The organism is Rhizobacter sp. Root1221 (genome assembly GCF_001425785.1).
GTDB lineage: Bacteria > Pseudomonadota > Gammaproteobacteria > Burkholderiales > Burkholderiaceae_C > Rhizobacter.
This window is the reverse complement of sequence record NZ_LMDI01000012.1, coordinates 1-224,000: the sequence shown is the minus strand read 5'-3', so window position 1 is coordinate 224,000 and position 224,000 is coordinate 1. Positions and strand designations below refer to the sequence as shown.

The following is a 224,000-nucleotide window of genomic DNA, read 5'->3' as shown; positions in this document are numbered from 1 at the left end:
ACGCGGACGCCTCGCGCGGCTTCTCATGCATTGCCGAGAAGCGTGCGCTGGAGACCCTGGAACACGGCGAACCCCGAACCGACTTCATGCGCCACGGTGACACCATCCGCATCGAGATGATGGGCTCGGACGGCCAGTCGGTGTTCGGTGCCATCGACCAGGCGGTGGCGGCGCCCTGACGTCGCGCTCGAATCGGGCGACACTCGACATGACATGACCGAACTGCCCCACACCCTGAAGATCGCCACCGTCTGGCTGCTGGTCGGCCTGGGCGTGTTCCTCGCCATCCAGGCCTTCGAAGGCCAGCAGCGCCGGGCGCGCTTCCAGACCACGGGCGACCTGGTCGAGATCCAGCGCGGTGCCGACGGCCATTACCACTGGCCCGGCACCCTCAATGGCCACCGCGTCGACTTCCTGATCGACACGGGGGCCACCGGTACCGCGCTGTCCGCGGCGCTTGCGCGCCAGCTCGGCCTGGCGCCGCTCGGCGAAGTGCAGTCCAGCACCGCCGGCGGTGTGGTCACCGGCGAGGTGATGCGGGTGAACCTGGCCTTGAAGGGCGGCGTGAGGGTGGACGACCTGCGGGTGGTCGCGCTGCCTGGCCTCAACGACAACCCGCTGCTGGGCATGGACGTGCTCGGCCGCCTGCGATGGCAGCAGCACAACGGCGTGCTCACCATCGACCTCCGCGAGAGCAAACCATGACCGTGCTGCGCCGCGTCCTTCCCTGGGTGCTGGCCGCCTGCTGCCTGGGCCGCGCTGCCGGGGCCACCCCGCCGCAGCCGGCCGACTGCCCGCCAGCGGCCCGCCCGCCCAGCGCGGAGGAACAGGCCGCCGGGTGGCGCGATGCGCGCGATCGCGGCATGTTGTGGCGCCTCGAGAAGGACGGCCGCACGTCGTGGTTGTACGGCACCATCCACATCGGCAAGACGGCCTGGGCGTACCCCGGTCCCATCGTGCGTGCGGCACTCGAGGACAGCGACACGCTCGCGCTCGAACTCGACCCGCTCGACCCCGCCGTGCTGGGCGAGCTGCAGGCCGGGATGGCGCGCGACCCGCGGCTGACCCTGACACCGGCCCTCGACCGCCGGCTGCGCGCCCAGCTGCGCCGCGCGTGTTTGCCCGAAACCCATGCCGACCAGGTGGCCCCCGAGATGCTGGCCGCGAACCTCACGATGGCGGCCACTGCCCGCGACGGGTTCCACGCGGCCTTTGGCATCGACGTGTCGCTCGCCCAGGTGGCCCGCACGATGAACAAGCCCGTCGCCTCCCTCGAGACGGTGTCGTTGCAGCTGGCAAGCCTGGTCAGCGCCAACGAAACCGACCTGCGCGGCAACATGACGCGCATGCTGGCGGACCTGGAGCAGGACCGCGTCCGGCCCCTCGCATTGCGCCTGGCCAGGGTTTGGGAAACCGGCCGCGACGAAGAACTCGGCCGGTTCACCACCTGGTGCAACTGCGTCCGCACGCCCCGTGACCGGGCCCAGATGAAGGCGCTGCTCGAAGACCGCAACCCCGGTCTCGCCGCGGCCGTGGATCGCCTGCACGCGGGCGGCCAGTCGGTGTTCGCGGCCGTGGGCAGCCTGCACCTCGTGGGCGCGTCGGGCCTGCCGGCACTGCTCACCGAACGGGGCTACACGGTGACCCGCGAACCGCTGACGCCCCGCTGAATGCCACCCGGGGGCATGGGGGGCCACTCTGGATTGGCGAGACGCGGTGGACCCATGCACAATGGACTGGAACCACCCGCCACCCCGGAGACAGCATGGCAGACACCTCTTCCTTCACCAACCTCGTCCCCGGCTTCGACTTCCTGCAGAACCTGGTCAAGAACGCGGGGTCGGCCATGCCCGCGATGGGGCAGTGGATCGCGCCCACGCTGAACCCCGAAGAGCTGGAAAAGCGCATCAACGAGTTGCGCACCGTGCAGTTCTGGCTCGAACAGAACGCCCGCATGCTGGCCGCCACGGTGCAGGCCCTCGAGGTCCAGCGCATGACCCTGTCGACGTTGAAGACCATGAACGTCCAGATGGGTGATTTGCGCGATTCGCTGCACGCCCGCGCGCCCACCGCGGAACCCGCGCCGCAAGCCGCACCGGCCGAACCCTCCGCCGACCAGCATGAACCGGCGCCGGCCCTCGTGGACCCGGTGCAGTGGTGGGGCGCCTTGACAAAGCAATTCACCCAACTCGCCGCCACCGCGATGCAGGAGCCCCCGGCCACCCCGGTCGGCGAACCGGCCAAGAAGGCCCCCCCGCGCAAGGCGGCGGCCAAGACCGCTGCTGCCGGGGCACCCGCGCGCAAGCGCGCCGCCCCGAAACCCTGAACGATGAAGCTCTTTGCCCACGCCCATGCCACCCACCCCGACTGGCGCATGGCCCTTGCGCTGGCCGCGGCGCAGATCGACGCCCAGCGCGCCGACCCGGCGGGGCGTCACGTGGCCGATCCCACGCTCGGCTGGGTGTATTTCAGCGACCACTACGCGCCGCAGGCGGCCGCACTCCTCGATGAACTGACCTCGCGCTGGCCGGGGGTGTCCTGGGTCGGCACGGTGGGGGTCGGGGTGGCGGCCAACGGCGCCGAGTACATCGACGAACCCGCGCTCGTGCTGATGCTCGCGGGCCTGCCGCGCGACCAGTTCCGGGTGTTTTCCGGCGCCCGGCCGCTGGCCGGGTTCCCGGCCGCGGCGGCGCTGGTCCATGCCGACCCGGCCACGCCCGACTTGCCCGAGCTGATCGCCGAGATGAGCACACGCACCACGTCGGGTTACCTGTTCGGCGGCCTGGCCTCGTCGCGCACCCACACGGTCCAGGTGGCCGACGGGGTGTTCGAAGGGGGGTTGTCGGGCGTGGCGTTCGCTGCCGGGGTGTCCATGGTCTCCCGGGTCACGCAGGGCTGCCAGCCCGTGGGGCCGGTGCGGATCATCACGCGGGCAGAACGCAACCTCGTGCTGGCCCTCGATGGCGAACCCGCGCTCGACGTGCTGTTGCGCGACCTCGGCGTCCCGGCCACCGAACCGCGCGAGGCCCTGCCACGACTGCGCCAGACCCTGGTCGGCCTGAGCGACAGCCGCGACCACCTCCTGTCCCACCCGGGGCAGTTCGGCACCGACACCCGCGTGCGCCACCTGATCGGCATCGAGCCGAAACACCGGGGGGTGGCCGTCAGCGAAGAGGTCAGCGAGGGCATGCAGCTGGCGTTCTGCCACCGCCACGTCGAAGGCGCCCGGCGCGACCTGGTGCGCATCTGCAGCGAGATCCGCGAGGAACTGGAGCCTGACACCCTGCCGCTGGCCGAAGCACTGGCGCTGAATCCGGGACTGGCCGACAGCGCACCCCACCCGGCGCGCGGCATCGCGGGCGCCGTGTACGTGAGCTGCACCGGCCGCGGGGGGCCGCACTTCGGCGCCCCGTCGGCCGAGCTGGCGCTCATCCGCCACGCGCTGGGTGACGTGCCGCTGGTCGGTTTTTTTGCCGCGGGCGAGATCGCCCACCACCATCTGTATGGCTACACGGGGGTGCTGACCGTGTTCGCGAACGGGTCACCGGCATGAACCACCCCACCCGCGCCCCCGACCGCGCCGCGCGCCAGGCCCAGGTGGTGGCGGCCCTGCAACCGCTGCTGCCGGCTCACGCGCTGTTGTGGCAGCACGAGGACACCGTGCCGTACGAATGCGACGGGCTCACCGCCTACCGCCAGGTGCCGTTGCTGGTGGCCCTGCCGGAAACGGCCGACCAGGTGGCGGCCGTGCTGAAGGCCTGCCACGCGCTCGAGGTGCCGGTAGTGGCACGCGGCGCCGGCACCGGGTTGAGCGGGGGCGCGCTGCCCCATGCGCTCGGGGTCACGCTGAGCCTCGCCAAGTTCAACCGCATCGTCCACGTCGACCCGCTCGCACGCACGGCCGTCGTTCAGTGCGGGGTGCGCAACCTCGCCATCAGCGAAGCCGCGGCCCCGCACGGTCTCTACTACGCCCCCGACCCCAGCAGCCAGATCGCCTGCACCATCGGCGGCAACGTGGCGGAAAACTCGGGCGGGGTGCACTGCCTGAAGTACGGCCTCACGCTGCACAACGTGCTGGCCGTGCGCGGGTTCACCGCGGCCGGCGAACCGGTGGTGTTCGGCGGCCCGGCACTCGATGCCCCGGGCCTCGACCTGCTGGCCCTGGTGGTGGGCAGCGAGGGCATGCTGGCCGTCATCACCGAGGTGACGGTCAAGCTCGTGCCGAAGCCGGTGGTGGCCCGTTGCATCATGGCCAGCTTCGACGACCTGCGGAAAGCCGGCGACGCGGTGGCCAACGTCATCGCCGCCGGCATCATCCCGGCAGGCCTCGAGATGATGGACAAGCCCATGACCGCCGCCGTGGAGGACTTTGTTCACGCCGGGTACGACCTGTCGGCCGAGGCCATCCTGCTGTGCGAAAGCGATGGCACGCCCGAGGAGGTGGACGAGGAGATCGGGCGCATGCTCGACGTGCTGGTGACATCGGGCGCCACGCGCGCCGAGGTCAGCAAGGACGAGGCCCAGCGCCTGCGCTTCTGGAGCGGGCGCAAGAACGCCTTCCCGGCGAGCGGGCGCATCAGCCCCGACTACATGTGCATGGACTCCACCATCCCGCGCCGCCGGCTCGCCGACATGCTGCAGGCCATCGCCGCGATGGAAACGAAGTACGGCCTGCGGTGCGCCAACGTGTTCCATGCCGGCGACGGCAACCTGCACCCGCTGATCCTGTACGACGCGAACGACGCCGACCAGCTGCACCGCTGCGAGCTGTTCGGGGCCGACATCCTCGAGACCAGTGTCGCGATGGGCGGCACGGTCACCGGGGAACACGGCGTGGGCGTGGAGAAGCTGTCATCGATGTGCGTGCAGTTTTCCCCGGCCGAGCGCGAGCGCATGCTGGCGCTCAAGCACGCCTTCGACCCGGCCGGGTTGCTGAACCCGGGCAAGGTCATCCCCACGTTGTCCCGCTGTGCGGAGTACGGGAAGATGCACGTGCGGCGCGGCCTGCTCGCCTTTGCGGAGATTCCCCGCTTCTGATGACCCCGAACCTCACCGCCCTGATCGACCAGGTGCGCGCCGCGCACGATGCCCGCGAACCGCTGGAGATCCGCGGCGGCGGCACGAAGGCCTTCTATGGCGAGGCGCCAGTGGGCCGGGTGCTCGACACGCGGGGGCACACCGGCATCGTCAGTTACCAGCCCACCGAACTCGTGGTCACCGTGTCGTGCGGCACGCCGCTCGCCGAGCTGGAGGCCACGCTGGCCGAGAAGAACCAGTGCCTCGCGTTCGAACCGCCCCATTTCGCCCGCGGGGGCACCGTGGGGGGCATGGTGGCGGCCGGGTTGTCGGGGCCGTCCCGGGCGTCGGTGGGCGCCGTGCGCGACCACCTGCTCGGGGCCACGCTGCTCGACGGCCGCGGTGAACTGATGCAGTTCGGCGGTGAGGTGATGAAGAATGTGGCGGGCTACGACGTGTCGCGGGTGCTGGCCGGGTCGCTCGGCGCCCTCGGGGTGCTGGTCGACGTGTCGCTGAAGGTGTTGCCGCTGGCCCCCGCCACCGCCACGGTGCGCTTCGGGTTCGACGAAGCCTCGGCGCTGGCCCACCTCAATGAGTGGGGCGGCCAGCCGCTGCCGCTGAACGCCAGCGCCTGGTGGGACGGCACGCTGCTCGTGCGGCTGCGGGGTGCCCTGGCCGCGGTGCAGGCCGCGATTGCCACGTTCCGCGACGCCGGCGGCGACGTGGTGGAGCCCGCGCTCGCCAGTCCGTTCTGGCAAGGCCTGCGCCACCAGACGGACGAATTTTTCGAGAAAGCGATGGTGGCCGTGTCACGCGGTGTACCGCTGTGGCGCCTGTCGGTCCCGCAGACCGCCCCCGGCCTCGGGCTGCCGGGCGAACAGCTGATCGAGTGGCACGGCGCGCAGCGCTGGTGGTGCACCCCCGCGCCCGCGGCCCAGGTGCGGCGCGCCGCGGCGCTGGTGGGCGGGCACGCCACCCTGTTCCGGGGCCAGGACAAGTCGGCCGGCGTGTTCGCGCCGCTCGCGCCGCCGGTCGCAGCCATCCACCGGTCCCTGAAGCAGTCCTTCGATCCGGCCGGCATCTTCTGCCCCGGCCGCCTGTACCCCGGCCTGTGAGGTCCCATGCAGATCCACCTTGCCCCTGAATTCCAGGGCACCCGCGAAGGCACCGAAGCCGAGGGCATCGTGCGCAACTGCGTGCACTGCGGCTTCTGCACCGCCACGTGCCCCACCTACCAATTGCTCGGGGACGAGCTGGACGGCCCGCGCGGCCGCATCTACCTGATCAAGCAGGCGCTCGAAGGGGCCCCGGTGACGGCCACCACGCAGCTGCACCTGGACCGCTGCCTCACCTGCCGCAACTGCGAGACCACCTGCCCGTCCGGTGTTCAATATGGGCGCCTGGTGGAGATCGGCCGGGAGATCGTCGACGCCCGGGTGCCACGCCCGGCGCCTTCACGCGCGCTGCGCTGGTTGCTGAAGGAGGGGCTGACGTCCCGCCTCTTTGCCCCGGCCATGCGCTTGGGACAGGCCGTTCGCCCGCTGCTGCCCCAGGCACTGAAGGCGAAGGTGCCGCCGCCCGCCCCCGCGTCCGCCCGTGACTGGCCCACCCGCACGCACGCCCGCAAGGTGCTGCTGCTCACCGGCTGCGTGCAGCCGGCGATGGCGCCCAACATCAACAGCGCCACCGCCCGTGTGCTCGACGCCGCCGGCATCCAGACCGTGGTGGCCGCCGGGGCCGGTTGCTGCGGGGCCATCCGCACCCACCTCAGCGACGCCGCCGGTGGCCTCGACGACATGCGCCGCAACATCGACGCCTGGTGGCCGCTGGTCGACGAGGTCGAGGCCATCGTGATGAACGCCTCCGGATGCGGCGTGACGGTCAAGGGGTATGGGCACGCGCTCGCGCACGACCCGGCCTATGCCCACAAGGCCCGCCGCATCGCCGAGAAAACCCGCGACCTGAGCGAGCTGCTGCCGGCGCTGGTGCCGGTCCTCAAACCCCGCCTCAAGAAACCCCGTTGGCGCGACCTGGTTTTCCATCCGCCGTGCACGCTGCAACACGGCCAGCAGTTACGCGGGGGCGTCGAAATCCATTTGCGCAATATGGGATTTAACGTGAGCGTCGCATCCGTGGAGTCTCATCTCTGCTGCGGCTCGGCGGGCACCTACTCGGTGCTCCAGCCCGAATTGGCACTGAAACTGCGCGACCGTAAGCTCCGCCACCTCGAAGCCACGCGGCCCCAGGCCATCGTGTCCGCGAACATCGGCTGCATCACCCACCTGCAGAGTGGCACCGATATCCCCACGATGCATTGGGTTGAGGTGGTGGACGAGGCCCTTTCTCGGGGTTTCCCCTCTTTGCGCGTGACTGACTGATGACGTCAAGCCACTGTGGCTTGCTGCCAACGGTGTGCACCATTATCGGTGACAGCGCCCACTTCCTGCGCTCCAATGCGTTCTGTCGTGATGTGAGGCACCTCTTGCAACACGCCCTCCGGCGCCATCGATCATGGACAGCCGATTGACCTCAAATAAGTTGGAATGCACACCATGAAAAAATCTCTGCTCGCACTTGCCGCGATCGCCGCTGTCAGCGGCTCCGCATTCGCTCAATCGTCGGTCACCATCTATGGTCGTGTGGACCAAGGCGTTGCCCAGTACTCCGAAGGCGTGAAGAACGTCGAAGTCCGTCAAGGCTCGGCCAGCCGCCTCGGCTTCCGTGGCGTTGAAGACCTGGGTGGCGGCCTGAAGGCCTTCTTCCAGTTCGAACACCGCTTCACGCCGGATGACGGCGTTGCCAACCCCGTGTTCTGGGACGGCAAGTCGTTCGTCGGCCTGCGCACCACGTTCGGTGATTTCTACCTGGGCCGTGAAGACAGCGCTGCATACGCCCTGTCGCAAGCTCCTGCCGATCCGTTCGGCACGGACACCGTGGCTCAAAACACCACGATCCTGAACGGCCGTGGCATCGCCACCACCCGTTACGCCAACTCGGTGAACTACCGTGGCACGTTCAGCGGCCTGACCGTCGGCGCGCAAATCTCCGAGCGCGCCACGGCCGCTGAGCAAACCGCCACGTCGGGCATCAAGGCCCAACAAGTCGGTGAAGACCGTCCGTACTCGCTGGCTGCTTCGTACACCGGCGGCCCGATCACGGTCGGCGTGGGCTTCGAGAACCCGGCCAACGAAAACGCCAAGTGGACCACCATCAACGCCGCCTGGGACTTCAAGGTCGTGAAGGTTATCGGCCTGTACGGCTTCGGCAACGCCAACAACGATGACGAGCGTCGTGGTTACATCCTCGGCCTGACCGCTCCGATCGGCAACGGCGAACTGAAGACCAGCTACGCCATGCTCGAGAACGAAGCTGCAGTTGGCGGCGCCAAGACCAAGCTCGACAAGCAATTCGGCATCGGCTACCACTACGCCCTGTCGAAGCGCACCACGATCTACACGGACGTCGTGAACGAGAAGAACGACGCTGTGCGTGCCAACTCCGCTCTGAAGAAGACGGGTTGGGACATCGGCGTGAAGCACAACTTCTAAAAGCCGACGTCTGGGCCACTTCGGTGGCCTGACATAAGGAGCGCACGCTCGGGTTTCCCGGCCGTGCGCTTTTTCTATTGAGGCCTATCTGCTCTTCCCATTGATGTCTGCTAGACCGAGTTACGAGGCTGCTTTACAGCGCAGACAGAGCGACGAACCGTGGCGCCTAGGGCCTCGTTAGCAACTCTCGTGTCTTGACAATTTCAAGCAGTCGATCTTCTCGCGCCACGAGCAAGTCGCCGTTCGCCAGTTGATGAACGCACTTGCTTGTAGGTACGAGCTTGATACCTTTCGAGGACACGATCTCGGCAAATTGCTGTAGCACTCGCACGATGTGCTTGCCACCATCGCCGTCAAAAGCGACGAATCGATTCGTCTCTCGCATGATTCTTCTCCCCATGCATTCTCCTCTGCTGTAGACCCGATTCCGGCGTTGGCGTACGTGGATTGCGATCGCTGCGCAGTCGCCGAGGACCCGACCGCTTGATCCTCCATCGGCCAATTTACTATCCCTCCGAAGGCTCCTCAGAGTATCGCTTCAGCGAGTTCTTAAGGTCCCTTTCAGATGAGCGCCTTATTCATGCGTCGCGGCCTACTGTCCGAGATTTCGCTCATGGAAGAAAAATGCCGCCGACCCCATTGAAGAGGCCGACGGCAGATTGCCATCTACTGCACGCGGCTCGGAGCCGCGGTCTAACCTAGCTTATCGATCAGCGAGCACGCCCTTCCTTCCAAGCGCCAAGCAGCTTCTCGTAGTCGATGGTTTCACCCTTCGGCTTCTCGTTGGCAAGCTTCTTCCACGGCGCACCCTTGTCGCTCAGGTACTTGTTGGGATCGCCCTTGGCGTTGAGCTTCGGCGCACACTGGGCCATGCCGGCGCGTTGCAGGCGGGCCATCACCTGGTCCATCTCCTCGGCCAGGTTGTCCATCGCGGCCTGCGGGGTCTTTTCACCGGTGACGGCGACGGCCACGTTCTTCCACCACAGCTGCGCGAGCTTCGGATAGTCGGGCACGTTGTTGCCGGTAGGGGTCCACGCGACCCGGGCCGGGCTGCGGTAGAACTCGATCAGGCCGCCGTACTTGTTGGCATTCTTGGTGAAGTACTCGTGGCGGATGTCGCTGTCACGGATGAACGTGAGGCCCACCGCGGACTTCTTCGCCGACACGGTCTTGCTGGTCACGAACTGGGCGTAGAGCCACGCAGCGGCCGTTCGGTTGGCGTCATGGGCCTTGAAGAAGGTCCACGAGCCCACGTCCTGGTAGCCGTTCTGCATGCCCTGTTTCCAGTACGGGCCGTTGGGGCCCGGGGCCATGCGCCACTTCGGCGTGCCGTCGGCGTTCACCACCGGCAGGCCGGGCTTGACCATGTCGGCCGTGAAGGCGGTGTACCAGAAGATCTGCTGTGCAATCTGCCCCTGGGCCGGCACGGGGCCGGATTCACCGAAGGTCATGCCGGAGGCTTCCTTCGGGGCGTACTTCTTCATCCAGTCGACGTACTTCGTCAGCGCGTACACGGCGGCCGGGGAGTTGGTGGCACCACCGCGTGACACGGAGGCCCCCACCGGCGTGCACTTGTCGTCGGCCACGCGGATGCCCCACTCGTCCACCGGCATGCCGTTCGGGATGCCCACGTCGGCGGTGCCGGCCATCGAGAGCCATGCATCGGTGAAACGCCAGCCCAGCGACGGATCCTTCTTGCCGTAGTCCATGTGGCCGTAGATGGGCTTGCCGTCGATGGTCTTCACATCGTTCGTGAAGAACTCGGCGATGTCCTCGTACGCGCTCCAGTTGAGCGGCACGCCCAGGTCGTAGCCGTACTTGGCCTTGAACTTGTCTTTCAGGTCCTTGCGGGCGAAGAGGTCGGCGCGGAACCAGTAGAGGTTGGCAAACTGCTGGTCGGGCAGCTGGTACATCTTGCCGTCCGGCGCGGTGGTGAAGCTGCGGCCGATGAAGTCGGGGATGTCGATGTCCGGGTTCGTGAACTCCTTGCCGGCGCCAGCCATGTAGTCCGTGAGGGACATCACCTTGCCGTAGCGGTAGTGGGTGCCGATCAGGTCGGAGTCGGAGATCCAGCCGTCATAGATGCTCTTGCCGGATTGCATCGAGGTCTGCAGCTTCTCGACCACGTCACCTTCCTGGATCAGGTCGTGCTTGACCTTGATGCCGGTGATCTCCTCGAAGGCCTTGGCCAGCGTCTTCGATTCGTACTCGTGCGTGGTGATGGTCTCGGACACCACCGAGATTTCCTTCACGCCCTTGGCCTGCAGCTTCTTGGCCGCGTCGATGAACCACTTCATCTCGGCCGCCTGCTTGTCCTTCGACAGGGTGGACGGCTGGAACTCGCTGTCGATCCACTTCTTGGCCTCGGCTTCACCGGCCCAGGCGCCCTGGCCCAGGGCCAGCGCGGCCGCCAGGATGGCAGCGGCGTGTGCCACCGCTTTCAAGCGTTGTGTCATGTCATCTCTCCTCAGGACTTCCCAATGGATCGCAGGGGCACACGGCTGGGAAGGGTTCACCGGGTGCCTATTCAGGAACGAACGACTAACCCTTGCGCATCACCAGCGCCAGCAGCGCCATCGACGCGATGAAACTGATCCACACCGACGGCTCTTCCGCGAGGCTGAACCACACCGTCATCTTTTCGCTGAAGCCCACGAACACGAGGTTCACGTAGGCCGCCATCAAGAGGCCCACGAACAGGCGATCGCCGCGGGTGGTGGCCATGGGCAACCACCCCTTGCGCAGCGTGGTGGGGGAACGCAGTTCCCACACCGTCATGCCCGCCAGCATCAGCACGATGCAACAGAAGAACACCGCCACCGGCAGCGTCCAGGCCATCCACTCGAACATCTCGTACTCCCGTTCAGACGCGGCCCATCGCGAAACCCTTCGCGATGTAGTGCCGCACAAACCAGATGACGATCGCACCCGGCACGATGGTCAACACGCCGGCCGCCGCGAGCACGCCCCAGTCCATGCCGGAGGCCGACACGGTGCGGGTCATCGTGGCCACGATGGGCTTGGCGTTCACGCTCGTGAGGGTGCGCGCCATCAGCAGCTCGACCCAGCTGAACATGAAGCAGAAGAACGCCGCCACACCCACCCCGGCCTTGATGAGCGGCAGGTAGATCGTCAGGAAGAACCGCGGGAACGAGTAGCCGTCGATGTACGCGGTTTCGTCGATCTCGCGTGGCACGCCGCTCATGAAGCCTTCGAGGATCCACACCGCCAGCGGCACGTTGAACAGCAGGTGGGCCAGCGCCACCGCGATGTGCGTGTCCATCATCCCGAGCGTGGTGTACAGCTGGAAGAACGGCAGCAGGAACACCGCGGGCGGCGTCATGCGGTTTGTCAGCAGCCAGAAGAACACGTGTTTGTCGCCAAGGAAGCTGTAGCGCGAGAACGCGTAGGCCGCGGGCAGCGCCACCAGCAGCGAGATCACCGTGTTGATGCCCACGTAGATCAGCGAGTTGATGTAGCCCGAGTACCACGACTCGTCGGTGAAGATCGTCTTGTAGTGCTGCAGCGTGAAGTTGACCGGCCACAGGCTGAACGTGGAGAGGATCTCCTCGTTCGTCTTGAACGACATGTTCACCATCCAGTACACCGGCAGGATCGCGAACAGCAGGTACAGCGCGAGGAAGAACACGCGCTTCTTGAACCGCTTATCCATGGGACACCTCCGCATCGCCCTGCGTGCCCACGCGCTGCATCCAGTTGTAGAGGATGAAACACAGCAGCAGGATGATCAGGAAATAGATCAGCGAAAACGCCGCGGCCGGACCCAGGTCGAACTGGCCCACGGCCTTTTGCGTCAGGTACTGCGACAGGAACGTGGTGGCGTTGCCCGGCCCGCCGCCCGTCAGCACAAACGGTTCGGTGTAGATCATGAAACTGTCCATGAACCGGAGCAGCACCGCGATCATCAGCACCCCGCGCAGCTTGGGCAGCTGGATGAAGCGGAACACCGCGAACTTGCTGGCGCCGTCGATGCGGGCGGCCTGGTAGTAGGCGTCGGGGATGGCGCGCAGCCCGGCAAAACACAGCAGTGCCACGAGGGGTGTCCAGTGCCACACGTCCATGACCAGCACGGTGATCCACGCGTCGGTGGCGCTGCCCGTGTAGCTGTAGTCGACCCCCAGCCGCGCGAGCGTGGCGCCCATCAGGCCAATGTCGGTGCGGCCGTAGATCTGCCAGATGGTGCCCACCACGTTCCACGGGATCAAGAGCGAGATGGCCACCACCACGAGCACCGCCGACGACCGCCAGCCGGTGGCCGGCATCGACAGCGCGAGGGCGATGCCAAGCGGGATCTCGACCGCCAGCACCGCGAACGAGAACCCGATCTGGCGCAGCAGCGCGCCGTGCAGTTCCTCGTCGCGCATCACGAGCTTGAACCACTCGGTGCCCACGAACACACGGCGCTCGGGCGAGATGATGTCCTGCACCGAATAGTTCACCACCGTCATCAGCGGCAGCACCGCCGAAAACGCCACACACAGCACCACTGGCAGGATCAGCAGCCAGGCCTTCTGGTTGACCGGCTTCATGCGATCAGCTCCTCGTTGCGGTTGTAGAAACACGTGTGGGTGCCCAGCACCGTCAACCACGCGGTGTCGCCCACGCGGGGCGGCACGGTGTCAGGGCTCAGGCGCGAACGCAACACCGCGTCGCCGGCCTTGGCCGTGACGAGCCAGTAGGTGCCCACGTCCTGCACCATCGACACGACGGCGGGCAGCGCGCCCGGGGCGTCGGCCGCGGCGAGCGACACGTATTCCGGCCGCACCCCCAGCTTGAACTCGCCTGCGGACGCCAGCGCCGCGGGCAACGTCCCGCCGCTCAACGGCCGCCCGGCCACCTCCAGGCCACCGGCCCAGCGGGCAGGCAGGAAGTTCATGCCCGGCGAGCCGATGAAATGGCCCACGAAGGTGTGCGCGGGCCGCTCGAACAGTGCATCGGCGGAACCCACCTGCACGGCGCGGCCGCGGGTCATGACCACCACCTCCTCGGCGAACGTCAACGCCTCGACCTGGTCGTGGGTGACGTAGACGAGTGTCAGCTTCAGTTCATGGTGGATCTGCTTCAGCTTGCGGCGCAGCTGCCACTTCAGGTGCGGGTCGATCACGGTGAGCGGTTCGTCGAACAGCACCGCCGAGACGTCCTCGCGCACGAGGCCCCGGCCCAGCGAGATCTTCTGCTTCGCATCGGCCGCCAGGCCGGCGGCGCGGGTGTCGAGCTGCGCGCTCATCTCGAGCATCTCGGCGATCTGCCCCACCCGCTGCTTGATGCGGTCGGGTGCCACGCCACGGTTGCGCAGCGGGAACGCGAGGTTCTCGGCCACGGTCATCGTGTCGTAGATGACGGGGAACTGGAACACCTGCGCGATGTTGCGCAGCTGCGGCGTGTGGCGGGTCATGTCGACACCGTCGAACGACACCGTGCCATGCGACGGTGTCACGAGGCCCGAGATGATGTTGAGGAGGGTGGTCTTGCCGCAGCCGGACGGGCCGAGCAGCGCGTACGCACCGCCGTCACGGAACGTCATCTTCAGCGGCAGCAGCGCGTAGTCCTCGTCGCGCTGCGGGTTCGGGCGGTAGGCGTGGGCCAGGTCGAGGTCGATGCGGGCCATGGTCAGGCGCTCCTCTTCGCGGGGGCACGCACCAGCGCACCGGACGGGGCGAACACGTAGACCTGTTCGGGGTTCACGTACAGCGTGACCCCCTCGCCGAGTTCGAAGAAGTGCACGCCCGTCAGCTGCGCCACGAGTTCCCCCTCGGCGGTGTCGACGTGCACGAAGGTGTCCGAGCCGGAGATCTCGGCCAGCTCGACCTTGCCGCGCAGCACCAGGTCGCCGGGCCGCTCGTGCACCCGCAAGGCGCTGGCGCGCAGCCCCACCGTCACCTCGGATGCAGATGGCGCCAGCCCGGCCAGCGGCAGCACCGCGCCCGACGGCAGGGTGAGGCCCTGGCCATCGGACCGCGCGGCGATCAGGTTCATCGGCGGGTCGCTGAAGGCCCGTGCCACACGGATCGACTGCGGCCGGTGGAACACTTCTGCGGTGGGGCCGTACTGCAGCAGCTCGCCGGCATCGAGCACGGCGGTGTACCCGCCCAGCAGCAGTGCCTCGGTGGGTTCGGTGGTGGCGTAGACGACGGTGGAGTCGCCGGCGGCAAAGAGCTGGGTGAGTTCGTCGCGCAGGCCCTCGCGCAGCTTGTAGTCGAGGTTCACGAGGGGTTCGTCCAGCAGCATCAGCGGCGCGTCCTTGGCGAGTGCACGGGCCAGTGCCACGCGTTGCTGCTGCCCGCCGGACAACTCGGCCGGCAACCGCTGCAGGAAGGGTTCGATGTGCAGGCGTTTCGCGAGCGCGAGCACGCGCTCGGCAATGCCCTGCTCGCCGCGCAGCTTCAGCGGCGAGGCGATGTTGTCGAACACCGTCATCGACGGGTAGTTGATGAACTGCTGGTACACCATCGCGACGTTGCGCTGGCGCACCGGCACGCCGGTGACGTCCACGCCGTCCACCTTCACGAGGCCCTCGCTGGGTTTGTCGAGGCCGGCCATCAGCCGCATCAGCGTGGTCTTGCCAGCCTGCGTGGCGCCAAGCAGCACCGTCACGGCACCGGGCACGAGGCTCAGGTTCAGCGGGTACAGGAAGGGCACGGGGCCCACCTGTTTGCTGAGGTTCTCCAGGGTCAGTTGCATGGGGACTTCAGTGAGGAACTAAGGGGAAACGGAGGCCGCCGCGGCCGCCGGCCAACGGGCCTCGCACCAGCGGGTGACACGGGCGCGGTCGTCGGCAGAGAGGTGCAGGCCGAGCTTCGAGCGGCGCCACAGCACGTCCTCGGCGGTGCGGGCCCATTCGTGGTCGTGCAGGTAGACGAGTTCGGCCTCGAACACCCCGGGCGCGACTTCCTCGCCGAGGCCCTCGGGCCGCACCACGAGGTCGATGCGGGCGCCATAGGCACGGGCGTAGCGGTGTCGCAATGCGGGGGGCAGTGCAGGGTGGCGAACGGCAACGGTCTGGACGAACCGGGTGAAATCGGTGTCGGGACGCACCGGCGGGCCGATCCAGGCGGACAGGTCGCCGCCCGGCAGCAGCGCACCGCGGGTCCACGGGCCGGCGTGAACCCCCATGTGGCGGCACAGCGTGTCGGCCGCCTCTTCGGCGAGCTTGCGGAACGTGGTGATCTTGCCGCCCCACACCGTCAGCAGTGGCGCCGGGCCGGGCTCCAGATCGAGCTGGTAGTCGCGGGTGACGGCCGATGCGTCGCTGTGTTCGTCGCCCAGCAGCGGGCGCACGCCGGCGTAGGACCACACCACGTCGGCGGGCACCACCGGCTTGGCGAAGTAGCGGCTGGCCTGCTCGCAGAGGTAGGCGATCTCGCTGTCGTCGATGCGGGCCTGGCCCACGGCGCCGTGGTGTTCGACGTCGGTGGTGCCGATCAGCGTGAAGTCGCGCTCGTACGGGATCGCGAAGATGATGCGGCGGTCGGGGTTCTGGAAGATGTACGCGTGGTCGTGGTCGAACAGTTTCGGCACCACGATGTGGCTGCCCTTCACGAGCCGCAGCGTCTTCGACCCGGAGATGTGCGCATGGGCCTGCAGGAACTGCGCGGCCCAGGGCCCGGCGGCATTGACCAGCGCGCGCGCCTGCACGAACTGCTTGCGGCCGGCGGCGTCCTGCAACTCGACGTCCCACCGGCCGTCGCCGCGCTTGGCGTCGACACAGCGCCAGCCGGTGAGCACCTGGGCACCGCGTTCGGCGGCATCGACGGCGTTGAGCACCACGAGCCGGGCGTCATCCACCCAGCCGTCGGAGTAGACGAAGCCGCGGGAGAACTGCGGCTTGAGTGGCACACCGGCCGGGTGGCGGCGCAGGTCGACGCTGGACGAACCCGGCAGCACCTCGCGGCGGGCCAGGTGGTCGTACAGGAACAGGCCGGCGCGGATCATCCACGCCGGGCGCATGCCGGGGTCGTGGGGCATCACGAACCGCAGCGGCCACATGATGTGCGGGGCGCTGCGCAGCAGCACCTCGCGCTCGCCGAGCGCCTTGCGCACCAGCGAGAACTCGTAGTACTCGAGGTACCGCAGGCCGCCGTGGATGAGCTTGGTGGACGACGACGAGGTGTGCGCGGCGAGGTCGTCCTTCTCGCACAGCACCACCTTCAGGCCGCGGCCGGCCAGGTCGCGGGCGATCCCGGCACCATTGATGCCGCCGCCCACGACGAGCACGTCACAGCCGGTCAACGATGGGTTCAAGCGGGCTCCTCGGGCAGGAAAGGGTGGCAAGTAGTGACGGCACGAACAGGGTTGTGCAGCGCGTCACGCTCGAACGTGGCCGAATGTTCGGTTTGAGTTCGTTTGTTTTCTTCTTTTTTCTTTTTAACGGACAAACGAACACCTTGCAAGGGTGGGAAACCACCGGAGGGGTTCGAAAAAGTTTCGGTACGCTCGCCACTCCGGAATGAACCCGAGCCACGCTTTCGCATGACCCCGAACCCTCGCCAGGCCCAGTTGATGGAGGAGTTGCGCACCCGCGGCACCATGACCGTGGAGGCATTGGCCGACCAGTTCGGCGTCACGCTGCAGACGGTGCGGCGCGACGTGAAGCTGCTGTCGGAGGCCGGGTTGCTGTCGCGCTTCCACGGGGGTGTGCGGCTGCCGAGCTCCACCACCGAAAACATCGCGTACCGCCAGCGCCAGCAGCTGAACGAAACGGCGAAGCAGCGCATCGCCCGTGCCGTGGCGAGGGCGGTGCCCAACGGGTGTTCGCTGATCCTCAACATCGGCACCACCACCGAGGCCATCGCCCGCGAGATGCTGCACCACAAGGGGTTGCGGGTCATCACGAACAACCTGAATGTCGCCGCGATCCTGTCCGACAACCCGGACTGCGAGGTCATCGTCGCCGGTGGGGTGGTGCGCGCCCGCGACCGGGGCATCGTGGGTGAAGTCACTGTCGACTTCATCAGCCAGTTCAAGGTCGACATCGGCCTGATCGGCATCTCGGGCATCGAGGCCGACGGCACGCTGCGCGACTTTGACTACCGCGAGGTGAAGGTGGCCCGCGCCATCCTCGACCACTCGCGCGAGGTGTGGCTCGCCGCCGACCACAGCAAGTTCAACCGGCCGGCGATGGTGGAACTCGCCCGCTTCGACGAGGTGGACATGCTGTTCACCGACGCCGCGCCGCCCGAACCCTTCCCGAAACTGCTGGCCAACGCCGGCGTCCAGTGCGAAGTCGCCCGATGAACTACCTGCTTGCCCTCGACCAGGGAACCTCCAGCTCACGCAGCATCGTCTTCGACGGCCAGGGCCGCATCGTGGCGATGGCGCAACGGGAGTTCCGCCAGATCTACCCCCAACCCGGCTGGGTCGAACACGACCCGCGCGAGTTGTGGGACACCCAGCTCGCCACCGCGAAGGAGGCGCTCGCGAAGGCGAAGCTGACGGCGAAGGACATCTCGTCCATCGGCATCACGAACCAGCGCGAGACCACCGTGGTGTGGAACAGGCGCACTGGCGAGCCCATCTACAACGCGATCGTCTGGCAGGACCGCCGGGCCGAACCCACGTGTGCCGCGATGCGCGACCAGGGCCTCGAGCCCCTGTTCCGCGAACGCACCGGGCTGATCATCGACGCCTACTTCTCCGGCACGAAGCTGAAGTGGATCCTCGACCACGTGCCCGGCGCCCGCGACGCCGCCCGGCGCGGTGACCTGGCCTTCGGCACGGTGGACACCTGGCTCATGTGGCACCTGACCGGTGGCCGGCTGCATGCCACCGACGTGAGCAATGCGTCGCGCACGCTGCTGCTGAACGTGCACACCAACACCTGGGACGATGAACTGCTCCGGCTGCTCGACGTGCCCCGCGAGATGCTGCCGCAGGTGTTGCCGTCGAGCCACGTGTTCGGCCACACCGAGGCCGGCCTGCTGGGTGCATCGTTGCCCATCGGGGGCGTCGCGGGTGACCAGCAGAGCGCGCTGTTCGGCCAGGCCTGCTTCCGCGCGGGCCTCGCCAAGAACACCTACGGCACCGGCTGCTTCATGCTGATGCACACGGGCCAGGATTTCCAGCAGTCGGCCAACGGGCTGATCACCACCAGCGCAGCCCAGTCCACCACCACGCCCGAGTTCGCCCTCGAAGGCAGCGTGTTCATCGGCGGGGCCGTGGTGCAGTGGTTGCGCGATGGCCTGCAGGCCATCAAGGGCAGCGGCGAGGTGCAGCAGCTGGCCGAATCGGTGCCCGACAGCGGCGGCGTGATGTTCGTGCCGGCCTTCACCGGCATGGGGGCCCCCTACTGGAAGGCCGACGCCCGCGGCGCCATCGTGGGCCTCACACGGGGCAGCACGGTGGCCCACATCGCCCGGGCAGCACTGGAAAGCATCGCGTTCCAGAGCGCGGCGCTGCTGACGGCCATGAGCCGCGACGCGGTGGCCGCCGGCGGTGCCCCGGTCAGCGAGTTGCGGGTGGACGGTGGCGCCTGCGTGAACGACCTGTTGATGCAGTTCCAGGCCGACCTGCTGGGCATCCCGGTGGTGCGCCCGAAGGTCATCGAAACCACCGCTCTCGGCGCGGCCTACCTGGCCGGCCTGAGCAGCGGGGTCTACAACAACCTCGACGAACTGGCCGCGCAATGGCAGGTGGAGCGCCGTTTCCACCCGGTGATGCCGCGGGTCCGGGCCGAGGAATTGATGCAACGCTGGGAACACGCGGTGCGCCAGGCCACCCTCGAGTGACCAACACTGCTGACAACACGTTGTCAGCAGCCCCTTGGCAGCATGAACCTCCTGACAACACGAGGAGGTGCCATGCAACAACAGCAACAACAACTCGGCCACGCCGTCCATGCGCTGCACTGGTTCGAGATCCCGGTGCTCGACCTGGACCGCGCCCAGGGCTTCTATGAAACCGTGCTCGGCCTGCCGCTGCGCCGCGCGGGCGAAGGTGTGCACTCGATGGCGCTGTTCCCGAGCGAAGGGGACGGCGTGGGCGGATGCCTGTCGGTCAGCTGCGGGGGCCTCGCGCCCACGCCCACCGGCACCGTGGTGTACCTGTCCACCCCGTCGATCGACGACGTGCTGTCGCGGGTGCCCACCGCCGGGGGCCGCGTGGCCGTGGCCAAGACGGCGCTGCCGGACGATTGGGGTTACTGCGCCCACATCACCGACACCGAAGGCAACCGTGTCGGCCTGCATTCGCTCGGCTGAGTGTTCGCCCCCACCGCCCCATGGCCAACTTGGCCCCCGCTCCTCGCCGCCGCACAATGGCGTGCGACCCTGTCTTCACCCGCTCGCCCCCCGTTGCCTGCCATGCGCCGTGCCGACCGCCTGTTCCAGATCGTCCAGCTGATCCGCGGCCGGCGGCTCAGCACGGCCCAGTTCCTGGCAGAACGGCTCGAGGTGTCGGAGCGCACGGTCTACCGCGACGTGGCGGACCTGATGGCACAGGGGGTGCCCATCGAGGGCGAGGCCGGGGTGGGCTACCGCATGCGACCGGGTTTCGACCTGCCCCCGCTCATGTTCACGCATGAAGAAGCCCAGGCGCTGGTGGCGTCGGTGCGCATCGCGCAGCCGCGGCTCGACGCAGCGCTGTCGGCCCAGGCCGATGCTGCGCTGTCGAAGATCCTCGCGGTGCTGCCCGCACCCGCCCGGGCCGCGGCCGAAAGCCTGGCCGTGTACGCGCCCCCCATCAACTTCGACACCAAGACACGCGCCCGGCTGGAGGCGTTGCGCCTGGCCACCGATGCACGCCGCTTCGTCAGCATCCACTACATCGACCTGAAGGACCAGCCGAGCGAGCGCACACTCCGACCGCTCGGCTGTTTCTACTGGGGGGCGGTGTGGACGCTGGCCGCGTGGTGCGAGACACGCAACGCGTTCCGCAACTTCCGCGTCGACCGCATCCAGCAGCTCGACGTGCAGGACCGCACCTTCCGTGACGAACCGGGCAAGACGATGGCCGACCTGTTCCGGGCCGTGGAAACGGAGATGGCCGAACGCGACTGCAGCACCGACGCGTAGAATCCGCGCCTTCCCTTCGCTGCCGGAGCCCGCCGTGGACCTCAAACTGCCGATCACGATCTTCGACGAACTGCTTGAATCCATCGTGAAATCCACCGGCACCCTCGACCTCGCCAGCGGCGAGATCCGCAACGTGGTGTACGAGGACTACGACGTGGCCAAGCTGGGCCTGCCCGCCGAGAACGAGGAGTACGAGTTCACGTCGGGCCTGCTGACCAACGGCGCGCGCGACGTGGAGTTCCGCGTGGAAGTGGACGTGCTGAACGGCCGCTATTCGGTCACACCCAGCGAGCTGCTGGAACTCAAGGGCCGGGCAGCAAAGCTGTTTTCGACGAAGTGACCGGCGGCCGCCCCGTCATTGCGGGGCGTTGAACCCGGCTTCGAACTCGGCCAGGTCGAGGGCACCATCGTGGTCGGTGTCGAGCTGGTCGAATTTCTCGGCGAACACCGGGAAACGGGCCACCTCGGCCTTCGACAGCCGGCCATCGTGGTTGGCATCGGCCCGGGTGAACACGGATTCGGCGGTGAGGCGTTCGCGCGGCTGGGCGGCCTGGCTGCTGGCCGCCATCGCGAAACTGGCCAGCGTGACACCGATCACCTGGCGCGCAGCGTCGCGGATGGACGGCGGGGCTTCTTGGCGTTTGCGACGGGTCATCGGTACTTCCTTTTCTGGACGAAAAGGCCATTCAACCCGCCCGGGCCGCATCGAACCAGACTTTTTGCCGGTTCTTGCCCGGTTTGCAAACTGTTGCGAGACCCCGGGCTTGAACCGGGGCCCCGCCGGTCAGCCGCGCCGGGCCTGAACCGCCTCGCTCAGCACCTGCAGCACCCCGAGCGAATCGTCCCAGCCGATGCAGGCATCGGTGATGCTCTGGCCGTAGGCCAGCTGGGCCGGGTCGTCCTTGCCGGCGCTGAACTTCTGCGCGCCGCCATTCAGGTGGCTCTCGACCATCACGCCGAAGATGCGGCGCGAACCACTGCCCACCTGCGTGGCGATGTCGCGGGCCACGTCGATCTGGCGCATGTGCTGCTTGCTGCTGTTGGCGTGCGAGCAGTCCACCATCAGCGACGGCTGCAGCTTCGCGGCCTCGAGGTCCTTGCAGGCGGCTTCCACGTGCACCGCGTCGTAGTTCGGCGTCTTGCCGCCGCGCAGGATCACGTGGCAGTCAGGGTTGCCGGCGGTCTCGACGATGGCGACCTGGCCGTTCTTGTGGACGGACAGGAAGTGGTGCGACCGGGCCGCCGCCTGGATGGCATCGGTGGCGATGCGGATGTTGCCGTCGGTGCCGTTCTTGAACCCGATGGGGGCCGACAGGCCGGACGACAGTTCGCGGTGCACCTGGCTTTCGGTGGTGCGCGCACCGATGGCGCCCCAGGAGATCAGGTCGCCGATGTACTGCGGCGAGATCACGTCGAGGAACTCGCTGCCGGCAGGCATGCCGAGCTTGTTGATCTCGGTGAGCAGCTGGCGGGCGATGCGCAGGCCTTCGTCGATCTTGTAGCTCTCGTCGAGGTAGGGGTCGTTGATGAGGCCCTTCCAGCCGACGGTGGTGCGCGGTTTCTCGAAGTAGACGCGCATCACGATCTCGAGCGTGCCTTCGTACTTCTTGCGCTCGACCAGCAGGCGGCGGGCGTACTCGATGGCGGCCACCGGGTCGTGGATGGAGCAGGGGCCCATGATCACCAGCAGCCGGTCGTCACGGCCCTGGATGATGTTCTTGATGTTCTGGCGCGTGCCGGCGATCAGCGTCTCGGCCGGCGTGCCGCGGATCGGGAAGAAGCGGACCAGGTGCTCCGGCGGCGGCAACGGGGTGACGTTCAGGATGCGTTCGTCGTCGGTCTGGCCGGTGCGGTCGGCTGGGGCCGTCCATCCTTCGGCGGCGCTGGTGGCATTGGCATTCATCGGAAAGGGCTCCTTGAGGGGAAGTACGTCGAATGGCGTCGGGATGTTCGGGCGAAAAAAAACCGCCGTGGATCCGGCGGTTTTTTGAGTCTGGTGCGTTTCTTCGGGCTACGCGCTTCTCTCTCCGCCGGGTGTGGGCAAGATCCAAAAGTAAAAGCCGAAGAAGGACGCAACGAGACGCATGGGAGCTAATGTAGCACGGGGCCTGGGCGCGCCGTCAAGCGGTGCCGCCCACGGTGAGGCGGTCGATGCGCAGCGTGGGCTGGCCCACGCCCACCGGGACGCTCTGGCCTTCCTTGCCACACACGCCCACGCCGGTGTCGAGTTTCATGTCGTTGCCGATCATGCTGACACGGGTCAGCGCGTCGGGGCCGTTGCCGATGATGGTGGCGCCCTTGACCGGGTACTGGATCTTGCCGTTTTCGACCCAGAAGGCTTCCGACGCGGAAAACACGAACTTGCCGCTGGTGATGTCGACCTGGCCGCCGCCGAAGTTGGTGGCGTAGAGGCCGCGCTTCAGGCCGGCGATGATCTCTTCCTTCGTCTTGTCGCCGCCGAGCATGTAGGTGTTGGTCATGCGGGGCATGGGCACGGCCGCGTAGCTTTCGCGCCGGCCGTTGCCGGTGGGGGCCACGCCCATCAGGCGGGCGTTCATGGCGTCCTGGATGTACCCCTTCAGGATGCCGTCCTCGATCAGCACGTTGCGCTGGCTGGCGTTGCCTTCGTCGTCCACGTTGAGCGAACCGCGGCGGTCGGGCAGGGTGCCGTCGTCGAGCACGGTGACCCCCTTGGCCGCCACACGCTGGCCGATGCGGCCACTGAACGCGCTGGAGCCCTTGCGGTTGAAGTCGCCCTCGAGGCCGTGGCCGATGGCCTCGTGCAGCAGCACACCGGGCCAGCCCGGGCCGAGCACCACGCTCATCTCGCCGGCCTTGGCCGGGCGCGCTTCGAGGTTGGTGAGCGCTGCGTTGACCGCGTCGTTGACGTATTGCTCGATGATGTCTTGCTGGAAGTAGCCGAGGCCGAAGCGGCCACCGCCACCGCCCGAGCCGATCTCGCGGCGCACTTCGCCCGCGATGGTCTGTTCGGCGATCACGGTGACGGACAGGCGAACGAGCGGGCGCACGTCGGCCGCCAGCGTGCCGTCGGCGCGGGCGATCAGCACCACGTCGTATTCGGCGGCCACGCCGGCCATCACCTGCTTCACGCGCGGGTCTTTCGCGCGGGCGAGTTTCTCGACCCGCTCCAGCAAGGCCACCTTCTGCGAGCTGTCGAGCGTGGCGATGGGGTCGGTGGGGGCGTACAGCACCCGGCTGCCGGCCACCTTGGGCGCCGACGGCACCTTGACCGACAGGCTCTGGCCCGCGGCAGCGATGGTGCGCACGGTGCGGGCGGCATCGAGCAGCGCGGCTTCGGAGATGTCGTCGGAGTACGCGAACGCGGTCTTTTCACCGGCCACCGCCCGCACACCGACCCCCTGGTCGATGCCGAAGCTGCCGGACTTCACGATGCCTTCCTCGAGGCTCCAGCCTTCGCTGCGGGTGTACTGGAAGTACAGGTCCGCGTCGTCGATGCGGTGGGCCGCGATGGTGTTCAGGGCCTTGGCCACGGTCGCGTCGGAAAGACCGAACGGTTCGAGCAGCAGGGACCTGGCGACCGCCAGACGTTCGAGGGTGGGTTCGCGGGAGATCATGGCGGCGATTGTAGGAGCCCCCTCCGCCCTTGTGGGCCCCAGGGTGACCTCCGGATCACAGTTCTTTACCGAAGGGCTGTCGGCCGACACGCGACCGGCTGCCGTTGAGGAAGCGTGCCGCACAGCTTGTTTGTCCACCACTCACCCGGAAGGAATCCCAGATGAACCGCCTCAAGCAATTCGCCGTCAGCACCACCGTGGCCCTGGCCGCCTTCGCCGGGCTGGCCGGCAACGCGCTGGCCCAGGACCACCGCTACGAAACCCGCTACGAAACCCGCTACGAGGCCCGCGGCGACCACCGCGGTGACCGCATCGATGAACGCCAGCAGCGCCAGGCGCAGGCCATCCACCATGCCGCCGCCACGGGCCGGCTCACGCCACACGAGACGCGCCGCCTGATGCGCCAGCAGGAACAGATCCGCCACGCCGAGGCCCAGGCCCGTGCGGACGGCCGCGTGAGCTACCGCGAACGCGAGCGCCTCGACGCGATGCAGGACCACGCCCGCCGCAGCATCGAACGCCAGACGCACGACCGCCAGACCTGGTGACGGCGTCTCAGTCGTCCGACGTGGCCTGCTTCAGCACCAGCGCACGCGCATACAGCGCGTTGCGCGGTGCGCCGGTCAACTCGGCCGCCAGGCCCACGGCCTGTTTCAGCGGCAACTCCGCCATCAGGGTGCGCAGCACCGTGTCGTGGCCGGTGTCGGCCCCTTCGGTCGGCTCCGGCGCCACGGCGTGCACCACCACGACGAATTCGCCACGCGACCGGTTCGGATCGGCGGCCAGCCAGGCCGGCGCTTGTGCCGCCACCATCGTCGAGACCCCCTCGAACTGCTTCGTCAGCTCGCGGCAGATCGTGATGGTGCGGTGCGGCATCACGTCGGCGAGCCCCTGCAGCAGCGCATCGATGCGGTGCGGGGCCTCGAACAGCACCTGGGCGTCATCGCGCGCGGCCAGGGCCTTCAGCGCGGTGAGGCGTTCGTTGCCTTTCGGGGGCAGGAACCCGGTGAAGGCGAACCCGCGCGCCACCGTGTCACCGGCCACGCAGAGGGCGGCCAGCGCGCTGCTCGCGCCGGGCACCGGTACCGTGCGGTACCCGGCCGCCTGGCAGGCCGCCACCAGCGCGGCCCCGGGGTCGCTGACGGCCGGGGTGCCGGCGTCGCTGACGTAGGCCACGCGCTCACCGGCGGCCAGGCGCGCCAGCACCCCGGCGGACGCCTCGCGTTCGTTGTGCTCGTGCAGCGCGATCAGCGGCTTGTCGAGCCCCAGGTGGCGCAGCAGCGGGCTCGTGTGGCGGGTGTCCTCGCACGCCACCGCATCCACCTTCCACAACACGTGGATCGCCCTCAGGCTCAGGTCAGCGAGATTCCCGATGGGTGTGGCCACGACGTACAGCGCCGACACCGGATACTGCTGGGTTCCGGCCGCGGCCTCGGCGGCTTGTTGCAACAGGGTCGGGCGGGTGGGGGAATCCATGGCAGGCACCACAAAACGGTCGGGCGATGAAGGCGAACAACGGGCCCTGGACCACCTGGTCCGCCAGGGGCTCCGGCTCGTGGCGCGGAACTACCGGGTGGCAGCGGGGCCGCGGGCGTTCGGCGGCGAAGTGGACCTCATTGTGCGCGACCGCGACGGCACGCTGGTGTTCGTCGAAGTGCGCCGCCGCCGGCACGTTCATCACGGGGGTGCGGCGGCCAGTGTCACCGGAGCCAAGCAACGGCGCGTACGATATGCGGCCCGCCACTACTTGCAGACCCTCGCTTCGCCCCCACCTTGTCGCTTTGATGTGGTCGTGATCGACGGCGATGATCTCGTCTGGCTCCGGGCCGCGTTCACCGACGACTGACCCGCCATGCACCAACACGGAACCCAACCCCCTGGTCCGTGTCTTAAAATCACCACCATGCTTGAACAACGCATCCAGCAACAATTCTTCGACAGCGCCGACCTCAAGTACGCCGCTGCCGAAATCCTGTCGCGTCCCATCGCGGACGCCGTCAGCGCCATCGTGGGCTGCATCACGGGTGGAGGCAAGGTGCTGGCCTGCGGCAATGGCGGTTCCGCCAGCGACGCCCAGCACTTCGCCGCCGAATTCGTGGGCCGCTACGAACGTGAACGCCCGGGCCTCGCGGCCATCGCGCTCACGGTCGACAGCTCCATCCTGACGGCGGTCGGCAACGACTACGACTTCAACCAGATCTTCTCGAAGCAGGTGCAGGCCCTCGGCCAGCCGGGTGATGTGCTGCTCGCCATCACCACCAGCGGCAACTCTGCCAACGTGCTGGCCGCCGTGGAAGCGGCGCACGCGAAGGAGATGACCGTCATCGCCCTCACGGGGCGGGGCGGCGGCAAGATGAACCAGCACCTGAGCGAAACCGACGTGCACATCTCTGTGCCGCACGAACGCACGGCCCGCATCCAGGAAGTCCACATCCTCGCGATCCACTGCCTCTGCGACGCGGTGGACCTGCAATTGCTCGGAGAACAGGAAAATACATGACGGGCCCCAAGTTCCGCCTCGCGCTCATCGCCGCCGCGCTCGCCGCTTCCACCACCCTGACCGGCTGTGTCGCCCTGTTCCTCGGTGGCGCCGTGGTGGGTGGCACGCTGATGGCCACCGACCGCCGCAGCTCCGGCACGCAGATCGATGACCAGTCCATCGAACTGAAGGCCGGCCAGCGGGTGCGCCAGGCCGTCGGCGACCGCGGCCACATCAACGTCACCAGCTACAACCGCGTCGCGCTGATCACCGGTGAAGTGGGCAACGACGCCGACAAGGCCGCGGTGGAGCAGGCCGTCGCGCAGGTCGACAACGTGCGGTCCACCGTCAACGAACTGGCCATCGGCTTCTCCAGCTCGCTCACCAACCGGTCGAACGACGCGCTGATCTCCACGAAAGTGAAGGCCACGCTGGTCGACGCCGGCGACATCTCGGCCAACGCCTTCAAGGTGGTGACCGAGCGCAGCATCGTGTACCTGATGGGGCGTGTCACCGAAGCCGAAGGCCAACGCGCCGTCGACCTGATCCGCACGATCCGCGGGGTCGACAAGGTGGTGCGTGTGTTCGAGGTGGTGACCGAAGCCGAACTGGCCACGTTGCAGCCGATGGGCGCACCCACGAACAACGCCAAGCCGGTCAGCAACAAGCCCTGAGGCGTCCATGTCACCCCGACGAAAGTCGGGGCCCACCGGGGAGTGGGTCCCGGCTTTCGCCGGGATGACGGGCTTATTTGAGACGGCGGAGCAAACTAGAGGTGTCCTGCCGCCCGCCACCCAGCGCCTGCACGTCGGCATAGAACTGGTCCACCAGCGCCGTGACGGGCAGCCGGGCGCCGTTGCGTTGTGCTTCGGCGAGCACGAGGCCCAGGTCCTTGCGCATCCAGTCCACCGCAAAGCCGAAGTCGAACTTGCCGTCGACCATCGTGGGGCCGCGGTTGTCCATCTGCCAGCTCTGCGCGGCACCCTTGCCGATCACGTCGAGCACGGCCTTCATGTCGAGGCCGGCCTTTTCGCCAAACGCGATGGCTTCGGACAAGCCTTGCACCAGCCCGGCGATGCAGATCTGGTTCACCATCTTCGCCAGTTGGCCCGCGCCGCTGTCACCGAGGCGCGTGACGGCCTTGGCAAACGCCAGCACCACGGGGCGCACCGTGTCGAACGCGGAGGCATCGCCCCCGCACATCACGGTGAGCGCGCCATTGATGGCGCCCAGGTTGCCCCCCGAGACCGGGGCGTCGATGAACTGGAAGCCTCGCTCGCGCGCGGTGGCGGCCAGCTGGCGCGCCACTTCGGCAGACGCCGTGGTGTGGTCCACGAAGATGGCCCCGGCCGCCATGCCGGCAAACGCCCCGTGCGCGCCGGTGGTGATCTGGCGCAGGTCGTCGTCGTTGCCCACGCACGCCAGCACGATCTCGGCGCCCGCCACGGCCGCCTGCGGCGTGGCCGCGTGGGTGCCGCCGTACTCGGCCACCCATTGCGCCGCCTTCGCGGCGGTGCGGTTGTAGACGGTGACCTGGTGGCCCGCACGGGCCAGGTGTCCGGCCATGGGATACCCCATGACACCGAGGCCGAGGAACGCGACGCGGCGCGAGGCGATGGGGTCGTAGGTGCGGGTGGACATCAGACGATGGTGAGGTGTTCGGTGCCGGCGGAGAGGTCCATCGTGCGGGCACGGTTGCTGTGGAGCTTGATCTGCAGGCGCAGGTCGTTGACGGAGTCGGCGTTGCGCAACGCGTCCTCGTAGGTGACGAGCTGGTTCTCGTAGAGGTCGAAGAGGGCCTGGTCGAACGTCTGCATGCCCAGCTCGCGCGACTTCTTCATGATCTCCTTGATCTCGCTCACCTCGCCCTTGAAGATCAGGTCGGAGATCAGCGGCGTGTTCAGCAGCACCTCGACAGCGGCGATGCGGCCCTTGCCTTCCTGGCGCGGCAGCAGCCGCTGCGACACGAGCGACTTCAGGTTCAGCGACAAGTCCATCAGCAGCTGGGCGCGGCGCTCTTCGGGGAAGAAGTTGATGATCCGGTCGAGCGCCTGGTTGGCGCTGTTCGCGTGCAGCGTGGCCATGCAGAGGTGGCCCGTCTCGGCGAACGCCACCGCGTGTTCCATGGTTTCCCGGTCGCGGATCTCACCCATCAGGATCACGTCCGGCGCCTGCCGCAGCGTGTTTTTCAGGGCCTGCTCCCAACCTTCGGTGTCGAGGCCCACCTCACGCTGCGTGACGATGCAGTTCTTGTGCGGGTGCACGAATTCCACCGGGTCCTCGATGGTGATGATGTGGCCCTGCGTGTTTTCGTTGCGGTAGTCCACCATCGCGGCCAGCGACGTGCTCTTGCCGGAACCGGTGGCCCCCACGAAGATCACGAGACCGCGTTTGGTCATTGTGACGTCCTTGAGCACCTGGGGCAGGTTCAGCCCGTCGATGGTGGGCAGCGTCTGCGGGATGGTCCGCATCACGAGGCCGATGTTGCCCTGCTGCACGAACGCGTTCACCCGGAAGCGGCCGATGCCCTGCGGCGAGATCGCGAAGTTGCATTCCTTCGTGCGCTCGAACTCGGCGGCCTGCTTGTCGTTCATCACCGACCGCGCGAGCGCGATGGTGTGCTGCCCGGTGAGCGGCTGCGGCGACACCTTGGTCACCTTGCCGTCCACCTTGATGGCGGGCGGGAAGTCGGCGGTCAGGAAGAGGTCGGAACCGTTGCGCGACACCATCAGGCGCAGCAGGTCGTTGACGAATTTCGATGCCTGGTCTCTTTCCATGGTCGTACCCTTGAGAATTCCGTTGGTCAATTGCTGGACAGCAAGGCACTGAGGCGCGCACTGACCTGGCGCAGCCGGAGTGACAGCCGCCGCGACAGCGAGGCCAGCAAGGCCAGGCCGAGGCGCGGTTCGTTCATGATCATCTCATCCAGACGCTGGGCGTCCACCACCGCGAGGGTACAGGGCGTCAATGTCGTGCACGCGGAAAACCGCGTGCCGGCATCGAGGAGCGACATCTCCCCCAGCATGTCGCCCGCACGCGCCTCGGCCAGCCGCGCGCGGCCTCCCCACGGCTGCACACGGTCCACCGCGAGCGTGCCCTCGAGCACGATCAGCATGTAGTCGCCCTGTTCGTCCTGCCCGATGACCTCGCGGTCGGCCGGCACGGTAACGAAGTGCAGGTAGCGGCTCAGCTTCAGGATGTCGTTGGCGGCCAGCGCGGCGACGTAGCGGTCGGCGCCCCAGATGCGGACGAAGAGCGGCTCGGCCACCGCCCGGTCGAGCGGTTGGGCCCCCACGTCGGCCGCCCGGGCAGCCCAGGTGGCAATCACCTGGCTGTCTTCGGCGCGGTCGTGGAACTGGGTGGAAAAGAACCCCGAATCGGACGCCGCACCGTCGTGGGCCGGCGCGGGCGCCGGCGCTGCGGTGCCTCCTGTGAGCCGGCCGAACAGTTTCTTCAACGCCATCGCGGAACCCCATCACCCCTTCGAACGCGGCCCCTGCAGGCAATGCCCGGCCGCTTCAGCCGGGGAAGTTTTCGGGCGTCTTCGCCTTGCCGCGGGCCTCGGCCGGCGAGATCACGTTGCGGCGCACCAGCTCGGCCAGGTTCTGGTCGAGCGTCTGCATGCCAATGCTGTTGCCGGTCTGGATGGACGAATACATCTGCGCGATCTTGTTCTCGCGGATCAGGTTCCGGATGGCCGGCGAGCCGAGCATGATCTCGTGCGCCGCGACCCGGCCCGTGCCGTCCTTGAGCTTGCACAGCGTCTGCGAGATCACGGCCACGAGGGATTCGGACAACATGGCACGCACCATGTCCTTTTCGGCGGCGGGGAACACGTCGACGATCCGGTCGACGGTCTTGGCGGCACTGGACGTGTGCAGCGTGCCGAAGACCAGGTGGCCCGTTTCAGCGGCGGTGAGGGCGAGGCGGATGGTTTCCAGGTCGCGCATTTCGCCCACGAGGATGGCGTCCGGGTCTTCCCGCAGGGCCGAGCGCAGCGCGTTGGCGAAGCTGAGCGTGTGCGGCCCCACCTCGCGCTGGTTGACCAGGCATTTCTTGGATTCGTGCACGAATTCGATCGGGTCTTCCACGGTCAGCACGTGGCCGTACTCGTTTTCGTTCAGGTGGTTCACCATGGCCGCGAGGGTGGTGGACTTGCCCGACCCGGTAGGGCCGGTGACCAGCACCAGGCCGCGCGGCTTGAGCGACAGTTCGGCGAAGATCTTGGGCGTGTTGAGCTGCTCGAGCGTGAGGATCTTCGACGGAATGGTCCGGAACACGGCGCCAGCGCCGCGGTTCTGGTTGAACGCATTGACCCGGAAACGGGCCAGCCCCTGGATCTCGAACGAGAAGTCGACCTCGAGCGTTTCCTCGTAGGCCTTGCGCTGCGAGTCGTTCATGATGTCGTACACCATCTCGTGCACTTGCTTGTGCTCGAGCGGGTCGACGTTGATGCGCCGCACATCGCCGTGCACGCGGATCATCGGCGGCAGCCCGGCGGAGAGGTGCAGGTCGGACGCCTTGTTCTTGACCGAGAACGCAAGCAGTTGGGTGATGTCCATGTGTCTTCGGGAACCGCGATGGGTTGCAGGGGGCTGCAGGGGGCTGCAAGAAATGGGGCCGCCCGTCCCGATGAGATAGGCTCGCGGGATTATGGCGACGATTGCAGCGAACATACAACAAGTGCACGATCGGATGGCCCGGGCCTGTGCGCTCGCGCAACGGCCCGTGCAAAGCGTCACGTTGCTAACCGTAAGCAAAACTTACAGCGCGGATGCGGTGCGCGAGGCGGTGGCAGCCGGCGAGCGGCGGTTTGGCGAGAACTACGTGCAGGAAGGGGTGGACAAGATCAGCGAGCTGATCGACCTGCGCGACCGCCTCGAATGGCACCTGATCGGCCCCTTGCAGAGCAACAAGACCCGGGTGGTGGCCAGCCAGTTCGACTGGGTGCACACGGTGGACCGGCTCAAGATCGCCGAACGGCTGTCGGCCCAGCGGCCGCCCGGCCTGGCGCCGCTGCAGGTGTGCCTGCAGGTGAACACCAGCGGCGAGGCCAACAAGAGCGGCCTCGGCCCGGCCGAGCTGGCCCCGGTGGCCCGCGCGGTGGCCGCGTTGCCGGGCCTGAGGCTGCGCGGCCTGATGGCCATCCCTGAACCCACCGCCGACCCCATCGAACAGCGCCGGGCCCACCGGGCCCTGCGCGACCTGTTCGACCGGCTGCGCGCCGACGGGCTCGACCTCGACACGCTGTCGATGGGCATGACGGCCGACCTGGAGGCCGCCATCCTGGAGGGCGCCACGATCGTGCGGGTGGGTACCGCGATCTTCGGCGCCCGCATTCAGCCCGGACGCTGATACCGGCGTTCCTGCGTGACACCGCCGTAGCCGTACGCCGCGGCGCGCACGTCGGACACTTGCACGTAGGAGTGGTCGGCCACGCCGCCGAGCAGGCCGCCCATCGTCTCGTGCACCGCCGCCAGGTACGCGGCCTTTTCCGCCTTCGTGTTCGTCTCGTCGGTGATGGTGACGAGCCAGTGGTAGCTGCGGGCACCCGACACCGACAGCGCCTCCTTCGCGATGAACCACCGGCGGGCCGGCACGAAGTCGATGACCACGGCGGTCAGCGCCGGGTCCTTGCCGAGCAGGCGGGCGGTGAGGTCGGTGGCCTGGGCGGCCACGCGCTGGGCCAGATCGTCGTCGGCGTCACCGGACAGCTGGATGTGCAGGTAGGGCATCGAGAACTCCTTGTGGGTGGGGACGGGTTCACTGTAGGCTCGTGCCATTGATCGCACAATCGGATTGATCCGATGACATTCATCAAGGACTCTCATGAATGACCTCGACCCCCTCTGGTTGCGCAGCTTCGTGGCCATCGCCGGCGCCGGGTCAGTCACGGCCGCGGCCCGGCAGGTGCACCGCACCCAGTCCGCCGTCAGCACGCACCTGCAGCAGCTCGAAGCATCGCTCGGCGCGCGACTGGCCACGCGCAGCACGCGTGCGCTGGCCCTGACGGCAGAGGGCGAGCGGTTCCTGCCCCACGCGAAGCGCCTCCTGGCCCTGCAGGAGGAAGCTCACGCGGCGGTGCGGGCCACCGAACCGCCACGCCCCTGGCGCATCGGCATCAGCGAGTACTTCGAGCCGGACCGCCTCGGCGAACTGCTGGAGCTGCTGCGCGCGCACACCGCGCCTGCACGCATCGAGCTGCTGTGGTCCAGCTCACAGGCCCTGCAGGCGCTGTGGGCCGCCGGCGAAATGGACCTCGCGGTGGTGACCAGCAATGTGCCCCTCCCCGGCGCGCGCCTGCTGCGGCGCGAGCCGTTGGTGTGGGTCGCGGGCCGCGGGCTGGTGGTGCCCCACCGCGACCCCGCCCCGCTCGTGCTGCTGGGCCCCGGCTGCCCGGTGCGCCAGCTGGCCCTCGAATCCCTGGAACGCAGGGGCCGCGCCCACCACATCCAGCTCAGCTGCGCCGGCAGCCACGGCGCCGTGGCCGCGCTGCGCGCGGGGTGGGGTGTGGGCTGCCTGAACGAGGCCGCCATCCCGGCCGACCTCGCCCGCCTGTCACACACCGACGCCCGCCACTGGCCATCCCCCGGTAAACTGGCGTTTTACCTACACCACCACCCAGGCCTTCAAGCCACCGCCACCGCCCTGTCCCGATGGTCCAGGGTATGACAGGCAAGCGAAGCGAAGCCGCAGATCAAGCTACCGCCGAGCCCGGGTCTCCCGGGCGACCGCGGGCGCCCCTCGGGGGCAGGAGCGAAGCGACTGGGGGGCCAAAACTATGTTTGTAGCGTTCGTGGGCGGCGGCAACATGGCCAGCGCCATCATTGGCGGTCTCCTCAAGAGCGGCAAGGCGCCGTCTGACATCTTCGTGCTCGAACCCAACGCCGACCAGCGTTCGGTGTTGCAGCGCGACCTCGGTGTCATCACGCTCGAAGCGCCCGGGTCGGTGCTGCAACGCGCCGACGTGGTGGTCTGGGCCGTGAAACCGCAGGTCTTCAAGGAGGCCGCCGCGGCGGCCGGCGCCCACATCGGCAAGGCGTTGCAGTTCAGCGTGATGGCCGGCATCCGGAGCGACGCGCTGGTGGCCGCCCTCGGCACCGAGCGGGTTGTCCGCGCCATGCCCAACACCCCCGCGCTGATCGGCCAAGGCATTGCCGGCCTCTACGCCCGCCCCGCGGTCACCGCGGCCGAACGCCGCGACACCGAACGCCTGCTCGCCCCCACGGGACGCACGCTCTGGGTGGACCGCGAAGACGACCTCGACGCCGTCACGGCCCTCTCGGGCTCGGGCCCGGCCTACGTCTTCTACGTCGTCGAGGCCATGGTGCAGGCCGCCGAGGAGATGGGGCTCACGGCCGAGCAGGGCAAGCAGCTCGCGCTCGCCACGTTTTCCGGGGCGTCTGCCCTGGCGCTCGCATCGAACGATCCGCCGTCGGTGCTGCGCGAGCGCGTGACGTCGAAGGGGGGCACCACCTACGCGGCACTCACGTCGCTCGAATCGAGTCACGTGAAATCAGCCTTCGTGAAGGCCATCAAGGCGGCTCAGCGGCGCGCCACGGAACTCGGCAACGAGTTCGGCTGAACCGCCGGAGCACGCCACCCGCAACCTCAGCGCACGGCAAGATCGGCCAGGACGCCCAGAAACACCGAAAAGCCCACCCAATGGTTGCGGCTGAAGGCCCGGAAGCACCCGTCACGGCCGCGATGGCGGATCAACGTCCAGTGCCAGGCCACCTGCGCGGCCGCGCCGGCGATGCCCAGCAAGGCGATGGGTCCGAGCCCGGCCGACCAGCCCACGGCGGTCCAGATGGCCAGGGCCACGACGTAGAACAGCATCACGCCGGCCACGTCGAACCGGCCGAGCGTGATGGCCGAGGTCTTGATGCCGATCTTCAGGTCGTCGTCGCGGTCGACCATCGCGTATTCGGTGTCGTAGGCCAGCACCCAGAACAGGTTGCCGAGCAGCAGCCACCAGGCGTGGGCCGGCACCCGGTCGAGCACCGCGGCGTAGGCCATCGGGATGCCGAAGCTGAAGGCCACGCCCAGCACCGCCTGCGGCATCGACAGGAACCGTTTCGTGAAGGGGTAGAAGATGCTGACGGCCAGCGCACCGAAACTCAGCGCGATGGTGGTGGTGTTGGTGGTCAGCACCAGCGCGAAGGCCACCAGCGCCAGCGCGGCACCCACGCCCAGCGCCTCGCGCGCGCCGATGCGTCCGCTGGTCACCGGCCGCTGCGCGGTGCGCTTGACGTGTTTGTCGAAGTCGCGGTCGGCCACGTCGTTGACGGCACAGCCCGCGCTGCGCATCAGGTAGGTGCCCAGCACGAACACCGCCAGCAGGTGCCACCCCGGGAACCCGCCGGCCGCCAGCCACAGCGCGGCGAGCGTGGGCCACAGCAGCAGGTACGTGCCCGCCGGGCGGTCCCAGCGGATCAGGTTCAGGTACAGCGACAGGCGGGACGGGGCGGGCTCGTTCACACCTGCTCAGCCTTCCAATCGGCGCTGGAAGACCAGACCCGCGTGTTCGCGCAGCGCGTGGAACTTGATCTTGGGCCAGTTCTGTTCGATCGCACGCAGCTCGGGTGCGTATTCGACGAGCACGGTGGGTGCGTCCACCGCGTCGTAGGCCACGCGGTGCGAGTTCGCCTCGATGAACCGCTTGAGCTCTTTCTCGCCGCCGTCGGCCTCCTCGCACGTGACCCAGCGGGCCACCTGGAAACGGCTGGGCATGATGCGCGCCTTCACGCCGTACTCGTGTTCGAGGCGGTGTGCCACCACCTCGAACTGCAGCTGGCCCACGGCACCGAGCAGCAGCATCGCGCTGGCCACCGGGCGGAACACCTGGATGGCCCCCTCCTCGCCGAGCTGGGTGAGGCCGGCGCGCAGCTGCTTGCTGCGCAGCGGGTCAGCCACTTCGACGGTGCGGAACATCTCGGGCGCGAAAAACGGCAGGCCGGTGAACTGCAGCGACTCGCCCTCGGTGAGGGTGTCGCCGAGCTGCAGCACACCGTGGTTCGGGATGCCGATGATGTCGCCGGCAAACGCCTCGTCGAGCAGTTCACGGCGCTGGCTCAGGAAACTCACCACGGTGTTCGGGCGCAGCTCCTTGCCGGACCGCACGACCTTCAACCGCATGCCCCGTTCGAAGTGGCCGCTGGCCACGCGCACGAACGCGATGCGGTCGCGGTGGGCGGGATCCATGTTCGCCTGGATCTTGAACACGACGCCGGTGAACTTCTTTTCATCGGGTTCCACCTCGCGCTGCAGCGAGGCGCGCGAACCCGGCGCCGGCGCCAGGTCGACCAGCGCGTCGAGCACCTCGCGCACGCCGAAGTTGTTGACGGCCGAGCCGAAGAACATGGGCGTCTGGTGGCCGCCGATGAAGGCCTCGCGGTCGAACGCCGGGGCGGCGTCGGTCAGCAGTTCGATCTCGCCCTGGGCCTGCTGGTACGCCATGCCGAAGCGGTCTGCGTAGAGGGGGTTGTGCAGGCCCTCGAGGATCTCGTCGTCGTTGTGGTTGCGGTCTTCGCCCGGGGAGAACACCCGCATGCGCTCTTCGCGCAGGTCCATCACACCGTGGAACGACTTGCCCATGCCCACCGGCCACGTGAACGGCACCACTTCCATGCCCAGCTCGCGCTCGATCTCGTCCATCAGCGCCAGCGGTTCCTGCACCTCGCGGTCCATCTTGTTGACGAACGTGAGGATGGGGGTGTTGCGCGCGCGGCAGACCTGCAGCAGCCGCCGGGTCTGCGGCTCCACGCCGTTGGCCGCGTCGATCACCATCAGCGCGGCATCGACCGCCGTCAGCACGCGGTAGGTGTCTTCGGAGAAGTCCTGGTGGCCCGGGGTGTCGAGGAGGTTGATGACGCAGTCGCGGTATTCCATCTGCATCACGCTCGACGCCACCGAGATGCCACGCTGCTTCTCGATCTCCATCCAGTCGGACGTGGCGTGGCGCGACGCCTTGCGGGCCTTCACGCTGCCGGCGATCTGGATCGCACCCGAGAACAGCAGCAGCTTCTCCGTGAGCGTGGTCTTGCCCGCGTCGGGGTGGGAGATGATGGCGAACGTGCGGCGGCGGCGCACCTGGGGCGTGAGGTCGGTCGACATGGAACGGGGCGCGTCAAAACCTTCGATTATCGCGGCCAGCGGCCCCTCGCGGCCGGCCTATAGTGCGGGCCGTGGTCATTCGCACAACTTCCTTCACCGATGCCTGAACCGTTTGCCGTGCTGGTGGGTGGCCTGCGGGCCGTTGGCGGGGCCCATCCGCTGCTGGTCGGCGGGTGTGGCGCCGTGGCCCTGTTGTGGGCGCTGTACCGGTGGGCCGACGAAGCGTCCGCTCGCATCGCACGGCACGCCGGCGGGGTGGCGGTGCTGTTGCTGGGCTTCGGGCTGCTGCTGCGCGTGGGCCTGGCCGTGAACGCGCCGCCACCGATGCTGGCACCATGGCAATGGCTGGTCGGGTTGTTCGTGTTGCCCCTTTTCGTGCGCAGCGCCCGCTTCGGCGGGGCCGCGGCGATGCTGTTTTTCCTGTGCCTGGCCGTGGCGCTGGCCACCGCGGTGGGCTGGGTGGCCGACACCCGCGCCGTGCTGGGCCTGGCCTTGGTGGTGGGCCTCGTGGCCCTGGCCGCGGCCGTGGTGCTGGCCCGCGTGGTGCCCCGGCCCGAGCCGGAACCGGTGCCCGCGGCCGAGTTGCAGGCCCGGCTGGACACCCCCGAGGCCAACGAAGCCGCCGACAAGTACACCCGCGAATGAACCCCGTGACCGACGAGCAGTTGTTTTCCCCGCGGCGGTTTCCCGTGCTGGGGCCGGCGGGCCGCGCGATGCTGCGCCACCTGGTCGACCACCCGAACGCCCCGCTGTACCGCGACTTCAGCGGCCACCGGCTGACCCGCCTTGGCGTCTGGCAGGCCCACTGGCGCCAGTGGCAGGTGATGAATGCCGAGATCCCTTGGGCCCTGGATGCCACCGACCCGCCTCCGTGGGCCGAGGCCTGGGTGCGCCAGCTGGCCCACACGGTGCCGGCGGCGCGCGGTCTCGCGGGCCAGCCCTGGGGCGATCTCCCCCTGGTGTCCCGCGCGGACCTGTCCCACGCCTTGCACCTGCACACGCCGTCCGGCGTGCCGGTGGACCAGCTGCTGTGCTTTTCCACCAGCGGCACCACCGGTCACCCGCTGAAGGTGCCATCGCTGCCCCGGGTGGCGGTGGACTACCAGGCCTACCACCGGCGGGCACTGCGGCACGCCGGGGTGGAACTGAAGGCGGGCCCGGGGCAGGTGGGCATCGTGCTCGCAGGCTTCCAGCAGCGCTGTTTCACCTACGTGTCGGTCAACCCGCTGCAAGGCGAATGCGGGCTGGCCAAGCTGAACCTGAACCCGGACGACTGGCGCTCGCCGGCCGACCGCGCGGCGTACCTCGACGCGATGGCGCCGGAGCTGGTGTCCGGCGACCCGATCTCGCTGGCCGAGCTGGCCCGCCTGGGGCTGAAACACCGGCCCCGCGCCCTGCTGTCCACGTCGATGGCACTGCACGATGGCCTGCGCCGTGAACTCGAGTGGCAGTTCCGCTGCCCGGTGCTCGACCTGTACTCGATGAACGAGGTGGGGCCCATCGGGGTGTTCGACCCGAAGGTGGACGGGTTCGTGCTGCTGCAGCCGCGGCTGCACGTCGAGATCGTGGACGACGCGGGCCACCCATTGCCCTACGGCCAGCCTGGCGAGATCGTCGTCAGCGGCGGATTCAACCCGTGCCTGCCGCTGCTGCGCTACCGCACCGGCGACCGCGCGCGTCTCGACATGAGCCCGCGCGGCCCGGTGCTGCGCGGGCTCGTGGGCCGCGCCCCGGTGCGTTACCGCGCGCCCAGCGGCCGCTGGGTCAACAACGTGGAGCTGAGCCAGGCGCTCGCACCGTTCGCCCTCGTGCGGTTCGCGTTCCACCAGCAGGCCGATGGCCCGTTCGTGCTGCGTGCCGAAGCCACCGAACCGCTGGCGAGCCTGGCGCCCCGGTTGCGCGAGGCCATCGAGGCCCGGTTCGGTGAACCGCTGCCACTCACCATCGAACCGCTCGTGGCCGACGACAAGCTGCGGCAGTACACGAGCGACCTGGCCGACCCATGCTGATCCCGCCACCGCTGGAACTGGCCGCCAACCTGGTCACCGCCGTGTCGATCGGCCTGGCCGCCCGCAACCACGTGGCCACCTGGCCCACGGGCATCGCCGGGTGCGTGCTGTTCGGGCTGGTGTTCCACGGAGCCCAGTTGTACGCGGACGCGCTGCTGCAGGTGTTTTTCGTGGTCACCAGCGCCTTCGGGTGGTGGTATTGGCGGCGGCAGGTGGCACCGGTGTCGCGCGCGGCACCGCGCGGCCTGGCCTGGATGGGCCTGGGCGCAGCGGCAGTCACCGTGGGTTACGGGGCCCTGCTGCACCACTTCACCGACGCGTACGCGCCGTTTGCCGATTCGGCCGTGCTCTCCTTCAGCGTGGTGGCCCAGCTGCTGCTGATGCAGCGGCGCCTTGAGACGTGGGCGTTCTGGCTGCTGGTCAACACGGTGTCGGTGCCGCTGTTCGCCTCGCGCGGGCTCACGCTCACCGCGGGGCTGTACGCGTTGTACTGGCTCAACGCCTGGTGGGGCGGCTGGCACTGGTGGCGGCAATGGCGAGCCTGAAACGCTTCCGCCTGGGCCTGGTGGTGGGCAAGTTCGCCCCGCTGCACCTCGGGCACCTCGCGCTGATCGACCACGCCGCCGCGCAGTGCGACCGCCTGCTGCTGCTGAGCTACTCGAACCCCGAGTTCCCCGGCCTCGGCCCCGAACGCCGGCGGCGCTGGCTGGCCGCGGTGTGCCCCGGCCACGAGGCCCTCGTGCTTGACGGCGCGGACGCGCCGCCCAATTCGGCCGACGACCGCACTCACCAGCGCCACCTGGCCTCGCTGCTGATGCACCTGCAGCGCCGCCCCGACGCGATGTTCGCGAGCGAACCCTACGTGGGACCGTGTGCGGCGGTGCTGTCAGCCGCGCTGGGTCACCCGGTGGCACCGGTGCTGTTCGACCCGGCGCGGGCGCTGGTGCCGGTCAGCGCCACGGCGATCCGCGCCCGCCCGGCGTCGATGCTCGATTGGTTGCCGGCCGCCGTGCGCGCCGACCTCGTGCCCCGCGTCGCGCTGCTGGGGGGCGAGTCCACTGGCAAGACGACGCTGGCCGCGGCCCTGGCCCACCACTGGGGTACGGTGTGGGTTGCCGAATACGGCCGCGAACGGTGGGAGGTGCAGGGTGGCGAGTTGACCGAGCCGGACCTGCTCGCGATCGCCATCGAACAGGGCCGCCGGGAAGACATGGCCGCACGCACGGCCGCGCCCGTGCTGGTGTGCGACACCTCGCCGCTCACCACGTTCGGCTACGCCCACTGGATGCACGGCCGCGCCGACCCTGCGCTCGCGGACCTGGCCGATCGGCCCTACACCTTGAACGTGCTGTGCGGCGACGACATCGCCTTCCACCAGGATGGCTCCCGCCTGGACGCCGCCTTCCGCACCCGCCAGCAGGCCTGGTACCGCGAACAGCTCGCAGCCCGGGGCATGCCCTGGATCGAGGTGCGCGGCCCGCTCGCCGCACGTGTGCGGGCCACCGTGGCCGCGATGCCGTTCACGGCCTGACCAGCAGGCCGTCGGCCAGCCACTGCTGCAGCGCCGCCACGGCGGCCTCCGGTCCGCCCGACCGCTCGCACAGCGCGGCGAACGGTTCACCGGCCCGGGCCGCGTGGAGCAGCGTGGTTTCCATCGGGTCCAGCGACCGCCACCGGGTGGCCAGCCCCGCGCGCCACACGAGCACCGTGTGCACGAACGGTTCGGGTTCCGGCGCGTCCCATCCCGCCTGCAGCGCGCGCCAGGCGGGTGCGATGGCCCACTGCAGCGCCACGGTCTGCACGCTGGGGTGCGGGTGCAGCACGAGCCCCGGCCAGTCGTCGGCCGCCAGCCCCGCGAGGTCCTCTCCTTGCAATGGCGTGGCATCGGCCGCATCGAATGCGGTGCGCAGCGCCCATTCGAAGCGGGCCATGTCGGCCATGGCAGGGTGGCGCACGAGGTCGTCGCGTTCGGCCATGAAGGCCGCCAGCCGGTCGCCGAACCAGCGGATCGACGGGTGACGCGACGGGTGGGCCTGCTGGTATGCGAGGGCGAGGGCCTCGAAGCCGTCGTCACCCATCAGCTGCGGCAACACGCCGAAGTTGTCCCGCAGGGCCGCGGACAGGCGCGCCGGCACCGCGTGCTGGTACACCGGCAGGTGGCCAGACACCCCCGGGGCAGCGCCCCCCCGCAGGATGGCCCGCTGCAAACCGCGCAGCTGCGTGCCGTAGGCGCTCATCAGGCGGCCTCCGCCGGCTGCAGGACCGCGGCTGCGATGCGGCGCGCGATGTCGAGCTCGGCAATCAGTTCACCGAGCGGGGGAATGTGGTCGTCGCGTTCGATCATGGCTGGCACGTCGCCGAAACGGTGCACGGCGTGGGCATACAAGGCCCACACGGCATCGCATACCGGGCGGTCATGGGTGTCGATGACCACGTCGCCCTGGTCGTCGTGGCCGGCGAGGTGGATCTGGCGCACGCGGTCGCGGGGCACCGCGTCGAGCCAGCGCACCGGGTCGAAGCCGTGGTTGCGGCTGCTCACGTAGACGTTGTTGACGTCGAGGAGCAGGTCGCAGCCGGTGCGTTGCAGCAGTGCCGGGACGAACTCCCATTCGGGCATCTCGTCGCCGTCGAACCGCACATAGCTCGACACGTTCTCCAGCACGAGCTTGCGGCCGAGCGTGTCCTGCACCTGGTGCACCCGCGGCACGAGGTGGTCGAGGGCCTCCTCGGTCATCGGCACGGGCAACAGGTCGTGCAGGTTGCGGCCACTGACACCGGTCCAGCACAGGTGGTCGGACACCCACGCCGGTTCGACACGCGCCGCCAGGGCCTTCAGGCCGGCCAGGTAGGTGCGGTCGAGCGGGTCGGTGCCGCCGATCGACAGCGACACGCCGTGCATCACGACGGGGAAGTCCCGGCGGATGCGGTCGAGGTGGAACAGCGGCTTGCCACCGGGCACCATGTGGTTTTCCGAGATGACCTCGAGCCAGTCGACACGCGGCCGGGTGTCCAGGAAATCACGGTAGTGCGCCGGCCGCAACCCGAGGCCGAAACCACGCAGTGCCGGTGCCATGACCTGTCAGCCCTTGACGACGGTACCACCGGCCTTCATGCATTCCTCGGCCGACTTCTTCGACACCCACCCCTGGCCCTTGCAGCTGTTGTGGCCCTTGCAGTCGCTCTTGGCCGTCTTGCATTCCGACGTGCCCTTGCAGCTGTTGACGCCGGAACACTTGACCATGCCCTCCTCGGCAGCATGGACGGGGGCCGTCACACCCATCGCGAACAGGGCGGCGGCTGCGGTGGCCATCGCGAGGCCGGACTTGAACTGGATCATGGTGAGCTCCTGGATGAAAAAAGGGGTGAGGGCCCCGGCACACGGCATGTGCACCGCAGGACCCACCCCCCTCTGTCGCCCCGGAGCCCAGGGCCTTACGACTTTCTTCCGGTCAGCGCGGCCGCGTGCGCAGCACCCCCACGATGGCGTCGAAACGCTCGCGCTGCGCCAGCGTCAGCGCCGCGTGCGCGAGCAGGCGCGCCAGGCCGTCGTCCAGCCCCACCGTGTGGTCGGGCGACCCCTGGCGCGATTCGAGCGCGGCCTTCATGGCACGCAGCTTCCAGTCGCGCCGCGCGGCCTGGTAGGCCTCGGGCGACGGCATGTCGAGCGCCATTTCCACCTGCAGCAGCCAGTCGTCCACCACCGCGCTGTCTGCGGTGGCGGGGCTGCCCGACCAGCGGGCGGTGAGCGCGCGGTCCCATGTGGCCGGCACCGCGGGCAGGGCCGCCCAGGCGGCATCGAGGTCGGCATGGGCCCCGTCGCGCTCGCGGCGCTCGCACAACCCGTGGCGGGCGATCACGGCGTCCACCGTGGCCTGCCACGTGCGCTGGGCGCTGGACGCCAGGTGCGACAGGGCGGCATCGTGTGCAGCACGGTACGCGGATTCGAGGCGGCCCACTTCCTGTCGCGGCACGTCCCCGGCGTGGTACCACTGTCGGTCCACCTCACCCATCACCTTCTTCAATTCGCCGGCGGGGGTGTCGGCACCCAGCGCGGCCAGGCGTTCGATCAGCCCTTCGCGCACGGCCTGGTTGGCCCGATATTCGTCGTCACGCGCACTGAAGGCAGCTTCACGTTGCGCAAAGACCGCGTCGGTCTCGGCCTTGAAGCGGGTCCACAGCGCGTTTTCGGCGGCGCGGGCGAGTGGCACGGTCTTGGCATGTTCCTGCCATTCGGCCTGCAGGTCGCGCACCCGCGGGATCAGGTCGCGGCCGCGGCCCGAGGCCCCTTCGGCCGCCAGCGCGTTCGCGCGTTCGATCAGGGCCTCGCGGCCGCGTTCGGCCTCGCGCCGGGCGGCCTCGAGCGGCGCTTCGATGTGTGCCACCGCGGCACGCCAGCGGGCCACGAGCGCCTCGCGTGCCTTGTGAGGCACGGTGTGTTCGATGGGGCCGTGCTTGCGCCAGGCCTGCTGGAAGGTGTCGAGCGCTCGCACCTGCTCGCGCCACCCGGTGTCGTGGGCCGGCGGCGTGGCCTCCAGCACCGCGAGCAGCGCCTCGCGCGCCTCGAGGTTGGCCACCCGTTCGGCGTCCACCCGCGCCTGCGCGGCGGCCACCGGCTCGTAAGCGGTTTTCAGCGCCGCGTCGAACCGCAGCCAGAGCGGCTGGCCGGTGGCCCCACCCAGGCGGTCGAGTTCCTTCCAGCGCTTGCGCAGGCCGTCGATGGTGTCGGCCTGCTGGCGGGCGTTGACCTTCGCGTCGGGCGCGGCGGACGCCGTGGCCAGGGCCTCGGCCTCGGTGACGAGGTCGTCGCGGGCGCGGGCGCCGCCCCATTGCTGCCAGCCCTTCAGGCGGCCGTGTTCGGCCCACAGGCCCTGCAGGCGCGGGCGCTGGCCCGGCGTGGCGATGTCGTCGAGCGCGGCCAGGTGCTGGTGGGCCTCGGCCAGGTGGCCTTCGGCCAGCGCGGCCTCGGCCTGCTGCAACAGCGCCTCGGCACGGGCAACCGATTCCGGGTCCACGGGCGCCGGGCGCGGGCGCGCGGGCTTTTTCTCGGGCGGCGGCGGGGCGGCCACGTCGGGGGTGGCCTGGGCACGCCACCAGGCGTCCCAGCGCTGGTCGAGTGCGCGGGCCGCACGCGGGTCGGCAACCGGGGGCAGGTTCGTCCAGCTGGCGGTCACGGCGGCGGCGTCCTCGATCGGCTCGTCGAGCGACACCACCACCACGGCGCGGCCGGCCACCTGCTGCGCGGTCAGGCGCGCGGCCGTGAGGCCATCCACCAGCGCCACGTCGACATGCCCGAGCGGCAGGGCCGCCAGCAGGGCCCCGGCGGCGTCGTTCGCGGCCGTCAGCACGGGCACGGCTTCCACGCCCTGTGCCACGGCAAGCCACGTGGTCTGCAGGCCGGCCAGTGCCTCGCGCGCCGAGGCCGTCCAGCGGACGATGGCCGCTTCGCGTTCTGCACGTTCGTGCATCAACGCGGTGAGCTGGGCCGTGAGTGCGGCGAACCGCGCGGTTTGGGCGGGGTCGAGCAGGGCGGCATCGAGCGCATGCCAGTCGCGGTCAAGCGCCACCAGGCGGTTCGCCGGGATGACAGCCTCGCCCCGCAGGCCCTCGGCCGCGTCGATCAGCCGGTCGGCGGTTTCGCGGGCGGTGCGGGTGGCCACGGCGGCCGCGAGGCGCTGTTTCGCGGCGCGGTGCACACGGCGGTCGTGGGTGCGGAATTCGCGCTCGGCCTCTTTCAGCGCCACCTCGCCGGCGAGCGCCTCGACGGCCGCGAGCTTGGTGTCCACGCCCGGCGCCTCGCGGGCCAGCGCCAGCAGCGCCGTGTCGTCCCCGAGGGCCTGCGAGAGGCGTGCCGACCATTCGGCGGCTCGCGCGGCCAGCACCTCGGGCGACGGCGCCGCCGGGGCGGGGGGTGTCGCGGGGCGCACCGGCGCCGGGGGTGCCACGGTTTTTTTCTTGAAAAGCCAGTTCAACATGGTCACGAGGTCCTGCGTCGGGAGCGAACCGCACATTTCACCACGGCCAGACCCGCTTGCCCCAACACACCGCACGGCCAACAATGGGTCTCCCCGAAAGACACCCATGGCCCACCTCCTGCGCCGCCTGTTCGCCCCCATCCCCGCGGGCGCACTGGCCCTCGGGCTGGTGATAGGCCTGACCCTGCCGCTGGCGCGCCCGTGGCTGCAACGGTCCACGCCGGAAGCGCAGCTGCCGTCGAGCTACGTGGGGGTGCTGGCGGACGCCGAAGGGCGTCCCGGGCTGGTGGTGTCGGCGCGGCGGCTCGGCCGGCAGTTGGACGTGCAACAGGCGATGCCGCTGGGCCTGCCCGATGGCCGCACCCTCTACCTGTGGGCCATCGACCCGTCGGGCGCCGCCCGCCGCGTGGGGCCGCTCCCGGCGGAGCCCACCGGCCGGCTCGTGCTGGACGACGATGCCCACACGCTCCTGGCGTCGGCCGTCGAACTGGCGGTGTCGGTGGAACGCACGGACACCCCGCCGGACGGGCCGGCCGGGGCCTTCGTGTACCGCGGCCCGTGCGAGCGGATGTGGCGGGTCACCCCGCCCACCGCGTGGATCGGCTGACGTTCAGCCGAGCACGGCCGCGATGGCCACGGCGGTGGCCTCGACGTTGCCGGAATTCAGGCCGGCCACGCACATGCGGCCCGAACGCACGAGGTACACGGCGTGTTCCTCGCGCAGGCGGTCCACCTGTTCGGCGGACAGGCCGGTGTAGCTGAACATGCCGCGTTGGGTGATGAAGTAGCGGAAATCGCGGCCCGGCAGCTTGGCCGACAGCACCTCGTACAGCTTCTGGCGCATCTGCGCGATGCGCACCCGCATCGCATCGAGTTCGGCGGCCCACTGCGCGTGCAGCGCCGGGGTCTGCAGGACGCGGGCGACGATCTGGCCCCCGTGGGTGGGTGGGCTCGAGTAGTTCTTGCGGATGGTGGCCTTGAGCTGGCCGAGCACCAGGCTGGCTTCAGCCGCATTGGGGCACACCACGCTCAGCCCGCCGCAGCGTTCGCCGTACAGCGAGAAGCTCTTCGAGAACGAGCTGGCGCAGAAGAAGCTGACCCCGGCACTCGCGAGCGCGCGCAGCGCAAAGGCGTCCTGTTCGATGCCGTCGCCGAAACCCTGGTACGCGATGTCGACGTAGGGGATCAGCTTGCGTGCCGCGATGACGGGGATCAGGCGGTCCCACTGCGCCGGCGTCAGGTCGACCCCGGTGGGGTTGTGGCAGCACGCGTGCAGCAGCACGATGCTCTTTTCGGGCAGCTGCTGGAAGGCGGCCAGCATGTCGTCGAAACGCACGCCGTTGGTGGCCGCGTCGTAGTACGGGTACGTGTTCACGGCGAACCCGGCGCCCTCGAACATGGCACGGTGATTGTCCCACGTGGGGTCGCTCACCCACACGTTCGACGCGGGGAAGTAGCGCTTGAGGAAATCGCCCCCCACCTTCAGGCCACCGGATCCGCCGAGGGTCTGGATGGTGGCGATGCGGCCGCTGGTGACGGCTTCGTGGCCGGCGCCGAACAGCAGGTGCTGCACCGCCTGGCGGTAGTTCGTGGCCCCCTCCATGGGTTGGTAGGGGCGGGGGCCGAGCGTCTGCAGCATCGACGTCTCGGCCTCGAGCACCGACTTCATGACGGGCAGGCGGCCCGCGTCATCGAAGTAGATGCCGATGCTCAGGTTGATCTTGTGGGCGCGCGGATCGCGGCCGAACGCCTCGTTGAGGGTGAGGATGGGGTCGCCTGCGTAGGCATCGACGTGCTCGAACATGGAATCGGCTCCTGCAATCAAGACCGCGATTATCGCGGGGCCCGCCATTCCAGGTGGCGGCCGTGTGGATGGGACCAGGCGACACACTCGGTGCGCACGCCGTCCGCGTGGCGCGACACCAGGGTCCAGGCCGACGACCCCGGCGTCAGCGGTGGCCGCCCGGGTGCCGATACGCCGACACCGGGCGCCTCGGCGGACAGCCAGGCCACGCCGCGACGCGCCACGAGGCCGGTCAACGTGTCGACGTGGTGGCGCAGCGCGTCGGCGCTGAAGTACGCCAGCACCCAGCTGTTGAAGACCACCGGCAGCACCCCGTCCGGCAGGCTGTCGACCCAGGGCTCGAGGGCGGCGGTGCAATCGGCCTCGCGGCGCACGGGCCACCGGTGGGTGCGGGCCAGTGCCACGGCATCGTCGAAACGCCGGGCCCGCGCGCGGTCGTGCGGCCACAGGCACGCGCGCAGCCAGCGCACGGCGCGCTCGTCGTGGATGTCGACGGGGGAGGGATCGATGCCGAGGCGGTGGGCGAGCGTGAACGTGCCGCCCAGCGGCAATGGCAGCAGCCCCACCGGATCGCAGGCGATCACCGGCACCCCTGGTGCCGCGGGGGCGGCCGCCATGGCACCCCCATAGTCGTACCGGTAGGTGTCCACGCCGAGGTTCAGCCCGGCGCTCGTGCCCACGTCCAGCAGCGCGAGTGGCCGGCCCGGGAACCGCCGCGCCAGTTCAAGGAGCATCAGGTACAGCACCGCGCAGCGGCCGATCTCGTTGGTCTGCGTGCTGCGCGTGCGCATCATGTCGTCCAGCGCCGCGCCCTCGTTTGCCACGAAATCGGCCACGGTGGCCGCCAGCGCGGGGTCGGGCGCGCGGCCGCCACCCAGGCTCGGGTAGTAGGCGGCCAGCGGGTGCGACCCGCCGAGTTCGAGCAGGCGGTCCTGGACCGCGGCCAGCCACAGGTTGGGGCGGCGCTGCTCGGGTGGCGCCGCGGAGAGGCCGGCGGCCAGGGCCGGCTGGTCCGCCACGAGGAGGCACAGCGCCACGTACAGCGGGTCGTCCGGGCATTCCCGCGTGGCGAATTGGCGGAAGGCGGCGGCCAGGCGCTCGCTCATCGGGCGAGCGCGGCTTCGATGTCGGCCGCGATCTGCTCGGGCTTGTCGATGGGTGCGTAACGCTTGATCACCTGGCCGTCGCGGCCCACGAGGAACTTGGTGAAGTTCCACTTGATGAACTTCGTGCCAAGCAGGCCCGGCGCTTCGCCGGTGAGCCAGCGGAACAGCGGGTGGGCGTCGTCACCTTTCACGTCGACCTTGGCCATCATGGGGAACGAGACGCCGTAGTTCGCCGAGCAGAACGACGCGATCTCTTCGTTGCTGCCAGGGTCCTGCTGGCCGAACTGGTTGCTCGGGAACCCGACCACCACGAGGCCCTTGTCGCGGTACGTCTGCCACAGCGTTTCCAGCGCGCCGAATTGCGGCGTGAACCCGCACGCGCTGGCCGTGTTGACCACCAGCAGCACCTTGCCGCGGTGTTCCGCGAGGGACACCGGCTGCCCGCCGATGGTGCGGGCCTCGAAATCGTAGACCGAAGCGGCGGGAGTGCCCATGCGGAATCCTTCGGGAAAGTGGCGTCGGGAAGGGCATCGTAGCGTGCACCGCCTTGACGCCGCAGCGCGACCCGCCGAACATGGCCTCTTCGCCCGGCCGGAGGCACACCATGAGCGAGCGCATCGCCCTGCGCTACACCGTTGCGTTGTTGGGTTTCAGCGATTTCGAACGCAGCGGCATGTCGTCGTTCTTCCGCCTCGCCGAGGCCCGCACGCCTGCCTACGCCGAGGCCACGCAGCCCGACGAGGCCGATTTCCTCATCGCCAACGCGGACCACGCCCCCACCGTCGCCTCGGTGCGCCAGGGCGAACGCCTGCTCGACACGGTGTTCATCGGCGCCCACCCGCCACCAGGCGCGGTGACCTGCCTGCACCGCCCCATCGAACCCACCCACATCGTGCGTGAGCTCGACCTGCTGCTCGAGCAGCGCCTCGCGAGCCTCGACGAACCCGCCGCCCCCGATTGGATGGGCTCAGCGCCCGGGCTCCTCGGCACCGCCGATGACGGTCCGCACCCGAAGGACGTGCTCGTCGTCGACGACAGCCGGGTAGCGTTGCGGTTCCTGCAGGTGCGGCTGCAGCAGCGCGGCTACCGGGTGCACACGGCGGTCACCCCCGACGAAGCGCTTGACCGCCTGGCCGCACAGGCGTTTTCGATGGTGTTCCTCGACGTGGCGCTCGGCCCCCAGGCGTCGATGGACGGGCTGACGCTGTGCCAGCGCATCAAGCAAGGCCGCAGCCAGCCCGACGGTACCTCGCCCCTGGTGGTGCTCGTCACCGGCCTGTCGACATCCAGCGACCGCGTGCGCGGCGCGCTGGCCGGTTGCGACGCGTACCTCACCAAACCCGTGATGGAAGACGACTTGGTGCAAACCTTGCGGATGCTCGACCCCCCGCTCGCGGCCTGAGAGACTCCCCCTACTTTGCCTCGCCTCAACCAATTGCGAATGAATCGCATTTGCAATAGGATGTTCGGAACGCAACGCCAACGGGAGCAGCCCATGGACCCCCTCATCGAAGAACACCACATGCCCCAGGTGGAGGCCGTGCTCGCGGGCACGCTGGCGTTGATGACCGGCTACAGCCAGTTCCTGCAGGCCGAGGCCAACCCCGCGCACCGCATCGGCATGGGTGAAAAGATCACCCGCAACCTGGCGATGCTGGCCGAACACCCGCAGCTCTCACCCGACTGCCGCTGTGTGCTGTGGCAGTTGCACGAACGGTGGGCGGTGATGTCGAACTGCACGCTCGAAGCCGCCGACGTGGTGCTCGCACCGTCCGACGACAGTTTTTGCGCGCCGGCCTCGCAGACGCTTCAATAGCGTCAGTGCTCCGCCGGCGCCGGCCCGAATGCCGCCAGCACCGCCGCGGCCACGATGCACGCCCCGCCGCCCAGCAGCTGGGGCGTGAGGGTGCCGCCACCCAACGCCACCGCGGACGCCGAAGCGAACAGCACCTCGGTCAGCATCACCACCGACGTCACGTTCGACGGCAGCCGCGACGCCCCGTATTGAAGCGCCATGTTGCTGACCAGGAACAGCGCACCCAGCGCCAGGGCCAGCACGACCCAGCCCACGGCCGGGGCAGGTGGCCACGGCGCCTCGCCGCGCAGGGCCAGCGTGGTGGCCACCACGCTCGACACCAGCACACCGCCCAGGAACATCGCCAGGCCACGCGCCGCCTCGGGCCGGCCCGATTCCCGGCGCAGCATCACGTTGTTCAGCGCGAAGGCCATGCCGCCGATCACGCCGAGCCAGTCGGGCATGGTGCGGGGCCACGGGAATCCCTGGCCATCCACCGGCCACAGCACGATGGCCGCGCCGCCCAGCGCCAGCAGCACGCGCAGACCCGCGGCCCGTGTCAGCGGCTCGTGCAGCAGCCAGCGGGCGAACAGCACCGCCCAGAGTGGCATCAGGTAGAACAGCAGCACCACACGCACGACGTCGCCAGCCACCACCCCCCAGTTGAAGGCGGCGTTGGTGATGCCCGCGGCCAGCAGCAGCACCCAGAGCGCGGGGGTACGCCAAACGTGCACGAAGGCCCCGCGCCGCAACACCAGGATGGTCAGCACCGACAGCGAGTGCACGGCCACCGTCGTCCACAGCGGGTGCAGACCGGCGGCCTCGAGCCACCGGAACGGGTACCACGAGGTGCCCCAGACGAACGCGTTGCAGACGAGGGCGAGGGCAGGGAGGACGGTGCGGCTGTTCAGCACCGTCAGTGCTTGTCGCTGCGGGCCAGCGCCAGCAGGTGGTCCACCTCGTCGCGGTAGACCACGCAGTTGCGGCGGTGCCAGCGTCCGATCAGCCACATGATGCCCGCCACCACCAGGCCGAAGACCGTGATGGCCACGAACGCGGACAGGCCGTACTTGGTCATGCCGGCGTAGAACGCGCCGAGCGCCAGGATGCAGGCCTGCTCGTTGAAGTTCTGCACGGCGATGGAGCGGCCCGCGCCCATCAGGTTGTGCCCGCGGTGCTGCAGCAGCGCGTTCATCGGCACCACGAGGAAACCGCCGAGCCCGCCCAGCAGGATCAGGAACGGTGCGGCCACCAAGGGACCGTTGATGAAGTTCAGCGCGATCACGAGCAGGCCCATGCCGATGCCGAGCGGGATGACCGACGTGGCCTGGTCGAGGCGCATCTTCATGGACGCGAACACGGCGCCGAGGGCGGTGCCCACCACCACCACACCCACCAGCAGCGATGCCTTCGTGGTGCCGTAGCCGAGCGCCGCGGCCGCCCACGAGAACACGATGATGCGCAGGTTGCCCGCCACCCCCCAGAACAGCGTGGTGGTGGACAGCGAGATCTGGCCGAGCTTGTCGCCCCACAGGCGCGCATTGCAGGCCGCGAAATCGCGCACGAGGCCGGCGGGGCCGTGGGCGAGCGGTTGCAGCGGGGCGTCGGTGCGGGGGATGTACAGGTTCAGGATGGCCGCGAGGATGTAGATCGAGATCAGCGCCGCGATGGCCACCTCGGGGGCGGTGTCGATGCCCGTCTGGACCACGGGCAGGTCGAACTGGAGCAGGTAGCCGGACAGCGAGGGGCCCACCAGCTGGCCGCCGAGCAGCAGCCCGAGGATGATGGAGCCGATGGTGAGGCCCTCGATCCAGCCATTGGCCTTGACCAGTTGGGAGTTGGGCAGCAGTTCGGTGAGGATGCCGTACTTGGCCGGCGAGTAGGCCGCCGCGCCGAGGCCCACGACGGTGTAGGCGAGCAACGGGTGCACGCCGAACAGCATCATGCCGCAGCCCACGAGCTTGACGAGGTTCGAATAGAACATCACCTTGCCCTTCGGGATGGCGTCCGCGAACGCGCCCACGAAGGGGGCGAGGATCACATAGAACAACGCGAACATCGGGCCCAGCGCGGGCGTCATCCACGCCGGCGCCCCGGTGGTCTTCAGCAGCTCGATTGCGGCGACCAGCAACGCCTGATCTGCCAGCGAGCTGCAGAACTGCGCCGACATGATGGTGTAGAAACCTTTTTTCATTCGCTCGTGCTGATGCGCCTCGAAGGCTGCCGGGTGGGCCCGGTCAGAGTAGTCATGCGGCAGTTCGTTCCGCTGGTCCTGGTTCCCTGCGGCGGCGTTATAGCACGCGCGTCCGCCGCGCCCCCTGCGCACCGGGGCGGGGGCACTGGCAGAATTCAACCATGCCACGTCCCATTGAAGCGCTGATCCACACCGAGGCCCTCGCTCACAACCTGGTCCGGGCACGGCAAATGGCCCCGGACGCCAAGGTCTGGGCGGTCGTCAAGGCCGACGCCTACGGCCACCGCATCGAACACGCGTTCGAAGGCCTGCGCGGTGCCGACGGCTTCGCGCTTCTCGACCTGGCCGAGGCCGAACACCTGCGCCGCCTCGGCTGGCGCGGCCCCATCCTGCTGCTCGAAGGCTGTTTCGACGCCCGCGACCTGGAGGTGTGCTCCCGGCTCAACCTCTGGCATGCCGTGCATGACGAGAACCAGATCGACTGGCTCGCCGCCCACAAGACCACCTGGCCACACCACGTGTTCCTGAAGATGAACAGCGGGCTGAACCGCCTGGGCTTCCAGCCGGCCGCCTACCGTTCCGCCTGGTTGCGCCTGTCGGGCCTGACCCAGGTGGACGAGATCTCGCTGATGACCCACTTCGCCGAGGCCGACGGCCCGCGCGGGGTGGACGCCCAGCTGGCGGCCTTCGATTCCGTCGCGCACGACCTGCCCGGCGAGCGGTCGCTCTGCAACAGCGCGGCCACGCTGCGCGAGTCACCCACCCGCCCCCAGGTGCGCGGCGACTGGGTGCGCCCCGGCATCATGTTGTACGGCGCCTCGCCCGACCATCCGGAACACGGCATCGCCCACTGGGGCCTGCAACCGGCCATGACACTGCGGTCGAAGCTGATCGCCACGCAGACACTCGCCGCCGGCGACGCCGTCGGGTACGGCGGTGCGTTCAAGGCCGGCGAAGCCATGCGCATCGGCGTCGTCGCCTGCGGGTATGCCGACGGGTACCCCCGCTCGGCCCCCACCGGCACGCCCGTGCTCGTGGGCGGTGTGCGCACGCGGATGGTGGGGCGGGTGTCGATGGACATGGTCACGGTGGACCTCACCGGGCTGCCCGACGCGGGCCCGGGCACCGAGGTCACCCTGTGGGGAACCGGGCCCGGCGGCGCCGTGTTGCCCATCGACGAGGTGGCACATCACGCCGGCACCGTGGGCTATGAGCTGATGTGTGCGGTGGCCCCCCGGGTGCCGGTGCGCCAGGTGCCATGATCGAGATCGACCCCGCCGAGGTGGAGTTCTCGGCCATCCGGGCGCAGGGGGCGGGCGGGCAGAACGTCAACAAGGTGTCGAGCGCGGTGCACCTGCGGTTCGACATCCGCGCGTCGTCGCTGCCCGAGCCGGTGAAGGAACGCTTGCTCGCGCTGTCGGACCAGCGCATCACGGCCGACGGCGTGGTGGTCATCAAGGCCCAGACGTCCCGCAGCCAGGACATGAACCGGCAAGACGCCCTCGAGCGGCTCACCGCGCTCGTCAACAGCGTGGCCGTGCCGCCCCGCACCCGCCGGCCCACCCGTCCCACGCTGGGGTCGAAACGCCGGCGCCTGGAAGGCAAGAGCCAGCGGGCCCAGGTGAAAGCCGGGCGCGGCAAGGTGACGGAGTGAGCCTGGGGGTCTGAGCGGCAGAGGGAAGGGCCCAACGGCGACAATCGCCCGATGGCCAAGGACAAATCGATCTACACCTGCACCGAATGTGGTGCCACCAGCCCCAAGTGGCTCGGCAAGTGCCCGGGCTGCAATGCCTGGAACACCCTGACCGAATCGGTCGCCGACACCCCCGGCAGGCACCGCTATCAGTCACTCGCGGCCGCGCAGCCCGTCACCACGCTGTCCGAGATCGAGGCCACCGACGTCGACCGGCAGCCCACCGGCATCGACGAACTGGACCGGGTGCTCGGTGGCGGCATCGTGGCCGGTGGCGTGGTGCTGATCGGCGGCGACCCGGGCATCGGCAAGTCCACGCTGTTGCTTCAGGCGCTCGACGCCCTGTCGAAATCGGTGCGCACCCTGTACGTGACCGGCGAGGAATCGGGCGCCCAGGTGGCGCTGCGGTCCCGCCGCCTGGGGCTCGACGGCTCGCAGGTGCGGGTGATCGCCGAGATCCAGCTCGAGAAGATCTCGGCCACCATCGCCGCCGAGCAGCCCACGGTCTGCGTGATCGACTCCATCCAGACGGTGTACAGCGACCAGCTCACGTCCGCGCCCGGCTCCGTCGCCCAGGTGCGCGAGTGTGCGGCGCAGCTCACGCGCATCGCCAAGAGCACCGGTACGTCCATCGTGCTGGTGGGCCACGTCACGAAGGAAGGGGCGCTGGCCGGCCCCCGCGTGCTGGAGCACATCGTCGACACGGTGCTGTACTTCGAGGGCGACACCCATTCGAGCTTCCGTCTCGTGCGGGCCATCAAGAACCGCTTCGGCGCGGTCAACGAGATCGGCGTGTTCGCGATGACCGAGAAGGGGCTCAAGGGCGTGGCCAACCCGAGCGCCATCTTCCTGTCCACCCACGGCGATCCGGTGCCAGGCTCCTGCGTGCTCGTCACGCTGGAGGGCACCCGGCCGCTGCTCGTCGAGGTGCAGGCGCTGGTGGACAGCGGCGGCCCGAGCCCTCGGCGCCTGAGCGTGGGCCTCGACCGCGACCGCCTGGCCATGATGCTCGCGGTGATGCACCGCCACGCCGGCATCGCCTGCATGGACCAGGATGTGTTCGTCAACGCCGTGGGTGGCGTGCGCATCGGCGAACCGGCGGGTGACCTGGCGGTGATGCTGGCCATCCAGAGCAGCCTGCGTGGCAAGGCGCTGCCCCGCGGCTTCTTCGCATTCGGGGAAGTGGGCCTCGCGGGTGAGGTGCGCCCGGCCCCCCGCGGCCAGGAGCGGCTGAAGGAAGCCGCCAAGCTCGGGTTCAGCGTGGCCGTGGTGCCCAAGGCCAACGTGCCCAAGAAACCGGTCGAGGGGCTCACCATCCACCCGGTGGAACGCATCGAGCAGGCGGTCGACCTGATGCGCAGCCTCTGAATCTTTTCCGGCGCACGGAACCGCGGCAACGCACAAAGGACCAAGCAACCTTAGATGCGAGTTGTTATCATTCACAACCAGCCTTGCGCCGTTCCAGACTGCCGCCATGCCTTCTCCCCGTCTTTCCGACCTGCCCCGCGGTGCCGTGGGCACCGTGCTCGCCGTGAGCGCAGGTGACCATGGCGCCGAGCCATCCACGTTGAACCGCCTCGGCGAACTGGGCTTCCTGCCGGGTGAACAGGTGCGGGTGCTGCGCCGGGGCCCGGGGGGCCGCGAACCCATCGCCGTGCAGATCGGGGAAACGCTGTTTGCGCTGCGCCTCGTGGAAGCGCAATGCGTGGAGGTCTCGGTGCCATGACCGCCGACGTCCTCGCCACGCCGCTGCGCATCGCGCTGGTCGGCAACCCCAACTGCGGCAAGACCGCCCTCTTCAACCTGCTGACGGGCGCCCGCCAGAAGGTCGCCAACTACGCGGGTGTCACGGTCGAACGCAAGGTGGGCACCACGAAGCTGTCCAACGGCCGCACGGTGTCCGTCATCGACCTGCCGGGCGCCTACAGCCTCACCCCAGCCACGCCTGACGAGCAGGTCACCCGCGACATGGTGATGGGCCACCGGGCCGGCGAAGCCGCTCCCGACGCCATCGTCGCGGTGGTCGATGCCACCAACCTGCCGATGAACCTGCGCCTGGTGCTCGAACTCAAGCGCCTGGGCCGGCCCATGATCGTGTCCATCAACATGATGGACGTGGCGCGCAAGCGTGGCCTTGCCATCGACGTGGCCCGCCTGTCCGCCGAGCTGGGCGTGCCGGTGGTCGAGACGGTGGCGGTGCAGAGCCACGGCCACGCGGCCCTGCTCGCACAGCTTGAACAACAGGCCTCGTGGCCGGCTCCGCCGCAGCCATCCGCACAACCGCTGTCCTACGCCGACCTGCAACCCGAGGTGCGCCGCCTGCTGGCGCTGGTGGCCCCCGGCGCGAAGTCGTTCAAGCGTTTCAACCACGGCATCGACGCCGTCGTGATGCACCCGGTGTTGGGGCTCGCGCTGCTCGCCGTGTTGCTGTTCCTGATGTTCCAGGCGGTGTTCAGCTGGGCCTCGGTGCCCATGGAGGCCATCGAGGCCACGGTGGGCGGCCTCGGCAAGTGGGTCACGGGAAACATGGCCGACGGGCCGCTGCGCAGCCTGCTGGTGGACGGGGTGATCGCCGGGGCCGGCGGCGTGCTGGTGTTCCTGCCGCAGATCCTGATCCTCTTCCTGTTCATCCTGCTCCTGGAAGACTCGGGCTACCTGCCGCGCGCGGCGTTCCTGCTCGACACGCTGATGGGCAAGGTGGGCCTGTCCGGCCGTGCATTCATCCCGCTGCTGTCGAGCTTCGCGTGTGCCATCCCCGGCATCATGGCCGCCCGCACCATCCCGAACTGGCGCGACCGCCTCGCCACCATCATGATCGCCCCGCTGATGACCTGTTCGGCGCGGCTGCCGGTCTACGCGCTGCTGATCTCGGTGTTCGTGCCGTCCCGCTCGGTGGGCTGGTTCAACCTGCAGGGCCTCACGCTCTTCGGCCTCTACGTGGCCGGCGTGCTGTCGGCCATGGCCGTGGCCTGGGTGCTCAAGCGCTTCCGCAGCGGCTCCAACTACCAGCCGCTGATGCTCGAGCTGCCGCCGTACCGCTGGCCCAGCCTGCGCAACCTGGTGATCGGGTTGTGGGAGCGCGCCACCATCTTCCTGCGCCGCGTGGGCGGCATCATCTTCGCGCTGACGGTGCTGCTGTGGTTCCTGTCGAGCTACCCGGCCGCCCCGGAAGGTGCCACGGGCGCACCCATCCAGTACAGCTATGCCGGCCAGCTGGGCAAGGCACTCGAGAAGGTATTCGCGCCCATCGGCTTCAACTGGCAGATCTCGATCGCGCTGGTGCCCGGCATGGCCGCCCGCGAAGTGGCCGTGGGAGCGCTCGGCACGGTGTACGCACTGTCGGGCAGCGAGGACGAGGTGACGCAGTCGCTGCATCAGGTCGTCGGCCAGACCTGGTCGCTCGCCACCGCGTACGCGCTGATCGCCTGGTTCGTGTTTGCCCCCCAGTGCCTCGCCACGCTCGCCGTGGTGCGCCGCGAAACCAATTCATGGCGGTACCCGCTGCTGATGGCGGGCTATCTGTTTGCACTGGCCTATGCCGCCGCCTACGTGACGTTCCACGTCACCACGTGGCTCACGGTCTAGCCACGGCCTGTTCACACCACGGAAGGAACGGACATGCAGGACCTCGTTGTCGGACTGATCGTCGCCGGATGTGCGCTGTATGCAGCCTGGGTCCTGATGCCGGCGTCGTGGCGCCGCGCCGCGGCCGGCCGGGCCTCGGGCCTGCCGCTGCCCGCTCCGCTGCGCACCCGGTTCGAGCGGCTGGCCCGCTCCGCCCCGGGCTGCGGCTGTGATGGCTGCGACAGCCCCGCGGTGGCGAGGAAACCGGGCGAGGCGCAACCGGTGCGTTTCGTGCGCAAGCCCCACGCCTGACGACCCGCAGCCGGCGAACGCACTGCGGGCACCCCGTACGCCCGAGGCCCGTTGGCGGGCCTAACATCCGCGCATGAATCGCACCTTGGGTTTGATCTTGGCTGTGCTGGCCCTGGCGGCCGGCTGGCGCCTGTATGGCTGGCCGGGCATCGCGATGGCCGTGTCGTTGCTCGTGTTCTGGCTGCTGCTGCAGTTCAGCCAGTCGTTGCGCGTGATGCAGAACGCCGGCCGCTCGCCGGTGGGCCTCGTGCCCAGCGCGGTGATGCTCAATGCCCGCCTCAAGCCGGGCATGACACTGCTCGACATCGTGCAGGTCTCGAAGGCGCTCGGACGCCAGGTGTCGGCCGAGCCGGAAGTGTGGGCCTGGGCCGACGAGGGGGGCGCCGTGGTGACCGCCACGATGAAACGCGCGAAGCTCGAATCGTGGCATCTGACGCGGCCGGAAACGCCCGCCGGAGCCGAAGATTCCGGCACGGGTCCCGCAAGTCCGTAAAATCGCAGGTTTTGCACCCGCATCTCACAGGAGCCTAGCCATGTCGATGGCCGATCGCGACGGAAAAATCTGGATGGACGGGCAACTGGTCGACTGGCGTGACGCCAAGATCCATGTGCTCACCCACACGCTGCACTACGGTTGCGGCGCCTTCGAAGGCGTGCGCGCTTACAACACGGTGAACGGCACGGCGATCTTCCGCCTGCGCGAGCACACCGAACGCCTCTTCAACAGCGCCAAGATCCTGCGCATGAAGATCCCGTTCACGCAGGAGCAGGTCATGCAGGCCCAGCTCGACGTCGTGCGCGAGAACAAGCTCGAGAGCTGCTACCTGCGTCCGCTGACCTGGATCGGCGACGAGAAGCTCGGCGTCTCCCCGAAGGGCAACAAGATCCACCTCATGGTGGCAGCCTGGGCGTGGGGTGCATACCTCGGCGAGGAAGGCCTGAAACGCGGCATCCGCGTCAAGACGAGCAGCTTCACGCGCCACCACGTGAACATCACGATGACGCAGGCCAAGGCGGTCAGCAACTACTCGAACTCGATCCTCGCGAACATGGAAGCCACCGAGGACGGCTACGACGAAGCACTGCTGCTCGACTCCGCCGGTTTCGTCAGCGAAGGCGCGGGCGAGAACATCTTCATCATCAAGGGCGGGGTGGTGTACACGCCCGACCTGTCGGCCGGCGCCCTCAATGGCATCACCCGCAACACGATCCTCGCCATCTGCGGCGACCTGGGCCTGAAGCTCGTGGAGAAGCGCATCACCCGTGACGAGGTCTACATCTCGGACGAGGCGTTTTTCACCGGCACCGCTGCCGAAGTCACGCCCATCCGCGAGCTCGACCGCATCGAGATCGGCCAGGGCTCGCGCGGCCCCATCACCGAGAAGATCCAGAGCGCCTTCTTCGACATCGTGAACGGCCGCAACCCGAAGTACGCCGAGTGGCTGAGCAAGGTCTGACCCCATGAGCAGCAGCAATACCAAGGCGCCGTCCACCGTCGAACTGCTCGCATCCGACCTGCAGGGCCCGGGCGTCGTCGCCTGCCCGAACCCGAAGATGTCGTTGTGGAGCAACCATCCCAAGGTCTACATCGACGTGGTCACCGCGCACGAAGGCAAGTGCCCATACTGCGGCACGCTCTACCGCCTGAAGGCGGGCGAAGTGGTCCACGGCCATCACTGAGGCCCGCATGACACGCGCCCTCGTCATCGCGCCGCAGTGGATTGGCGACGCGGTGATGTCCGAGCCGCTGTGTGCGCGGCTCGCGGCGCGGGGGGAACGCCTCACGGTCGCCGCGCTGCCCTGGGTGGCGCCGGTGTACCGGGCCATGCCGCAGGTGCAGGCGGTGATCGACCTGCCGTTCGCCCACGGCCGGCTCGACTGGTCCGCACGCCGGCAGCTGGCCGCCACGTTGCGCGGCCGGTTCGACACGGCGTACGTGTTGCCCAACTCCATCAAGTCGGCGCTGATCCCGTTTTTCGCGGGCATCCCGCAACGCGTGGGGTACCAGGGGGAAGGGCGTCCGTTCCTGCTGAACCGGCGCCTGCCGAACACCGGCGGCCGCCCGCCGATGGTGGCGTTCTACAGCGCGCTCGCCGGGTTCCCGCCGCCGAAGGGCGAACACCCGAAACTCCATTTCGATGCCGGCCGCCTCGCGTCGGTCACCGGGGCCTTGGGCCTCGTGCCCGGCGGCTACTTCGCATTTGCACCGGGCGCCGAGTACGGCCCGGCCAAGTGCTGGCCCGCGAGCCACTACGCCGAACTGGCCCGGTCGCTGCACGCACGCTTCGGCCAGCCCGTGATCCTGCTCGGGTCGGGCAAGGAAACCACGCTGTGCGAGGAGATTGCCCAGGCCGCGCCGGGTGCCTGCCGTGTGCTGGCGGGCAAGACCCAGCTGATCGACGCCATGGTGCTGATCGCCGCCGCACGCGGTGTGGTCAGCAACGACTCGGGCCTGATGCACGTGGCCGCGGCCTTCGGGGTGCCCCAGGTGGCGGCGTTCGGGTCCACGAGCCCCGAACACACGCCCCCGCTGAACCCGCGGGCGCGGGTGTTGTGGCTCAAGGACGAGCTGCAGCTCGACTGCGCCCCGTGCTTCGAGCGCACCTGCCGCTTCGGCCACACCCGTTGCCTGGTGGAGATGACCCCGGCGCGTGTCGAGGCTGCGCTCGACGACGCGCTGGCTTCATAGTTTCCCGACGAAGAGCACCGGGCCGGTGGGGGCGCCCGTGGGTGAGCCACCTGCGGGCTCCAGGCTCACGGCCAGCGCTGCGGTGTTGTCGAGCACCTTGCCCTGTTGCACCACCGTGGTCCCGTGGGCCGAGATCACGCCCAGCGAGCGCGGTGCCCCCGCGGGTGGCAGCGACCACAGTTCGAGCGAACGCCCGGCGTGCAGCGCGCCCGGCGTGACCGGCTTGGTGACCATGGCCTGGCCATCGGCACTGATGCCGGCCACGAACGACGCGGGGATCACCCCCTCGTCGCCCGGTGCACCGCCCGTGGCCGCGAGGACCACCACCACCGGCGGCCGGGCCGCGTCGGGCAGCGCCAGCAGCAGGCCGAGCGACAGCATGGCCACCGTGGCCACGGCGGTGAGGCCGCGCCACACCCACAGCCGCGCCCACCAGCCGCCGGCCGCGGGTGCGGGTTCGGCGGTGCGGGCCTGGATGCGCTTCCACACCTGGGGCGACGGTTGCACGGGTGGCACGGTCACCGTCAGCGGCATCAGGCGGTGTTCCCAGGCCCGGACCGCCGTGCGCAGCGCCGGGTGGCCGCCGAGCAGCGATTCGAAACGCCGGCGCGCGCGGCCCCGCAACGTGCCGGCGACATAGGCCGCGGCGAGGCGGTCGGCCCGTTCGGTGCGGGAGTAGTCCATCTCAGGACTCCCCGGCGCGGGTGTCGCGAACGACCGCGCTGTCGAGGCAGCTCTTGAGCGCCTGCAGCGCACGCCGCACCCACGATTTCACGGTGCCGAGCGGCTGGCGCATCTGTGCCGCCACCTCGGCATGGGTGAGTCCGTCGTAGAAGGCCAGCGCCACGCTCTGGCGCTGCGGGCCGCTCAACTGGTCCAGGCAGTGCGTCAGCGCACGGGCGTCGGAGGCTTCGCCCAGCAGGGCGACCGGCCCGGGAGCCGGATCGGCCACATCGTCGTACACGTCGCGGTCCTCGTCGTCGTTCAGCGGGGCAGGCCGGGTTTGCGGCTCGGTCTGCTTGCGTCGAAGGCTGTCGATGGCGCGGTTGCGTGCGATGCTGGTCAACCACGTCAGGGGTTGGCTTTGTGCGGCGTCGAACGTGCCGGCGGCACGCCAGATGCTCACGTAGACCTCTTGCAGGAGATCCTCGGCCTGCGCCCTGTCCCGGTTGATACGCAGGATGACGCCGAGCAGATGCGGGCTGGACCGATCATAAAGGCGTGCAAAAGCCTCGCGATCGCCAAGTGCAGCACGCGCCAGCAGCGCCGAGAGCAGGCGGCTCCGTTCGCTCCAGTCTTCAGGTGCGGCTGAGGCCATGGCCCTCCGGGGTGAGCAACATCACGTCGGGGCATTCTATCGGGGGGATCCCGCCCGGCGCCCGCTCCGTACAATCGCACATCCCCCCGAAAAGACACCATGTCCCGCGCACAACAATTCATCCTCACACTGTCGTGCCGAGATGCCAAGGGCATCGTCTACGCGGTGTCCGGCCTGCTGTACCAGGCCGGTTGCAACATCCTCGATTCCCAGCAGTTCGGCGACCTGCCCACCGGCGACGACGGCGCCGCGGCCACCGGCCTCTTTTTCATGCGCGTGCATTTCGAGGCGCCGGCCCACCTGGCCGATGCGGCGATGCTCGCCAACCTGTTCACCAGCGTACGCGAGCAGTTCGGCTTCACGGCCGAGTTCCACAGCGTGGCCCGCCGCCCCCGCCTGCTGCTGATGGTGAGCCAGCACGGCCACTGCCTGAACGACCTGCTGTACCGCTGGCACTCGGGCCAACTCGACGTGGACATCCCGGCCATCGTGTCGAACCACGCCACGTTCGCGGAACTGGCGCAGCGCTACAACATCCCGTTCCACCACCTTCCGCTTGCCGCCGGCGCCAGCGCCGAGGCCAAACGCGCGCAGGAAGCGCAGGTGGAGGCCCTGGTCGACGAACACGGCATCGACCTCGTGGTGCTTGCCCGCTACATGCAGATCCTGAGCCCCGCGTTCTGCACGTTCCTGCGCGGCCGCGCCATCAACATCCACCACAGCTTCCTGCCCAGCTTCAAGGGCGCCAAGCCGTATTTCCAGGCCCACGACCGCGGCGTCAAGCTGATCGGCGCCACGGCGCACTACGTCACGGCCGACCTCGACGAAGGCCCCATCATCGAGCAGGACGTGGCCCGGGTCGACCACTCGCTGAGCGCCCAGGACATCACCGCGGTGGGCCGCGACGTCGAGTGCATGGTGCTGTCCCGCGCGGTCCGCTGGCACGTCGAACACCGCGTGCTCCTCAACGGCCAGAAGACCGTGGTTTTCCTCTGACCCGCCCGACGGAACATGACGATGGCCCGCCCCAAACCGCCCGAAGCCGCCCTGCTGGCAACGCCCGACGACATCGAGCACCAGTTCTACGACGCACTGCAGCGCGGTGACATCGAACGCCTGATGTCCGTCTGGTCCGACGAGGACGACATCACCTGCGTGCACCCCGGCGGGCCGCGCGTGAACGGGGCGGCCGCCATCCGGTCGGCATTCGAGGCCATGTTCGCGAACGGTGCCATCGACGCCCACCCGGAAAAGGTGCGCCGCATCCGGAACGAATCGAGCGCCGTGCACAGCGTGCTCGAACGCATCCAGGTGCTGACCGACGAAGGCCCGCAGGTGGCCTGGGTGCTGGCCACCAACGTCTACCTGAAGACCGACCTGGGCTGGCGCCTGGTCGCCCACCACGCGAGCCCGGGCACCGCATCGGAATTGCCGGAGATCGGCGATCCGCCTTCGGTGCTGCACTGATGGACACCTACCGTTCGCCGGCGTGGCTGGCCGGCGACAGCGAGCTGGGCGGGCACCTCCAGACGATCTGGCCCGCGCTCTTTTCCACGCGCTACCAGGGGCCCCCGCCGGTCTTCACCCGCGAGCGCTGGACCACGCCCGACGGTGATTTCATCGACGTCGACTGGCAAGAGCTGCCGGCGTCCATGGCCCCGGTGCAGCGCCCGCTGCTCGTGCTGTTCCACGGCCTCGAGGGGTCGTCGCGCAGCCACTACGCCCAGGCCTTCGCGAACTGGGCACGCGAGAACGGCTGGCGCTACGCGGTGCCGCACTTCCGTGGCTGCTCGGGGGAGATGAACCTCGCCCCGCGGGCGTACCACTCCGGCGACTACGAGGAGATCGGCTGGATCCTCGACCGCATGCGGTCCAAGCACGTGGGCCCGATCGCCGCGGTGGGGGTCTCGCTCGGCGGCAATGCCCTGCTGCGGTGGGCGGAGGAGGCCGGGGCCACGGCTGGTGGTGCCGTGAACGCGGTCGCGGCCGTGTCGGCCCCGCTCGACCTGGCCGCCGGTGGCGCGGCCATCGGCCGTGGCGTGAACCGCCACCTGTACACGCGCATGTTCCTGAACTCGATGGTGCCGAAGGCGCTCAAGAAGGCCGCGCAGTACCCGAAACTCCTCGACGCCCGTGCACTGCGCCAGGTGCGCGACCTGTACCAGTTCGACAACCTCTTCACCGCGCCACTGCACGGTTTCCGCAACACCGAGGACTACTGGGCGCGAGGCTCGGCCAAGCCGCACCTGCACCACATTCGCATTCCCACGCTCGTGATCAACGCGCTGAACGACCCGTTCGTGCCCAGCTACTCGCTGCCGCACCCGGGTGAAGTGGGCGCCTGCGTGACCCTCTGGCAACCGCACCACGGCGGCCACGTGGGTTTCCCCCGCGGCCGCTGGCCGGGCCATGTGCTGACCCTGCCCGAGCAGGTGATGGGGTGGATGAGCGGCCATGTCGCGGCGGACTCCCCGCCGGTCCACAATGACCCCTCCACCCCAGGAGTACCGTGATGGACGACATCGTCAAGGCCGCGCTGAAGAAGTGGCCCAACGTGCCCGACTGCTACGGCTGGCTCGCACTCGACGCCCGTGGCGACTGGTACATGCGCGACGACCGAACGCAACACGCCGGGCCATTCCCGAAGGCCAAGGGCAGCCGCATCCAGCACGACAAGCTGCGCGAGTTCATCGAGCGCAACTACGACACCGATGACCACGGCTGCTGGTTCTTCCAGAACGGGCCGCAGCGGGTGTACGTGGAACTCGAAGCCGCGCCGTTCGTGTGGCGGCTGCGCGCGGTCGACGGCGGGCCGCCGGTGCTGCGCAGCCACACCGGACGCGACGCCGTGCACCAGTCGGTCTGGCTCGATGAACACGACCGGCTGTTCGTGGCCACCGACATCGGCTTCGGCATCGTGCACACGCTCGACATGGAGACTGCCGCGGATGCGGTGGAGCAGGGGCACTGGGCTCCCGAGGCCACCACGCTGGCAGCCCTGGCCCAACGGTTCGGCCACCAGCTCAGCCCGCAATCACTGCAGGCCGCCGACGCTCACCTGGCGCGGTAGAACACGTCGTTCCGCAGCGCCCTCGTGCCGGTCTGCGGCTCGGCTTTCACGAGCGTCATGGACGTAAAAAAACCGACCCTCGCGGGCCGGTTCGTCGAAGGCACGAGGCCTTCCGGGGATCACTGCGCGGCGGAGGCGGCCGACGCTGCATCGGCCGGGGCCGGCGCCTTGGGTTCGGCGAACTTCGCGCCCCCCTGGTTGGCCATGTGCACCACGGCGCGGGCGATCTCGAAGTCGCTGAAATCGCCGCCGGCCTGGGCCGTCATGGCACCCTTGCCCTTGAGGGCGCTGTGCAGCAGCGTGTCGAAGCCCTGGGACACGCGCGGGCCCCAGGCTGCGGAGTCGCCGATCTTCGGGGCGCCAGCGGCGCCGGTGGCGTGGCAGGCCGCGCACTGGCCCGCGAACACCTGCTCGCCCGTCTTCATGGTGGTGAGGTCGGACATGTCCTTGACCTCGGGGGCGCCTGCCACCGGGGCAATGCGCTTGGCGATCGCGGCAGCGCTCATGCCATCGCTGCCCGCGGCCGGCTTGTTGTCTGCAGCGACGAAGTTGGCGAGCAGGATGATGCCGATGATCGGCACGAGGAACGCAAACGCCACGGCCCAGATGAGCTGCTTCGGCGTCTTGATGGGCCCTTCGTGCGGGGCGTCGTGATCAGGGGTCTGGTGGGCGTCGGCCATGGAGTCCTCGACTGCAAGGGGAACGTGCGCGGGGGAGCGCACAACCTCGGGATTATAAGGGGACGACAGTCAGGCTTGGGGACTGTCGCTTCTGACTGATAGAATGGAAGACTTGGCGTCCGTAGCTCAATGGATAGAGTACTGCCCTCCGAAGGCAGGGGTTGCTGGTTCGATCCCAGCCGGACGCGCCATCCGATGCAGCGGAATGCCCACATCCGCTGTGACCTGCTCCACGCCTTGACCAACAAGCGTGCCAGAGCTGGTACTGCGCTTGGTCAATGTTTGCCCCACAAAATCTGCGTGCGGCAAAGCGCAATCGCTAAAGATTGGCCGAGATGATCCAAGGGGCGTGAAGCAGCCACAAGACCGATGGCCAAGCTTCAAGCCGCATCCGTCCGGCGTGCCAGGTGCCATACAGCACTTCAACTGCCTGCTCTACAACAGCCGGTACTTGGACTGCCTGTTCTTGATTTCCGGGCGCTCGATCGCGCCGGCTCCGTACCGGGTTACCCAGGGCATGGATGCCGCAGCAGCTGCATATCAAGTGGGCTATGGCAGTCCGTCCCAGTTCAATCGAGATTACGCCCGCCAGTTTGGAACCCCGCCGCGATGTCGAGGCTGTACTGCGGCCGGCTGCTTCCTGAGCGGAACGCTGGGCGGTCTTTCTGTTGCGGGTCTCCGTTGCAATCGGCCTCCATCAACATTCGCCCGCGGGCAGTGCCTCATTCAATAACCTGGTCCGCGCATTTGTTTAGGCAGCATCGGGTTCTCCACTCTTTTGCGAGGTGGCGCCGTTCCCCGGGATACCGGTCTGTAAGAAAGTCCGCTTCATGAATATGATCAACGCGAAAGCGCCGGAAGTCCTGCCGCAGTTCACACCAAGCGGCAATCAACCGGCGAGATTCGACATATCCGATCATGATGGGCCAGATGATTCTCTGGCCTGTCGATCCGTTGCGATCCACGTACACGATGCGCATCTTGCGCTGCTCACGCAGAGCGCGACGGACTTCACCCAAGTCAAGGCCTGACGAGGCGTCTTGACCCCCGACATAGATCGAGTCGTCGTCAAGAACACGCCTCATCTCGGCAGGGACTACCCCGCTGATCTTGGCAAGAGCGTTCTGAGCAGCGCGCGCAAATGCTTGATCCGGCTGACGGCTCACCCATTGCGCACCGGCTACCAGGGCTTGCATCTCTTCCTCGGTGAACGACATTGGTGGAAGCGAGGAGTCCGGACGCAAGATGTAGCCGACCCCCGCCTCGCCTTCAATTTGTGCGCCCATCCCTTGCAAGGTGGCGATGTCCCGGCGGATCGTGCGCAGCGACACGTTGGTCTCGCGGGCAAGCATCTCCCCGGACACCGTGCCACGGCACCGGCGCATCACCTGCAGAAGTTCATTGAGTCGGTAGCTCCGTGACACGATCACTCCATTGCGATGAGCCCTTTTCCGCCCATCTTCTTGCCGGCCTCGACGTCGCCGATGAGTCGGATGGCTTCGTTCAAGTGAACCTTCATGCCGATAGGTAGCCGCAGCCGGCCGTCGTCGGCAGCATGCGCCACTCGTTCAAGAGTGTCAGCATTCGCCTTGCAAATGATGACCTTGAAGCAGCGGGAGATGAGGGCACGGAGGAACTTCATGGGCGTGGGGTCGAGGTCAAGAAGCGTGCCGCCTTCTCGCAATAGCGAATAACCCACCGCTGTAGGCAGCGTCGCTGCAGTGTCGTAGACGACATGAAAGCGCTCGCCAAGCTTCGCGAAGTCGGTTTTTCGGTAGTCGTAAACGTGCTCTACACCCAGTGCACGGACTCGCTCCATGTCGCCGACGCTGCAACTGCCTGACACGGAGGCTCCCAGCATCCGGGCCACCTGAACGGTCGCTTCGCCCACAGCGCCGGCACATCCATTGACGAACACCTGTTGGCCAGGTTGCAGCCCGGCCTTGTCGACGAGACCCATCCAGGCCATGACGCCCGGGGTCGCCAGACAGGCTGCATCTTCGTACGAGACGTTGTCGGGCTTTCTGACGAGGAACGACTCGTTGGTAATCACCGCATTGCCGAAAGCGCCGCCTTGCTTCAGTCGGGCCATGCCGAAGACGGGGTCCCCGGGCTTGAAACGCGTCACGCCACGGCCAACGGAGATGACCGTTCCTGAGAAATCCATGCCCATCGCGCGGGGGAAACTGTGCCCGGTAACGATCTTCATCAGGCCATTGCGCAACTTCCAGTCGATGGGATTGATCGCGGCGAACTTCACTTGGACCGCGACCTGTCCGTTGCCGGGCTCTCCCAGCTTGAAGTCCTCAAGCTGCATGGTCTCTGGTCCGCCGTACTTGTGATACTGAATGCGTTTCATGTGAGGCCACTCATTGCGACATTGCTACCGACGTGGCCGTTGGGCCGGTGGGGGGTGGCATGCATGCACTTGAATGCAGCAGGCTGGGTACTGGACATCGGAATCCCTTGTTGAACTGAGGAGTTCAATGTAGGCGCGCATGGTGCCAATTTCCGGCACCATTGAGCGACGCGCACGCATGCCTCTTTCGCGTAGTGGGCGTGCGGCGAGGTATCGAAGGCCCCGTCCCTTTCCAGCGGCGGAGCGGCCACCAGGTCGTGATGCCGGCGCACAGCAGTGGCGCGCCGCCGGCAAGGTCAAGGCCATCTGCACGTTCTGCACGCCCCTTCGATGGCTACTCCGGAGCGCATCGCGCGTCGGACGCGATGCACGCTGCCCCTTGACCGGGTTGCCGATGACAACGAAGAGGACAGGCCTGAGTCCAGCGGCGTGTCCGGTCATGGGCTATGGCTGTGATCACAGGTGGCTGAAGAAGGGGACGAGCTTGGCAATCGCCTGATCCACGTACTCAGGCCGGTCGTAGAGCGCAACGTGGGTGGCGCCTTCGATGACGACCAGCTCTTTCGGGCCTTTGGACAGCGCGTAAGCCTGCTCGCTGTAGACCTTGGTGTCGGCGATGCTCCCGGCGATCAGCAGCAGCGGCTGGGTCAGCAGGTCAGGAATGAGGTGGAAGACCGTGAAGGACAACATCTTGTCCAGGCTGGTCATCAGGAATCGGCCCTTGGAGTTGGGATGCTGGCCGCGCGGCGTCCGGTAGTAGTCGTAGGCTTCCCGCAGGAAGGTCGGCGTGTTGTCGTCGATGTCCTCCAGCTTCTCAGGAACGAACGGTGCGTAGAGGGGTTCAGCGCCCCTGGCTTCGGCCGTACGCTGCTGCGCCGCCGCTTGCAGCGTTCCGATCAAGGCAACCGCGGGGATGGGGTTGCCGAGGATGGTCCGGGCCGCCTCGCCCATCGGCGTGGCGCTGACGACGCCCACTGCTTTGAAGCGGCGCTCCGACTGGGCCACGGCGAGCGCGTAGCCGCCACCGGCGCAGATGCCGAAGACACCCATCCGCTCCACGTCGACGTAGGGAAGTGTCGAGAGAAAGTCGGCCGCGGCACGCGCATCTTCAACACGGGCCGACGGGTCTTCCAGCAGGCGGGGTTCGCCACCGCTCGCGCCCTGGTAGGAGGCGTCGAACACAACGACGACGAATCCACGGGCCGCCAGCTTCCCGGCATACAGGCCGATCGTCTGTTCCTTCACTCCGCCTGCCGGATGAATGCCGACGAGAGCCGGGTATTTTTTGTCTTCCCGGAAGTCATCCGGTAGGTGCAGGTGCCCAGAAAGCTGGATCGATCGGTTCGGGAACGAGACGGGCTTGACCATGGCGGTTCTCCTTTGCTGACGAAGGCGTGATCCGCATGGCAGGTGCGGGCGCGGTGAAACCACGCGATGCTAGAGTTGCCTCGAGTGCGCCGGTGGCGAAGAAATTTCCAACCAATGTCGCCTGCAGGTCGGCAATGAATCGCATGCAAGATTGGCTGGACGGCGTGGCGGTGTTCGTGGAAACGGTGGACGCCGGCGGCTTCGCACGCGCCGCAAAACGGTCGGCTTGACCCTGACCGTCGTCGCCAAGTCCGTTGCGCGTCTTGGGAGCCGTCTGTGCGAACACTTCGTTTGGCAGGCCATATGAGCCCGGGCGCCGTTACCGCACCGCGAACCGATGCGGGGCTCGCTGCCTGTCCCGCGTGATCCAGATCAGCATGAAGCCAGGCCCTGTGGCCAACAGCAACAGTCCCCAGGACAACGGCACGCCGGCGGCGACCAGCGCCACGGCCAGCAGCGCTACGGCCAGGACGGGCAGCACATAGAGAGGGCTGCGAGCCGCTCGTCGTGTCGTCTGACCACCCAACCACCAAAGGGCCAAGAAGAGGGCCGCGACCGTCGCTGAGCAGAGACTGATGGCATAGAGCGACGAGACGTGGCCGTGAGATGCGCTGTCGCCTGCTGCTGAGCCGTGGGCTTTCAGCGCATCGGCGGCCACTTCGAGAACGCCGCCCAGCACAACGAGCGCGGCGAACACGAAGGCATGCCCGTAGCCCCATAGATAGCCGCGCTCACGCCGCTGATGCAGCACCTGCGCGAACGGCACCAGGAAATAGGCCCACCACAACCCGAGGATGAGACCGACCGTGGCGATGGCAACAACGGCCAGTTCCAGATGCAAACCCTGCACGGCCAACACGCCCGACATGGCGTTCGCAGCGGCCACCATGCACTCGCCGAGCAGGATGATGGTGAAGAGTCCATACCGTTCCGTGACATGGTGGGCATGCCAGGGCGTGTCACCAGCGCGCGCTGCCCACACCGGCACCGACATCTCCAGCAGCGCCAGCGCACAGAAGGCGGGGAAGAGCCATTCCTGCGGCACCAGGACGACCCGCCCGACCCACAGCACTTGCACGAGCGTGATCCCGACGGCGTAGCGCCGGCAGGTGGATCGCCCCTCGGGATGCGCCAGGGAGGCTCGCCACCACTGCGCCACGAGGGCGGCCCGCATCAGGAAAAAACCCAACGCGCCCGCGAGTTCGGCGCCATGCGCCTGCGGAATGCCCGCCGCAATAAGGAGCACGCCAATCATCTGCACCAGCGTCGCCATGCGAAAGGGCACGTCATCCGTGTCATAGGCGCTGGCGAACCAGGTGTAGCTCATCCAGGGCCACCAGATCGCAAAGAAAGACTCGGCGAACTCGGCGCCGGCATGGGCGATGCCGTGCTCCAGCAAGCTGTGGTGCAGGCGCGTGGCGGCGGCGGCCACGGCCACGACGGCGGTGAGGTCGAACAGCGCTTCGAGGGGCGTCGAGGCCCGGTGCTGCTCATGAATGTCGCGGCCACCCATGTGGCGCCAGATGGCAAGTGACGGGGGCATCTCCACGGGCGCGTCGCCGGCTCCGGGCCGCGGCGATGGTTGATCGGGGCTCATCGCGGCCTCAACGAAAGGAACAAGGGCGTCGTCTCCAGCAACCGGCGCGACGCGATCATGGGCCGGGTGATGTCGACGCATTTCCTGAAATGAGCCGAGTCGAGGTGCCGGCGGCAGGCAGCTGCGTCCGCATAGATCTCGAAGAACCGCAGTTGGTGCGGCTGGTCCTTCAGTGCGGGCGCAGAGATGCTCAGCACGCCCGGCTCTAGCCGGATGGAGTCGTCGATCTCCTCCGACACCGCAGCCCGGTAGGCGGCCAGTTGCGCAGGGTCGATATCGAGCAGCGCGATGCGCACCAGCGGTGCGCCTGCCAGGCTGTCCTTCGCCCTAAGCCGCACAGGCAGGGTCTCGTGGACCTGGCGTCTCGTCACCATGCTGCTCAGCATGAACACACCGACACTGGCCAGGAAATCTCTTTTCTCATCGACACACGCTCCTGCCGCCAATTCTGTGGCGCGGCATCCTCTTGCGATACGCCGAAGCTGCTGAAAGCTTGCCTGATCCGCCCGACCGCAGCGCGCCCCTTACCAAGATCCCGCAGCATGCGCTGTTGCGGCCAGCCAGGGCCTGAGCCTCAATCGCCGACGGCGTCCGGCAACTCGGCGACCAACGCATCAATCGCCAGGCGCATGCGCAAGTGCATGTGCTGAGCGGCCGGCCACAGCGCGTGGCACGGCACCGAGGCGGGCGGATGCCGATCCAGCAAGGGCAATAGCTGGCCGGCGGCCAAGCGGTCGCGGACCAGCCATTCCGGCAACCAGGCCAGTCCCATGCCTGCCGCCGCCGCATCGGCCACCACGGCCAGGTCGTCGAAGCGCATCCGCGAACTCAGCGTCACCTCGGTCAGCTTGCCCTCGTCGTCGGGTAGCAGCCAGGGCTGAACATGGTCGGCGCGCCGGTACAGCAGCGCGTCATGTTCCGACAGGGCCGCGATGTCGGCCGGGTGCCCGCGTTGGGCAAGATAGGCAGGCGCTGCGCAAAGCACCTTCCTCTGGCTGGACAGGCGGCGCGCCCGCAACTGCTCGCCGGCAGCACCGATGGCGCCGTTGCGAACTACGAGATCGATGCGTTCGCCGATGACGTCCACCGGACGATCACTGAACAGCAGGTCCAGTTCCAGCTTGGGGTGCGCGCCTGCGAGCTTCACCAGTACGGGCGCCACACAGAGGCGGCCGAACAGCACCGGCATGGACACCCGCAAGCGGCCGCTGACCTCGTGCCGGCCCGATTCCAGCGACGCTTCTGCCAGGCGCAGTTCCTCCAGCGCCCGCAGGCAGCGCTCGTAGTAGAGCTGACCGTCGTCGGTCAGGCTCTGCACGCGTGTCGTTCGATGGAAGAGGCGCACCGCAAGGCGGGCCTCGACTCGCGCAATGGCCTTGGCCACTGCGGAGCGTGACAGGCCCAGGCGCTCGGCGGCGCGCGCAAAGCCACCGGCCTGCACCGTCTCGACAAACACCGTCACACCGTCAAGCCGATCCTGCATTTCCGCCCGATTGGCGCCCTCAAGGCGCCATTGATGAATGTTTATTTCTCCAATGGAGAATTTGGTTCAACTTTAGCATGGCGGCTGTTGTTCTTTGCTCATCTCAACGAGGAAACCGTGCTGATATCCATCGTCTATGACAGCGGCTACGGCCACACCGCCAAACAGGCAAAAGCTGTCGCTCAAGGCGTGCTCAAGGTGGCGGGCGCGCGGGTCGAACTGATTCCGCTGGCTGACGGGAAAACCCCATGGGAGACGCTCGAAACCAGTGACGCCATCGTTTTCGGCGCTCCCACTTACAACGGCGCGCCGAGCGCGCGCTTCAAGCAATTCTGCGAGGACTCGACCCGTCCCGCCTGGGTCGGCATGAAGTGGCGCGACAAGGTCGCTGCCGGTTTCACCAACTCCGGTGCGCAGAACGGCGACAAGCTGCACTCGCTGATCTCGATGGCGTTGTTCGGGGCCCAGCACGGGATGCTTTGGGTCGGCCTTGACCTGAAGCCTGGCAACGACAACAGCCACGGCAGCGTGCACGACCTCAACCGGCTGGGCAGTTGGCTGGGCGCGATGGCCCAGTCCAACGGCGACCAAGGCCCCGAGCAAGCGCCCATCCAGAGCGATCTCGATACCGCTGCCTACCTCGGCCAGCGCGTAGCGCGGACCGCCAGCCGCCTCAATCGCAACTGATCCCATCTTTCTGTTCACCCTGCACTTCAAGGAGCACTTACATGAAATTCCTCTGCCTCGACGTCCCGCAACCCGGCGCCACGATGGAGAAGTACCAGCCGCACATGGTGGACGAAGCGCGCCATTGCTGGCAGCTTTACAAGAGCGGTGTCGTGCGCGACATCTACTTCCGCCAGGATCGTCCCGGCGTGGCCGTCATCGCCGAAGCCGATTCGGTCGAAGCCGCCCAAAAGGCGCTGGGCGAGTTCCCGCTGGCCAAGGCCGGCCTCATCGGCTGGGAAGTCATCCCGCTCGGCGCGTTCGCGAACTGGGAACTGCTTTTCGCACCAGGCAACGCCTGAGTGTTCAGAGCGGCGGTTGCCAAAGCTTGCCTCTTTCCTCGGCACGCGGCTTGGCTTCCCCCACCCCTGCCTAACCACCAGAACCCACGACCATGACAAAGCAAGCCGCCCAAATCAAGCCCGTCCTTCTCGTCGTCACCAGTTGTGCCGTCAAGGGCGACACCGGCATCCCCACCGGCTTCAACCTGGCTGAACTGACTCACCCCATGGCCAAGCTGCAGGACGCAGGCATCCGCACGGAGATCGCCTCCATCCAGGGCGGCGAGCCGCCGCTCGACGGCCTGGAGGACATGAAGGATCCGGTCATCGTCCGCTATTGGGCCGATGCTGAATTCCGCCGCGCCCTGACCAATACGCTGTGCATCGATGACGTCGACCCCACCCGCTACTCGGCCGTCATGTTCGCGGGCGGCCACGGCACGATGTGGGACTTCCCCGACAGCGCCAGTGCGCAGAAGGTCATTCGCGAGATCGATGCCGCCGGTGGCATCGTCTCGGCCGTCTGCCACGGCCCGGCGGCGCTGGTTAATGCGCGTCGCACCGACGGCAGCCTGCTGGTCGCCGGCAAACGGCTCGCGGCCTTCACCAACGGCGAGGAAGAGGAAGTCCAAGCGGCCCACGTCGTGCCCTTCTTGCTGGCCACCCGGCTCAGCGAGCGTGGCGCCCTACACCAGGACTCCGCCAACTGGTCCGACAACGTCGTCGTCGATGGCCGCCTGATCACGGGCCAGAACCCGCAGTCCGCGTCCAGCCTTGGCCTCGCGCTTCGCAACGCACTGTTGGCCTGAGCAACGGCACGACGCCCCGAACCGCGGCTCGCCGGATGGACTTCAGGGAGCTTCGATGCCCAGACCAGCGACCTATTCGTCAAAGTTCTCGAACACCTCGAGGCATAGGCGTCGGCAGCTTCTCAAGGTTGGCGCAGCGCTGGTCAGTGCCTCTGCACCTTGGGGTCTCGAGGCCGCCGCGGCAACCCCGTCGTCGGGCAACGAATCGGCAACCCGGGCGAGATCGTCCGAAGTGCGCAGGAGCAAAGGCCCCATGAAACTGATCTGTGTCGAAGAACATGTGCTCGACCCGGGCATCGGTGCGGCCACTCAAGGCCTGGTGCGCAACGAGGCTCCCTACCTGGCCGACTGGGGCAGGCGGGTGGTCGATGGTGTGCGCGTCGCCGACGCGAGCCGCCCCCACGTCGTGGCGCCCAGCGAGTCGGCACGCAAGGCGCTCGACATGGGGGCGGCACGACTGGCCGACATGGATGGCGCAGGCATCGGCATGCAGGTGCTTTCCTACGGCGGCTTCCCGCAGTTGCTGCCGGCTGCCAAGTCCATCGAGTTGAACAAGGCCGCGAACGACAGGCTGGCGCAGGCGGCCATCGCGCATCCGCAGCGCTTCTCGGGCTTCGCGACGTTGCCCTGGCAGGCGCCCGAGGCAGCGGCCCGCGAGCTGGAACGGGCGGTGAAAGAACTGGGCCTCAAGGGCGCGCTCATCAACGGCCGACCTGGCGAGACCTTTCTCGATGACGCGCGCTACGCGCCCATCCTTGCCACGCTCAGCGACCTGAAGGTCCCGCTCTATGTCCACCCCGGCCTGCCCCTGCAGGCCGTGCGGGCACCGTACTACGGCGGCTTCGAGCGGGAACTCAGTGCGCGTCTGTCGATGTTCGCCTGGGGCTGGCACAACGAGGCCGGCATCCAGGTCGTGCGCATGCTGCTGGCTGGTGTGTTTGACCGCCATCCCGGGCTGCAGGTCATCAGCGGTCACTGGGGCGAGATGGTGCCTTTCTATCTGCAGAGGCTCGAGGACGCCATCCCGCAGGAGGCCTCGGGCCTGAAGCGCCCCGTCGTGCAGACCTACCGCGAGCACGTGTATGTCTCGCCCAGCGGCATGCTGACCCTGCCGCACTTCCAATTCATCCACGCCGTGATGGGGGCGGAGCGCATCCTGTATTCCATCGACTATCCGTATCAGAGCCTGGACGGTGCGCGCGCCTTCATCGACAGCCTCCCCGTCAGCGACGCAGACCGCGCGCTCATCGCTCACGGCAATGCCGAGCGCCTGCTCGGGCTGTAAACGCGTCACCGGCGCAACAACCTCCTGCAAACAACCCATGAACGTGCTCGGCTACGCAGCCCATTCCGCCACGGCGCCGCTGGCGCCCTTCGTCTTCGAGCGCCGCGAGCCCCGGCCTGACGACGTCGACATCGACATCCTCTACTGCGGCGTCTGCCACACCGATCTCCACCTGGTGCGCAACCACCGCGGCTTCACCAGCTACCCCCTCGTGCCTGGGCACGAGATCATCGGCCGGGTCCGCAGCGTGGGCGCCAGCGTGACCCGATTCAAGCCAGGCGACACCGTGGGCGTGGGTTGCATGGTGGATTCCTGCCGCCACTGCAGACCCTGCACCACCGGCCATGAGCAGCACTGCGACCACGGCCCCACCTTCACCTACGGCAGCACGGACCGCCACGACGGCACCCGCACCTTCGGCGGTTACTCGAAGCGCATCACGGTCTCCGACCGATTCGTGCTCCAGGTGCCCGATGGCCTGGACCTGGCCGGCGCCGCTCCGCTACTGTGCGCCGGCATCACGACCTGGTCGCCGCTGCGACGCTGGAACGTCGGCCCCGGCAGCCGCGTCGGCGTCGTTGGCCTGGGTGGCCTGGGCCACATGGCCCTGAAGCTCGCCAGCGCCATGGGCGCCGATGTGACGCTGTTCACCCGCTCGCCCGGCAAGTCCGAGGACGCGCGCCGCTTGGGCGCCGACCACATCGTGCTGTCGACCGACCCGGCCGAGATGGCCGCGCTGTCTGGCCGGTTCGATCTCATCATCGACACGGTGCCCTATGCCCACTCGGTTGCACCCTATCTGCCGACGCTTCGCTTCGACGGCGCCCATGTGCTCGTCGGCTACATGGGGCCGCTGGATGAGACCCTTGACACCTCGCCCCTCGTCTACGGCCGCCGGGCGCTGGCCGGCTCGTTCATCGGCGGCATTGCCGAGACGCAGGAGATGCTGGATTTCTGCGCCACCCATGGCGTCACCTCGGACGTGGAGGTGATCCCCATCCAGCAGATCGATGTGGCCTACGACCGCATGCTCAGAAGCGACGTGAAGTACCGCTTCGTCATCGACATGGCGACGCTGCGCGCCTGACATTCCTGGAGGCCTCATGCCCACACTCGATATCAACGGCAAAGCCACGCGCGTCGACGCGGCTGCCGACACCCCGCTGCTTTGGGCGCTGCGCGACACGCTGCAGCTGACCGGCACCAAGTTCGGTTGCGGCATGGCTCTGTGTGGCGCCTGCACCGTGCATGTCGACGGCGAGCCGACGCGCTCCTGCGTGACGCCGATCTCGGCGGTGCGCGGCAAGAAGGTCGTCACCATCGAGGCCGTCGGCGCCGACCGCGTCGGCCAGGCCGTGCAGGCCGCCTGGTTGCGGCTGGACGTCGTGCAGTGCGGCTACTGCCAGTCCGGCCAGATCATGAGCGCGGTGGCGTTGCTCAGGCGCAAGCGCCTCCCAACCGATGCCGACATCGACGAGGCGATGGGCGGCAACATCTGCCGCTGTGCGACCTATGTCCGCATCCGCGCGGCCATCCACGAAGCAGCACGGTCGCTGGCCTGAGGAGAGTCGCCATGACCCAAACGATCACGATCATCAACGAAAGCCGTCGCCACTTCTTGCAGGGCACCGGGGCGCTGACGCTGGCGGTCTACCTGCCGCGCAGCGCTGCGGCGCCGGCTGCGCCTGGCACGCCTGTGGTGTTCGAACCCAATGCATTCGTCCGCGTGGCCGCCGATGACAGCGTTACCGTCATCTCCAAGCACTTGGAGATGGGCCAGGGCACCTACACGGGCCTTGCCACCATCGTGGCCGAAGAACTCGACGCGGCCTGGTCGCAAGTGCGGGTGGAGGCCGCGCCTGCAGACGCTCGGCGCTACAACAACCTGCGCATGGGACCGATGCAAGGCACCGGTGGCAGCACGGCCATGGCCAACTCCTGGGAGCAGCTGCGCCGTGCCGGCGCCTCGGCGCGCGCCATGCTCGTGTCAGCCGCCGCGCAGCAGTGGCAGGTGTCGCCCGCGGAGATCTCTGTCAGCCAGGGCGTCGTCTCGCATGCGCCCACACAGCGGCAGGCCCGCTTCGGCCAGCTCGCAGCAGCGGCCGCGGCACAGCCCGTGCCGGCCGACGTGAAGCTGAAGGCGCCGCAGGACTTCCGGTTGATCGGCAAGCATGCCCCGCGCAAGGACTCGCTGGCCAAGACCAACGGCAGCGCGCGCTTCACGCAGGACGTCCACCTGCCCGGCATGCTGACGGCGGTGGTGGCCCATTCGCCCCGCTTCGGCGGCAAGGTCAAGTCCTTCGACCCGCGCAAGGCGCTGGCGGTCAAGGGCGTGGTCGAGGTGGTGCAGATCCCCACAGGCGTGGCGGTCGTGGCCAAGGACACCTGGACCGCCAAAAAGGGACGCGATGCGCTTCAGGTCATCTGGGACGACAGTGCGGCCTTCAAGCTCGGCTCGGAGCAGATCTTCCAGCGTTACCACGAACTGGCCCAGAAGCCCGGCGCAGTTGCCCGCCAGGACGGCGCGCCCGACCACGCTTTTGCAGCTCCTGCACGCGTGCTGAAGGCAGCCTATGACTTCCCCTATCTGGCGCACGCCACCATGGAGCCGATGAACTGTGTCGTGCGCCTGGGCGCCGACGGCTGCGAGATATGGAACGGCGAGCAGTCGCAGACGGCTGACCAGATGAGTGTGGCCACACTGCTGGGCCTCAAGCCCGAGCAGGTCAGCATCAACATGCTCTTCGCTGGCGGCAGCTTCGGCCGCCGTGCGAGCACCGCGTCCGACTATGTGCTGGAGGCCGTCCACATCGCCAAGGCCCTGCGCAGGCCGGCGCCGGTCAAGTTGGTGTGGCTGCGCGAAGACGACATGCGTGGCGGCTACTACCGCCCGGCCTTCCACCACGCGCTGGAGGCGGCGATCGACGCGCAGGGCCAGTTGACGGGCTGGCGGCACCGGCTGGTCGGTCAATCCATCCTCGCGGGCACGCCGTTCGCCATGAGGGTCAGGAACGGTGTGGACCCGGTGTCCGTCGAAGGCGCGGCCACGCTTCCCTACGCGATCGCCAACCTGCACGTCGACCTGCACACTCCCACCGACGTCCCGGTACCGGTGTTGTGGTGGCGCTCAGTTGGCTCCACGCACACGGCCTATTCCACCGAGACCTTCATTGACGAAGTCGCCACTGCAACCTCGCAGGACCCGGTCGCCTTCCGGCTGCCGCTGCTGGCCAAGCACCCCCGACATGCCGGCGTGCTCAAGCTCGCTGCAGAGAAGGCTGGCTGGGACAAGCCGCTAGCCGCCGGCGGACCCGGCGACAGGCGTGGCCGCGGCGTGGCCGTGCATGAGGCCTTCGGCTCCTTCGTCGCCCATGTGGCCGAGGTCACGGTCAAACCCGACGGCAGCCTGAAGGTCGACCGCATCGTCAGCGCGGTTGATTGCGGCATCGCGATCAACCCTGACAACGTACGCGCCCAGGTCGAGGGCTCCGTCGGCTTCGCGCTGTCCGCGGCGCTGCACGGCGAGATCACCCTGAAGGACGGCGCCGTGGAGCAGTCCAACTTTCACGACTACGCGCCGATCCGCATCAACGAGATGCCGCGTGTCGAAGTGCATCTGTTGGCCTCCGCCGAGGCGCCCAGCGGCATGGGCGAACCCGCCGTGCCGCCGGTGGCGCCGGCCGTGGCCAATGCCATTGCCGCAGCTACCGGCAAGCGACTGCGACGCCTGCCGTTCGACACGGAGCTGCTGAAATCCTGAGCTGCCGCCCGCCGGTTTGGCCAGTGGGCAGTGACCAGCGCGAAATGTTCCCGGGCAGCATGAGTTTCATTGCGTGCCTCATTGCAGGAGCGCACGACCAGCCCTTCGCCAGATCGCTATGATCGATTCCACCTGCCAGCCTTCACTGGCCCGAGCGCGACTTCGCCCTTGCAGGCTGCCAGGCGGTCAAGGTCCGCCGAGGTAGAACCGAATCCAGATACCTGAAAAATGATTCACGCCGCTGCCGACATCCTCGCCTTGCTCAAGCGCGTCTATGCAACTGGCAACAGCTACTTCGACGAGCAGCGCAACTACTGCCATCGCATTCCTGACACCTTCACGGCGGCCGAGCGCCAGGCACTGGCCGATGCCGGCTTGTTGCCGAACACGTTCGTCTCGATGCCGCATGACGAGGCCATCGCCCGGCTGCAATCGGCTGCTGCTGCAGTCGACCTGCAGCGCGCGGCCGGGGCATTCGTGGCGTCGCTCGGCTCGGCCGGGCTGCAATGGCTGACCGTGCTGCCGGCCACGGCGCTCGGCCTGGCCATGCCGGCGCACACCGCGCTACCGATGTCGAGCCATGCCACGGGCATCACATGCCGCATCTGCTTTCACAGCGACGGCAGCGAGGATCGCACGATGCGATCGTATTTCCGGCAGCTGCAGGGCGCGGGTTGGGGTTCCAGCGAAGGGCCGCTGGCCGGCGTGCTCGCACTTGAAGATTCGCTGGGCAGCGATTCGGCGGCCTGGCCCCAGCCCACCGATCGCGACATCTGGGTGTTTCACCAAGTACTGGACCTGCTGCGCGGGTTGCCACCCGATGCGCGTTACAGCAAGGCCCGCAGCGCGCTCAAGGACGCGAAACTGCTGGCCAGCAACAATCAGTACCGCTGTGAAACGCTGCTCGAAGCGCTGGCACTCATCGGCGTGATGGCGACAGCAGAACGCCCTGGCATGTTCACGCAGTTCACGAGTGCCGTGGATCGCGACCAGAGGCCCAACACGCGGGTGGAAGTGCCCGGACCGCTGGCTTGGTGGCGCAGCAGCGACGGATTGAACGAAGCCTTGGTCACGCGGCTTTTCGGTCACCTGCGGCGCCCGGCAAGCGAACCGGTGGCGCTGAAAGCCGTGAAGGCAGCTCGCCCCAAGACGGCTGCACCACCCGCCCGGCCCAAGGCTGTGGGCGGGCCGGTGGCTGCGGGTGATGTGTATGCGGTGCGCTACCGGGAAGATCTGTGGGGCGCGGCGTACTGCCACGAGGTGTGCACCGACGCACGAGGTATCACGCGCGGTCGGATGGAATACCTCGACATCGTTTCGCCAACGCCGCCCACGGCAGAGCAGGTGCAGCGCCTGAACTTTCGTGATCGAACAGACGGCAAGCGCTGGGAAGGGTGGTTCGCCGGGCTGGACAAGACGCCCGGCGTGAAGCGCATCGCCGCACAGGTGGCGGCGCCGGCCCATGACCAACCCGTGCCCGAACGCATTCCGTTCGGACAAGCCAAGGAACTCACACACCTGGCAAGTTGGAACTTCCCGGAGTTGCAGGAAAAGGGGTTCGGCTGAACGGTTTTGGCCCCGTCACCCCCCGTTCACCAGGAATAACCCGTCCACCGGCTTGCGCATCCATGTCGCAATGTCCACGCCCAACGCGTGAATCACCGCCCCCATGGCGCTGCATTCGGTTGTCTCCGCCGTGATATCGGAAGACGGCGTGTGCATCTGGCGCGTGCCTGTGAATTGCGCTGCTGGCAGGCCCGGTCGTTCGAGCACCACATGGATGACCACGATCGTGGGGCCGCCCGCGCTGACGGTCACGATGTCCATGATGTCGATCTTCAGCAAAGGGGCGGCATCCCTACCGGTACCCAACACGGGGAGCACGAATTCATACTGCGCTGCCAGCTGATCTTGTACCGCCTGACGCAACGGGTCCGGCACGCCGCACGCGTCATCGGATTCAGACATCTGACGGCCCTGGTAACGTCCGTACCCCACTGGTGGCAGTATCAGCGTGTTGTAGGCAGCAGGTGCGGGTGGCATTCGCTCGGGCGGCTTGGGATCGTGCGACCCGCAAGCAGCCAGGAGTGAACTCACCGCCATCGCGATGCAGGCATTGCGCATGGATTGTCTTGCTGTCATTGATGGATGGGAGCGTCGTGAAGAATTCGACGAGTGTCCACCGTTACGCTGACATGAGGCTTGGCAAAGCCAATGCTGCCAATGGACAGCGTTCTCATCTCCTGTAGAAGTCCCGATGCAGCGCGTCTTCGATCTCGATCGGCCGGGTCTGCTCGCCCTCGATCCGATTGGTGCAGGCGATCGATGGCGGGCACCGCCCGCCACCAGGCCGGTCACTGGTTGCCAATGATGGCGAACAGGTCTCCGCGCACCGCGGGGTCGGCCATGTACTTGCCGTACAGCGGTGACATCTTGCGCACGTAGGGCGAGAAGTCCTTGACCGTGGTGAACTGGACGCCGTCCTTCGCGACGGCGGCCCGAGCCGAGACCACGCGCTTCTCCCACAGGTCACGCATGAGCCGGGCCGACTTCGCGCCCGCCTCCTTGAAGAGGGCCTTCTCGCGGTCGTCCAGGCTGTTCCAGAGTTTCGTGGACACCACCAGCAGCTCGGGCGAGATCACGTGGTTGTCGAGCAGCATGAACTTGGCCTGCTTGTAGTGGCCGGTCGCCTCGAACGACGGCACGTTGCCTTCGGCGCAGTCGATCTTGCCCTGCTGGAAGCCGTCGAGCACGTCCTTGTACGGAAGCACCACCGGCGTGGCGCCCAGCAGCTTCACCATCTCGGTGTACACCTCGGACTGCGGCACCCGCACGCGCAGCCCCACCATGTCTTCCGGCTTGGCCGGCGCCTTGCCGGCGCAATAGAACGAGCGCGCGCCGCCGTTGTACCAGCCCAGCACCACGAAGCCCGAGGCCTTGAGCTGCTCGGCCAGGCGGTCGCCGATCTTCCCGTCGAGGTACCGGAACATGTGCGCGGCATCGAGGAACAGGAAGGGCAGGTTGAACGCCTTCAGGCCGGGCGCGAACTCCGACAGCTGCCCGGAGTTGAACTCGGCGACCTCGATCTCTCCGGACTTCAGCATGGCGATGGCCTTGACCTGGTCGCCGAGCACCGCGTTCGAGAACACCTGGATCTTGTACTTGCCGCGGGTGGCGGTGTCGACGTCCTGGGCGAAACTTTTCAGCGCCTCGGTGACGGGGTAGCCCTCGGGATGGGTGTTCCAGGCGCGCAACGCCGACTGGGGCCACGCGGCCGCCGCCCCCAACCCGCACGCCAACGCCACCAGCAGGCGGCGCAGCTTCGTCTGTTTGTTCATGGGTACCGCCTTGATCAGATATCCTACAACGAGCGGCAATGGTTCGTGTCCACCGGATGCGGGTCAAGAGCCCGCCCCCGACATCCCGGCACGGAACGTGCAGAAATGCCACATGGAAGGCATACGTGGTTCCGCTGACACGGGAATACGACGATTGACCGGTCCGGGCCGTTGGAAAATGCTTCGCACAAGTTGTCAGACGACTGACAACGAATCCGAAGGATTTCCGTGCGCAGTACTCTCCATTCCATGTCCCGCGGCTCCCTGCTGGCCGCCTTGTTCGCGCTGGGCAGCCTGCCCGCCACCGCCGCCACGATGGTCTACGTGGCCAATGCCGACAGCCAGGAGGTGTCGGTTCTCCAACTCGACCACCAGTCGGGTCAGCTCACCTCCATCGAGACGGTGGCCGTGGGCGGCACGGTCATGCCCCTGGCCGTCAGCCCCGACAAGCGCTTCCTCTATGCCGCGCTGCGCTCCCAGCCGTTCCGCGTGGTCAGTTTCGCGATCGATGCCACCTCGGGCAAGTTGAAGAAGCTGGGCGAAGCCCCGCTCGCCGACAGCATGGCCAACATCGACGTGGACCACTCGGGCCGCTGGCTGTTCGCCGCGTCGTACCCGGGCCACAAGATCACGGTCAACAGCATCGACGACAAAGGTGCGGCCGGCGCCATCCAGCAGCTGATACCGACCGCGCCGAACGCCCACGCGATCCACGCCAACGCCAGCAACCAGTTCGTGGTCGCGACCAGCCTCGGAGGCGACAACCTGTCGGTGTGGCGCTTCGATGCCGCCAAGGGGCAGCTCAGCGCCAACGACCCTGCCGTAGTCAAGACCGTGCCGAAGTCGGGCGCGCGGCACTTCGTGTGGGACAAGGCCCAGAAGCACCTGTACCTGCTCAACGAGCTCGATGCCTCCCTCGACGTGTTCGCGTGGGACTCGGCCAGCGGCGCCATGCGCCACCTGCAGCGGACCACCACGCTGCCGGCCGGGTTCACCGGCAAACCCTGGGCCGCGGACATGCACCTGAGCCCCGATGGCCGGTTCCTCTACGCGTCCGAGCGGACGTCCAGCACGCTCGCCACCTTCCGCGTGGACAGCGTCAGTGGCATCCTGGAACCTGCCGGGCATACCCCCACCGAAAAGACACCGCGCGGCTTTGCCATCGACCCATCGGGGCGCTTCCTTGTCGCGGCGGGGCAGGAATCGCATTCGGTGTCGCTGTACCCCATCGATCCGGCCACCGGGGCCCTCGGCGAGGCACGCCGCCTGCCCGTGGGCAAGAACCCGAACTGGGTCGAGATCGTCGACCTGCCTTGAAGCCATCCATCATTCCGAGGAGCCCCTCATGATCCGTCGCCGAACCCTCCTCGCCTGTGCCGCCGCTGTCGCGGGCGGCCTGGGCCTCAACGTGGCCCACGCCCAGGACGACACGTGGCCGCGCAAGCAGCCGATCAAGATCATCGTGCCGTTCGCGGCCGGTGGCACGTCCGACGCCCTCGCGCGCCTGCTGGGCGAACGCCTGCAGGAGGCGCTGAAGCAGACGGTCATCGTGGAAAACCGCGGGGGTGCCGGCGGCATGATCGGGTCCGACGCCGCGGCCAAGTCGCCGCCGGACGGTTACACGATCGTGCTGGGCACCATCTCGTCCCACGCGATCATCCCCGCGGTCCAGAAGAAGGTGCCGTACGACGCGGTGAAAGACTTCGTGCCGGTGTTTTTCATCGGCAACGTGCCCAACGTGATGCTCGTCAACGCGCAGCAGCCGATCCACTCGGTCAAGGAACTGATCGCCGCCGCGAAGGCCAAGCCGGGCTCGCTGTCGTTCGGCACGGCAGGCGCCGGCAGTTCACAGCACCTGTCCGGCGAGAAGTTCAAGCTGGATGCGGGCGTCGACATCACCCACGTGCCCTACCGGGGCAGCGGCCCGTCGATGCAGGACCTGATCGCCGGGCAGATCCCGATGAGCTTCGACACCGCCCTGGTGGCACTGCCGCAGATCAAGACCGGCCGCATCCGCGCGCTGGCCGTGACTTCGGGCAAACGTGCCAAGGCGCTGCCCGACGTGCCGACGCTCGCCGAGTCGGGGTTGCGCGGGTTCGACGTGAGCTCGTGGCAGGCCTTCTTCGCACCCGCCGGCACACCGCAGCCCATCATCACGAGGCTCCACGAGGAACTCGCGAAGATGGCCGGGCAGACCGCCACCGCGGCACGCCTGCAGGCGATGGGTGTCGAGTACGCCCCGATGACACCCGCCCAGCTCGGCGCCTTCCAGAAGGCGGAGATCGTCAAGTGGGAGAAGGTTGCGAAGGACGCGAAGCTGGAGTTGTGAACCTCCGCACGCCCGGCGGCGCGAAGTATTGACGTTCCGGGCGCGTGACGTGGTGCGGTCACCTTTGCACGGGCAAACGCCCGTGCTGTAATCGCGCGGCACTGATGCCGGCAACCTCGATCACGCCATGTTCTACCGTCGGTTCGCACGCGGCCTCGTGGCTGTGTGCATCGGATTCGTGTTGGTGGGCTGCGCGCAGCCGCCGCAACAACCGCTTCCGACCTACCTCGCACCTGCCGGAACGCACACCGCGCGCCTGCTGATGCGGGGCTACATCCCCGCGGGCGACACCTACGGGGTGTTCGTTTTCGGCAACGCCGAAACCTGCATGGAGCCGCAGAAGGCGGGTGCCGGCACCGCCACCCACAACCCCGACGCCACCCGGCTGCGCGCCGGCGAGCTGTCCACCGTCAGCGCCGCCCTCTACAAACCCGACCGCACGGTGTGTGCGATCCGCTGGTCGTTCCTGCCCCAGGCGGGCCGTTCGTACGTCATCACCATGAGCGCACGAGAAGGGGGTTGCGCCTCCCGGCTCCTCGACGTGACCGACCCCGACCGCCCGGTCGCCGAACCCACGTTGCGCCGGCGCAACTCCGCCGAGAACATCTGCATCCCGATGAGCCAGACCCGCCTCCTCACGGCCGCCACCGACAACGACACCGCCAAGCAGAAGCCGTCGGCGCCTCAGGGCAACGCACCGACGGCGGACGACGACCTCCAGAACCTGAGCCGCCCATGATGGCCGCCATCCTCCTGAAGCCCGTGGCCCGGTGGGCCCCCTCCGTGCTCGTTTGCCTCGGCGCCCTGTCTGGCGCACCGGCACGGGCGCTGCCCCCGGCCGAGGTATTCGCCAAGGTATCCCCGAGCGTCTGGATCGTCCGCACCTACGACAAGGAAGGGCTGAGGCTGGGCCTCGGCAGCGCCGTCGTGGTGGCCGCCGACACGCTGATCACCAATTGCCATGTGCTGCGCAAGGCCGCCCGGTTCGTGGTCGCCCGCGACAAGGCCACTTATGACGGCACGCTGATGCTTTGGGACGTGGAGCGCGACATCTGCCAGGTGCAGGTGCGCAACCTGCAGGCCCCCCCGGTCGAGACCGCCGACACGCAGAAGCTGGTCGTGGGGCAGGCGGCCTACGCCGTTGGTGCCCCGCAAGGGCTCGAGCTGACCCTCAGCGCAGGCCTGGTGTCGAGCCTGCGCAAGGACGAATCAAGCCGCCTGTTCGCCATCCAGACATCGGCGCCCATCTCGCAGGGGTCGAGCGGCGGCGGCCTGTTCGACGAACAAGGCCGGCTGGTGGGGATCACCACGGCCTTCATCGGCGACGGCGCCTCGCAGAACCTGAACTTCGCGATCCCGGTGGACTACTGGCGCGAGTTGCCCCAGCGCCATGCAGCGGCACGCGGCCGCACCCAGGGTGGCGACGCGGCCGCCTCGAGCCCCGCAGCCGCGAACGGGGCCCCGCTGCTGGACACCCGCACACAGGCCGTCTACGACCAGGAATACCTGAAGGCCGATGAGCCCCGCGCGTTTGCCATCTCGGACAACGGCCACCACGCGTGGGCATCGCGTGGCATGAGCCCGCAGGTGACTGCACTGTTCGAATGCGAGAAGCGCGCGCACAAGCCCTGCACGCTCTACGCCCTCGACAACAAGATCGTCTACCGCACCGGCCCGGCCACCACGTCGAACACGAAGTGAGCCCCGTCACCCCGGCGCCGCGCGCCGGTAGGTGAGGGGTGCCACGCCTTCGTTCGCCTTGAAGAAGCGCGTGAACGACCCCTGCGACGCAAACCCGAGCAGGTCGCTGATCAGGCCGAGCGGCATCGTGTCCTCGCGCAGCAGGCGGCGCGCCTCCGCGAGTTTCACGTGCACCACCAGGTCCTTGTAGGTGCACCCGTCGCGCTGCAGGCGGCGGCGCACGGTCCAGCGGGTGAGGTTCATCGCCTCGCAGAGCTGGTCGAGCAACCGGTCGTCCGACACCTCCGGTTCATCCCCGCCCGACACGAGCGCATCGCGCACGAACTGGGTCACGCGGCCCGCGAACGAGTCCGGCTGCACGATGGCCGAGTGCTCGGCCGACAGCGACGCGAGGAACACCGCGTGCAACAGCGGATTGTGGTGGGGGAAGGGCGTGTCCAGCGCGGCGCACGTCACCTTGAGCTGGTTGGCGGCCTGGTGGCTGGCCACCGGCCCCTCGAAAAACGCCTCCACCGCGGCCGCCTGGCGCAGCGGTGCGGCCTGCAACGCGCAGTCGAAGCGCGGTGCGCGGTCGAGGCTGTAGTGGCGAACCAGTTTCACGAGCATCGCGAAGTTGGCCAGCGCGCTCTTGCCGCTGGACTCAAGCGGGTCGTCGGAGATGTAGTCGAACAGCAGTGCGTCGTCGCGCTCCCGGCACACGAGCACGTCGAGTTCACCGATCACGCCGCGGTACCGCAGGAAGGTGTCGACCGCCTCGCGCAACGTGGCGCAGTTGGTGCACACCGAAGCGAGGTTCAGATAGTCGGCGAACAGCGGTTCGAGGCCGCCCCGCAACAGGCTCGTGTTGACGGGCGCGTGTTCGGTGAGCCGCATCAGCCGCTGGTGCTTGTGCCCGGCCACACGGCCGTGGGGCTGGAACACCTCGGCCCGGGTGAGCCCGGCGAGCCGCAGGAACTGCTCGCCCGACACGTCGAGGCTTTCCGCCACCTGCAACACGCCCCGCGCAATGGCGTTGGACACGGTCTTGGCTCTGACATCCATGCGGCGGGGCCTCCTTGGGGCCTGGGCCACCGCACGCGGCGACCCGGACCGGGGCTCTGGGCCGGGCACGGCCCGTCCCTTGGGGGCGGTCAGTACGACAGCCCGTGGAACACAGGATACAGCGGGTTCGCCGTGTCATACGGCACGTCCGACCGCTGCGCCTCCACCTCGGCCATCGACGATGGCAGCTCGAACGGCAGCTTGCCCTGTGGTGCGGCCTTGCCGGTGAGCACGTCGAACAGCGCGGCATCGTCAACCCCGAAGTTGCCGAGCACGGCCGCGGCCTTGTCACGCACGTTGGTCAGGATCGCCGGACGGTCGAGGTAGACCGTGACGATCGTGGGCACCTTCGCACTGGCGGCCTTGATCGCCTCGTAGTCGGCGTTGCCATCCTCGTAGGCGAGGCTGCCCTCGTGCTGGATCGACCCGAACACGAACGTCGCGTGCGGCTGCTGGTAGGGCGCAGCCACACGGAGCAGCGCCACGTCCGCGTCCTCGGGCTGGCTCACGACCACGTACCCCTGGGCCTCGGCCGCGGCGGGGTCGATGCCGTGCAGCCACACCTTCTTCACCGACGCCGCCAGCGGCAACACGGCGTTCCTGTTTTCCAGCAGCACGAGCGACTTGCGCTGGGCCTCGGCCGCCGCCGTCAGGAACGCTTCCTGGCCCACCGTGACCGCGGCCGCCGCCGGGTCGACGTACGGGTTCTCGAACAGCCCTTGCTGGAACTTCTGCAGCACGATGCGGTACACCGACTCGCCGAGGCGGGCTTCGGTGAGGTCACCGTTCGTCACCGCGTCGATCAGGTACTGGCTTTCGGTCACGCCACCGAACTGGTCCATGCCCGCGTTCACGGCCTTCACGTACCGCTGCGCCTTGGTCAGGTTCTCCACGCCCCACGGCATCCCGAGCTTGCCGATGTAGGCCCAGGGCGACGTGCCGGCCGGCGCGCCGGTGAGGCATTCGTCGGCGCAGTCGTTCATGATGAGCCAGTCGGACAGCACCACCCCCTGGAAGCCCATCTTCGTGCGCAGCAGGTCGGTCAGCATCTGCTTGTTGAACCCGGCGGCCACGGCCTCGAACGTGATGCCGTCGTAGGTCAACGGCTCGGCGGCCACCGAGTAGGTGGGCATCACCGACCCGGCCCGCGCCGCGAACGCCCCCTCGAAGGGCTTCAGGTGGTACGCGAAGTTGTTGCCGGGGAAGGTCATGAACTTGCCGTAGACGTTGTGGCTGTCCCACCCGTCCTTCGCGGCGCCATACCCGACCCAGTGTTTCACCACCGCCACCACGCTGTCCCGCCCGATGCCGGCGCCGCCGTGCTGGAACCCCTCGATGTACGCCTGGACCATGCGCTTCGCGAGGTCGGCGTCTTCGCCAAAGGTGCCGGTGGTGCGGGCCCACCGGGGTTCGGTGGCGAGGTCCGCCTGGGGCGACAGGGCCAGCTGGATGCCCACGGCGCGGTACTCCTGCCGCGCGATGTCCCCGAAACGCAGCACGAGTTCCGCGTCCCCGATGGCGGCCAGGCCCAGCGTTTCCGGCCACTTCGAGAAGCTGCCCGGGTCGACGCTGGCGCCGGCGGTGTACTGGAAGTGGTGGCGGGGGTCCGAACTGATCGACACGGGGATGCCGAGCCGCGACCCTTCCCCCACGGCCTGCAACTGGTTGGAGGCCTCGGCCATCGCCTGGGCGGGCAGGCTCAGGCGGGTGATGAAGCTGTTGACGCCGGTGTCGTTGACGAGCGCCGCGAAGGCGGTGAGGTCGTAGCCGGTGGCGGTGGTGGGGGCGGTGCCGTGCATCATCGCGCCGGCCTTTTCGGCCAGGGTCATGCGGGCCACCAGGTCGTTCGCGCGCACGCCAGCGGGCTGCCGCCAGTCCTCGTACACGTCGAGCTGGCCGTTGCGGTTCAGGTCCTTGAACTGGAACCCGGCCACCGTGAGCAGCGGGGCGGTCGTGCGGCCGAGGGGGGCCTGGGTCACGGGGGTCTGGGGGGTGGCCGCATCGTCACCGCCGCCGCATCCATGCAGCACGCTGGCACCGATCAGGCTGGCGGCCACCCAGGTGGCTGGCGTCCGGGAATGTCGCATCGCTTTCTCCAGAATCATGGTCCACGACCACGGGTGTGAAAATTTGCACGAACGGCGGCCGGACCACTTCGCTCCGGGGAGCGGCGGTTTCGCCGGCGGGAGCAGGGTTTTCGATTGCGTGACAAATTCTTAACAATTCCTTGCCGCATGCACCGTTCGCGTGTCCACGTATGGACAGCGGACCGATTTGGGATTATTTTCCCAATGTGAACGACCGGTCTGTTTCCCCCTCCGCCTTGCAGCGGGCGATTCTTCGCCTGCTGCGGCCGCTTTGCCGCCTGCTGCTGCGCCAGGGCATGCCGTTTGGTGCGTTCGAGGAACTGGCCAAGCGGATGTACATCGACGTGGCCCTGTCGGAGTTCACGCTGCCCGGCAAGAAGGCCTCGCTGTCACGCGCGGCCATCCTGTCGGGGCTCACGCGCAAGGAGGTCCAGCGACTGGCCGGCCCGCCACCCGATGACGGCGACGACACCGGCACGCGCTACAACCGGGCCGCGCGCGTGCTGACCGGCTGGGTGCGCGACCGCGACTTCTGCGACCCCCAGGGTGAACCCCGCGCGCTGCCGGGTGAGGGTGATCTCAGCTTCGCCACGCTCGTGCGCCGCCACAGCGGCGACGTGCCCGCACGGGCCGTGCGCGACGAACTGCTGCGGGTAGGCGCGGTGCGGGAGGTGGGGGACGGGCGCATCGAACTCGTCGCCCGGGCCTACGTGCCGCAGCAGGGTGCGGACGACAAGCTTCATATCCTCGGCAGCGACGTTGCCGACCTGATCGAGACCATCGACCACAACATCGAGCACGGCGCCACGCAGCCGCGCTTCCAACGCAAGGTGATGTACCACGGCATCCCGGCCGCCTCGGTGGCGGCCTTCCGCGCGCTGAGCGCACGCGAATCCCAGGCGCTGCTGGAGCGCCTGGATGCCTGGCTCGCCGAACACGACACCCCCAACCCCGCCGACCAGCCCGGCCTGCCCCGGGTGCGGCTCGGCGTGGGCATCTACGCCTTCGAGGAACCGCTCACCTCCAGGCCCGCCAACGAAAGCGCCGTGTCATGAAGTTCCTTTCCCTGATCTCCGCCGGTGTGATCGCCGCCACCCTGGCCCTGTCGTCGTGCGGCGGCGGCGGTGACGGCGGCGGCATCGGCGGCACGGGCAGCAGTGCCCCGGGCACGATGCGGATGTCACTCACCGATGCACCGGCCTGCGGCCACGACGCCGTGTACGTGACGATCGACCGCATCCGGGTCCACCAGGACAGCACGGCGGCCGACACCGCCAGTGGCTGGCAGGACATCGTGGTCTCTCCCGCGCGCCGCATCGACCTGCTCACGCTGACCAATGGCGTGCTCACCGAACTCGGCGAGGCCTCGCTGCCGGCCGGGCGCTACACGCAGATGCGGCTCGTGCTCGCGGCCAACGACACCGCGCAGCCCAGAGCCAACGCCGTGGTGCCCACCGGGGGCACGGAAACCGAAATGACCACCCCGAGCGGGCAGCAGAGTGGCATCAAGCTCGACCTCGGCATCGACGTCCCGGCTGGACAGGTGGCCGACGTGGTGCTGGATTTCGACGCCTGCAAGTCCGTCGTCAAACGCGGCAATTCGGGGCAGTTCAACCTCAAGCCCGTCATCTCCGCCATCCCTGTCCGAGCGGACGCCGGCATGCGGGTCACGGGCCATGTGGATGCGGCCATCGCCACGGGCCACACCACCGTGTCCCTCCAGTTCAACGGCACGCCGGTGAAGGCCACCGTGCCGGACGCGACCGGCCGTTTCGTGCTGTACCCGGTGCCCACCGGCACCTACGACCTCGTCGTGTCGGCGGAGGGGCGTGTCACCGCGGTGGTCAGGGGCGTGCCGGTGGCCGCCGACTCCCAGACGGTCATCAACAGCCAGGCGGCCCGCATCCTGCCGCCCGCCACCTCGTCGCGCGCCGTGACTGGCACCGTGTCACCCGCCTCGGCCACGGTGCGTGCGCTGCAAACCCTCTCGGGCGGGCCAACGCTCGAAACCACCTGGCTGCCGGTGGACCCGGTCAGTGGCGCCTTCGGTGGCGCCTTGCCCGACGGGGCCCCGGTGGTGGCGCCGTTCTCGGCGTCGCCCCTGGTGTTCGCGGCCGACACATCGGTCGCGGGCAGCTACACCGTCGAGGCCACCTCGGGCCCGGCCCGCCAGACCCGGTCGATCACCGCCGTGGACCTCACCTCCTCACTCACGTTCAACTTCCCATGACCACCTCTTCCACACCAACCACCTTCCGCCCGCCGGTCCTTGGCATCGCTGCCGCGCTTGCCCTGGTCACCGCCCTGGTCGCCGCACCGGCCGCACAAGCGCAGGTGGGGGTCTCCGTCACGGTGGCCCAACCAGGCGTCTACGGCCGCATCGACATCGGCAACCAGCCTCCGCCGCAGGTGGTGTATGCCCAGCCCATCGTGGTCGTGCCGGCGCGTGTGCGCCAGGAGCCGCTGTACCTCTACGTGCCGCCCGGTCACCAGAAAAAATGGGCCAAGCACTGCGGGCGCTACGACGCCTGCGGCCGCCCGGTGTACTTCGTGCGCGAGGAATGGGTGCGTGACCAGGCGCGGGGCCACGGCGACCGCGACCGAGGCGACGACCACGGTCAAGGACACGGCAAGGGCCACAAACATGGCCATCGCTGACCGCATGGACGTGCACCGCGCCAGCCACCGCTTGCCCGTCACGATCCTGGCTCCCCGCGTTCCGAAGCCCGTGGTGCGCCTGCCGCTCGCCGCCGGCAGCGAGCGCATCCTGGTCATCGACCCACGCGCGGAACTTGCCGCGATCACGGCCAGGATGCTGTCGGACCTCGGGTACGTCGCCTACTGGGGTGTGAACGACTTCGATGTACTGGACCTCCTCGCCTCGGGCGACCCGATCGACCTGCTGGTCTGCCCGCTCGCGCTGCCATCCATCCCGGACGGCCTGGCCGTCATCCAGAAGGCCGTGTCCCGGCAACCCGGACTGCGGGTGCTGCTGACGTCGGGTTCGGTGCCGTCGCATGCGGAGCGCGCCGCCGCCGGGGCGTACCCGCTGCTGGCCAAGCCGTACGGGCAGGCCAAGCTCGGCAACTGGGTGCGCCAGGCGCTCGACACTGCCGCCACAGCCGCCCGCCAGCTGCCCGAGGCGGTCACATCCTGAAAAGAGCGCTCGGCGCGCTGCGGCACAATCGGCCCAACCCGGGCCCTTCTGCCGCATGACACCCCCCCAGCCCCACGCCCTCCGTTCTCCACTGGCCGCTCCGCTGCGACGGGTCGTGGCATCGGCCATGGCCGCGGTGGTGCTGCTGCTCACGGCTTGTTCATCCGGCCCTGGCAAGGCGCCCGCCGGCCGTGACGGCGCGGAAGCCAAACCCCCCTCGGGCCTGGCCCAGGTGCCCGACGCCGAACCCAAGGTCGAACCCATCCGCAAGGGTGGCCCCAACAAGCCGTACGAGGTGCTCGGCCAGGACTATTCACCGATGGACGGCGACGCCAACTTCACCGAACGCGGCCTCGCGTCGTGGTACGGCAAGAAGTTCCACGGGCGCCGCACGGCCAGCGGCGAGACGTACAACATGTACGCAATGACGGCCGCCCACAAGACGATGCCGATCCCGAGTTACGCCCGGGTGCGCAACCCGAAAAACGGCCGCGAGGTGATCGTGCGCGTGAACGACCGCGGGCCGTTCCACAAGGGCCGGGTCATCGACCTGAGCTACACGGCCGCGATGAAGCTCGGTGTGCTCAACGGTGTGGCCCCGGTCGAGGTGGAACGCATCACGCACGAGCAGATCCGCACCGGCGCCTGGCGCCGCGGCAACCCGCCGGCGGACACCCCGGCCGAACCCGCGGCCCCCGTGGTGGCCGCCGCGCCACCACCGGTCGACCCGGTGCCCGCCGCGGCCCCCCTGCCAACCATGGTGCCCGACACCCCGCCCGCGCGCGCCGACACCACCGCCGCCCAGGGCTTCTGGATCCAGCTGGGGGCGTTCCGCCAGCGCGACGGCGCCGAGCAGTTCCAGCGCCGGGTCGCGAGTGACCTCGACTGGCTCGCGCCGCTGCTGGCGGTGTTCAGCGAGCCGTCGATGTACCGGCTGCAGGCCGGGCCGTACCCGTCGCGGGCCGAGGCACAGGGTGCCGCCGAGCGCATCCGCACGCTGCTGCAGCTGGTGCCGGTGGTGGTCGAGAAACGCCGCTGAGCCGTCGGGCGTCAGGGTCAGCGCCCGCCCGACACGTCGAGCAGCGCGCCGGTGGTGTAAGCCGAGGCGGGCGACAGCAACCACACGATCGACGCCGCGATTTCGTCTGCCCGGCCCGGGCGCAACATGGGGATCAGTGCCGCCGAGTCCGCGGCGCGCCCGGGCATGCCGCCCGAGGCGTGGATGTCGGTGTCGATGATGCCGGGCCGCACCGCGTTCACGCGGATGCCCTCGGCCGCCACCTCTTTGGCCAGGCCCACCGTGAACGTGTCGATGGCCCCCTTGGCGGCAGCGTAGTCGACGAACAGGCCGGGTGATCCGATGCGCGCCGCCACCGACGACACGTTGACGATGGCCCCTCCGCGTCCGCCGTGCCGCGTGGACAACCGGCGCACGGCCTCGCGGGCGCACGAGAAGCTGCCGAAGACGTTGATCGCGAACATCCGCTGCACGCGCGCGGCGCTCATCTCGTCGACCCGCGCCGGAACGTCCACCACCCCGGCGTTGTTGACCAGGCCGGCCAATGGCGGCAGGTCACGGTCGATGCGCGCGAAGAGGGCCGACACCTGGGCATCGTCCGAAACGTCGGCCTGCACGGCGATGGCCTGCCCACCCGCCGCGGCGATGCGGACCACCACCGCGTCCGCGGCGGCCGCGTCGCGGGTGTAGTTGACGGCCACCGCGTGACCCGCCTGGGCACACTGCCACGCAGTGGCCGCCCCGATGCCGCGGCTGCCCCCGGTCACCAGCACCGTGGTGTCATTCTTCATCGTCACTTCCTCCCTGGGCCGGGTTGTCCGTGTCGTCGGCCTGGCGCGCCTTGTCGGCGAGCCGGCCCTCGAGGGGCGCGAGGCGCTCGACGAAGGTGTCGGTGTCCACCGGCCGCGCCACGCGGGTGCCCGGCGGGAACATGGTGGACTGGTACAGCGCGCTGCGGGTGCTCTCGAAACGTTGCCAATGGCCCCACACCAGCAGCCCGAGGCCCACCGCGAACGCGCTCGCCGCGAACGCCCGTGTGAACAGGGGCCGGTGCGGTTCCACGGCCTGCAGGTGGAAGTAGAGCGCAAGGCTCGCCACCGCCATCTGCACCACGAACGTGTACCCCGGGAGCCACGGCCACGACAGCGAGAACCCCACCCAGGCGAACAGCAGGCCCATGGCCTCCCATGCGAGCGTGGCCGTCAGCAGCACCCGCACGTGCCACGCGAAATGGGCCTGGTGCGCGAACAGCTTTGACAACAGCGTCCACCCGCCACACCAGCCCAGCACCACCGCGGTGGCCGAGAGCACTGCCACCGAGACGGTGCGCGCAAACGGTTCGGGATCGGTGTCGAGCCAGGTGCGGAACACCAGCACCAGCAGGTTGAGCCCGACCAACCACGCGAGCACCGCGAGGCCCTGCGTGAGCACCCGCGCCGCCACGAGCGGCTGTTCGGGCGCCAGCGTGTGTTCGGCGAGGCGAAGCCGCAGGTGGCTGCGCCCGGCCACGATGGTGGACGGCACGGCGGCGGCCTGCCAGCGTTCGCCGGCGGCAAGCCGCTGGCCGCCCACACCGACGCCGTTGACCGTGTCGCCGACGGCCAGGTACACCCCGTCGTCGTTCGCGTCCACGGTGAAGTGGTGGCCCGCGACATGCGGGTCGTCGAGCACGAGGTCGTTGTCGAGCGACCGGCCCACCCGAAGCGGCCACGCGAGCACCTTCTGCGCGTGGCGCACGCTGCCGTCGCGGTCGAGCACCTCGATCAGTGCGAGCGCGCCCATCCGTAGGCCTCCAGGTAGTGGCGGGTGAGTTTCATCGCGTTGGCGTAGCCGACCCCCTGCACGTCGAACTGGCCCTGCACGCCGGACGTGGGGTGGTCGAGCGTGGCCACCAGCACCGACGCGTCGTAGAGCCCAGGCAGTTTCTTGTACGCACGCAGGCACACCACCACGCGCAGGGGCAGCCCGTCGCGGTCCACGTAGTCTTCCTGGCACTGCGGTTTGGTCTGGTGGCGGGACGACAACCGCTGGAATCCGCCCACGTTGAAGCGGTCGCCATAGCGTTTCGCGAACCGCAGGCTGCCAAGCTGCGCGCCGTCGTACGCCTGGGCCGAGGTGCTCAGCGACCCGGTGGTGAACTGGCCCACGAAGATCCGCGTGTCCATCTGGCAATCCGATCGGTCGTGGCTCAGCCCGCCGCTCTCGGAGTTCTGGCTGCGGCCCCAGCAGCGCATGAAGCGGTCGGGCGGCACCGGCACCGTGTAGCGGGGGTGGGTGGACGCCTTCCAGCCTTGGCGCATGAACCGGTCGGTGAGCAAGGCCTGGTGGGTCGTCAGCTGGTCGGTCACGATGGGCCAGGCGGACGCCGTGATGGGCTGGGCGTCGCGGCCCCGCTCAAGCAGCACGCGGGCGAACTCCGCCGGCACGAGGAAACTCACCTGCTCACCCTGGCGCGACACGTTGATGCCGATCACCCGGCCTTCCTGGTCGAGCGCCGGCCCACCGCTCATGCCGGGGTTCAACGACCCGGCGAAAAAGATCTGCGGGTAGAAGCTGCGTTCGGCCAGCCCGTTGTAGTTGCCCTCGACCACGGCGAACCCCACGTCGAGCGGGTTGCCGAGCGAGTACATGCGCTCGCCCTGGCCGAGCGGCTGGCTGTTGGTGCGAAAGGTGAGCACGTCGAATGGCTCGGGGCGGGGCGCCGCCTTCAGCAGCGCCAGGTCGTGCAACACGTCGAGCATCAGCACCTGCACGGTGGACTCACGGCCGTCGGCCGTCACGTACACGAGTTTGTACCGATCGGGTTCCAGGGCCACGTTGCTGACCACGTGGTAGTTGGTGACGATGTGCCCCTGGTCGGACACCACGAACCCCGACCCCACGGTGAACTGGGTGCCCGGCCCCTTCAGCAACGTGCGGATCTGCACCAGCTGCGACCGGGCCTGCTCGTACACCTTGCGGGCCGACAGCGACACCGGCGGGGGCGGGGCCGACGCCGCCGGCGCCACCGCGGGCGCCTGTGCCGCGGCGCCCTGGCCGAGACACAGCATGGCCGCCAGCAACCAGACGCTCCACCACGAGGGTTTGTTCATGGCGGTCGATTCTAGAGGTCTGGATATGCTGGGGATGTCGTGTTGCCGCCGGAGCCCCCCATGCTGAGACCTGAAGCACCCAGATGATCCTCGCGTGATCAAAAAAAAGCCCACCCGTTGCGGGGTGGGCTTTCAAAGTCCTCGAAAGGACGTCGTTGGGACCGATCGGTCTGTCGCCCTTGTCTTGCTGCAGGCCTTCGCGTGTTCGCGTTGTTGGATTGATGGCCTGCAGAGCCGGGCGAGTCATCCCTGTAGGGGCAGAGGCCCCGGAGAGCCGTGTGACAGCACGAGAGGGACTGTAGGGGCACCCCCGGGGGTGAGACATCCCTAAGAGGAGGGACGATTTTTTACCGGAACCGGTCCCAAACGCACCACAAACCCTTGCCAATCAATGGCTTGCAGCGTAGAGGTGCGGCCATTCTCCTGAGCAGTACCTCACAGGGCGGACACCCCCTTTTGGGGGTATGCCTCACGATGCAGCAACCCGCAGCACCCCGCACCCCGGCGACAATGGCGGGATGGCTTCCTCCCCGCCCCGCTCCCCCGCCCGCCCGCTCGACGAACGCGAGATCGATGAACTCCAGGCGTTGCTCGACCGTGTGCCGGCCCCCCTGGAGCCGCTCGACGTCACCATGCTCGACGGCTACCTGTGCGGCGTGCTGCTGCAACCCCGGCGTGTGCCCGAAGCGCAGTGGCTCGCCCACGTGACCGACACCGAACGGGGCCGCCCGCTGCCGCCGAAGTTCGACCCCACGCGCCTGCACGAGCTGGTGCACCGCCGGTACGTCGAGTTAAATGCGGCCATCATCGCGCGGCAATGGTTCGACCCGTGGGTGTTCGAGCTGGACGCCGAGGACGCGGACGACGAACCCGCCGAGGACGACGGTTTCGGCGAGGCCCCGCCCGAGGTGGATGCGGTGTACCCGTGGGTGGCCGGGTTTGCCGCCGCGGTGGACCTGTTCCCCGGGCTGATGCAGCTCGATGCCCGGCAGCTCACCGAACCGCTGGCCCTCGTGTTCCAGCACCTGGACGCCGACGACCTCGAGGACGCGGACGACCTGCTCACCGAGATCGAGACCATGGAGCCGCCCTCGGACCTGACCGAGGCGGTGGAAACGCTGGTGCGTGCCACGCTGCTGCTGGCGGACATCAGCCGCCCGTTGCAGACAGCGCCTGCGCGGCTCGCCGGCCCTAGGCCGCCGAACCGGCGTCCGCCCCGCCGCTGAACCAGCGCGCGGCGTGCAGGCCGAGGCCGGTGGCCACGCTGGCAAACCGGTCGCCCCGGGCAATCTCGGCCGACGGGAACGCCCCGGCGATGCGCTCGGCGAGCAACCGCAGGCCGGTCGACCCGCCGGTGAAATACAACGCGTCGATATCACCCGGCTGCAGGCCCGCCTGGGCCACGGTCTCGCGTGCGGCGCTGACGATGCGGCCGATGTCGGCCTCGATCGCGTCCACGGCCTGCTGCTCGGTCAGCATCACCGTCAACCGGTTCTCGACCACCCCCAGGTCGATCGCGGTGTCTCCCCCCTGGGCCACGGCGATCTTGGCGTCCTCCGCGCGCGATGCCAGTTCATGGCCCAGCCGCTCCGACACCACGGTCATCAGCCGCTTGTGGTGCACCAGGTTGCCGTAGAAGCTGCGCATGTTGCGCAACTCGGCCGCACGCTGCGGGGTGTAGACGGTGTTGATCAGGTGCCACGTGGCCAGGTCGAAGTACACGGTGCTCGGCACCTCCTTCGGTGGCGCACCGTTGACGCTGGGGCCGAGCGCACCGTAGCCGAACTCGCGCAGGATGCTGGCGAGCTCGACGCGCCGGTCGAAGTCGGTGCCCGCCACGTGCACGCCGTGGTTCGCGAGGATGTCGGCGCGGCGGTCGAGGTGCCGGGCCCGTTCGGGCCCCACCCGCACCACGGAAAAGTCGGACGTGCCGCCGCCGATGTCGGCCACCAGCACCAGCCGCTCGGACGTGACGCGGCTTTCGAAGTCGAAGGCCGCGGCCAGCGGCTCGTACTGGAAGTGCACGTCCTCGAAGCCCACGCTGCGCGCGGCCACCTCCAGCGTGGCCTGGGCCTGGGCGTCGCGGGCAGGGTCGTCGTCGACGAAAAAGACCGGCCGGCCCATCATGGCCTGGCGGATCGGGTGGCCCGCCTCGCGTTCGGCGAGGGTCTTCAGGTGGCGCAGGTAACCCGCGATGATGTCGATGTACTTCACACCGCGGCCGCCGCCCACGTCGGTGGTCTGGTCCACGAGGCTGCTGCCGAGGATGCTTTTCATCGACCGCATCAGCCGGCCGTCCACGCCTTCCACGTAGGCAGCCTGGGCTGCCCGGCCGAAGGCCCGGGGCGGACCGTCGTGGTCGCGGCCCTCGGTGAAGTAGAAGACGGCGGTGGGCATCGTCCGCTGGCCAGGTTCGAGCTCGACGAGGCGCATGCCGCCCTCGGCGGGAATGCCGATGGCCGAATTGGAGGTGCCGAAGTCGATGGCGCAGTACATGGGAGGTCGGGATCAACGGCGGGGGCGCGATTGTAGGCTCCTGCACAATGCGCCAAGGATTTTTCACCCTGGAGCCACGACCATGAAACGACGCCTCGCCCCCTGGGCCGCCGCCGCCGTCCTGCTGATGTCCACCCCCTGGGCCCTGGCCGCCGACAGCGGCAACGGGTCCGACGCCCTGGGCGAAGCCCGCGAGTACATCTCCGCGAAACGCTGGGACGACGCCCTCGTGTCGCTGCGCCAGGTGAACGACCCGGGCAACCCGGATTGGCAGAACCTGATGGGTTACACGCTGCGGCGCAAGGCATCGCCCGACGTGGCCGCCGCGCAGAAACACTACGACGCGGCACTGCGCATCGACCCGTCGCACCGGGGTGCGTTGGCCTATTCGGGTGAACTGGCCCTGATGAACGGCAACCTCCCGGTGGCCGAACAACGCCTGGCGCGCCTCGACAAGGTGTGTGCGGCCAAGTGCGAGGAATACCTGAACCTCGAGGATGCCGTTCGCCGCTACAAGGCGAACGGCAACAAGTACGTGGGCTGGTGAACCGCGCGGCCGGGCCGCGCGGTGACCCGGCCTGCCGTTACTGCGCGAGCATGCCCAGCGGCACGTTCATCGGCTTGTCGTTGACCTTCAACATGCCGCCGTCGAACGCAGCCTTCGACGTGACGGCGTCACCTTCGCGGGCCAGGTAACCCTGGGTCACGAGGCTGTCCACCGTGGCGTTGACGAAGCCCATCGTGGTGGCCACCACCGTGTCGGCCGACGCACCTTCCGGCAGCGGCTTCAGCGTGACGGCCTTTTTCACCACCTGCTCGATCCAGCCCGTCTGCACCTTGAACGACGCGTTGCCGTAGGCCTTGGTGGTCAACAGCGTCGGCAGCGGCATCGCGGCATCGGCCCCGGTCATGCCCTTCGTGCCGAAGCGGTACGACATCTCGGCGGTCTTGCCACCCAGTTCCACGGCCAGGCGGTCGAGCGCGTACTCGGGGTTGTGCACGAGCAGGTCGTTGAGCCCCTTCTGCATGTCCTCGGCCAACGCGGCGGCTTCCTTGGCCTCGGCGGCCTCGTCACCCGGCTTCTTGCAGTTGAAGGACGACTTCATCATCTTGCCCACCAGCGCCTGGTAGGTGGCGGCATGGATGCGGCTGAGCGACACCTGCATGTCGATCTTGTCGATCGCGAAGTCGTCGACACGGCCCTTGCCCGACACCTTGCTGACGGCGGACCACAGGCCGTTGTCAATCTTCGCGTCCGACGCGAACTGCAGGTTCTCGAACACCATGTTGATCGGCTTGGCGCCGGCTTCACCCGGCTGGGTGAAGGCGAATTCCATCGACGTGATGCCGCCGGTGCCCTTCGACGGGGCCATCAGCAGCGAGCCGCCGGTGTGGGGCAGCACTGCACCTTGCATGGCCATCTTGCCGATGCGCAGGTTGCCGGCGGCCTGGTCGTGGGCCACGAAGTTCACGTTGAGGCCCGGGGCCTCGAACGTGTAGGTGCCACCCGCGGCCACGCCACCGGACAGGCTGCCACGCACCGTGGCCTGCAGGCCTTGCCAGTCGATGTCGCCCTTGCCCTGTTCGGCATACTTGAATGGCGGGCTCTTGATGTCGGACACGTACGAACCGCCGAACCCGAGCGCGGTGTGCACCGACAGGAATGGCTTGTCGCCGAACAGCTTCGCGACCTGCGCGGCCGCTTCGGGCGGCAGCACGATCTCGGTGTCGATGGTGGCGAGGCCCACGCCCTTGCCACCCGGCAGCGGGCCGTGGCGCACGGTGTCGCGCCACGTGATCTGCACTGGCTTGCGGGCGGCAGGGGCTTCGGTTGCCCCCGGGTTGTCGGAAGCCGGCACCGCTGCGGCCGCCGCATCGGTCACCACCTCGGCCGCGCAGCCGATGTCGAGGGTCACGGTGTGGACCGAGGTGAACAGGCCCTTGCTGACGCTGTTCTCGACCACCTTGACGCCGGGGAAGGGCGCCAGCATCTCGGCCGTGCGGCTCTTCAACTCGCCGGCCACCTTGGCACCCGACAAGGACGCAAAGGCGACACCGCCGCCCGCCACCACGACGAGCGCTGCCGCGCCCACAACCACCTTGTTCATCCGTCACTCCCTCGCTGATGTGTGTTCGGGACGGCATCGTCGCCGCCCGGTGCGGCAGTGTAAGAGGGGGCGTTCGCGGCACCCCGTGCCACAAGTCACATCACAGGACCCGCGAACGGGGGGGCCCGCAGAACGCGAACTCGATGTCCGGCACACGCCCGCACATCAGTTCGGCCAGCGCCAGGCCCGAACCCGCACCGTGCGTCCAGCCGAGGGTGCCGTGCCCCGCGTTGACCCACAGGTTGCGGTAGCGGGTGCCTCCGATGCACGGGCGGTTGTCCGGCGTGCTCGGGCGCAGGCCCGACCAGAAGTGGGGGGCGCTCGTGTCGGCCACACCGGGAAACAGGGTCTCGTAACGTTCGAGCAGCTGGCGGCAGCGCACCTGGGCCCTGGGAGAGTCGAGGCCCACGTCATAGCCGGCCATCTCGGCGGTACCGGCGATGCGCACGTGGTCGCCCAGCCGGCTGATGGCGATCTTGTTCGCGTCGTCGATCAGGCTCACGACATTCGCGTCGCCCGGCCGCTTCAGGCGCAGCGTGGCGGAGTAGCCCTTGGTGGGGTAGATGTTGAGGTCCACGCCGATCGGGCGCAGCACCGGCGCAGTGAAACTGCCGAGCGCCGCGACGTAGGCGTCGCCAATGAGCACGGTGGGCACGCCGCCCGCGCGGTCGGCCACCCGGACGGCCGAGATGGCACCGCCCTGGCGGTCGAAGCCGAGCACGTCGTGCCCGTAGAGGAAGGTGACGCCGCGGTCCGCACACAGGCGGGCCAGTGCGGCGGTGAACACCTGCGCGTCGCCGGACTCGTCGCTCGGGGTGTAGGTGCCGCCCTGCAGGCCGGGGAACTGCCGCAGCGCCGGCTCCACCTGCAGCACCTGCTCGCGCGTGAGCACCCGGCGGTCCACGCCGTACTGCCGCATCAAGTCGGACGCGGCCGCGCCGGTCTCCAGGTCGTGGGCGGTGGAGAAGATGTGCAGGATGCCGCGCTCGAGGCGGTCGTACTCGATGCCGGTGTCCGCGATGACCTGCTTCAATGCAGCGTGGCTGTAGCGGCCGAGGGCCACCAGCTGTGCGACGTTGCGGCGAAACGCCGGCATCGTGCATTGGCGCAGGAAGCTGAGGCCCCAGCGCCACTGGTGCCAGTCGAGTTGCGGGCGAAACAGCAGCGGGGAGTCGTCCCGCGCGAGCCACTTGAGCACCTTGAGCGGCGCGGCCGGGTGCGCCCACGGTTCACAGAAGCCCACCGAGATCTGCGCCCCGTTGGCGAAAGTGGTTTCGAGGGCTGCGCCGGGCTGGCGATCGACCACGACCACCTCGTGGCCACGTTGCAGCAGGTGCCACGCCGTGCTGACGCCAATGATGCCTGCCCCGAGTACTACGACCTTCATTCACACCTCATCGATGCCGGTGAGCCACCGGCTTGTCGGCGAGGGTACAACGGAAGCGCTGAGCGAATGGAATGCCTGGGATCAGTGGCGCTCGGGCGCGTGATGCCGGTCGGAAGGCGTGCGGCGCGGTGCCGGATGCGAAGGACTCGTGCGGTCCGGCTCCCACAGCGAGGTGGTGACCCCGCCGACATGGGCCCGGGTGTAGGGCCCCAAGCCGGCGTCCTCGGCGCCCAGCAGCAGGGCGCCTGCAACCGCAGCCATGGCGGTGCCGGAGGTGATGAGTTGCCTGGGCCTGTTGAACATGGTGTCGCTCCCGGGGGGCACCCACGCGCGCATTGGAGGTGCAGGCACCAACGGTAGAGCCTCCACCCGCAGGTTGCCATCCCCAAATGGAGTGAAACCGTGTAGGACGATGCCGATACTTTTGCCAAATGGGCGTCGCGCCCACCGCTGTTCCGGGGTTCGTCACGACAAGGGGCCACGCACACTCTGTTCAGGGTCGGAACGAACCATTGAAGGGAGAACAGCAAATGAACCTCTTGCCACGCTGGGCCTGGCTGCGAGCGGCCACGCGCCCCGCCGCCCGGACGGACACACCGGATGCCGCCGACATGGGCACCGCCTTCGGCCTCGACGCGAGTTTCCGCGACCTGCCCGAAGCGGCCCGCCAGCTGCCAGCTGGCGGTGCCGCCCCCCGCCTGTCCCGGCACACCGGGTTGCCGCGCCGGGATTGAACGATCCCGTACAGGGTGAACCGATGCGTTCACCCTGGCCGCCTGGCCGCTCAGCGCACCAGCAGCACCGGGGTCTCGCAGTGGCCGAGCACCTTCACGACCACCGAGCCCATCAACAGGGACCCGAGGCTGCCGTGGCCGCGCGAGCCCATCATCAACAGGTCGAACTTGCCCGACGTGGCCGTCTTGCCGATCACGTCCGCGGCGTGGCCCACCTTGGCCACGAACTGGGCGTTCAGGCCCTCCTTCTTGAAGAACGCGCGCACGGGCTTGAACACCTTCTCGGCCTCGTCGTCGTAGTAGGACTGGAGCAGCTCCTTGTCGACGCTGGCGGCGGCACGGGCAGGCACCGCCGCGACGACGGTCAGCACCACGAACTCCTGGTGGCCATCGATGAACTCGCCATGCGAGGCGATGTAGTCGAGCACGCGGCGGGTGTACGGACTGCCGTCGGCAGCGATGAGGATCTTCATGGAAACTCCTTCGGAACGTGATGACGCCCAGTGTGGCACGCGATCGTCAACGCGCGGCACCGGCTGAATGCGGTGCGTTCGATCTGCGCAATCAGCCGGGCAGGTCGACGGAGAACGCGGGCGCGAACGTGGCCTGCTCGCCCTTGGCGGCATAGCCCAGCGGGTTGGCCACCACGCGGCACGACCAGGGCTTGCCGCCATCGTCGCCAGACACGGTGTAGTCGACGGGGCAGTGTAGGTGGCCGTGCATCCACAGGTCGGCCAGCGGCAGCAGTTCGTCGAGGTCGTTGCAGAACCCCGCGGTGCCGGGCACGAGGCCGTAACGCGGGTCCGCGCTGCGCAAGCTCGGGGCGAAGTGGGTGACGACGGCCGTGGTGCCATCGAACGGGGTGGCCAGTTGCGCGCGCAGCCACTGCTGGCTTTCGAGCGACAGCTCACGCCAGGCGTCGGCCAGCATGGGTTCACCGTGGCGCAACGACGTGTGCTTGCGCAGGTAGAAGTTGGCGGCGCGGAAGGCCTTCTCGCGCTGGTCGAGTTGGCGCGCCAGCAACGATGCAGGTGAGCCGCCACTCGATGCGCGGGGGGCCAGCGCATCGAAGTCGCTCCACAGGGTGGTGCCCACGAACCGCGTGCGCCCGATCACCACCACCTCGCGTTCGAGCCACGTGATGCCGAGCCGCGCGCAGGTGTCCTGCAGGCGGCGGTGCGCGGGGTCGAATTCGAGGCCGTCGTACTCGTGGTTGCCGGGCACATACAGCACCGCGGGCCACGTCTGCGGGTGCAGCCGGGGAGAGAACTGCGCGAGCCCGAAGTCGTCGTCGGGCAGGCGCGAGCCCCTCTGGTACGACCCGACGTCGCCCGCCAGCACCAGCACGTCCACGCCGGGCGTGGGCTGGGCACGGAACGACGGATCGCGCTCCAGGTGCAGGTCCGACAGGAGCTGGACCTTCATGCCTCGCCTCCCGGCGCCGTCAGGTGGCGCCGTGGCACTGCTTGAATTTCTTGCCGCTCCCGCACGGGCACGGGTCGTTGCGGCCCACCTTCGGCGCGTCGCGGCGCACCTGTTCCACCTTGAACCGCTCGTCGCGGGTCAGGTCGGCCAGGTCGGCCACGGTGACCACCAGTTCCTCGATGGCATCGTCGAGCGTGGCGAGCGGATGTTCCTTGTCGAGCACCGCCACCACCTCGCGCTCCTCGTCGGTTTCCGTGGGCAGGTGGCGGTACAGGCGGGCGAGAGCCGCCATCACCGCGTCATCGGGCATCTCGGACAGGTCCGGGAAGCTCAGTGCAGCGTGCTGGAAGCCGGCCACCCACGGCATCAGCGGCTGCGACACCTCGCTCAGGCCGGCCAACGGGTCGATTTCACCCTCGGGGATGGGTTCGCGCGGGTTCTCGTCGTCGAACTCGAGCACCAGCGGGTTGAACCAGCCGTCTTCGATGATGGCGTGGTTGAGGGCGTGGTACCGGCGCAGCGTGAGCGCGGTGACGCGGTCGCGCCACGTGGGGTCCACGTCGTCGGGCAGCGGCTGGCCGTCGAAGTCGAACACGAACGGCAGCCACACCGCGGGCTCCAGCAGCACGGGCTGCACGAGCACCCCGCACAGGAAACCGTCCAGCATCACCGCATCGACCGGGGTCAGCGGCTGCGGGGTCTCCAGCAGCAGGTCGTCGAGTTCGGCGAACTCTTCGTCGGTCAGGTCATGGGCGGTGGAGGCAACAACGGGCGGCGGCATGGCGGGTCTCGGTCAACACAAACGGCCCCCATTGTCTTACGAAGCGGGCCGCCGGTTCGTGAGTTGCTCCGCGGCGGCGACCAGCCGGGCGCGCAGCCACTGGTGCGCCGGGTCGTCGTCGTGGCGCAGGTGCCAGAGCGCCTCCACGTGGATGCGGGCCAGGCGCAATGGCAGCGGGCGCTCCACCACCGAGGCCTGGTAGCCGGTGGCCTCCACGAACGACGCCGGCAGCACGGTGAGCAGGTCGCTCTGGGACACCACCCGCCCGGCCGTGAAGAACTGGTTCACCGTGAGCACGATGCGCCGCGACCGGCCGAGCGCGATCAGCGCCTGGTCCACGAAGCCGTGCGGGCGGCCGGAGAAGCTCACCAGCAGGTGGTGTGCGTCACAGAAGGCGTCGAGGGTGAGCGGCTGCTTCGACAGCGGGTGCCCCCGGCGCATCACGCAGACGTACTCGCTCTGGTGCAGGCGGCGGTGGCGCAGCGTGGCCTCCGCCCCTTGGGCCATCAACGCGGCCACCGCCTCTGGAAAGTAACCCACGGCCACGTCCACCTCGTCACGCTCCAGCAGGCCACGGGGGTCGCGGGTGGTGAGCGGCACCACCCGCAGGTTCACCTGGGCCTGGTGCATCTCGATGTCGGCGATGACCGACGGCAGCAGCGTGGCCGCGGTGGCGTCGGCGGTGGCGATGCGGAAGTTGGCAGCGTCGGTCTGCGGGTTGAAGTCCTTGCGTTCGAACGCCCCCCGCAAGGCACCCAGCGCGACACGGACCTGGGGCCACAGCCGCTCGGCGTAAGGCGTGGGGCGCACACCGTGGGCCTCTCGCGTCAGCAAGTCCTCACCCACCGAATCCCTGAAGCGCTTCAACGCATTGCTGACCGCGGGTTGGGTCAGTGCCAGGCGTTCCGCTGCACGCGTGATGCTGCGTTCGGCCATCACGGCATCGAACACCCGGAGCAGGTTCAGATCGAGCGTCAGGAAGTTCACGGCAGATATAAGCGTTGTGTATATCTATCCTTCACAGATTCAATTTGCGCGAACATGGGGGAAACCCTAATATCTCGACCATGCGCTGACCGAAGTCGGTCCGCCAACCTAACAAGGAGTTCACCATGAACACCACGACGATGAATCTGCAAGTTCCCCAACAACGCACCGCTCCCCGCGGCGCGGCCGTCCTTGGCAACCTGTTTGCCAGCCTGCTCCAGTCGTTCCGTGCGGCCCCGGCCGAACGCAACGCCGAGCGCGACGTTCGCCGTGCCCGCGCACTGGCTGCTGAATGGGCCGTCCGCGACCCGCGCAGCGCCGCCGACCTGTCGGCCGCGATCGACCGCTTCGAAGAGCAAAACGGCCTGTGAGCCGGTGACCCACCCGGTGCGTCCGTGAAGGACACCGGGTTCGGGGCGCTGGCGTAGTGCCGGAGCATTCCGGTGACCACGTGGTGCGGCGTGGTGGCGCCTCGACCGCTAGATGCAAAAAAGGCCTCGCGTTGCGAGGCCTTTTGCGTTTGGCGGTGCCTGATCAGGCCGCGAGGCGCTGCTCGAGCTTCGCCTTCGTGGCCGTCAGTTCGGCCGGCAGGTGGTACGCCAGCTGGGCGAACAACTCGGCGTGCAGGCCGAGTTCGTTCTGCCAGGCCGCCTTGTCGATGCCGGTGACCTGGTCGAACTGGGCCTTCGTGAAGTCAAGGCCGGTCCAGGTGATGTCTTCGTAGCGAGGGGTCACGCCGAAAAGGTTCTCTTCGCCCTGGCCCTTGCCGTCGGCACGTTCGAGGATCCACTTCAGCACGCGCATGTTGTCGCCGTAGCCCGGCCACACGAACTTGCCGTCGTCGCCCTTGCGGAACCAGTTGACGCAGAAGATCTTGGGCACCGGGGCACCCGATGCCTTCAGCTTGGCGCCCAGGTTCAGCCAGTGCTGGAAGTAGTCGCTCATGTTGTAGCCCATGAACGGCAGCATCGCGAACGGGTCGCGGCGCACCACACCTTGCTGGCCTGCGGCGGCGGCGGTGGTTTCCGAGCCCATCGTGGCAGCCATGTAGACGCCTTCGTTCCAGTCGCGCGCCTCGGTGACGAGCGGCACGGTGGTGGAACGGCGGCCGCCGAAGATGAACGCGTCGATGGGCACGCCGGCGGGGTTGTCCCACTCGCTGTCGAGCGCCGGGTTGTTCAGTGCACCCACCGTGAAGCGGGCGTTCGGGTGCGCGGCCTTCGCGCCGGTTTCCTTGGCGATCTGGGGCGTCCAGTCCTTGCCCTGCCAGTCGATGGCGTGGGCCGGCGGGGTGTCGGTCATGCCTTCCCACCAGACGTCGCCGTCGTCGGTCAGTGCCACGTTCGTGAAGATCACGTCGCGGGTCAGGCTGGCCATGCAATTGGCGTTGGTCTTGCTGTTCGTGCCCGGGGCCACGCCGAAGTAGCCGGCTTCCGGGTTGATGGCGTACAGGCGGCCGTCGGCACCCGGCTTGATCCAGGCGATGTCGTCGCCGATGGTGGTGACGCTCCAGCCCTCGAAACCGGCCGGCGGGATCAGCATCGCGAAGTTGGTCTTGCCGCAGGCGCTCGGGAAGGCGGCGGCCACGTGGCGTTTCTGGCCGTCGGGCGACGTGACACCCAGCACCAGCATGTGCTCGGCCAACCACCCCTGGTCACGGCCCATCGTGGAGGCGATGCGCAGCGCGAAACACTTCTTGCCCAACAGTGCGTTGCCGCCGTAGCCGGAGCCATAGCTCCAGATTTCCTGGGTTTCGGGGTAGTGGACGATGTACTTGGTGGTGTTGCAGGGCCAGCTGACGTCCTTCTGGCCGGGCTCCAGCGGGGCACCGACGGTGTGGACGCACGGCACGAAGCTGCCATCCTCGCCGAGGACGTCGAGCACGGCCTTGCCCATGCGCGTCATGATCTTCATGTTGACGGCCACGTACGGGCTGTCCGACAGTTCGACGCCGATGTGGGCGATGGGCGAGCCGAGCGGGCCCATGCTGAACGGCACCACATACAGCGTGCGGCCGCGCATGCTGCCCTTGAAGAGGGCGTTGTCGCCGGTCTGCAGCAGTTCGCGCATCTCGGCCGGGGCCATCCAGTTGTTCGTGGGACCGGCGTCTTCCTTCCTGGCCGAGCAGATGAAGGTGCGGTCTTCCACCCGGGCCACGTCGCTCGGGCTGCTTTGCGCGAGGTAGCTGTTGGGGCGCAACTCGGGGTTCAACTTCTTGAAGGTGCCGGCGGCCACGAGTTCGCCGCACAAGCGGTCGTACTCGGCGGTGCTGCCGTCGCACCAGTAGACCTCACGCGCCTCGGTGAGGGCGGCGACATCGGCGACCCAGGAGATCAGGCGGTTGTTCTTGACATAGGCAGGGACGTTCAAGCGCAGACCCTCCAGCTTCGGTTGGTTCATGGTGGCTCCAATCAATAAAAAGACAAAAACGGGATCGGGCGAGCCTCGTCCGCACCTGCTGTGAGCAGGCGTCCTGGGGGGCTCGCCCCATGCCGCTTCGGGCCTTCCGGCCGTTGGGTGGGGCCAGGTCATGAGGTCTCCGCCGGGTAAAACGGACGACCGTAAAATCATTGTCTGCCGATTGTCTGCCTTGGGTCAGCACCGCGACACGGGGGGTCATGCAAGATCTGCATAAAGCCATGCCACCGGGCGTCGCGGGTGTTCGGCAAGTGAAAGTTTCAGTTCATCATGTGGAATTGCCCAAGGGCAGGCCCCACGTAAAAACACGCTCGTGCAACGAAAACGCGCCCGAAGGCGCGTTGCAGGAAACACACAGGCGAGGTGGGGTCAGGTCACCGGGGCCGGGTTGAACAGCACCAGGGCGTTGTGCAGCTTCCACTGCTCGGCCCAGGTCTTCTTGCCGCTGGCCACGTCGAGCATCAGGCGGAACATTTCCCAGCCCACGTCGGCGATGGTGGCGTCGCCGTCGGCGATCCGGCCGGCGTTCACGTCCATCAGGTCGTGCCAGCGGCGGGCGAGGTCGGTGCGGGTGGCCACCTTGATGACCGGCACCTCGGCCAGGCCGTACGGCGTGCCGCGGCCCGTGGTGAACACGTGCAGGTTCATGCCGGCGGCCAGTTGCAGCGTGCCGCAGATGAAGTCGCTGGCCGGCGTGGCGGCATAGATCAGGCCGCGCTGCGCGAGCTTGTCGCCCGGCGACAGCACGCCCGAGATGGGCGACGAGCCGGACTTGACGATCGAACCCATCGCCTTCTCGACGATGTTGGACAGCCCGCCCTTCTTGTTGCCGGGCGTGGTGTTGGCGCTGCGGTCCACGCGGCCCTTGTTCAGGTACGCGTCGTACCAGGCCATCTCGCGGATCATCGCCTCGGCCACCTCGGGGGTGGTGGCGCGTGACGTGAGCTGGTCGATGCCGTCGCGCACCTCGGTGACTTCCGAGAACATCACGGTGGCGCCGGCCCGCACCAGCAGGTCGGTGCAGAAGCCCACCGCGGGGTTGGCGGTGACCCCCGAAAACGCGTCGCTGCCACCACACTGGACACCCACGACCAGTTCGCTGGCCGGCACGGTTTCGCGGCGGCGGCGGTTCAGGCGCTCGAGGTGCATCTCGGCCGATTCGAGCACCGAATCGATCATCGACAGGAAGCCCACGTGTTCGGCATCCTGCAGGCACACCACGTCGAGTTCGGTGTCTTCACCGCGCTGGTCGGTGATGGGAATGGAACCGGGCGGCAGCAGGCGGTCGGGCTGCAGCTTCTCGCACCCGAGGCTCACCACCATCACCTCGCCGCCGAAGTTGGGGTTGAGGCTGATGTTGCGCAGCGTGCGGATCGGGATGATCGCGTCGGGGGCGTCGATGGCCACGCCGCAGCCGTAGGTGTGCTCGAGGCCCACCACGTCGTCGACGTTCGGGTACTTCGGCAGCAGCTCGGCCTTGATGCGCTTGACGGCGAAATCCACCACCCCGGCCACACACTGCACGGTGGTGGTGATGGCAAGGATGTTGCGCGTGCCGACCGACCCGTCGGCGTTGCGGTAACCCTCGAAGGTGTAGCCCTCGAGCGGCGGCTGGGCGGGCGGCTTGACGGTGGCGATGGGCAGGTTGTCCAGCTCGCGCGCGTCGGGCATCCTGAGGAGCTTCTCGTGCACCCAGCTGCCGGCCGCGATGGGCTTGGCCGCGTAGCCGATGGGCACGTCGTAACGCCGCACCACGGCACCTTCGGCCAGGTCCACCAGCGCCACCTTGTGCCCCTGGGGCACGTGGTCCTTCAGCACCAGCCCCTCGGGCAGCACGGTGCCGGCCGGCAGGCCCCCGTCGTTGGCGACGATCGCGACGTTGTCGGCGTCGTGCATCCGGATCGTGTGGGGCGGGCGGGCGGCGGGCTGGTCCATGGGGTACGGCTCGGTCAAACAGGAATAGGCAGTTCGTTGTAGGTTGTCATACAACGAATGCCATCGTGCGGCACCCGGGGATCGGTGTCAAGGAACCCCGGGGCCGCCCGATCACGCCTGGGTGTAGGCGGTCTTGACGGTGGTGAAGAACTCCGCGGCGTAGCGGCCTTGTTCGCGCGGGCCGTAGCTGGAGCCCTTGCGGCCGCCGAACGGCACGTGGTAATCGACACCTGCGGTGGGCAGGTTCACCATCACCATGCCCGCTTGCGCGTGGCGCTTGAAGTGCGTGGCGTGCTTGAGCGACGTGGTGGCGATGCCCGAGGCCAGGCCGAACGGGGTGTCGTTGGCCATGAACAGGGCTTCTTCGTAGTTCCTGGCCTTCTGCACGCTGACCACCGGGCCGAAGATCTCTTCGCGGTTGATGCGCATCGACGGCGTGGTCTCGGCAAACAGCGCCGGGGACATGAAGTAGCCAGGCTGGCCGTCGGCATTCGTGGGGATGGCCTGGCCGCCGGCCACGAGGCGGGCGCCTTCGGCTTGGCCGATCTGCACGTACTCGAGGTTCTGCGCGAGCTGGCGGTCGTCGACCACGGGGCCGATGTCGGTGCCGGCCTTGCGGGCGTCGTCGACCTTCAGCGTCTTGATGCGTTCGGCCACGGCGGCCACGAACTTGTCGTGGATGCCTTCGGTGACGATCACGCGCGACGAGGCGGTGCAACGCTGGCCGGTGGAGAAGTAGCCGCTGTCGACCGCGCAGTTGACGGCAACCGCGAGGTCAGCGTCGTCCAGCACGACGAACGGGTTCTTGCCGCCCATCTCGAGCTGGAACTTCGCGAAGCGCGACACGCAGGCCGCCGCGACACGCTGGCCCGTGGCCACCGAGCCGGTGAAGCTGATGGCGTTGACGCGCTTGTCCTCGAGCATCGTGGCGCCCACTTCGGTTCCACGGCCCATCACGAGGTTGAACGCGCCGGCAGGCACGCCGCTGCGCGAGATGATCTCGGCCAGCGCCCAGGCCGAGCCCGGCACCAGTTCGGCCGGCTTGAACACCACGGTGTTGCCGAAGGCCAGCGCCGGGGCGATCTTCCACGCCGGGATGGCGATGGGGAAGTTCCACGGCGTGATCAGGCCCACGACACCGACCGGCTCGCGCGTCACCTCGACGCCCACGCCGGGACGCACGGAACCCAGCACCTCACCGGCCTGGCGCAAGGCCTCGCCAGCGAAGAACTTGAAGATGTTGCCGGCGCGGCCGACTTCACCGATGGCCTCGGGCAGGCGCTTGCCTTCCTCACGGGCCAGCAGGTCGCCGAGCTCGGCCTTGCGGGCCAGGATCTCGGTGCCGATGGCGTCGAGCGCGTCGAAACGCTGCTGCGGCGTGCTGAGGCTCCAGCTGCTGAACGCATCCTGCGCGGCGGCGATCGCCGTCTGCGTCTGCGCCGCGTCGGCGAGGGCGTACTCGCCGATCAGGTCGCGGGTGTCGGAGGGGTTGATGTTGCGCGTGGTGCGGGGGCCATCAACCCAGGCTCCGCCGATCAGGTTCTGTTTCATCGTGGGTTCCGGGTCAGGTGGGTTACTGGGGGCCGAGGCGGGCCATCAGGGCTTGCAGGTCCTCGTATTCCTTCGGCTTCAGGTCCGACAGCGGCGGGCGAACCGGGCCGGCGGAGTGGCCGATGATTGTGGCACCGGCCTTCACGATGCTGACGGCGTAACCCTGGCCGCGGTTGCGGATGTCGAGGTACGGCAGGAAGAAGTCCTTGATCAGGCGGTCGGTGGTGGCGAGGTCACCGGCGGCGTAGGCGTTGTAGAACTCGATCGCGGTCTTCGGGATGAAGTTGAAGACGGCCGACGAGTACACCGGCACGCCGAGCGCACGGTAGGCGTGAGCGAACACTTCCGCGGTGGGCAGGCCGCCGAGGTACGAGAAACGGTCGCCGAGGCGCTGGCGGATCGACACCATCAGTTCGATGTCGCCGATGCCGTCCTTGTAGCCGATCAGGTTCGGGCAAGCTTCGGCCAGGATCTCGAGCGACGTGGGGGTCAGGCGCACACCACCGCGGTTGTAGACGATGACACCGATCTTGACGCTGGCGCAAACGGCCTTCACGTGGGCGATCAGGCCCTCTTGCGAGGCTTCGGTCAGGTAGTGGGGCAGCAGGAGCAGGCCCTGGGCACCGGCCTTTTCAGCAGCCTGGGCGTACTGGATGGCGAGCGTGGTGCCGCCGCCGGCGCCGGCGACGATGGGCACCTGGCCACGGCAGGTCTCGGCGGCCACGCGGACCACCTCGGTGAACTCGCCCGGCTCGAGCGAGAAGAACTCACCGGTACCACCGGCCGCGAACAGCACCGTGGCGCCATAGGGCATCAGCCATTCGAGGCGCTTCGCGTAGGCGGTCGGGTTGAATTTGAGGCTGGCATCGAAGTCGGTCAGCGGGAAGGACAGCAGACCGGTCGACAGCGCTTTTTTCAGCTCTTGGGGATTCATGGAAATGCTCCGAATGGGGACCCGCGACATTCGCAGGCAAAGGCGTGCACCACCGGCACGTTGTATGTCATCGTACAACTAACGCCCGGAAACGCAAGCGGATTTTATTGTGGTTATCACCGATGCCTGGGGAAAAGGGCCGCCGGATGATCGCACCTCGTGCCTTCGTTGTCTGACAACATACAACGGAGCGAGTGCTTGGCCCGATTCTTTGTGGAGTTCCCGATGTCCGCTCGCCGTTCCTTTCTTGTCCGATTGACTTGCGTGGCCGGCGGCCTCGCATGGGCTGCCCCGTCCTTTGCCCAGGACACCTGGCCCGCCAAGCCGATCAAGCTGGTGGTGCCGTTTGCCGCGGGCGGCACGTCGGACATCCTGGCCCGCCACATCGGCGCCCAGCTCCAGACGGTCCTCAAGCAGACGGTGATCGTCGACAACAAGGGCGGCGCGGGCGGGGTGATCGGCGCGGACAGCGTGGCCAAGTCTCCGGCGGACGGCTACACGCTGCTGCTCGGCACCATCGCCACGCACGCGATCAACCCGGCGCTGTCGCCGAAGATCCCGTACAACGCCGCGAAGGACTTCAGCCCCATCCTGCTGCTCGGCAGCATCTCGAACGTGCTGCTCGTGACCCCCACCGAACCCGCCAGGAACGCGAAGGAGCTGATCGCCCGCGCGAAGGCGAAGCCGGGCTCGATCGCCTTCGCCTCGGCCGGGCAGGGCACCTCGCAACACATGTCGGGTGAGATGCTGAAGCTGCTCGCCGGCGTCGACGTCCTGCATGTGCCCTACAAGGGCAGCGGCCCCGCCATCCAGGATGTGATCGCCGGCCAGGTGCCGATGAGCTTCGAGACCGTCACCGTGGCGCTGCCCCACATCCAGGCCGGCAAGGTGCGCGCGCTCGGGGTGACGTCGTCCAGGCGCAGCCCCGCGCTGCCCGACGTGCCCACACTGCAGGAAGCAGGCGTGGCCGGCTTCGACGTGGCCAGCTGGCAGGGCCTGTTCGCCCCCGCGGGCACCCCGCCGGCCATCGTCAACCGGTTGAACAGCGAACTGCAGAAGATCATCGCCAACCCGGAGACCAAGGCCAAGATGGACGCCCTGGGCCTGATCTACTCGCCAAACTCGCCGAAACAGTTCGCCGACTTCCAGCTGGCCGAGCAGGCCAAATGGGCCAAGGTGGTGAAGGACGGCAACGTCAAACCGGATTGAACGCCATGACCACACGCCACCGGGTGCTCCAGAAGGGCCGACTTCTGCCCGGGCTGGCCGGCGAACCCGACCCGGCGGCCTACCTGGCCGCACAGGGCCACACGTTCACCGGCCTGGTCACGTCCGCGGTGTTCGGCGCGGACGCCGCGCTGATCGAGGCCCTGCCGTCGTTGCAGGTGATCTCGAGCTTTGGCGTGGGCACGGACTCCCTCGACCTGGCCGCCGCCGCCCGGCGTGGCATCGCGGTGGCCAACACGCCGGACGTGCTGAACGACTGCGTGGCCGACCTCGCGTTTGCACTGATGCTGGACGTGGCCCGGGGTGTCAGCGCGGCGGACCGGTTCCTGCGCCGCGGCGAATGGCACCAGGGGCGTTTCCGCCTGGGCCAGCGTGTGAGCGGTCGCCGGCTCGGCATCGTGGGGCTGGGGCGCATCGGACGCACCATCGCGCGGCGTGCGGCGGGCTTCGACATGGCCGTGCGGTACCACAGCCGCCGGCCGGTGGACGGGGTGGATTGGGTCCACGAGCCTTCGCTGACGGGCCTGGCCGAGTGGTGTGACTTCCTCGTGGTGATCGTGGCCGGCGGCGCGGGCACGCGGCACCTGATCGACATCCGGGTGCTGGACGCGCTCGGGCCCGAGGGGTTCCTCATCAACGTGGCCCGCGGCAGCGTGGTGGACGAGGCCGCCCTGGTGCACGCCCTGCAGACCGGCCGCATCGCAGGGGCCGGGCTCGATGTGTTCGAGGCCGAGCCGAACGTGCCGGCCGGGCTGCTGGGCCTGGACAACGTGGTGCTGCTGCCGCACATCGCCAGCGGCACGGCACAGACGCGAGGTGCCATGGCCGACCTGGTGCACGAGAACCTGCGGGCGTTCTACCGCGACGGCCGGGTGCAGACGCCGGCCTCCTGACGGGCTCTGCCTCTCAGGCCAGTGCCTCGTCCTCCGGGGCGAGGAACCGTTCGGCCGCGTCTTCCGGCGCGGTGCCCCGCTCGGATTCGTTCGCCCACAGCGTGGCGGCGAACACGTCGCAGTCGGCGGTGGTGAGCCGCGGTTCCATTTCCTGGAGGCGGTCGCTGCAGACCTCGCACCAGGCCCACCCGGAAGGGGAATCCGGGGTCACACGTCCTCGATTCATGGCGAACTCCTGAGTGCAGCGGCAAGAGCCGCAATCTATCGGCCCGCGGCCCGGCCCGCACCTGCCATGATTTACAGCTTGCCGCCGCCGGGATCGTAAGATCCACCCCATGAATCGCCGTCCCCTCCTGATCTCCCTGCTGGCCGCCGCCTGGGCGCCCGGCGTGCGCGCTGCGCAAAAGAAATCCATGTCCGACCCGCTGCTGCTGGGCGTCGAGCAGTCGCTCGTCGACTCCGGCCTGGCCGCTGCGTTCCAGCGCGCCTTCGGACGCGACACCGGCATCGTCGTCAAGATGATGCCCGGCAGCAGCGCCTCGGTGCTGGCCGCGCTTGAACAGGGTGAGGTCGATGCGTCGATGACCAACGCCCCCGACATCGAGCTGAAGCTCGAGAAGCAGGGCCTTGCCCACGACCGCCAGCGCGTCGCCAGCGGTGACCTGGTGCTGGTGGGCCCCGTCGAAGGCAAGGGCAAGAAGGCCGTCGACCCCGCCGGGCTGCTGGGCGAACGTGACATCGGCGCGGCGCTGTTCCGCCTCGCGCAGGCGCAGGCGAAGTTCGTGGCCCCGGCCGACGGCAGTGGGGCAAACCTCGGTGAACTGGCGCTGTGGCGCGCGGCGAAGGTGGCCCCCGCCGCACCCTGGTACAGCAAGACCCCGGCAAACGGCGACGCGGTGGCCCTGGCCGCCTCGCAAGGCGCCTACACGGTGGTCGAACGCAGCATCTGGCTGAAGCGCTCCACCAAGCCGCTGGCCATCGTGGCCGAGGGCGACGCGCGCATGGCCAACGACGTGCACGTGATGCGGTCGTTCCGGGTGAACCACCCGGCGGCCAAGCTGTTTGTCCAATGGGTCTCGGGCAACAACGGCCGCCGCGTGGCGTCCGCGGTGCGGGGCTGGAAGTCGCCGGCGTGAGCCAGCCCACCCTGCTCAGCGTCAACCGGGCCCTCGCCACCGAGATCGAGATCGGTGGCCGCCCGGTGATGACAGGCATCCACAAGCGCCCGGTGGACGGGCCGGTGGCCGTGCGGCCCCTGGGCCTCGACGGCGACGAACAGGCCGACCTGTCGGTGCACGGCGGCTTGTCGAAGGCCGTGTACGCGTACCCGAGCGAGCACTACCCGTTCTGGCAGACCGTGCGCGCGCAAGCCAAGGCGGCCGAATGGAACGCCGCATTGCCCCACGGGGCGATGGGCGAGAACCTGACCATCGCCGGCCTGCTCGAATCCCAGGTGTGGATCGGCGACCTGCTGAAGTTCCCGAACTGCACGCTGGCCGTCAGCGAACCCCGGTTCCCGTGTTTCAAGTTCAACGCGGCCATGGGGTTCAACCAGGCCGTCAAGCTGATGTCGGCCAACGGCTGGTGCGGCTTCTACCTCGCGGTGCGCGAGCCCGGCACGGTGACGGCCGGCGAGGTGTTCGAGGTGATCCCCGGCCCACGCGAGGTGGGCATCGGGGAACTCTTTCGCGCGAAGATCAAGCGCTGACGCGCGTCAGAGGGCAGGGTAGTCGGTGTAACCCTCGGCGCCACCACCATACAGCAGCTTCGGGTTCAGCGACGCGAGCGGCTTGTCTTCCTTCAGGCGGTGTACCAGGTCCGGGTTGCCGATGAACGGGCGGCCGAACGCCACCAGGTCGGCCGCGCCGGTGGACACCACGTCCATCGCCATCTGGCGGTTGTAGCCGTTGTTGACCATCCACGCGCCGGCGTCGTGCCCGGCCTTGTAGCGGGTGCGCAGCGCCTCGTAGTCGAACGGGGCCACGTCTCGCGGGCCGCCGGTCTGGCCTTCCACCACGTGCAGGAACGCGAGCTTCAGCGGCGCGAGGCGTTCCACCGCGCGGTTGAAGACGGCCTGGGGGTTGCTGTCCTGGCCCGCACCGTTGACCGGGGTCACCGGGCTCAGGCGCACGCCGGTGCGGCCGGCGCCGATCGCACCCACCACCGCGTTCATCACGTCGACGAGGAAGCGCGTGCGGTTCTCGATGGAACCGCCGAAGTCGTCGGTGCGGTCGTTGATGCTGTCGCGCAGGAACTGGTCGATCAGGTAGCCGTTGGCGGCGTGCACCTCGACGCCGTCGAAGCCGGCGTCGAGGGCGCAGCGGGCGGCGTGGCGATAGGCCTCGACGATGCCCGGCAGTTCATCGGCACGCAGCGCGCGCGGCGTGGAGGTGTCGACGAACCCCTCCTTGGTGAACACCTTGCCGCCGGCGTTGCGCGCCGTGGACGACACGGGGGCCTGGCCACCGGGCAGCAGCGAGATGTGCGAGATGCGGCCCACGTGCCACAGCTGGATCACGATGCGGCCACCTTCGGCGTGCACCGCGTCGGTCACCTTCCTCCACGCGGCCACCTGGGCCGGGGTGTGGATCCCGGGGGTGTCGAGATAACCCTGGCCCTCGGCCATCACCTGCGCGGCCTCGGTGACGATGAGCCCGGCGCTGGCGCGCTGGCGGTAGTACTCGACCGCGAGGTCGGTGGGCACGAGGCCGGCGCCCGCGCGGTTGCGGGTGAGTGGCGCCATCACGACGCGGTTGGTGGTGGGGATGTCGCCGATGCGGGCGGGGTCGAAGAGGGAGGTCATGGTGTTTCGAGGTGAAGGGTGTCTTGGTTGCGCACGATCGTACGAAATCTTCGGCGGCCGTGCTGTCCCCAGCGTGCAAGCCCTTAGAAACCGGCCAGCACCACCTTGCCCTTGGCACGGCCGCTTTCAATGAATGCGTGCGCCCGCTTCAGGTTGGTGGCATTGATGGTGCCAAACTGTTCACCGACGGTGGTGCGCAACCGGCCGGCGTCGACCAGGTCGGCCACGCGGTTGAGCAGGTCATGCTGGGCCTGCATGTCGGCGGTCTGGAACATCGGCCGCGCGAACATCATTTCCCAATGCAGCGACAACGCCTTGCGCTTGAGCGCCATCACGTCGATCGGTGTGGCGGGGTCGTCGATCAGGCCCAGGCGGCCCTGGGGCGCCAGCGCCTCGATGATCTGCGCGTAGTGCTGGTCAGTGTGGGTCAGGCTCGCCACCACGTGGACGGCACCGATGCCGGCGGCGTTCAGGCCTTCGCCCAGCGGTTTCGAGTGGTCGATCACGTGGTGGGCGCCGAGTTCGCGCACCCACTGCTGCGTCTCGGGGCGCGAGGCCGTGCCCACGATGGTCATCTTCGTCAGCTGGCGGGCGAGTTGCACGAGGATCGAGCCCACGCCGCCGCCCGCGCCGGTGACCAGCAGGGTGCCGTCTGTCCCGGCGTTCACCCCCAGCCGGTCGAACAGCAACTCCCACGCGGTGATGGCCGTCAGCGGCAGGGCGGCCGCTTCGGCAAACCCGAGCGACACCGGCATGCGGCCGGTGATGCGCTCGTCCACCAGCTGCAGCTCGGCGTTGCTGCCGGGGCGGGTGATGTCGCCCGCGTAGTACACACGGTCACCCGGCTTGAAGAGGCTGACCTGTGCGCCCACGGCCTCGACGACCCCGGAGGCGTCGAACCCGAGCACCTTCGGCTGGTCGCCGGTGGCCGGTGAACCGCGGCGCACCTTGGTATCCACCGGGTTCACCGACACGGCGTGCACCCGCACCAGCAGATCGCGCGGGCCGGGGGTGGGCGCGGGTTGCGTGATGTCGACGAGCGATTCGGCGTGGTCGATGGGGAGCGGCTGGTAGCGGGCGACGGCTTTCATGGAGGAACTCCGGTGAGATGCGATGGCGTGAACTCTACGGAGAGAGATCCAGTTTGATAATGGCAGCGAAACCAATAACACTTTCAAATCTGACGAGCAAATGAACTGGCCCGCCGACCTGCAACTCGCCCAGCTCCAGCTGTTCATCCGGCTGGCCGACGCCGGTTCGCTGAGCGCCGCTGCCCGGCAGATGCACTTGACCCCGGCGGCCGCCAGCGCCTCGCTGAAGCGGCTCGAGGCGTCGCTGGCGGTGCGCCTCGTTGAACGATCCACCCGGTCGATGCGCCTGACGCCGGAAGGCGAGTTGCTCCGCGACCACGCCCAGCGGGCGCTCGGGGTGCTCGACGATGCCCGGTCGCTGCTGGGCGCCCAGCGGGAGGAACTGGCGGGTGAGGTGCACCTCGCGTCGCCACTGGACCTGGGCCGCACCGTGCTGAGCCCGATGCTGTCGCCATTCCTCGCTCGGCACCCGAAGCTGCGGCTCGTGTTGCACCTGTCGGACGCCGTGCACGACCTGATGCGCGAGCGGGTGGACCTCGCGGTGCGCTACGGGGTGCTGCAGGACTCGTCGCTCGTGGTGCGGCCGCTGTTGGAAACCCGGCGTGTGCTGGTGGCGTCTCCCGGGTACCTGGCCGCCCACGGCCACCCGGCGCACCCCGACGACCTGGCCCGGCACAACTGCCTCGTGCTGAACCTGAAGAGCCGGCCCGAGATCCGCTGGACGTTCCACCGCGGCACCGAGACAGTCCAGGTCAAGGCCAACGGCAATCGGGTGGCCGACGACGGCGGCCTGGTGCGGGAGTGGGCGGTGGCCGGGCTCGGCATCGCGTTCAAGGCCGGACTGGACGTGCTGGCCGACCTGAAGGCGGGCCGCCTGGTGCGGGTGATGCCCGCCTGGCACGGTGACACGACGCCGGTGCAGGCCATCCTGCCCACCCAGCGGCACCTGCCGCTGCGGGTGCGGCGGCTGCTCGACGAACTCGTCATGCAGTTCGCCCGCGTCGACGACACCACAAGCAACGACAATAGCGGGTCTGCGCCACCCGATTGAGATCCGCCCCATGCTCGCCTACCGCCATGCCTTCCACGCGGGCAACCATGCCGATGTCCTGAAACACATCGTGCTCACCCGCGTGCTGCGCTACATGAACCAGAAAGACAAGCCGTACCGGTTCGTCGACACCCACGCCGGCGCTGGCGGGTACTCGCTCGAGGGGCAGTACGCGCAGAAGAAGGGCGAGTATGTCGAGGGCATTGCCCGCCTGTGGGACCGCGACGACCTGCCGGAGCTGGCCGCCGACTACGTGCAGCTCGTGCGCCAGTTCAACCCCGACGGCCGCATGGAGCAGTACCCCGGTTCGCCGGCCTTCGCCCAGATGCTGCTGCGCCACGGCGACCAGCTGCGCTGTTTCGAGCGCCACCCCACCGACCACCGCATCCTGGCGTCGTTCCTCGGCGAGATCAAGGGCGCGGAGGTGCGCGACAGCGACGGTTTCGACGGCCTCAAGGGCCAGGTGCCGCCGTCGAGCCGGCGTGCCGTGGTGCTGATGGACCCGTCGTACGAAGGCACGGGCGACTACGGCCGGGTCATCGCGTCGCTGCGCGAGGCCATCGAGCGGTTCGTCGACGGCGTCTACATGGTCTGGTACCCGCAGGTCAGCAAGCTCGAAGCCGCCCAGTTGCCGCGCCGCCTGGAAACGCTGGCCCCGAAGGGCTGGCTGCACGTGCGCCTGACGGTGCAGTTGCCCGACGCGCAGGGGTTCGGCCTGGCCGGCAGCGGCATGTTTATCATGAACCCGCCGTACACGCTGCACGACGAACTGGTCGGGTTGATGCCCTATCTGGTCAACGTGCTGGGGCAATACGATGAGGCGTCGTACCTGATCGAACAAAAAGCCGCCTAGGAGGCCTGCATGGGTCCGCTGACCGGACTGAAGGTGCTTGAGATGGGCCAGCTGATTGCCGGCCCTTTTGCCGCCAAGACGCTCGCCGATTTCGGTGCCGACGTCATCAAGATCGAGCCGCCCGGCACGGGCGATCCGCTGCGCCAATGGCGGCTGCTGCATGAAGGCACCAGCGTGTGGTGGCAGGTGCAGTCGCGCAACAAGAAGAGTGTCACGCTCGACCTGAAGTCGCCCGAGGCCCGCGACATCGTGCGCCGCCTGATCGACGAGTGCGACGTGCTCATCGAGAACTTCAAGCCCGGTGTGATGGAAAGCTGGGGCTTCGACCACACCACGCTCGCCAGCACCAACCCTGGCCTCGTGATGCTGCGCATCAGCGGTTACGGCCAGACCGGACCGTACAAGGACCGCCCCGGCTTCGGCGTGGTGGCCGAGGCCATGGGCGGCCTGCGCCACCTGACGGCCGAACCGGGCCGGGTGCCGGTGCGGGTGGGGGTCAGCATCGGCGACACGCTGGCCTCGCTGCACGGCGTGATCGGCATCCTGATGGCGCTGCACCACCGCCACACCACCGGGCAGGGCCAGGTGATCGACGTGGCGCTGTACGAAGCCGTCTTCAACTGCATGGAAAGCCTGCTGCCCGAGTACAGCGCGTTCGGCGCGGTACGCGAGGCGGCCGGCTCGGCGCTGCCCGGCATCGCCCCGAGCAACGCGTACGCGTGTGCCGACGGCTGGGTGCTCGTGGCCGGCAACGGCGACAGCATCTTCACCCGGTTGATGGCCGCCATCGGCCGCGACGACCTGGCCCGCGACCCCACGCTGGTCGGCAACCCGGCCCGGGTGGCACGCGTGGCCGAGATCGACGCTGCCATCGGCGCCTGGACGGCGCCCCGCACCGTGGCCGAAGTGCTCGACACCCTGAACGGCTCCCAGGTGCCTGCCGGCCGGCTGTACACCGCGAAGGACATCGCCGAGGACCCGCACTACCGGGCCCGCGGCATGATCATGCAAGTGGTATCGGCCGATGGACTCGCGGTGGACATGCCGGGCATCGTGCCGAAGCTGAGCGCCACGCCGGGGGGCATCGTGCGGCGTGCACCCACGCTGGGTGAAGACACGGCGGCCGTGCTGCGCGACGTGGGGGTCACCGACGCCCAGTTGCAGGCGCTGCGGGAACGTGGCGTGATCTGACGGCGCAGCGGGATCCGTCATGAGCGCCATCCCCGACATCCCCCCTGACGAGGGCGTCAGCTACCAGCAGATGTTCCACGCGAACCCGCAGTCGATGTGGATCTACGCCCAGGACACGCTGCAGTTCCTCGATGTCAACGCTGCTGCCGTTGAACGCTACGGGTACACACGCGACGAATTCCTGCACATGACCATCGCCGACATCCGGCCGCCCCACGAGTTGGAGGCCATGTACCAGGCGGTGCGGGATGCGCGGGCCCGCGAAAGTGTTCCGGTCTCCGGGCCGTGGCACCACTACACCAAGTCCGGCGAATCGCTGTTCGCGCGGACGAGTTCACACGGCCTCATGTACCACGGGCGCGACGCGCGCCTCGTGCTCGTCATCGACGTCACGCGCCAGGTAACGATGGAGGCCGAGCGCGAGGCGATGATCTCCGCGTTGCGCAAGTCGCAGGAGCGGCTCGACGCGGCCATCACCGGCGGCAACGTGGGCCTGTGGGAACGGGACCTGATCGACCGCACGCTCTCCTGTGGCGGCCGCTGGGCCGACATCCTCGGCACCACCCCCGAGGCGTTCGGGCCGGTGACCGTGCAGAGCTTCTTTGCGTTGTGCCACCCGGACGACGTGCAACCGTCGTACGAGCGGCTGCGCGCATTCCTCCGCCACCCGGCCGCGTCGTACAGCGACGAGTTCCGCATGCGGCACGCCAGCGGGCGCTGGATCTGGGTGATGAGCCGCGGCCGCATCGCCGAGTTCGCGCCCGACGGCCAGGCCCGGCGCATGGTGGGCACGCTCGTCGACATCACCGACCTGAAGGCCGCGCAGGCCGCCCGGGAGCAGCAGCGCGCGGCCGAGCAGGCGAGTGCGATGAAATCGCAGTTCCTCGCCCGCGTGAGCCACGAGTTGCGCACGCCGCTGAACGCGGTGCTCGGGTTCGCGCAGCTGCTTCAGCTGGACATGCGTGTGCCCCTCACGCCCGACCAACGCGAGCGGGTGCGCTTCATCGAACAGGCAGGCCAGCACCTGCTCGAACTGATCACCGACCTGATGGACCTGAGCCGCATCGAGGTGGATGCGGTAGACCTGCAATCGGTGCCCGTGGACGTGGACGGGCTCATCAGCGACTGCGTGCAGATGGTGGACACGTCGGTGCGTGAACGCCACCTCCAGGTGGAGCGCAGCATCGACACCCCATCGGCCTGGGCGCTCGCCGATCCGTTGCGCCTGCGCCAGTGTGTGCTGAACCTGCTGTCGAACGCCATCAAGTACAACCGGCCCGGCGGCACCGTGCGCGTGGGCCTCGCCGCCGACGGCGCGAAGCACCTGACCGTGTCGGTGTGGAACACCGGCGACGGCCTCGACCCCGCGCAGTTGCAGCGCCTGTACGAGCCGTTCAATCGCCTCGGCCGGGATGCCGGACCGGAAGGGGGCACGGGCATCGGCCTCGCGATCACGCGGCAGTTGATCGAGCGAATGGGCGGCCGCATCGACGCGGCCGGCGCCCCGGGCGAATGGGCCCTGTTCACGCTGACGATGCGGTCTGCGGCATGAAACGCCCGTCCGGGGAAGCCCCGGCCGCCGATGCGGTTCAGCCCTCGTCGCGCTTGAGGTCGCGGAAGGCCGCGAACAGCCACGAGCGCATGCCCACCACCAGCGTGTAGGCGCGGCGGTCGGCAGCGGGCAGCTTCTGCCCCGCGAGGTGTTGCTGCGCGAAATCCTGGCCAAGCCTTTGCAGGCGCTCCACGAAGGCCTCGGCCATGCCGGCGGTGAGCTGGCCGTGCACGAGCATCATCATCTCGCCCACGTCGTCGAAGCCGCCGCCGAAGTAGTCGTCGGCCACGTGCTCGCGAAAGTACGTCATCACCGGGCCGTTGGGCCGCCAGCGGAAGGTCTTCGCCACCTTCAGCCGGTAGCGGTTCAGCGGGCGCAGTTCGATGATGCGCAGCCGGTCGAGCAGCTTGAGGTACACGAGGCACTCGGCCTCGTTCAGCGTGTACGTGCCGAGGATCTGTTCGAGGCTCCACTGGCTCAGGCAGCAGATCGCGATCAGCAGCAAACGGCGGTCGGCCACCACGGCACGCTCCTGTTCGAGCGTGAGTTCGCTGCGCAGCGGCTGCGCCTCGGCCACCTTGCGGGCCAGTTCGGCGAAGTCCATCTTCAACACCCGCAGCACGTCGTCGATGCGCGACAGCGGCATGTCGCCCTTCGCGAAGATGCGCTTGATGCTGGACTCCGACATGCCCAGGTGTTCGGCCAGGTCCGCGTACGTGACCTGGGAGGCTTTCAACTCGGCTTTCAGTGTGGTGACGAGGTCAAGGGTGGTGCTCATGGGGCAAAAAGTATCACCAAACGGTACCGGACGGTGCTTTCCCCAGGTCCCTCCTCAGGTGGATTGATACTCGGCCCGCCAGCACCGAAGATCCACCCATCGTTTTCCCAACCCACCCTGGAATCCCACCATGAAGACCCCCGCCGTCCGTCACGACACCCGCGCCTGGAAGCTGCAAGTCTGGGTGTCGTTCGGCCTCGCCGTCGGCCTGTGCGCCGTCGGCCTGGCCTACCTGCCCGGCGAAGACCTGCACCGCGCGTTCATGGTGATGGGCTACGTGTTCTGCCTGTCCACCGCCTTTGCGCTGTCGAAGTTCATCCGCGACAACGAGGTGGCCAAGAACGACACCCCGATGTGGTCGGTGGTGGTGTGGGGCGGTTTTGCCCTCGCGATGGGCCTGACGGCCTGGGGCCTGTACCGCATGGACATCAACCCGACCTACAAGGCCTTCCTCGGCGTGAGCTGGCTGTTCCTCATCTCGAGCGTGTTCACGCTGGCCAAGACGCTGCGCGACGCCCACGAAGCGAAGCTCGCCGAAAGCGGCCGCACGTTCGAGTAACCGGAGTTCCGACCATGACGTCCCTGAAATCCCTGGCCCTGGGTGCCACGCTGGCCGCAGCCCTGGCCCTGCACACCCCGGCGTTCGCCCACCGGCACGGCGACTCGGAGGCGAGCCTCGCGCTGTCCGCCCTGCCGGTGGCCGTGTCGGTGATCGCCCCGTCGATGGTGCTGTCGGCCGGTGCCGCGTTCTCCGTGGTGGCCGTCGAGGTCTCGGTGGACGGCACGGTCTGGATCCTGGAGCGGGCCGCCGACGGCGCCCGTGCCACGATCCGTTTCGCGGGCAAGGCCGCCGGTGGCCTGTCGCTGGCGGTAGGCACCGCGGTCACCGTGACGGCGATCGGTGCCGGCTGGGTGCTGTCGGCGGCCGGTGCGGCCATCGCGTTCATCCCGAACGAGGTGGGCAAGGCGCTGCTGTACAACGAGCGGGTGACGCGGTGAACCTGCGCCACGCCGCCGCCGGCTTTGCGCTGGCCCTCGCGCTCGCCACGGCGAACGCGGGCCAGACCTGCGACCAGAAGGCGCCCGAGGCCCAGGCCGTGGCCCGCGGCCTGTCGCTCGCCAGCCGGGTCGAGCAACACCTCAAGGGCACGGGCGCCCAGGTGGTGCTGATCGCCCGGGTGGGGCAGGACCTGCGCGAGTACGGCCAGCGCTACTCGCACTTCGGTTTCGCCTACCTGGACGGCGACAAGTGGCGCGTGGCCCACAAGCTCAACGACTGCGGCACCGACCACAGCGCGCTGTACCGCCAGGGCCTCGGCGAGTTTTTCCTCGACAGTCCGTTCGACTACGAAGCCGGCATCGTGGTGCCCACGCCCGAGGTGCAGGCCCACTTGCTGGCGGTGCTGCGCGACAACCAGCGCCTGGGCCAGATGCACACGCCGGCCTACAGCATGGTCGCGTACGCGTGGTCGCAGCAGTACCAGCAATCCAACCAGTGGGCGCTCGAAACGCTGGCGATGGCCCAGGAACCGGCGGCCACCGACCGCGTGCGCGCACAGGCCTGGCTCAAGCTCCATGGCTACGAGCCGGCCACGCTGCGGCTGTCCACGTTCAAGCGGCTGGGCGCGCGGGTCACCTCCGCCAACGTCGCCTTCGACGACCATCCGGACGCCCAGCGCTACAGCGGCCGCATCGCCACCGTCACCGCGGATTCGGTATTCCAGTGGGTTGCCCGCAGCGGCCTCGGGTCCCGCCCCATCGCAATCCGTTGATTCGGTGCTAAAACGCTTCCCGGCCCACCGAAGACCCCGCCAGAGGACACCGCTTGAGCACCGCCCCCCACCCCAACCAGTTCGCCCTGCTTTCCGAGCGGCGGTTCGCCCCGTTCTTCTGGACGCAGTTCCTCGGCGCCGGCAACGACAACCTGTTCAAGTTCGCGCTCACCGTGATGGTGACGTACCAGTTGCAGATCGCCTGGCTGAAGCCCGAGCTGGCCGGCCTCGTGATCGGGGCCCTGTTCATCTTCCCGTTCCTGCTGTTTTCCGCCACCAGCGGCCAGCTCGCCGACAAGTACGACAAGGCGCGGCTGATCCGCTTCGTGAAGTCGTTCGAGATCGCGGTGATGGCCCTGGCCGCGTGGGGTTTCGTGCAGCAGGACGTGCCCATCCTGCTCGCCTGTGTGTTCCTGATGGGGTTGCACTCCACGCTGTTCGGGCCGGTGAAGTTCGCCTACCTGCCGCAACACCTCGACGAGCGTGAGCTGACGGGTGGCAACGGCATGGTGGAGATGGGCACGTTCGTGTCCATCCTGCTCGGCAACGTGGCCGGTGGCCTGCTGATCGCCATCCCCGGCGTGGGCCCGCACTGGGTGGCCGCGGTGTGCGTGGCGCTCGCGGTGGCGGGCCGGGTGCTGGCCCATGCCGTGCCGGCCTCGCCGTCCACCGACCCGGGGCTGCGCATCAACTGGAACCCGGTCAGCGAGACGGTGCGCAACCTGAAGCTGGCGCATGGCAACCGCGTCGTCTTCCGTTCGCTGCTGGGCATCTCGTGGATGTGGTTCTTCGGCGCGGTGTTCCTGTCGCAGTTCCCGTCGTTCGCCAAGGAGGTGCTGCACGGCGACGAGCAGGTGGCCTCGCTGCTGCTGGTGGTGTTTTCGGTGGGCATCGGCGTGGGCTCGCTGCTGTGCGAGGTGTTGTCGCGCCGCCACGTGGAGATCGGCCTCGTGCCGCTCGGGGCCATCGGCATGAGCCTGTTCGCGGTGGACCTGTACTTCGCGTCGCGCGGCCTTCCGCCGGCGCAGTCGCTTGGCGTGGCCGCCTTCGTGGCCCAGCCCGCCCACTGGCGCGTGATGGCTGACCTGGCGCTGCTTGCGCTGTTCGCCGGTCTCTACAGCGTGCCCATGTACGCGCTGATCCAGCTGCGGTCCACCCCCAGCCACCGCGCCCGCATCATCGCCGCCAACAACATCCTGAACGCGCTGTTCATGATCGTCAGCTCGGTGGCGGTGGGCCTGCTGCTGAAGGCCGGGGCCACCATCCCGCAGGTGTTCCTGATCGTGGGCATCGCCAACGCGATCGTCGCGGGCTACATCTTCCTGCTGCTGCCCGAGTACCTGCTGCGGTTCGTGGCCTTCGTGGTCACCCGGCTCATCTACCGCTTCAAGGTGCGGGGCGACGAGCACCTGCCCACCGAGGGCGCCGCCATCCTCGTGTGCAACCACGTGAGCTTCATCGACGCCGTGGTGCTGATGGGCGCCAGCCCGCGCCCCGCCGTGTTCCTGATGGACCACCGCATCTTCAACATGCCCGTGCTCGGGGGGCTGTTCCGGCTGCTCAAGGCCATCCCGATCGCCCCGCAGCGCGAGGCACCCGAGGTGTACGAACGCGCCTTCGCGCGCGCCGCCGCAGCCCTCGACGCGGGCGACATCGTCTGCATCTTCCCCGAAGGGGCCATCACCAAGAACGGCGAGCTGGGCGAGTTCCGGGCGGGCGTGATGAAGCTGCTCGAACGCAACGCGGTGCCGGTCATTCCGATGGCGCTGCAGAACCTGTGGGGCTCGTTCTTCTCGCGGGCGGAGAAGGGCGTGGCGATGGCCAAGCCGTTCCGCCGCGGGTTCTGGAGCCGGGTGGGGCTGGTGGTGGGTGAGCCGGTGGCGCCTGCCGAGGTCACGCCGGAAGGCCTGCGCACACGGGTGAGCCACCTGCTCGCCAGCCCCCCATACCCGCAATGAGCCGCAAGCGGTTCGCCGGCCGGGTGGCCGCCATCACCGGCGCGGGTTCCGGGATGGGCCGGGCGCTTGCGGTCGAACTCGCGCGGCGTGGCTGCCACCTGGCGTTGAGCGACATCGACGACGCGGGCCTCGCGGAAACGGCCCGCATCGCTGCCGCCGGTGGCGTGACACTGACCCTGGCCCACGTGGACACCGCCAACCGCGAGGCGCTCTACGCCTGGGCCGAGCAGGTGGTGAAGAACCACGGCCGGGTGAACCTGCTGTTCAACAACGCCGGCGTGAGCCTCAGCGCCCCGCTGGCCGACGTGACCCAGGCCGACTTCGACTGGATCATGGGCATCAACTTCTGGGGCGTGGTGTGGGGCACGCAGGCGTTCCTGCCACACCTCACCGCGTCCGGCGAAGGCCACGTCGTCAACACGTCGAGCCTCTTCGGGCTGATGTCGGTGCCGCTGCACGGGCCCTACAACGCGTCGAAGTTCGCGGTGCGCGGCTACACCGAGGCGCTCCGCATGGAACTCGACGTGATGCGCTCCTGCGTGAGCGCCACCTGCGTGCACCCGGGTGGCGTGCGCACCGAGATCGCCCGGCGGGGCCGGGTCGACGCCCGCACCGAGGCCTACACCGGCCAGACGGTCGAAGCGGTGCGGGGCATGTTCGACAAGCTGCTCGACACCACGTCGTCCCATGCCGCCGCGCAGCGCATCCTCGACGCGGTGGTGCGCAACGAACGCCGCGTGCTGGTGGGGCGCGACGCCTGGTGGGCCGACAAGGCGGTGCGGCTGCTGGGCGGGGCCTACCAGGGGCTCGTGGTGTGGGCGATGCGCCGGGCAAGGTCGCGTTCGGCCGCGGGCTGACCAGGCACGGGCTGTGCTGCACAATGCGCCCACCCACTTCACCTGCAGCCCTTCCATGCAAGTTGTCACCCTCGAAACGAACGCAGTCTCGAAGATCCACCTGATCGGCGGCGAGAAGGGCGGGGTCGGCAAGTCGATGATTTCGCGCCTGCTCGCGCAGTACTTCATCGACCACGAACAACCGTTCGTAGGTTACGACACCGACCGGTCTCACGGTTCGCTGCTGCGCTTCTACACCGACTACGCGTCCCCCGCGCTCGTCGACCGCTACGAGGCGCTCGACCAGATCATCGAAAGCGCCGCCGAGGCCCCGGGCCGCCGCGTGCTCGTCGACCTCGCCGCGCAGACCCACGAACCGCTCGTCAAGTGGATGGAAGAAAGCGGCGTGCTCGACATGGCCGACCTGTCCGGCTTTGCCATCAACTACTGGCACGTGATGGACGCCGGCCGCGATTCGGTGGACCTGCTCGCCCGTCTGCTCGACCGCTTCGGCCAGCGCCTGCACTACGTGTTGGTGCTCAACCAGTTGCGTGGCGACGACTTCTCGCTGCTCGAGACGTCGGGCCTGCTCGACAGGGCCCTGGCCTTCGGTGCCAAGGTCATCACCATCAAGCACCTGCACGATGCCGTGGTGCAGAAGATCGATGCGCGGAACGCCAGCTTCTGGGCCGCCCGCAACCTGCCGGCGCCCGAAGGCCCGGGCCTCGGGCTGATGGAGCGGCAGCGCCTGAAGCTGTGGCTCGCGCATGCGTTTGGCGAGATCGCCAAGACACATCCGTGACCGAGACGGCCATGGTGTTGCTCGGGCTCGGCGTGGCCTTGTTGCTGGTCAACGGGTGGACCAGCTGGCGCCTCCGGCAGGCCGGCGACACCCTGCACAAGCCGCATCTGCACATCGCCATGGTGTGGCTGGCTCCGGGGATCGGCGCGCTGATGGCATGGGCCGGACTGCGCGCGGTGGCCCGGGCCACCACACCCCTCACGCTGCCGCCACCGGGCGACGTGGCACCCACCGAGGTGGCGGCCGGGTCCGCCACTTTTCCCCTCGACCAGCACCTCGTCTCGGCCGGAGGCTGGCCGCTGGTGGACTGGCAAGCCGCCGCAGCCTGGACCGGCGCCCTCGATGCAACGCTGGCCGCCCAGGCCCGCGACACCCTGCACCGCGGCTGGCTGCTGCACCTGCGGGATGCGTTGGGCGAGCACGTCTTCCTGCACGAGACGGCCGATGCCTACGTGCTGTCGTCGCTCGAACCACGCGTTGCCGCGGCCACCGCCAACTACATCGCCACCACCCGCCAGCGTGTGGCACGGGTGCTCCAGGGCCTGGCGCGGTATCCCGAGGGCCAGAAGAGCATCCTGCTCGTGCTGGACGACGAGGCCAACTACTACCACTACGTGTCGCAGTACTACCCGGACGGCGGGGAGTTCGCGTTCAGCGGAGGCATGTTCATCGATGCGGGCTGCCCGCATTTCGTCACGGTAGCCGCGGACTTGTCCCTGATCGAGCCCGTCATCGCCCACGAGCTGACCCACGCCGCGCTAGCGCACCTGAACCTGCCGCTATGGCTCGATGAAGGGTTGGCCGTCAACACCGAACGGCAGCTGGCGGTCACGCTCCCCAGTGTCCACACGCCGCGCGAACTGCAGGCCAAACACGCCGCCTTCTGGGGACACGCGGAGATTCAGGCGTTCTGGCGCGGTGAGTCGTTCCAGCGCACGGACGAAGGCAACTTGCTGTCGTACGACCTCGCCCGGATCCTCGTCGAACAGCTCGCCAAACCCTCGTGGCCCGCCTTCGCACGTTTCGTGACCCATGCGAAACGCGCGGATGCTGGCAATGCGTCCGCGAACGAGCACCTGGGCATCGACCTGGGGCCGAGCGCTTCCGCGCTGGTCTGCGACACCCCATCCGACCTGTGGACCCCTGGTGTCGGCGGGGTTCAAACATCGGCCGCCTGAGGCCTTGAGTTTCGCCGCGGCGGCCTGACCTGATTCGATTGCACACCGGGCCCCTGCCGTGTCGCTCGAAACCTTCCACCCCGCCGTCCAGGCCTGGTTCCGCCAGTCCTTCCCTGCGCCCACCCCGGCGCAGGCCGCTGCGTGGCCGCACATCCAGGCCGGGCGCCACACGCTCGTGGCGGCGCCCACGGGTTCCGGCAAGACCCTCACCGCGTTCCTCGCCGCGCTCGATGGCCTGGTGCGCCAGGGGCTGCGTCCCGGCGGGTTGCCTGACGAAACCGTCGTGGTCTATGTCTCACCGCTGAAGGCGCTGTCGAACGACATCCGGCTGAACCTGGAGGCGCCTCTCGCCGGCATCCGCACCGAACTCGCCCGGCTCGGCCTGCCCGACGTGGCCATCCGCACCGCGGTGCGCAGCGGGGACACCCCGCAGGCCGAACGCCAGCAGGCGCTGCGCCGGCCGCCGCACGTCCTGGTCACCACGCCGGAATCGCTGTATGTGCTGATGGGCTCGGCCTCGGGACGGCGGATGCTGGGCACGGTGCGCGCGGTGATCGTCGACGAGATCCACGCACTCGCCGCCAACAAGCGCGGCAGCCACCTGGCGCTCACGCTGGAGCGGCTGCAGGCGCTGACACCGCACCCGCTCACACGCATCGGGCTTTCCGCCACGCAGAAGCCCATCGACGAGGTGGCGCGTTTCCTGGCAGGGACGGCGCCGTGCGAGATCGTGGACATCGGCTACACGCGCGAGCGTGACCTCGCGCTCGAGGTGCCCCCGGCGCCGCTCAGCGTGGTGATGTCGAACGACCAGTGGGCGCAGGTGCACGCCCGGGTGGCCGAACTGGTGCTCGCCCACCGCACCACGCTCGTGTTCGTCAACACGCGCCGCATGGCCGAACGCACCGCCCGGCAGCTGGCCGAGCGGCTCGGGCGCGACGCGGTGGCGGCACACCACGGCAGCCTGTCGAAGGAAGCGCGGCTGGACGCCGAGCAGCGCCTGAAACGTGGCGAGCTGCAGGTGCTGGTTGCCACCGCGTCGCTCGAGCTGGGCCTGGACATCGGTGACGTGGACCTGGTGTGCCAGCTCGGGTCGCCCCGGTCCATCGCCACGTTCCTGCAACGCGCGGGGCGCGCGGGGCACTCGGTCGGCGGCACGCCGAAGGCCAGGCTGTTCCCGCAGACCCGCGACGAACTCGTCGAATGCGCTGCGCTGCTGGATGCCGTGCGGCGAGGTGAGCTCGATGCCCTGCGTGTGGTGCCGGCACCGCTGGACGTGCTGGCGCAGCAGATCGTGGCCGAGGTGGCCAGCCGCGAGTGGGACGAGGACGAACTCTTTGCGCTCATGTGCCGCGCGTGGCCGTTCCGGCACCTCACCCGCGAGCAGTACGCCGCCGTGGTGGCCATGCTGTCCGACGGTTTCACCACGCGCCAGGGGCCGCGTGCCGGCTACGTGCACCGCGATGCGGTGAACCGCCGGCTGCGCGAACGCCGTGGCGCACGCCTCACGGCCCTCACGTCGGGCGGCACCATCCCCGACACCGGCGACTACCAGGTCACGCTGGAGCCGCAGGCCGACCGCATTGGCACCGTGCACGAGGACTTTGCCGTCGAGAGCCTCGCGGGCGACGTGTTCCAGCTCGGCAACACGAGCTACCGCATCCTGCGGATCGAACCCGGCAACGTGCGCGTGGAAGACGCCCACGGCGCGCCGCCGAACATCCCGTTCTGGCTGGGCGAGGCGCCGGGGCGAACCGACGAGCTGTCGTGGGCGGTCTCCCGCCTGCGCGACGAGTTCACCCGTCAGTCCGACCCGCTCGGCTGGGCCACCGGCACCTTGGGCCTGGGCGAGGCCGCTGCGCTGCAACTGGTGGACTACCTGGGCCGCACGCTGACCGCGCTCGGGGCCATGCCCACGCAGCACCAGATCGTGTTCGAGCGCTTCTTCGACGAGGCCGGAGGCATGCAGCTCGTGATCCACGCGCCGTTCGGCAGCCGCCTGAACCGCGCGTGGGGACTCGCGCTGCGCAAGCGGTTCTGCCGCCAGTTCAATTTCGAGCTGCAGGCCGCGGCCACCGAGGACGCCATCGTACTGTCGCTGTCCACCAGCCACAGCTTCCCGCTCGACGAGGTGGCGCGCTACCTGCACTCGAACTCCGCGCTCGGCGTGCTGGTGCAGGCGCTGCTCGACGCGCCGTTGTTCGGCGTGCGGTGGCGGTGGAACGCCACCACCGCCCTCGCGCTGCCGCGGTTCCGCGGTGGCCGCAAGGTGGCGCCGCAGCTGCAGCGCATGAAGTCGGAGGACCTGCTGGCCGCCGTGTTCCCGGACCAGGTGGCGTGCCTGGAGAACATCGTCGGGGAACGCGAGGTGCCCGACCACCCGCTGGTGGCCCAGACGATGGCCGATTGCCTGCAGGATGCGATGGACGCTGAAGGTTGGCTCGCCCTGCTGCGCCGGATGGAGTCCGGCGCGGTGGCCGTGGTGGCGCGTGACCTTGCCGCACCGTCACCGCTGGCCGCCGAGGCGTTGAACGCACGGCCCTACGCGTTCCTTGACGACGCACCCATCGAGGAGCGGCGCACGCAAGCCGTCCAGAGCCGCCGGTACGCCGACCCGGACAACCCCGACGACCTGGGCCGTCTCGACCCCGCCGCCATCGCGAGCGTGCGCGAGGAGGCGTGGCCGCGGGTGCGCGATGCCGACGAGATGCACGAGGCGTTGACGATGCTGGGGCTGGTCACCTCCGACGAGGCCGTGGTGTGGTCGGATTGGCTGGCAGCCCTTGCAGCCGCGGGCCGGGCCACCCGGCTGGCCGGCGGCCCATGGACCGCGGCCGAGCGGCTGCCCCAGATGCGCTGCCTGTTTCCCGGCGCCGAGGAGGTGCCGGCGGTGGTGGTGCCGGCCGAATACGCCACACCGCCGGCAAGCCGCGACGAGGCGCTGCGCGACCTGCTGCGGTCGCGCCTCGGGGGCCTGGGGCCCATGCCGGCGGGTGCGCTCGCCGCGCAGCTGGGCCTGCCGCGGCACGAGATCGACGCGGCGCTGCTGGCCCTGCAGGCCGAGGGCACCTTGCTGCAGGGCCGCTTCACGCCGGACGCAACCGACACCGAGTGGTGCGAACGCCACCTGCTAGCACGCATCCACCGCTACACGCTCAAGCGGTTGCGCCACGAGATCGAACCCGTCGAACCGCGCGACTTCATGCGGTTCCTGTTCGAGTGGCAGCGGGTGGCCCCGGGCAACCGCGTCGAGGGCCGCGAGGCGCTGCCCGCGGTGCTGGCGCAGCTCGAAGGGTACGAGGCCCCCGCCGCGATGTGGGAGGCCGAGATCTTGCCGGCCCGGGTCACCGACTACGCCACGTCGTGGCTCGATGAACAGTGCACCGCCGGGCGCACGATGTGGACCCGGTTGCGCCCGGCGCCCGAGGCGGGCGGGGTCACGTCGCTGCGTTCGGCCCCGGTGGTGCTGCTGCCGCGCCGGCACGCCGCGCTGTGGTCGCGCCTCGCACCGGCGCAGGCAGACACCACCGGGCTCGGGGCGCGGGCCCAACGGGCTGCGGCGTACCTGTCCGAACACGGCGCCTCGTTTTTCGAGGAGATGCGCGAGGGCACGCGGCTGCTGAAAACCGAGCTGGAGGAGGCGCTGGCCGAACTCGTGGTGCGCGGCCGCGCTCACTGCGACAGCTTCGCCGGGCTGCGGGCGTTGATGGTGCCGGCATCGAAGCGGGACGCGCACGCGAGCCGCTTGCGCGGCCGGCGATCGCTGTTCGGCATCGAGGACGCGGGGCGATGGTCGCTCGTGCGCCCGCGCGACGATGGCACGGCCACCGCGGCCGAGGACCTGGAGCAGGCCGTGCACACCGTTCTGCGCCGCTACGGCGTGATCTCGTGGCGGCTGCTGGAACGCGAAGCCACCTGGTTGCCACCGTGGCGCGACCTCGTGCGGGTGTGCCGCCGGCTGGAAGCCCGTGGTGAATTGAGGGGAGGGCGGTTCATCGCGGGGATGTCGGGAGAACAGTTCGCCCTGCCGGAGGCGGTGGCGCTGATGCGCGAGGTGCGCCGCCGGCCCGCGGACGGGTCGTGGGTGTGCCTTGCGGCGGCCGACCCGGCCAACCTGCTGGGCACCGTGTTGCCCGGCCCCCGCCTGCCGCGGGTGGCGGGCTCGCGCGTGCTGTACCGCGACGGCGTGCCGGTGGCCACCAGCAGCGGCGGACAGGTGACGATGCTCGTGCCGCTGGCCGCGGAAGAGGCCCAGGCGGCCCGCCGCGCGCTCGTGCTGGACCCGGGCGTGCGGTGGGCTGCGGGCGCGGGCGCCTGAGCGCCGGGGTCAGTTCAGCCCGGCCTTGTCGAGCCCGAACGCCTTGTCCTGCGAGCCGGGCACGTTGCGGAACGCTGCGTTGGCGCGGTTCCAGCCGTTGATGGCCATCACCTGGAACGTCAGGTCCGACAGCTCCTTGTCGGACAGCTGCGTCCGCACCCGGTCGTAGAGGTCGTCGGGCACGCCGTGGGGCGGCAGTTGCGTCAACACCTCGGTCCACGCGAGGGCGGCGCGCTCGCGCGGCGAGAACAGCGTGGACTCGCGCCAGATGGCCACGTGGTGCACCCGCAGGTCGCGTTCGCCGTGGATCTTCGCTTCCTTGACGTGCATGTCGAGGCAGAAGGCGCAGCCGTTCATCTGCGAGGCACGGATGTTGACGAAATCGCGGATGCCTTGTTCGATCGTGCTGCCCTGCAATGCGTTGCTGAATTCGAGGAACTTCTTGGCGAGTTCGGGCGATTGCTGGAAGTAGTTGAGACGCTGGGCCATGGTGCTTTTCTCCGTGGGTTGTGGGGAACTACATCCATGAGACGAGCCATCGTGGCCGGTTGTGACAGCCCGCGCAAAAAAATGATTCGATCAATCCCGGATCAACCTCGGCACCGCTTGGCGGCCAAGGACGCCCCGGTGGCTCGCCAGGTGCAGGCGCTGATGCTGGACCCGGGGCGCGATCGATGCGGGTCAGCGAAGTCCCGATCAACGAGTTCCCTGATCCGTTCGGAGCCACCTGACCGAGGCATGGGTTCCACCAAGCGTCGCCATCAGAAGGAGAAGGGCAGCACCATCTGGCGTTCCCTTCGGCGCAGGCGATCCGCCATCTCCAGCGCCTTTTTTGCCTGGCGCATCTTCATCAGAGCGCCCACAACCCCAGCCGCATAGATGCAGATGAGGAAGCCGATGCCGGTGCGCTGCAGCAGAAGTGCCTTGGCAATGTGTCGAGCGAAGTCTGAATCGAGCAGCACGGAACAAAGAACGGACGCATCGTGTACAGAAAACCCGCCAGTCTCAGGCGCAGGTTGCCGGCACTGCTCAACGGTCAGGCTCGCCGGCTCGGCGAAAAAGTGGATCCCCGCGGCACGCACTTCCTCGGTCGTCGCGGAGAAGCGCTGGCCGCCCTCTTTCAGGCTGAAATAGCCGCGCTCCAGAAACCAAGCCGAACTGACAGTGATGCAGACCGACCAGAAGAGGGCCCAGACCGCCAGGGCGCGAATGAGCCTGCCCTGCCGCGGCAGGGGCCCCGTCAAGGCAAGTTGTTCCCTGTCGAAGTGGCGGCCCACGGCCCTGACGTCTGCGATGTCCTCGTCATGATCCTCCAGCCAGAGAATCAGGCGCCTGGACCCCTCCAGCGACCGCACACTGATTCCGGCGCTGTACCTGAATGCCATCAGGCTGGTTCGCTCATCGATGAAGCGCCGCACCGTCGCGTCGTGCAGGGCCGCCTTCCCGTGGACCAGCCGCCAGATCCGAAGCCTCAGCAAGTGTGCAGAACCCGTCCGCCAGAACACGTACAACGTGCCGGAGGCCGCCAACGGTCCGCCAATCGACACGAGGTACTTGGCCCACACTTCGAACAGCCCGACGAACTCTGGGTTTCCCAATGTCTCTCCCTGTTGATGCACGGGGCAGCGCTGCGCTGAAGCAGGTACCCGCGGGTCCAGGCCACGGCTTCTCGACGAGCAGGCCTGCAGGATTTCATTCTGGCGACGAGGGACATGCCCTGCCCGCCATCTCGTGTGGCATCGGCCTCTTGAACAGCACGCGAAGTGCGCCACGACTTTCGGCTTTCAAAAGGATGGCACCCGTCTGCGTTCCGTTGTAGCCAGGCTTGTCCAGCCGCAGGGTGCCACTCGCAGCGCTCAGAGCCTGCCGGGAATCGTCGATGACTTGCACCACTTCCCATCCCAGGTGGCCCAGCACCACCAGCAGCGCAGCCTTCCCGCAGGCTTGGGTTGGGTCGGGGATGGCGCGATTCAGTTCTGCAACGTCCTTGATCATCAGGTAGTCCCAAGTCTGCGTCGCAGGTGTTGGTTCCGCCTGTGAACACAGAGGGCACATGAGCGCAAACAGGCACGACATCAGAACGAATCTCATGACGCAGATCTCCAACATGGCGGGTGTCCCACGACGCCGGCGACAGCGATGTTCCGCTCCGCGGCGTACCGTGTCATCCCGAATGTTGACGATGACTGGAGGCCGGGGTCAGGCAGCGCCCGCCACGATCCGGTCGCGTCCGCCCTGTTTCGCACGGTAGAGCTGGCGATCGACCAGGTCGATGAAACTCACCGGGTCATCATTGCCGGACGGAACGATGGTGCCCACGCCCATGCTCACGGTGAGCAGCTGGCTGATGGGAGAGGCGGCATGCCGGATCTGCGTCTTGAAGATGGCTTGGCGGCAGCGGTCCGCCACGGCCTTGGCAGCGGCTTCGTCGCTGGCCGGTAGCAGCAGCACGAATTCTTCCCCACCGTAGCGCGCCACGAAATCGCGCGGGCGGTTGGCGGCCGACGACAGGGCCTGCGCCACACGCTTCAGGCATTCGTCACCTTCGACGTGGCCGTAGTGGTCGTTGTAGCGTTTGAAGAAGTCGACGTCGAACATGATCAGCGACAGCGGCTGCACGTTGCGCCGCGCCTCGCTCCATTCCTCGTCGTACACGGCGTCGAACTTGCGGCGGTTGGCCACGCCGGTGAGTCCGTCGCGGAAGGAGAGTTCCTCGAGTTCCTTCTGCAGGGCCAGCAAGGTCTCTTCGGTCTTCTTGCGCTCGGTGATGTCGAACATGAACCCCACCAGCGACTGGACCTGGCCGGCCTCGTCGCGCACCACGTGCACCACGTCGCGGATCCAGACGTACTCGCCGGTGGTGGTGAGCGCACGGTAGTCGGCTTCATGGTCCACGCCGGCCTGGGACTGCGACACGCAGAAGTTGACCACCCGCTCGCGGTCGTCCGGGTGCATGCGGGACGACCAGTCGTCGATGCCGACCCAGCTCGACGGCGCCCATCCGAGCAGGGCCTCGATCTGCGGGCCGATGTAGGCGAACGTGGCCGTGGCCCAGTCGATCTGCCACGGGATGGCGCGGGTCGATTCCAGCAGGGTGCGGTAGACCTGGCTGTCAGGTTCGATGGAGTCCATGGGGGACCTCTGGGCTGTGGCCTCGGGAACGGCAGGAGCATAAGGCCCTCCGTGGGTTGCAGCAAGAATCGGCCCCTCCGTGCAGCCCACCCGCCTCGCGCACGCCTACGGGATGTCCAGCTCGGGATACCGCCGGAAGATGCCTTCCTCGTTGAACGGGATGCGCCGCTCGCTCTGCAGGTACGCGCGCACCCGCGGCAGCGCGGCCACGCGGTCGCGCAGGTCCACGATGCCCGGCGTCTTGGCGAGGGCACGCGCGGTGGCCTGCGGGAAGGCGTAGGCGAGCCCCTCGATCAGCTGGAACAGCGACAGGTCGGCGTAACTCAGCTTGCCGCCCACCAGGTGACGCGGCCCGGCGGTGTTGTGTTGCACGATGTGCTCGAACCACTGCAGGAACTTCGGGATGCGGTCGCGGCAGAACCCCGTGGCACGGCGCAGCGCCTCGGGTTTCTGGTCTTCGTAGTACAGGTCGGCGCCCAGCGGGTGGTGGGTGTCGTGCGCCTCGGTGACCATGTCGGCGATGGTGAGCTGGATCTGCTGCGTCCACACACGCAGCTGTTCACTGCGGCTCACGAGCTTCAGCGTGGGCGCGAGGTAGGCCAGGATGGCCGCGGTCTGGCCCACGACGAAGTCACCGTCCCTCAGGTAGGGCGCGGCAAACGGCGGATTGGGCAGCTTGCTGCGCTGCAGGCCCTGCAACGTGGTGGCCAAGGCCTCGCCAGCGTCGCCGGCGCGGCGCGCCACGTCGGTGTACGGGGCACCCGCGGCTTCCAGCGCGAGCCGCACGAATTCGCCGCGGCCGGGGATGGTGGGCCAGTAGTGGAGTTCATAGGACATGCGGTGCACTGTAGCCTGCGTTGAATCAGCGCCCGCCGAGCCCCCGCAGCAACGGCCCCAGCGCCTGCAGCAGCGGCGACACCGGGACCGGTTCGTCCGACCCCGGCCAGGTCGCCTCGACCTCGGCGATCTCCAGCCCCACGAGTTCATGCCGCGCGAGCACCTCGCAGGTGGCGTGCAGATCCGCGAACGACAGGCCACCGGGCACCTGGTACTCGGTGGGCACGAGGCCCGGGTCGAGCACGTCGCAGTCGACGTGCACGTACACCGGGCCGTCGCCCAGCGTGGCCTGCAGCCGCTCGGCCACGTGCAGGCCGGCCGGCACGTGGCGCAGCACACCGCGGTCGATCAGGGCCTGTTCTGCGGGATCGAGGTCGCGTGCGCCCACCAGCACCACGCGGTCGAGCGTGAGACCGGCGCCGAGGCCGGTGTCCCACCAGCCCGCGGCGCCGGTGAGCACGAGGCCGCCCAGGTAACCGCTGGTGGTGGTGTCGGGGGTGTTGCAATCGCCGTGGGCGTCGAACCAGACCACCTGCGCGTCGGGCCGCAGGCGGGCCACCACGGGCAGCGTGGCGAGGCTCGTGGCGCAGCGGCCGGTGGCACTCACCAGGCCATGCCCTGCGGCGAGGCGGCCGGCCACGTGGGCGGCCAGCGCCAGCAGCGAGGGCCGGGCCTGGGCGAGTTCATCGGCCCAGCCGAGGGCGCGCGGCGGCGACGGTTCACCCAGCACGGTGCAGGGTTGGTGCAGCACGCCAGCCAGCGTGTCGCCGAGCAGGCGGGCCGCGGCCATCGCACGCGGGTTGCGGTCGCCGGTGCGGCCGACGTAAGCGGTGAGGGCGGGGCTCATGGCGTGCAGGATACCGCGCATGCCTTCTCAGCCCGCGAGGATCAGGTCGGCGGCCTTCTCGGCAATCATGATGGTGGGCGCGTTGGTGTTGCCACCCACGAGCGTGGGCATCACCGACGCATCCACCACCCGCAGCCCCGCCAGGCCGCGCACGCGCAGCGCGGGGTCCACCACGGCCTGGTCGTCAGTGCCCATGCGGCACGTGCCCGCCGGGTGGTAGATGGTCTCGGCGCGCGCGTGGATCACCTCGCGCACCTCGGCGTCCGACACCACCCCCGCGGTGAACATGTCGCGGCCCAGCCGGGACGCGATGGCCGGGGCGTCGAGCAGGCGCCGGGTGAGGTGGTACCCCGCCACCATCTGTTCGATGTCGTCGGGGTGGTCCAGGTAGTTCGGGTCGATGCGCGGCGGATCGCGCATGTCGGGGGTTTCGGCGGTGACGGTGCCGCGGCTCTTCGGGCGCAGCACACACACATGGCACGACAGGCCGTGGCGCAGGTGCAGGCGCCGCGCGTGGTTTTCCACCAGCGCCACCACGAGGTGCAGTTGCACGTCGGGGGCCGGCGCCTCGGGCGTGGTCTTCAGGAACGCGCCCACTTCGGCGAAGTTGGTGGTGAGCTTGCCGCGGCGCTCGCGGTGATACTGCCATGCGGCCTGCAGGGCCGGCCACCAGCCGGGCGGCGAAAGGCCGACCAGCGCGGTGTCGGGCACGCGGTAGCCGAACGTGAAATCGAGGTGGTCCTGCAGGTTGCGGCCCACGCCGGGCAGGTGGTGGCGCAGCCGGATGCCGGTCTTCTGCAACGTGGCGCCATCACCCACGCCCGACACCTGCAGCAGCTGCGGGGTCTGCAGCGCACCACACGACAGGATCACCTCGCGCCGTGCGGCCAGCGTGTGGGTCTCGCCGCGGTGGGCCAGGTCGAGCCCCACCGCACGCTTGCCATCGAACCGCACCTGCAGCGCATGGGCCTGGGTGAACACCGCGAGGTTGGGACGTTCGGCCAGCACCGGGTGCAGGTAGGCCCGCGCGGCGCTGCAGCGTTCGCCGTCTTTCTGGGTGACCTGGTACACCCCCACCCCCTCCGGTTGCGCACCGTTGAAATCGGCGGTCAGCGGGAAGCCCGCCTGAAGCGCTGCCTCGAGGATGCGGGCGTGCCAGGGGCTGCCGGTGCGCAGGTCGGCCACGTTGAGCGGCCCGCCCTGGCCGTGGAAAGCGTCGTGCAGCCGTTCGTTGTGTTCGGCGCGGCGGAAGTACGGCAGCACGTCGGCGTACCCCCAGCCGGCGTTGCCGAGGGCGGCCCAATGGTCGTAGTCCACCGGGTGGCCGCGGGTGTAGATCATCGCGTTGATGCCCGACGAACCGCCGAGGCCCTTGCCCCGCGGCTGGTAGGCGCGCCGCCCGTTGAGCCCAGGCTGGGGCACTGACTCGAACTGCCAGTTGTTCAGCCGCGTGGGCAACATCGCGACGGTGCCCACCGGCACCCGCACCAGCAGGCCGGAGCCGTCGCCGCCCGCTTCGACCAGCGCCACCGACACCGCGGGGTCGGCACTCAGGCGGTTGGCGAGCACACAGCCCGCCGAACCACCGCCCACGATCACGAAGTCAAAGGTCTGGGACGGCGGCACGCGGGCTCCGGCATGAAGGGAACGCCGATGCTCGGAGGTGCAAGGGGCCCTGTCAAGCTGGGCTCTCAGCTCGCGTGGGCCGTGTCCTCGATGTCACCCTCGGCGCCATCGGCTTCCAGCAGCGGCTCGGCGGCTGCAGGCTTCCAGCTTCGGGCGGGCTCGGGCCGCTGCCCCGGCTCGGCCCGCAGGACCGGTTCGTACAGCGGCCACTGGCCCACGGTGCGCATCGCCTCCGCGATCCGGTTGTTCTGGTACTTGATGAAAAAGTCGATGCCGCGGTCGGCCTGCTTCTTGGGCTTCTCGCGCACCATCAGGATGGTCGGCTCCCACATCGCTGGCTGGGCGACGAAGTCGTCGAACTTCTGTTCGGTACGCTCGGCATCGTCTCCACGGCCAGCCTTGCGCTGGAGGTTGGCGAGCGACCGCAAACCGTCGAGCAGGGGGGCCACCTTCGGTTTCATGGCCTTGTCCATGTAGACCGTGGCGAACTTGTTCTCCTTGGCGAACAGGCGCGCTTGCGACAGCATGTCCTCCAACTGCGTTTCGGCAACGGCGTAGCGCATGCCCTCGCTCATGTCCTTGGGCAACTTGGCCGTGCCGTAGTTCACCCATGCATTCCACTCCCGGCGCACTTCGCGCTCGAAGGCGCCGAAGTCCAGGAAGTCCATCGCGCAGTCGCTGCGCACGGTATCGATCTTCTTGTCCCGGGTGAACAACGTGCAGAAGTGGGTGATCCCCTCGGCACGGACCTCCGCCGCGAATGCGAGGTCGACTGCGGTGGCGCTGATGCTGGCCTTCTGCTGAGCCTTGTCGGGGTCGACAGTCTTGTCACGCCATCCGGCCAACTGCACGCCAGCGCCGGCCCGCACGTTGACCTCGGTCTTGGTCTGCGCCGTAGAGTCCCGGTAGAGCGTGGTCATGTAGCCGGCCACTTCCGTCTGCGTCCGGGCCTGGTCTCTCTTTGTCTTGACGCCCCCCGCCATCGACAGGTTGACACGCCGTGGTCGATCATCCACCTCGCCGAGGCGCAGGCCCGCGAAGATGGAAGCGTTCGTCTCGGTCCCCGAGCTCTCGCGCACCGCGCCGTCGATCAGCCCGATGTTCAGGTTGTCATGGTGGGCCAGCAGCTCGCGCATCCAGTCGTCCGGGGCCGCTGTGTCGCCTTCGTGGGACGCCGCAAGGTCCAGCAGATGCTCGTACATGTCCATGAACTTCGCCATCAGCGCCGGCTCCTGGCCGCCGGAGAGCCGAAGCACGCGCAGCTGCACGCCGTTCTCGATGCCGACCTCGCGCTTTGCCCGCCAGTCGACGGTCCCGCCAGCGCCAACGCGCGCACCTTTTTCCTCGTCGCCCAGGCTCCACACATACCCGAGGTTGACGCCGGCGCCCCCCTGGACTTGCTGCGTGGTCTGCTCACCGAGTTGCAGGTACAGGCCGGTGCGGCCCATGTAGATCTCCAGCAGTTGGTCGTGGTTCGTCTGCTTGCCGGCGACGAGCTTGATGCCGATGCCGGTGGGCAGGCTTGCCACCGCCAGCGCGGCGGAGGCCGGCCCGGCATTGAGGCCCCACACCTTCTGGCCGATGAGCTTCAACCTGTCCCGCCATTCCAGGTTCTCGATCATGTCCCGTGTCAGGTCGAGAAGCCCTTGTGCCGAGGTCACCCGTGCAGGATCGCCATCGTGCAGCAGTCGATTCGCCCGGGTCATGGCGTCGTGCAGCTGCCCGCGCCAATATGCCATCGACGGTGTGTCCGTCTCGACGCCAGGGGACATCGGCGCCGCGGTGGGCAAGCGCTCGTGCAGCAGGTTCATGGCCTCCAGCACCGAAAGTTCTCCCGCTTTCAGTGCTTTCCATGTCGAATCCAGCTCGGGGTGGACGCCGCTGGCCACCACCTGCCCTCCACCCGTGAGCCGGGCCTCCTTCTCGAAATGCAGCAGCAGGTCGCCGTATCGCTGCTCGATCGCATCCAGGGCCTGGGCATCGAGCTTCATGGTGGTGAGGTCGGTGCCCTCGGGGTGCCATTGCACGTGGTAGGCGACCGCTTGCCACGCCAGTTCGCCACGCGAAGGAATCTGGCCGGGCGGCATCAATTGCCGTCGCGCGGCCAGATAGTCGTTGAGGTGCGACGCGGCTTCCTCCAGTGCCTTGGCCGCTTGTCGCGCCGGTGTCGGCAAGGCCGTCGCCGCACCGACGACCAGGCCTTCGGGCAGCGCGTTCAAGGGATTGGCCGGGGCGAACACCGAGGAGGAGGTTGCGGTCGCGCGATCTTTCAGCCACCCCACCGGCTTTTTCAGATGCTGATTCGCTTTGTCGTAGTCCGATCCAGGTTCATTGGTGTGATAGCCGTTGCGAAATGCACGGTAGGCCCCGCGTTCGTCGGCCGGGCAATCGGCCAGCGCCTGCACCGGATCGGCCGCGTGTGTGACGCGGCCGGCAGCACGTTGCGCCGAGGTGATCCAGTCGCGCAACGCCTCGCTGCCCTCCGGGACGCGGCGCCGCGCTTCGTCGGCCAGCAGGTAGACGCGTGCGGCCTCGGCCTGGGACGGCCCCAGGCAGGCGTCCGACGGCGCCAGCAGCAACTCCAGCATCTGCAGGCCGGAGGGCTCGTCGGCGAGAAGCCGGGCGAGATCCTCCGCGGCCACGCCGAGTTCGGACGATGCCTCGGTGACACCGGCCGGCGATACCAACTCGGCAAGGGTCATCCCCTGCACGGTGCGGACGAGTTCGGCTGCCCGCTGCGGGTCGCGGGCGGCCACGATGCCAAGCGCCTCGAACGCCATGTTCATCGCCAGGCTCTTCGGCATGGCTTCGGCCCCGAAAGGTGCCAGCCTGTCATCCAGTGAGACGCTCCAGGCACGAACGGCTTCGCGCAGCGGCTCGAGGTCGGTGGCGCCTGCGAATCCGGGGCAGGCCTCCAGCAACTCTTTGCAACTGGTCTCGTCGACCTCGGCATAAGACGCGATGGCCTGGACGGCGCCAGCTTTGGCCGGCGCGTGCACGGCTTCCCGCTTCTGGACGACTTGCTGCAGCGGCGCTTGCAGTGCGCGCAGGGCCTCGGCGGCCTTGCCATGCTCCCTCAGTTGCTGGTTCACGTGGGCCATGTGCCGGGATTGACCGGTCTGCCGCTCCAGCGCCTGCTGCCGGATCTCGAGATCACGGGCTTTCGTCTGCAGCAGCGACAGCGACTCGCGCTGATCCGCTTCGACCTCTTCCAACACGGCGACTTGCGACGTCAGGCTCGCGATCTTCTGTTCCCGCTCCTCCTGCCGCTGCTCGTCCGCCAGCAAGTCAGCCAGGCTATGCGACCCGTTCCCGACGGGGCGGGTGAGCGCTTGTTGCTCCCGCGCGAGCTCATCGCGCAGGCGCCTCAGCAGGTCACTCGTGGCGTCGAGCATGCCACTCTCGAATTCGATCGATTCGTGCGTGGACGCGCGTTCCGCGGCCGCGGCGATGACTTGCCTCGGCAGTTCGAGGAATCGGTACGCCCGCCGGGCGGACAGCGCGAGGTCACCCTCCGTCCGCTCCAGGTGGCCCGCCACCAACTCTACGGCAGCGGCCGCCTCGTTCACCGCGATGCCGGTGTCCAACGCGTCCTGCTCGGCCACCAGCAAGGCAGTGAAGGCCGCGATGATCTTTTGCGGGTCGCCCGGCACGATCTGGTGGACGTGGGCCGCATCAGGCTTCAGCGGGGTGCCGGCATAGCGCAGAAGCTGCGCATGGGGGGTCGGCTCGCCGCGAGCGAGGCCGATGACCTTGGCCGCACCTTTCGCGCCTTTCAACAGCGTCTTCTTGAGCGCGGACAGCCCGCGGCGTGGTGCCATGGACGGCGTTCCGGCCGCCTCATCGGCCTGTCGTTCGTTGCCGGCGCCTTCGATCAAGGCCCGAGCCCGCGCAGCGGGGTCGGCTTGCGGGGAGAGCATGTCGTTCCTGGCGACCAGGGGGTCGAGCGCCGACAGCTTGTGGTGGCTTTGCTGGCCCGGGGCGGGCTTGCCGGCGTGCGCCGTCGTGTTGCCCATGCCGGGCAAGCCGAAGGTGGTGGTCGTTGGACGCAACTTGGTGAAAAGGGTCATGGCGGTGTGGATGCAGGAGATTCGGAGATCGGAGGCGCGCAGTACCTACCGAGCCCAAGCTCCTGGGGATGCCAAAACCCTCGCTACCCGGCCAGTATTCGCCTCGGTCCGTTCAGGCCACACCGCACATGGCGAAGGCCTGTGCGGTGCAGCGAAGCCTGCGGAGCGGGACGCTAACCCGTATGGTCGCCGCTCGCCTCGGGCTGGTACGGGATGGCCTCGACCCGGGCGCCGTGGTGGCGCCCGTCCGGCGTGGTCCATGACGCCGTTTCACCCACCCGCAAGCCGAGCAATGCCACGCCCACGGGCGACAGCACGGACACCCGTCCGGTAGCCGGATCGGCCTCGGTCGGGTAGGCGAGGATCAGCAGCGAGCGTTCACCGGTGGTGGGGTCGGCCACCTGCACCTGCGAGTGCATCGTGACGATGTCGGGCGGCACGTCGCACGGCGGCACGGTGGACGCCCCGTCGAGCAGGCGCTCGAGCGGGCCGTCGGCGGCAGTCGGGTTGCGGCGCACGAGGGCAGAAAGGCGGACGTGATCGAGTTCGGAGAGCAGGCGCTCGTCCAGGGTGGTGGTTGCCATGGGCGTTCCAGTCGAGTCGAAGCGCGGGACGTGCGGCCCGGCGATCGGAAGGAATGCGCTGTGGAAGGAAAACGGGGGAGGGGGATCGCCGGGCTCAGGAATGTGCGGCGGGCAGCGGCCTGTGCCAGCCGGCCGCGACCGCGCGCGGCCGGCGGGACCGGTGGGCGGGGAACGGATGGCGGTGGTGCATCGGCCCATGATAGCCCGCGCCGGCGGCCCCTCATTTGCAGGGGTTCTCATCCAGATGAATGAGGAAGGGGGCCAACATGCTGGACTAGAGTGACTGAAAAACCAGCTCGCCCCGGGGAAATCGGCGTGCACCCATCGATCACCGGCGACCACCGCGGGCAACACGCGGGACTGCCTCGGTGACTACGCGGAACGATGGGTGCACGAGGACCCGTGGATCCAACGCATGGGGGGGCCGGCCGCTTCGACACCGCCAGCGCGGCCGAACTGGGCCAGCGCTTGCTGCCCGTCGAGGACCTGCGCGCCACGCACTTCTTCGGCGACTTCGTGCGCCACCACGACCTGGAAGGGATGATGAGCCTGAATGACAAGACGGGTGCGCGGCGACAGGCCGAACTGGTGCGCCTGGCGCTCGCCGGCTGACACCTCCCTCCCGGGGAAGGAGGTGACAGGGCGGCCGATCAGTGGCCTGCCGGCGCGAACACGCGCAAGCGGTGGCCGTCGGGATCGGTGGCCACGAAGGTGTAGCCGAAGTCCATCGCCACCGGCGCCTGCAGCACCGGCAGGCCGCGGGTGGACCACTCGTCGAACATGCGGCGCACGGTGTCGTCGCTGTCCACGGCGAAGGCCACCTCGGACCCGCCACCGCCGGCCGTGGCCGCGGGTTCGACGGTGTGGCGCGACCACAGGCCCAGCATGGTGCCGGAGGCCAGCGCGAACATCGCGAAGGTGGGGGACTCCTCCACCGGCGGGCGGCCGAGCAGCTGGGTGTAGAACCCGGCGCTGCGGGCAGGGCTGTCGACGTACAGCAGGATGAAGTTCGGGTCGATCATGGTGGGGTCGCTTTCGGAAGTCAGCTCGATGCCGGCCGGCCCGCCCCTCGGGATCCGGTACCGTTCGAGAAAACCGATGCTAGGCACCCACCCCACCCAGAACTGTCAGCAGTGAGTGTCAGTCCTGGCGCGCGACCCCCTCGTGGGCCGCCCAGTCTTTCAGCAGCGCGAGACGCCGGCGGGGGTATCGCTCGCCGCTGGGTTCGAACGACTGGATGCGGTCGAGCCGGAAATGCCGGGACGCCTGCCGCAGCTCGCACCAGGCCACGGCCACCCGCACGCGGTCGAAGAACCCGAGGGCAAACGGCCACACCACGCGCTCGCTGACGTCGCCCTGCGCATCGCGGTAGCGGAGCACGGCCTTCTGTTCCTCGCGCATGGCGCGGCGCCAGGCGGGAAGATGTTCAAGACCCGAGCCGTCGGCGTCACCCGGCCCGATCAGCAGCGAGGTGGCGTCGAGTTCGTGGCGCAGCTCGGCCGGCAGCACTGCGGCGATCTTCGCGAGCAGGTCGCGCGCACCGCGGGCCAGTTCAGGGTCGGTGCGTTTGGCCACCCAGCGGGCGCCCAGGGTCAGCGCCTCCAGCTCGGTGGTGGAAAACATCAGCGGCGGCAGCGTGAAATCGGGCCGCAGCAGGTAGCCCACGCCAGGCTCGCCGTCGATGTGTGCCCCTTGGGCCTGCAGGCTCGCGATGTCGCGGTACAACGTGCGCAGGCTGATGCCCAGCTCGGCGGCCAGCGTGGCGCCCCCCACCGGATGGCGGTACCGGCGCAGGCACTGCATCAGGTCGAGCAGGCGCTCGGCGCGTGACACGGCTAAGTGGTGCCCCGTGCGCGGTCGGCCTTGAACTGCGCGACAAACGCCGGGAACGTGCCGGCCTCCAGCGCCTCGCGCACTTCGCGCATCAGGTTCACGTAGTAGTGCAGGTTGTGGATGCTGCCGAGCATGGGGCCGAGCATTTCGCCACACCGCTCCAGGTGGTGCAGGTAGGCCCGGCTGAAGTTCTGGCACGTGTGGCACGTGCAGGTCTCGTCCACCGGGCGCTCGTCGGTGCGGTAGCGGCTGTTGCGCAGCCGCACGTCGCCGAACCGGGTGAACAGGTGGGCGTTGCGCGCGTTGCGGGTGGGCATCACGCAGTCGAACATGTCGACACCGGCGGCCACGCCTTCCACCAGGTCTTCCGGTGTGCCCACGCCCATGAGGTAGCGGGGCTTGTGGGCGGGCAGCCGGTGGGGCGTGTGCGCCATGATGCGCTGCATCTCGGGCTTGGGTTCGCCCACGCTGACGCCGCCGATGGCGTAACCCGGCAGGTCGAGGTCCACCAGCGTGTTGAGCGATTCCTCGCGCAGGTGCTCGAACATGCCGCCCTGCACGATGCCGAACAGCGCGTTCGGGTTTTCGTTGCGGTTGAATTCGTCGAGGCAGCGCTTGGCCCAGCGCAGGCTGAGTTCCATCGACACGCGGGCTTCGCGTTCGGTGGTCAGGTGGCCCTTGGTCTCGTACGGCGTGCATTCGTCGAACTGCATGACGATGTCGCTGTTGAGGGCCCGCTGGATCTGCATGCTGATCTCGGGGGTCAGGAACAGCTTGTCGCCGTTGACGGGGGAGGCGAAACGCACCCCTTCCTCGCTGATCTTGCGCATGTCGCCGAGGCTCCACACCTGGAAGCCGCCGCTGTCGGTCAGGATGGGCTTGTTCCAGGATTCGAAGCGGTGCAACCCGCCGAACTGGTTCAGGACGTCGATGCCCGGGCGCAGCCACAGGTGGAAGGTGTTGCCGAGGATGATCTGTGCACCCATGGCCTCGAGCGACGACGGCAGCACGCCCTTGACGGTGCCGTAGGTGCCGACGGGCATGAACACGGGGGTCTCGACCACGCCGTGGTTGAGGGTGAGGCGGCCGCGGCGCGCGTGGCCGTCGGTATGGAGCAATTCGAACTGGAGCATCCGGCGATTGTCGCAGCGCCGGAGCGCTTCAGTCGCCCGGCCAGCTGTAGCCCAGGCGGAATTCACGGGAACGGGCGTCGCCGTCCAACCGGTCCACGCCGTACGCCAGCTGCCAGCCGTGCCAGCCCCAGCCCACACCCACGCGGCGTTCGTGCAGGTCGTACCGGGCGGTCCACGTGGCGGCGCCGAGGCGGTGCTGCACCTTCACCTGGGGCAGGAACCCGAAACCGGGCACCCGGTCGGCCCCGGCGCTCCACAGCGTGGCCGGGCTCGAAGCCCAGCTGGCCACCACGTTGACGATGCCGGTCACGGTGCGGCGGCGCGTGGCCTGGGAGAAACGGCCCTGCACGAGCGGCTTGTAGATCACGAAGCCGTCGGCGTCGACCGCCTGGGTGTCGGTGCTGAGCACCGCGTCCTGCTGCGGCAGGCCGCGCCAGCGCAACCAGCCCGCGTCGCGCCACGACACCGCCACCGCGGCGTCCGCGCCAGACCAGCGCAGGCCGCCCTCCGTCAGCAGTGCCTGGCCGCGGCCGTCGTACGCCTGCTGGAACGGGTACTCGAGCCGGCTGTCGGTGCGGCGGTAGCGCAGGTCGAACTGCCAGCGTTGCAGCGCCGCGTCGTACGCGGCCGGGCCGTCGAGCTGGTACTCCCGCCACTGGCTCAGCACGAGGCCCTGCAGGCCGGCGTGGGCCGACCATCCGCCGGCCACGTCGAATGTCCCGCGCCACGCAGCACCCGCGCCGGCAAAACCCAGGTACTTCGCGTGCACGTTCCACTGGTGGCTCGCCTCGGGCGTGCCCTCGGACTCGACGGTGCGGGCCAGGTCGAACGCGTCGTGGGTGCCCACGAGCGTGGCGTTCTGGCGCGCGAGCAGGGACCAGGTGTGGCGCCCGCCGGTGCGTGACACCCGCAGCTCGTCGCGTGCATAGGCCACGTTGCGGCCGCCACGGGGGCGGAACTCGGCGGCCACGTCGTCCGCATCGAGGCGGTTGAGCGGCAACGCATCGGCATGGCGGGACGACGTCACGTCGACCGCCCACCCGCCGGCCAGCGCCAGCATCGGCACAAGAAGAAGCCCGAGGGGCAGACAACGATGGATCACGGAACACCTCGAAAAACGCGAACGGGCGGCCCGGCATCGCTGCCGGGCCGCCCGGGGATCAAGCCTGGGTCACAGGCCGATGTCGAGCGAGATGAAGGTCCCGTCCGTGAAGGTCAGCACCTTCGTCTGCGAACTGAGCTTGGCCACCACTTCCGTGCCGTTGAGCAGCAGGTCGGCTTCGGTCGCGCCCTTCGCCCAGGTCATCGACAGGTTCGACGCCGCTTCGGTGAGCTTCGTCGTGTACGAACCGTCGGCCTGGCGCGTGGCGACGATGCCGATCACGAGCTTCGGCGTGCCGGCCACCAGCGACCGGTACTGCATCGTCACCGACGCCGGGCCGTCCTCGTGGCTGCCCTGGGCGGTGTTGACCGTCAGTTCGAGCTTCGGCCGGGTGGGGGCCGTCACCGAACCGGCGAAGCTCACCGACGTGGTGAAGAAGTTCGCGGCCGTGTCTGCATTGACGGCGTTGGCCGTGTAGTTGGCGTAGCCGGTGACGGCGGCCGTCAGCGTGCCAGTCAGGAACTCGGTCGCACCGGTGTCGGTGATGTTGCGCAGCGAACCGCTCAGCGTGACCTTCGTGGGGATGTGCGACGTCAGGGACTTGTCCCAGCTCGAATCGGTCAGCGCAAACGACCCGGCGAACTCGGCCGACGGCGTGGTCCACAGAATGTCGAGCGAACCGGTCGCGAGGTCACCGCCCGCGGGGTCGACCGCGGTGGGGGCGTTGCGGGCCACGAGGTTGTCGTTGGCATCCCACGACACCGGGATCTCCGACGTCGAACCCGAGTTGACCTTCAGCGTGCCCAGCAGCACGGCGTTCGCGTCGTACGACTTGGCGGTGCCGGAGAACGTCGATGACGACATGTTCTGTGCGTCGATGGTACGGGTGCCCGTCAGGTCGACCGTGGTCTTCTGGTTGGCCAGCTCGTTCGTGCCGGACTTGAACGCACCGGCGAGGTCACCCTGCATCGAGAATGCCGTGATGCGGCCGTTGGTCAGCGTGGTGGAACCGGCGCCGGTCACCGAGGTCAGCAGCGCCACGTTGGCGGTCTGCGTGCAGGTGGTCGTGCAGGTCTGCACCGTGCGGCGCGGACGGGTGCTGTACGTGAACGAGCCGTTCGCGCCCGGCTCGATCGAAAAGCCGTGGCGCCAGCGGGTGGTCTCAATGCCGCCGTTGATCGCCACGCGCGTCACGTAGTACTGGGCCGAGCAGCCGATGAACCTGGCTTCTTCCGGCGTGGTCGCGAGCACGTCGTTGACTGCCGTGGTGTACAGCTGGCACGACACGGCCGGCATGCTGCCGCTGCCCAGGCTTTGGCCGTTCGCGATCTCGTCGGCACTGCCGCGGTTGCGCCCGTTCGGGCCGCGGCCTGCGAGGTAGTCGTTGTACATGTCGAGGCCCGTCAGGATGGCCCCGACGTCCTTGACGAGCAGCTCGGCAGGCGCTTGCACACCGTCCATCGCCTCGCGGAACTTGAAGGCTTCCTGGTTCGCCGCGCCGGTGGCGATCGACGTGGCGCCGCCCTGGCTGAACAGCGATTGGAAGTCGCTGCGCAGGCCGGTGAACAAGGCCGTGGCGGCGTTGATGGCCGTCAGGTTGCCGGGCGTGGCCGGCGTGCCGTCACCTTGCAGGTTCGTGGCGACGGTGTTGATGGTGCCAGCGTCCACGGTGGTGCCCGCGGTCAGCACCGGGTCGGCAACCACGGCCTGGGCGGTCTGCACGAGGGTGGCGGCCACGTCGACACCACCCACGGTGCCCGGCTTGGTCGACTCGATCGTGGTGGCCGAGGCGAGCGCCTGCACCACGCACTGCGTGCGGACGCCGAGGTCGCCGGTCGTGCAGCCGAGGCCACTGTCGTTGGCCAGCTTGGACACCGCGGTGAGCATCACGGCGAACGTCTGCTGCTCGGGGCCCGAGGCGTCCTGGATGGTCGTGGGCTTGACCGTCGTCGGGTCGAAACCGAGCAGCTGGCGCACGTTCGACAGCGCCTGCGTGGCATTGGCGGCAGTGATGCCACCGGTGGCCTTCGTGGCGGCGGCGGCGGCCAGTTCGCTGAACGGGCTCACGTAGGCCGTGAGAGGCGCGGAGCCCGTGGACGGGGCGACGACCAGCGCGCGGAGCGCGAAGTCGGCCGGCAGGGCCACGGGAACACCGGTGACTTCGTCGAGTTCGCGGGTGTCCGTGGTGCTGGTCACGCGCACCACGTATGGCGTGCCCCGCGTGGCGTTGAATGACGGCAGCGTGTACTCGCCCTTGTCGTTGGTCGGGATGGTGGCGAGCACGGTGGCCAGGTCGGCCGAGCCGTCGGCCTTGACCGGGTGCACCGACACCACCGCGAACTGCAGCACACCCTTGGCCGCCACGCCGGCGAGCGAGACGCTCGTGCCATTGTCGGCCGGGACGCTGTCACCGCCACCACCACCGCCGCCACAAGCGGCGCTCAGGCCCGCGACCGCGAGGGCCGCCCAGAGGTTCTTCAGTTGCATCGTGTGTTCTCCGTGAATCCAGGCGCCTCCCCGGCGCCCCTTGGCTGACGCGGACTCCGACCGAAATCCGCCTGCCACGACTGTGTCAGCGCGGACACGTGGCCGGGATCGGTGTGACGGATGAACGCATCCCCCGCCGGCATCGGCCATTCGGCCGACGGCTGCATCCATAATCGGCCGTCTCCGCGACCTTGCCCCGCATGAAAACGCTTCTCGTCGACGATCACACCTTGTTCCGGGAAGGCCTGGCGATGCTGATCTCGCACGGGTTCCCGCAGGTGGAGCTGCTGCAGGCCGGTGACCTGGCCGAGGCGCTCGCGGCCATCGCATCGGCAGGAGACGTGGGCCTCGTGCTGCTCGACCTGGCACTGCCCGACAGCACGGGCCTGCACGGCCTGCGGCGGCTGCGCGAACAGGCGCCCGAAATCACGGTGGTGGTGCTGTCGGCCGACGAATCCCCGGAAACCGTGCTGGCCGCCATCGACGCCGGGGCGGCGGGCTTCGTGCCCAAGACCGCGCGGTCGGGTGTCATGCAGGCGGCGCTGCGCGTGGTGCTGGCCGGCGGGGTCTACCTGCCCCCCACGGTGCTGGGCCATGCCCGGCCGGCGGCAGAGCCCGTCACGCCCGAACCCGGCGACACCGACCCCACCGGGCTGTCACCTCGCCAAGCCGACGTGCTGCGATTGCTGGTGGCCGGCAAACCGAACAAGCTGATCTGCCGCGAACTCGACCTGTCCGAATCCACGGTGAAGACCCACCTCGCGGCCATCTTCCGCAAGCTCGACGTCACGTCGCGCACGCAGGCGGTGGTGGCTGCCGCGCGGCTGGGATTGCGGCTGGGCGCCTAAGCGATCTCGCCCAGCGGCGACGACTGCGTCGCCTGCAACACCGCGGCCAGCAGCGCCTCGGTGCGGAACGGCTTGTGCAGCACCGGCACACCCGACGCCTCCAGCAGCGTGAGGTCGCCGGGGGACGTGTCCCCGGTCACCACCATGGCCCGTGTGGCCCCGCAACGCTGGCGCACCAGTTCGATGACCACGAGGCCGCTGCCCCCCGGCAGGCGCTGGTCGGTGATGACGAGGTCGGTGAAATCACCCCGCTGCGGCGCGCCCACGGGGGGCAACGCGGCACGCAGCGCGGGCACCCCGTCGAACGCCTGAACGACGGCGCCCCAGGCCGCGAGGCGTGCGGCGAGCCCCTCGCGCACGGCATCGTCGTCTTCCACCAGCAGCACACGCAGGCCGTCGAGGGGCCGGGTGGCCGGGTCGTGTGGCACGGCGCGCACCGCGGCCCGCCGCTCTGCGGCACCGCGGGGCAGGCGGAGGCTGAAACACGAGCCACGGCCCGGCACCGACCGCAGGCCGAGCGGGTGCCCCATCACGGCGGCGCTGCGCCGCACGATCGACAGCCCGAGGCCCAGGCCCCGGGTGCGCTGGCGCGCGGCGTTGCCCACCTGCACGAATTCCTCGAACACGGCGGACTGGTCCTCCGGGGCGATGCCGATGCCGGTGTCCCACACCTGGACCAGCACGTCGCCGGCCCCCCGCGCCCGCGCGGTGACCAGCACGCCACCCCGTTCGGTGTAACGCACCGCGTTGCTGACGAGGTTGCGCAGCACCTGGTCGAGCAGCACGGGGTCGGTCTGGGCCGCGAGCGGCGTGGCGCGGAACACCAGGCGGATGCCCTTGCGGCCCGCGGTCTCGGCCTCGTGCAGCGCGATGGCGTCGAAGAGGGGCTGCAGCGCCACCCGCGCCGGCCGCGCCCGCACCGTGCCGGACTCGAGCCGCGACAGGTCGAGCAGGCCGCGCAACATCGTTTCCATGGACGCCACGGCCTCGTCCACGCGGTCGATCATGGCCTGCAACGGCCGCGCCGAGATCTGCTCGCGCAGCAGGCTCACCATCAGCCCGATGGCGGCCACCGGCTGGCGCAGGTCGTGGCTGGCCGACGCGAGGAAACGCGACTTGGTGGCGTTGGCGTTCTGCAATGCGCGCGTGCGCTGCGTCACCCGCTGCTCGAGTTCGACGTTGAGCCGCTCGGCCTCACCCACCGCCGTGACCAGCCGGCTCATCGTCATCACACTGTAGACACCGAACGCAAACGGCATCACGAGGGGCACCCAGAACGAATGGGTCACCGGCAGCAAGCCCTGCTGGAACACATGGTCGTGCAACCCGGCCAGGATGACGCAGGAAAAGGCGATGGCGAGCACCACGTGGATCGCATCGCGCCGCACGCGGGCCACCTGCCACAGCAGCCACGACGACACGAACCCGCCCACCACCAGCAGCGGGTAGACGACGATGCGAATCCACGGCATCCACCCGAGGGGCCCGGCGGCCACCGCCGCCAGCGGCACACCGAGGCCTGCCACCAGCAACAAGGTGTCCACCCACGGCCGCTGGGACCGGGGCACCTGCAGGCTGCGCGCGAAACCGGCGAACAGGGCGATGGTCCACACCTGCACCGAGAAGAACAGCCAGTCGGTGACCGGGGGTGGCAGCAGCGAAAACTCGGCGAAGTACGCGTAGTTGCGCAGCGACCCGAGGAACGCGAGCAGCCCGAACATGCCGATGGTGGTTTCCGAGCGGCGGCGGGCCCACACCAGCAGCAGGAACAGCGACAGCGCCGTCATGCCCATGTTGAGGGCGCGCGGGAGTTCGCGGTCGAGCACCAGGGCATGTTCGTGCGCCTCGCGCTGGACCGCGGGCAACGCGATGGACCCGTCGGACAGGCCACCCCGGTTGCGGTACCGCATGTCCAGCACCAGTTCGTTGCGGCCCACCCGCAGCATCGGGGCCGACAGCGCCAGCAGGTCGGCCATGCCGTGTTCGTTGCCGGCAAAACTCTCGTTGCCGATGAGGTGGCCGTTGAGCGTGACCTGCCGCGTCGAGCTGATGCGGGTGAACCGGGCCGCCAGGCCGCCGGCCGGCACGGACGGCAGGTCGAACACCAGCCGGTAGCGTGCACTGCCCGTGGTGGGACGCTTGCGGGCGCCCCAGGTGTCGGGCAGTTGCACCGCGGTCTCGTGCGTGTCGCCGACGCCCTGGAACCACGCCTCCTGCAACACGACGGGTGTAAACACCTCCGCCGCGTGCGCGCCGAATGCCAGCGCACACCACAGCAGCAGGCAGGCCCATCGGAGGCGGCGGAATGGCATGCGCGATTGTCCCCGTGAAGCCGGCGCGCGGGTATTCGCCCAAATGGCCGATCAGGGCTGCTTCGGCTCGCGCTGCACCAGCATCACCGTCTTGTTCCGGTCCTCGACGATCCACAGGCGCCCGCTGCGGTCCACCGTGAGGCCGGTGGGTGCCCCCTTCGGGCGCACGTCGGGTGAGGCTGCCCAACCGCCCACTACCTCCACCGGCGGACCCGCAGGCACCCCCTTGGCGTCGACCTTCATCGCCATCACCCGCTGCCCGGTGGGCCGATGGCCGTGCCAGGCCACCAGCACCTGGCCGGCCCACGGGCTCGGGTTGCCCACGGGCACCGCCAGCAGTTGCAGCGGCGCCGCATGGGCCGGCCAGCCCTGCAGCGGCGCCTCGGTGTTGCGGCACAGGTTCGCCTTCTCATAACCCCGGGCCGGCACCCGGTCGCCCACGCAGTACGGCCAGCCGTGGCGGCTGCCGTCGCGCAACACGTTGAGTTCCTCGGGGGGCTGGGTGGCCTCCGGGTAGTCGATGGAGTTCTCGCCCTGCAGCAGCGTGCCGCCCACCCACGCGAGCGCCACCGAGTTGCGCAGGCCGGTGGCGTAGGGCCGCAGCGACTTGAGCGCCGGGCTGCCGTCGCCCAGCACCGCCTCGTAGACGGCCGCGCGCGGCTTGGCGCCTTCCACCTCGGGGCACGGCGCGGGCTGGCGGCCGCCGTCGTCGCGGCAGGCATCACTGGCCGACCCCACGTTGATGAACAGCCGCCCGTTCGGGCCGAAGGCGATTTCCTTCAGCGGGTGGGCACCGTCGGACGGCAGGCCATCGACCACCACCTCCTGCACCACCGGGCCCGTGGTGGCGGTGCGCCAGATGCGGCCGGCCTCGCCGATGTAAGCCTTGCCATCGGGCCCGATCACGAGCGCGAGGGGCCGATCGAGCTTGCTGGCGAGGGTGTTGATGCGCACCCGCTCGGCGGGGTCGGCCGCACCCTCGTTGAGCGTCATCTCGAGCAGGCGGCCCTGCCTGGGCTCCCAGTTGCCCATGTCGATGATCCAGAACCGGTTGGGCGCCAGTTCGACGATGCGCCGCGGAAACCGCAGCCCACGGGTGTTGTCGGCCACGAGCGCCATGCAGTACCCGGCGGGCACCGCGACGTCGACCTTCGGGAACGCCCCGCACGTGCCCTTCGGCGTGTAGGGCGCCGCGCTGGCCGCCGTCACCGTCCCGAGGGCCAGGGCCCCCGCCACGAGCCATTTCATCGGGACTCCTCGTTGTCGTGGCGTTCGAGCAGCATCGCGTCGCCGTAGCTGAAAAAGCGGTAGCGGTGGTCGATGGCGTGGCGGTACAACGCCATCACCCGCGAGTGTCCGGCCAGCGCACTCACGAGCATCAGCAGCGTGCTCTTGGGCAGGTGGAAGTTGGTCACCAGCACGTCCACCACGTGGAAGCGGAACCCCGGCGTGATGAAGATGGACGTGTCGCGGCTGCCGGCCTCCAGCGTGCCGGACGCGGCCGCCGATTCGAGCGCGCGCAACGTGGTGGTGCCCACGGACACCACCCGGCCGCCGGCCGCCTTCGTGGCCGCGATGGCGTCCACGGTGGCCTGCGGCACGTCGAACCACTCGCTGTGCATGCGGTGTTCGGCCAGGTTGTCGGTGCGAACCGGCTGGAAGGTGCCGGCACCCACGTGCAGCGTGACGGCCGCCCGTTTCACGCCGCGGGCGTCGAGCGCAGCCAGCAGGGCCTCGTCGAAGTGCAACGCGGCCGTTGGCGCGGCGGCCGCCCCCGGCCGGGCGGCGAACACGGTCTGGTAGCGGCGTTCGTCCTCCGCGCTGTCGGCGTGGGTGATGTACGGCGGCAGCGGCACGTGGCCGTGCCGTTCCAGCAGGGCGAACGGTTCGCCGGGAAACCGCAGGTGGAACAAGGAATCTTCCGGTCCCGCCCGGCCCAGCACGTCGGCGTCGAAGTGGCTCGCACCATCGCCGCTGACAAAGCGCACACGGCCACCGGCCTTCGGCGACTTGCTGGCACGCAGGTGCATCAGCACCTCATGGCCGGGCAGCACCCGCTCCACCAGCGCCTCGACCGACCCGCCACTGGCCTTGGCCCCCAGCAGGCGCGCCTTGATGACCCGCGTGTCGTTGAACACGAGCAGGTCACCGGCCCTCAGGAGGCCGGGGAGGTCGCGGAAGATGCGGTCTGCCGGCGGCTCGGTGGTGCCGTCGAGCAGGCGCGAGCCACTGCGTTCGGCCGCGGGGTGCTGGGCGATCAGCTCGGGCGGCAGGTCGAAATCGAAATCGCCGAGCGTGTAGGAACGGGACATTGGAACGGAGGACCGGTCAGCGGGGCACCGCGTTGCGGAAGCCCGGGTCGATGAACAGGAGGCCCACGAGCTTGCTGTAGACGTTGCCCTGCTCACGGGTCACGTTGGCGTTGGCACCCCACGTGCTGGACGTGCGCAGTTCGCGGTCGTACACGACCCGGCCGCCGGCCACGGTGACGATGAACCGGGCGGCCACGCTGCCGCTCGTCTTGCCCATGTCGGCATCGACCAGCGTGCCCTGGATGGACGCGCCGGCGTTGCTGTCGAACATGCCGGCCCCTTGCAGCTCGGTGGTGAGCGTGTCCTTCAGGAAACGGGCCTCGGTGGGGCGCTTGTCGTTGACGGACTGGAAATCGCCCACGGCCACCGGGCGGATGCCGGCGGCCTTGATCTTCGAGAAGTTGTCGACGGTGGTCGTCGTCGAGTCGGGCGGGGTCTGGGCGCAACCGGCCACCAGCGCGGCGGCGGCCAGGACAAGGGCGGGCACCACGCGGGGAAGGAGGGTCTGGGTCATGACAAGGATCCTGTGGAAGGTGGAAACGCGGAGAGCGCCGCCATGCTATCAGCGCCGTCACGGGCAGAATCGCGCCATGTCCGAGGCCCCCGCACCGCCCAAGAAGGAAAAATCCGCCCCGCAGAAGGCGATGGACAAGCTCGACCTGCGCCGCGACATCGACCTCGCGCTGCACCTGCCGCTGCGCTACGAAGACGAGACCCGGCTCACGCCGGTGGCCGCGCTGCGCGACGGCGACACGGCCCAGGTAGAGGGCGTGGTGACCCACTGCGAGGTGCAGTTCCGCCCCCGGCGCCAGCTGGTGGCCCGGCTCGACGACGGCACCGGCACGCTCGTGATGCGGTTCATCAACTTCTACCCCAACCACCAGAAAACTCTGGCTGCCGGCCAGCGGGTGCGGGTGCGTGGCGAAGCCCGGGGCGGCTTTTTCGGCATCGAGATGGTGCACCCCACGTTCCGGGGGGTGGGCGAAGACACCCCGCTGGCCAGCGCGCTGACTCCGGTGTACCCCACCACCGCGTCGCTGCCGCAGGCTTACCTGCGCAAGGCGGTGGCCGGCGGGCTCAAGCGGGCCGATCTGTCCGAGATCGTGCCCGCCCCGCTCGTGCCCGCCGGCATGTGGGGGCTGCGCGCATCGCTGCGGTTCCTGCACGAGCCCACGCCCGACGTGAGCCTGATGGACCTGGAAGACCACACCCACCCGGCGTGGCAGCGGCTCAAGTTCGAGGAACTGCTGGCGCAGCAGCTCTCGCAGTTGCAGGCCAAGCGCGAGCGCGAACACCAGCGCGCCCCGAAGTTCAAGGTGGTGGCGGGCGGGCTGCAGGAGCGGCTGCTGGGCGCGTTGCCGTTCACGCTCACCGAGGCGCAGCGGCGGGTGGTGGAGGAGATCGCCCGCGACCTGCAGCGCGAGGTGCCCATGCACCGGCTGCTGCAGGGTGACGTGGGGTCCGGCAAGACCGTGGTGGCCGCACTCGCCGCCGCGGTGGTGATGAACGACGGTTGGCAGTGTGCGCTGATGGCGCCCACCGAGATCCTGGCCGAGCAGCACTTCCGCAAGCTGATCGGCTGGCTCGAGCCGCTGGGCATCCGCATCGCGTGGCTCACCGGCAGCCGCAAGGGCAAGGCCCGCCGCGAGATGCTGGAGGCGGTGGCGTCCGGCGACGCGGCGCTGGTGGTGGGCACCCACGCAGTGATCCAGGCCGACGTCACGTTCAAGCGCCTGGGCCTGGCCATCATCGACGAGCAGCACCGCTTCGGCGTGGCCCAGCGGCTCGCGTTGCGCGAGAAGCTGGTGGACCCGGTGGCCGGCCTCGAACCCCACCTGCTGATGATGTCGGCCACGCCCATCCCGCGCACGCTCGCGATGACCCTCTTCGCCGACCTCGACGTCAGCACCATCGACGAACTGCCGCCCGGCCGCACGCCCATCGTCACGAAGGTGTTCAGCGACGCCAAGCGCGACGGGGTCATCCATACCATCGCGCAAGAGGCGGCGGGCGGGCGGCAGGTGTATTGGGTGTGTCCACTGATCGAGGAGTCCGAGACACTGGACCTGAAAAACGCCACCGAAACACACCAGCAGCTGGTGGCCGCGCTGCCGCAGCAGGTGGTGGGCCTGCTGCACGGGCGCATGCCGGCGGCCGAGAAGGCCGCGGTCATGGCCGAGTTCACCGCCGGGCGCATGCAGCTGCTCGTCAGCACCACCGTGATCGAGGTGGGCGTGGACGTGCCCAACGCGTCGCTGATGGTCATCGAACACGCCGAGCGGTTCGGCCTGAGCCAGCTGCACCAGCTGCGCGGGCGGGTGGGGCGGGGATCGGTGGCCAGCGTGTGCGTGCTGCTGTACACGCCGCCACTGTCGGACACCGGCAAGTCACGGCTGCGCGCCATGGTCGACACCCAGGACGGCTTCGAGATCGCCCGGCGTGACCTGGAGATCCGCGGTCCGGGTGAATTCATGGGCGCCCGGCAGTCGGGTGCGCCGCTGCTGCGGTTCGCCGACATGGAACTCGACGAAGACCTGGTCCGGGTGGCGCGGGCCGCAGCCGAGGTCATGCTGGACCGCCACGCCGAGGCGGCCGAACAACACGTGGCCCGGTGGCTCGGCGCCAAGTCGGACTATTTGAAAGCCTGAACTGTTAGGTTTAGGCTATCCTTTGCCCATGACACTCACCGAACTGCGCTACATCGTCGCCGTGGCCCGCGAGCGGCATTTCGGACGGGCCGCCGAGGCCTGTTTCGTGTCCCAGCCCACGTTGAGCGTGGCCATCAAGAAGCTCGAGGACGAGCTCGAGGTGAAGCTGTTCGAGCGGGGCGCGAACGAGATCACCGTGACGCCGCTCGGCGAAGAGATCGTGCGCCAGGCGCAGACCGTCATCGAAGGGGCCGCCGGCATCAAGGAAACGGCCAAGCGCGGCAAGGACCCGGTGTCGGGCCCGTTGCGCCTCGGTGTCATCTACACGATCGGCCCGTACCTGCTGCCCGACCTGGTCAAGCACGCCATCGACCGCGTGCCGCAGATGCCGCTGATGCTGCAGGAGAACTTCACCGCGAAGCTGCTCGACATGCTGCGCACCGGCGACCTCGACTGCGCCATCATGGCCGAACCGTTCCCCGACACGGGCCTCGCCGTGGCCCCGCTGTACGACGAGCCGTTCATGGTGGCGGTGCCGAAGACCCACGCGCTGGCCAAGCGCAAGCACGTCAGCGCCGAGGAACTGAAGCAGGAAACGATGCTGCTGCTCGGCACCGGGCACTGCTTCCGCGACCACGTGCTCGAGGTGTGCCCCGAGTACGCCCGCTTCTCGAGCGACGCTGAAGGCATCCGCAAGAGCTTCGAAGGCTCGTCGCTCGAAACCATCAAGTACATGGTGGCTTCCGGCATGGGGGTGACGGTGGTGCCGCAGCTGAGCGTGCCGAAGGACACCCAGCCGCACGTGCGCTACGTCGCGTTCAGCGCGCCGGTGCCCACGCGGCGCGTGGTGCTCGCGTGGCGGCGCACGTTCACCCGCTACGAGGCCATCGCGGCGCTGCGCAACGCCATCTACGCCTGCGAGCTGGAAGGCGTGGCGCGCCTGTCCTGACCCCTCGAAGGGCAGGGCGCGGGCTCACCCCTTCGGCCTTATCAAGCATGGTTTCCCTCGTTAGACTGTTTCCCATCGTTCCGGAGTCCCCATGGCCAAAAAAACCAAGACCGTCCAAGAAGCCGCCAAGCTGGCCCCTGCCGCCGGCACCGTCGCCATCCACATCGGCATCAGCGACAAGGACCGCAGCAACATCGCCGGCGCCCTCAGCAAGCTGCTGGCCGACACCTACACGCTGTACCTGACCACGCACAACTTCCACTGGAACGTCACGGGGCCCATGTTCAACACGCTGCACACGATGTTCATGACGCAGTACACCGAGCTGTGGAACGCCGTGGACCCCATCGCCGAACGCATCCGCGCGCTCGGCCACACCGCCCCGGGCTCCTACGCGCAGTTCGGCGCGCTCGCCTCGGTCCCCGACGCCCCGGCCATTCCCCCGAAGGCGCTCGAGATGGTGCGGGTGCTGGTGAGTGGCCACGAAGCCGTGGCCCGCACTGCCCGCAGCATCTTCCCGCTGGCCGACAAGGCGAGCGACGAGCCCACGGCCGACCTGCTCACGCAGCGCATCGCCATCCACGAGCAGTCCGCGTGGATGTTGCGCAGCCTGCTGGAAGAGTGAGGGCCGCACCGTGCCACCGACCCCGCTGCGGGTGGCCATCGTGGTGTTCGACGGGTTCAGTGAACTCGACACGTTCGTCACGTTCGGCCTGCTGAACCGGCTGAGCGCCGCCGGCTGGAAAGCCGAGCTGGTGGCGCCGACGGCCCGCGTCACGTCGATGAACGGTGTCACGGTGGACACCCCCCAACCGCTCGAGTTCGCCAACGAGGCTGCGGCCGTGGTGTTCGCGGGCGGCCTCTACACACGCGCCATCGCCGAGAACTCGGCCGTCATCGACCGGCTCGCGCTCGACCCGCTGCGCCAGCTGATCGGTGGCCAGTGTTCGGGCACGCTGCTGCTCGCGCGGCTGGGCCTGCTGGCCGACGTGCCGGCCGCCACCGACACGGCGAGCAAGCCGTGGATGATCCAGGCCGGCGTGCGCGTGGCCGACGACACCCCGTTCCACGCCCGCGGGCCCGTGGCCACGGCAGGCGGGCCGCTGGCGGCCCACTACCTCGCCACCTGGCTGATGTGGCGCGCGGCCGGTCTCGACCAGGCCACACAGGCGCTGAACCAGGCCGCCCCGGTGGGCCTGCGGCAGGACTGGACGGATCGCCTGCTGTCGGTGGTGCGGCCGTTCGTGCCCGATCGCTGAATCAGAGGCTGAGAGTCTTTCGAGCGTGCCCGCTCGAAAGACTCTCAGCCTCTCAGGCCATCAGCGCGTCCAGCGCCGCCAACGTGCGCCGCAGGTCGAGCGGCTTGGTCCAGTAGGCAGCGAACCCGGCCGACAGCGCCCGCTCGATGTCGGGGCTCAGCGCGTCGGCCGACACCGCCACCGCGGGGATGCCCTGCAGCACCTCGTGGTCGCGCAGCCGCGCCAGCAGGGTCACACCGTCCACGTCGGGCAGGCCCAGGTCCAGCAGCAGCAGCGCGGGCGGATCGGCCAGCGCCTGGGCCAGCCCCTCGGCGCCGGTGTCCGCCGTGTCGAGCCGCAGGGCCGGGCGCAGGTCGAAGATGGCCTTCATCAGCATCACGTTGACGGTGTTGTCTTCCACGTAGAGCACCCGCCGCGGCGCACCGGCCTGGCCGGGTGGCTGTGACACGTCGACGGCCCCGGAGCCGGTGTGCACGGGCACCTCCGGTGGCCGGTCATCCGGCCCCGGCAGGTGCAGGCTGAAACAGGTGCCCTGGCCCGGCTCGCTGTCGACCGTCAGGCGCCCGCCCTGCCGTTCAGCCAGCCCCCGCACGATCACGAGGCCCAGGCCGCTGCCCTCGGTGTGGCCGTGTTCCGCACCGAGCCGGTTGAAGGGTTCGAACAGGTGGGCCATCTGCGACGCGGTAAAACCGGATCCGGTGTCGCGCACGTCGATGCGCACCTCGTGCACGCCCCGCGAGCTGGAACCCACGACCGCGACCTGGCCGCCTTCCCGGTTGTACTTGATCGCGTTCGTCAGGAGGTTGACAAGGCACTGCACGAGCTTGCGGCGATCCGCCAGCACGCGCAGCCCAGGGTCCACCTGGATGCGCAGCGCCACATGCGAGCGCTCGGCCAGCAGTTCCACCATCGCGAGGCTTTCTTCCACCACCGGGCGCAGGTCCAGCGCTTCGAGCCGCACCTCCATGCGGCCGCTTTCGATGTGGGTGAGGTCGAGCACCTCGTTGATCAGTGCCAGCAGGCTGCGTCCGGCACTTTCGATGTGGTCGAGCTGGCGTTGCTGGTTGGGGCGCAGCCCCAGGCCCTGGTCGGCCGACAGCAACTGCGAAAAGCCCAACACGGCGTTGAGGGGTGTGCGCAGTTCGTGGCTGACCCGGGCGAGCAACTCGCTCTTGGCCCGGCCGGCTTCTTCGGCCACGGCTGCCCCGTGGCGCGACTGTTCGAGGGCCTTCCGGGCGGTGACGTCCGACAGGTACCCGTTCCACAGCACCGATCCATCGGGCAGCGCCTGCGGCGTGGACCGTCCTTCGACCCAGCGCACGTCCCCATTGACGACCACGCGGAACGCGCCGTCCCATCGCCCGAGCGTGCTGGCCGATTCGTGGATGCTCTCGATCACCGCAGGCAAGTCGTCGCGGTGCACCCGCGACGCCAGCGCTTTCGCCGACTGGCGAGCCTCTTCGGGGGTGACCCCGAACAGTTCGTGCATCGCCTCGCTGGCATACGGAAAACAAGTGGTGCCATCGGGCCGCATCATGTACTGGTACACGAGGCCGGGCAGCTGTTCCGCGGTGGGCTGGGCCCCCACCACCGCCTGGCCGGTCTGACGCCAGTCAGCCACCCGCACCACCACCGCGACGTTGATGGCGCCCTCGGCACCCTCATGCCGCGCGGCGCTCACCTGGCCGGGCCACTCATGCCCATCCTGGGCCTGGAACGCCAGCAGCACGTCATCGACATGGCCGCTGCCGCGCAACACCGCCAACACCGCCTCGGGGCAAAGCGGCTGCGACGCCGGTGCGAGCAGGTCGTTCAGCAACGGGCCGGGTTCGGCCCCCTCGGGCAGTTGCAGCCAGCCGCGCAGGCGCGCGTTGATGGAGAGCAGGCGCCCCGCATCGTCGAAGGACAACAGGCCGCAGGGCAATCCCGGCCAGTCGATGGGTGGCTCGAACGGCAACACGTCATCGCACCGGCGGGCCGCGGACGCTCAGGCCGGCGGTGCCGGCACGGACCAACGTTTCGTCACGTCACCGGCGTTGTTCACGCTTTCCAGCTGGACGCCGAAACCCCACAGGCGGGCCACGTGTTTCAGCACCTCCTGCGCGCCCTCATGCAATGGGCGGTCGTTGTGCTGCGTGTGGCGCAGCGTCAGCGAACGGTCGCCACGCAGGTTCACGTTCCACACCTGGATGTTGGGTTCACGGCTGCCGAGGTCGTACTGGTGGGACAGCGCCTCGCGCACGCGGCGATACCCTTGTTCGTCGTGGATGGCGGACACCTCCAGCTCGGACTGCTTGTCGTCGTCGACGATGGCGAACAGCCGGAACTCGCGCATCAGGTTCGGCGACAGGTACTGGCCGATGAAACTCTCGTCCTTGAAGTTGCGCATCGCGTGGTCGATGGTCTCGAGCCAGTCGCGCCCCGCGATGTTGGGGAACCAGTAGCGGTCCTCGTCGGTGGGGTGCTCGCACATCCGCTTGATGTCGGAGTACATCGCAAAGCCCAGCGCATACGGGTTGATGCCGCTGTAGCCCCGGTCACCCACCCGCGGCTGGTACACCACGTTGGTGTGGGACTTCAGCCACTCGATCATCATGCCGTCCGACAGGTGGCCGTCGTCGTACATGGTGTTGAGCAGGTGGTGGTGCCAGAACGTGGCCCAGCCTTCGTTCATGACCTGCGTCTGGCGCTGCGGGTAGAAGTACTGCGCCACCTTGCGCACGATGCGCACCACCTCGCGCTGCCACGGCTCGAGCAACGGCGCGTTCTTCTCGATGAAGTACAGCAGGTTTTCCTGCGGCTCTTCGGGGAAGCGGCGGGCCTGCGATTCCTCGGCGGCCTTCTCGGCCTTCGGGGGCAGCGTGCGCCACATGTCGTTGACCTGGCGCTGCGCGTAGGCCTCGCGGTCCTTGCGGTCGGCGAGTTCCTGGGCGAGCGACTTGCGGCTGGGCCGGCGGTAGCGGTCCACGCCGTGGTTCATCAGCGCGTGGCAGCTGTCGAGCAGCGCCTCCACCGCGTCGACCCCGTGGCGTTCCTCGCAGTCGGCGACGTAGTTCTTCGCGTAGACGAGGTAGTCGATGATCGACGACGCATCGGTCCACATGCGGAACAGGTAGTTGCCCTTGAAGAAGCTGTTGTGGCCGTAGGCCGCGTGGGCGATCACGAGGGCCTGCATGCCCATCGTGTTTTCCTCCATCAGGTAGCTGATGCAGGGGTTGGAGTTGATGACGATTTCGTACGCGAGGCCCATGTGGCCGCGGCGGTAGTTCTTTTCGGTGGAGATGAACTCCTTGCCGTAGCTCCAGTGCCGGTAGTTCACCGGCATGCCGACCGACGCGTAGGCGTCCATCATCTGCTCGGCGGTGATGATCTCGAGCTGGTTCGGGTAGGTGTCGAGGCCGAACCGTTCGGCCGTGGCCCTGATGCGCTCGTGGTACCGCTCGATCAACTCGAACGACCAGTCGCTCGGGGAGGGCAGGGGTTCACTCGCACGCGGGGGCGGGCGGATGTCGGCCGCGCGCGCCGGGCGGCGGGCGGCGTCGAACGCCTCGAGGCTCGCGGTGCTGGCTTGCATCGCACTCATGCCGCAGCTCCTTCCTTCTTGAACAGCTCGCGGAACACCGGGTAGATCTGCGACGCCTCGGTCACCTTGCGGATCGCGAAGGCCTTGGATTCGGCGGCGAGGGCGCTGTATTCATCCCACAGATTCTGCTCTTCCTCGGCCACCTGCACGTACGCGAAGTAGCGGCACAGCGGCAGGATGCTGTGGGCGAGCAACTCGCGGCAGCGGCCGCTGTCGTGGTGCCAGTTGTCACCGTCGCTCGCCTGCGCGCCGTAGATGTTCCACTCGCTCGTGGGGTAACGGGCCCGGGCGATCTCTTCCATCAGCACCAGCGCGCTCGACACCACGGTGCCGCCTGTTTCGGTGGAGTGGAAGAAGTTCTGCTCATCCACCTCCTGGGCCTGCGTGTGGTGGCGGATGAACACGATGTCGATGCGTTCATAGTGCCGCGTGAGGAACAGGTACAGCAGGATGAAAAAGCGCTTCGCCAGGTCCTTGCGGCTCTCATCCATCGACCCCGACACGTCCATCAGGCAGAACATCACCGCCTTCGCGGTGGGCACCGGCACCCGCACGCGGCTGCGGTAGCGCAGGTCGATGGGATCGAGGTACGGGATGCGGCCGATGCGGGCGTGCAGCACCGCGATGGCGGCCTCCACCGCGGCGATCTCTTCCTTGTGGTCGCCCGCGGCGGTCTGCAGCGCGATCAGCTCTTCCTCGAGCGCGAGCAACTGGCGCCGCGCGTCGGACCCGAGCGCGATGCGCCGGCCGATGGCCCCGCGCATGGACCGCACCACGTGCAGGTTGTTCGGTGTGCCGTCGCTGCTGTAGCCGGCGCGGTGGGTCTTGAATTCTGGGGTTTCTGCGAGGGTGGTGCGCGCGAGGTTGGGCAGGGCCAGGTCGTCGAAGAAGACCTGCATGAACTCTTCCTTCGTGAGGTGGAAGACGAAGTCGTCGTCCCCCTCGCCGGAATCGCTCGCCTGGCCGCCGCCACCGCCGCCTTGGCCGCCCTTCGGGCGTTCGATGCGGTCGCCGCGGATGTAGTCCTGGTTGCCGGGGTGCACCATCTCGCGCTTGCCCCCCTGGCCATGGCCGAACACCGGTTCCGCGATGTCGCGCCGGGGGATGTGGATGTCTTCCCCCTGCGCCATGTCGCGGATGCCGCGGCCGTCGACAGCCCGCTTCACCGCCTCGCGGATCTGGTCCTTGTGGCGGCGAAGAAAGCGCTCACGGTTGCCGATGGACTTGTTCTTGCCCGCGAGTCGACGATCGATGATCTGCTGGAACATGCGACTCCTTCATTCTGTCGCCGGACTAGCCGGCCGAGCCGGGCCCGCGCACCCGGCCGCCCGACGCCCCCGGGGAATCGGCGGCGGTGCGCAGCGGCCGGAGGGCGTTCATGAGCTTTTCCGGACACGCAGGTACCACTCGCAGAGCAGGCGCACCTGCTTCGGCGTGTAGCCCTTGGCCACCATGCGGGTGACGAAGTCTTCGTGCTTCTTGGCTTCGTCGGCACTGGCCTTGGCGTTGAAACTGATGACCGGCAGCAGCTCCTCGGTGTTCGAGAACATCTTCTTCTCGATCACCGTGCGCAGCTTTTCATAGCTGGTCCAGACCGGGTTGTTGCCGGCGTTGTTCGCGCGGGCCCGCAACACGAAGTTGACGATCTCGTTGCGGAAGTCCTTCGGGTTCGCGATGCCGGCGGGCTTTTCGATCTTCTCGAGCTCGGCGTTCAGCGAGGCGCGGTCGAACACCTCGCCGGTGTCGGTGTCGCGGTACTCGTGGTCCTGGATCCAGTAGTCGGCGTACGTGACGTAGCGGTCGAAGATGTTCTGGCCGTACTCGCTGTAGCTCTCGAGGTAGGCGGTCTGTATTTCCTTGCCGATGAATTCGGCGTACCGCACCGCGAGATGCTCCTTGATGAAGGCAAGGTAACGCTGTTCGGTGTCGGCGGGGAACTGCTCGCGTTCGATCTGCTTCTCGAGCACGTACATCAGGTGCACCGGGTTGGCTGCGACCTCCGTGCTGTCGAAGTTGAACACCTTGCTGATGATCTTGAAGGCAAAGCGCGTGGAGATGCCGCTCATGCCCTCGTCGACCCCGGCGTAGTCGCGGTATTCCTGGAAGCTCTTCGCGCGCGGGTCGGTGTCCTTCAGGTTTTCACCGTCGTACACGAGCATCTTCGAATAGAGGCTCGAGTTCTCGGGCTCCTTCAGGCGCGTGAGGGCGGCGAACTGGCTCATCATCTTCAGCGTGCCCGGCGCGCACGTGGCCTGGGCGAGCGACGAGCCGCGCAGCAGCTTCTCGTAGATCTTCACCTCCTCGCTGACACGCAGGCAGTACGGCACCTTGACGATGTAGATCCGGTCGAGGAAGGCCTCGTTGTTCTTGTTGTTGCGGAAGGTCTTCCACTCGCTCTCGTTGCTGTGCGCGAGCACGATGCCGTCGAACGGGATGGCACCGAACCCTTCCGTGCCCTTGTAGTTGCCTTCCTGCGTGGCGGTGAGCAGCGGGTGCAGCACCTTGATGGGCGCCTTGAACATCTCGACGAACTCGAGCAGGCCCTGGTTCGCGAGGCACAGGCCGCCGGAGTAGCTGTAGGCATCGGGATCGTCCTGCGCGAAGGTCTCGAGCTTTCGGATGTCGACCTTGCCCACCAGCGAGCTGATGTCCTGGTTGTTTTCGTCGCCCGGCTCGGTCTTCGCGATGCCCACTTGCTTGAGCACGGACGGGTAACGCTTGACCACGCGGAACTTGCGGATGTCACCACCGTATTCGTCGAGCCGCTTGACGGCCCACGGCGACAGCACGCGGTTCAGGTAGCGGCGCGGAATGCCGTATTCCTTCTCGAGGATGGCCCCGTCCTCGATGGGATCGAACAGGCCCAGCGGTGTCTCGTTCACCGGTGAACCCTTGATCGCGTAGAAGGGCACTTCCTGCATGAGCGCCTTCAGGCGTTCGGCGATGGACGACTTGCCGCCGCCCACGGGGCCGAGCAGGTAGAGGATCTGCTTCTTTTCCTCGAGGCCCTGCGCCGCATGGCGGAAGTACGAGACGACCTGTTCGATCGCGTCTTCCATGCCGTAGAACTCGGCGAAGGCCGGGTACACCTTGATCACCTTGTTGGCGAACAGGCGTGAGAGGCGCTGGTCGTTGCGCGTGTCGATGGTCTGGGGCTCGCCGATCGCCTTGAGCATGCGCTCGGCGGCGGTGGCGTAGGCCACGGGGTTGTGCTTGCACTCGGCGAGGTACTCTTCGAGAGAGAGTTCCTCTTCTCGCGTGCGTTCGAAACGAGCGGCGAAATGGCTGATCACATCCATGCTGACCTCCTGGCATCAAGGCAACGTGCGGAGGGGCCACCTCTGCACCGTTGGGGGAAGTTCTGATGAAACCCGTTGCAGGACTTCATCAGAGCTTTCCTTGGGGGTCAGCTCACTGCTTGATTGCTTTGTACCAAGTTCTGCCAAGCTTCGGTGATCGTGTGGGCCATCATGCCCGGAGAACCCGGGGTTTTGCCCAACAGTTCACGGCTTAGCTTATTCCAACTCTCTCCAAGGGCACCTGGTTGACACGGTGGGCTTCTCGGTGGTTTACAGCGAGTGTGCCCCTAACTTCGATTCATTGCAGCCCGCAAACGAGTGAGCCTGCCGGGTGGCGCGGAGTTCCCCCCGTGGTTGCACTGTCAACGTTCTCGCCACCACCTTAGCAGATGTCACTGCTGGCGGAGGCCGAGCTTCTGCAACAAGCCGTTCAACTCGTCGAGCGAACCGAACTGAATGGCCACCTCGCCCTGCTCGCCGCGCTTGGTGCGCTTTTTCACCCGGATGTCCACCTGGGCGGTGAGTGCATCGGACAGCTCCTCCTCGATGCGGGCGATGTCGCGGGGCTTGTCCTTGGCCACGCGGATGAGGGGCTGCTGGCGGCCGCTGACGGCGCGGGTGACGAGCTTTTCGGCGTCGCGCACGCTCAGTTTTTTCGCCACGATCTCGGCGGCGCTCAGGATCTGCTGCGCCCCGTCGAGCGGCAGCAGCGCGCGCGCATGGCCCATGTCGATGTCGCCCGCCATCAGCATCTGCTGCACGGGTTCGGCGAGGTTGAGCAGGCGCAGCAGGTTGCTGGCGGCGCTGCGCGAACGCCCCACGGCCTGCGCCGCCTGCTCGTGCGTGAGGTTGAATTCGTTGACGAGGCGGGCGATGCCCTGGGCCTCTTCGAGCGGGTTCAGGTCTTCGCGCTGGATGTTCTCGATCAGCGCCATGGCGGCGGCGGCTTCGTCCGGCACCTCTCGCACCAGCACGGGCACCTCGTCGAGGCCCGCCAGCTTGGCCGCGCGCGAGCGGCGTTCGCCCGCGATGATCTCGAAGCGGTTGGACCCCACCGGGCGCACCAGGATCGGCTGCATGATGCCCTGCGCGCGGATGCTTTCGGCCAGCTCGTAGAGCGAACCTTCGTCCATGCGCGTGCGCGGCTGGTACTTGCCCGGCTGCAGCTGGGTGAGCTTCAGGGAACGGGGGGTACCGTCGTCGGCCGGAACCGGAACGTCGCTGACTTTGGGCCCGAGCAGCGCTTCGAGGCCGAGGCCGAGGCCTTTGGGTTTCTTGGTGACCATGGCCGGCATTTTCACTGATCCCTCAGCACTCGCCCGTGAGGTTCTTGAGCAATTCGCGGCCTTCGGGCCAATCACCCAGGCCCGAATCGCCGTTGAGGTGTCCCCGGGGCCCGGCGGCCACCTGCGAGGCACCCCACGCGGCCGCCATGGCCTCGGAACGGGCGGGGGCGCAATAGGGGTCGTTGTCGCTCCAGACGACCGTGGCGGGGAAGGGCAGCGCCCGCCGCACGGTGCTGCGCCAGGGGGCGAGCTGGGGCGGCAGGTCATCCCGGTCCAGATCCGGCGGGGCCACCAGGAGCGCCCCCACCACACGGGCCGCGTGCTGCGAATGGGCAGCCCAGGCACTCACCAGGTGGCAGCCCAGGCTGTGGGCCACGAGCAGGGCGGGGCGGGGGTCGGCCAGCACCGCGTGTTCGAGCTGCGCGAGCCAGTCGCCCCGCTTGGGCCATTGCCAGTCGTCCTGGTCCACGCGGGTGTCGCCATATCGCAACTCCCAACGGCTCTGCCAGTGGCCAGCGCCGGAGTTCTGCCAACCGGGCAGCAGGAGCACACGGTGTGTGGGCTTCGACGTCTTGTCACGTTCGGTCATCGGTGTGCCTTATCCTTCACGACTCAGTCAACGAGGAAATCGACCATGAAGTATCGGGTGTTTGTCGACGGGCAAGAAGGCACCACCGGCCTGCGCATCCACGAGTACCTGGCCCAGCGCCAGGACGTGGAGGTGCTGCGCATCGACGCCGACCGCCGCAAGGATGCCGCCGAGCGGGCGCGCCTGCTCAATGCCGCCGACGTGGCCTTCCTGTGCCTGCCCGATGCCGCTTCGCGCGAAGCGGTATCGCTGGTCACCAACCCCAACACTTGCGTGATCGACGCCAGCACGGCGTTCCGCACGGCCCCGGGCTGGGCCTTCGGCCTGCCCGAGCTTGCGCCCGACCAGCGCAGCCTGATCCGCACCAGCAAGCGCATCGCGAACCCGGGCTGCCACGCCACGGCGTTCATCCTGCTGTTGCGCCCGCTGATCGACGCCGGCCTGGTGGCGGCCACGCTGCCGGCGAGCGCCACGTCCATCACCGGGTACTCGGGCGGCGGCAAGAAGATGATCGAGCAGTACGAGGCTGGCGGCGACCCGAAGCTCGACGCCCCGCGCCCCTACGCCCTGGGCCTCGCCCACAAGCACCTGCCCGAGATGATGGCCCACACCGGGTTGATCGTGCCGCCGGTGTTCGTGCCCATCGTGGGCCCGTTCCTCAAGGGATTGGCCGTGAGTGTGCCCTTGCATCTCTCACAAATGCCGGCCGGCACCACGGCCGAGAAGGTGCACGATGCGTTTGCCAAACGCTACGCTGGCGAGCGGTTCATCCGCGTGCTGCCGGTGCGTGACCCGGCCACGCTGGAAGACGGGTTCCTCGACGTGCAGGCCAACAACGACACCAACCAGGTCGATATCCTGGTGTTCGGCAACGACACCCAGTTGCTGGTGGTGGCCCGCCTCGACAACCTGGGCAAGGGCGCCAGTGGCGCGGCGGTGCAGGCGATGAACGTGCACCTCGGGGTGGACGAAGGCCTCGGCCTCTGACCCTCCCCGCTGCCGGGGCCCGCCGTCAGGCGGCCACGGCAGCCGGTGGCGCTGCCACGCGGTCCACCATCTCGCGTGCGAAATCGATGAACGCCAGGGCACCCTTCGACTGCGGGTCGAACACCACGCCCGGCAAGCCGTAGCTCGGCGCCTCCGCGAGGCGCACGTTGCGCGGGATCACCGTGTTGAACACCTTCTCACCGAAGTGGGCCTTGAGTTGCTCGCTGACCTGCTGCTGCAACGTGATGCGCGGATCGAACATCACCCGCAGCAGGCCAATCAGCTGCAGGTCCGGGTTCAGGTTGGCGTGCACCTGCTTGATGGTGTTCACCAGATCGCTCAGGCCCTCGAGCGCGAAGTACTCGCACTGCATGGGCACCAGGACCCCGTGGGCACTGCACAGGCCGTTCAGGGTCAGCATGCTGAGTGACGGAGGGCAGTCGATCAGCACGAAATCGTAGTCGCCGGCCACGGCGGCCAGCGCCCCCTTGAGACGGCCGTCGCGCCGCTCCACACCTACCAGGTCCACCTCGGCCCCCGCCAGTTCGCGGTTGGCACCGAGCACGTCGTAGCCCACCTTCTCGCTGTGCTGCCGGGCCTCGGCAATGGACGCACTTTCCAGCAGCACGTCATACACCGTCAGCGGCAGCGAACGCTTGTCGATGCCGGAGCCCATGGTGGCGTTGCCCTGCGGGTCCATGTCGACGACCAGCGTGCGCTGCCCGATCTTGGCGAGGCCCGCGGCCAGGTTCACGGTGGTGGTGGTTTTACCGACGCCACCTTTTTGATTGGCAACACAGAAGATGCGGGTCATGGGCGGTTCCAGGAGCGTGCGAAGGGAAGGGGGTCGGTCATCAGTTCGTGGTCAGGCGGACACCGAAGGCCACGAGGCACATGCCGGCCAACCGCTGCAACCACTGTGACAGCCGCCGGTGCGCCTTGACCTTTTGGGAGACGGCGTTCGCGAAGGCACACAGGGTCAGGCAGTACACGGTGGTGAGCAACGCAATCGTCACCGCCATGGCTGCGAAGGTGGGCAGGCCGAGGTGGGTGGTCGGGTTGATGAACAGCGGGAAGAATGCCATGTAGAAGACGATGGCCTTCGGGTTCAGCAGCGTGATGAAGAACCCTTGCTTGGCATAGTGGCGCGGTTCGATGTGGATGGGCGACTTGGCACCGTCCCGCGCGAGGATGAGCTTCAGCCCGATCCACACCAGGTACGCCGCTCCACCGTACTGCACCAGCTTGAATGCCACCGGGTGTGTGGCCAGCACGGCCGCCACACCGGCCACCGCCATCCACAGCAAGGCCTGATCACCGGCAATCAACCCCAGCATGCAGGAGGCCCCGGCACGGAAGCCACCTTTCCCGGTGGAGGTCAGCAGCGCAAACGTGCCGGGGCCGGGCAGCGCCAGGAACAACAGCACAGCGGCACAGAACGAGCCGTAGTCGGAGATTCCCAGCACGTTCATGGTCGTGGCCTCATCCAGATCAGGCAGCGTTCGGCATTCAAGCCGGGTACGGTCAGTTGTTCCACGTGAAACACCTCCACGGCAGAGGGCAGGGCAGCCTGCTCATCACCAGGGCGTTTGCCCTTCATCGCCATCCACACCGCCCCGGGGGCCAGGTGCTGGGTAGTCAGCGACGTGAAGTCCACCAGCGACGCAAACGCCCGGGACGTCACGACGTCCACCGGCGCAATGGCCATCGATTCGACGCGCGCATGTTGCGCCGACAGGTTGCGCAACTTCAGTTCCCCCGCCACCTGCTGGATGAAGCTGGCCTTCTTGCCCACCGTGTCGACACAGGTCACCGTCAGCTGCGGCAGGGCGATTGCCAACACCACACCGGGCAGGCCCGCGCCACTGCCAACGTCGAGCACCCGCGCCGGCCGGTCACCCAAGTGCCGACGCAACGGCGCTACCACCGCCAGACTGTCGAGCAGGTGGGTCGTCATCATCTCGGCAGGATCCCGCACCGCGGTCAGGTTGTAGACCTTGTTCCACTTGGCGATCAACGCGAGGTAGGCGAGCAGGGCGGACCGCTGGGCCTCGCCCAGGTCCAGGTCAAGCGCCTCCAGTCCAGCGGCCAACACCTCCGACTCAGGCGGCTGCATCGTCGGGTGACCGGTTGGTGTCGTTGGCGGCAAAACCTTGGAAGCGGCCCTTTTTCAAGTGGATCAACAACAGCGAGATCGTGGCCGGGGTGATGCCAGAGATGCGGGAAGCCTGCCCCAGGGTCTCGGGGCGTTGGGCCGCCAGCTTCTGACGGGCCTCGAAACTCAACGCCGTGACCTTGCTGTAGTCCAACTCGGTAGGCAAACGCAGGTGCTCGTAGTGCGCAGCGCGCTCCACATCCTCGTTCTGCTTGTTGATGTAGCCGGCGTACTTCACGCTGATCTCCACCTGTTCGATCACCTCATCAGCCAGTTCGGCACCCAGTTCGGTTTGCAGTGTTTCACGTGAAACACCGGCAGCGGGTCGGGCGATGGCAGCGATCTTTTCGAGCGTCGCGTAGTTCACATTGGGCCGGCGCAGCAGGTCGGCGAGGCTGTACTCGTGTTCGAGTGCCTTACCAAGCAAAGCTTCGGCATCGGCAGCGGGGAGGGTGCTCGGTTGAACCCAGGTGGACTTCAGCCGTTCTGTTTCACGTGAAACAGCGTCGCGTTTCCGATTGAAGGCATCCCAGCGGGCGTCGTTCACCAGGCCCATCGCGCGCCCCACCTCGGTCAGGCGGGCGTCGGCGTTGTCCTCGCGCAGCTGCAGGCGGAACTCGGCGCGGCTGGTGAACATGCGGTAGGGCTCGGTTACCCCCTTCGTGATCAAGTCGTCGACCAGCACACCGAGGTACGCCTGGTCGCGCCCCGGCGTCCAAGCCGACTTGCCCTGCACCTGCAGCGCGGCGTTCAGCCCAGCGAAGAGGCCTTGGGCCGCCGCCTCTTCGTAGCCGGTGGTGCCGTTGATCTGGCCCGCGAAAAACAGTCCGCCGATGGACTTGGTTTCAAACGTGGCCTTCAGCGCGCGTGGGTCGAAGTAGTCGTACTCGATGGCGTAACCCGGGCGCAGGATGTGGGCGTTTTCCAGCCCCTGCATCGACCGCACCGCCAGCAACTGCACGTCGAAGGGCAGGCTGGTGCTGATGCCGTTCGGGTAAAACTCGTGGGTGGTGAGCCCCTCGGGTTCCAGGAAGATCTGGTGCGAGTCCTTGTCGGCGAACCGGTTGATCTTGTCCTCGATGCTGGGGCAATACCGCGGGCCCACGCCACCGATGATCCCGGTGAACATGGGGCTGCGGTCGAAGCCGGAGCGGATGATGTCGTGCGTCTGCTCGTTGGTGTGAGTGATCCAGCAGGGCACCTGCGTCGGGTGCATCGCGGTGTTCCCCATGAAGCTGAACACCGGCACCGGGTCCAGGTCACCGGGCTGTTCAGTCAGGCGGCTGAAGTCGATGGACCGGCCGTCGATGCGCGGCGGGGTGCCGGTCTTCAGCCGGCCTTGCGGCAGCTTCAGCTCCTTCAGCCGCGCGGACAGCGACACCGCCGGCGGGTCACCCGCACGGCCACCGGCATGGTTCTGCAACCCGACGTGGATCTTGCCGTCGAGGAAGGTGCCGGCGGTCAGCACCACCGCGCGGGCGCGGAAGCGAATACCCACCTGGGTCACGGCACCCACCACCCGGTCGCCCTCGACCATCAGGTCGTCGACGGCCTGCTGGAAGAGCGTGAGGTTCGGCTGGTTTTCCAGGCGGCTGCGGATCGCTGCCTTGTAGATGATGCGGTCGGCCTGCGCGCGGGTGGCCCGCACGGCCGGGCCTTTCGAACTGTTGAGGATGCGGAACTGGATGCCCGACTCGTCAGTGGCCAGCGCCATGGCACCGCCCAGCGCATCGACCTCCTTGACCAGGTGGCCCTTGCCGATGCCGCCGATGGACGGGTTGCAACTCATCTGGCCGAGCGTCTCGATGTTGTGGCTCAGCAGCAGCGTGCGGCAACCCATGCGCGCAGCGGCCAGGGCGGCTTCGGTGCCGGCATGGCCTCCGCCGACGACGAGCACGTCGAACTCGTGGGGGTACAACATCAAGGAACTCCGGGGGAAAAAGGGGGCCGCGGCTACACCGAAAAACGGGAGCGGGCAAGACGTGAATTTTAGGCTGTGGGCCCCTTGCCGTCACGGGCTGGGGACTCCCGGAATGGCCGGAACGTGGCGTGGGCAGCGAATAATGTGAGGATGTCCGACCGATTCACCCCTCACGCCTGCCGGCCCGGCTGTGGCGCCTGCTGCATCGCACCGTCCATCTCGTCGCCCATCCCGGGAATGCCGCTCGTGGATGGCATCAGCAAACCTGCTGGCGTGCGGTGTGTGCAGTTGACGGACGACCTCCGCTGCAAGATTTTCGGCCACCCCGACCGCCCAGCCGTGTGTTCGTCGCTGAAGCCCGACCCCGACATGTGTGGTGATTCCCCCGAGCAGGCCCTTCGCTGGCTGGGCCATGTCGAGGCGGCTACCGCACCCTGACGTCTGGTTCAATCGCGCCCGGCCATCAGGCCCTTCCACAACGGCGCCACGCGAAACTTCTCGGCCTCCCCCAGCCGGTCGCTCACCAGCAGGCACTCGCGCTGCACGCTGCGCATGCGCTGGCGCAACTCCACATGGGCCAGCTCCAGCTCGAAACGTTCCGCCTGCGGGGCATCCCCCGCCGACACACGCCACAGCCCGAGCGCATTCCATGCCACCCGCAACCGGTCGAGGCGATGCATCGCCTGCGTCACCACGTTGATGACGGGCAGGGTGCGGCCCTGGTCTTGCAACTCCTGCCCCAGAGTCTGGGCCTGCACCAGCTGCTGGTCGATGTCGGCCAGCTGCTGGTACAGGTCGATCGTGTTGGCGGTCGCGCCCGGGTTTTCATCGACCTCACGCGCCGCGTCCCACACGAACGAGGCCCAGACGGGATCGAACTCGCCCGGTACCACCCGCAGCGCAAAGCTTGCGCGGGTCAGTGGCGCGTTGGGCCAGCGCATGATGCCCAGCGTCACTTCGGTCACGGCCAGCACACGGCCAAGGGTAGACACCTCGTCGCCCTCCAGCCGCGCCGGGTACCCCGACCGGTCCAGCCGCTCGTGGTGTTCACCCACCGCGCGCGACAGCGCCGCCGGGTAGTCCGTCAGCGTGCTCAACAACATCTGGCCTACCCGCGGGTGGATCACCAGGTGCTTGTGGCCCATCAGGTCGAGCGGTTGCCCGTAGTCGAGGTACTGCGGGTGGATGTACACCTCGCCGATGTCGTGCAGCAGGCCGCCCAGCATCGCGAGGCGGATGTCCTGCGGCGAGCCCTGGCGGCTGGCCACCATGGCCCCAGCCAACGCCATGGCGGCCAACGCATGGGGCAGGGTGGCCGGCCGGGTGGCCAACGAGGCCGTCAGCATCAGCTGCGCCACCGAATGCAGCGGGATGTGCTGCATCTGTTCGAGCAGCACCGACGCCCAGGGCCTGATCATGAAGGCTATCGGACTCGACGAATCGATAAGCTCACTCAAGTCAGACAGCAGCGAAAACGGCGTGACCCCGCCTTCCGCCATCAGGCACACCTCGAGCGGGTTCTGCAACCGCCGGTCGATCAGGCGCTGGTGCAGCGACGCCGACACGGCCTGCCCCTGCGCCCAAAGCTTCACACCGCGGACGTCGACGATGTCGCGCGACGCCACGATGGCGTGTTGTTCACTCGCCTTCACGAGCGCTGCCAGCGCATGCGGGTTGGGCTCGCTGCCGGCCGTCTGGAATGCATACATGCGTGTGGGAGCCCCTACCGCGACGCGGCGTTGACGCTGCGCAGGTCCTGCGTCACGTTGCCGTCCTTCAGGACGATGACACGGCCCGCGGACGCGATGGTCTCGGGCCGGTGGGCCACGATCACACGTGTCAGTTGGAGTTGCTTGATGGCCTGGTTGACGATGCGCTCGCGGTCCACGTCGAGTGCACTGGTGGCCTCATCCAGGAACAGGATCTGCGGGCGCTTGTACAGCGCCCGCGCGAGCAGGATGCGCTGCTTCTGGCCGCCCGAGATGCTCGCGCCCATGTCGCCGATGAGCGTGTGGTACCCCATCGGCATGGCGGCGATCTCGTCGTGCACGGCGGCGAGCTGGGCGCATTCCTCGGCCCACTCGTGGTCGGGCTGGGCATCGAAGAAGCAGATGTTGTCAGTGATGGAGCCGGCAAACAGCTGGTCGTCCTGCATCACCGTGCCGATCATGTCGCGCCACGCCCTCAACCCCAGCTGCGACAGCGGTACCCCGCCCACCCGCATCTCGCCATCCTGCGGTGCGAGGATGCCGAGCATCAGCTTGAGCAGCGTGGTCTTGCCACACCCCGACGGGCCGACGATGGCCACCGACTCTCCCGGCTCGATGGTGAAACTCAGCCCGCTGAGGATGTCGGGCTCGGAGTCGGAGTAGCGGAAGCTCACGTCGTGCAGCTCCAGGCGCGGCTCGACACGGCGCTCACGCACCACCCCGCCGCCCACCTCCACCTCGGGTGACGACAGCACGATGTCGGCCAGGCGTTCGCCCTGCAGCCGCAGCATCTTCAGCTCGACGAGCTTGTCGATGAGGCCGCTGACCCGCACCGCGAACTGTTCCTTGTAGGCGAAAAAGGCGAACAGCATGCCCACCGAGAAGCGGTGATCCATCACCAGCATGGACCCGACCCAGATCACCGCGATGCGCTCGAGCCCGAACACCAGCTTGTGGATCACGCCGAACATCAGGTCGAGCTTGCGGGTGGCGAGGTTGGCGTTCATCGCGTCGACGACGCGGTTCATGAACTGCGCCTGGCGGTCTTCCTGGCGGTTGAACAGCTTGATGGACTGCACCCCGCGCAGCGACTCCAGGAAGTGGGTTTCGCGCTTCGCGTCGTGCACGATGCTCTCTTCGGTGGCATCGCGCAGGGGGCGGAAGAACACCCAGCGCATCAGCGCATAGACCACCACGCAGCCGATGGCGATGCCGCTCAGCGTGCCGCTGTAGACGAACATCATGCCCAGCGTCAGCATCACCAGCAGGCCATCGAGCACGGCCTCGATGAAGCTCGTGGTCATGGTCTGCTGGATGTGCTGGATGGCGTTGAAGCGCGACATCACGTCACCCGTGTGACGCTTCTGGAACCAGCTCACCGGCAGCCGCATCATGTGCGCGAACACGTTGCTCAGCCACTGCAGGTTCAGCGTGGACGACAGGTACAGCACCGCCCACGACCGCACCGCGCCGGTGGCCACCTGGATCAGCACGAGCAGGCCGAAGCCGATGCCGAGCGTGACCAGCAGGTCGCGGTCCGCGCTCACCAGCACCGAGTCCACCACCCACTGCAGGAAAAACGGCGCCAGCAGCATGAACCCTTCGAGCGCCAGCGCCAGCACGAAGATCTGCGCGAGCGAACGCCGCAAGCCGGTCACGCGGCCCAGCAGCTGCTGCAGGCTGATGTGCTGCTTCTCGGTCTTCGGGCGGAAGTCGGCCGCCGGAACCAGTTCCATTACCACGCCGGTGAAGTGTTTCGACACCTCGCTCATCGGCAGGCGCCGCACGCCGCGGGCCGGGTCGTGGATGGTGGCGACGTTGCGGCGCACCTCGGTCAGCACCACGAAGTGGTTCAGGTCCCAGTGCAGGATGCACGGCACCTGGAGTTGCGGCAGGTGCTCCAGCTCGGCGCGCAGCGGGCGGGCGTTGAGTTGCAACAGGCCGGCAATGCGCACGAGGTCGGCCAGCGTGGCCCCCTTCGCGGACAGCGAAAAGCGGTCGCGCAACGTAGGCAGGTCGATGCGCAGGCCGAAGTGCGAGGCCACCATGGCCAGGCTGGCCAGGCCACATTCGGCGGCCTCGGTCTGCAACACCAGCGGCACGCGGCGGCTGGCAAATCCGAACTTCAGGGCATCGAGCATGGTGTCCTCACACCGGGGAGAAAACAGGTGGCCGGCCGCATGCGGGCGCGTATGCGGTGCGGGTCAAACGCGGCCAGTCAGGCTCAGCACGGGCTCGAAGATCCATTCGATCAGTCGGCGGCGGTCGAGCAACACATCGGCCTCCAGTTGCATGCCGGGTGACAGCGTCTGCGCACGGCCATAGGCCTGCACCGCCTGCTGGTCGAGTGCCACGGTGATGCGGTACAGGGGTTCCTGCGCCGCCGACACCGGCAGCCCGCCCAGTTCCGAGGCGGGCAGGGGGGTGCGCGACACTTGCATCACGTGGCCCACCTGGTGACCGAACTTCTGGTACGGGTAGGCCTCGTAGCGCAGCAGCACGGTCTGGTCGGCATGCACGAAACCCATGGCACTCGACGGTGCGAACAGGTGTGCCTGCAACGCGGCACCGCTGGGCACCAGGTTCGCCAGGGCGGCCTGTGCGCCCACCGACTGGCCGGGCTCTACACCCACGGCCGTGACGGTGCCGTCCTGCGGGGCACGCACCACGATGCGCCGCAGCGCTTCGTTTTCGGCCGACTCCTGCGCCAGCTCGGCCAGGTCGCGCTCGATTTCACCCAGCTCGGCCTGTTCGCTCAACGGCAGTTCGTGCTGGCGGGCCTCGAGTGAGGAGATCTCGCGCCGGTGCGCAGCCTGCTGGCGCTCGAGCGCCTGCAACTGGGCACGCAGTGCCAGCACGTCTTCGGCCTTCGCCTGCACCTGGGCCGACGACACGAACTGGTCGGCCTTCAGCGATTCGAGGCGGGCGAGGGACTCCTGCGCGAGCTGGAGGCGCTGGCGGTGCAGGCTCGCCTCCGCGCCCATCTGCACCAGCTCGCGCTGCATGTTCTCGCGCTGCAGGTTCAACGCACTCATCTGTGCGGCCTGCAATTGCTGGCGACGCTTGCCGGCGGCCTGCAGGCTGCGTTCGCGCGAAGCCAGGCTGGCCAGCACGGCCTCGTGCGTGTCACCCTGCGGGGTGGTGCGTTCGATGGACAGCACGAAGAGCACGTCACCTTGCCGGACCACCTGGCCTTCGGCGGCATGGCGTTCGAGCACTTGTGCAGGCTGCGGGGAGGTGAGGCGCATCACACCGCGGTCGGGTACGAGGTACCCGGTGACACGGGCTTTGCGCGTGTACTCACCCACGCTGAAGAAGAAACCGATGGCCAACGCGCTGAGGGCCACGAGGACCGTCAGCGCGGTGAGCGACACAGGACGGATGATCTGGATGTTGCCCAGCCAACCCTGACGTCTACCTTCGGCGACTTCAGGGCGAAACAGGCTGGGCATGGTGGTGAATCCGAGACGCTCCGGAACGGCGCGGGGGGCGGGGATTCAACGCGCGAGGAGTTGATCAGGCACGGGGGCGGCGCAACGAGGCGACGTTCACCAACCACCCTTCGGCAGGCCGCGCGGGCCACCGGCACCACCCACTTGCTGCAGAAGTTCGGGCGACAACGGCATCGGAGCGGGCAGCGGCGACGCGGGCTTCTGGCCTTGCTTGTCGTTCGACTTGGATTGAACGGTGCTGGATTGGGTTTGCATGATCTGCTCCGGTTGGGGATGGGTGCATCTCGTTGAATGCACGAAGCAGATTCCAGCAGCGGGCCCCTCTGGCCGGTAGTGTCAGCTCTTACAGGTAGGGCGGCCCCGCAGAGGTGCGAGGCGGCAAAGTTAACGCAACAAACCGAGGCGCAAAGCCTTCAACACAGCTTGGTGTTTGTTGACACAACCGAGCTTGTGCATCGCGTTGTTGACGTGAAGCACCGCGGTGCGTTCGCTGATGCCGAGGATGTTGCCCACCTCCCACGCGGTCTTGCCTTCCATGGTCCAGCGCAGCGCCTCGAGTTCGCGCGGCGTGAGGCTGGCTGCCACCGATTTGTCGGGGGCGACGGGCACGAAGATGCGCACCGCGGCTTCCTGCGCATGCACGGTGAGCAGCTGCAGGTCGGCAACGATGCGCGTGAGCTCGGTGGGATCGCTCGGCACCTGCTGGTCGCGCTCGACCCCCAGCATGAAGTGCCGGCCTTCGGGCAGGTGCAGTGCCATCGCGATGCCGGCGCGGTACCCGTAGCGCGCCTGTTCCTCCCAGACGTCGCCCTGGCCGCCATCGGTGTAGGTGGACTGCCCCCAGATGATGGGCACGCTCTGCCGCTTGCAGTGCTGCATCACGGGGTCGCGCCGCCAGTTCTCCCGGCTCAGGAATGCCGTACGGAACGCCTCGGGGGCGTTGTCCACGGTGATGAACTCCGACTCGGCGAGCACGTGGTCCAGCACCATCGTGGCGGACACCGTCTGGAAACCCAGCTGTTGGGTGAACCGAACGATTTCCGACAGGAACTCTTCGCGGCTGCCCGCTTGCATCACCGCCATGTAACCACTTTGAAGCATGAGCTCCTCTCTCGCATTGCCAATCGCGTGTGGGCCGCTCGGCGGGGTGGGTCGACCATCCTGTTGACCGTCAAGGGCCCTGTCAGGGTTTACAGATGCCATGGTTTACAGCTTGTGAGGCTGCACCGCCGCGCAAGATGATTGGCAGATTGCAATGCTCAGGGATCGTATAGCGACCCGTCAACCCCTATGACGCCCGCCTGGATCGTATGTGCTTGGCCGCCGGTGCTGCTGAAGGCGCAATCCACACCCGAATTGCACTTCGTGCACCTGGGCACGAGCGTGCTCAATCCGGGTGACACGGCGCATCCGAGCATGGGGCAAACCCTCTGGGGCAATTCCTCGTCGTCGAAGGCGGTGGCCGGCGTGGCGTGGGACTGGGTGGAGCTGAAGCAAGGGGTGTTCGCGATGGCCGACCCGCTGGGCCTGGTCACGAACCTCCGGCTCCTCGGGCCCCGGGGCGAAGCCTTGTCCAACATGCAGGTGGCGCTGTACCTGAACGAGCTGGTGCGCACGTTGCCGTGGCAGTCGGAGGTGAAGCGGGCGTTGGAAAGCGAGCAAATGCTGCAGTCCCATTAGCCCCCCAGTCGGCTGGCGCCTCCTGCCCCCACGGGGCGACCCCGGGTCGGCCGGCGGAGCCGGACCTCGCGGGTGGCTTGATCTGGCGCTTTGCTTCGCTCGCTTTGCCCCGCTTTCAGCGTACTGCGGCGGCGCGCAGGGACTTGGCTACGGCGACGACGCCCACCACGCTCAGCACGGTGCACACGCCGAGGGGGACGGCCATCATCTCGAAGGGCAGGGGTTCGCCCTTGAGCACGCGGGTCATCAGGGTGTGCTGGGCCAGGGCGGGCACCCAGAGGTGCCAGGGCGCCTCGCCGTCCTGGTTGAAGATGGTCACGAGCGGCAGCATCGACACCGCCAGCAGCAGCACGGAACTGGCGGCCTGGGCTTCCTTGAACGTGCGGCAACGGATGGCAAGCGCCATCAACAGCGCGGACAACGCGCAGGCCAGCGGCACCAGCACCGCGATGAACAGGCCGGCCTCGACCCAGCCGAACTGGAACAGGGCCTGCAGCGTGTCGCTGCGCAACAGCCACTGGGATGGCAGGAAACTCAGGCAGCTCAACACCGCGATCAGCGTGGACACCGACGCCACGGCGGCCCACTTGCCGGCCACCAGCGCGGCCCGGGGGGCCGGGGTCATCACGAGGGGCTCGAGCGACCCGCGCTCGCGTTCACCCGCGGTGGTGTCGAGTGCGGCGTTCAATGCACCGTACAACACCGCCATCAGTACGAAAAAGGGCAACATGGACGTGAGCTGCGACGCCCGCGACTGCTGGCTCGCCAGGTCGCGTTCGGCCAGGTCGACGGGCTCCAGCACCTCGGCGGCGACCCCGCGCATCGCAAGCGCCAGCGCGCCGCGCTCGCGCGCGAACCCGTCGACCAACCGGCGCACCCGCCCGGCGCCGGCCTCGGCCTGGCGGTTTCCGCTGTCGGAGACGATCTCCAGCACCGGGCGGTCACCGTGCAACAGCGCGGCCTCGAACCCCTCGGGCACCACCAGCACCGGGTCGCCGAACTTCGAGCGGCGCAGCAGGTCTTCGTGGTCCTTCGGCGCGGCCTGCACCGTGTAGGTCTGGCGTTCGAAGTAGTTCTTCAGGCTCGGGGCATGTTCAATGCCACTCACCACCACCACGCGCTTTTCCGCCTGCAGCTCGAACTGCGCCAGCAGGCCCGACAGCGCGACCAGCACCAGCGGCCCGAGCAACACGCTCGACACCAGCACCACGGCCAGCGTGCGCCGGTCGCGCAGCGCATCGACGATCTCCTTGCAGTACACCGCCCACGCCGCCTTCATGCCGCGTCCTCGTCGTTGAATGCCAGCGCCACGAAGGCCTCCTCGAAGTCGGTCTGCAGCGTGGCTTCCAGCAGCGACGCCACCGTGCCCGTGGCCACCGTGCGCCCGTGCGACACGATGGTGACGCTGTCGCACAGCCGCTCCACCTCCTGCATGATGTGGGTGGAAAACACGATGCACTTGCTCCCACCGGCGGGCGTGCTGAGGTGCCGCAGCGCCTCGCGCAACGCGCGGGTGGCCATCACGTCGAGCCCGTTGGTGGGTTCGTCCAGCACGATGTTGGCGGGGTCGTGCACGAGGGCGCGGGCCAGCGCCGTCTTCATGCGTTCGCCCTGGCTGAATCCTTCGGTGCGGCGGTCGAGCAGGGTGGTGAGGTCGAGCACCCGCGCCAGTTCGGTGGCACGCGCTTCCGCCCTGTCGCGTGGCAGGCCCTGCAGCAAGCCGTAATACACGATGTTCTCGCGGGCGGTCAGCCGCGGGTAGAGGCCCCGGGCATCGCTCAATACCCCCATGCGCGCGATGGCTTCCTGCGGTCGGGTCCTGACGTCCACGCCGTCGACCGCCAGGTGGCCCGCGTCGGGTTCGATGAGCCCCGCCAGCATGCGCAGCGACGTGGTCTTGCCAGCGCCATTGGGGCCCAGCAGCCCGAGGATGTGGCCGTCGGGTGCGGTGAAGCTGACGTCGGTCACGGCACGCACCGGGTCGGGCGCCGGACGCAACCAGCGGCGCGGCGGCATGAACTGCTTCGCGAGGTGTTTGACGACGATCATCGGGTGCCCTCCGCCGGGAACCGCACCGCCCGCCATGCGGGCGGGCGCGGCACCGCTTTCGCGCAGGCGGTGTCGATGCGCAGCGCCGACACATCGTCGGGTGTGTCGAGGAAGCGGAACCACACGTCACGCAGGCAGCCGAGCGCAAGCACCCCGTGGCCGGCGTGGTCGACCACCACGTGCACGGCGTTGGGCCCCAAGGCCCCGGCCACCCGCTCGGCATGGCGGGGCGGGGTGGCCGGATCGAGGCCACCGCTCAGCAGCAGCACCGGCGCCGGGCTGGGCGGCACCGTGTAGAACGTGTCGGGCACGTCCCCACGCGGCCAGTCGGCACACACCCGCTGGTAGAACAGCCCCTCGCCCTCGCCGAAGTCCTTGCCCAGGCCGTCGCGGGCAAGCGGGATGCGCGGCACGTCTTCAGCACACACGACGGAGAAATGCATGCCGGCGGCAATGCGCCCCCCCTTGCTGGAGAACAGGCTGCTGCCAAGGCCCATGAGCCCCTGCCAGCGCCCCGCAGCCCCGTCGTGGATGGCCGCCGGCAGCGCCGATGCCAGCACCGGGGCGTACAGCGCGCCCCGCACGGCAGACAACACCATGTCGCGGGTGAGCACGAAACGTTCGGTTTGGCCGGTGACGGGGTGGGGCACCTCCACGGTGCGGGGCAGTCCCGCAAGCAGCGTGTGCCAGTCCTGGCGGAGCTGCGGGAAGTCGGCCGCGCAGCCGGCCTCGCGGGCACACGCCTCGAGCAGGGCGTCGAGCACGGCCTGGCCGTCCACCGACTGGCTCACCGGCAACACCATGTCGGGTGGTGCCACGCCATCGAGCACCGCGCGGCGCACATGGCGCGGGAACTGGCGCAGGTAGTCGAGCGCCGCCCGGGTGCCGTACGACGCGGCCACCAGGTTGATGCGCTCGGCGCCGAGCCGGGCGCGCACCGCGTCCAGGTCCTGCATGGCGATGGGGGTGGTGAAGAACTTCAGGCCGTCGGGCCCGCCCAGGTGGGGACGGGCGGCGAGCCGGTCGCGGCAGACGAGCATCTGGCGGCGCAGCCGCTCGGGGTCGGTCTGGTCGGCCACGGACTGGTGGCGCGGGTCTTCGCATTCGAGCGGCTCGGACCGGCCAGTGCCACGCTGGTCGACGAACACGATGTCGCGCCGGTTGTTCAGGCGCTGGAAGAGCGGCAGCACCTGGGGCAGCACCGCCGAGGCGCTCTGCCCCGGGCCACCCGGGATCAGGAACACCGGGTCGGGGAACTTGCGCCGGGCGAGCGCCGGCACCACCACGTAGTGGATGTCGATGGCGGGGCCGCCGGGGCGGGCCGGGTCGAGCGGGCGGCGCACCTGGCCGCACAGCACCTCGTTGCGGTGCCCGTCGATGCGGCACGGGGTGAGCGGGCCGTCGGCCCGCGCGCCGGCTGTGGCCCCGAGCAGGCCAAACGCCAGGACCAGCGCAAGGACAAGCGCGCGCCGCACGATCACTGGCCGAGCAGGCGCTTGAGTTCGCCACTGGCGATCAGGCGGCCCAGGTCGTGGTTACCCCCCACCAGCGCGCCCTTGACGAACACCATCGGGAACGTGGGCCAGCCGGCCCACATCTTCAGCGCATTGCGGCGCCGCCACTGGCTGAAGTAGCTGCCGTATTCGAGGTACTGGTGGGTCACGCCAGCCCCGTCGAGCGCCTTGCGTGCCTTGCGGCACTCCGGGTTCCCGGACATGCCCACCACCAGCACCGCGTTCGACGCGGCCGCGGCCTGCACGTTGTGGACGATGTCCGCGTGCAGGTTGGCCACGTGCTCGCGGATGGCGGGGTGCAGGCGGGATTCTTCGAGGATCTGACGGGGCATCGGCGGGCTCCAGGCTCCGGTAAGGAGCCCGAAGGTTAGCCGATGCGACACATCAGGTGGCCAGCACGCCGCGCTGGAAATCCTCGAACGCCTGCTGGATCTCCGCCTGCGTGTTCATCACGAACGGACCGTACTGCACGATGGGCTCGTTCAGCGGCCGGCCGGCCACGATCAGCACCCGCGCCGCGGTGTCGCCCACCGCCTCGAGGCGCACGCCGTCGGCGCCCTCGGTGTTCGACAGGATCGCCATGCGGTCGCTCTCGACCGGCGTGCCCGCCACGTCCACCACCCCGCCGAACACGTACACGAACGCGTTGTGCGTGCCCGGAATGGGCTGCTCGAACGCGGTGCCCGGGGGCAGCGTCACGTCGAGGTACAGCGGTTCGGTGGTGGGCCGGGTCACGGCACCGGTCACGCCGCGGGTTGCCCCGGCAAGCACCCGCACCGACACCCCGTCGGCGAGGGTCACCACCGGGACGCCGGCCGGCGGCACGTCCTGGTAGCCGGGCGCGGCGAGCTTGTCCTTCGCCGCGAGGTTGACCCACAGCTGGAAGCCGGCCATGCGGCCTTCCTCCTGCTCGGGCATCTCGGAGTGCAGGATGCCCCGGCCGGCCGTCATCCACTGCAGGCTGCCGGGTTCCAGCAGCCCCACGTTGCCCACGCTGTCCTGGTGGCGCATGCGTCCGGCCAGCATGTATGTGACCGTCTCGAAGCCGCGGTGCGGGTGGGTGGGGAAGCCACCGATGTAGTCACTCGCGGCATCGCTGCCGAAGGCGTCCAGCATCAGGAACGGGTCGAGCCGGCGCTGCAGTGGCTGCGTCAGCACACGGGTCAGTTTCACGCCGTCGCCGTCGGAGGTGGGTTGGCCGCGCACCTGCCGTTCGACGGTACGGGAAAGCGTCAGGGTGGGAGTCGGTGTGTTCATGAATTCAATGTAGTGGCGTACGCCGGAATTCACATGGCGGCGATTTGACGCCAGCACTCAAACGGATTGCATGGTCCGCCGGGCGGGTCTAATGTCGTGTTGTCCCATCCGATCCGGAGTCCGCATGAAGCTCTACTACAGCCCCGGCGCCTGTTCGCTGTCGCCCCACATCGTGTTGCGCGAAGCAGGCCTGGCGTTCGAGCTGGTGCGCACCAGCACCAAGACCCACCAGATGGCCGACGGCACCGATTTCTACACGATCAACCCGAAGGGGGCCGTGCCGGTGCTCGAGATCGCCAACGGCGAACGGCTCACCGAGGGGCCCGCCATCGTCCAGTACATCGCCGACCAGGTGCCGCAGAAGCAACTCGCACCGGCCGCCGGCACGATGGCCCGCTACCGCCTGCAGGAATGGCTCAACTACATCACGAGCGAACTGCACAAGCCGTTCGGCGTGCTGTTCGTGCCAGCCATGCCCGCCGACGCCAAGGCCATCTTCACGGACTGGCTGCGCCACCGCCTCGCCTGGGTCGACAGCCAGCTCGCGGGCAAGAGTTTCCTGATGGGCGAGACCTTCACCGTCGCCGACGCCTACCTCTACACGGTGGTCAACTGGACGAAACTCGTGGGCATTGCGACTGACCACCTGCCCAACCTGCTGGCCTTCGTGGCGAGAGTGGGCGCCCGCCCCGCGGTGGGCGAAGCGCTGAAGGCCGAAGGCCTGGTGTGATGCACCATTGAGGGCGGGCCGTGGGCCTGCACCGGCCCTCGGTCTTTTCCTACAGCCGCGGCGGGCGCCCTCCGGTAAAACCGGAGGCATGAGCCACAACCCCCCGTCGGCCGCGCCCAAGGCCGAGTTCACGTTCAAGGTACTGACGGTGAACACGCACAAGGGTTTCACGGCCCTGAACCGCCGCTTCATCCTTCCCGAACTGCGAGAGGCGGTGCGGGCGGTGTCGGCCGACGTGGTGTTCCTGCAGGAAGTGCAGGGCACCCACATGCGCCATCCGGACCGGTTCCACAACTGGCCCGAGTCCCCGCACTACGAGTTCCTCGCCGATTCCATCTGGCCGCAGTTCGCATACGGGCGCAACGCCGTGTACCCGCACGGCCATCATGGCAACGCGGTGCTGTCGAAGTACCCCATCGTCCACCACGAGAACCGCGACGTGTCCATCGCCGGGCCCGAACGCCGCGGCCTGCTGCACGTGGTGATGAAGGTGCCGGGGCGTGAGCACAAGCCCGAGATCCACGCCATCTGCGTGCACCTGAGCCTGCAGGAGGCTCACCGCCGCAAGCAGCTCGACATGCTGTGCCAGATGGTGCGTGAAGAAGTGCCCGCCGACGCCCCGCTGCTGGTGGCCGGCGACTTCAACGACTGGCGGCGCAACGCCCACCGCATCCTCGAGAAGGGGGCGGGCCTGCACGAGGTATTCGTCAAGGCCAACGGCCGCTCGGCCCGCACGTTCCCGGCACGGTTTCCCATGTTGCAGCTCGACCGCATCTACGTGCGCAACGCCGCCGTGCACGCCCCGTTCGTGCTGCCGCGCAAACCGTGGTCGCACCTCTCCGACCACGCACCGCTCGCGGCGGAGATCGCGCTGTGAACGCCCGCTGGACCACCGGCAACCGTTTCGAGTTGCTGGAAAACGGCGAGGCCTTTTTCCCCGCCGTGTTCGACGCGATCCGGCACGCGAAACACGAGGTCGTGCTCGAGACGTTCATCGTGTTCGAGGACAAGGTGGGCTGGGAGTTGCACGCCGCGCTGGTCGAAGCCGGGCGGCGTGGCGTGAGCGTGGACGTGCTCGTCGATGGCTTCGGCTCGTCCGAACTCACGCCTGCGTTCATCGGCCCGCTGGCCGGGGCCGGCGTGCGCCTGCGCGCGTTCGACCCCAAACCCCGTTTCCTCGGCATGCGCACGAACGTGTTCCGCCGGATGCACCGCAAGATCGTCGTCGTGGACCAGGCCGTGGCGTTCGTGGGGGGCCTCAACTACTCGGCCGACCACCTGGCGGACTTCGGCCCGCAGGCGAAGCAGGACTATGCGGTGAAGGTCGAAGGACCCATCGTGGCCGAGATCCACACATTCGCCCGCGCCGCCATCGCCAACGCTGACCCGCGCCGCCACTGGTTCCGCCGCGAACACGACCCGCAGCGCCAGACGGGCAGCGAGGCCGCCGCGCTGTTCGTGACCCGCGACAACCAGGACCACCGCACCGACATCGAACGCCACTACCGCGTGGCCATCCGCGCCGCGCGCAAGGAAGTGACCATCGCCAACGCCTACTTCTTCCCAGGCTACCGGCTGCTGAAGGAAATGCGGCGCGCGGCGCGCCGCGGCGTGCGCGTGCGGCTGATCCTGCAGGGTGAGCCCGACATGCCCATCGTCAAGACGGCCGCCGCGATGCTGTACGACCACCTGCAGCGTGCCGGCGTCCAGATCTACGAGTACTGCGCGCGCCCGCTGCACGGCAAGGTGGCGCTGACCGACGACGAATGGAGCACGGTCGGGTCCAGCAACCTCGACCCGTTGAGCCTGTCGCTCAACCTCGAGGCCAACCTGTTCATCCGCGACCGGGCGTTCAACCGCCACCTGCGCGAACGCCTGGAGGCCCTGATCGAGAATGGCTGCCAGCAGATCTCGGCCGACCGCCTGCCCGCGCGCAACGTGTTCCACCTCGTGCGCAGCTTCTTCGTCTTCCACTTCCTGCGCCGCTACCCGGCCTGGGCCGGATGGCTGCCAGCCCACGTGCCGAAGGTCGTGACCCCGCAGGTGGATGACCATCCCGGCGCGGCCAGCCTGGAGGGGATGACCCGCGTGACGGAAACCCCGGAGGCGCGATGAGCCCGCCTGGCGGCCTCGCCGAACGAGCCCCCTCGTCGCTGTGGCCCGTCGCGAAACGGGTCCTGACGATCGCCTTCTTCGGCCTCGTCGCCTGGTTGTTGTTCCACCAGGCCCGTGCCATCGAATGGGACGAGGTGTGGGACACCGTGCTGGCGCTGCCCAACGGCGTGGTCGCCCTCGGTGCGTTGCTCGCGCTGGCCAGCTACACGCTGTACAGCACGTTCGACCTGTTCGGCCGCCACCTCACGGGCCACCCGCTTGGCGCGGGCCGGGTCATGCTCGTCACGTTCATCAGCTATGCGTTCAACCTGAACCTCGGGGCGCTGGTGGGCGGGTTCGCGTTCCGCTACCGGCTGTATGCGCGGCTCGGCCTCGACAACGTGGTGATCACCCGCGTGCTGACGATGAGCATGTTGACCAACTGGCTCGGCTACATCGTGCTCGCCGGCACCGTGTTCCTGCTGCGCCCGCTGGCGCTGCCGCCCGACTGGAAGCTCGGCAGCGAGGGCCTGCAGGTGCTCGGCGGGGTGCTGCTCGCGATGGCCGCCGCGTACCTGCTGGCCTGTGCCGCGTCCACGCGGCGCAGCTGGACCGTGCGGGGACACGAGATCGCGTTGCCGTCGTGGCGCATCGCGGGGCTGCAGCTCGTGATGTCGTGTGCCAACTGGCTGCTGATCGCCAGCATCGTGTACGTGCTGCTGCAGCAGCGCATCGACTATCCCGCCGTGCTGAGCGTGCTGCTGGTGGCCGCGGTGGCGGGGGTCATCACGCACGTGCCCGCCGGCATCGGGGTGCTCGAGGCGGTGTTCGTGGCCCTGCTGTCGCACCAGGTGCCCAAGGGCGAGTTGCTCGGGGCGCTGCTCGCGTACCGCGCGGTCTACTACCTCGGCCCGCTGATCGTGGCCACGGTCACGTTCCTGTTCGTGGAGGCCCGAGCCAAGGCGCTGCGCAAAAGCGCCTAACATGGTCCGATGACCCTGCCTGGCCGCAAGACCGTCGTGTTCATCGGAGTGGCCGCGGCCCTCGGCACCACGGCCGCGGTGTGGGACTGGAACTGGTTTCGCACCCCGCTCGAGAACCACCTGTCCGAACGCTCGGGCCGTGCGATCCGCATCGGTGACCTGCACCTCTCGTTCACCGGCCTCGACCCCACGGTACGCCTGCGCCAGGTCCACATCCCCAACGCCCCCTGGGCACGCACCACCGCCGGCCAGCCGTTTGCGGTGGTGGGCGAGGTGTCGTTCACGTTCGCGTGGCGCAGCCTGATCGAGCGCCGCCCGGTGGTCTCCCGGCTCGTGCTGGTCGACGCCGATGTGGCCCTTGAGCGCCGCGCCGACGGGTTGCGGAACTGGCGGCTGCGCAACCCCGGCGACCGCGGACCCGGCAAGTTCAAGTTCCTGCGCCTCGAGGCCCGTCACAGCCAGCTGCGGTTCGTGCACGAGGCCGCGGGCTTCGACGTGCGCACCGCCGCGGAGGCCTTGCCCGCCGAGGTGCCCGTCGGCAACGGCGCACCGCTCACCACCCGCATCGACTTCGACGGCACGTTCCGCGATGCCCGGTTTGCCGGCACCGCCACCACGTCACGGGTCCTCACGTTCCTGGAAACGGGAGAGCCGTTTTCGCTGCGGGTGGCGGCCACGTCGGGCAAGACCCGCGCCGAGGTCGACGGCCAGGTCACCGACCTGTTCAAGCTCACCGCGGTGGACACCAGCCTGCGCGTGGCCGGCCCATCGCTCGCGGACCTGCACGGCCTGTTGCCCCACGCGTGGCCCGACACCGCCGCCTACCAGGCAACCGCCCACCTGTCGAAGGCCGAGGGCCTGTGGACCTTCACCGACCTGCAGGCCCGGGTGGGCCGTTCCGACCTCGCCGGGGAGGCACGCTTCAACGCCAGCGCCGACCGGCCGTTCCTGGACGCCACGCTGACAAGCCGCACCACCCACGTCACCGACCTGTGGCCGAAGGCGGCACCTTCCGCCGCACCGGTCGCGCCCGCGAAGCGCAGCCGCCTCGACCTGCGCCCGTTCGACGGCGACGTGGCCGTGAACGTGCAGACCCTCCACGTGCCGGGCCTGCCGCCGCTCGCCCAGGTGCGCGCGAAGGCCCACCTCGACGACGGCCTGCTCGACCTGACCCCGGTGCAGGCGCAGCTGGCCGGCGGCCACGCGCAGGGGCTTCTGGTGCTCGACGCGCGCCAGCAGCCACCCGCCGCCCGCGTGGAACTGTCGTGGCACAACCTGCGGCTCGAGCAGCTGCTGCCCGCGTTGCCCGACGGTGGCGAGGCCACCGGGCCGGTGTCGGGGCAGGTCAAGCTCACGAGCCGCGGTGCCACGTGGCACGACCTCGTGGCGCATGCGGCCGGACAGGGCAGCGCCCAGCTCAAGGGCGGCCGGCTGTCCGCGGCGCTCGATGCCAAGCTGGCGCTCAACGGCGGCAAGTTGTTGCGGGCGAAGGTGGGGGGCGCGGCCGACGTGCCCATCCACTGCGCCCGCGTGGACGTGGTGTTGCGCGACGGCCGCGGGGACGTGTTCCCGCTGCTGCTCGACACCGCCCAGACCCGCATCGATGGACGCGGTCAGGTGGACCTGCGCGGACAGCGCTTCGACCTGCTGCTGACCCCGGCCCCCAAACAGACGGCCGTGCTCGCGCTGCACCAGTCCATCCAGGTCACCGGGTCATTCGACGATGCGCGGATCGCGCTGGTGAAGGCCGAGGCCATCGGCCCGGCGGGCGGTTGCGACACCGCCCCGGCGGTCAAGGCGTCCCGCTGACACCCCCGGCGAGGGCCTGCACCAGCAGCCGGCCCTTGGCGTAGGTTTCATCCAGTTCGGCCTGGGGCAGTGAATCGGCCACCACCGCACCCCCCACCTGCACCATCACCCGGCCCGCGGCAACCACCGCGGTGCGGATGACCACCGACAGGTCCATGGCCCCGCTGGCGTCGAAGTACCCGATGGCCCCCGCGTACGGCCCGCGCCGCACGGGCTCCAGCGATTCGATGATCTCCATCGCGCGCACCTTCGGCGCCCCGGTCATCGACCCCGGTGGCCAGCAGGCCCGCAGCAGCTCGGGTGCACCGAGCCCGGCCCGCAGCCGCGCGCGGATCGTCGACACCATCTGCCACACGCTCGGGTGGGCCTCGATCTCGAACAGGCGCTCGACCGACACACTGCCCGTGTCGGCCACACGGCCCAGGTCGTTGCGCATCAGGTCCACGATCATCACGTTTTCGGCGCGGTCCTTGACACTCGCCGCCAGCGCGTCGCGCTGTTCGCCGTCAAGTGCCGGGTCGGCGTCGCGGGCGCGGGTGCCCTTGATGGGCCGCGCCACCACGTCGCGGCCGTCGAGCTTCAGGAACCGCTCGGGCGACACACTGGCGATGGCCAGGCCGCCGCCCTCCAGGTACGCCGAGAACGGCGCGGGGTTCAGTGCCGTGAGGCGCGTGTACAGCGCCCACGGGTCGCCGGTGAACGCGCCTTCGAGGCGGTGCGACAGGTTGGCCTGGAAGATGTCACCGGCCGCGATGTAGTCGAGCACCCGCTGCACATCCGCGAGGTAACGGTCGGGCCCGGTGCGTGACACGAGCGGTGCGGCGCCGAACGAACCGGGCGCCGGGTCGGGTCCGCGGGCGCGGGCCAGCGTCTCGGCCCACACCGCGGCCCGGCGCGGCCCGTGGCCGCCGGTGGTGCAACTCCACCAGCGGGCGGCCGCGTGGTCGTAGGCCAGCACGTGGTCGCACAGGTGCAGGCGCAGGCGGGGCAGGGCGGGGTCGGCCGCGGCGATCACCGGCAGGCGTTCCACGTGGCGCGCCAGGTCGTATCCCACGAACCCGGCCAGCCCCCCGGCAAACGGCACCCCGTGGGGCAGCGGGCCCGTGTGGGCGATGCCGGCCAGCACGTCGCGCAGGGCGTGGAACGGGTCGGTCCAGCGGTTGACCACCGTGCCATCGGCACGGCGCAACACCGTTTCGTGTTCCCCCGCCTCGAGCGTGGCCACCGGAGGCCCGGCCACGCACGACCACCCGGAGAGCCCCGGCATCGCCTTGCTGCTCTCCAGCAACACCGTGTCGCCCCGGCCGCGCAGGCGCGCGCACACCGCCTGCGGCGACGCGGAGAGGTCAAGGGGTACGATCCTGGGCGTCAACTTCGGCAACACGAGATCCTGGGCGCATGAGTGTAGAGCGACAACTTTTCCCCGCCGAGCCGGCCCACGCGCCACTGCTGCGCGCGCTGCTGGCGCTCGACGGTTCCACCACGCGGGTGTGCGAGGCGCTCGCGCGCCGGCCCGTCATCGTCCAGCTGCACCACCAGCGGCAAACGGCCGACGTGCCCGCCGCGGTGCGCGCGCAGTTGGGCGGCGAGCGCTGGCTTGAACGCGTCACGAGCCTGCATGCGCACGACCGCGTGATGATGGACAACCTGTCGTACACCCGGCTCGACGCGGTGCCCGACTGGTTCCTGGCCGGTCTCGACGCGGGCCAGGCCCCGGTGGGCCACCTGCTGGGAAAGCTGTTCGTGCAACGGGAAACCGTGCCGGGTTCGGCCGGCCTGTCGGACGTGTTGTGGTCGCACGTGGGCCAACCCGACCCGCACGCCAGCCGCAGCTACCGCGTGGTCACCCCCACCACCCCGCTGATGCTGATCTTCGAGGTGTACCGTGACGGCATGGTGCAGGAGGCCTGACATGACAACCCTCATCGAACGCAGCCGCCGCGCCGTCTGGCACCCGTGCAGCCAGATGAAACAGCTGGAGACCCGGCCGCTGCTGGGCATCGCCCGCGCCGAGGGCCCGTGGCTGATCGACACCGGCGGGAAACGCTACCTCGACGGCATCAGCTCGTGGTGGGTCAATCTCTTCGGCCACAACCACCCGCACATCGTGGCCGCGATGACCGAACAGCTTGGCCGCCTGTCGCACGTGATGCTGGCCGGCTGCACCCACGAGCCGGTGGTGGACCTTTCCGAACGGCTGGGTGAGTTGACGGGCCTGGGCCACGCCTTCTACGCGAGCGACGGTGCCTCGGCCACCGAGATCGCGCTGAAGATGAGCGCGCACAGCTGGCGCAACCGCGGCCGCCCGGGCAAGCACCGCTTCATCGGCCTGGAACACGGGTACCACGGCGAAACCGTGGGCGCGCTGTCGGTGACCGACATCCCCATCTTCCGCGAGGCCTACGGCCCGCTCGTGCGGGTCAGCGCCACGGTGCCGAGCCCCGACGCCCGCGGTGCCGCCCCGGGTGAATCGGCCGCCGACCACGCCCGCCGTTGCGCGGCCGTGCTGGGCACCTACCTCGAGCAGCACCACGCCGACGTGGCGGCATTCATCGTGGAGCCGCTGGTGCAGTGTGCCGCCGGCATGGCGATGCACGATGCCGAGTACCTGCGGCAGGTGCGCGCGCTGTGCGACCGGTACGAGGTGCACCTGGTGGTCGACGAGATCGCGGTGGGCTTCGGCCGCACCGGCACGATGTTCGCGCACCAGCAGGCCGGCATCCGGCCCGACCTGATCTGCCTGTCGAAAGGCCTCACCGGCGGCACGCTCGCGCTGTCGGCCGTGTTGTGCACGGATGCCATCTACGATGCCTTCTACGACGACCGCACCGCACGCGGCTTCCTGCACTCGCATTCGTACACCGGCAATCCGCTCGCGTGCCGCGCCGCGCTGGCCACGCTCGAGGTGTTCGGCCAGCGCGACTGGCTCGCCCACAACCGCACCACCGCCGCGCGCCTGTCGGCGCTCAGCGAACCCATCGCGCAGCACCCGTTGGTCACCGCCTCGCGCCAGCTCGGCATGATCTGGGCGTTCGACGTGGCCACCGACGACCCCACGTTCGCGCAGCGCTACCACGCAGCCGCCCTCGAACGCGGGCTGATGCTGCGCCCCATCGGTTCCACGCTGTACTTCATGCCCCCGTACGTGCTGGACGACGAGGCCACGGCCTGGCTCGCGTCGAACGCCCTCGCGGCGCTGGAGGCCACGGCATGACCACCGCCTTTTTCGTGACCGGCACCGACACCGAGGTGGGCAAGACCCTCGTCAGCTGCGCGCTGCTGCACCATCTTCGGCGCACCCATGCGCGGGTCGTGGGCATGAAACCGGTGGCGGCCGGCACCATCGACCTGCCCGGCGGCCCCGACAACGAGGACGCGGTGGCCCTGCGTGCGGCCGGCTCGCTGGCCGTGCCCCGGGGCCTCGACAACCCGTACTGCCTGCCACTGCCGCTCTCGCCCCACCTCGCGGCGCGTGCGGCCGGGCAGGTCATCAGCGTGGACCTCCTCGCCGACCGCTACCGGCAACTGGCCGCGCTGGCCGATGCCGTCGTGGTGGAAGGTGCGGGCGGCTTCCACGTGCCGCTGAACGACACCCAGACCGGTGCCGACCTGGCCGAGCGCCTCGCGCTGCCGGTGGTGCTGGTGGTGGGCCTGCGCCTGGGCTGCCTGAACCATGCGCTGCTGACGGCCGAGGCCGTGCGCGCCCGCGGCCTGCGCCTGGCCGGCTGGGTGGCCAACCGCATCGATCCGGCGATGTCGTCGGTAGCGGACAACATCGCCACGCTCGCCGCGCGGCTCGGGGCGCCGATGTGGGCCGACGTGCCCCGCATGGCGGTGCCGCGGCCGGATCAGGTGGTCTGGCTGGAGGGTGCGGGACGGGACTAAGATGGCCGATTGCCCGAAACCTGTACCCCAATGATCGACCCCACCCTCGAATTCGAAACCGCCCTGCAGGGGTTGGCCGACGCCCACCTGATCCGCAAGCGCCCGGTCATCGAAGCCGTGGACGGCACGCACCTGCGTGTCGACGGCAACACCGTGCTGGCGTTCTGCAGCAACGACTACCTGGGCCTGTCGCAGCACCCGGCGCTGATCGAGGCCGCGCGCCAGGGGGCGCTCACGTACGGCGTGGGCGCCGGGGCGTCGCCGCTCGTCAGCGGCCACAGCGCCGCCATCGATGCCCTCGAACACGAGCTCGCCGACTTCGTGCGGCTGCCGCGTGCGCTGTACTTCGGCTCGGGCTACGTGGCCAACATCGGGCTCGTGCCGGCGCTGGTCGGCAGGGGTGACGCGGTGTTCTCCGATTCGCTGAACCACGCGTGCCTGATCGATGGCGCCCGCCTGTCGCGGGCCGACATCCACGTCTACCCGCACAACGACCTGACCGCGCTCACCGAGGCGCTGCAGCGGTCCACCGCCCGCCGCAAGCTGATCCTCACCGACGCGGTGTTCAGCATGGACGGCGACGTGGCCCCGCTCGCCGAGATGATCGCGCTGTGCGAACGCTTCGACGCCTGGCTGATGATCGACGACGCCCACGGCTTCGGCGTGCTGGGCCCCCAGGGCCGCGGCACCGCGGCGCACTGCGGCATCGACTCGCCACGCCTGATCTACATGGCCACGCTCGGCAAGGCCGCGGGCAGCGCCGGGGCATTCGTGGCGGGCCACCCCACCGTCATCGAGTGGCTGATGCAGCGCGCGCGCAGCTACATCTTCGCCACCGCCTCGCCGGCCATGGTGGGCGAGGCGCTGCGGGCGTCGGTGAAGGTCATCGAGCAGGAGGAATGGCGCCGCGAGCACCTGCACCGCCTGATCGCCCGGCTGCGCGCCGGCACGGCCGACCTGCCGTGGGAACACCCCGCCTCACCCACCGCGATCCAGCCGCTGATCATCGGGGGCAACGCCGAGGCGCTGGCCGTGATGCAGGCCATCCGCCAGCGCGGCATCTGGGCCCCGGCCATCCGCCCGCCCACGGTGCCCGAAGGCACGGCGCGGCTGCGCATCTCGCTGTCGGCCGCCCATTCCGAGGCCGACATCGACCGCCTCGTGGCCGTCCTGCACGAAGTGGCCTGACCGCGGGAACGCGGTTTGCCGGGTGAGGGAGGTCTTCCTGACCCTTCCATGACCCGCCGCTGGGAACTCGACGCACTGCGCGGGCTGATGCTCGTGCTGATGATCCTCACGCACCTGCCCACCCGGGTGGCGGTGCCCCTCGGGCAACCGCTCGGGTACGTCTCGGCAGCCGAAGGGTTCGTGATGCTGTCGGCCTACATGGCCGGCATCGTCTACACGCTGCGCGCGCGGCGCGATGGCGAACCCGAGATGCGCGAAGCCTTCCTGCGCCGCGCACTCAAGATCTACGCGTGCCAGGCCGCGCTGCTGGTGTTCCTGTTCACGGTGGTGGGGTTCATCGACCTCTTCACCGACGAAACGGCCATCGCCAACCTGACCTCGTTCTTCCGCCAGGACCCGGCCGCGGCGGTGTTCGGCGCCGCGCTGCTGCTGTACAACCCGCCGCTGCTCGACATCCTGCCGATGTACATCGTCTTCATGCTCGCGAGCCCGGTGCTGCTGCTCCATGGCTTGCACCAGGGCTGGACGGGCATCCTCGCCGGCAGCCTCGCCCTGTGGTTCGCCTCGCAGTTCGGGCTCGGCGGCTGGTTGTACGCGCACGCGGTCGACCTCACCGGGTTGCCGGTGCCGGCCGCGGAAACCGGGTCGTTCGCGTTGCTCGCCTGGCAATTCCTGTGGGTGCTGGGGCTGTGGATGGGCGCGGTCAGTGTCACGCCCGCCCGCACGGCCGGGCCGTTGCCGCGCGCGATGGTGGCCACCGCGGCCGTGTATGCCGTGGTCTGCCTGGTATGGCGCCATGCCGTCGGCCAGGTGCCGTTCGGCGACCGGCCGGCGTTGAACCTGTTGTTCGACAAATGGCACCTCGGGCCGTTGCGCCTGCTCGACTTCCTGGCGTTGATGCTGCTGGCGATGCACTTCGCCCCCTGGCTCCAGCGGCACCTGCCGCGGTTGCGGGTCCTCGAAGCGTTCGGTGCCGCATCGCTCACGGTGTTCTGTGGCCACCTGGTGCTGGCGCTGGTCGCGCTGGCCCTGGTGGGCGAGTTCCGCCCCGGGCGGCCGGTGTGGGTGGACGCCGTGATCCTCGTGGGCGGTTTCGTGCTGCTCTACGCCGTGGCGCGTGTGCAGCAATGGGCCACGCGCCGCGCCATCACTTCACGACGGACGACAGCGCCGCCTGCCAGAGCGCGTACCCCTGTGCATTGAGGTGCAGCGCATCGGGCTGGAACAACTCGCGCCGCGGCTGGCCCTGCGGGTCCAGCATCGCGGTGAACACGTCCACGTAGGCCAGCTGCGGGTCACCCGCCAGGTAGGCCCGGGCCAGTTCGTTGGCCTCGCGCACCCGCGGCATCAGCGCGGCCCGCAACGGGCTCGGCTTGATCGACACGTAGGCGATGCGGGTGGCGGGGAGGGCGCTGCGCACCCCCTCGACGAACGTGCGCAGGCTCGCCACCACGTCCTGCGGGGAGCGTCCTTCGGCCAGGTCGTTGTCACCCGCGTACAGCACCACGAGGCGCGGCCGGTACGGCACCACCAGCTCCTTCACGTGTTCGGTGCAATCGAGGAGCCGCGAGCCGCCGAACCCGCGCTGCACCACCGGCACGTCCTTGAACTGGGACTGCAACGACGTCCAGAGCCGGATCGACGAACTGCCCACGAACAGCACCCCGCCCGGTTCGGGTGCATGGGCACGGTCTTCCGCCGCGAAGGCGTCGATGGCCGCCTGCCAGCGCCGCTGGTGCACGGATGCCTTGGTGGCTGGCGCCACCACCTGCGCGTGGGCAACGGCCCCCGCGCCAAGCAGGCCGGCCACGGCCAACGTGGTCTTGATCCAGGTTTTCACGGCGAACCCTCCTGTCGTGAGCCGCCCATCTTGCCGTTGCGCACAATGCCCCTACCGAACCACGAGATTTTTCGCCGTGACCGCCTACCCGAACCTGCTCGCCCCGCTCGACCTCGGTTTCACCACGCTGAAGAACCGCGTGCTGATGGGCAGCATGCACACCGGCCTCGAGGACGGCCGCAAGCACTTCGGCGCGATGGCCGCGTTTTTCGCGGAACGCGCCCGAGGTGGCGTAGGCCTGATGGTCACGGGCGGCTTCTCGCCGAACATCGAGGGCTGGGTCAAACCGTTCGGCGGCACGCTGGCTACCCACGGCGCTGCACGCCGCCACCGCGAGGTGACGGACGCCGTGCACGCCGAAGGCAGCAAGATCGCGCTGCAGATCCTGCACACCGGCCGCTACGGCTACAGCCCGTTCTGCGTGGCACCGTCGCGCCTGCAGTCGCCCATCTCGCCGTTCACGCCGCGGGCACTCACGGCACGCGGCATCGAGCGGCAGATCCGCGCCTTCGTGCGGTGTGCATCGCTCGCCCGCGAGGCGGGGTACGACGGCGTCGAGGTGATGGGCAGCGAGGGGTACCTGATCAACCAGTTCCTCGTCACCCACACCAACCACCGCACCGACGAGTGGGGCGGGGCCTACGAGAACCGCATGCGCCTCGCGCTCGAGATCGTGCGCCGCGTGCGCGAGGCCACCGGCCCCGACTTCATCATCATCTACCGCCTGTCGATGCTCGACCTGATCCCGGACGGCAGCTCGTGGCCCGAGGCCGTGCAACTCGCGAAGGCCATCGCGGCGGCCGGTGCCACGCTGATCAACACAGGCATCGGCTGGCACGAGGCCCGCATCCCCACCATCGCCACCAGCGTGCCGCGCGGCGCATTCGCGTGGGTCACCCGGAAGATGCGCCAGGAATTGCAGGCGGCCGGGGTCACCACACCGCTCATCACCAGCAACCGGCTGAACACCCCCGAGGTGGCCGAGCAGGTGCTCGCCGACGGGTGCGCCGACATGGTGAGCATGGCCCGCCCGCTGCTGGCCGATGCCGAGTTCGTCAACAAGGCCGCGGCCGGGCGCGGTGCCGACATCAACACGTGCATCGCCTGCAACCAGGCCTGCCTCGACCACACCTTCAAGGCCCAGCTCGCCACGTGCCTCGTGAACCCGCGTGCCGGCCACGAAACCACGCTCGTGATCACCCCGGCCGGGCGGCGCAAGCGGGTGGCCGTCGTGGGCGCGGGGCCCGCCGGCCTGGCCGCGGCCACCACCCTCGCCGAACGCGGCCACGAGGTGCACCTGTACGAGAGCGCTGCGGTGATCGGCGGCCAGTTCAACATGGCCCGCCAGGTGCCCGGCAAGGAAGAGTTCAACGAGACGCTGCGCTACTTCACCCGCCGGCTCGACGCCACCGGGGTTCAGCAGCGCCTGGGCCACCGCGTGGACGCGGCCACGCTGGTGGCCGGCCGGTACGACGACGTGGTGCTCGCCACCGGCGTGCACCCGCGCGACCCGCGCATCCCCGGCAGCGACGGCCCCAACGTGCTGAGCTACATCGACGTGCTGCTGCACCACAAGCCGGTGGGCGCCCGCGTGGCCATCGTCGGCGCGGGTGGCATCGGGTTCGACGTGGCGGAGTTCCTCGTCACCGCCCCCGGCCACTCACCCGCGCTGGACCTCGCGGCCTGGCAGGCCGAGTGGGGCGTGACCGATCCGGGCGCGGTGCGCGGCGGCGTCGTGCGCGCCGCACCCACCCCGCCGGCCCGCCAGGTGACACTGCTGCAGCGCAAGCCCGGCAAGCTGGGCAAGGGCCTTGGCAAGACCACCGGGTGGATCCACCGGGCAGCGCTCGCGATGAAGTCGGTCGAGATGGTCGGCGGCGTCAACTACGAGCGCATCGGCCCGCAAGGCCTGTTCGTGACCTTCGGCGAGGACCACCGCGACGGCACGCTGATCGAGTGCGACCACGTGGTGCTGTGTGCCGGCCAGGAGCCGCTGCGCGAACTGCTCGAACCGCTGCGTGCGGCGGGCGTGTCCACCCACCTGATCGGTGGCGCGGACGAGGCCGCGGAACTCGACGCCAAGCGGGCCATCTCGCAAGGCACCGCGCCTGGCGGCGGGCCTCTGACCCAGCGGTATCCGGTTTCGACGCGGCGCCAGAACCCGCGTTCTGGCAGACAAAACCTGCCTGTCGCGGCCGGGACCGCTGCGAACGGGAAACTCCCGAAGCGGGCGGGCAAGGGGCGTCTTAGTCTCGTCGGTTCGGGTGGGCTCGCGGGCCCACCCGCCAACCAGAACGATCCTGCAGGAGCCCCCATGAACGACCTGACCTCCCTTCGGTTGCTGGCCTTGTCCGGCGCTGTGTTCCTCGTGGCGTGCGGGGGTGGAGACGACACCGTCGCTCCCCCCGCGCCGGAGGAAACCCGTGCCCAGGACAGCCGCACGTTCACGCCCGCCGACCCCACGGGGGCCACGTTCACCGCGCTGGCCAACGGTTCGCCCGAGACCGACGGCGCGAGCCGCTACGCCGGGGTGCTGAACGGCGCCGCCTATCGGGTGGAAGTGCCGGCCGCGTGGAACGGCAAGCTCGTGATGTATGCCCACGGCTACGCCGGCACCGGCAGCGCCCTCGGGGTGCAGAACCCCTCGCTCCGGCGCCACCTGCTGCAAAACGGCTACGCCTGGGCCGCGTCCAGCTACAGCAAGAACTACTACGACGTGCGCGCCGGCGTGGAGGACACCAACGCGCTCGCGCTCGAGTTCAACAAGATCACCGCCGCGGCGGGCCGCCCGCTGGCGGCCCCCACCAAGACCTACATCACCGGCCACTCGATGGGCGGGCACATCACGGCCGCGGCCATCGAGGACGAGACCTACGCCACCGCGAACCACAAGGTGAAATACCACGGTGCGGTACCCATGTGCGGGGTGGTGGGTGACACCGAACTGTTCGACTACCTGGCCGCCGCGCAAATCACCGCCCAGGCCCTCGCCGGCGTACCGGCGAACCCCATTGGCAGCTGGGCCGACATCAAGGCGAGCGTCACCGCGAACCTGTTCTCCACGTTCACGGCATCCACCGCCGTGCCCACCGCCAACGGCCAGAAGTACGCGCTGGTGATGCAGAACCTGACCGGCGGCCCGCGGCCGCTGTTCGACCTCGGTTTCGGTGGTCCGTACACCGGGGTGGTGTGGGGCACGTTCGGTGGCGACGGCACCGTCAACGGCATCTTCAACAAAGCATCCGCCGACACCAACCGCTTCACCTACACGATCGACGGCGACACGGCCGGCTCCACGGCCCTGAACGATGCCGCGCTGAAGCTGACTGCGGCCACCGACTTCAACCGCCTGCGCCGCGACGGGCTGCGCTGGGTGCCCAAGGTCAACGGCGAGTTCAAGATCCCCGTGGTGTCGCTGCACACGCTGGGCGACATGTACGTGCCGTTCAGCATGGAGCAGATCTACCGGCGCCGCGTGGAGGCCAAGGGCAACGGCGCCTGGCTCGTGCAGCGGGCCATCCGCGGGGCCGCCCACTGCGACTTCACCGTGCAGGAGCAGGTGGCCGCGTTCGACGCGATGGTGACGTGGGAAGGTGGCGGCGCCAAACCGGCCGGTGACGACGTGTTGACCCCCGCCACCGTGGCGGACACCACGTACGGCTGCACGTTCACCAACAACACGCTCGGCACCGACGAAAGTGCGGCCGTCAATGCGAGCCGGGCCGCGATCGCCGCCGCGCGCCCCTGCCCCTGAGGCGCAGGAGACGGCGCGGCAGCAGCCGGATCACCGTGCGCGGGTGACGCGCACGGGGTTCAGGCCGTCGGACAGCACGAACTCGAAGCTGCCGCCGGCCGGCAGGTCATCGGCGGGCAGGGTCGCATTGCCACCGCGCAGGTCCTGCGCGAGGTTGCGGCGCTGGCCGCCGCCCGTCCACGTGACGGTGAGGTACGGGTGCCGCACCGCATCCCACACGAGCTTCACGGTGCCGCTGGCTTCCTGCACCTGAACCTGCGGCGCGGCCGACAGCGCCGGGTCGGTGCTGCGCAGGGCGGTGGCCCGCGTGGTGACGAGCACCTTGCCGTCACGCAACACCGCCAGGCCCTGGATGGCGCCCGGGTGAGGCACCGTGAACCCGAAGTGCTGCAGCACGGTGTCGTGGTCCAGGGTGCGCGGCGCGAACGGGTAGTCCACCACACCGGCGGCGGTGGTGATGCGCAGCGTGTACGGACCGGCCTCGGGCAACCGGGCCTCGCCCAGGAGCGACTTCACCGGGTTCAGTTCGGCCCCTGTGGCGCCGATCTCGCCGCTGATCAGCAGCAACTCCTGTGCGGGGCCAGCCTGGGCTTTTGCGGCCATGACCATCTTGTCGGTGGGCGTCAGGTACGTCTGCATCTGACGGTAGTTGTAGTCGGAGAACACCTCGCCACCACAGTAGCTCATGATGTCGTGCCGGTCGGTGGGCCGCGGGTCGTAGAAGGTGGCGGTGTCGGCCAGGTAGGGCCACACGTAGCGGCCGGGTTTGCCGAGGTTCGCGTCCGGATACGGGTACTTCGGATCGGGGTTGCCCGCGCCGCCGCAGGCCGCGTGGGGCAGCGAGAAGTTGTGCCCCAGTTCGTGGGCCACCACGTCGCGCACGGTTTTCGGTGAATCCGGCATGTCGAAGCCCACGCCGGAATTGCCCCCCACGTACGCCAGGCCCGCGAGCCCCCAGGTGCGTTTCGGGATGAAGCCGAAATAGTGGTCGTGGCGGGCGGCGCCCTCCAGCGTGTGCAGGTCGGCGAGTTCCCCGAGGATCTTGCCGAACGCGTCGCTCCAGCCGGCGTCTGACGTGGGCAGCGTGGTGACACGGCCCGACACGTAGGTGTTGTGGGCCTGCACCGTCACGGCCGACACCGGGAACAGCGCCTGCACGTGGGGGCCCTGGTTGGCCGGCAGCTTGCCGGCCGTGCCGGCGATCTGGACCGAGATGGGAATGAACTTCATGGGCACGCCACCACCCACCCGCGGTGTGATCGTGGTGCCCGGGCTGCTGCCGATGAGGGCCGTCAGGCGCAAGCCCGGTTTCACGAGGTCTGCGGGCACCGTGACCGTGTAGGCGTCGGTGAAACTCGGCACCTGCGGCACGGTGCCGGGCAGGTTGCCGGTGGGCGTGGCCAACAGCAGGTCGCGGGTGACCCCGTCCACCGTGTTCTCCACACGCAGCGTGCCGCTTGGCTTGGCGGCCCCCGCCGTGCTGCTGGTCACGTTGACCTTCACCAGCACGGCCTTGCCACTCACCAGCACGAGCGCGCTGTCGTCGCTGTTGAACAGCAGCGACTGCGCGAGCTGGATGCCGCCCACCGGCGACGCCGTCACCGGTGGGGTGACCGGTGGGGTGGCCGGGGCCACCACCTTCAGCGACGACGCGGTGTCGTTGAACCCCTGGCCCCCGAGGTTCGCACTGTCGGCCGTCAACGTCACCGAGCGGCCGCCGTAGGCGATGTGCTGGAACAGCTGCAGCTTGTAGCCGGCCTTCACCTTCACCGACGAGATGCGGTCGTTCCAGGCGTTGCCGAGCCAGTTGTTGTCGGCACTGCCGCAGAAGCTCTTGCCCTGGTAGTTGGCGTGTTCGAAGTAGCACACCGGGTCAGCGGCCGCCTCCGCCGCCTCGACCGTGGCCTCCAGCGCCGCAGCGCTGTCGCCGGACGCCGACGCGTTGCCACCGCCACCGCCGCAGGCGGCCAGCAGCACGGTCAGCGATGCGAGCGGCAGCATCAGGCGATGGACGGGCGACGCGGACGCCAGGGGGGAAAGGGCTTGTCGGGACACGAACGGACCTCCTTGCAGATGTGACGGAACGCGGAGAACCGCGATTTCCGTGAATTACTGCAAGGTTCGAGCCGCTTTCGACTTGCAACCAATGGTCAAGGAGCCTTTGGTTGCGCCTGGAAGAAACCGGTTCCAACTCTTCCCTCGGTGACGGCTTGCGTGATCCGCTTTCGATGACAAATCACCGGCGAACGCCATACCGAAGGTTAGGGGGGTCGAGGCTGTCGATGTTTGTTGCGTCGATTACGAACCGACGCGCTTGCGACAAACTCCGACCATCAAGTGACACGGAAGGCGCGTTCAGCCGCGTCCGAGCAACTTGCTTTCGGCCAGTGCCAGCGGCTCGGGCAAGCCCGACAGCACCAGCGTGTCGCCGGCCGCCAGTCGCAGCTTGTCGTCGGGCCGGGTCACCGCGCCGGAGGCCCGGCGCACCGACACCACGCTCACGCCCAGCGCGTGCAACGCGAGCGACTCCAGCGTGTCCCCGAGGCTGGCTGCGGCGGGGGGCAGGCTCACGCTGAGCAGGCGCGCCTGCTGGCGCTCGTCCATCGTGTCGTCGTCGGCGCCGTGGAAGTAGCCTCGCAGCAGGCCATAGCGCGCGTCGCGCTGGTCCTGCACGACACGGATCACGCGGCGCATGGGCACCCCCACCAGCGCGAGTGCGTGGCTCGCGAGCATCAGGGACCCCTCGATGGTCTCGGGCACCACCCCCGTGGCGCCCGCGGACTGCAGGCGCTCGATGTCGGTGTCGTCGCGCGTGCGCACGATCACCGGCACCTTCGGCGCGTGCTCCTGCACGAGGTGCAGGATCTTGAGGGCCGACGCCGTGTCGTGGTAACTCACCACCACCGCGTTCGCCCGGGCGAGGCCCGCGGCCATCAGGCTCTGCAACCGGGCCGCGTCACCGAACACCACGCTCTGGCCGGCCGCGGTGGCCTGGCGCACGCGGTCGGGATCCAGGTCGAGCGCCATGTACGGGATGTGCTCCTGCTCCAGCAGCCGGGCAAGGTTCTGCCCGCTGCGGCCGTAGCCGGCGATGATGATGTGGGCCTCGGTGTTGATGGCCCGCTTGGCGATGCGCGTCATGGCCACCGACTGCATCAGCCAGTCACTCGAACTCAGCCGCATCACGATGCGGTCGCTGTGCATGATCAGGAACGGCGTGGCCAGCATCGACAGCACCATGCTCGCAAGCACCGGGCTCTGCAGGTGCGCCGGCAGCAGGTTCTGCTGCGTGGCCAGGGTCAGCAGCACGAAACCGAACTCACCGGCCTGCGCGAGGTACAGGCCCGTGCGCAGCGCCACGCCGGGTGGGGCCCCGAACACCTTCGCCAGCCCCGCCACCAACGTGAACTTGAACAGCACCGGCATCACGCTCAGCAGCAGCACCAGGCCCCAGCGCTGCATCACGATCTCTGCATTGAGCTTCATCCCGATGGTGATGAAAAAGAGGCCTAGCAGCACGTCGTGGAACGGCCGGATGTCGGTCTCCACCTGGTGCTTGTATTCCGTCTCCGCGATCAGCATGCCGGCCACGAATGCGCCGAGCGCCAGCGACAGGCCGGCGTGCTCGGTGAGCCAGGCGAGGCCCAGCGTAACCAGCAGCAGGTTCAGGATGAACAGTTCCTCGCTGCGCCGCCGCGCCACGATCGTGAGCCACCAGCGCATCACCCGTTGCCCGCCCACCAGCAGCACCGTCAGCAGCGCGGCCGCCTTCAGGGCCGCGAACACGAGCGACTGCATCAGCACCTCGGGCGACGACCCGAGCGCCGGGATCAGCACCAGCAGCGGCACCACGGCCAGATCCTGGAACAGCAGCACCCCCATCACACGGCGGCCGTGCTCGGACTCCAGCTCCAGCCGTTCGGCCATCAGCTTGACGACGATGGCCGTGCTGCTCATCGCGAGCGCCCCGCCCAGCGCCACCGCGCTCTGCCAGCCGAGGCCCCAGCTGCGGCCTGCCATGGCCAGGCCCCAGGCCAGCACCACGTTGCCGGCCACCGCGGCGAGGATGGTCAGCGACACCTGGCTCAGCCCCAGCCCGAACACCAGCGTGCGCATGCTGCGCAACTTGGGCAGGTTGAACTCGAGGCCGATCACGAACATCAGGAACACCACGCCAAACTCGGCGAGGTAGGTGATGCCCGCCGAGTTCTTCGCCAGCGCGAGCGCGTTCGGGCCGATCAGCACCCCCACGGCCAGGTACCCGAGCATGGGCGGCAGCTTCAGCGAGCGGCAGGCGGCCACGCCGAGAACAGCCGCAACCAGATACAACAACACCAGTTCCAGGGTGGAGGCCATCAGAGGGGACGGGGAGGGGGAGGGTGCCTACAATCGCTCCATCCTACTGGACCCAGGCCTCCCATCGTGCCCAGCCCCGCTGTATCTCCCGAAACTTTCGACGCCCCACGCGCGCTGCGTCTCGCCCACGACACATTCGACATCGAATCGAAGGCCTTGCTGGGCCTGAAGGCCCGCCAGGGGGAAGGTTTCACCCAGGCCGTGCTGGCCATGCTTCGCTGCACCGGCCGCGTGGTCGTGATGGGCATGGGCAAGAGTGGCCACGTGGGCCGCAAGATCGCCGCCACGCTGGCGTCCACCGGCACGCCGGCCATGTTCGTCCACCCGGCCGAGGCCAGCCATGGCGACCTCGGCATGGTCACCCCGGGCGACGTGGTGCTGGCCATCTCCAACTCGGGTGAAAGCGACGAACTCGCGGCCATCCTGCCGGCCCTGAAACGGGTGGGCATCACGCTCGTGGCCATGACGGGGCGCCCCGGGTCGTCGCTCGCCAGCCACGCCGACATGGTGCTCGACAGCGGTGTCGACCAGGAAGCCTGCCCGCTGAACCTCGCCCCCACCGCCAGCACCATCGCGCAGATGGCCGTCGGCGACGCGCTGGCCGTGGCGCTGCTCGACGCCCGCGGTTTCCGCGAGGAAGACTTCGCCCGCTCGCACCCCGGCGGCAGCCTCGGGCGCAAGCTGCTCACCCACGTGCGCGACGTGATGCGCAGCGGCGACGAGGTGCCCCGCGTGGCACCCGACACCCCGTTCGTCGACATGATGAAGGAGATGACCCGCAAGGGCCTCGGCGCCACCGCCGTGGTCGATGCCGCGGGCGAGGTGCTCGGCATCTTCACCGACGGCGACCTGCGCCGCCTCGTCGAGGGCGGCAACGACCTGCGCGGCCTCACCGCACGCGAAACCATGCACGCCAAACCCCGGCTCGTGCGCGCCGACGCGCTGGCCGTCGAGGCCGCCGACCTGATGGAACAGCACCGCATCACGAGCGTGCTCGTGGTCGACACCACCGGCCAGCTGGTGGGCGCGCTGAACACCAACGACCTGATGCGGGCGAAGGTCATCTGATGCCCACCCCTGTCCTGTCCCCCGTCCTGTCGTTTCCCCCCGAGCTGTTGCTGAAGGCCCAGGGCATCCGCGCCGCCATCTTCGACGTCGACGGTGTGCTCACCGACGGCCGCATCTACATCGGCGCCGGTGGCGAGGAATTCAAGGCGTTCAACACCCTCGACGGCCACGGCCTGAAGCTGCTGGCGCAGGGTGGCATCGAACCCATCGTCATCACCGGCCGCGATTCACCGGCGGTGCGCCGCCGCGTGGCCGACCTCGGCATCCGCCACGCGGTGTACGGTGCCCACGACAAGCTGGCCGCCGCCCACGGCGTGATGGCCACGCTCCAGGTCGACTGGTCACAGCTCGCCGCCATCGGCGACGACTGGCCCGACCTGCCGCTGATGACCCGCGTGGCGTTCGCCTGCGCACCTGCCAATGCCCACGCCGAGGTGCTGGCCGTGGCCCACCACGTCACCACGGCGCGGGGCGGCTACGGCGCGGCCCGCGAATGCTGCGACGTGCTGCTGACCGCCTGCGGCGCCTACGCCCGGCTGCTGCACGGCCACCTCACCACCCTCGACGCCTCGCCCTGACCGTGGTCGACACCACCTCGCCCAACACCCTCGCGCCGCCGGAGTTCGACCTCTCGCCAGCGCCGCAGAGGCAGCCGTGGACCTGGCAGCTTGCGCAGATGGCCTCCACTTACCTGCCGGTGATGCTGATGGCCCTGCTGGCCATCGGCACGTGGTGGCTCGTCAAGAACACCGTGCCGCCGAGTGACGACCGCCCGGCGGTGGCCCCGCGCCACGAACCCGACTACGAGATGCACCACTTCTCGGTCCAGAGGTACACCCCCGCCGGCACCCTCGAAGCGCAGCTCGAAGGTGAAACCCTGCGCCACTACCCGGACACCGACACACTCGAGATCGACAACGTGCGCCTGCGCGCCATTGACAGCGAGAACCGCACGTCCGTCGCCACCGCGCACCACGCCCTCACCGACAGCGCGGCCACCGAGGTGCAGCTGATGGGCCAGGCCGAGGTGGTGCGCGAGGCCACGCCCACCGAGGCGGCCATCCACTTCCGCAGCGAGTTCCTGCACGCCTTCGTGCAGGCCGAACGGGTGTTCTCGAACAAGCCCGTCGTGGTCACCCAGGGCGGCACCGAGGTGCAGGCCGACGGCATGGAATACACACACAAGGACGGCGTGATCCGCTTCACCGGCCGGTCACGCGCGGTATTCGACCCGAGCCCGCGGAAACCATGACGGCGCCGCTGGCCTACATCACCGGCGCCTCCAGCGGCCTCGGCCAGGCCATGGCGCTGCGCTACCACCGCGCCGGTTACCGCCTCGCACTGGTGGCACGCCGCGGCGCCGAGGTGGAGGCCTGGGCCCGGGCACAAGGCATCGCCCCGGAACACTGCAGCGTGTTGGCCGCCGACGTGCGCGACATCGACGCCATCACCGCCGCAGGCCGCGCCTGCATCGCCGCGTCGGGATTGCCCGACGTGGTGATCGCCAACGCCGGTATCAGCCTCGGCATCGACACCGCCATCTTCGAGGACCTGGAGGTGATGCGCCGCACGTACGAGACCAACAACATCGGCATGGCTGCCACGTTCCAACCGTTCATCGCGCCCATGCGCGACCGGGGCACGGGCCGCCTCGTGGGAATCGCGAGCGTGGCCGGCATCCGCGGCCTGCCGGGGCACGGCGCCTACTGCGCCAGCAAGGCCGCGGTGATCAGTTACCTGGAAAGCCTGCGCGGTGAACTGCGGGCATCGGGCGTGCGCGTGGTGACGGTGCTGCCGGGCTACATTGCCACCCCGCTGACCGCGCAGAACCGCTACAGCATGCCGTTCCTGATGCAGCCCGAGGACTTCGCCGACCGGGCCTTCGACACCATCACCGCCGGCACCAGCTACCGCGTGATCCCGTGGCAGATGGGCGTGGTGGCGCGCCTGATGCGCGCACTGCCGAACGGGCTGTTCGACCGCCTGCTGGTGGGCCGCGCCCGCAAACACCGCGCGGGCGAGTGACCGCACCGGGCTGAGAAGGGCGCCCCAAAAGGCAAAGGCGGCAACGCCGAAACGTGTGCCGCCTTGTGAGGTTCGCCGGGCCACCCACGTTACCGTGGGCAACCCGCTACGAGGGGTGGATCAGTAGCCGCCGCCGCCCGAACGGCCACCGCCGCCGTAGCCACCGCCGCCACCCGAACGGCCACCGCCGCCGTAGCCGCCGCCGCCGCCGCCGGAACGGCCACCGCCGCCACCGCCATAGCCGCCACCGCCACTGCCGCCACCGCCGTAGCCACCACTGCCGCCGCCGCCGTAGCCGCCACCGCTGGAACGGCCACCGCCGCCACCACCGTAGCTGCCACCGCCGCCGCCGCCGTAGCCGCCGCCACCCGAACGGCCACCGCCGCCGCCACCGAAGCCGCCCGGACGCTCTTCACGAGGACGTGCTTCGTTGACCACGAGGGCGCGACCGTCGAGGTCCTTGCCGTTCATGCCGCTGATGGCCGATTGGGCCTCGGCGTCCGAGCTCATTTCGACAAAGCCGAAGCCCTTCGAACGGCCGGTGTCGCGGTCCATCATGACCTTGGCCGAGGAGACTCCGCCGAATTGGGCGAAGGCTTGCTGGAGATCGTCGTCTCGAATGCTGTACGAGAGGTTACCGACGTAGAGTTTGTTGCCCATGGAGAGCGCCTTTCATTTCCTAGTTTCAGAGAACCATGTGGAGCTTTAACCTATCCCGAACCTCAAGCGAAGGCGCTGCTTCCAGACACAGAATCTGCATTATCAATTAATTTCCCGAGCGCGTGCAAATGATGGAAACCCCTTAGGAAATGCGGTTCTGCGCGGAGTGTTGTTTTCGAGGCGTCCGTGTAAGAAATGTCCTGCAAGGACGCCGCCGCTCAACGCCACTCACAATACGGATATGGATATCTACAAGCCCTTGATCGCGTTGCTCGCCATCGTGAACCCCATTGGTGCAATCCCCTTCTTTATCCATTTCACACAGGGTTTCACCCCAGAACAGCGCCGCCGCACCATTCGGGTGAGCGCCTTCAGCGCCTTCGTCGTGATTGCCGTCAGCGCGTTGGCGGGATTGAAGATCATCGAGTTTTTTGGTATTTCGCTGGCCTCCTTCCAGGTGGGCGGTGGCACGCTGCTGCTGATATCGGCGCTGCAGATGCTGAACGCCCAGCCCGCCGAGACCCGCGAGGAGGACGTCAGCGAGGGTGACCACAAGGTCGACGCGGGCGACAGCATCGCCATCGTGCCGCTGACCATCCCGCTGCTGACCGGCCCGGCCACCATCTCCACGATGGTGATCTACGCCGACAAGACGCACCACTGGTGGGAGCTCGCCTACCTGGTCGGCTACGGCATCGTGATCGGCATCTCGGTGTGGCTCGCGTTCAGCGCGTCCGGACGCATCGCCAAGGTGCTCGGCCGCACCGGCATCAACGTGATGACCCGCCTGATGGGGCTGCTGCTCGCCGCGCTGGCCGTCGAGGTGATGTCCGACGGTCTCCTGAAGTTGTTCCCGGTCCTCGCCAGCACGCTGCACTGAGGCGTCGCTTCACCGCGACTTCACACAGCACTTCACGGGCGCTTCACCGCGTGGAGCGACAGTGCGCCGTCCAACGAAACAGACGGAAGTTCCCCATGAAACTCAACCCCACCTTGATCAAGGTGCTGACCCTGCTGGCCATCGTCGGCCTGCTGATGCTCGCCCTCGCGCGGGTCGGTGGCCTGGTCGACGAACGCCAGCAGCGTGCGAGCGAGGCCCGCCGCAGCATCGAGCAGGCGCAGGCCGGCCCACAGGCCTTGCTCGGGCCGGTGCTGCGCGCGGTGTGCCACGAGACGTGGGAGACCGTCGAACGCAAGGGCAACACGATGGTGACCTCCACCCTGCGCCGCGAGTTCTTCACCGACGCCACGCCCGACCGGCTCGACATCGTCGGCAACGTCGTGATGGAGGCCCGCTACCGCGGGCTCTTCAAGGTCAACACCTACGTGACCGACACCACCTTGTCCGCTCAGTGGAAGCCGCTCCAGCCCGAAGCGGAGAACCCGAAGGGCCGGGTCACCTGTGGCTCGCCCACGCTCGCCGTGGCCCTGAGCGACAGCCGCGGCCTGCGCGAAGCCCACGTGCAGATTGACGGCCAGGAGGTCGCCGTGTTGCCCGGCACCCCGTTCAAGAAACTCCCGTCCGGCTTCCACGCCGTGGTGCCCCGCACGGTGGCCGACACGATCACCGCCAAGGTGAAGCTGCAGATCGTCGGCACCGGCGACCTCGCCATCGCCCCGGTGGGAGACAACAACCAGGTGGCACTGACCGCCAACTGGGGCCACCCGTCGTTCGGCGGCCGCTTCCTGCCGGTGCAACGCGACGTGGAGGAGGGCAAGTTCACCGCCCACTGGCGCATCTCCGCGCTGGCCAGCAGCGCCGACCGCGACTTCTTCGCCGGGCGGGCCTTGTGTACCGGGGTGTCGGCCGCAGACAAAGACAACAATCGCTACAGCAGCAACGACGACACGGTCGTCACCGCCGCCGCCACCGCGTCCGATGGCCCGTCGGCGCCGGGCTGCATCGAGACCTTCGGCGTGGACTTCATCGACCCGGTCAACGCCTACTCGCTGAGCGACCGCGCACTGAAGTACGGCCTGCTGTTCATCGCGCTGTCGTTCGTGGCCGTGGGCATGGTCGAGGTGCTGCGCCGCCTGCGCGTGCACCCGGTGCAGTACCTGCTGGTGGGTTGTGCGCTGAGCGTGTTCTTCCTGTTGCTGCTGAGCCTGTCCGAACACCTGGCGTTCGGCATCTCGTACGCGGTGGCCGCCACGGCCTGTGTGTCGCTGCTCGCCTTCTATGCCACACACGTGCTCGGCGGCTGGCGCGCGGGCCTGCTGTTCGGCACCGGCATCGCGGGCCTCTACGGCGCGCTGTACCTGCTGCTGCAGATGGAACAGACCGCGATGGTGCTGGGTTCGGTGCTGCTGTTCCTCGTGCTCGCCGCCGTGATGGTGCTCACGCGCCGGGTGGACTGGTACGGGTTGATCCGCTCGACGACGCCCGCGGCGTGACTAGACTCCGCGGGTGACCCCATCGACCTACGACCACATCATCTGCGGGGCCGGCACCGCCGGCTGCCTTCTCGCCAACCGCCTCAGCGCCGATCCGAACCGGCGCGTGCTGCTCATCGAAGCGGGGGGCCATGACGACTATCTGTGGATCCACGTGCCGGTGGGGTACCTGAAGTGCATCGGCAACCCGCGCACCGACTGGCTGTACCAGACCGAGCCCGACCCCGGGCTCAACGGCCGGGCGCTTCGCTACCCGCGCGGCAAGGTGCTGGGCGGCAGCTCCAGCATCAACGGCATGATCTACATGCGCGGCCAGGCACGCGACTACGACCACTGGGACGCCCTCGGCAACCCCGGCTGGACGTGGGACGAGTGCCTGCCGTTCTTCCTCCAGCACGAAGACTTCTACCGTGGCGCCGATGCGGCCCATGGCGCGGGTGGTGAGTGGCGTGTCGAACGCCAGCGCCTGCGGTGGGACATCCTCGACGCGTTCGCCGAGGCCGCGCAGCAGGCCGGCATCCCGCACACCGACGACTTCAACCGTGGCAACAACGAAGGGGTGGGGTACTTCCACGTGAACCAGCGGCGCGGCATCCGCTGGAACGCGTCCAAGGCCTTCCTGCGGCCGGTGGTGGACCGGCCGAACCTGCAGGTGTGGACCGGCGCCCACCTGTCGCGCGTGCGGGTGGAGACCACCGACCGGGGCCCGCGTGCCGTGGGCGTGCAGGTGATCCCGGCCGGCGGCGGCGCCCCCATCGACGTCACGGCCACGCAGGGGGTGGTGATGTGCACCGGTGCCGTGGGCACGCCCCACCTGCTGCAGCTCTCCGGCATCGGCGACGGCGCGTTGCTGAACGGCCTCGGCATCCCGGTCACGCACCACCTGCCCGGCGTGGGTGGCAACCTGCAGGACCACCTGCAGGTCCGCGCGGTGTACGCGGTCGAAGGCACCCGCACGCTCAACACGATGAGCCGCTCGTGGTGGGGCCGCGCCACCATCGGGATGCAATACGCGTGGAACCGCAGCGGCCCGCTCAGCATGGCGCCGTCGCAGCTCGGGGTGTTCACCCGCAGCAGCACCGACCGGCCGCACGCCAACCTCGAATACCACGTGCAACCGCTGTCGCTCGACGCCTTCGGTGAACCCCTGCACACCCACGACGCCTTCACCGCCAGCGTGTGCAACCTGAACCCCACGAGCCGCGGCCGCATCGTGGCCCGGTCGCCCGATCCGCTCGCCGCGCCCGCCATCCACACCGGCTACCTCAGCACCGACGAAGACCGCCAGGTGGCGGCCGATTCGTTGCGGGTCACGCGCCACATCGCCGCCCAGCCAGCACTCGCCCGGTTCAAGCCGCGCGAGATGCGTCCCGGGACCGAGTTCGTCAGCGACCACGACCTGAGCCGCCTCGCGGGCGACATCGGCACCACCATCTTCCACCCGGTGGGCACCGCGAAGATGGGGCCGGCCAGCGACCCGGCGGCAGTGGTGGACGCCCGCCTGCGTGTGCACGGCATCGGCGGCCTGCACGTGGCCGACGCCAGCGTGATGCCCACCATCACCAGCGGCAACACCAACTCGCCCACGCTGATGATCGCGGAACGCGCCGCGCGCTGGATCCTCGACGGCGACGGCGCCTGACCGTCACGACAGCAGCTGGCGGCGCGCCCGGTGCAGGCGCACGAACAGGTTGTCCTCGCTGATCGACAGCGCCTGGCACACCGCATCGGTGGATTCGTCCTGCAGCACCCGCAGGCGCATCACGTCGCGCAGCCCGGCCGGCAGGGCCTCGATGCGCGCGAGCGTGCGGGTCAGCCGCTCGCGCTGCTCGGCCCGTTCGTCAGGGCGGGGCAGGGGGCACGGCGTCCCCGGGCCGTCTTCTTCATCGTCCCCGTCATCCAGGCTCACCGTGCCCGCCCGCTGGCGGATCAGGTCCACCACCTTGTGCTTCAGGATCGCGGTGAGCCACGAGCGCAAGGCGGAACGGCCGCCGAAGCTGGCGCGGCCCGACAGCACCGCCTCGAACACGTCGTGCACCAGGTCCTCCGCGAGCATCGGATCGTGCAGGCGCCGCTGGGCGAAGCGGACGAGGTAGGTGCGGTGGGACACCAGGTCTGCGCAGGGGATGGCGTGGGCAACTGGGGTGGCGGGGAGGGCGGTGGCAGTGATCGGGGTCATGGCGGCTCCAGCGAAGCGGTGCGATGTCATCACTGTCGCGGGGGCACCTCGCACGGCCCTCACCGAACCTCACAGGAAGATCACATTTGCGTAAGAAGAACCGACGCCGGACGACAATCCGGCCATGCCCGCCACCGTGCTCGTCGCCGAAGACCAGACCGACATCCGTGAACTGCTCACCCTCCACCTGCGCCAGGCCGGGTACGAGGTGACGGCGGTGACGGACGGCGAGGCCGCGCTCGCCAGCCAGAACGAGGGGGGCCACGACCTGCTGATCCTCGACCTGATGATGCCCAAGCTCGATGGCCTCGAGGTGTGCAAGGCCCTTCGCGCCCGTGGCCGCACCATGCCCATCCTGATGCTCACGGCCAAATCCACCGAACTCGACCGGGTGCTGGGCCTGGAGTTGGGCGCCGACGACTACCTCACGAAGCCCTTTTCGCTCGCGGAACTGCTGGCCCGCGTGAAGGCGCTGCTGCGGCGCGCCGACCTGCTGCGTGCCGCGCAGGCCAGCGGCGCGGCCAGCGGCGTGTTGCGCAACGGCGACCTGGAAATCCTCCCCACGAAACGCCAGGTGCGCTGGCAGGGCAAGCCGCTCGAGTTCACGGCCCTCGAGTTCGACCTGCTGCTGCACTTCGCGAACCACCCGGGCCACGTGTTCTCGCGCGGGCAGTTGCTCAACGCCGTGTGGGGCTACACCCACGACGGCTACGAACACACCGTCACCACGCACATCAACCGCCTGCGCGCCAAGCTCGAGGCCGACCCGATGCGCCCGCAGCTGATCCTCACGGTGCGAGGTGCGGGCTACAAGATGCGCGAAAGCCCATGAGCGTTCGCCTCAAGATCGCACTGACGATCTTCGCCACCGGCCTCGTCACCGCGCTCGCCGTGATCGCCACCGTGCTGCTGGCGTTCCAGCGGTTCGAACACGAGACCACCTACCAGCGTGCCACCCGCTTCCTCGGCCGCGTGGCCTCCATGTACGACAACATGGTCGACATGCACCAGCGCCAACCGGACGACTTCAACGGCTTCCTGCGCAACCTCGTGCTGTTCGAACCCGACACCCAGCTGTACCTGCTGGACCCGGCCGGCACCGTGCTGTCCAGCACGGGCAGCGCCCAGCTGCCACCGGGGTTCGCGGTGGCCCTCGGGCCGGTGAAGCAGTCGATCAACCAGCGGGCCGCCCCGTACGTGATGGGCGACGACCCGGAACGCATGGACGCCAATGCCGTGATCGCCGCGGTACCCCTCAGCCGGTCGACGATCCGTGCCAACGACCCGGTCGCCGGCTACCTGTACCTCGTGGCCCACCGCGACGCCGAACCCGCCACCCGCTGGCAGGCCTTGCGTGCCAGTGCCGGGCGGCCGGCCCTCGGGCTGATCCTCGCGATCGTCGGCTTCACCACGCTGCTGGCCGCGCTGGTGGTGGCGTCGGTGACCCGGCCACTGCGGCGGCTGACCGATGCGGTGGCCGCGCTGTCTCGCAAGGGCCTGCAGGAGGGCGCAGCGGACGCCGGCCCGCTGCTGCCCCCGGCCACCCGCGACGAGTTCGGCCAGCTGACCATGGCCTTCGGCGCGATGCTGAGCACCCTGCAGACCCAGTGGGACACCATGCGCCGGCTCGACCATTTCCGCCGGGAGGCGGTCAGCAACCTGTCCCACGACCTGCGCTCACCGCTGACCGCCACCGCCGGTTGCCTCGAAACGCTCGAGGCCCGCTGGGCCGGCGACCCGGCACGCGCCGAGGACAGCCGGCTCGCCGGTGTGGCGCTGCGCAACACGCGCAACGCCGCGGGCCTGGTCAAGGCCCTCGGCGACCTGGCCACCCTCGACGAACCGAGTTTCCAGCTGCGCCTCGAACAGGTGGACCTGCGGGAGCTGCTGGACGACATCGCGATGCGCTTCCACGAACGCGCCGTGCGCCACGGCATCGTGCTCGCCGCCAGCCCGGGTGACCACCCGGTCGTGGCCCACATCGACATCGAATTGTTCGAACGTGCCGTGGCCAACCTGGTGGACAACGCCCTGAAGTTCTGCGGCACCGGCTGCCACGTCACGCTGGCCGCCGAAACGCGCGGCGACGGCGTGCACGTCTGGGTGGCCGACACCGGCCCGGGCATCCCCGCCGACGAACTGGCCCACCTGTTCGACCGGTTCTACCAGGCCCGCACGTCCGTCGAACCCGCATCGGCCGACACTGGCCGCGGCCTGGGCCTTGCCATCGTGAAGCGCATCGCCGAACTTCACGGCGGCCGCGTGGCGGTCACCAGCGAACCGGGGCACGGCACCCGGGTCGCCATCGAACTGCCCACCGGCTGAGTGCAGCGGGCATCATCGCGCTCTAAGTGCACGCATGCACACAAACCAAGGTGCCAGCCTGGTGAAATCGGGGTGACTCCCCCGTTCGATCACAGCCCCCAAGTGTTAGGTGCAGGGAAACACCTAGCTCGACAGTGAACGGTCGTGCAGTAAAGTGACTTCACTCGCAGCGGACATGCACCACATGGGTCGCAGGGCGGGGGACAGAGGAGACATCCACGCACCAATGGCACCTGCCCGCGGCTGCGACAACAGGCCGGGGCACGGCATCACCGTGATCCCGCCGATGAAAACGGAAGAAGGGCGCCCGGGCAACCTGGCGCCCTTTTTTCCGACCGCCCCCGGCGAAAACCGCAGCACGCCCCTCGGCGGCCCGGATCGGTCAGACTGCCGGGTTGCGCGCCGCGCCCCCTCTCCCGTCAGCATGCTCGAACTCCTCACCGTCTCCGTGGCCTCCTTGTTGGCCGGTTTCATCGATGCCATCGTGGGTGGCGGGGGTCTCATCCTGGTCCCTGCGCTGTTCAGCGTGTTCCCCACGGCGGCACCCGCCACGCTGTTCGGCACCAACAAGTCCGCCGCCATCCTGGGCACCGCCTGGGCCACGGTGCAGTTCTCGCGCCGCGTCGAGATGCGCTGGCATGCGTTGGCCCCTGCTGCCGGTGCCGCCCTCGCCGGCAGCTTTGCCGGCGCGTGGACCGTCACGCTCGTCAGTGCGGACGGCCTGCGCAAGGCACTGCCGTTCGTGCTGCTCGCGGTGTTCCTCTACACACTGGCCCGCAAGGACCTGGGCCGCACCCACGCCCCGCAATACAGCGGCCGCACCGAGGCGCTGCTCGCGAGCACGGTGGGGGGTGTCGTCGGCTTCTACGACGGCTTCTTCGGGCCTGGCACCGGCAGCTTCTTTGTGTTCCTGTTCGTGCGGGTGCTCGGCTACGATTTCCTCAATGCGTCGGCCAGCGCCAAGCTGCTCAACACCGCCACCAACGCGGCCGCCATCGTGCTGTTCGCGCTGAAGGGCCACGTGTGGTGGCACATCGCCGCGGTCATGGCCATCGCCAACATCGCGGGCAGCCTGCTCGGCACCCGCCTCGCACTGAAACACGGCGCAGGCTTCGTGCGGGGTGTGTTCATCGTGGTCGTGGGACTCCTGATCCTCAAGACCGGCTGGGACGGTCTCTTCCGAACCGCCGCCTGAACCGCGGAGGAAGCCCTGTTAAGCCCCCTTGTTCAGCTTTACGGGGGTGGGCGGGGTGGTTAGCATGGGTTCAGGACACCCTTGACCTTGGACCACGCCATGTCGTCAGTCGACCCCAAACTCCGCTCGCTCAACATCGACATCCCCGCGCAACCCGAAGCGCTGGTGCAGCTGTCGCTGTTGCTGGCCGAAGAGGATGTCAACGTCCAGGCCATCGGCCACCTGATCGAAAGCGACATGTCGCTCGCGGCCGCCGTGATGAAGGCGGTCAACTCGTCGCTGTATGGCCTGAAGGGCCGTGTGCAGAGCGTGCAACAGGCCGTCACCTACCTAGGCACCCGCGAGGTGGCCGCCGTCACCTTTGAATTCGGCCTGCGTGCGGTGTTCCCGCCCGCGCCGGAGCTCGATGCGGTGTGGCAGCGTGCAGCCGTGCGAGGCCTGCTGATGGGCCGCATCGGCCAGACGCTCAGCGTCGACCCGTGGGGCGCCCACTCCGCCGGCCTGTTCGAGGAATGTGGCAAGGCCGTGCTCTTCAAGCACGCGCAGGAACAATACCGCCCCCTGCTGCAGAAGGCCCACAACGACACCGAACTCGTCGACCTCGAACATGAGGCCTTTGGCGTGAGCCACGACGCGCTGGGCGCCGCTTTGTGCGAAAGCTGGGGCCTGTCACCGGGCGCCGTGGCCAGCGTGCGCCACCATGTGCGTGTCAACGCGCTGCACCAGCTGCCTTCCCAGGCGCCGCGCCGTTCCATCTGCGTGTTGTCCGCGCTGGCCAACACGCTCATGACCGACCCCGACCGCCTCGAGGAAGTGGCCCAGGCCGTGGCCCCGCAGGCCATGCTGGACCAGACGCTGGTGCTGCGCGGGGCGCGAAAGGTCAAGCAACAGATCGAAGACGCTGAAGCGCGAGGGTAGTTCCTCCGCTCCGTCCTCCCGGCGAAGGCCGGGATCCCCACCCTCCGCAGGCGGAACACGGGTGCGCAACGCCCCGCTGCAGATCCCGGCCTKCGCCAATGGGATGGACGCCCCACCCCTAACGGCATCGATGTGCCAAAGTGGAAGTGTCTAAGCAACCACTGACGAAAGCGAGGCGTCCACCATGNCGCCAATGGGATGGACGCCCCACCCCTAACGGCATCGATGTGCCAAAGTGGAAGTGTCTAAGCAACCACTGACGAAAGCGAGGCGTCCACCATGAAGGTTAAAGCAATCGGCCTGGATCTGGCAAAGAGCGTGTTTCAGGTGCACGGCGTCGACGAGCGTGAGCGCAAGCTGTTCAACCGGCAGATCAAGCACGCTCAGCTGATGGAGTTCTTCGTGAAGCTGCCGCCTTGCATCGTGGCGATGGAGGCTTGCTCAAGCGCTCACTATTGGGCGCGCAAGCTGGCGGCGCTGGGTCACACGGTCAAGCTGATCGCACCGCAGCACGTCAAGCCGTTCGTCAAGACGAACAAGAACGATGCGGCGGATGCGGAGGCCATCTGCGAGGCAGTCTTGCGGCCCAACATGAAGTTCGTTGCCGCGAAGTCGCCGGAGCAGCAGGCCGTCGGCGCGCTGCAAGCGATTCGGGACGGCGCAATGAAAGCGCGCAATGCCACTGGCAACCGCCTGCGAGGCCTGCTGATGGAGTTTGGCGTGCGAATCCCCAAGGGCATCTCGTACGTGAGCAAGCATGTCCCGCAGGTCGTAGAGGATGCGAGCAACGAGCTGCCTGCGATCTTGAGGGTGGCGCTGTTCGAGGAGTATGAGCAGTTCAAGGCGCTGGATACGCGCATTGCTCAGGTTTACAAGCAAATCGAGCGGTGGCACCGGGCGAGCGCAGCGAGCCAGGCGTTGGAGCAGATACCCGGCGTCGGCGTGCTCACGGCCACCTCGATGGTGGCGCACGCGGGGGAYCCGGACTCGTTTGCCAACGGCCGCCAGGTCAGCGCTTGGCTGGGGATCGTGCCCAAGCAGCACTCCAGCGGCGGCAAGACCAAGCTGCTGGGGATCAGCAAGAACGGTGACAGCCGTTTGCGCACGCTACTGATCCACGGAGCGCGTTCAGTGGTGACCGCGCTCAAACGCAGACTGGCCGGGGGCGCCGACCCGAGCAAACTCACTTCGACCGAGCGATGGCTGGTCGAGCTGCTCAAGCGGCGAAACACGAACGTCGTGTGCGTTGCCTTGGCCAACAAGAATGCGAGAACGGCATGGGCGGTCCTGAAACACGGCCGTCCGTATGAGCCCGGGCACGTCAGCCTGAGCCCCCGGGCCAGGGCAGCGTTGGCCGCAGGCTGAGGCCCCTACAACGATCAATCGGCAACCCCGAGAAAGGTTCCTCCCGAGTTGCGCTGGCACTCACAGCATCGATGGCAAAACAGGTCAGACCGTGACCGGAACAAGCCCGTTCATCCCGCCGCACCTCCAAAGTGCGTTACGCCGATGGGGCCCCGGTCAGCAAATACCCACTGTGGACAGCGGCACAGCCGCAACTTCAAAGTCCGGATGTACGGGTGCAACTCTCTTCCTGCCAGCCAGACCATGCCAACAAAGTGCTTGCGAAACAGGGGCGTCCATGTACGGGATGACA

214 protein-coding genes, 1 tRNA gene and 2 pseudogenes (1 of these 217 running past the window's edge) are annotated in these 224,000 nt (G+C 68.7%); 113 read left to right on the top strand and 104 right to left on the bottom strand.

The annotated features are described in order from the left end of the window. The 9 genes from ASC87_RS10900 to ASC87_RS10860 all read left to right on the top strand — a co-directional run. Positions 1 to 179: the 3' end of a fumarylacetoacetate hydrolase family protein gene (locus ASC87_RS10900; RefSeq protein ID WP_056660849.1), read on the top strand. It extends 802 nt beyond the left edge of the window; the window shows 179 of its 981 coding nt (coding positions 803-981); the start codon falls outside the window, past its left edge; its stop codon occupies positions 177 to 179. A gap of 34 nt (positions 180 to 213) precedes the next feature. Beyond that, the gene (locus ASC87_RS10895) at positions 214 to 705 is read left to right on the top strand and encodes a TIGR02281 family clan AA aspartic protease (protein WP_056660846.1); all 492 of its coding nucleotides are present in this window, start codon (positions 214 to 216) and stop codon (positions 703 to 705) included. Next, complete coding sequence (locus ASC87_RS10890; RefSeq protein WP_056660843.1) at positions 702 to 1,670, top strand: TraB/GumN family protein; 969 nt, start codon at positions 702 to 704, stop codon at positions 1,668 to 1,670. The genes ASC87_RS10895 and ASC87_RS10890 overlap by 4 nt, the downstream gene beginning before the upstream one ends. A 95-nt stretch (positions 1,671 to 1,765) precedes the next feature. After that, a complete protein-coding gene (locus tag ASC87_RS10885; RefSeq protein WP_056660840.1) occupies positions 1,766 to 2,326 on the top strand; it encodes a PhaM family polyhydroxyalkanoate granule multifunctional regulatory protein in 561 nt (186 codons plus the stop codon). Between the two features lie 3 nt (positions 2,327 to 2,329). Continuing rightward, entirely contained in the window at positions 2,330 to 3,553 is a 1,224-nt protein-coding gene (locus tag ASC87_RS10880) for an FIST N-terminal domain-containing protein (RefSeq protein WP_056660838.1), read from the top strand. Then, positions 3,550 to 5,037 (top strand): FAD-linked oxidase C-terminal domain-containing protein, encoded by a 1,488-nt coding sequence (locus ASC87_RS10875; protein ID WP_056660835.1) that lies wholly within the window; start codon positions 3,550 to 3,552, stop codon positions 5,035 to 5,037. The genes ASC87_RS10880 and ASC87_RS10875 overlap by 4 nt, the downstream gene beginning before the upstream one ends. Next, positions 5,037 to 6,131, top strand: a complete 1,095-nt coding sequence (gene glcE, locus ASC87_RS10870) for a glycolate oxidase subunit GlcE (protein WP_056660832.1) — start codon at positions 5,037 to 5,039, stop codon at positions 6,129 to 6,131. Before ASC87_RS10875 ends, glcE begins: the two co-directional genes overlap by 1 nt. A gap of 6 nt (positions 6,132 to 6,137) precedes the next feature. Then, complete coding sequence (gene glcF / locus ASC87_RS10865) at positions 6,138 to 7,394, top strand: glycolate oxidase subunit GlcF (RefSeq protein ID WP_056660829.1); 1,257 nt, start codon at positions 6,138 to 6,140, stop codon at positions 7,392 to 7,394. 174 nt (positions 7,395 to 7,568) lie between these two features. Further along, entirely contained in the window at positions 7,569 to 8,564 is a 996-nt protein-coding gene (locus ASC87_RS10860) for a porin (RefSeq protein ID WP_162255145.1), read from the top strand. 710 nt (positions 8,565 to 9,274) lie between these two features. Here the strand turns inward: ASC87_RS10860 and ASC87_RS10855 are convergent. The 7 genes from ASC87_RS10855 to glpD all read right to left on the bottom strand — a co-directional run bounded on the left by ASC87_RS10855 (position 9,275) and on the right by glpD (position 16,856). Next, complete coding sequence (locus ASC87_RS10855; RefSeq protein ID WP_056660823.1) at positions 9,275 to 11,020, bottom strand: ABC transporter substrate-binding protein; 1,746 nt, start codon at positions 11,018 to 11,020, stop codon at positions 9,275 to 9,277. An 85-nt stretch (positions 11,021 to 11,105) separates the two neighbouring features. Further along, positions 11,106 to 11,414 (bottom strand): DUF2160 domain-containing protein, encoded by a 309-nt coding sequence (locus tag ASC87_RS10850; protein ID WP_056660820.1) that lies wholly within the window; start codon positions 11,412 to 11,414, stop codon positions 11,106 to 11,108. A gap of 13 nt (positions 11,415 to 11,427) precedes the next feature. Then, positions 11,428 to 12,237, bottom strand: coding sequence for a carbohydrate ABC transporter permease (locus tag ASC87_RS10845; protein WP_056660817.1), 810 nt, complete (start codon positions 12,235 to 12,237; stop codon positions 11,428 to 11,430). Continuing rightward, the gene (locus tag ASC87_RS10840; RefSeq protein WP_056660814.1) at positions 12,230 to 13,114 is read right to left on the bottom strand and encodes a carbohydrate ABC transporter permease; all 885 of its coding nucleotides are present in this window, start codon (positions 13,112 to 13,114) and stop codon (positions 12,230 to 12,232) included. Before ASC87_RS10840 ends, ASC87_RS10845 begins: the two co-directional genes overlap by 8 nt. Beyond that, positions 13,111 to 14,193, bottom strand: coding sequence for an ABC transporter ATP-binding protein (locus tag ASC87_RS10835; RefSeq protein WP_056660811.1), 1,083 nt, complete (start codon positions 14,191 to 14,193; stop codon positions 13,111 to 13,113). Before ASC87_RS10835 ends, ASC87_RS10840 begins: the two co-directional genes overlap by 4 nt. A gap of 2 nt (positions 14,194 to 14,195) precedes the next feature. Further along, positions 14,196 to 15,266, bottom strand: a complete 1,071-nt coding sequence (locus ASC87_RS10830) for an ABC transporter ATP-binding protein (RefSeq protein WP_056660808.1) — start codon at positions 15,264 to 15,266, stop codon at positions 14,196 to 14,198. 18 nt (positions 15,267 to 15,284) lie between these two features. Further along, positions 15,285 to 16,856 carry a glycerol-3-phosphate dehydrogenase gene (gene glpD, locus ASC87_RS10825; protein ID WP_056660804.1) on the bottom strand — a complete coding sequence of 524 codons (1,572 nt, stop codon included), beginning with the start codon at positions 16,854 to 16,856 and terminating at the stop codon, positions 15,285 to 15,287. A gap of 198 nt (positions 16,857 to 17,054) precedes the next feature. Between glpD and ASC87_RS10820 the strand changes: the two genes are divergently transcribed. The 5 genes from ASC87_RS10820 to ASC87_RS10800 all read left to right on the top strand — a co-directional run bounded on the left by ASC87_RS10820 (position 17,055) and on the right by ASC87_RS10800 (position 20,933). Further along, a complete protein-coding gene (locus ASC87_RS10820; RefSeq protein ID WP_056660801.1) occupies positions 17,055 to 17,819 on the top strand; it encodes a DeoR/GlpR family DNA-binding transcription regulator in 765 nt (254 codons plus the stop codon). Then, entirely contained in the window at positions 17,816 to 19,309 is a 1,494-nt protein-coding gene (glpK, locus tag ASC87_RS10815; protein WP_056660799.1) for a glycerol kinase GlpK, read from the top strand. Before ASC87_RS10820 ends, glpK begins: the two co-directional genes overlap by 4 nt. 72 nt (positions 19,310 to 19,381) lie before the next feature. Next, the gene (locus ASC87_RS10810) at positions 19,382 to 19,780 is read left to right on the top strand and encodes a VOC family protein (protein WP_056660796.1); all 399 of its coding nucleotides are present in this window, start codon (positions 19,382 to 19,384) and stop codon (positions 19,778 to 19,780) included. A 102-nt stretch (positions 19,781 to 19,882) separates the two neighbouring features. Continuing rightward, positions 19,883 to 20,593: a YafY family protein gene (locus ASC87_RS10805; RefSeq protein WP_056660794.1), complete on the top strand. Its 711-nt coding sequence runs from the start codon at positions 19,883 to 19,885 to the stop codon at positions 20,591 to 20,593. Between the two features lie 34 nt (positions 20,594 to 20,627). Next, the gene (locus ASC87_RS10800) at positions 20,628 to 20,933 is read left to right on the top strand and encodes a hypothetical protein (protein ID WP_056660791.1); all 306 of its coding nucleotides are present in this window, start codon (positions 20,628 to 20,630) and stop codon (positions 20,931 to 20,933) included. 15 nt (positions 20,934 to 20,948) lie between these two features. Here the strand turns inward: ASC87_RS10800 and ASC87_RS10795 are convergent, their stop codons facing one another. The 3 genes from ASC87_RS10795 to tldD all read right to left on the bottom strand — a co-directional run bounded on the left by ASC87_RS10795 (position 20,949) and on the right by tldD (position 24,189). Further along, positions 20,949 to 21,248 carry an EF-hand domain-containing protein gene (locus ASC87_RS10795; protein ID WP_056660788.1) on the bottom strand — a complete coding sequence of 100 codons (300 nt, stop codon included), beginning with the start codon at positions 21,246 to 21,248 and terminating at the stop codon, positions 20,949 to 20,951. A 129-nt stretch (positions 21,249 to 21,377) separates the two neighbouring features. After that, positions 21,378 to 22,496, bottom strand: a complete 1,119-nt coding sequence (locus ASC87_RS10790; RefSeq protein WP_056660785.1) for a 3-deoxy-7-phosphoheptulonate synthase — start codon at positions 22,494 to 22,496, stop codon at positions 21,378 to 21,380. 217 nt (positions 22,497 to 22,713) lie between these two features. Beyond that, on the bottom strand, positions 22,714 to 24,189 hold the full coding sequence (gene tldD / locus ASC87_RS10785; protein ID WP_056660781.1) for a metalloprotease TldD: 1,476 nt from the start codon (positions 24,187 to 24,189) through the stop codon (positions 22,714 to 22,716). A 161-nt stretch (positions 24,190 to 24,350) separates the two neighbouring features. Between tldD and ASC87_RS10780 the strand changes: the two genes are divergently transcribed. Beyond that, the gene (locus ASC87_RS10780) at positions 24,351 to 24,737 is read left to right on the top strand and encodes a hypothetical protein (RefSeq protein ID WP_056660778.1); all 387 of its coding nucleotides are present in this window, start codon (positions 24,351 to 24,353) and stop codon (positions 24,735 to 24,737) included. A gap of 7 nt (positions 24,738 to 24,744) precedes the next feature. Here ASC87_RS10780 and rsmI read toward each other — a convergent pair whose 3' ends face one another. Beyond that, the gene (gene rsmI, locus ASC87_RS10775; protein WP_056660775.1) at positions 24,745 to 25,665 is read right to left on the bottom strand and encodes a 16S rRNA (cytidine(1402)-2'-O)-methyltransferase; all 921 of its coding nucleotides are present in this window, start codon (positions 25,663 to 25,665) and stop codon (positions 24,745 to 24,747) included. On the opposite strand from rsmI, the gene ASC87_RS10770 reads away from it, so the two are divergent. Genes ASC87_RS10770 through ASC87_RS10760 form a run of 3 tightly spaced genes read left to right on the top strand, consistent with a single transcriptional unit; the run spans position 25,664 to position 27,342 of the window. Next, a complete protein-coding gene (locus tag ASC87_RS10770; protein ID WP_056660771.1) occupies positions 25,664 to 26,035 on the top strand; it encodes a YraN family protein in 372 nt (123 codons plus the stop codon). The genes rsmI and ASC87_RS10770 overlap by 2 nt on opposite strands. 57 nt (positions 26,036 to 26,092) lie before the next feature. Then, on the top strand, positions 26,093 to 26,689 hold the full coding sequence (locus tag ASC87_RS10765) for a phosphoheptose isomerase (protein WP_056660768.1): 597 nt from the start codon (positions 26,093 to 26,095) through the stop codon (positions 26,687 to 26,689). Further along, positions 26,686 to 27,342, top strand: a complete 657-nt coding sequence (locus tag ASC87_RS10760; protein WP_056660765.1) for a BON domain-containing protein — start codon at positions 26,686 to 26,688, stop codon at positions 27,340 to 27,342. The genes ASC87_RS10765 and ASC87_RS10760 overlap by 4 nt, the downstream gene beginning before the upstream one ends. 73 nt (positions 27,343 to 27,415) lie before the next feature. On the opposite strand, the gene ASC87_RS10755 is transcribed toward ASC87_RS10760, so the two are convergent. The 4 genes from ASC87_RS10755 to ASC87_RS10740 are packed head-to-tail and all read right to left on the bottom strand — an operon-like array spanning position 27,416 to position 31,230. Beyond that, on the bottom strand, positions 27,416 to 28,309 hold the full coding sequence (locus ASC87_RS10755; RefSeq protein WP_056660761.1) for an NAD(P)-dependent oxidoreductase: 894 nt from the start codon (positions 28,307 to 28,309) through the stop codon (positions 27,416 to 27,418). Then, positions 28,309 to 29,445 carry a PilT/PilU family type 4a pilus ATPase gene (locus tag ASC87_RS10750; RefSeq protein WP_056660758.1) on the bottom strand — a complete coding sequence of 379 codons (1,137 nt, stop codon included), beginning with the start codon at positions 29,443 to 29,445 and terminating at the stop codon, positions 28,309 to 28,311. The genes ASC87_RS10755 and ASC87_RS10750 overlap by 1 nt, the downstream gene beginning before the upstream one ends. A 26-nt stretch (positions 29,446 to 29,471) precedes the next feature. Then, positions 29,472 to 30,131, bottom strand: coding sequence for a cyclic nucleotide-binding domain-containing protein (locus ASC87_RS10745; protein WP_157603963.1), 660 nt, complete (start codon positions 30,129 to 30,131; stop codon positions 29,472 to 29,474). A 55-nt stretch (positions 30,132 to 30,186) separates the two neighbouring features. Beyond that, positions 30,187 to 31,230, bottom strand: coding sequence for a type IV pilus twitching motility protein PilT (locus ASC87_RS10740; protein WP_056660755.1), 1,044 nt, complete (start codon positions 31,228 to 31,230; stop codon positions 30,187 to 30,189). Between the two features lie 91 nt (positions 31,231 to 31,321). Between ASC87_RS10740 and ASC87_RS10735 the strand changes: the two genes are divergently transcribed. Continuing rightward, the gene (locus ASC87_RS10735; RefSeq protein WP_056660752.1) at positions 31,322 to 32,023 is read left to right on the top strand and encodes a YggS family pyridoxal phosphate-dependent enzyme; all 702 of its coding nucleotides are present in this window, start codon (positions 31,322 to 31,324) and stop codon (positions 32,021 to 32,023) included. On the opposite strand, the gene ASC87_RS10730 is transcribed toward ASC87_RS10735, so the two are convergent. Further along, positions 32,008 to 32,403 (bottom strand): 4-oxalocrotonate tautomerase family protein, encoded by a 396-nt coding sequence (locus ASC87_RS10730; protein ID WP_056661243.1) that lies wholly within the window; start codon positions 32,401 to 32,403, stop codon positions 32,008 to 32,010. The two genes, ASC87_RS10735 and ASC87_RS10730, sit on opposite strands and share 16 nt — an antisense overlap. 94 nt (positions 32,404 to 32,497) lie before the next feature. Here ASC87_RS10730 and ASC87_RS10725 point away from each other — a divergent pair, with 94 nt between their 5' ends. Together ASC87_RS10725 and proC are read left to right on the top strand one after the other, a co-directional pair. After that, on the top strand, positions 32,498 to 33,340 hold the full coding sequence (locus ASC87_RS10725; RefSeq protein ID WP_056660749.1) for a LysR family transcriptional regulator: 843 nt from the start codon (positions 32,498 to 32,500) through the stop codon (positions 33,338 to 33,340). A 109-nt stretch (positions 33,341 to 33,449) separates the two neighbouring features. Continuing rightward, complete coding sequence (gene proC / locus ASC87_RS10720; RefSeq protein ID WP_056660746.1) at positions 33,450 to 34,253, top strand: pyrroline-5-carboxylate reductase; 804 nt, start codon at positions 33,450 to 33,452, stop codon at positions 34,251 to 34,253. A gap of 26 nt (positions 34,254 to 34,279) precedes the next feature. Here proC and ubiA read toward each other — a convergent pair whose 3' ends face one another. Both ubiA and ASC87_RS10710 read right to left on the bottom strand, forming a co-directional pair. Continuing rightward, the gene (ubiA, locus tag ASC87_RS10715; RefSeq protein ID WP_056660743.1) at positions 34,280 to 35,149 is read right to left on the bottom strand and encodes a 4-hydroxybenzoate octaprenyltransferase; all 870 of its coding nucleotides are present in this window, start codon (positions 35,147 to 35,149) and stop codon (positions 34,280 to 34,282) included. Between the two features lie 6 nt (positions 35,150 to 35,155). Then, a complete protein-coding gene (locus tag ASC87_RS10710; RefSeq protein ID WP_056660740.1) occupies positions 35,156 to 36,784 on the bottom strand; it encodes a peptide chain release factor 3 in 1,629 nt (542 codons plus the stop codon). Positions 36,785 to 36,883: 99 nt separating this feature from the next. On the opposite strand from ASC87_RS10710, the gene ASC87_RS10705 reads away from it, so the two are divergent. Genes ASC87_RS10705 through ASC87_RS10690 form a run of 4 tightly spaced genes read left to right on the top strand, consistent with a single transcriptional unit; the run spans position 36,884 to position 40,324 of the window. Continuing rightward, positions 36,884 to 37,429, top strand: a complete 546-nt coding sequence (locus ASC87_RS10705) for a hypothetical protein (RefSeq protein WP_056660737.1) — start codon at positions 36,884 to 36,886, stop codon at positions 37,427 to 37,429. Continuing rightward, entirely contained in the window at positions 37,426 to 38,793 is a 1,368-nt protein-coding gene (locus tag ASC87_RS10700; protein WP_056660734.1) for an AMP-binding protein, read from the top strand. Before ASC87_RS10705 ends, ASC87_RS10700 begins: the two co-directional genes overlap by 4 nt. After that, a complete protein-coding gene (gene pnuC, locus ASC87_RS10695; protein WP_235582133.1) occupies positions 38,787 to 39,338 on the top strand; it encodes a nicotinamide riboside transporter PnuC in 552 nt (183 codons plus the stop codon). The genes ASC87_RS10700 and pnuC overlap by 7 nt, the downstream gene beginning before the upstream one ends. Next, complete coding sequence (locus tag ASC87_RS10690; RefSeq protein WP_056660731.1) at positions 39,326 to 40,324, top strand: AAA family ATPase; 999 nt, start codon at positions 39,326 to 39,328, stop codon at positions 40,322 to 40,324. The genes pnuC and ASC87_RS10690 overlap by 13 nt, the downstream gene beginning before the upstream one ends. Here the strand turns inward: ASC87_RS10690 and ASC87_RS10685 are convergent. The 4 genes from ASC87_RS10685 to ASC87_RS10670 form a co-directional block, all read right to left on the bottom strand. Continuing rightward, the gene (locus ASC87_RS10685) at positions 40,314 to 41,030 is read right to left on the bottom strand and encodes a DNA-binding domain-containing protein (RefSeq protein ID WP_056660728.1); all 717 of its coding nucleotides are present in this window, start codon (positions 41,028 to 41,030) and stop codon (positions 40,314 to 40,316) included. The two genes, ASC87_RS10690 and ASC87_RS10685, sit on opposite strands and share 11 nt — an antisense overlap. Further along, positions 41,030 to 41,866 carry a DUF692 domain-containing protein gene (locus tag ASC87_RS10680; RefSeq protein WP_056660726.1) on the bottom strand — a complete coding sequence of 279 codons (837 nt, stop codon included), beginning with the start codon at positions 41,864 to 41,866 and terminating at the stop codon, positions 41,030 to 41,032. The genes ASC87_RS10685 and ASC87_RS10680 overlap by 1 nt, the downstream gene beginning before the upstream one ends. 6 nt (positions 41,867 to 41,872) lie before the next feature. Next, on the bottom strand, positions 41,873 to 42,130 hold the full coding sequence (locus tag ASC87_RS10675) for a hypothetical protein (RefSeq protein WP_056661237.1): 258 nt from the start codon (positions 42,128 to 42,130) through the stop codon (positions 41,873 to 41,875). Between the two features lie 112 nt (positions 42,131 to 42,242). Further along, positions 42,243 to 44,765, bottom strand: a complete 2,523-nt coding sequence (locus tag ASC87_RS10670; protein ID WP_082568536.1) for a DUF349 domain-containing protein — start codon at positions 44,763 to 44,765, stop codon at positions 42,243 to 42,245. On the opposite strand from ASC87_RS10670, the gene ASC87_RS32420 reads away from it, so the two are divergent. Continuing rightward, positions 44,764 to 45,372, top strand: a complete 609-nt coding sequence (locus tag ASC87_RS32420) for an anti-sigma factor (protein ID WP_082568535.1) — start codon at positions 44,764 to 44,766, stop codon at positions 45,370 to 45,372. The two genes, ASC87_RS10670 and ASC87_RS32420, sit on opposite strands and share 2 nt — an antisense overlap. A 3-nt stretch (positions 45,373 to 45,375) precedes the next feature. On the opposite strand, the gene ASC87_RS10660 is transcribed toward ASC87_RS32420, so the two are convergent. The 3 genes from ASC87_RS10660 to ASC87_RS10650 are packed head-to-tail and all read right to left on the bottom strand — an operon-like array spanning position 45,376 to position 48,169. Next, on the bottom strand, positions 45,376 to 46,569 hold the full coding sequence (locus ASC87_RS10660) for an amino acid aminotransferase (protein WP_056660718.1): 1,194 nt from the start codon (positions 46,567 to 46,569) through the stop codon (positions 45,376 to 45,378). A gap of 29 nt (positions 46,570 to 46,598) precedes the next feature. Beyond that, on the bottom strand, positions 46,599 to 47,675 hold the full coding sequence (locus ASC87_RS10655; protein ID WP_056660715.1) for a DUF2332 domain-containing protein: 1,077 nt from the start codon (positions 47,673 to 47,675) through the stop codon (positions 46,599 to 46,601). After that, a complete protein-coding gene (locus ASC87_RS10650; protein WP_056660711.1) occupies positions 47,672 to 48,169 on the bottom strand; it encodes a glutathione peroxidase in 498 nt (165 codons plus the stop codon). The genes ASC87_RS10655 and ASC87_RS10650 overlap by 4 nt, the downstream gene beginning before the upstream one ends. 110 nt (positions 48,170 to 48,279) lie before the next feature. Between ASC87_RS10650 and ASC87_RS10645 the strand changes: the two genes are divergently transcribed. Continuing rightward, on the top strand, positions 48,280 to 49,077 hold the full coding sequence (locus ASC87_RS10645; RefSeq protein WP_056660708.1) for a response regulator: 798 nt from the start codon (positions 48,280 to 48,282) through the stop codon (positions 49,075 to 49,077). Positions 49,078 to 49,170: 93 nt separating this feature from the next. Continuing rightward, the gene (locus ASC87_RS10640; protein ID WP_157603959.1) at positions 49,171 to 49,491 is read left to right on the top strand and encodes a hypothetical protein; all 321 of its coding nucleotides are present in this window, start codon (positions 49,171 to 49,173) and stop codon (positions 49,489 to 49,491) included. A 2-nt stretch (positions 49,492 to 49,493) separates the two neighbouring features. Here ASC87_RS10640 and ASC87_RS10635 read toward each other — a convergent pair whose 3' ends face one another. Together ASC87_RS10635 and lplT are read right to left on the bottom strand one after the other, a co-directional pair. Next, complete coding sequence (locus ASC87_RS10635; protein ID WP_235582132.1) at positions 49,494 to 50,384, bottom strand: DMT family transporter; 891 nt, start codon at positions 50,382 to 50,384, stop codon at positions 49,494 to 49,496. A 2-nt stretch (positions 50,385 to 50,386) separates the two neighbouring features. Beyond that, on the bottom strand, positions 50,387 to 51,664 hold the full coding sequence (gene lplT / locus ASC87_RS10630) for a lysophospholipid transporter LplT (RefSeq protein ID WP_056660700.1): 1,278 nt from the start codon (positions 51,662 to 51,664) through the stop codon (positions 50,387 to 50,389). 161 nt (positions 51,665 to 51,825) lie between these two features. On the opposite strand from lplT, the gene alr reads away from it, so the two are divergent. The 10 genes from alr to waaF all read left to right on the top strand — a co-directional run bounded on the left by alr (position 51,826) and on the right by waaF (position 59,922). After that, positions 51,826 to 52,926: an alanine racemase gene (gene alr / locus ASC87_RS10625; RefSeq protein ID WP_056660698.1), complete on the top strand. Its 1,101-nt coding sequence runs from the start codon at positions 51,826 to 51,828 to the stop codon at positions 52,924 to 52,926. Then, entirely contained in the window at positions 52,923 to 53,318 is a 396-nt protein-coding gene (arfB, locus tag ASC87_RS10620) for an alternative ribosome rescue aminoacyl-tRNA hydrolase ArfB (RefSeq protein WP_056661232.1), read from the top strand. The genes alr and arfB overlap by 4 nt, the downstream gene beginning before the upstream one ends. A 51-nt stretch (positions 53,319 to 53,369) precedes the next feature. Then, positions 53,370 to 54,725, top strand: coding sequence for a DNA repair protein RadA (gene radA / locus ASC87_RS10615; protein WP_056660696.1), 1,356 nt, complete (start codon positions 53,370 to 53,372; stop codon positions 54,723 to 54,725). A 106-nt stretch (positions 54,726 to 54,831) separates the two neighbouring features. After that, positions 54,832 to 55,083: a FeoA family protein gene (locus tag ASC87_RS10610; protein WP_082568533.1), complete on the top strand. Its 252-nt coding sequence runs from the start codon at positions 54,832 to 54,834 to the stop codon at positions 55,081 to 55,083. Then, positions 55,080 to 56,942: a ferrous iron transporter B gene (locus tag ASC87_RS10605; RefSeq protein WP_200954342.1), complete on the top strand. Its 1,863-nt coding sequence runs from the start codon at positions 55,080 to 55,082 to the stop codon at positions 56,940 to 56,942. The genes ASC87_RS10610 and ASC87_RS10605 overlap by 4 nt, the downstream gene beginning before the upstream one ends. Before the next feature lie 33 nt (positions 56,943 to 56,975). Next, positions 56,976 to 57,233 (top strand): hypothetical protein, encoded by a 258-nt coding sequence (locus ASC87_RS10600; RefSeq protein WP_056660691.1) that lies wholly within the window; start codon positions 56,976 to 56,978, stop codon positions 57,231 to 57,233. An 85-nt stretch (positions 57,234 to 57,318) separates the two neighbouring features. Continuing rightward, positions 57,319 to 57,726, top strand: a complete 408-nt coding sequence (locus ASC87_RS10595; RefSeq protein WP_056660685.1) for a hypothetical protein — start codon at positions 57,319 to 57,321, stop codon at positions 57,724 to 57,726. A gap of 40 nt (positions 57,727 to 57,766) precedes the next feature. Further along, on the top strand, positions 57,767 to 58,690 hold the full coding sequence (locus ASC87_RS10590; protein ID WP_056660680.1) for a branched-chain amino acid transaminase: 924 nt from the start codon (positions 57,767 to 57,769) through the stop codon (positions 58,688 to 58,690). Between the two features lie 4 nt (positions 58,691 to 58,694). Further along, complete coding sequence (locus ASC87_RS10585) at positions 58,695 to 58,913, top strand: zinc-finger domain-containing protein (protein ID WP_056660679.1); 219 nt, start codon at positions 58,695 to 58,697, stop codon at positions 58,911 to 58,913. Between the two features lie 7 nt (positions 58,914 to 58,920). Further along, positions 58,921 to 59,922: a lipopolysaccharide heptosyltransferase II gene (gene waaF, locus ASC87_RS10580; protein WP_056660677.1), complete on the top strand. Its 1,002-nt coding sequence runs from the start codon at positions 58,921 to 58,923 to the stop codon at positions 59,920 to 59,922. On the opposite strand, the gene ASC87_RS10575 is transcribed toward waaF, so the two are convergent. Together ASC87_RS10575 and ASC87_RS10570 are read right to left on the bottom strand one after the other, a co-directional pair. Continuing rightward, complete coding sequence (locus ASC87_RS10575; protein WP_056660676.1) at positions 59,917 to 60,606, bottom strand: anti-sigma factor domain-containing protein; 690 nt, start codon at positions 60,604 to 60,606, stop codon at positions 59,917 to 59,919. The genes waaF and ASC87_RS10575 overlap by 6 nt on opposite strands. Before the next feature lies 1 nt (position 60,607). Further along, positions 60,608 to 61,240 carry a sigma-70 family RNA polymerase sigma factor gene (locus ASC87_RS10570; protein ID WP_056660674.1) on the bottom strand — a complete coding sequence of 211 codons (633 nt, stop codon included), beginning with the start codon at positions 61,238 to 61,240 and terminating at the stop codon, positions 60,608 to 60,610. Positions 61,241 to 61,339: 99 nt separating this feature from the next. On the opposite strand from ASC87_RS10570, the gene purU reads away from it, so the two are divergent. Genes purU through ASC87_RS10550 form a run of 4 tightly spaced genes read left to right on the top strand, consistent with a single transcriptional unit; the run spans position 61,340 to position 64,310 of the window. After that, complete coding sequence (purU, locus tag ASC87_RS10565) at positions 61,340 to 62,236, top strand: formyltetrahydrofolate deformylase (RefSeq protein ID WP_056660671.1); 897 nt, start codon at positions 61,340 to 61,342, stop codon at positions 62,234 to 62,236. 21 nt (positions 62,237 to 62,257) lie between these two features. Further along, positions 62,258 to 62,707 (top strand): nuclear transport factor 2 family protein, encoded by a 450-nt coding sequence (locus tag ASC87_RS10560; RefSeq protein ID WP_056660669.1) that lies wholly within the window; start codon positions 62,258 to 62,260, stop codon positions 62,705 to 62,707. After that, positions 62,707 to 63,753, top strand: a complete 1,047-nt coding sequence (locus ASC87_RS10555) for a YheT family hydrolase (RefSeq protein ID WP_056660666.1) — start codon at positions 62,707 to 62,709, stop codon at positions 63,751 to 63,753. Before ASC87_RS10560 ends, ASC87_RS10555 begins: the two co-directional genes overlap by 1 nt. Next, entirely contained in the window at positions 63,753 to 64,310 is a 558-nt protein-coding gene (locus ASC87_RS10550) for a DUF2946 family protein (protein ID WP_056660664.1), read from the top strand. Before ASC87_RS10555 ends, ASC87_RS10550 begins: the two co-directional genes overlap by 1 nt. Before the next feature lie 119 nt (positions 64,311 to 64,429). On the opposite strand, the gene ASC87_RS10545 is transcribed toward ASC87_RS10550, so the two are convergent. Then, a complete protein-coding gene (locus ASC87_RS10545; RefSeq protein ID WP_056660660.1) occupies positions 64,430 to 64,990 on the bottom strand; it encodes a cytochrome c5 family protein in 561 nt (186 codons plus the stop codon). Positions 64,991 to 65,105: 115 nt separating this feature from the next. Between ASC87_RS10545 and ASC87_RS10540 the strand changes: the two genes are divergently transcribed. Continuing rightward, positions 65,106 to 65,181 (top strand) — tRNA-Arg (locus ASC87_RS10540). 531 nt (positions 65,182 to 65,712) lie between these two features. Here the strand turns inward: ASC87_RS10540 and ASC87_RS10535 are convergent. The 7 genes and pseudogenes from ASC87_RS10535 to ASC87_RS10510 form a co-directional block, all read right to left on the bottom strand. Continuing rightward, a complete protein-coding gene (locus tag ASC87_RS10535; RefSeq protein ID WP_369820751.1) occupies positions 65,713 to 66,414 on the bottom strand; it encodes a helix-turn-helix transcriptional regulator in 702 nt (233 codons plus the stop codon). Between the two features lie 2 nt (positions 66,415 to 66,416). Continuing rightward, the gene (locus ASC87_RS10530) at positions 66,417 to 67,349 is read right to left on the bottom strand and encodes an NAD(P)-dependent alcohol dehydrogenase (RefSeq protein WP_056660654.1); all 933 of its coding nucleotides are present in this window, start codon (positions 67,347 to 67,349) and stop codon (positions 66,417 to 66,419) included. Between the two features lie 211 nt (positions 67,350 to 67,560). Continuing rightward, positions 67,561 to 67,656, bottom strand: a pseudogene (locus ASC87_RS33710) (NAD(P)-dependent alcohol dehydrogenase); the annotation flags it as partial. Positions 67,657 to 67,805: 149 nt separating this feature from the next. Further along, positions 67,806 to 68,717: an alpha/beta hydrolase gene (locus tag ASC87_RS10525; RefSeq protein WP_056660651.1), complete on the bottom strand. Its 912-nt coding sequence runs from the start codon at positions 68,715 to 68,717 to the stop codon at positions 67,806 to 67,808. Between the two features lie 319 nt (positions 68,718 to 69,036). Beyond that, positions 69,037 to 70,314: a low temperature requirement protein A gene (locus ASC87_RS10520; protein WP_056660648.1), complete on the bottom strand. Its 1,278-nt coding sequence runs from the start codon at positions 70,312 to 70,314 to the stop codon at positions 69,037 to 69,039. Then, the gene (locus ASC87_RS10515) at positions 70,311 to 70,700 is read right to left on the bottom strand and encodes a putative quinol monooxygenase (RefSeq protein WP_157603958.1); all 390 of its coding nucleotides are present in this window, start codon (positions 70,698 to 70,700) and stop codon (positions 70,311 to 70,313) included. The genes ASC87_RS10520 and ASC87_RS10515 overlap by 4 nt, the downstream gene beginning before the upstream one ends. Before the next feature lie 188 nt (positions 70,701 to 70,888). Continuing rightward, positions 70,889 to 71,797, bottom strand: coding sequence for a LysR family transcriptional regulator (locus tag ASC87_RS10510; RefSeq protein WP_056660647.1), 909 nt, complete (start codon positions 71,795 to 71,797; stop codon positions 70,889 to 70,891). Between the two features lie 117 nt (positions 71,798 to 71,914). On the opposite strand from ASC87_RS10510, the gene ASC87_RS10505 reads away from it, so the two are divergent. From ASC87_RS10505 to ASC87_RS10470, 8 genes are all read left to right on the top strand, one after another. Then, positions 71,915 to 72,484 carry a flavodoxin family protein gene (locus tag ASC87_RS10505; protein ID WP_056661222.1) on the top strand — a complete coding sequence of 190 codons (570 nt, stop codon included), beginning with the start codon at positions 71,915 to 71,917 and terminating at the stop codon, positions 72,482 to 72,484. Between the two features lie 41 nt (positions 72,485 to 72,525). Next, positions 72,526 to 72,825 (top strand): hypothetical protein, encoded by a 300-nt coding sequence (locus ASC87_RS10500; protein WP_056660646.1) that lies wholly within the window; start codon positions 72,526 to 72,528, stop codon positions 72,823 to 72,825. A 92-nt stretch (positions 72,826 to 72,917) separates the two neighbouring features. Beyond that, the gene (locus tag ASC87_RS10495; protein ID WP_056660643.1) at positions 72,918 to 73,613 is read left to right on the top strand and encodes a type 1 glutamine amidotransferase domain-containing protein; all 696 of its coding nucleotides are present in this window, start codon (positions 72,918 to 72,920) and stop codon (positions 73,611 to 73,613) included. 253 nt (positions 73,614 to 73,866) lie between these two features. Then, positions 73,867 to 74,898, top strand: coding sequence for an amidohydrolase family protein (locus tag ASC87_RS10490; protein WP_056660641.1), 1,032 nt, complete (start codon positions 73,867 to 73,869; stop codon positions 74,896 to 74,898). Positions 74,899 to 74,935: 37 nt separating this feature from the next. Beyond that, positions 74,936 to 75,985, top strand: a complete 1,050-nt coding sequence (locus ASC87_RS10485) for an NAD(P)-dependent alcohol dehydrogenase (protein ID WP_056660638.1) — start codon at positions 74,936 to 74,938, stop codon at positions 75,983 to 75,985. A gap of 16 nt (positions 75,986 to 76,001) precedes the next feature. Then, a complete protein-coding gene (locus ASC87_RS10480) occupies positions 76,002 to 76,460 on the top strand; it encodes a (2Fe-2S)-binding protein (protein WP_056660634.1) in 459 nt (152 codons plus the stop codon). A gap of 11 nt (positions 76,461 to 76,471) precedes the next feature. Further along, positions 76,472 to 78,658 carry a xanthine dehydrogenase family protein molybdopterin-binding subunit gene (locus tag ASC87_RS10475; protein WP_056660631.1) on the top strand — a complete coding sequence of 729 codons (2,187 nt, stop codon included), beginning with the start codon at positions 76,472 to 76,474 and terminating at the stop codon, positions 78,656 to 78,658. 228 nt (positions 78,659 to 78,886) lie between these two features. Next, positions 78,887 to 80,224, top strand: coding sequence for a hypothetical protein (locus ASC87_RS10470; protein WP_056660628.1), 1,338 nt, complete (start codon positions 78,887 to 78,889; stop codon positions 80,222 to 80,224). A gap of 15 nt (positions 80,225 to 80,239) precedes the next feature. Here the strand turns inward: ASC87_RS10470 and ASC87_RS10465 are convergent, their stop codons facing one another. Then, positions 80,240 to 80,782, bottom strand: coding sequence for a hypothetical protein (locus ASC87_RS10465; RefSeq protein WP_157603957.1), 543 nt, complete (start codon positions 80,780 to 80,782; stop codon positions 80,240 to 80,242). Between the two features lie 230 nt (positions 80,783 to 81,012). After that, complete coding sequence (locus ASC87_RS10460) at positions 81,013 to 81,996, bottom strand: TRAP transporter substrate-binding protein (RefSeq protein ID WP_157603956.1); 984 nt, start codon at positions 81,994 to 81,996, stop codon at positions 81,013 to 81,015. Between the two features lie 249 nt (positions 81,997 to 82,245). On the opposite strand from ASC87_RS10460, the gene ASC87_RS10455 reads away from it, so the two are divergent. The 4 genes from ASC87_RS10455 (at position 82,246) to ASC87_RS10440 (ending at position 86,026) form a co-directional block, all read left to right on the top strand. Beyond that, positions 82,246 to 83,313 (top strand): lactonase family protein, encoded by a 1,068-nt coding sequence (locus ASC87_RS10455; RefSeq protein WP_056660620.1) that lies wholly within the window; start codon positions 82,246 to 82,248, stop codon positions 83,311 to 83,313. Between the two features lie 28 nt (positions 83,314 to 83,341). After that, entirely contained in the window at positions 83,342 to 84,325 is a 984-nt protein-coding gene (locus tag ASC87_RS10450) for a tripartite tricarboxylate transporter substrate binding protein (protein ID WP_157603955.1), read from the top strand. A 127-nt stretch (positions 84,326 to 84,452) separates the two neighbouring features. After that, on the top strand, positions 84,453 to 85,064 hold the full coding sequence (locus ASC87_RS10445) for a hypothetical protein (RefSeq protein WP_056660617.1): 612 nt from the start codon (positions 84,453 to 84,455) through the stop codon (positions 85,062 to 85,064). Further along, positions 85,061 to 86,026, top strand: a complete 966-nt coding sequence (locus tag ASC87_RS10440; RefSeq protein ID WP_056660613.1) for a S1C family serine protease — start codon at positions 85,061 to 85,063, stop codon at positions 86,024 to 86,026. The genes ASC87_RS10445 and ASC87_RS10440 overlap by 4 nt, the downstream gene beginning before the upstream one ends. A 6-nt stretch (positions 86,027 to 86,032) precedes the next feature. On the opposite strand, the gene ASC87_RS10435 is transcribed toward ASC87_RS10440, so the two are convergent. Continuing rightward, on the bottom strand, positions 86,033 to 87,067 hold the full coding sequence (locus tag ASC87_RS10435) for an AraC family transcriptional regulator (RefSeq protein ID WP_056660610.1): 1,035 nt from the start codon (positions 87,065 to 87,067) through the stop codon (positions 86,033 to 86,035). Positions 87,068 to 87,156: 89 nt separating this feature from the next. Further along, positions 87,157 to 89,154, bottom strand: coding sequence for a glycoside hydrolase family 3 protein (locus ASC87_RS10430; RefSeq protein WP_056660607.1), 1,998 nt, complete (start codon positions 89,152 to 89,154; stop codon positions 87,157 to 87,159). Positions 89,155 to 89,360: 206 nt separating this feature from the next. Here ASC87_RS10430 and ASC87_RS10425 point away from each other — a divergent pair, with 206 nt between their 5' ends. From ASC87_RS10425 to ASC87_RS10405, 5 genes are all read left to right on the top strand, one after another. Beyond that, the gene (locus ASC87_RS10425) at positions 89,361 to 90,209 is read left to right on the top strand and encodes a DUF6502 family protein (RefSeq protein ID WP_235582131.1); all 849 of its coding nucleotides are present in this window, start codon (positions 89,361 to 89,363) and stop codon (positions 90,207 to 90,209) included. Then, positions 90,206 to 91,384 (top strand): DUF4382 domain-containing protein, encoded by a 1,179-nt coding sequence (locus ASC87_RS10420; RefSeq protein WP_056660601.1) that lies wholly within the window; start codon positions 90,206 to 90,208, stop codon positions 91,382 to 91,384. Before ASC87_RS10425 ends, ASC87_RS10420 begins: the two co-directional genes overlap by 4 nt. Continuing rightward, positions 91,381 to 91,812, top strand: coding sequence for a hypothetical protein (locus ASC87_RS10415; protein ID WP_056660598.1), 432 nt, complete (start codon positions 91,381 to 91,383; stop codon positions 91,810 to 91,812). Before ASC87_RS10420 ends, ASC87_RS10415 begins: the two co-directional genes overlap by 4 nt. Further along, a complete protein-coding gene (locus tag ASC87_RS10410) occupies positions 91,799 to 92,311 on the top strand; it encodes a response regulator (RefSeq protein ID WP_056660595.1) in 513 nt (170 codons plus the stop codon). The genes ASC87_RS10415 and ASC87_RS10410 overlap by 14 nt, the downstream gene beginning before the upstream one ends. 115 nt (positions 92,312 to 92,426) lie before the next feature. Further along, the gene (locus ASC87_RS10405) at positions 92,427 to 93,350 is read left to right on the top strand and encodes a septal ring lytic transglycosylase RlpA family protein (protein ID WP_369820750.1); all 924 of its coding nucleotides are present in this window, start codon (positions 92,427 to 92,429) and stop codon (positions 93,348 to 93,350) included. A 17-nt stretch (positions 93,351 to 93,367) separates the two neighbouring features. Here ASC87_RS10405 and ASC87_RS10400 read toward each other — a convergent pair whose 3' ends face one another. From ASC87_RS10400 to ASC87_RS10390, 3 genes are read right to left on the bottom strand one after another with little or no spacing between them, the layout of a single operon-like run. Further along, positions 93,368 to 94,120, bottom strand: coding sequence for an SDR family oxidoreductase (locus ASC87_RS10400; protein ID WP_056660585.1), 753 nt, complete (start codon positions 94,118 to 94,120; stop codon positions 93,368 to 93,370). Next, complete coding sequence (locus tag ASC87_RS10395; RefSeq protein WP_056660582.1) at positions 94,110 to 95,111, bottom strand: FHA domain-containing protein; 1,002 nt, start codon at positions 95,109 to 95,111, stop codon at positions 94,110 to 94,112. The genes ASC87_RS10400 and ASC87_RS10395 overlap by 11 nt, the downstream gene beginning before the upstream one ends. Next, positions 95,093 to 96,421 (bottom strand): S1C family serine protease, encoded by a 1,329-nt coding sequence (locus ASC87_RS10390; RefSeq protein ID WP_056660580.1) that lies wholly within the window; start codon positions 96,419 to 96,421, stop codon positions 95,093 to 95,095. Before ASC87_RS10390 ends, ASC87_RS10395 begins: the two co-directional genes overlap by 19 nt. A 518-nt stretch (positions 96,422 to 96,939) precedes the next feature. On the opposite strand from ASC87_RS10390, the gene ASC87_RS10385 reads away from it, so the two are divergent. Further along, positions 96,940 to 97,647: a YecA family protein gene (locus ASC87_RS10385; protein ID WP_056660571.1), complete on the top strand. Its 708-nt coding sequence runs from the start codon at positions 96,940 to 96,942 to the stop codon at positions 97,645 to 97,647. Here the strand turns inward: ASC87_RS10385 and ASC87_RS10380 are convergent. Beyond that, positions 97,613 to 98,917, bottom strand: coding sequence for an Hsp70 family protein (locus tag ASC87_RS10380; RefSeq protein ID WP_056660568.1), 1,305 nt, complete (start codon positions 98,915 to 98,917; stop codon positions 97,613 to 97,615). The genes ASC87_RS10385 and ASC87_RS10380 overlap by 35 nt on opposite strands. Before the next feature lie 82 nt (positions 98,918 to 98,999). On the opposite strand from ASC87_RS10380, the gene ASC87_RS10375 reads away from it, so the two are divergent. Then, on the top strand, positions 99,000 to 99,464 hold the full coding sequence (locus ASC87_RS10375) for a hypothetical protein (RefSeq protein ID WP_056660566.1): 465 nt from the start codon (positions 99,000 to 99,002) through the stop codon (positions 99,462 to 99,464). Positions 99,465 to 99,501: 37 nt separating this feature from the next. Here ASC87_RS10375 and ASC87_RS10370 read toward each other — a convergent pair whose 3' ends face one another. The 3 genes from ASC87_RS10370 to ASC87_RS10360 form a co-directional block, all read right to left on the bottom strand. Further along, positions 99,502 to 101,025 (bottom strand): YdgA family protein, encoded by a 1,524-nt coding sequence (locus ASC87_RS10370; protein ID WP_056660563.1) that lies wholly within the window; start codon positions 101,023 to 101,025, stop codon positions 99,502 to 99,504. Positions 101,026 to 101,125: 100 nt separating this feature from the next. Next, positions 101,126 to 102,412 (bottom strand): D-amino acid dehydrogenase, encoded by a 1,287-nt coding sequence (locus ASC87_RS10365; RefSeq protein WP_056660560.1) that lies wholly within the window; start codon positions 102,410 to 102,412, stop codon positions 101,126 to 101,128. A gap of 81 nt (positions 102,413 to 102,493) precedes the next feature. After that, positions 102,494 to 102,715, bottom strand: a complete 222-nt coding sequence (locus ASC87_RS10360; protein WP_157603954.1) for a hypothetical protein — start codon at positions 102,713 to 102,715, stop codon at positions 102,494 to 102,496. Positions 102,716 to 102,942: 227 nt separating this feature from the next. Here ASC87_RS10360 and ASC87_RS10355 point away from each other — a divergent pair, with 227 nt between their 5' ends. Further along, positions 102,943 to 103,146, top strand: coding sequence for a hypothetical protein (locus ASC87_RS10355; RefSeq protein ID WP_056660553.1), 204 nt, complete (start codon positions 102,943 to 102,945; stop codon positions 103,144 to 103,146). Positions 103,147 to 103,196: 50 nt separating this feature from the next. Here ASC87_RS10355 and ASC87_RS10350 read toward each other — a convergent pair whose 3' ends face one another. The 4 genes from ASC87_RS10350 to ASC87_RS10335 form a co-directional block, all read right to left on the bottom strand. Then, on the bottom strand, positions 103,197 to 103,619 hold the full coding sequence (locus tag ASC87_RS10350) for a universal stress protein (protein ID WP_056660552.1): 423 nt from the start codon (positions 103,617 to 103,619) through the stop codon (positions 103,197 to 103,199). A gap of 91 nt (positions 103,620 to 103,710) precedes the next feature. Then, positions 103,711 to 104,571 carry a metallophosphoesterase gene (locus ASC87_RS10345; protein ID WP_056660546.1) on the bottom strand — a complete coding sequence of 287 codons (861 nt, stop codon included), beginning with the start codon at positions 104,569 to 104,571 and terminating at the stop codon, positions 103,711 to 103,713. Positions 104,572 to 104,590: 19 nt separating this feature from the next. Continuing rightward, entirely contained in the window at positions 104,591 to 105,352 is a 762-nt protein-coding gene (locus ASC87_RS10340) for a YecA family protein (protein ID WP_056660542.1), read from the bottom strand. Positions 105,353 to 105,388: 36 nt separating this feature from the next. Further along, complete coding sequence (locus ASC87_RS10335) at positions 105,389 to 106,339, bottom strand: LysR family transcriptional regulator (protein WP_200954341.1); 951 nt, start codon at positions 106,337 to 106,339, stop codon at positions 105,389 to 105,391. Positions 106,340 to 106,464: 125 nt separating this feature from the next. Here ASC87_RS10335 and ASC87_RS10330 point away from each other — a divergent pair, with 125 nt between their 5' ends. After that, complete coding sequence (locus tag ASC87_RS10330; protein WP_056660539.1) at positions 106,465 to 106,710, top strand: hypothetical protein; 246 nt, start codon at positions 106,465 to 106,467, stop codon at positions 106,708 to 106,710. Between the two features lie 163 nt (positions 106,711 to 106,873). Here the strand turns inward: ASC87_RS10330 and ASC87_RS10325 are convergent, their stop codons facing one another. The 4 genes from ASC87_RS10325 to kdgD form a co-directional block, all read right to left on the bottom strand. Beyond that, positions 106,874 to 108,739 carry a phosphoenolpyruvate carboxykinase (GTP) gene (locus tag ASC87_RS10325; protein WP_056660533.1) on the bottom strand — a complete coding sequence of 622 codons (1,866 nt, stop codon included), beginning with the start codon at positions 108,737 to 108,739 and terminating at the stop codon, positions 106,874 to 106,876. Positions 108,740 to 109,126: 387 nt separating this feature from the next. Beyond that, the gene (gene garD, locus ASC87_RS10320; protein WP_056660530.1) at positions 109,127 to 110,692 is read right to left on the bottom strand and encodes a galactarate dehydratase; all 1,566 of its coding nucleotides are present in this window, start codon (positions 110,690 to 110,692) and stop codon (positions 109,127 to 109,129) included. A gap of 111 nt (positions 110,693 to 110,803) precedes the next feature. Further along, positions 110,804 to 112,243, bottom strand: a complete 1,440-nt coding sequence (locus tag ASC87_RS10315; RefSeq protein ID WP_056660527.1) for an aldehyde dehydrogenase family protein — start codon at positions 112,241 to 112,243, stop codon at positions 110,804 to 110,806. Between the two features lie 22 nt (positions 112,244 to 112,265). Continuing rightward, positions 112,266 to 113,177 (bottom strand): 5-dehydro-4-deoxyglucarate dehydratase, encoded by a 912-nt coding sequence (kdgD, locus tag ASC87_RS10310; RefSeq protein ID WP_056660524.1) that lies wholly within the window; start codon positions 113,175 to 113,177, stop codon positions 112,266 to 112,268. A 225-nt stretch (positions 113,178 to 113,402) separates the two neighbouring features. Here kdgD and ASC87_RS10305 point away from each other — a divergent pair, with 225 nt between their 5' ends. After that, positions 113,403 to 114,386: a tripartite tricarboxylate transporter substrate binding protein gene (locus tag ASC87_RS10305; RefSeq protein WP_056660521.1), complete on the top strand. Its 984-nt coding sequence runs from the start codon at positions 113,403 to 113,405 to the stop codon at positions 114,384 to 114,386. A 5-nt stretch (positions 114,387 to 114,391) separates the two neighbouring features. Next, complete coding sequence (locus ASC87_RS10300) at positions 114,392 to 115,297, top strand: 2-hydroxyacid dehydrogenase (protein WP_056660518.1); 906 nt, start codon at positions 114,392 to 114,394, stop codon at positions 115,295 to 115,297. 13 nt (positions 115,298 to 115,310) lie between these two features. Here ASC87_RS10300 and ASC87_RS31765 read toward each other — a convergent pair whose 3' ends face one another. Then, positions 115,311 to 115,523 (bottom strand): hypothetical protein, encoded by a 213-nt coding sequence (locus ASC87_RS31765; RefSeq protein WP_157603953.1) that lies wholly within the window; start codon positions 115,521 to 115,523, stop codon positions 115,311 to 115,313. A gap of 109 nt (positions 115,524 to 115,632) precedes the next feature. Here ASC87_RS31765 and ASC87_RS10295 point away from each other — a divergent pair, with 109 nt between their 5' ends. Continuing rightward, positions 115,633 to 116,433: a substrate-binding domain-containing protein gene (locus tag ASC87_RS10295; RefSeq protein WP_056660515.1), complete on the top strand. Its 801-nt coding sequence runs from the start codon at positions 115,633 to 115,635 to the stop codon at positions 116,431 to 116,433. Continuing rightward, complete coding sequence (locus ASC87_RS10290; protein WP_056660512.1) at positions 116,430 to 117,005, top strand: MOSC domain-containing protein; 576 nt, start codon at positions 116,430 to 116,432, stop codon at positions 117,003 to 117,005. The genes ASC87_RS10295 and ASC87_RS10290 overlap by 4 nt, the downstream gene beginning before the upstream one ends. Before the next feature lie 6 nt (positions 117,006 to 117,011). Here ASC87_RS10290 and ASC87_RS10285 read toward each other — a convergent pair whose 3' ends face one another. Beyond that, the gene (locus ASC87_RS10285; RefSeq protein ID WP_056660510.1) at positions 117,012 to 118,100 is read right to left on the bottom strand and encodes an alkene reductase; all 1,089 of its coding nucleotides are present in this window, start codon (positions 118,098 to 118,100) and stop codon (positions 117,012 to 117,014) included. 83 nt (positions 118,101 to 118,183) lie between these two features. Next, complete coding sequence (locus ASC87_RS10280; RefSeq protein WP_056660507.1) at positions 118,184 to 119,191, bottom strand: zinc-binding alcohol dehydrogenase family protein; 1,008 nt, start codon at positions 119,189 to 119,191, stop codon at positions 118,184 to 118,186. Between the two features lie 100 nt (positions 119,192 to 119,291). Between ASC87_RS10280 and ASC87_RS10275 the strand changes: the two genes are divergently transcribed. The 4 genes from ASC87_RS10275 to ASC87_RS10260 are packed head-to-tail and all read left to right on the top strand — an operon-like array spanning position 119,292 to position 123,838. Next, positions 119,292 to 120,242, top strand: coding sequence for a LysR family transcriptional regulator (locus ASC87_RS10275; RefSeq protein WP_056660504.1), 951 nt, complete (start codon positions 119,292 to 119,294; stop codon positions 120,240 to 120,242). Between the two features lie 10 nt (positions 120,243 to 120,252). Then, a complete protein-coding gene (locus tag ASC87_RS10270) occupies positions 120,253 to 121,095 on the top strand; it encodes a 23S rRNA (adenine(2030)-N(6))-methyltransferase RlmJ (RefSeq protein ID WP_056660501.1) in 843 nt (280 codons plus the stop codon). A gap of 9 nt (positions 121,096 to 121,104) precedes the next feature. Next, on the top strand, positions 121,105 to 122,286 hold the full coding sequence (locus ASC87_RS10265) for a CaiB/BaiF CoA-transferase family protein (protein WP_056660498.1): 1,182 nt from the start codon (positions 121,105 to 121,107) through the stop codon (positions 122,284 to 122,286). Positions 122,287 to 122,305: 19 nt separating this feature from the next. Continuing rightward, positions 122,306 to 123,838 carry a PAS domain-containing sensor histidine kinase gene (locus tag ASC87_RS10260; RefSeq protein ID WP_056660495.1) on the top strand — a complete coding sequence of 511 codons (1,533 nt, stop codon included), beginning with the start codon at positions 122,306 to 122,308 and terminating at the stop codon, positions 123,836 to 123,838. Positions 123,839 to 123,875: 37 nt separating this feature from the next. Here ASC87_RS10260 and ASC87_RS10255 read toward each other — a convergent pair whose 3' ends face one another. Beyond that, on the bottom strand, positions 123,876 to 124,616 hold the full coding sequence (locus ASC87_RS10255; protein WP_056660492.1) for a helix-turn-helix transcriptional regulator: 741 nt from the start codon (positions 124,614 to 124,616) through the stop codon (positions 123,876 to 123,878). 130 nt (positions 124,617 to 124,746) lie between these two features. Here ASC87_RS10255 and ASC87_RS10250 point away from each other — a divergent pair, with 130 nt between their 5' ends. From ASC87_RS10250 to ASC87_RS10215, 8 genes are read left to right on the top strand one after another with little or no spacing between them, the layout of a single operon-like run. Beyond that, complete coding sequence (locus ASC87_RS10250; protein ID WP_056660489.1) at positions 124,747 to 125,175, top strand: YiaA/YiaB family inner membrane protein; 429 nt, start codon at positions 124,747 to 124,749, stop codon at positions 125,173 to 125,175. A 14-nt stretch (positions 125,176 to 125,189) separates the two neighbouring features. After that, entirely contained in the window at positions 125,190 to 125,615 is a 426-nt protein-coding gene (locus ASC87_RS10245; RefSeq protein WP_056660486.1) for a hypothetical protein, read from the top strand. Beyond that, on the top strand, positions 125,612 to 126,388 hold the full coding sequence (locus ASC87_RS10240; protein WP_056660483.1) for a DUF2145 domain-containing protein: 777 nt from the start codon (positions 125,612 to 125,614) through the stop codon (positions 126,386 to 126,388). The genes ASC87_RS10245 and ASC87_RS10240 overlap by 4 nt, the downstream gene beginning before the upstream one ends. Before the next feature lie 53 nt (positions 126,389 to 126,441). Beyond that, complete coding sequence (locus tag ASC87_RS10235) at positions 126,442 to 128,346, top strand: MFS transporter (protein WP_056660480.1); 1,905 nt, start codon at positions 126,442 to 126,444, stop codon at positions 128,344 to 128,346. Next, entirely contained in the window at positions 128,343 to 129,203 is an 861-nt protein-coding gene (locus ASC87_RS10230) for an SDR family oxidoreductase (RefSeq protein WP_056660477.1), read from the top strand. The genes ASC87_RS10235 and ASC87_RS10230 overlap by 4 nt, the downstream gene beginning before the upstream one ends. A gap of 55 nt (positions 129,204 to 129,258) precedes the next feature. Continuing rightward, a complete protein-coding gene (locus ASC87_RS10225; RefSeq protein WP_056661212.1) occupies positions 129,259 to 129,984 on the top strand; it encodes a mobilization protein in 726 nt (241 codons plus the stop codon). Beyond that, positions 129,981 to 131,162: a hypothetical protein gene (locus tag ASC87_RS10220; RefSeq protein WP_056660474.1), complete on the top strand. Its 1,182-nt coding sequence runs from the start codon at positions 129,981 to 129,983 to the stop codon at positions 131,160 to 131,162. Before ASC87_RS10225 ends, ASC87_RS10220 begins: the two co-directional genes overlap by 4 nt. Positions 131,163 to 131,220: 58 nt before the next feature. Further along, positions 131,221 to 135,480 carry a DEAD/DEAH box helicase gene (locus ASC87_RS10215; RefSeq protein WP_056660471.1) on the top strand — a complete coding sequence of 1,420 codons (4,260 nt, stop codon included), beginning with the start codon at positions 131,221 to 131,223 and terminating at the stop codon, positions 135,478 to 135,480. 9 nt (positions 135,481 to 135,489) lie between these two features. Here the strand turns inward: ASC87_RS10215 and ASC87_RS10210 are convergent, their stop codons facing one another. The 9 genes from ASC87_RS10210 to ASC87_RS10170 form a co-directional block, all read right to left on the bottom strand. Next, positions 135,490 to 135,969, bottom strand: coding sequence for a carboxymuconolactone decarboxylase family protein (locus tag ASC87_RS10210; protein WP_056660468.1), 480 nt, complete (start codon positions 135,967 to 135,969; stop codon positions 135,490 to 135,492). Between the two features lie 272 nt (positions 135,970 to 136,241). Then, positions 136,242 to 137,099 carry a DUF6216 family protein gene (locus tag ASC87_RS10205; protein WP_200954340.1) on the bottom strand — a complete coding sequence of 286 codons (858 nt, stop codon included), beginning with the start codon at positions 137,097 to 137,099 and terminating at the stop codon, positions 136,242 to 136,244. A 73-nt stretch (positions 137,100 to 137,172) separates the two neighbouring features. Beyond that, positions 137,173 to 137,571: a hypothetical protein gene (locus tag ASC87_RS10200; RefSeq protein ID WP_235582130.1), complete on the bottom strand. Its 399-nt coding sequence runs from the start codon at positions 137,569 to 137,571 to the stop codon at positions 137,173 to 137,175. Between the two features lie 108 nt (positions 137,572 to 137,679). Further along, a complete protein-coding gene (locus ASC87_RS10195) occupies positions 137,680 to 138,612 on the bottom strand; it encodes a GGDEF domain-containing protein (RefSeq protein WP_056660458.1) in 933 nt (310 codons plus the stop codon). A gap of 105 nt (positions 138,613 to 138,717) precedes the next feature. Beyond that, positions 138,718 to 139,449, bottom strand: coding sequence for a glutathione S-transferase (locus tag ASC87_RS10190; RefSeq protein ID WP_056660455.1), 732 nt, complete (start codon positions 139,447 to 139,449; stop codon positions 138,718 to 138,720). 25 nt (positions 139,450 to 139,474) lie between these two features. Then, positions 139,475 to 140,317 carry an arginase family protein gene (locus tag ASC87_RS10185; RefSeq protein WP_056660453.1) on the bottom strand — a complete coding sequence of 281 codons (843 nt, stop codon included), beginning with the start codon at positions 140,315 to 140,317 and terminating at the stop codon, positions 139,475 to 139,477. A gap of 6 nt (positions 140,318 to 140,323) precedes the next feature. Beyond that, complete coding sequence (locus tag ASC87_RS10180; RefSeq protein ID WP_056660450.1) at positions 140,324 to 141,922, bottom strand: GMC family oxidoreductase; 1,599 nt, start codon at positions 141,920 to 141,922, stop codon at positions 140,324 to 140,326. 65 nt (positions 141,923 to 141,987) lie between these two features. Further along, positions 141,988 to 145,992 (bottom strand): XopZ family type III secretion system effector, encoded by a 4,005-nt coding sequence (gene xopZ, locus ASC87_RS10175; RefSeq protein ID WP_056660447.1) that lies wholly within the window; start codon positions 145,990 to 145,992, stop codon positions 141,988 to 141,990. Positions 145,993 to 146,165: 173 nt separating this feature from the next. Next, the gene (locus tag ASC87_RS10170; RefSeq protein ID WP_056660444.1) at positions 146,166 to 146,576 is read right to left on the bottom strand and encodes a GreA/GreB family elongation factor; all 411 of its coding nucleotides are present in this window, start codon (positions 146,574 to 146,576) and stop codon (positions 146,166 to 146,168) included. Positions 146,577 to 146,978: 402 nt separating this feature from the next. Here ASC87_RS10170 and ASC87_RS10165 point away from each other — a divergent pair, with 402 nt between their 5' ends. Beyond that, positions 146,979 to 147,188 carry a hypothetical protein gene (locus tag ASC87_RS10165; RefSeq protein WP_056660441.1) on the top strand — a complete coding sequence of 70 codons (210 nt, stop codon included), beginning with the start codon at positions 146,979 to 146,981 and terminating at the stop codon, positions 147,186 to 147,188. 38 nt (positions 147,189 to 147,226) lie between these two features. Here ASC87_RS10165 and ASC87_RS10160 read toward each other — a convergent pair whose 3' ends face one another. From ASC87_RS10160 to ASC87_RS10140, 5 genes are all read right to left on the bottom strand, one after another. Then, entirely contained in the window at positions 147,227 to 147,598 is a 372-nt protein-coding gene (locus ASC87_RS10160; RefSeq protein WP_056661209.1) for a VOC family protein, read from the bottom strand. Between the two features lie 118 nt (positions 147,599 to 147,716). Next, positions 147,717 to 148,409 carry a YafY family protein gene (locus ASC87_RS10155; RefSeq protein WP_056660438.1) on the bottom strand — a complete coding sequence of 231 codons (693 nt, stop codon included), beginning with the start codon at positions 148,407 to 148,409 and terminating at the stop codon, positions 147,717 to 147,719. A gap of 2 nt (positions 148,410 to 148,411) precedes the next feature. Beyond that, positions 148,412 to 149,542: a tRNA guanosine(34) transglycosylase Tgt gene (gene tgt, locus ASC87_RS10150; protein WP_056660435.1), complete on the bottom strand. Its 1,131-nt coding sequence runs from the start codon at positions 149,540 to 149,542 to the stop codon at positions 148,412 to 148,414. A 28-nt stretch (positions 149,543 to 149,570) separates the two neighbouring features. Beyond that, positions 149,571 to 150,644, bottom strand: coding sequence for a hypothetical protein (locus ASC87_RS10145; RefSeq protein WP_157603951.1), 1,074 nt, complete (start codon positions 150,642 to 150,644; stop codon positions 149,571 to 149,573). Between the two features lie 69 nt (positions 150,645 to 150,713). After that, positions 150,714 to 153,131: a hypothetical protein gene (locus ASC87_RS10140; protein WP_056660429.1), complete on the bottom strand. Its 2,418-nt coding sequence runs from the start codon at positions 153,129 to 153,131 to the stop codon at positions 150,714 to 150,716. A gap of 200 nt (positions 153,132 to 153,331) precedes the next feature. On the opposite strand from ASC87_RS10140, the gene ASC87_RS10135 reads away from it, so the two are divergent. Beyond that, positions 153,332 to 153,979, top strand: a complete 648-nt coding sequence (locus ASC87_RS10135; protein WP_056660426.1) for a response regulator transcription factor — start codon at positions 153,332 to 153,334, stop codon at positions 153,977 to 153,979. Here ASC87_RS10135 and ASC87_RS10130 read toward each other — a convergent pair. From ASC87_RS10130 to ASC87_RS10115, 4 genes are read right to left on the bottom strand one after another with little or no spacing between them, the layout of a single operon-like run. Then, the gene (locus ASC87_RS10130; RefSeq protein WP_056660423.1) at positions 153,976 to 156,291 is read right to left on the bottom strand and encodes an ATP-binding protein; all 2,316 of its coding nucleotides are present in this window, start codon (positions 156,289 to 156,291) and stop codon (positions 153,976 to 153,978) included. The two genes, ASC87_RS10135 and ASC87_RS10130, sit on opposite strands and share 4 nt — an antisense overlap. 51 nt (positions 156,292 to 156,342) lie before the next feature. Further along, positions 156,343 to 157,539: a sorbosone dehydrogenase family protein gene (locus tag ASC87_RS10125; protein ID WP_056660419.1), complete on the bottom strand. Its 1,197-nt coding sequence runs from the start codon at positions 157,537 to 157,539 to the stop codon at positions 156,343 to 156,345. Next, on the bottom strand, positions 157,536 to 158,603 hold the full coding sequence (queA, locus tag ASC87_RS10120; RefSeq protein ID WP_056660414.1) for a tRNA preQ1(34) S-adenosylmethionine ribosyltransferase-isomerase QueA: 1,068 nt from the start codon (positions 158,601 to 158,603) through the stop codon (positions 157,536 to 157,538). The genes ASC87_RS10125 and queA overlap by 4 nt, the downstream gene beginning before the upstream one ends. Before the next feature lie 16 nt (positions 158,604 to 158,619). Next, positions 158,620 to 159,117: a hypothetical protein gene (locus ASC87_RS10115; protein WP_056660411.1), complete on the bottom strand. Its 498-nt coding sequence runs from the start codon at positions 159,115 to 159,117 to the stop codon at positions 158,620 to 158,622. 76 nt (positions 159,118 to 159,193) lie between these two features. Here ASC87_RS10115 and recG point away from each other — a divergent pair, with 76 nt between their 5' ends. The 4 genes from recG to ASC87_RS10095 all read left to right on the top strand — a co-directional run bounded on the left by recG (position 159,194) and on the right by ASC87_RS10095 (position 163,459). Beyond that, positions 159,194 to 161,251: an ATP-dependent DNA helicase RecG gene (gene recG, locus ASC87_RS10110; protein WP_056660408.1), complete on the top strand. Its 2,058-nt coding sequence runs from the start codon at positions 159,194 to 159,196 to the stop codon at positions 161,249 to 161,251. Positions 161,252 to 161,279: 28 nt separating this feature from the next. Further along, complete coding sequence (locus tag ASC87_RS10105; protein ID WP_056660404.1) at positions 161,280 to 162,200, top strand: LysR substrate-binding domain-containing protein; 921 nt, start codon at positions 161,280 to 161,282, stop codon at positions 162,198 to 162,200. Between the two features lie 91 nt (positions 162,201 to 162,291). Next, positions 162,292 to 162,825 carry a Dps family protein gene (locus ASC87_RS10100; RefSeq protein WP_056660401.1) on the top strand — a complete coding sequence of 178 codons (534 nt, stop codon included), beginning with the start codon at positions 162,292 to 162,294 and terminating at the stop codon, positions 162,823 to 162,825. A gap of 10 nt (positions 162,826 to 162,835) precedes the next feature. Beyond that, entirely contained in the window at positions 162,836 to 163,459 is a 624-nt protein-coding gene (locus ASC87_RS10095; protein WP_235582129.1) for a DJ-1/PfpI family protein, read from the top strand. Between the two features lie 52 nt (positions 163,460 to 163,511). On the opposite strand, the gene ASC87_RS10090 is transcribed toward ASC87_RS10095, so the two are convergent. From ASC87_RS10090 to ASC87_RS10065, 6 genes are all read right to left on the bottom strand, one after another. After that, the gene (locus ASC87_RS10090) at positions 163,512 to 165,419 is read right to left on the bottom strand and encodes a hybrid sensor histidine kinase/response regulator (RefSeq protein WP_157603950.1); all 1,908 of its coding nucleotides are present in this window, start codon (positions 165,417 to 165,419) and stop codon (positions 163,512 to 163,514) included. 27 nt (positions 165,420 to 165,446) lie between these two features. Continuing rightward, entirely contained in the window at positions 165,447 to 167,033 is a 1,587-nt protein-coding gene (locus ASC87_RS10085) for a SpoVR family protein (RefSeq protein ID WP_369820754.1), read from the bottom strand. Between the two features lie 5 nt (positions 167,034 to 167,038). Further along, entirely contained in the window at positions 167,039 to 168,310 is a 1,272-nt protein-coding gene (locus ASC87_RS10080) for a YeaH/YhbH family protein (protein ID WP_056660395.1), read from the bottom strand. A gap of 108 nt (positions 168,311 to 168,418) precedes the next feature. Then, positions 168,419 to 170,341: a PrkA family serine protein kinase gene (locus tag ASC87_RS10075; protein ID WP_056660392.1), complete on the bottom strand. Its 1,923-nt coding sequence runs from the start codon at positions 170,339 to 170,341 to the stop codon at positions 168,419 to 168,421. A gap of 392 nt (positions 170,342 to 170,733) precedes the next feature. After that, positions 170,734 to 171,627, bottom strand: a complete 894-nt coding sequence (locus ASC87_RS10070) for a ParB/RepB/Spo0J family partition protein (protein ID WP_056661200.1) — start codon at positions 171,625 to 171,627, stop codon at positions 170,734 to 170,736. A 22-nt stretch (positions 171,628 to 171,649) separates the two neighbouring features. Then, positions 171,650 to 172,216, bottom strand: coding sequence for an alpha/beta hydrolase (locus tag ASC87_RS10065; protein WP_056660389.1), 567 nt, complete (start codon positions 172,214 to 172,216; stop codon positions 171,650 to 171,652). 45 nt (positions 172,217 to 172,261) lie between these two features. Between ASC87_RS10065 and argC the strand changes: the two genes are divergently transcribed. Next, positions 172,262 to 173,203 (top strand): N-acetyl-gamma-glutamyl-phosphate reductase, encoded by a 942-nt coding sequence (gene argC, locus ASC87_RS10060; protein ID WP_056660386.1) that lies wholly within the window; start codon positions 172,262 to 172,264, stop codon positions 173,201 to 173,203. A gap of 25 nt (positions 173,204 to 173,228) precedes the next feature. Here the strand turns inward: argC and ASC87_RS10055 are convergent, their stop codons facing one another. From ASC87_RS10055 to mnmG, 4 genes are read right to left on the bottom strand one after another with little or no spacing between them, the layout of a single operon-like run. Further along, entirely contained in the window at positions 173,229 to 174,017 is a 789-nt protein-coding gene (locus tag ASC87_RS10055; protein ID WP_056660383.1) for a ParA family protein, read from the bottom strand. A 40-nt stretch (positions 174,018 to 174,057) separates the two neighbouring features. Then, positions 174,058 to 174,669 carry a LysE family translocator gene (locus tag ASC87_RS10050; protein WP_056661197.1) on the bottom strand — a complete coding sequence of 204 codons (612 nt, stop codon included), beginning with the start codon at positions 174,667 to 174,669 and terminating at the stop codon, positions 174,058 to 174,060. Between the two features lie 2 nt (positions 174,670 to 174,671). After that, on the bottom strand, positions 174,672 to 175,319 hold the full coding sequence (gene rsmG / locus ASC87_RS10045) for a 16S rRNA (guanine(527)-N(7))-methyltransferase RsmG (protein WP_056660380.1): 648 nt from the start codon (positions 175,317 to 175,319) through the stop codon (positions 174,672 to 174,674). Then, positions 175,306 to 177,279, bottom strand: coding sequence for a tRNA uridine-5-carboxymethylaminomethyl(34) synthesis enzyme MnmG (gene mnmG, locus ASC87_RS10040; protein ID WP_056660377.1), 1,974 nt, complete (start codon positions 177,277 to 177,279; stop codon positions 175,306 to 175,308). The genes rsmG and mnmG overlap by 14 nt, the downstream gene beginning before the upstream one ends. A gap of 150 nt (positions 177,280 to 177,429) precedes the next feature. Between mnmG and ASC87_RS10035 the strand changes: the two genes are divergently transcribed. Further along, positions 177,430 to 177,717, top strand: a complete 288-nt coding sequence (locus ASC87_RS10035; RefSeq protein ID WP_056660374.1) for a YkgJ family cysteine cluster protein — start codon at positions 177,430 to 177,432, stop codon at positions 177,715 to 177,717. 8 nt (positions 177,718 to 177,725) lie between these two features. On the opposite strand, the gene ASC87_RS10030 is transcribed toward ASC87_RS10035, so the two are convergent. The 5 genes from ASC87_RS10030 to ASC87_RS10015 all read right to left on the bottom strand — a co-directional run bounded on the left by ASC87_RS10030 (position 177,726) and on the right by ASC87_RS10015 (position 183,541). Continuing rightward, positions 177,726 to 178,988, bottom strand: a complete 1,263-nt coding sequence (locus tag ASC87_RS10030; RefSeq protein ID WP_056660371.1) for an HD-GYP domain-containing protein — start codon at positions 178,986 to 178,988, stop codon at positions 177,726 to 177,728. 14 nt (positions 178,989 to 179,002) lie between these two features. Next, complete coding sequence (locus tag ASC87_RS10025) at positions 179,003 to 181,129, bottom strand: peptidase domain-containing ABC transporter (RefSeq protein WP_056660368.1); 2,127 nt, start codon at positions 181,127 to 181,129, stop codon at positions 179,003 to 179,005. Between the two features lie 63 nt (positions 181,130 to 181,192). After that, entirely contained in the window at positions 181,193 to 182,440 is a 1,248-nt protein-coding gene (locus ASC87_RS10020) for an HlyD family secretion protein (protein WP_157603949.1), read from the bottom strand. Between the two features lie 96 nt (positions 182,441 to 182,536). After that, positions 182,537 to 182,695, bottom strand: a complete 159-nt coding sequence (locus ASC87_RS31760) for a hypothetical protein (RefSeq protein WP_157603948.1) — start codon at positions 182,693 to 182,695, stop codon at positions 182,537 to 182,539. 129 nt (positions 182,696 to 182,824) lie between these two features. Beyond that, positions 182,825 to 183,541: an autoinducer binding domain-containing protein gene (locus ASC87_RS10015; protein WP_162255143.1), complete on the bottom strand. Its 717-nt coding sequence runs from the start codon at positions 183,539 to 183,541 to the stop codon at positions 182,825 to 182,827. Positions 183,542 to 183,730: 189 nt separating this feature from the next. Between ASC87_RS10015 and ASC87_RS10010 the strand changes: the two genes are divergently transcribed. Next, positions 183,731 to 184,120, top strand: a complete 390-nt coding sequence (locus ASC87_RS10010) for a hypothetical protein (RefSeq protein ID WP_157603947.1) — start codon at positions 183,731 to 183,733, stop codon at positions 184,118 to 184,120. A gap of 115 nt (positions 184,121 to 184,235) precedes the next feature. Here ASC87_RS10010 and ASC87_RS10005 read toward each other — a convergent pair whose 3' ends face one another. Genes ASC87_RS10005 through ASC87_RS09985 form a run of 5 tightly spaced genes read right to left on the bottom strand, consistent with a single transcriptional unit; the run spans position 184,236 to position 188,940 of the window. Further along, complete coding sequence (locus ASC87_RS10005; protein ID WP_056660356.1) at positions 184,236 to 185,399, bottom strand: ABC transporter permease; 1,164 nt, start codon at positions 185,397 to 185,399, stop codon at positions 184,236 to 184,238. Beyond that, positions 185,396 to 186,169 carry an ATP-binding cassette domain-containing protein gene (locus ASC87_RS10000; RefSeq protein ID WP_082568524.1) on the bottom strand — a complete coding sequence of 258 codons (774 nt, stop codon included), beginning with the start codon at positions 186,167 to 186,169 and terminating at the stop codon, positions 185,396 to 185,398. The genes ASC87_RS10005 and ASC87_RS10000 overlap by 4 nt, the downstream gene beginning before the upstream one ends. Further along, on the bottom strand, positions 186,166 to 187,644 hold the full coding sequence (locus ASC87_RS09995) for an alpha/beta fold hydrolase (RefSeq protein WP_235582128.1): 1,479 nt from the start codon (positions 187,642 to 187,644) through the stop codon (positions 186,166 to 186,168). The genes ASC87_RS10000 and ASC87_RS09995 overlap by 4 nt, the downstream gene beginning before the upstream one ends. Before the next feature lie 2 nt (positions 187,645 to 187,646). Further along, complete coding sequence (locus tag ASC87_RS09990; protein ID WP_056660350.1) at positions 187,647 to 188,015, bottom strand: glutaredoxin domain-containing protein; 369 nt, start codon at positions 188,013 to 188,015, stop codon at positions 187,647 to 187,649. A 52-nt stretch (positions 188,016 to 188,067) separates the two neighbouring features. Then, entirely contained in the window at positions 188,068 to 188,940 is an 873-nt protein-coding gene (locus ASC87_RS09985) for a pirin family protein (RefSeq protein ID WP_056660347.1), read from the bottom strand. 124 nt (positions 188,941 to 189,064) lie between these two features. Here ASC87_RS09985 and gstA point away from each other — a divergent pair, with 124 nt between their 5' ends. The 5 genes from gstA to ASC87_RS09960 all read left to right on the top strand — a co-directional run bounded on the left by gstA (position 189,065) and on the right by ASC87_RS09960 (position 194,556). Further along, the gene (gene gstA / locus ASC87_RS09980) at positions 189,065 to 189,670 is read left to right on the top strand and encodes a glutathione transferase GstA (protein WP_056660344.1); all 606 of its coding nucleotides are present in this window, start codon (positions 189,065 to 189,067) and stop codon (positions 189,668 to 189,670) included. Positions 189,671 to 189,758: 88 nt separating this feature from the next. Then, on the top strand, positions 189,759 to 190,547 hold the full coding sequence (locus ASC87_RS09975) for an endonuclease/exonuclease/phosphatase family protein (RefSeq protein WP_056660341.1): 789 nt from the start codon (positions 189,759 to 189,761) through the stop codon (positions 190,545 to 190,547). After that, the gene (gene clsB / locus ASC87_RS09970; RefSeq protein WP_056660338.1) at positions 190,544 to 191,785 is read left to right on the top strand and encodes a cardiolipin synthase ClsB; all 1,242 of its coding nucleotides are present in this window, start codon (positions 190,544 to 190,546) and stop codon (positions 191,783 to 191,785) included. The genes ASC87_RS09975 and clsB overlap by 4 nt, the downstream gene beginning before the upstream one ends. Beyond that, positions 191,782 to 192,747, top strand: a complete 966-nt coding sequence (locus tag ASC87_RS09965) for a lysylphosphatidylglycerol synthase domain-containing protein (protein ID WP_056660335.1) — start codon at positions 191,782 to 191,784, stop codon at positions 192,745 to 192,747. Before clsB ends, ASC87_RS09965 begins: the two co-directional genes overlap by 4 nt. A gap of 9 nt (positions 192,748 to 192,756) precedes the next feature. Further along, a complete protein-coding gene (locus ASC87_RS09960) occupies positions 192,757 to 194,556 on the top strand; it encodes an AsmA family protein (RefSeq protein WP_056660332.1) in 1,800 nt (599 codons plus the stop codon). Here ASC87_RS09960 and pabB read toward each other — a convergent pair. Next, positions 194,540 to 195,937, bottom strand: a complete 1,398-nt coding sequence (pabB, locus tag ASC87_RS09955) for an aminodeoxychorismate synthase component I (protein ID WP_162255142.1) — start codon at positions 195,935 to 195,937, stop codon at positions 194,540 to 194,542. The two genes, ASC87_RS09960 and pabB, sit on opposite strands and share 17 nt — an antisense overlap. 17 nt (positions 195,938 to 195,954) lie before the next feature. Between pabB and ASC87_RS09950 the strand changes: the two genes are divergently transcribed. From ASC87_RS09950 to opgC, 5 genes are read left to right on the top strand one after another with little or no spacing between them, the layout of a single operon-like run. Next, positions 195,955 to 196,467: a chorismate pyruvate-lyase family protein gene (locus tag ASC87_RS09950; protein ID WP_056660326.1), complete on the top strand. Its 513-nt coding sequence runs from the start codon at positions 195,955 to 195,957 to the stop codon at positions 196,465 to 196,467. 1 nt (position 196,468) lies between these two features. After that, on the top strand, positions 196,469 to 197,770 hold the full coding sequence (bioA, locus tag ASC87_RS09945) for an adenosylmethionine--8-amino-7-oxononanoate transaminase (RefSeq protein ID WP_056660323.1): 1,302 nt from the start codon (positions 196,469 to 196,471) through the stop codon (positions 197,768 to 197,770). Continuing rightward, positions 197,767 to 198,441 carry a dethiobiotin synthase gene (bioD, locus tag ASC87_RS09940; RefSeq protein ID WP_056660320.1) on the top strand — a complete coding sequence of 225 codons (675 nt, stop codon included), beginning with the start codon at positions 197,767 to 197,769 and terminating at the stop codon, positions 198,439 to 198,441. The genes bioA and bioD overlap by 4 nt, the downstream gene beginning before the upstream one ends. Positions 198,442 to 198,471: 30 nt before the next feature. Next, the gene (bioF, locus tag ASC87_RS09935; protein ID WP_056660317.1) at positions 198,472 to 199,629 is read left to right on the top strand and encodes an 8-amino-7-oxononanoate synthase; all 1,158 of its coding nucleotides are present in this window, start codon (positions 198,472 to 198,474) and stop codon (positions 199,627 to 199,629) included. A 48-nt stretch (positions 199,630 to 199,677) separates the two neighbouring features. Beyond that, the gene (opgC, locus tag ASC87_RS09930; protein ID WP_082568522.1) at positions 199,678 to 200,832 is read left to right on the top strand and encodes an OpgC domain-containing protein; all 1,155 of its coding nucleotides are present in this window, start codon (positions 199,678 to 199,680) and stop codon (positions 200,830 to 200,832) included. On the opposite strand, the gene ASC87_RS09925 is transcribed toward opgC, so the two are convergent. Continuing rightward, positions 200,777 to 201,469 carry an SGNH/GDSL hydrolase family protein gene (locus tag ASC87_RS09925; protein WP_056660314.1) on the bottom strand — a complete coding sequence of 231 codons (693 nt, stop codon included), beginning with the start codon at positions 201,467 to 201,469 and terminating at the stop codon, positions 200,777 to 200,779. The two genes, opgC and ASC87_RS09925, sit on opposite strands and share 56 nt — an antisense overlap. A gap of 145 nt (positions 201,470 to 201,614) precedes the next feature. Between ASC87_RS09925 and ASC87_RS33170 the strand changes: the two are divergent. Both ASC87_RS33170 and ASC87_RS33705 read left to right on the top strand, forming a co-directional pair. Then, a pseudogene (locus tag ASC87_RS33170) lies at positions 201,615 to 203,595 on the top strand (FAD-dependent oxidoreductase). Positions 203,596 to 203,783: 188 nt separating this feature from the next. Continuing rightward, entirely contained in the window at positions 203,784 to 205,223 is a 1,440-nt protein-coding gene (locus tag ASC87_RS33705; protein WP_369820749.1) for an alpha/beta hydrolase family protein, read from the top strand. Between the two features lie 30 nt (positions 205,224 to 205,253). Here ASC87_RS33705 and ASC87_RS09915 read toward each other — a convergent pair whose 3' ends face one another. Further along, positions 205,254 to 207,278, bottom strand: a complete 2,025-nt coding sequence (locus tag ASC87_RS09915; RefSeq protein WP_157603946.1) for a peptidase inhibitor family I36 protein — start codon at positions 207,276 to 207,278, stop codon at positions 205,254 to 205,256. A 300-nt stretch (positions 207,279 to 207,578) separates the two neighbouring features. Further along, complete coding sequence (locus ASC87_RS09910) at positions 207,579 to 209,579, bottom strand: cation:proton antiporter (protein ID WP_056660308.1); 2,001 nt, start codon at positions 209,577 to 209,579, stop codon at positions 207,579 to 207,581. A 63-nt stretch (positions 209,580 to 209,642) separates the two neighbouring features. Here ASC87_RS09910 and ASC87_RS09905 point away from each other — a divergent pair, with 63 nt between their 5' ends. Genes ASC87_RS09905 through ASC87_RS09890 form a run of 4 tightly spaced genes read left to right on the top strand, consistent with a single transcriptional unit; the run spans position 209,643 to position 212,672 of the window. Beyond that, positions 209,643 to 210,647, top strand: a complete 1,005-nt coding sequence (locus ASC87_RS09905) for an SIS domain-containing protein (RefSeq protein WP_082568553.1) — start codon at positions 209,643 to 209,645, stop codon at positions 210,645 to 210,647. Next, positions 210,647 to 211,225, top strand: a complete 579-nt coding sequence (locus tag ASC87_RS09900; RefSeq protein ID WP_056660305.1) for an HAD family hydrolase — start codon at positions 210,647 to 210,649, stop codon at positions 211,223 to 211,225. The genes ASC87_RS09905 and ASC87_RS09900 overlap by 1 nt, the downstream gene beginning before the upstream one ends. Positions 211,226 to 211,227: 2 nt before the next feature. Continuing rightward, positions 211,228 to 211,899, top strand: a complete 672-nt coding sequence (gene lptC / locus ASC87_RS09895) for an LPS export ABC transporter periplasmic protein LptC (protein WP_056660302.1) — start codon at positions 211,228 to 211,230, stop codon at positions 211,897 to 211,899. After that, positions 211,896 to 212,672, top strand: a complete 777-nt coding sequence (locus tag ASC87_RS09890; RefSeq protein WP_056660299.1) for an SDR family oxidoreductase — start codon at positions 211,896 to 211,898, stop codon at positions 212,670 to 212,672. The genes lptC and ASC87_RS09890 overlap by 4 nt, the downstream gene beginning before the upstream one ends. Before the next feature lie 120 nt (positions 212,673 to 212,792). Here the strand turns inward: ASC87_RS09890 and ASC87_RS09885 are convergent, their stop codons facing one another. Beyond that, entirely contained in the window at positions 212,793 to 213,332 is a 540-nt protein-coding gene (locus ASC87_RS09885; protein WP_056660297.1) for an RNA-binding protein, read from the bottom strand. Positions 213,333 to 213,573: 241 nt separating this feature from the next. Here ASC87_RS09885 and ASC87_RS09880 point away from each other — a divergent pair, with 241 nt between their 5' ends. From ASC87_RS09880 to ASC87_RS09870, 3 genes are all read left to right on the top strand, one after another. Further along, the gene (locus tag ASC87_RS09880) at positions 213,574 to 214,212 is read left to right on the top strand and encodes a MarC family protein (RefSeq protein ID WP_056660294.1); all 639 of its coding nucleotides are present in this window, start codon (positions 213,574 to 213,576) and stop codon (positions 214,210 to 214,212) included. A 95-nt stretch (positions 214,213 to 214,307) separates the two neighbouring features. Then, on the top strand, positions 214,308 to 215,726 hold the full coding sequence (creD, locus tag ASC87_RS09875; RefSeq protein ID WP_056660291.1) for a cell envelope integrity protein CreD: 1,419 nt from the start codon (positions 214,308 to 214,310) through the stop codon (positions 215,724 to 215,726). A 13-nt stretch (positions 215,727 to 215,739) separates the two neighbouring features. Beyond that, the gene (locus tag ASC87_RS09870) at positions 215,740 to 217,368 is read left to right on the top strand and encodes a GMC family oxidoreductase (protein ID WP_056660288.1); all 1,629 of its coding nucleotides are present in this window, start codon (positions 215,740 to 215,742) and stop codon (positions 217,366 to 217,368) included. 3 nt (positions 217,369 to 217,371) lie between these two features. On the opposite strand, the gene ASC87_RS09865 is transcribed toward ASC87_RS09870, so the two are convergent. Continuing rightward, on the bottom strand, positions 217,372 to 217,905 hold the full coding sequence (locus ASC87_RS09865) for a sigma-70 family RNA polymerase sigma factor (protein ID WP_056660285.1): 534 nt from the start codon (positions 217,903 to 217,905) through the stop codon (positions 217,372 to 217,374). Between the two features lie 124 nt (positions 217,906 to 218,029). Between ASC87_RS09865 and ASC87_RS09860 the strand changes: the two genes are divergently transcribed. The 5 genes from ASC87_RS09860 (at position 218,030) to ASC87_RS09840 (ending at position 223,708) form a co-directional block, all read left to right on the top strand. After that, a complete protein-coding gene (locus ASC87_RS09860) occupies positions 218,030 to 218,737 on the top strand; it encodes a response regulator transcription factor (RefSeq protein ID WP_056660282.1) in 708 nt (235 codons plus the stop codon). Continuing rightward, on the top strand, positions 218,734 to 220,230 hold the full coding sequence (locus ASC87_RS09855) for a HAMP domain-containing sensor histidine kinase (RefSeq protein WP_056660279.1): 1,497 nt from the start codon (positions 218,734 to 218,736) through the stop codon (positions 220,228 to 220,230). The genes ASC87_RS09860 and ASC87_RS09855 overlap by 4 nt, the downstream gene beginning before the upstream one ends. Positions 220,231 to 220,654: 424 nt before the next feature. Then, positions 220,655 to 221,425 carry a TSUP family transporter gene (locus tag ASC87_RS09850; RefSeq protein WP_056661188.1) on the top strand — a complete coding sequence of 257 codons (771 nt, stop codon included), beginning with the start codon at positions 220,655 to 220,657 and terminating at the stop codon, positions 221,423 to 221,425. Between the two features lie 99 nt (positions 221,426 to 221,524). Next, positions 221,525 to 222,343 carry an HDOD domain-containing protein gene (locus tag ASC87_RS09845; RefSeq protein WP_056661185.1) on the top strand — a complete coding sequence of 273 codons (819 nt, stop codon included), beginning with the start codon at positions 221,525 to 221,527 and terminating at the stop codon, positions 222,341 to 222,343. 279 nt (positions 222,344 to 222,622) lie between these two features. Continuing rightward, positions 222,623 to 223,708 (top strand): IS110 family transposase, encoded by a 1,086-nt coding sequence (locus ASC87_RS09840; protein ID WP_056660276.1) that lies wholly within the window; start codon positions 222,623 to 222,625, stop codon positions 223,706 to 223,708. Positions 223,709 to 224,000 lie beyond the last annotated feature (292 nt).

Bases quoted from the DNA above. Each gene is read 5' to 3' on its own strand.
- ASC87_RS10390 (WP_056660580.1), bottom strand. From the start codon at position 96,421: ATGAACAAACCCTCGTGGTGGAGCGTCTGGTTGCTGGCGGCCATGCTG.
- ASC87_RS09990 (WP_056660350.1), bottom strand. From the start codon at position 188,015: ATGCCCCGTCAGATCCTCGAAGAATCCCGCCTGCACCCCGCCATCCGC.
- ASC87_RS10470 (WP_056660628.1), top strand. From the start codon at position 78,887: ATGATTCACGCCGCTGCCGACATCCTCGCCTTGCTCAAGCGCGTCTAT.
- ASC87_RS10770 (WP_056660771.1), top strand. From the start codon at position 25,664: ATGGCAGGCACCACAAAACGGTCGGGCGATGAAGGCGAACAACGGGCC.
- ASC87_RS10280 (WP_056660507.1), bottom strand. From the start codon at position 119,191: ATGAAAGCCGTCGCCCGCTACCAGCCGCTCCCCATCGACCACGCCGAA.
- garD (WP_056660530.1), bottom strand. From the start codon at position 110,692: ATGGACCAGCCCGCCGCCCGCCCGCCCCACACGATCCGGATGCACGAC.
- ASC87_RS10795 (WP_056660788.1), bottom strand. From the start codon at position 21,248: ATGACCCGTCGCAAACGCCAAGAAGCCCCGCCGTCCATCCGCGACGCT.
- ASC87_RS10015 (WP_162255143.1), bottom strand. From the start codon at position 183,541: ATGCTTCAAAGTGGTTACATGGCGGTGATGCAAGCGGGCAGCCGCGAA.
- ASC87_RS10765 (WP_056660768.1), top strand. From the start codon at position 26,093: ATGCTTGAACAACGCATCCAGCAACAATTCTTCGACAGCGCCGACCTC.
- ASC87_RS10650 (WP_056660711.1), bottom strand. From the start codon at position 48,169: ATGGGCACTCCCGCCGCTTCGGTCTACGATTTCGAGGCCCGCACCATC.
- ASC87_RS10855 (WP_056660823.1), bottom strand. From the start codon at position 11,020: ATGACACAACGCTTGAAAGCGGTGGCACACGCCGCTGCCATCCTGGCG.
- ASC87_RS10140 (WP_056660429.1), bottom strand. From the start codon at position 153,131: ATGCAACTGAAGAACCTCTGGGCGGCCCTCGCGGTCGCGGGCCTGAGC.
- glcE (WP_056660832.1), top strand. From the start codon at position 5,037: ATGACCCCGAACCTCACCGCCCTGATCGACCAGGTGCGCGCCGCGCAC.
- ASC87_RS10270 (WP_056660501.1), top strand. From the start codon at position 120,253: ATGCTCGCCTACCGCCATGCCTTCCACGCGGGCAACCATGCCGATGTC.
- ASC87_RS09985 (WP_056660347.1), bottom strand. From the start codon at position 188,940: ATGAACACACCGACTCCCACCCTGACGCTTTCCCGTACCGTCGAACGG.
- ASC87_RS09960 (WP_056660332.1), top strand. From the start codon at position 192,757: ATGACCCTGCCTGGCCGCAAGACCGTCGTGTTCATCGGAGTGGCCGCG.
- ASC87_RS09860 (WP_056660282.1), top strand. From the start codon at position 218,030: ATGCCCGCCACCGTGCTCGTCGCCGAAGACCAGACCGACATCCGTGAA.
- ASC87_RS10255 (WP_056660492.1), bottom strand. From the start codon at position 124,616: ATGAGCACCACCCTTGACCTCGTCACCACACTGAAAGCCGAGTTGAAA.
- ASC87_RS09855 (WP_056660279.1), top strand. From the start codon at position 218,734: ATGAGCGTTCGCCTCAAGATCGCACTGACGATCTTCGCCACCGGCCTC.
- ASC87_RS10375 (WP_056660566.1), top strand. From the start codon at position 99,000: ATGAAACGACGCCTCGCCCCCTGGGCCGCCGCCGCCGTCCTGCTGATG.
- ASC87_RS09845 (WP_056661185.1), top strand. From the start codon at position 221,525: ATGTCGTCAGTCGACCCCAAACTCCGCTCGCTCAACATCGACATCCCC.
- ASC87_RS10125 (WP_056660419.1), bottom strand. From the start codon at position 157,539: ATGAAATGGCTCGTGGCGGGGGCCCTGGCCCTCGGGACGGTGACGGCG.
- ASC87_RS10345 (WP_056660546.1), bottom strand. From the start codon at position 104,571: ATGAAGGTCCAGCTCCTGTCGGACCTGCACCTGGAGCGCGATCCGTCG.
- ASC87_RS10435 (WP_056660610.1), bottom strand. From the start codon at position 87,067: ATGGATGTCAGAGCCAAGACCGTGTCCAACGCCATTGCGCGGGGCGTG.
- ASC87_RS10675 (WP_056661237.1), bottom strand. From the start codon at position 42,130: ATGATCCAGTTCAAGTCCGGCCTCGCGATGGCCACCGCAGCCGCCGCC.
- ASC87_RS10295 (WP_056660515.1), top strand. From the start codon at position 115,633: ATGAATCGCCGTCCCCTCCTGATCTCCCTGCTGGCCGCCGCCTGGGCG.
- ASC87_RS10105 (WP_056660404.1), top strand. From the start codon at position 161,280: ATGACACTCACCGAACTGCGCTACATCGTCGCCGTGGCCCGCGAGCGG.
- ASC87_RS10100 (WP_056660401.1), top strand. From the start codon at position 162,292: ATGGCCAAAAAAACCAAGACCGTCCAAGAAGCCGCCAAGCTGGCCCCT.
- queA (WP_056660414.1), bottom strand. From the start codon at position 158,603: ATGTCCCGTTCCTACACGCTCGGCGATTTCGATTTCGACCTGCCGCCC.
- ASC87_RS10735 (WP_056660752.1), top strand. From the start codon at position 31,322: ATGGCGACGATTGCAGCGAACATACAACAAGTGCACGATCGGATGGCC.
- ASC87_RS10325 (WP_056660533.1), bottom strand. From the start codon at position 108,739: ATGAACCAACCGAAGCTGGAGGGTCTGCGCTTGAACGTCCCTGCCTAT.
- ASC87_RS31765 (WP_157603953.1), bottom strand. From the start codon at position 115,523: ATGAATCGAGGACGTGTGACCCCGGATTCCCCTTCCGGGTGGGCCTGG.
- ASC87_RS10730 (WP_056661243.1), bottom strand. From the start codon at position 32,403: ATGCCCTACCTGCACATCCAGCTGTCCGGTGACGCCGACGACGATCTG.
- ASC87_RS31760 (WP_157603948.1), bottom strand. From the start codon at position 182,695: ATGCAAACCCAATCCAGCACCGTTCAATCCAAGTCGAACGACAAGCAA.
- ASC87_RS10705 (WP_056660737.1), top strand. From the start codon at position 36,884: ATGCCTGAACCGTTTGCCGTGCTGGTGGGTGGCCTGCGGGCCGTTGGC.
- proC (WP_056660746.1), top strand. From the start codon at position 33,450: ATGTTTGTAGCGTTCGTGGGCGGCGGCAACATGGCCAGCGCCATCATT.
- ASC87_RS10185 (WP_056660453.1), bottom strand. From the start codon at position 140,317: ATGCGCGGTATCCTGCACGCCATGAGCCCCGCCCTCACCGCTTACGTC.
- radA (WP_056660696.1), top strand. From the start codon at position 53,370: ATGGCCAAGGACAAATCGATCTACACCTGCACCGAATGTGGTGCCACC.
- purU (WP_056660671.1), top strand. From the start codon at position 61,340: ATGTCCCGCGCACAACAATTCATCCTCACACTGTCGTGCCGAGATGCC.
- ASC87_RS09900 (WP_056660305.1), top strand. From the start codon at position 210,647: ATGCCCACCCCTGTCCTGTCCCCCGTCCTGTCGTTTCCCCCCGAGCTG.
- recG (WP_056660408.1), top strand. From the start codon at position 159,194: ATGTCCGAGGCCCCCGCACCGCCCAAGAAGGAAAAATCCGCCCCGCAG.
- ASC87_RS10265 (WP_056660498.1), top strand. From the start codon at position 121,105: ATGGGTCCGCTGACCGGACTGAAGGTGCTTGAGATGGGCCAGCTGATT.
- ASC87_RS10460 (WP_157603956.1), bottom strand. From the start codon at position 81,996: ATGAACAAACAGACGAAGCTGCGCCGCCTGCTGGTGGCGTTGGCGTGC.
- xopZ (WP_056660447.1), bottom strand. From the start codon at position 145,992: ATGACCCTTTTCACCAAGTTGCGTCCAACGACCACCACCTTCGGCTTG.
- ASC87_RS10530 (WP_056660654.1), bottom strand. From the start codon at position 67,349: ATGAAACGCATTCAGTATCACAAGTACGGCGGACCAGAGACCATGCAG.
- ASC87_RS10070 (WP_056661200.1), bottom strand. From the start codon at position 171,627: ATGGTCACCAAGAAACCCAAAGGCCTCGGCCTCGGCCTCGAAGCGCTG.
- creD (WP_056660291.1), top strand. From the start codon at position 214,308: ATGAAACTCAACCCCACCTTGATCAAGGTGCTGACCCTGCTGGCCATC.
- ASC87_RS10250 (WP_056660489.1), top strand. From the start codon at position 124,747: ATGAAGACCCCCGCCGTCCGTCACGACACCCGCGCCTGGAAGCTGCAA.
- ASC87_RS10400 (WP_056660585.1), bottom strand. From the start codon at position 94,120: ATGAAGAATGACACCACGGTGCTGGTGACCGGGGGCAGCCGCGGCATC.
- ASC87_RS10365 (WP_056660560.1), bottom strand. From the start codon at position 102,412: ATGAAGGTCGTAGTACTCGGGGCAGGCATCATTGGCGTCAGCACGGCG.
- ASC87_RS09910 (WP_056660308.1), bottom strand. From the start codon at position 209,579: ATGGCCTCCACCCTGGAACTGGTGTTGTTGTATCTGGTTGCGGCTGTT.
- ASC87_RS10640 (WP_157603959.1), top strand. From the start codon at position 49,171: ATGGACCCCCTCATCGAAGAACACCACATGCCCCAGGTGGAGGCCGTG.
- ASC87_RS10645 (WP_056660708.1), top strand. From the start codon at position 48,280: ATGAGCGAGCGCATCGCCCTGCGCTACACCGTTGCGTTGTTGGGTTTC.
- ASC87_RS10670 (WP_082568536.1), bottom strand. From the start codon at position 44,765: ATGTTGAACTGGCTTTTCAAGAAAAAAACCGTGGCACCCCCGGCGCCG.
- ASC87_RS10570 (WP_056660674.1), bottom strand. From the start codon at position 61,240: ATGGCCTCAGCCGCACCTGAAGACTGGAGCGAACGGAGCCGCCTGCTC.
- ASC87_RS10130 (WP_056660423.1), bottom strand. From the start codon at position 156,291: ATGCCATTCCGCCGCCTCCGATGGGCCTGCCTGCTGCTGTGGTGTGCG.
- ASC87_RS10135 (WP_056660426.1), top strand. From the start codon at position 153,332: ATGAAAACGCTTCTCGTCGACGATCACACCTTGTTCCGGGAAGGCCTG.
- bioD (WP_056660320.1), top strand. From the start codon at position 197,767: ATGACCACCGCCTTTTTCGTGACCGGCACCGACACCGAGGTGGGCAAG.
- ASC87_RS10840 (WP_056660814.1), bottom strand. From the start codon at position 13,114: ATGAAGCCGGTCAACCAGAAGGCCTGGCTGCTGATCCTGCCAGTGGTG.
- tgt (WP_056660435.1), bottom strand. From the start codon at position 149,542: ATGCTCCAGTTCGAATTGCTCCATACCGACGGCCACGCGCGCCGCGGC.
- ASC87_RS10600 (WP_056660691.1), top strand. From the start codon at position 56,976: ATGCAGGACCTCGTTGTCGGACTGATCGTCGCCGGATGTGCGCTGTAT.
- ASC87_RS10395 (WP_056660582.1), bottom strand. From the start codon at position 95,111: ATGGGCGCGCTCGCACTGATCGAGGTGCTCGACCGCGACGGCAGCGTG.
- mnmG (WP_056660377.1), bottom strand. From the start codon at position 177,279: ATGTTGTACCCCCACGAGTTCGACGTGCTCGTCGTCGGCGGAGGCCAT.
- ASC87_RS10230 (WP_056660477.1), top strand. From the start codon at position 128,343: ATGAGCCGCAAGCGGTTCGCCGGCCGGGTGGCCGCCATCACCGGCGCG.
- ASC87_RS10055 (WP_056660383.1), bottom strand. From the start codon at position 174,017: ATGACCCGCATCTTCTGTGTTGCCAATCAAAAAGGTGGCGTCGGTAAA.
- ASC87_RS10440 (WP_056660613.1), top strand. From the start codon at position 85,061: ATGATGGCCGCCATCCTCCTGAAGCCCGTGGCCCGGTGGGCCCCCTCC.
- ASC87_RS10480 (WP_056660634.1), top strand. From the start codon at position 76,002: ATGCCCACACTCGATATCAACGGCAAAGCCACGCGCGTCGACGCGGCT.
- ASC87_RS10285 (WP_056660510.1), bottom strand. From the start codon at position 118,100: ATGACCTCCCTCTTCGACCCCGCCCGCATCGGCGACATCCCCACCACC.
- lplT (WP_056660700.1), bottom strand. From the start codon at position 51,664: ATGAAAAAAGGTTTCTACACCATCATGTCGGCGCAGTTCTGCAGCTCG.
- ASC87_RS09885 (WP_056660297.1), bottom strand. From the start codon at position 213,332: ATGGGCAACAAACTCTACGTCGGTAACCTCTCGTACAGCATTCGAGAC.
- ASC87_RS10575 (WP_056660676.1), bottom strand. From the start codon at position 60,606: ATGGACTACTCCCGCACCGAACGGGCCGACCGCCTCGCCGCGGCCTAT.
- ASC87_RS10550 (WP_056660664.1), top strand. From the start codon at position 63,753: ATGGACGACATCGTCAAGGCCGCGCTGAAGAAGTGGCCCAACGTGCCC.
- ASC87_RS10195 (WP_056660458.1), bottom strand. From the start codon at position 138,612: ATGGACTCCATCGAACCTGACAGCCAGGTCTACCGCACCCTGCTGGAA.
- ASC87_RS10030 (WP_056660371.1), bottom strand. From the start codon at position 178,988: ATGTATGCATTCCAGACGGCCGGCAGCGAGCCCAACCCGCATGCGCTG.
- ASC87_RS10605 (WP_200954342.1), top strand. From the start codon at position 55,080: ATGACCGCCGACGTCCTCGCCACGCCGCTGCGCATCGCGCTGGTCGGC.
- ASC87_RS10075 (WP_056660392.1), bottom strand. From the start codon at position 170,341: ATGGATGTGATCAGCCATTTCGCCGCTCGTTTCGAACGCACGCGAGAA.
- alr (WP_056660698.1), top strand. From the start codon at position 51,826: ATGCCACGTCCCATTGAAGCGCTGATCCACACCGAGGCCCTCGCTCAC.
- ASC87_RS10430 (WP_056660607.1), bottom strand. From the start codon at position 89,154: ATGCGACATTCCCGGACGCCAGCCACCTGGGTGGCCGCCAGCCTGATC.
- ASC87_RS10845 (WP_056660817.1), bottom strand. From the start codon at position 12,237: ATGGATAAGCGGTTCAAGAAGCGCGTGTTCTTCCTCGCGCTGTACCTG.
- ASC87_RS10520 (WP_056660648.1), bottom strand. From the start codon at position 70,314: ATGAGCCCCGATCAACCATCGCCGCGGCCCGGAGCCGGCGACGCGCCC.
- ASC87_RS10350 (WP_056660552.1), bottom strand. From the start codon at position 103,619: ATGAAGATCCTCATCGCTGCCGACGGCAGTCCGTACACCCGCCGCGTG.
- ASC87_RS10710 (WP_056660740.1), bottom strand. From the start codon at position 36,784: ATGTCGACCGACCTCACGCCCCAGGTGCGCCGCCGCCGCACGTTCGCC.
- ASC87_RS10275 (WP_056660504.1), top strand. From the start codon at position 119,292: ATGAACTGGCCCGCCGACCTGCAACTCGCCCAGCTCCAGCTGTTCATC.
- ASC87_RS10380 (WP_056660568.1), bottom strand. From the start codon at position 98,917: ATGTACTGCGCCATCGACTTCGGCACCTCCAATTCGGCCATCGGCATT.
- ASC87_RS10525 (WP_056660651.1), bottom strand. From the start codon at position 68,717: ATGGTCAAGCCCGTCTCGTTCCCGAACCGATCGATCCAGCTTTCTGGG.
- ASC87_RS10655 (WP_056660715.1), bottom strand. From the start codon at position 47,675: ATGAGCGAGCGCCTGGCCGCCGCCTTCCGCCAATTCGCCACGCGGGAA.
- ASC87_RS10410 (WP_056660595.1), top strand. From the start codon at position 91,799: ATGGCCATCGCTGACCGCATGGACGTGCACCGCGCCAGCCACCGCTTG.
- ASC87_RS10805 (WP_056660794.1), top strand. From the start codon at position 19,883: ATGCGCCGTGCCGACCGCCTGTTCCAGATCGTCCAGCTGATCCGCGGC.
- ASC87_RS10745 (WP_157603963.1), bottom strand. From the start codon at position 30,131: ATGGCGTTGAAGAAACTGTTCGGCCGGCTCACAGGAGGCACCGCAGCG.
- ASC87_RS10385 (WP_056660571.1), top strand. From the start codon at position 96,940: ATGGCTTCCTCCCCGCCCCGCTCCCCCGCCCGCCCGCTCGACGAACGC.
- ASC87_RS10610 (WP_082568533.1), top strand. From the start codon at position 54,832: ATGCCTTCTCCCCGTCTTTCCGACCTGCCCCGCGGTGCCGTGGGCACC.
- ASC87_RS10740 (WP_056660755.1), bottom strand. From the start codon at position 31,230: ATGGACATCACCCAACTGCTTGCGTTCTCGGTCAAGAACAAGGCGTCC.
- glpK (WP_056660799.1), top strand. From the start codon at position 17,816: ATGAACTACCTGCTTGCCCTCGACCAGGGAACCTCCAGCTCACGCAGC.
- ASC87_RS33705 (WP_369820749.1), top strand. From the start codon at position 203,784: ATGAACGACCTGACCTCCCTTCGGTTGCTGGCCTTGTCCGGCGCTGTG.
- ASC87_RS10490 (WP_056660641.1), top strand. From the start codon at position 73,867: ATGAAACTGATCTGTGTCGAAGAACATGTGCTCGACCCGGGCATCGGT.
- ASC87_RS10465 (WP_157603957.1), bottom strand. From the start codon at position 80,782: ATGCGCAATGCCTGCATCGCGATGGCGGTGAGTTCACTCCTGGCTGCT.
- ASC87_RS10340 (WP_056660542.1), bottom strand. From the start codon at position 105,352: ATGCCGCCGCCCGTTGTTGCCTCCACCGCCCATGACCTGACCGACGAA.
- ASC87_RS10225 (WP_056661212.1), top strand. From the start codon at position 129,259: ATGCAAGTTGTCACCCTCGAAACGAACGCAGTCTCGAAGATCCACCTG.
- ASC87_RS10555 (WP_056660666.1), top strand. From the start codon at position 62,707: ATGGACACCTACCGTTCGCCGGCGTGGCTGGCCGGCGACAGCGAGCTG.
- ASC87_RS10200 (WP_235582130.1), bottom strand. From the start codon at position 137,571: ATGAGATTCGTTCTGATGTCGTGCCTGTTTGCGCTCATGTGCCCTCTG.
- ASC87_RS10160 (WP_056661209.1), bottom strand. From the start codon at position 147,598: ATGATCGACCCGAACTTCATCCTGCTGTACGTCGACAGCCCTGCCCGC.
- ASC87_RS10450 (WP_157603955.1), top strand. From the start codon at position 83,342: ATGATCCGTCGCCGAACCCTCCTCGCCTGTGCCGCCGCTGTCGCGGGC.
- ASC87_RS10370 (WP_056660563.1), bottom strand. From the start codon at position 101,025: ATGAACAAGGTGGTTGTGGGCGCGGCAGCGCTCGTCGTGGTGGCGGGC.
- ASC87_RS09950 (WP_056660326.1), top strand. From the start codon at position 195,955: ATGAGTGTAGAGCGACAACTTTTCCCCGCCGAGCCGGCCCACGCGCCA.
- ASC87_RS10515 (WP_157603958.1), bottom strand. From the start codon at position 70,700: ATGCTGAGCAGCATGGTGACGAGACGCCAGGTCCACGAGACCCTGCCT.
- ASC87_RS09865 (WP_056660285.1), bottom strand. From the start codon at position 217,905: ATGACCCCGATCACTGCCACCGCCCTCCCCGCCACCCCAGTTGCCCAC.
- ASC87_RS10510 (WP_056660647.1), bottom strand. From the start codon at position 71,797: ATGCAGGATCGGCTTGACGGTGTGACGGTGTTTGTCGAGACGGTGCAG.
- ASC87_RS10020 (WP_157603949.1), bottom strand. From the start codon at position 182,440: ATGCCCAGCCTGTTTCGCCCTGAAGTCGCCGAAGGTAGACGTCAGGGT.
- ASC87_RS10885 (WP_056660840.1), top strand. From the start codon at position 1,766: ATGGCAGACACCTCTTCCTTCACCAACCTCGTCCCCGGCTTCGACTTC.
- ASC87_RS10830 (WP_056660808.1), bottom strand. From the start codon at position 15,266: ATGCAACTGACCCTGGAGAACCTCAGCAAACAGGTGGGCCCCGTGCCC.
- ASC87_RS10780 (WP_056660778.1), top strand. From the start codon at position 24,351: ATGAACCGCCTCAAGCAATTCGCCGTCAGCACCACCGTGGCCCTGGCC.
- ASC87_RS10700 (WP_056660734.1), top strand. From the start codon at position 37,426: ATGAACCCCGTGACCGACGAGCAGTTGTTTTCCCCGCGGCGGTTTCCC.
- ASC87_RS10000 (WP_082568524.1), bottom strand. From the start codon at position 186,169: ATGATCGTCGTCAAACACCTCGCGAAGCAGTTCATGCCGCCGCGCCGC.
- bioF (WP_056660317.1), top strand. From the start codon at position 198,472: ATGATCGACCCCACCCTCGAATTCGAAACCGCCCTGCAGGGGTTGGCC.
- ASC87_RS10680 (WP_056660726.1), bottom strand. From the start codon at position 41,866: ATGGCACCGGCACTGCGTGGTTTCGGCCTCGGGTTGCGGCCGGCGCAC.
- kdgD (WP_056660524.1), bottom strand. From the start codon at position 113,177: ATGAATCCCCAAGAGCTGAAAAAAGCGCTGTCGACCGGTCTGCTGTCC.
- ASC87_RS10330 (WP_056660539.1), top strand. From the start codon at position 106,465: ATGAACACCACGACGATGAATCTGCAAGTTCCCCAACAACGCACCGCT.
- ASC87_RS10690 (WP_056660731.1), top strand. From the start codon at position 39,326: ATGGCGAGCCTGAAACGCTTCCGCCTGGGCCTGGTGGTGGGCAAGTTC.
- rsmI (WP_056660775.1), bottom strand. From the start codon at position 25,665: ATGGATTCCCCCACCCGCCCGACCCTGTTGCAACAAGCCGCCGAGGCC.
- ASC87_RS10660 (WP_056660718.1), bottom strand. From the start codon at position 46,569: ATGTTCGAGCACGTCGATGCCTACGCAGGCGACCCCATCCTCACCCTC.
- ASC87_RS10485 (WP_056660638.1), top strand. From the start codon at position 74,936: ATGAACGTGCTCGGCTACGCAGCCCATTCCGCCACGGCGCCGCTGGCG.
- ASC87_RS10360 (WP_157603954.1), bottom strand. From the start codon at position 102,715: ATGTTCAACAGGCCCAGGCAACTCATCACCTCCGGCACCGCCATGGCT.
- ASC87_RS10170 (WP_056660444.1), bottom strand. From the start codon at position 146,576: ATGGCAACCACCACCCTGGACGAGCGCCTGCTCTCCGAACTCGATCAC.
- ASC87_RS10495 (WP_056660643.1), top strand. From the start codon at position 72,918: ATGACAAAGCAAGCCGCCCAAATCAAGCCCGTCCTTCTCGTCGTCACC.
- ASC87_RS10810 (WP_056660796.1), top strand. From the start codon at position 19,382: ATGCAACAACAGCAACAACAACTCGGCCACGCCGTCCATGCGCTGCAC.
- ASC87_RS10355 (WP_056660553.1), top strand. From the start codon at position 102,943: ATGAACCTCTTGCCACGCTGGGCCTGGCTGCGAGCGGCCACGCGCCCC.
- arfB (WP_056661232.1), top strand. From the start codon at position 52,923: ATGATCGAGATCGACCCCGCCGAGGTGGAGTTCTCGGCCATCCGGGCG.
- ASC87_RS10790 (WP_056660785.1), bottom strand. From the start codon at position 22,496: ATGAATGCCAATGCCACCAGCGCCGCCGAAGGATGGACGGCCCCAGCC.
- ASC87_RS10860 (WP_162255145.1), top strand. From the start codon at position 7,569: ATGAAAAAATCTCTGCTCGCACTTGCCGCGATCGCCGCTGTCAGCGGC.
- ASC87_RS10585 (WP_056660679.1), top strand. From the start codon at position 58,695: ATGAGCAGCAGCAATACCAAGGCGCCGTCCACCGTCGAACTGCTCGCA.
- ASC87_RS10750 (WP_056660758.1), bottom strand. From the start codon at position 29,445: ATGGAAAGAGACCAGGCATCGAAATTCGTCAACGACCTGCTGCGCCTG.
- ASC87_RS10835 (WP_056660811.1), bottom strand. From the start codon at position 14,193: ATGGCCCGCATCGACCTCGACCTGGCCCACGCCTACCGCCCGAACCCG.
- ASC87_RS10545 (WP_056660660.1), bottom strand. From the start codon at position 64,990: ATGGCCGACGCCCACCAGACCCCTGATCACGACGCCCCGCACGAAGGG.
- ASC87_RS10415 (WP_056660598.1), top strand. From the start codon at position 91,381: ATGACCACCTCTTCCACACCAACCACCTTCCGCCCGCCGGTCCTTGGC.
- ASC87_RS10760 (WP_056660765.1), top strand. From the start codon at position 26,686: ATGACGGGCCCCAAGTTCCGCCTCGCGCTCATCGCCGCCGCGCTCGCC.
- ASC87_RS10880 (WP_056660838.1), top strand. From the start codon at position 2,330: ATGAAGCTCTTTGCCCACGCCCATGCCACCCACCCCGACTGGCGCATG.
- ASC87_RS10500 (WP_056660646.1), top strand. From the start codon at position 72,526: ATGAAATTCCTCTGCCTCGACGTCCCGCAACCCGGCGCCACGATGGAG.
- ASC87_RS10875 (WP_056660835.1), top strand. From the start codon at position 3,550: ATGAACCACCCCACCCGCGCCCCCGACCGCGCCGCGCGCCAGGCCCAG.
- tldD (WP_056660781.1), bottom strand. From the start codon at position 24,189: ATGATCTCCCGCGAACCCACCCTCGAACGTCTGGCGGTCGCCAGGTCC.
- ASC87_RS09975 (WP_056660341.1), top strand. From the start codon at position 189,759: ATGAGCCACAACCCCCCGTCGGCCGCGCCCAAGGCCGAGTTCACGTTC.
- ASC87_RS10685 (WP_056660728.1), bottom strand. From the start codon at position 41,030: ATGAGCGCCTACGGCACGCAGCTGCGCGGTTTGCAGCGGGCCATCCTG.
- rsmG (WP_056660380.1), bottom strand. From the start codon at position 175,319: ATGCAGCCGCCTGAGTCGGAGGTGTTGGCCGCTGGACTGGAGGCGCTT.
- ASC87_RS10025 (WP_056660368.1), bottom strand. From the start codon at position 181,129: ATGCTCGATGCCCTGAAGTTCGGATTTGCCAGCCGCCGCGTGCCGCTG.
- ASC87_RS10420 (WP_056660601.1), top strand. From the start codon at position 90,206: ATGAAGTTCCTTTCCCTGATCTCCGCCGGTGTGATCGCCGCCACCCTG.
- waaF (WP_056660677.1), top strand. From the start codon at position 58,921: ATGACACGCGCCCTCGTCATCGCGCCGCAGTGGATTGGCGACGCGGTG.
- ASC87_RS10010 (WP_157603947.1), top strand. From the start codon at position 183,731: ATGACGCCCGCCTGGATCGTATGTGCTTGGCCGCCGGTGCTGCTGAAG.
- ASC87_RS32420 (WP_082568535.1), top strand. From the start codon at position 44,764: ATGGTCACGAGGTCCTGCGTCGGGAGCGAACCGCACATTTCACCACGG.
- ASC87_RS09880 (WP_056660294.1), top strand. From the start codon at position 213,574: ATGGATATCTACAAGCCCTTGATCGCGTTGCTCGCCATCGTGAACCCC.
- bioA (WP_056660323.1), top strand. From the start codon at position 196,469: ATGACAACCCTCATCGAACGCAGCCGCCGCGCCGTCTGGCACCCGTGC.
- ASC87_RS09890 (WP_056660299.1), top strand. From the start codon at position 211,896: ATGACGGCGCCGCTGGCCTACATCACCGGCGCCTCCAGCGGCCTCGGC.
- pnuC (WP_235582133.1), top strand. From the start codon at position 38,787: ATGCTGATCCCGCCACCGCTGGAACTGGCCGCCAACCTGGTCACCGCC.
- ASC87_RS09850 (WP_056661188.1), top strand. From the start codon at position 220,655: ATGCTCGAACTCCTCACCGTCTCCGTGGCCTCCTTGTTGGCCGGTTTC.
- ASC87_RS10260 (WP_056660495.1), top strand. From the start codon at position 122,306: ATGAGCGCCATCCCCGACATCCCCCCTGACGAGGGCGTCAGCTACCAG.
- ASC87_RS10005 (WP_056660356.1), bottom strand. From the start codon at position 185,399: ATGAAGGCGGCGTGGGCGGTGTACTGCAAGGAGATCGTCGATGCGCTG.
- ASC87_RS10560 (WP_056660669.1), top strand. From the start codon at position 62,258: ATGGCCCGCCCCAAACCGCCCGAAGCCGCCCTGCTGGCAACGCCCGAC.
- ASC87_RS10065 (WP_056660389.1), bottom strand. From the start codon at position 172,216: ATGACCGAACGTGACAAGACGTCGAAGCCCACACACCGTGTGCTCCTG.
- ASC87_RS10475 (WP_056660631.1), top strand. From the start codon at position 76,472: ATGACCCAAACGATCACGATCATCAACGAAAGCCGTCGCCACTTCTTG.
- ASC87_RS10210 (WP_056660468.1), bottom strand. From the start codon at position 135,969: ATGGCCCAGCGTCTCAACTACTTCCAGCAATCGCCCGAACTCGCCAAG.
- ASC87_RS10085 (WP_369820754.1), bottom strand. From the start codon at position 167,033: ATGCAAGCCAGCACCGCGAGCCTCGAGGCGTTCGACGCCGCCCGCCGC.
- ASC87_RS10190 (WP_056660455.1), bottom strand. From the start codon at position 139,449: ATGTCCTATGAACTCCACTACTGGCCCACCATCCCCGGCCGCGGCGAA.
- ASC87_RS10820 (WP_056660801.1), top strand. From the start codon at position 17,055: ATGACCCCGAACCCTCGCCAGGCCCAGTTGATGGAGGAGTTGCGCACC.
- ASC87_RS10080 (WP_056660395.1), bottom strand. From the start codon at position 168,310: ATGTTCCAGCAGATCATCGATCGTCGACTCGCGGGCAAGAACAAGTCC.
- ASC87_RS10305 (WP_056660521.1), top strand. From the start codon at position 113,403: ATGTCCGCTCGCCGTTCCTTTCTTGTCCGATTGACTTGCGTGGCCGGC.
- ASC87_RS10455 (WP_056660620.1), top strand. From the start codon at position 82,246: ATGTCCCGCGGCTCCCTGCTGGCCGCCTTGTTCGCGCTGGGCAGCCTG.
- ASC87_RS10035 (WP_056660374.1), top strand. From the start codon at position 177,430: ATGTCCGACCGATTCACCCCTCACGCCTGCCGGCCCGGCTGTGGCGCC.
- ASC87_RS10850 (WP_056660820.1), bottom strand. From the start codon at position 11,414: ATGTTCGAGTGGATGGCCTGGACGCTGCCGGTGGCGGTGTTCTTCTGT.
- glcF (WP_056660829.1), top strand. From the start codon at position 6,138: ATGCAGATCCACCTTGCCCCTGAATTCCAGGGCACCCGCGAAGGCACC.
- ASC87_RS09965 (WP_056660335.1), top strand. From the start codon at position 191,782: ATGAGCCCGCCTGGCGGCCTCGCCGAACGAGCCCCCTCGTCGCTGTGG.
- gstA (WP_056660344.1), top strand. From the start codon at position 189,065: ATGAAGCTCTACTACAGCCCCGGCGCCTGTTCGCTGTCGCCCCACATC.
- ASC87_RS10890 (WP_056660843.1), top strand. From the start codon at position 702: ATGACCGTGCTGCGCCGCGTCCTTCCCTGGGTGCTGGCCGCCTGCTGC.
- argC (WP_056660386.1), top strand. From the start codon at position 172,262: ATGAAGTATCGGGTGTTTGTCGACGGGCAAGAAGGCACCACCGGCCTG.
- ASC87_RS10755 (WP_056660761.1), bottom strand. From the start codon at position 28,309: ATGTCCACCCGCACCTACGACCCCATCGCCTCGCGCCGCGTCGCGTTC.
- ASC87_RS10725 (WP_056660749.1), top strand. From the start codon at position 32,498: ATGAATGACCTCGACCCCCTCTGGTTGCGCAGCTTCGTGGCCATCGCC.
- ASC87_RS10895 (WP_056660846.1), top strand. From the start codon at position 214: ATGACCGAACTGCCCCACACCCTGAAGATCGCCACCGTCTGGCTGCTG.
- ASC87_RS10445 (WP_056660617.1), top strand. From the start codon at position 84,453: ATGTTCTACCGTCGGTTCGCACGCGGCCTCGTGGCTGTGTGCATCGGA.
- ASC87_RS10590 (WP_056660680.1), top strand. From the start codon at position 57,767: ATGTCGATGGCCGATCGCGACGGAAAAATCTGGATGGACGGGCAACTG.
- ASC87_RS10245 (WP_056660486.1), top strand. From the start codon at position 125,190: ATGACGTCCCTGAAATCCCTGGCCCTGGGTGCCACGCTGGCCGCAGCC.
- ASC87_RS10300 (WP_056660518.1), top strand. From the start codon at position 114,392: ATGACCACACGCCACCGGGTGCTCCAGAAGGGCCGACTTCTGCCCGGG.
- ASC87_RS10115 (WP_056660411.1), bottom strand. From the start codon at position 159,117: ATGACCCAGACCCTCCTTCCCCGCGTGGTGCCCGCCCTTGTCCTGGCC.
- opgC (WP_082568522.1), top strand. From the start codon at position 199,678: ATGACCCGCCGCTGGGAACTCGACGCACTGCGCGGGCTGATGCTCGTG.
- ASC87_RS10315 (WP_056660527.1), bottom strand. From the start codon at position 112,243: ATGAAACAGAACCTGATCGGCGGAGCCTGGGTTGATGGCCCCCGCACC.